Annotated in this window: 180 protein-coding genes, 17 pseudogenes and 1 riboswitch (1 of these 198 running past the window's edge); of the genes and pseudogenes, 117 read left to right on the plus strand and 80 right to left on the minus strand. The window is 60.4% G+C overall.

Annotation, left to right across the window (positions count from 1 at the left end; translation table 11 throughout):
• The 12 genes from gspD to ACSQ2Z_RS25345 all read left to right on the plus strand — a co-directional run.
• Positions 1-284: the end of a type II secretion system secretin GspD gene (gspD, locus tag ACSQ2Z_RS25290; RefSeq protein WP_436083937.1), read on the plus strand. The gene continues 1840 nt to the left of window position 1, outside the view; 284 of the gene's 2124 nt are visible here — the last part of the coding sequence; the start codon falls outside the window, past its left edge; the stop codon is at positions 282-284.
• Positions 285-288: 4 nt separating this feature from the next.
• Positions 289-768 (plus strand): prepilin peptidase, encoded by a 480-nt coding sequence (locus ACSQ2Z_RS25295; RefSeq protein ID WP_436083938.1) that lies wholly within the window; start codon positions 289-291, stop codon positions 766-768.
• An 11-nt stretch (positions 769-779) separates the two neighbouring features.
• Complete coding sequence (gene gspG / locus ACSQ2Z_RS25300) at positions 780-1241, plus strand: type II secretion system major pseudopilin GspG (protein ID WP_436083939.1); 462 nt, start codon at positions 780-782, stop codon at positions 1239-1241.
• The gene (locus ACSQ2Z_RS25305; protein WP_436083940.1) at positions 1228-2277 is read left to right on the plus strand and encodes a PilN domain-containing protein; all 1050 of its coding nucleotides are present in this window, start codon (positions 1228-1230) and stop codon (positions 2275-2277) included. The genes gspG and ACSQ2Z_RS25305 overlap by 14 nt, the downstream gene beginning before the upstream one ends.
• Before the next feature lies 1 nt (position 2278).
• Positions 2279-2869 carry a type II secretion system protein GspM gene (gene gspM, locus ACSQ2Z_RS25310; protein WP_436083941.1) on the plus strand — a complete coding sequence of 197 codons (591 nt, stop codon included), beginning with the start codon at positions 2279-2281 and terminating at the stop codon, positions 2867-2869.
• 1 nt (position 2870) lies between these two features.
• Entirely contained in the window at positions 2871-3386 is a 516-nt protein-coding gene (locus ACSQ2Z_RS25315) for a hypothetical protein (protein WP_436083942.1), read from the plus strand.
• Positions 3386-4261 (plus strand): hypothetical protein, encoded by an 876-nt coding sequence (locus ACSQ2Z_RS25320; protein WP_436083943.1) that lies wholly within the window; start codon positions 3386-3388, stop codon positions 4259-4261. Before ACSQ2Z_RS25315 ends, ACSQ2Z_RS25320 begins: the two co-directional genes overlap by 1 nt.
• 71 nt (positions 4262-4332) lie before the next feature.
• Positions 4333-5895: a GspE/PulE family protein gene (locus ACSQ2Z_RS25325; RefSeq protein WP_436084155.1), complete on the plus strand. Its 1563-nt coding sequence runs from the start codon at positions 4333-4335 to the stop codon at positions 5893-5895.
• A complete protein-coding gene (locus ACSQ2Z_RS25330; protein ID WP_436083944.1) occupies positions 5892-7097 on the plus strand; it encodes a type II secretion system F family protein in 1206 nt (401 codons plus the stop codon). The genes ACSQ2Z_RS25325 and ACSQ2Z_RS25330 overlap by 4 nt, the downstream gene beginning before the upstream one ends.
• Positions 7094-7567, plus strand: a complete 474-nt coding sequence (locus ACSQ2Z_RS25335; RefSeq protein WP_436083945.1) for a GspH/FimT family pseudopilin — start codon at positions 7094-7096, stop codon at positions 7565-7567. Before ACSQ2Z_RS25330 ends, ACSQ2Z_RS25335 begins: the two co-directional genes overlap by 4 nt.
• The gene (locus ACSQ2Z_RS25340) at positions 7557-7958 is read left to right on the plus strand and encodes a type IV pilus modification PilV family protein (protein WP_436083946.1); all 402 of its coding nucleotides are present in this window, start codon (positions 7557-7559) and stop codon (positions 7956-7958) included. Before ACSQ2Z_RS25335 ends, ACSQ2Z_RS25340 begins: the two co-directional genes overlap by 11 nt.
• On the plus strand, positions 7948-8622 hold the full coding sequence (locus tag ACSQ2Z_RS25345) for a prepilin-type N-terminal cleavage/methylation domain-containing protein (RefSeq protein ID WP_436083947.1): 675 nt from the start codon (positions 7948-7950) through the stop codon (positions 8620-8622). The genes ACSQ2Z_RS25340 and ACSQ2Z_RS25345 overlap by 11 nt, the downstream gene beginning before the upstream one ends.
• A 113-nt stretch (positions 8623-8735) precedes the next feature.
• On the opposite strand, the gene ACSQ2Z_RS25350 is transcribed toward ACSQ2Z_RS25345, so the two are convergent.
• The 4 genes from ACSQ2Z_RS25350 to ACSQ2Z_RS25365 all read right to left on the minus strand — a co-directional run bounded on the left by ACSQ2Z_RS25350 (position 8736) and on the right by ACSQ2Z_RS25365 (position 16077).
• Positions 8736-10076: an HlyD family type I secretion periplasmic adaptor subunit gene (locus ACSQ2Z_RS25350; protein ID WP_436083948.1), complete on the minus strand. Its 1341-nt coding sequence runs from the start codon at positions 10074-10076 to the stop codon at positions 8736-8738.
• 12 nt (positions 10077-10088) lie between these two features.
• Positions 10089-12278 (minus strand): type I secretion system permease/ATPase, encoded by a 2190-nt coding sequence (locus ACSQ2Z_RS25355; protein WP_436083949.1) that lies wholly within the window; start codon positions 12276-12278, stop codon positions 10089-10091.
• A gap of 8 nt (positions 12279-12286) precedes the next feature.
• Positions 12287-14278 carry a hypothetical protein gene (locus tag ACSQ2Z_RS25360; protein ID WP_436084156.1) on the minus strand — a complete coding sequence of 664 codons (1992 nt, stop codon included), beginning with the start codon at positions 14276-14278 and terminating at the stop codon, positions 12287-12289.
• A 125-nt stretch (positions 14279-14403) separates the two neighbouring features.
• Complete coding sequence (locus ACSQ2Z_RS25365) at positions 14404-16077, minus strand: hypothetical protein (RefSeq protein WP_436083950.1); 1674 nt, start codon at positions 16075-16077, stop codon at positions 14404-14406.
• Between the two features lie 1036 nt (positions 16078-17113).
• Between ACSQ2Z_RS25365 and ACSQ2Z_RS25370 the strand changes: the two genes are divergently transcribed.
• Positions 17114-17596 carry a hypothetical protein gene (locus ACSQ2Z_RS25370; RefSeq protein WP_436084157.1) on the plus strand — a complete coding sequence of 161 codons (483 nt, stop codon included), beginning with the start codon at positions 17114-17116 and terminating at the stop codon, positions 17594-17596.
• A 179-nt stretch (positions 17597-17775) separates the two neighbouring features.
• Here the strand turns inward: ACSQ2Z_RS25370 and ACSQ2Z_RS25375 are convergent, their stop codons facing one another.
• Positions 17776-18522, minus strand: coding sequence for an SDR family oxidoreductase (locus tag ACSQ2Z_RS25375; protein ID WP_436083951.1), 747 nt, complete (start codon positions 18520-18522; stop codon positions 17776-17778).
• A complete protein-coding gene (locus ACSQ2Z_RS25380; RefSeq protein ID WP_436083952.1) occupies positions 18515-19264 on the minus strand; it encodes an SDR family NAD(P)-dependent oxidoreductase in 750 nt (249 codons plus the stop codon). Before ACSQ2Z_RS25380 ends, ACSQ2Z_RS25375 begins: the two co-directional genes overlap by 8 nt.
• 278 nt (positions 19265-19542) lie before the next feature.
• Here ACSQ2Z_RS25380 and ACSQ2Z_RS25385 point away from each other — a divergent pair, with 278 nt between their 5' ends.
• Entirely contained in the window at positions 19543-20274 is a 732-nt protein-coding gene (locus tag ACSQ2Z_RS25385; RefSeq protein ID WP_436083953.1) for a FadR/GntR family transcriptional regulator, read from the plus strand.
• Positions 20275-20403: 129 nt separating this feature from the next.
• Here ACSQ2Z_RS25385 and ACSQ2Z_RS25390 read toward each other — a convergent pair whose 3' ends face one another.
• The 9 genes and pseudogenes from ACSQ2Z_RS25390 to ACSQ2Z_RS25430 form a co-directional block, all read right to left on the minus strand.
• Positions 20404-22089 carry a thiamine pyrophosphate-binding protein gene (locus tag ACSQ2Z_RS25390; protein ID WP_436083954.1) on the minus strand — a complete coding sequence of 562 codons (1686 nt, stop codon included), beginning with the start codon at positions 22087-22089 and terminating at the stop codon, positions 20404-20406.
• 26 nt (positions 22090-22115) lie between these two features.
• The gene (locus ACSQ2Z_RS25395) at positions 22116-23309 is read right to left on the minus strand and encodes an NAD(P)/FAD-dependent oxidoreductase (RefSeq protein ID WP_436083955.1); all 1194 of its coding nucleotides are present in this window, start codon (positions 23307-23309) and stop codon (positions 22116-22118) included.
• 7 nt (positions 23310-23316) lie between these two features.
• Entirely contained in the window at positions 23317-24132 is an 816-nt protein-coding gene (locus ACSQ2Z_RS25400; protein WP_436083956.1) for an NAD-dependent epimerase/dehydratase family protein, read from the minus strand.
• Positions 24133-24153: 21 nt separating this feature from the next.
• On the minus strand, positions 24154-25365 hold the full coding sequence (locus tag ACSQ2Z_RS25405) for a pyridoxal phosphate-dependent aminotransferase (protein WP_436083957.1): 1212 nt from the start codon (positions 25363-25365) through the stop codon (positions 24154-24156).
• 13 nt (positions 25366-25378) lie between these two features.
• Positions 25379-27031, minus strand: coding sequence for a hydantoinase B/oxoprolinase family protein (locus ACSQ2Z_RS25410; protein ID WP_436083958.1), 1653 nt, complete (start codon positions 27029-27031; stop codon positions 25379-25381).
• Between the two features lie 13 nt (positions 27032-27044).
• On the minus strand, positions 27045-29129 hold the full coding sequence (locus tag ACSQ2Z_RS25415; protein ID WP_436083959.1) for a hydantoinase/oxoprolinase family protein: 2085 nt from the start codon (positions 29127-29129) through the stop codon (positions 27045-27047).
• A gap of 354 nt (positions 29130-29483) precedes the next feature.
• Positions 29484-30581, minus strand: a pseudogene (locus ACSQ2Z_RS25420) (DUF2218 domain-containing protein); the annotation flags it as partial.
• Positions 30539-31615, minus strand: a complete 1077-nt coding sequence (locus ACSQ2Z_RS25425) for a GNAT family N-acetyltransferase (protein ID WP_436083960.1) — start codon at positions 31613-31615, stop codon at positions 30539-30541. The gene ACSQ2Z_RS25425 and the pseudogene ACSQ2Z_RS25420, both read right to left, overlap by 43 nt.
• A gap of 45 nt (positions 31616-31660) precedes the next feature.
• Positions 31661-33901 carry a TonB-dependent receptor gene (locus tag ACSQ2Z_RS25430; RefSeq protein WP_436083961.1) on the minus strand — a complete coding sequence of 747 codons (2241 nt, stop codon included), beginning with the start codon at positions 33899-33901 and terminating at the stop codon, positions 31661-31663.
• A 168-nt stretch (positions 33902-34069) separates the two neighbouring features.
• Here ACSQ2Z_RS25430 and ACSQ2Z_RS25435 point away from each other — a divergent pair, with 168 nt between their 5' ends.
• Complete coding sequence (locus tag ACSQ2Z_RS25435; protein WP_436083962.1) at positions 34070-35011, plus strand: helix-turn-helix transcriptional regulator; 942 nt, start codon at positions 34070-34072, stop codon at positions 35009-35011.
• 87 nt (positions 35012-35098) lie between these two features.
• Here the strand turns inward: ACSQ2Z_RS25435 and basC are convergent, their stop codons facing one another.
• Genes basC through ACSQ2Z_RS25465 form a run of 6 tightly spaced genes read right to left on the minus strand, consistent with a single transcriptional unit; the run spans position 35099 to position 44730 of the window.
• Positions 35099-38251, minus strand: a complete 3153-nt coding sequence (gene basC / locus ACSQ2Z_RS25440) for a putative histamine N-monooxygenase (RefSeq protein WP_436083963.1) — start codon at positions 38249-38251, stop codon at positions 35099-35101.
• A 2-nt stretch (positions 38252-38253) separates the two neighbouring features.
• Entirely contained in the window at positions 38254-38844 is a 591-nt protein-coding gene (locus ACSQ2Z_RS25445; protein ID WP_436083964.1) for a GNAT family N-acetyltransferase, read from the minus strand.
• Complete coding sequence (locus tag ACSQ2Z_RS25450; RefSeq protein WP_436083965.1) at positions 38837-40594, minus strand: IucA/IucC family protein; 1758 nt, start codon at positions 40592-40594, stop codon at positions 38837-38839. Before ACSQ2Z_RS25450 ends, ACSQ2Z_RS25445 begins: the two co-directional genes overlap by 8 nt.
• Entirely contained in the window at positions 40581-42065 is a 1485-nt protein-coding gene (locus tag ACSQ2Z_RS25455) for a pyridoxal phosphate-dependent decarboxylase family protein (RefSeq protein ID WP_436083966.1), read from the minus strand. The genes ACSQ2Z_RS25450 and ACSQ2Z_RS25455 overlap by 14 nt, the downstream gene beginning before the upstream one ends.
• On the minus strand, positions 42062-43453 hold the full coding sequence (locus tag ACSQ2Z_RS25460) for a diaminobutyrate--2-oxoglutarate transaminase (RefSeq protein ID WP_436083967.1): 1392 nt from the start codon (positions 43451-43453) through the stop codon (positions 42062-42064). Before ACSQ2Z_RS25460 ends, ACSQ2Z_RS25455 begins: the two co-directional genes overlap by 4 nt.
• Before the next feature lie 8 nt (positions 43454-43461).
• Complete coding sequence (locus tag ACSQ2Z_RS25465; protein WP_436083968.1) at positions 43462-44730, minus strand: RhtX/FptX family siderophore transporter; 1269 nt, start codon at positions 44728-44730, stop codon at positions 43462-43464.
• A 413-nt stretch (positions 44731-45143) separates the two neighbouring features.
• On the opposite strand from ACSQ2Z_RS25465, the gene ACSQ2Z_RS25470 reads away from it, so the two are divergent.
• From ACSQ2Z_RS25470 to ACSQ2Z_RS25520, 11 genes and pseudogenes are all read left to right on the plus strand, one after another.
• The gene (locus ACSQ2Z_RS25470) at positions 45144-45413 is read left to right on the plus strand and encodes an acylphosphatase (RefSeq protein WP_436083969.1); all 270 of its coding nucleotides are present in this window, start codon (positions 45144-45146) and stop codon (positions 45411-45413) included.
• A gap of 156 nt (positions 45414-45569) precedes the next feature.
• On the plus strand, positions 45570-46223 hold the full coding sequence (locus tag ACSQ2Z_RS25475) for a Rieske 2Fe-2S domain-containing protein (protein WP_436083970.1): 654 nt from the start codon (positions 45570-45572) through the stop codon (positions 46221-46223).
• Entirely contained in the window at positions 46220-47059 is an 840-nt protein-coding gene (locus ACSQ2Z_RS25480) for an aromatic ring-hydroxylating dioxygenase subunit alpha (RefSeq protein WP_436083971.1), read from the plus strand. Before ACSQ2Z_RS25475 ends, ACSQ2Z_RS25480 begins: the two co-directional genes overlap by 4 nt.
• Positions 47056-47715: a glutathione S-transferase family protein gene (locus ACSQ2Z_RS25485; protein ID WP_436083972.1), complete on the plus strand. Its 660-nt coding sequence runs from the start codon at positions 47056-47058 to the stop codon at positions 47713-47715. The genes ACSQ2Z_RS25480 and ACSQ2Z_RS25485 overlap by 4 nt, the downstream gene beginning before the upstream one ends.
• 1 nt (position 47716) lies before the next feature.
• Complete coding sequence (locus ACSQ2Z_RS25490; protein ID WP_436083973.1) at positions 47717-49096, plus strand: amidohydrolase; 1380 nt, start codon at positions 47717-47719, stop codon at positions 49094-49096.
• A 27-nt stretch (positions 49097-49123) separates the two neighbouring features.
• Complete coding sequence (locus ACSQ2Z_RS25495) at positions 49124-50221, plus strand: BMP family ABC transporter substrate-binding protein (RefSeq protein ID WP_436084158.1); 1098 nt, start codon at positions 49124-49126, stop codon at positions 50219-50221.
• A gap of 3 nt (positions 50222-50224) precedes the next feature.
• Entirely contained in the window at positions 50225-51748 is a 1524-nt protein-coding gene (locus tag ACSQ2Z_RS25500) for an ABC transporter ATP-binding protein (RefSeq protein WP_436083974.1), read from the plus strand.
• Complete coding sequence (locus ACSQ2Z_RS25505) at positions 51745-52845, plus strand: ABC transporter permease (protein WP_436083975.1); 1101 nt, start codon at positions 51745-51747, stop codon at positions 52843-52845. The genes ACSQ2Z_RS25500 and ACSQ2Z_RS25505 overlap by 4 nt, the downstream gene beginning before the upstream one ends.
• On the plus strand, positions 52842-53753 hold the full coding sequence (locus ACSQ2Z_RS25510; RefSeq protein ID WP_436083976.1) for an ABC transporter permease: 912 nt from the start codon (positions 52842-52844) through the stop codon (positions 53751-53753). Before ACSQ2Z_RS25505 ends, ACSQ2Z_RS25510 begins: the two co-directional genes overlap by 4 nt.
• Positions 53754-53824: 71 nt before the next feature.
• Positions 53825-54022, plus strand: a pseudogene (locus ACSQ2Z_RS25515) (hypothetical protein); the annotation flags it as partial.
• A 515-nt stretch (positions 54023-54537) separates the two neighbouring features.
• Complete coding sequence (locus tag ACSQ2Z_RS25520; protein ID WP_436083977.1) at positions 54538-55458, plus strand: recombinase family protein; 921 nt, start codon at positions 54538-54540, stop codon at positions 55456-55458.
• A 201-nt stretch (positions 55459-55659) separates the two neighbouring features.
• Here ACSQ2Z_RS25520 and ACSQ2Z_RS25525 read toward each other — a convergent pair whose 3' ends face one another.
• The 4 genes from ACSQ2Z_RS25525 to repA form a co-directional block, all read right to left on the minus strand.
• Positions 55660-58194: a DNA translocase FtsK gene (locus ACSQ2Z_RS25525; protein WP_436083978.1), complete on the minus strand. Its 2535-nt coding sequence runs from the start codon at positions 58192-58194 to the stop codon at positions 55660-55662.
• Positions 58195-58270: 76 nt separating this feature from the next.
• On the minus strand, positions 58271-59575 hold the full coding sequence (repC, locus tag ACSQ2Z_RS25530; RefSeq protein WP_436083979.1) for a plasmid replication protein RepC: 1305 nt from the start codon (positions 59573-59575) through the stop codon (positions 58271-58273).
• A gap of 231 nt (positions 59576-59806) precedes the next feature.
• Positions 59807-60811 (minus strand): plasmid partitioning protein RepB, encoded by a 1005-nt coding sequence (repB, locus tag ACSQ2Z_RS25535; RefSeq protein ID WP_436083980.1) that lies wholly within the window; start codon positions 60809-60811, stop codon positions 59807-59809.
• Positions 60812-61012: 201 nt separating this feature from the next.
• Positions 61013-62239 (minus strand): plasmid partitioning protein RepA, encoded by a 1227-nt coding sequence (gene repA, locus ACSQ2Z_RS25540; RefSeq protein ID WP_436083981.1) that lies wholly within the window; start codon positions 62237-62239, stop codon positions 61013-61015.
• Between the two features lie 478 nt (positions 62240-62717).
• On the opposite strand from repA, the gene ACSQ2Z_RS25545 reads away from it, so the two are divergent.
• The 9 genes from ACSQ2Z_RS25545 (at position 62718) to ACSQ2Z_RS25585 (ending at position 81615) form a co-directional block, all read left to right on the plus strand.
• A complete protein-coding gene (locus ACSQ2Z_RS25545) occupies positions 62718-63110 on the plus strand; it encodes a hypothetical protein (protein ID WP_436084159.1) in 393 nt (130 codons plus the stop codon).
• Between the two features lie 241 nt (positions 63111-63351).
• The gene (locus ACSQ2Z_RS25550; protein WP_436083982.1) at positions 63352-64740 is read left to right on the plus strand and encodes an FAD/NAD(P)-binding protein; all 1389 of its coding nucleotides are present in this window, start codon (positions 63352-63354) and stop codon (positions 64738-64740) included.
• Positions 64741-65030: 290 nt separating this feature from the next.
• On the plus strand, positions 65031-70484 hold the full coding sequence (locus ACSQ2Z_RS25555) for an MG2 domain-containing protein (RefSeq protein ID WP_436083983.1): 5454 nt from the start codon (positions 65031-65033) through the stop codon (positions 70482-70484).
• Entirely contained in the window at positions 70484-72568 is a 2085-nt protein-coding gene (gene pbpC, locus ACSQ2Z_RS25560) for a penicillin-binding protein 1C (protein ID WP_436083984.1), read from the plus strand. Before ACSQ2Z_RS25555 ends, pbpC begins: the two co-directional genes overlap by 1 nt.
• A 222-nt stretch (positions 72569-72790) precedes the next feature.
• Positions 72791-73771 carry a cellulose biosynthesis protein BcsN gene (gene bcsN / locus ACSQ2Z_RS25565; protein WP_436083985.1) on the plus strand — a complete coding sequence of 327 codons (981 nt, stop codon included), beginning with the start codon at positions 72791-72793 and terminating at the stop codon, positions 73769-73771.
• Between the two features lie 107 nt (positions 73772-73878).
• A complete protein-coding gene (gene bcsA / locus ACSQ2Z_RS25570; protein ID WP_436083986.1) occupies positions 73879-76065 on the plus strand; it encodes a UDP-forming cellulose synthase catalytic subunit in 2187 nt (728 codons plus the stop codon).
• Complete coding sequence (locus tag ACSQ2Z_RS25575; RefSeq protein ID WP_436083987.1) at positions 76065-78383, plus strand: cellulose biosynthesis cyclic di-GMP-binding regulatory protein BcsB; 2319 nt, start codon at positions 76065-76067, stop codon at positions 78381-78383. Before bcsA ends, ACSQ2Z_RS25575 begins: the two co-directional genes overlap by 1 nt.
• Positions 78380-79432 carry a glycosyl hydrolase family 8 gene (locus ACSQ2Z_RS25580; RefSeq protein ID WP_436083988.1) on the plus strand — a complete coding sequence of 351 codons (1053 nt, stop codon included), beginning with the start codon at positions 78380-78382 and terminating at the stop codon, positions 79430-79432. The genes ACSQ2Z_RS25575 and ACSQ2Z_RS25580 overlap by 4 nt, the downstream gene beginning before the upstream one ends.
• Positions 79429-81615: a cellulose synthase gene (locus ACSQ2Z_RS25585; protein ID WP_436083989.1), complete on the plus strand. Its 2187-nt coding sequence runs from the start codon at positions 79429-79431 to the stop codon at positions 81613-81615. The genes ACSQ2Z_RS25580 and ACSQ2Z_RS25585 overlap by 4 nt, the downstream gene beginning before the upstream one ends.
• Before the next feature lie 241 nt (positions 81616-81856).
• Here the strand turns inward: ACSQ2Z_RS25585 and ACSQ2Z_RS25590 are convergent.
• Positions 81857-82174 (minus strand): annotated as a pseudogene (locus tag ACSQ2Z_RS25590) (type II toxin-antitoxin system VapC family toxin); the annotation flags it as partial.
• On the opposite strand from ACSQ2Z_RS25590, the gene ACSQ2Z_RS25595 reads away from it, so the two are divergent.
• From ACSQ2Z_RS25595 to drmC, 3 genes are all read left to right on the plus strand, one after another.
• Positions 82110-82292 carry a tautomerase family protein gene (locus ACSQ2Z_RS25595; protein WP_436083990.1) on the plus strand — a complete coding sequence of 61 codons (183 nt, stop codon included), beginning with the start codon at positions 82110-82112 and terminating at the stop codon, positions 82290-82292. The pseudogene ACSQ2Z_RS25590 and the gene ACSQ2Z_RS25595 sit on opposite strands and share 65 nt — an antisense overlap.
• 144 nt (positions 82293-82436) lie before the next feature.
• On the plus strand, positions 82437-82544 hold the full coding sequence (locus ACSQ2Z_RS25600) for a transposase (RefSeq protein ID WP_436084160.1): 108 nt from the start codon (positions 82437-82439) through the stop codon (positions 82542-82544).
• 279 nt (positions 82545-82823) lie between these two features.
• Positions 82824-83438 (plus strand): DISARM system phospholipase D-like protein DrmC, encoded by a 615-nt coding sequence (gene drmC / locus ACSQ2Z_RS25605; RefSeq protein ID WP_436083991.1) that lies wholly within the window; start codon positions 82824-82826, stop codon positions 83436-83438.
• A 325-nt stretch (positions 83439-83763) separates the two neighbouring features.
• Here the strand turns inward: drmC and ACSQ2Z_RS25610 are convergent, their stop codons facing one another.
• Both ACSQ2Z_RS25610 and ACSQ2Z_RS25615 read right to left on the minus strand, forming a co-directional pair.
• Positions 83764-84366 carry an alpha/beta hydrolase gene (locus ACSQ2Z_RS25610; protein WP_436083992.1) on the minus strand — a complete coding sequence of 201 codons (603 nt, stop codon included), beginning with the start codon at positions 84364-84366 and terminating at the stop codon, positions 83764-83766.
• Between the two features lie 51 nt (positions 84367-84417).
• On the minus strand, positions 84418-85350 hold the full coding sequence (locus tag ACSQ2Z_RS25615; RefSeq protein ID WP_436083993.1) for a VOC family protein: 933 nt from the start codon (positions 85348-85350) through the stop codon (positions 84418-84420).
• Between the two features lie 123 nt (positions 85351-85473).
• Here ACSQ2Z_RS25615 and ACSQ2Z_RS25620 point away from each other — a divergent pair, with 123 nt between their 5' ends.
• From ACSQ2Z_RS25620 to ACSQ2Z_RS25665, 10 genes are all read left to right on the plus strand, one after another.
• Positions 85474-86373 (plus strand): LysR family transcriptional regulator, encoded by a 900-nt coding sequence (locus tag ACSQ2Z_RS25620; RefSeq protein WP_436083994.1) that lies wholly within the window; start codon positions 85474-85476, stop codon positions 86371-86373.
• A gap of 279 nt (positions 86374-86652) precedes the next feature.
• Positions 86653-87558: a helix-turn-helix domain-containing protein gene (locus ACSQ2Z_RS25625; protein WP_436083995.1), complete on the plus strand. Its 906-nt coding sequence runs from the start codon at positions 86653-86655 to the stop codon at positions 87556-87558.
• 132 nt (positions 87559-87690) lie between these two features.
• Entirely contained in the window at positions 87691-88599 is a 909-nt protein-coding gene (locus ACSQ2Z_RS25630) for a helix-turn-helix domain-containing protein (protein ID WP_436083996.1), read from the plus strand.
• 172 nt (positions 88600-88771) lie between these two features.
• Positions 88772-89677: a helix-turn-helix domain-containing protein gene (locus ACSQ2Z_RS25635; RefSeq protein ID WP_436083997.1), complete on the plus strand. Its 906-nt coding sequence runs from the start codon at positions 88772-88774 to the stop codon at positions 89675-89677.
• Positions 89678-89922: 245 nt separating this feature from the next.
• On the plus strand, positions 89923-90573 hold the full coding sequence (locus ACSQ2Z_RS25640) for a hydrolase (RefSeq protein WP_436084161.1): 651 nt from the start codon (positions 89923-89925) through the stop codon (positions 90571-90573).
• A gap of 188 nt (positions 90574-90761) precedes the next feature.
• Entirely contained in the window at positions 90762-91052 is a 291-nt protein-coding gene (locus ACSQ2Z_RS25645) for a XapX domain-containing protein (protein WP_436083998.1), read from the plus strand.
• Positions 91052-93037 carry an amidohydrolase gene (locus tag ACSQ2Z_RS25650; RefSeq protein WP_436083999.1) on the plus strand — a complete coding sequence of 662 codons (1986 nt, stop codon included), beginning with the start codon at positions 91052-91054 and terminating at the stop codon, positions 93035-93037. The genes ACSQ2Z_RS25645 and ACSQ2Z_RS25650 overlap by 1 nt, the downstream gene beginning before the upstream one ends.
• A 14-nt stretch (positions 93038-93051) precedes the next feature.
• On the plus strand, positions 93052-93510 hold the full coding sequence (locus ACSQ2Z_RS25655; protein WP_436084000.1) for a DoxX family protein: 459 nt from the start codon (positions 93052-93054) through the stop codon (positions 93508-93510).
• Positions 93507-95120: an MFS transporter gene (locus ACSQ2Z_RS25660; protein WP_436084001.1), complete on the plus strand. Its 1614-nt coding sequence runs from the start codon at positions 93507-93509 to the stop codon at positions 95118-95120. The genes ACSQ2Z_RS25655 and ACSQ2Z_RS25660 overlap by 4 nt, the downstream gene beginning before the upstream one ends.
• 253 nt (positions 95121-95373) lie before the next feature.
• Complete coding sequence (locus ACSQ2Z_RS25665; protein ID WP_436084002.1) at positions 95374-96213, plus strand: alpha/beta fold hydrolase; 840 nt, start codon at positions 95374-95376, stop codon at positions 96211-96213.
• A gap of 207 nt (positions 96214-96420) precedes the next feature.
• On the opposite strand, the gene ACSQ2Z_RS25670 is transcribed toward ACSQ2Z_RS25665, so the two are convergent.
• A complete protein-coding gene (locus tag ACSQ2Z_RS25670) occupies positions 96421-97371 on the minus strand; it encodes a LysR family transcriptional regulator (RefSeq protein ID WP_436084003.1) in 951 nt (316 codons plus the stop codon).
• A gap of 95 nt (positions 97372-97466) precedes the next feature.
• On the opposite strand from ACSQ2Z_RS25670, the gene ACSQ2Z_RS25675 reads away from it, so the two are divergent.
• The 9 genes from ACSQ2Z_RS25675 (at position 97467) to ACSQ2Z_RS25715 (ending at position 106871) form a co-directional block, all read left to right on the plus strand.
• Positions 97467-98339: a dioxygenase gene (locus ACSQ2Z_RS25675; RefSeq protein WP_436084004.1), complete on the plus strand. Its 873-nt coding sequence runs from the start codon at positions 97467-97469 to the stop codon at positions 98337-98339.
• Positions 98336-99394 (plus strand): maleylacetate reductase, encoded by a 1059-nt coding sequence (locus ACSQ2Z_RS25680; protein WP_436084005.1) that lies wholly within the window; start codon positions 98336-98338, stop codon positions 99392-99394. Before ACSQ2Z_RS25675 ends, ACSQ2Z_RS25680 begins: the two co-directional genes overlap by 4 nt.
• A 54-nt stretch (positions 99395-99448) precedes the next feature.
• Positions 99449-100729, plus strand: coding sequence for an ABC transporter substrate-binding protein (locus ACSQ2Z_RS25685; protein ID WP_436084006.1), 1281 nt, complete (start codon positions 99449-99451; stop codon positions 100727-100729).
• 110 nt (positions 100730-100839) lie between these two features.
• Positions 100840-101559 carry an ABC transporter ATP-binding protein gene (locus tag ACSQ2Z_RS25690; RefSeq protein ID WP_436084007.1) on the plus strand — a complete coding sequence of 240 codons (720 nt, stop codon included), beginning with the start codon at positions 100840-100842 and terminating at the stop codon, positions 101557-101559.
• Entirely contained in the window at positions 101559-102278 is a 720-nt protein-coding gene (locus tag ACSQ2Z_RS25695; protein WP_436084008.1) for an ABC transporter ATP-binding protein, read from the plus strand. The genes ACSQ2Z_RS25690 and ACSQ2Z_RS25695 overlap by 1 nt, the downstream gene beginning before the upstream one ends.
• Positions 102265-103128, plus strand: a complete 864-nt coding sequence (locus tag ACSQ2Z_RS25700) for a branched-chain amino acid ABC transporter permease (protein WP_436084009.1) — start codon at positions 102265-102267, stop codon at positions 103126-103128. Before ACSQ2Z_RS25695 ends, ACSQ2Z_RS25700 begins: the two co-directional genes overlap by 14 nt.
• 9 nt (positions 103129-103137) lie before the next feature.
• Positions 103138-104223: a branched-chain amino acid ABC transporter permease gene (locus ACSQ2Z_RS25705; RefSeq protein WP_436084010.1), complete on the plus strand. Its 1086-nt coding sequence runs from the start codon at positions 103138-103140 to the stop codon at positions 104221-104223.
• On the plus strand, positions 104216-105970 hold the full coding sequence (locus ACSQ2Z_RS25710) for an FAD-dependent monooxygenase (RefSeq protein ID WP_436084011.1): 1755 nt from the start codon (positions 104216-104218) through the stop codon (positions 105968-105970). Before ACSQ2Z_RS25705 ends, ACSQ2Z_RS25710 begins: the two co-directional genes overlap by 8 nt.
• Positions 105971-105977: 7 nt before the next feature.
• Positions 105978-106871 carry an intradiol ring-cleavage dioxygenase gene (locus tag ACSQ2Z_RS25715; RefSeq protein WP_436084012.1) on the plus strand — a complete coding sequence of 298 codons (894 nt, stop codon included), beginning with the start codon at positions 105978-105980 and terminating at the stop codon, positions 106869-106871.
• A 10-nt stretch (positions 106872-106881) separates the two neighbouring features.
• Here ACSQ2Z_RS25715 and ACSQ2Z_RS25720 read toward each other — a convergent pair whose 3' ends face one another.
• Positions 106882-107910, minus strand: coding sequence for a LacI family DNA-binding transcriptional regulator (locus ACSQ2Z_RS25720; RefSeq protein ID WP_436084013.1), 1029 nt, complete (start codon positions 107908-107910; stop codon positions 106882-106884).
• 277 nt (positions 107911-108187) lie between these two features.
• On the opposite strand from ACSQ2Z_RS25720, the gene ACSQ2Z_RS25725 reads away from it, so the two are divergent.
• The 11 genes from ACSQ2Z_RS25725 to ACSQ2Z_RS25775 all read left to right on the plus strand — a co-directional run bounded on the left by ACSQ2Z_RS25725 (position 108188) and on the right by ACSQ2Z_RS25775 (position 117805).
• Positions 108188-109465: an amino acid ABC transporter substrate-binding protein gene (locus tag ACSQ2Z_RS25725; RefSeq protein ID WP_436084014.1), complete on the plus strand. Its 1278-nt coding sequence runs from the start codon at positions 108188-108190 to the stop codon at positions 109463-109465.
• 77 nt (positions 109466-109542) lie between these two features.
• Positions 109543-110289, plus strand: a complete 747-nt coding sequence (locus ACSQ2Z_RS25730) for an ABC transporter ATP-binding protein (protein ID WP_436084015.1) — start codon at positions 109543-109545, stop codon at positions 110287-110289.
• Positions 110289-111017 carry an ABC transporter ATP-binding protein gene (locus ACSQ2Z_RS25735; protein ID WP_436084016.1) on the plus strand — a complete coding sequence of 243 codons (729 nt, stop codon included), beginning with the start codon at positions 110289-110291 and terminating at the stop codon, positions 111015-111017. The genes ACSQ2Z_RS25730 and ACSQ2Z_RS25735 overlap by 1 nt, the downstream gene beginning before the upstream one ends.
• Before the next feature lie 11 nt (positions 111018-111028).
• Positions 111029-111907, plus strand: a complete 879-nt coding sequence (locus ACSQ2Z_RS25740; RefSeq protein ID WP_436084017.1) for a branched-chain amino acid ABC transporter permease — start codon at positions 111029-111031, stop codon at positions 111905-111907.
• Positions 111907-112950 carry a branched-chain amino acid ABC transporter permease gene (locus ACSQ2Z_RS25745; protein WP_436084018.1) on the plus strand — a complete coding sequence of 348 codons (1044 nt, stop codon included), beginning with the start codon at positions 111907-111909 and terminating at the stop codon, positions 112948-112950. The genes ACSQ2Z_RS25740 and ACSQ2Z_RS25745 overlap by 1 nt, the downstream gene beginning before the upstream one ends.
• A gap of 77 nt (positions 112951-113027) precedes the next feature.
• Entirely contained in the window at positions 113028-113801 is a 774-nt protein-coding gene (locus ACSQ2Z_RS25750) for a glutathione S-transferase family protein (protein WP_436084019.1), read from the plus strand.
• 27 nt (positions 113802-113828) lie between these two features.
• A complete protein-coding gene (locus ACSQ2Z_RS25755) occupies positions 113829-114755 on the plus strand; it encodes a dioxygenase (protein WP_436084020.1) in 927 nt (308 codons plus the stop codon).
• Positions 114752-115519 (plus strand): SDR family NAD(P)-dependent oxidoreductase, encoded by a 768-nt coding sequence (locus ACSQ2Z_RS25760; RefSeq protein WP_436084021.1) that lies wholly within the window; start codon positions 114752-114754, stop codon positions 115517-115519. Before ACSQ2Z_RS25755 ends, ACSQ2Z_RS25760 begins: the two co-directional genes overlap by 4 nt.
• Positions 115519-116397 (plus strand): 3-keto-5-aminohexanoate cleavage protein, encoded by an 879-nt coding sequence (locus ACSQ2Z_RS25765; RefSeq protein ID WP_436084022.1) that lies wholly within the window; start codon positions 115519-115521, stop codon positions 116395-116397. The genes ACSQ2Z_RS25760 and ACSQ2Z_RS25765 overlap by 1 nt, the downstream gene beginning before the upstream one ends.
• A gap of 33 nt (positions 116398-116430) precedes the next feature.
• On the plus strand, positions 116431-117435 hold the full coding sequence (locus ACSQ2Z_RS25770; protein ID WP_436084023.1) for a quinone oxidoreductase family protein: 1005 nt from the start codon (positions 116431-116433) through the stop codon (positions 117433-117435).
• 10 nt (positions 117436-117445) lie between these two features.
• Positions 117446-117805, plus strand: coding sequence for a cupin domain-containing protein (locus tag ACSQ2Z_RS25775; protein ID WP_436084024.1), 360 nt, complete (start codon positions 117446-117448; stop codon positions 117803-117805).
• Between the two features lie 1047 nt (positions 117806-118852).
• Here the strand turns inward: ACSQ2Z_RS25775 and ACSQ2Z_RS25780 are convergent.
• The 3 genes and pseudogenes from ACSQ2Z_RS25780 to ACSQ2Z_RS25790 all read right to left on the minus strand — a co-directional run.
• A complete protein-coding gene (locus ACSQ2Z_RS25780) occupies positions 118853-120781 on the minus strand; it encodes an adenylate/guanylate cyclase domain-containing protein (protein ID WP_436084025.1) in 1929 nt (642 codons plus the stop codon).
• Between the two features lie 168 nt (positions 120782-120949).
• Complete coding sequence (locus ACSQ2Z_RS25785) at positions 120950-122143, minus strand: aminotransferase class V-fold PLP-dependent enzyme (RefSeq protein ID WP_436084026.1); 1194 nt, start codon at positions 122141-122143, stop codon at positions 120950-120952.
• A 123-nt stretch (positions 122144-122266) separates the two neighbouring features.
• Positions 122267-122526 (minus strand): annotated as a pseudogene (locus ACSQ2Z_RS25790) (hypothetical protein); the annotation flags it as partial.
• Here ACSQ2Z_RS25790 and ACSQ2Z_RS25795 point away from each other — a divergent pair.
• Positions 122455-122976, plus strand: a pseudogene (locus ACSQ2Z_RS25795) (conjugal transfer protein TraA); the annotation flags it as partial. The pseudogenes ACSQ2Z_RS25790 and ACSQ2Z_RS25795 overlap by 72 nt on opposite strands.
• Positions 122977-122996: 20 nt before the next feature.
• Positions 122997-123281 (plus strand): hypothetical protein, encoded by a 285-nt coding sequence (locus tag ACSQ2Z_RS25800; protein ID WP_436084027.1) that lies wholly within the window; start codon positions 122997-122999, stop codon positions 123279-123281.
• Positions 123282-123423: 142 nt separating this feature from the next.
• Here the strand turns inward: ACSQ2Z_RS25800 and ACSQ2Z_RS25805 are convergent, their stop codons facing one another.
• A complete protein-coding gene (locus ACSQ2Z_RS25805) occupies positions 123424-124035 on the minus strand; it encodes a J domain-containing protein (protein ID WP_436084028.1) in 612 nt (203 codons plus the stop codon).
• A gap of 522 nt (positions 124036-124557) precedes the next feature.
• A complete protein-coding gene (locus ACSQ2Z_RS25810; protein WP_436084029.1) occupies positions 124558-125208 on the minus strand; it encodes a GntR family transcriptional regulator in 651 nt (216 codons plus the stop codon).
• Positions 125209-125374: 166 nt separating this feature from the next.
• On the opposite strand from ACSQ2Z_RS25810, the gene ACSQ2Z_RS25815 reads away from it, so the two are divergent.
• The 7 genes and pseudogenes from ACSQ2Z_RS25815 to ACSQ2Z_RS25845 all read left to right on the plus strand — a co-directional run bounded on the left by ACSQ2Z_RS25815 (position 125375) and on the right by ACSQ2Z_RS25845 (position 132650).
• Entirely contained in the window at positions 125375-126799 is a 1425-nt protein-coding gene (locus tag ACSQ2Z_RS25815) for a malonyl-CoA decarboxylase (RefSeq protein ID WP_436084030.1), read from the plus strand.
• Complete coding sequence (locus tag ACSQ2Z_RS25820; protein ID WP_436084031.1) at positions 126796-128310, plus strand: malonate--CoA ligase; 1515 nt, start codon at positions 126796-126798, stop codon at positions 128308-128310. Before ACSQ2Z_RS25815 ends, ACSQ2Z_RS25820 begins: the two co-directional genes overlap by 4 nt.
• Positions 128311-128406: 96 nt before the next feature.
• Positions 128407-129753, plus strand: a complete 1347-nt coding sequence (locus tag ACSQ2Z_RS25825; protein ID WP_436084032.1) for an SLC13 family permease — start codon at positions 128407-128409, stop codon at positions 129751-129753.
• 192 nt (positions 129754-129945) lie between these two features.
• Positions 129946-130304: pseudogene (locus ACSQ2Z_RS25830) on the plus strand (aminotransferase class V-fold PLP-dependent enzyme); the annotation flags it as partial.
• Positions 130305-130420: 116 nt separating this feature from the next.
• Positions 130421-131959, plus strand: coding sequence for an FAD-dependent oxidoreductase (locus tag ACSQ2Z_RS25835; protein WP_436084033.1), 1539 nt, complete (start codon positions 130421-130423; stop codon positions 131957-131959).
• Between the two features lie 117 nt (positions 131960-132076).
• Positions 132077-132353 (plus strand): annotated as a pseudogene (locus ACSQ2Z_RS25840) (type II toxin-antitoxin system ParD family antitoxin).
• Between the two features lie 27 nt (positions 132354-132380).
• On the plus strand, positions 132381-132650 hold the full coding sequence (locus ACSQ2Z_RS25845) for a type II toxin-antitoxin system RelE/ParE family toxin (RefSeq protein WP_436084162.1): 270 nt from the start codon (positions 132381-132383) through the stop codon (positions 132648-132650).
• Positions 132651-132682: 32 nt separating this feature from the next.
• On the opposite strand, the gene ACSQ2Z_RS25850 is transcribed toward ACSQ2Z_RS25845, so the two are convergent.
• Positions 132683-132904: a hypothetical protein gene (locus tag ACSQ2Z_RS25850; protein WP_436084034.1), complete on the minus strand. Its 222-nt coding sequence runs from the start codon at positions 132902-132904 to the stop codon at positions 132683-132685.
• A 200-nt stretch (positions 132905-133104) separates the two neighbouring features.
• On the opposite strand from ACSQ2Z_RS25850, the gene ACSQ2Z_RS25855 reads away from it, so the two are divergent.
• Positions 133105-133230, plus strand: a complete 126-nt coding sequence (locus ACSQ2Z_RS25855) for a hypothetical protein (protein ID WP_436084035.1) — start codon at positions 133105-133107, stop codon at positions 133228-133230.
• Between the two features lie 1162 nt (positions 133231-134392).
• On the opposite strand, the gene ACSQ2Z_RS25860 is transcribed toward ACSQ2Z_RS25855, so the two are convergent.
• The 5 genes and pseudogenes from ACSQ2Z_RS25860 to ACSQ2Z_RS25880 form a co-directional block, all read right to left on the minus strand.
• Positions 134393-134863 (minus strand): Hsp20/alpha crystallin family protein, encoded by a 471-nt coding sequence (locus ACSQ2Z_RS25860; protein WP_436084036.1) that lies wholly within the window; start codon positions 134861-134863, stop codon positions 134393-134395.
• Positions 134856-135287, minus strand: coding sequence for an Hsp20/alpha crystallin family protein (locus tag ACSQ2Z_RS25865; protein ID WP_436084037.1), 432 nt, complete (start codon positions 135285-135287; stop codon positions 134856-134858). The genes ACSQ2Z_RS25860 and ACSQ2Z_RS25865 overlap by 8 nt, the downstream gene beginning before the upstream one ends.
• A 317-nt stretch (positions 135288-135604) precedes the next feature.
• Positions 135605-135889: pseudogene (locus ACSQ2Z_RS25870) on the minus strand (IS1595 family transposase); the annotation flags it as partial.
• Positions 135875-136158: pseudogene (locus ACSQ2Z_RS25875) on the minus strand (hypothetical protein); the annotation flags it as partial. The pseudogenes ACSQ2Z_RS25875 and ACSQ2Z_RS25870, both read right to left, overlap by 15 nt.
• A gap of 55 nt (positions 136159-136213) precedes the next feature.
• The gene (locus ACSQ2Z_RS25880; protein ID WP_436084038.1) at positions 136214-136819 is read right to left on the minus strand and encodes a helix-turn-helix domain-containing protein; all 606 of its coding nucleotides are present in this window, start codon (positions 136817-136819) and stop codon (positions 136214-136216) included.
• Positions 136820-136918: 99 nt separating this feature from the next.
• Between ACSQ2Z_RS25880 and ACSQ2Z_RS25885 the strand changes: the two genes are divergently transcribed.
• From ACSQ2Z_RS25885 to ACSQ2Z_RS25895, 3 genes are all read left to right on the plus strand, one after another.
• Positions 136919-137929 (plus strand): threonine ammonia-lyase, encoded by a 1011-nt coding sequence (locus tag ACSQ2Z_RS25885; RefSeq protein ID WP_436084039.1) that lies wholly within the window; start codon positions 136919-136921, stop codon positions 137927-137929.
• Positions 137930-138064: 135 nt separating this feature from the next.
• Positions 138065-138199, plus strand: a complete 135-nt coding sequence (locus ACSQ2Z_RS25890; RefSeq protein ID WP_436084168.1) for a hypothetical protein — start codon at positions 138065-138067, stop codon at positions 138197-138199.
• The gene (locus ACSQ2Z_RS25895) at positions 138148-138483 is read left to right on the plus strand and encodes an IS110 family transposase (protein ID WP_436084040.1); all 336 of its coding nucleotides are present in this window, start codon (positions 138148-138150) and stop codon (positions 138481-138483) included. Before ACSQ2Z_RS25890 ends, ACSQ2Z_RS25895 begins: the two co-directional genes overlap by 52 nt.
• Here ACSQ2Z_RS25895 and ACSQ2Z_RS25900 read toward each other — a convergent pair.
• The 4 genes from ACSQ2Z_RS25900 to ACSQ2Z_RS25915 are packed head-to-tail and all read right to left on the minus strand — an operon-like array spanning position 138437 to position 141862.
• On the minus strand, positions 138437-139108 hold the full coding sequence (locus ACSQ2Z_RS25900) for a glutathione S-transferase family protein (RefSeq protein WP_436084041.1): 672 nt from the start codon (positions 139106-139108) through the stop codon (positions 138437-138439). The genes ACSQ2Z_RS25895 and ACSQ2Z_RS25900 overlap by 47 nt on opposite strands.
• 45 nt (positions 139109-139153) lie before the next feature.
• Positions 139154-139744 carry a VOC family protein gene (locus tag ACSQ2Z_RS25905; RefSeq protein ID WP_436084042.1) on the minus strand — a complete coding sequence of 197 codons (591 nt, stop codon included), beginning with the start codon at positions 139742-139744 and terminating at the stop codon, positions 139154-139156.
• A gap of 10 nt (positions 139745-139754) precedes the next feature.
• Positions 139755-141074, minus strand: a complete 1320-nt coding sequence (locus ACSQ2Z_RS25910) for a phenylacetate--CoA ligase family protein (protein WP_436084043.1) — start codon at positions 141072-141074, stop codon at positions 139755-139757.
• A complete protein-coding gene (locus tag ACSQ2Z_RS25915) occupies positions 141071-141862 on the minus strand; it encodes a citryl-CoA lyase (RefSeq protein WP_436084044.1) in 792 nt (263 codons plus the stop codon). The genes ACSQ2Z_RS25910 and ACSQ2Z_RS25915 overlap by 4 nt, the downstream gene beginning before the upstream one ends.
• Between ACSQ2Z_RS25915 and ACSQ2Z_RS25920 the strand changes: the two genes are divergently transcribed.
• The 5 genes and pseudogenes from ACSQ2Z_RS25920 (at position 141819) to ACSQ2Z_RS25940 (ending at position 145963) form a co-directional block, all read left to right on the plus strand.
• Positions 141819-142661: a GntR family transcriptional regulator gene (locus tag ACSQ2Z_RS25920; RefSeq protein WP_436084045.1), complete on the plus strand. Its 843-nt coding sequence runs from the start codon at positions 141819-141821 to the stop codon at positions 142659-142661. The genes ACSQ2Z_RS25915 and ACSQ2Z_RS25920 overlap by 44 nt on opposite strands.
• Positions 142662-143092: 431 nt before the next feature.
• Positions 143093-143431 carry a hypothetical protein gene (locus ACSQ2Z_RS25925; RefSeq protein WP_436084046.1) on the plus strand — a complete coding sequence of 113 codons (339 nt, stop codon included), beginning with the start codon at positions 143093-143095 and terminating at the stop codon, positions 143429-143431.
• A 209-nt stretch (positions 143432-143640) separates the two neighbouring features.
• The gene (locus ACSQ2Z_RS25930) at positions 143641-144549 is read left to right on the plus strand and encodes a tyrosine-type recombinase/integrase (protein WP_436082461.1); all 909 of its coding nucleotides are present in this window, start codon (positions 143641-143643) and stop codon (positions 144547-144549) included.
• A 3-nt stretch (positions 144550-144552) separates the two neighbouring features.
• Positions 144553-145748, plus strand: a pseudogene (locus ACSQ2Z_RS25935) (IS91 family transposase).
• 74 nt (positions 145749-145822) lie between these two features.
• Complete coding sequence (locus ACSQ2Z_RS25940) at positions 145823-145963, plus strand: hypothetical protein (RefSeq protein ID WP_436081265.1); 141 nt, start codon at positions 145823-145825, stop codon at positions 145961-145963.
• A gap of 178 nt (positions 145964-146141) precedes the next feature.
• Here the strand turns inward: ACSQ2Z_RS25940 and ACSQ2Z_RS25945 are convergent, their stop codons facing one another.
• From ACSQ2Z_RS25945 to ACSQ2Z_RS25960, 4 genes are read right to left on the minus strand one after another with little or no spacing between them, the layout of a single operon-like run.
• Positions 146142-147332 (minus strand): multidrug effflux MFS transporter, encoded by a 1191-nt coding sequence (locus ACSQ2Z_RS25945; protein WP_436084047.1) that lies wholly within the window; start codon positions 147330-147332, stop codon positions 146142-146144.
• A gap of 59 nt (positions 147333-147391) precedes the next feature.
• On the minus strand, positions 147392-148378 hold the full coding sequence (locus ACSQ2Z_RS25950) for an aldo/keto reductase (protein WP_436084048.1): 987 nt from the start codon (positions 148376-148378) through the stop codon (positions 147392-147394).
• A 53-nt stretch (positions 148379-148431) separates the two neighbouring features.
• A complete protein-coding gene (locus tag ACSQ2Z_RS25955) occupies positions 148432-148833 on the minus strand; it encodes a (R)-mandelonitrile lyase (RefSeq protein ID WP_436084049.1) in 402 nt (133 codons plus the stop codon).
• Between the two features lie 29 nt (positions 148834-148862).
• The gene (locus tag ACSQ2Z_RS25960) at positions 148863-149879 is read right to left on the minus strand and encodes a zinc-dependent alcohol dehydrogenase family protein (protein WP_436084050.1); all 1017 of its coding nucleotides are present in this window, start codon (positions 149877-149879) and stop codon (positions 148863-148865) included.
• A gap of 159 nt (positions 149880-150038) precedes the next feature.
• Between ACSQ2Z_RS25960 and ACSQ2Z_RS25965 the strand changes: the two genes are divergently transcribed.
• Complete coding sequence (locus ACSQ2Z_RS25965; RefSeq protein ID WP_436084051.1) at positions 150039-150941, plus strand: LysR family transcriptional regulator; 903 nt, start codon at positions 150039-150041, stop codon at positions 150939-150941.
• 416 nt (positions 150942-151357) lie between these two features.
• On the opposite strand, the gene ACSQ2Z_RS25970 is transcribed toward ACSQ2Z_RS25965, so the two are convergent.
• Complete coding sequence (locus tag ACSQ2Z_RS25970) at positions 151358-152260, minus strand: LysR family transcriptional regulator (RefSeq protein WP_436084052.1); 903 nt, start codon at positions 152258-152260, stop codon at positions 151358-151360.
• 67 nt (positions 152261-152327) lie between these two features.
• Between ACSQ2Z_RS25970 and ACSQ2Z_RS25975 the strand changes: the two genes are divergently transcribed.
• Positions 152328-153317 carry a quinone oxidoreductase family protein gene (locus ACSQ2Z_RS25975; RefSeq protein WP_436084053.1) on the plus strand — a complete coding sequence of 330 codons (990 nt, stop codon included), beginning with the start codon at positions 152328-152330 and terminating at the stop codon, positions 153315-153317.
• A 266-nt stretch (positions 153318-153583) separates the two neighbouring features.
• A pseudogene (locus ACSQ2Z_RS25980) lies at positions 153584-154347 on the plus strand (IS5 family transposase).
• 100 nt (positions 154348-154447) lie between these two features.
• On the opposite strand, the gene ACSQ2Z_RS25985 reads toward ACSQ2Z_RS25980, so the two are convergent.
• The 8 genes and pseudogenes from ACSQ2Z_RS25985 to ACSQ2Z_RS26020 form a co-directional block, all read right to left on the minus strand.
• The gene (locus tag ACSQ2Z_RS25985) at positions 154448-154768 is read right to left on the minus strand and encodes an HNH endonuclease (RefSeq protein WP_436084054.1); all 321 of its coding nucleotides are present in this window, start codon (positions 154766-154768) and stop codon (positions 154448-154450) included.
• Between the two features lie 469 nt (positions 154769-155237).
• A pseudogene (locus ACSQ2Z_RS25990) lies at positions 155238-155964 on the minus strand (DUF2726 domain-containing protein).
• A gap of 204 nt (positions 155965-156168) precedes the next feature.
• On the minus strand, positions 156169-157155 hold the full coding sequence (locus ACSQ2Z_RS25995; RefSeq protein WP_436084055.1) for an ABC transporter permease: 987 nt from the start codon (positions 157153-157155) through the stop codon (positions 156169-156171).
• Positions 157152-158132 (minus strand): ABC transporter permease, encoded by a 981-nt coding sequence (locus ACSQ2Z_RS26000; protein WP_436084056.1) that lies wholly within the window; start codon positions 158130-158132, stop codon positions 157152-157154. The genes ACSQ2Z_RS25995 and ACSQ2Z_RS26000 overlap by 4 nt, the downstream gene beginning before the upstream one ends.
• Positions 158129-159679 (minus strand): sugar ABC transporter ATP-binding protein, encoded by a 1551-nt coding sequence (locus ACSQ2Z_RS26005; RefSeq protein ID WP_436084057.1) that lies wholly within the window; start codon positions 159677-159679, stop codon positions 158129-158131. Before ACSQ2Z_RS26005 ends, ACSQ2Z_RS26000 begins: the two co-directional genes overlap by 4 nt.
• A gap of 79 nt (positions 159680-159758) precedes the next feature.
• A complete protein-coding gene (locus ACSQ2Z_RS26010) occupies positions 159759-160883 on the minus strand; it encodes a sugar ABC transporter substrate-binding protein (RefSeq protein WP_436084058.1) in 1125 nt (374 codons plus the stop codon).
• A 508-nt stretch (positions 160884-161391) separates the two neighbouring features.
• Positions 161392-161737 (minus strand): annotated as a pseudogene (locus ACSQ2Z_RS26015) (IS66 family transposase); the annotation flags it as partial.
• A 25-nt stretch (positions 161738-161762) separates the two neighbouring features.
• Positions 161763-162665: a universal stress protein gene (locus ACSQ2Z_RS26020; protein ID WP_436084059.1), complete on the minus strand. Its 903-nt coding sequence runs from the start codon at positions 162663-162665 to the stop codon at positions 161763-161765.
• Positions 162666-163077: 412 nt separating this feature from the next.
• Here ACSQ2Z_RS26020 and ACSQ2Z_RS26025 point away from each other — a divergent pair, with 412 nt between their 5' ends.
• The gene (locus ACSQ2Z_RS26025; RefSeq protein ID WP_436084060.1) at positions 163078-163860 is read left to right on the plus strand and encodes a universal stress protein; all 783 of its coding nucleotides are present in this window, start codon (positions 163078-163080) and stop codon (positions 163858-163860) included.
• A gap of 463 nt (positions 163861-164323) precedes the next feature.
• On the opposite strand, the gene ACSQ2Z_RS26030 is transcribed toward ACSQ2Z_RS26025, so the two are convergent.
• Positions 164324-164464, minus strand: coding sequence for a hypothetical protein (locus ACSQ2Z_RS26030; protein WP_436084061.1), 141 nt, complete (start codon positions 164462-164464; stop codon positions 164324-164326).
• A 477-nt stretch (positions 164465-164941) separates the two neighbouring features.
• Between ACSQ2Z_RS26030 and ACSQ2Z_RS26035 the strand changes: the two genes are divergently transcribed.
• Positions 164942-165217: a hypothetical protein gene (locus ACSQ2Z_RS26035; RefSeq protein WP_436084062.1), complete on the plus strand. Its 276-nt coding sequence runs from the start codon at positions 164942-164944 to the stop codon at positions 165215-165217.
• Between the two features lie 706 nt (positions 165218-165923).
• Positions 165924-166640, plus strand: a pseudogene (locus ACSQ2Z_RS26040) (KUP/HAK/KT family potassium transporter); the annotation flags it as partial.
• 7 nt (positions 166641-166647) lie between these two features.
• Here ACSQ2Z_RS26040 and ACSQ2Z_RS26045 read toward each other — a convergent pair.
• Positions 166648-167411, minus strand: a protein-coding gene (locus ACSQ2Z_RS26045) for an IS5 family transposase (RefSeq protein WP_436083264.1) whose coding sequence is annotated in 2 segments (ribosomal slippage) — positions 166648-167096 and positions 167096-167411 — 765 coding nt in all. Because the reading frame shifts where the segments join, the coding sequence is not laid out codon by codon here.
• 71 nt (positions 167412-167482) lie between these two features.
• On the opposite strand from ACSQ2Z_RS26045, the pseudogene ACSQ2Z_RS26050 reads away from it, so the two are divergent.
• Positions 167483-168649: pseudogene (locus tag ACSQ2Z_RS26050) on the plus strand (KUP/HAK/KT family potassium transporter); the annotation flags it as partial.
• A gap of 121 nt (positions 168650-168770) precedes the next feature.
• Here the strand turns inward: ACSQ2Z_RS26050 and ACSQ2Z_RS26055 are convergent.
• Positions 168771-168962, minus strand: a pseudogene (locus ACSQ2Z_RS26055) (IS3 family transposase); the annotation flags it as partial.
• A 209-nt stretch (positions 168963-169171) separates the two neighbouring features.
• Here ACSQ2Z_RS26055 and ACSQ2Z_RS26060 point away from each other — a divergent pair.
• Both ACSQ2Z_RS26060 and ACSQ2Z_RS26065 read left to right on the plus strand, forming a co-directional pair.
• Positions 169172-169456, plus strand: a complete 285-nt coding sequence (locus tag ACSQ2Z_RS26060; RefSeq protein ID WP_436084063.1) for a DUF1778 domain-containing protein — start codon at positions 169172-169174, stop codon at positions 169454-169456.
• 4 nt (positions 169457-169460) lie between these two features.
• Positions 169461-169961 (plus strand): GNAT family N-acetyltransferase, encoded by a 501-nt coding sequence (locus ACSQ2Z_RS26065; RefSeq protein WP_436084064.1) that lies wholly within the window; start codon positions 169461-169463, stop codon positions 169959-169961.
• Between the two features lie 210 nt (positions 169962-170171).
• Here ACSQ2Z_RS26065 and ACSQ2Z_RS26070 read toward each other — a convergent pair whose 3' ends face one another.
• The 5 genes from ACSQ2Z_RS26070 to ACSQ2Z_RS26090 all read right to left on the minus strand — a co-directional run bounded on the left by ACSQ2Z_RS26070 (position 170172) and on the right by ACSQ2Z_RS26090 (position 173231).
• Complete coding sequence (locus ACSQ2Z_RS26070) at positions 170172-170435, minus strand: hypothetical protein (protein WP_436084065.1); 264 nt, start codon at positions 170433-170435, stop codon at positions 170172-170174.
• A gap of 201 nt (positions 170436-170636) precedes the next feature.
• The gene (locus tag ACSQ2Z_RS26075; RefSeq protein WP_436084066.1) at positions 170637-171155 is read right to left on the minus strand and encodes a DoxX family protein; all 519 of its coding nucleotides are present in this window, start codon (positions 171153-171155) and stop codon (positions 170637-170639) included.
• Position 171156: 1 nt separating this feature from the next.
• Positions 171157-171957, minus strand: a complete 801-nt coding sequence (locus ACSQ2Z_RS26080; protein ID WP_436084067.1) for an HvfC/BufC family peptide modification chaperone — start codon at positions 171955-171957, stop codon at positions 171157-171159.
• Positions 171944-172876, minus strand: coding sequence for an MNIO family bufferin maturase (gene bufB / locus ACSQ2Z_RS26085; RefSeq protein ID WP_436084068.1), 933 nt, complete (start codon positions 172874-172876; stop codon positions 171944-171946). The genes ACSQ2Z_RS26080 and bufB overlap by 14 nt, the downstream gene beginning before the upstream one ends.
• A 31-nt stretch (positions 172877-172907) precedes the next feature.
• Positions 172908-173231, minus strand: coding sequence for a BufA1 family periplasmic bufferin-type metallophore (locus ACSQ2Z_RS26090; protein ID WP_436084069.1), 324 nt, complete (start codon positions 173229-173231; stop codon positions 172908-172910).
• 291 nt (positions 173232-173522) lie between these two features.
• Between ACSQ2Z_RS26090 and ACSQ2Z_RS26095 the strand changes: the two genes are divergently transcribed.
• The 3 genes from ACSQ2Z_RS26095 to ACSQ2Z_RS26105 are packed head-to-tail and all read left to right on the plus strand — an operon-like array spanning position 173523 to position 174871.
• Positions 173523-174071, plus strand: coding sequence for a sigma-70 family RNA polymerase sigma factor (locus ACSQ2Z_RS26095; protein WP_436084070.1), 549 nt, complete (start codon positions 173523-173525; stop codon positions 174069-174071).
• Positions 174061-174699, plus strand: coding sequence for an NrsF family protein (locus tag ACSQ2Z_RS26100; RefSeq protein ID WP_436084071.1), 639 nt, complete (start codon positions 174061-174063; stop codon positions 174697-174699). Before ACSQ2Z_RS26095 ends, ACSQ2Z_RS26100 begins: the two co-directional genes overlap by 11 nt.
• Before the next feature lie 40 nt (positions 174700-174739).
• Positions 174740-174871, plus strand: a complete 132-nt coding sequence (locus ACSQ2Z_RS26105) for a hypothetical protein (RefSeq protein ID WP_436084169.1) — start codon at positions 174740-174742, stop codon at positions 174869-174871.
• Between the two features lie 29 nt (positions 174872-174900).
• Positions 174901-175044: riboswitch (FMN riboswitch) on the minus strand.
• Positions 175045-175106: 62 nt separating this feature from the next.
• Here ACSQ2Z_RS26105 and ACSQ2Z_RS26110 read toward each other — a convergent pair.
• The 4 genes from ACSQ2Z_RS26110 to ACSQ2Z_RS26125 form a co-directional block, all read right to left on the minus strand.
• Positions 175107-175895: an SDR family oxidoreductase gene (locus ACSQ2Z_RS26110; protein ID WP_436084072.1), complete on the minus strand. Its 789-nt coding sequence runs from the start codon at positions 175893-175895 to the stop codon at positions 175107-175109.
• Positions 175896-175913: 18 nt separating this feature from the next.
• Complete coding sequence (locus ACSQ2Z_RS26115) at positions 175914-177395, minus strand: sugar ABC transporter ATP-binding protein (RefSeq protein ID WP_436084163.1); 1482 nt, start codon at positions 177393-177395, stop codon at positions 175914-175916.
• 36 nt (positions 177396-177431) lie between these two features.
• The gene (locus ACSQ2Z_RS26120; RefSeq protein ID WP_436084073.1) at positions 177432-178370 is read right to left on the minus strand and encodes a substrate-binding domain-containing protein; all 939 of its coding nucleotides are present in this window, start codon (positions 178368-178370) and stop codon (positions 177432-177434) included.
• A gap of 125 nt (positions 178371-178495) precedes the next feature.
• The gene (locus ACSQ2Z_RS26125; protein ID WP_436084074.1) at positions 178496-179470 is read right to left on the minus strand and encodes an ABC transporter permease; all 975 of its coding nucleotides are present in this window, start codon (positions 179468-179470) and stop codon (positions 178496-178498) included.
• 217 nt (positions 179471-179687) lie between these two features.
• Between ACSQ2Z_RS26125 and ACSQ2Z_RS26130 the strand changes: the two genes are divergently transcribed.
• From ACSQ2Z_RS26130 to ACSQ2Z_RS26150, 5 genes are all read left to right on the plus strand, one after another.
• Positions 179688-180497 carry a transketolase gene (locus tag ACSQ2Z_RS26130; protein WP_436084075.1) on the plus strand — a complete coding sequence of 270 codons (810 nt, stop codon included), beginning with the start codon at positions 179688-179690 and terminating at the stop codon, positions 180495-180497.
• Positions 180497-181465 carry a transketolase family protein gene (locus tag ACSQ2Z_RS26135; RefSeq protein ID WP_436084076.1) on the plus strand — a complete coding sequence of 323 codons (969 nt, stop codon included), beginning with the start codon at positions 180497-180499 and terminating at the stop codon, positions 181463-181465. Before ACSQ2Z_RS26130 ends, ACSQ2Z_RS26135 begins: the two co-directional genes overlap by 1 nt.
• A 75-nt stretch (positions 181466-181540) precedes the next feature.
• Positions 181541-183010, plus strand: a complete 1470-nt coding sequence (locus tag ACSQ2Z_RS26140) for an FGGY family carbohydrate kinase (RefSeq protein ID WP_436084077.1) — start codon at positions 181541-181543, stop codon at positions 183008-183010.
• Between the two features lie 22 nt (positions 183011-183032).
• A complete protein-coding gene (locus tag ACSQ2Z_RS26145; RefSeq protein WP_436084078.1) occupies positions 183033-183983 on the plus strand; it encodes a sugar-binding transcriptional regulator in 951 nt (316 codons plus the stop codon).
• 51 nt (positions 183984-184034) lie between these two features.
• The gene (locus tag ACSQ2Z_RS26150; protein WP_436084079.1) at positions 184035-184820 is read left to right on the plus strand and encodes an SDR family oxidoreductase; all 786 of its coding nucleotides are present in this window, start codon (positions 184035-184037) and stop codon (positions 184818-184820) included.
• Between the two features lie 339 nt (positions 184821-185159).
• Here the strand turns inward: ACSQ2Z_RS26150 and ACSQ2Z_RS26155 are convergent, their stop codons facing one another.
• Together ACSQ2Z_RS26155 and ACSQ2Z_RS26160 are read right to left on the minus strand one after the other, a co-directional pair.
• Positions 185160-185573, minus strand: a complete 414-nt coding sequence (locus ACSQ2Z_RS26155; RefSeq protein ID WP_436084080.1) for a cupin domain-containing protein — start codon at positions 185571-185573, stop codon at positions 185160-185162.
• Positions 185574-185667: 94 nt separating this feature from the next.
• A complete protein-coding gene (locus tag ACSQ2Z_RS26160) occupies positions 185668-186429 on the minus strand; it encodes an SDR family oxidoreductase (protein WP_436084081.1) in 762 nt (253 codons plus the stop codon).
• A 261-nt stretch (positions 186430-186690) separates the two neighbouring features.
• Here ACSQ2Z_RS26160 and ACSQ2Z_RS26165 point away from each other — a divergent pair, with 261 nt between their 5' ends.
• On the plus strand, positions 186691-188286 hold the full coding sequence (locus tag ACSQ2Z_RS26165) for a winged helix-turn-helix domain-containing tetratricopeptide repeat protein (RefSeq protein ID WP_436084082.1): 1596 nt from the start codon (positions 186691-186693) through the stop codon (positions 188284-188286).
• Between the two features lie 169 nt (positions 188287-188455).
• On the opposite strand, the gene ACSQ2Z_RS26170 is transcribed toward ACSQ2Z_RS26165, so the two are convergent.
• The 3 genes from ACSQ2Z_RS26170 to ACSQ2Z_RS26180 form a co-directional block, all read right to left on the minus strand.
• A complete protein-coding gene (locus ACSQ2Z_RS26170; protein WP_436084083.1) occupies positions 188456-189301 on the minus strand; it encodes a carbohydrate ABC transporter permease in 846 nt (281 codons plus the stop codon).
• Between the two features lie 5 nt (positions 189302-189306).
• Entirely contained in the window at positions 189307-190245 is a 939-nt protein-coding gene (locus ACSQ2Z_RS26175; protein ID WP_436084084.1) for a carbohydrate ABC transporter permease, read from the minus strand.
• 86 nt (positions 190246-190331) lie between these two features.
• Positions 190332-191579, minus strand: coding sequence for an ABC transporter substrate-binding protein (locus ACSQ2Z_RS26180; protein ID WP_436084085.1), 1248 nt, complete (start codon positions 191577-191579; stop codon positions 190332-190334).
• A gap of 637 nt (positions 191580-192216) precedes the next feature.
• Between ACSQ2Z_RS26180 and ACSQ2Z_RS26185 the strand changes: the two genes are divergently transcribed.
• Positions 192217-193251 (plus strand): LacI family DNA-binding transcriptional regulator, encoded by a 1035-nt coding sequence (locus ACSQ2Z_RS26185; protein WP_436084086.1) that lies wholly within the window; start codon positions 192217-192219, stop codon positions 193249-193251.
• A 23-nt stretch (positions 193252-193274) separates the two neighbouring features.
• Here the strand turns inward: ACSQ2Z_RS26185 and ACSQ2Z_RS26190 are convergent, their stop codons facing one another.
• Positions 193275-194210, minus strand: a complete 936-nt coding sequence (locus ACSQ2Z_RS26190; RefSeq protein WP_436084087.1) for an alpha/beta hydrolase — start codon at positions 194208-194210, stop codon at positions 193275-193277.
• Complete coding sequence (locus ACSQ2Z_RS26195; protein WP_436084088.1) at positions 194207-195355, minus strand: Gfo/Idh/MocA family protein; 1149 nt, start codon at positions 195353-195355, stop codon at positions 194207-194209. Before ACSQ2Z_RS26195 ends, ACSQ2Z_RS26190 begins: the two co-directional genes overlap by 4 nt.
• A gap of 300 nt (positions 195356-195655) precedes the next feature.
• Between ACSQ2Z_RS26195 and ACSQ2Z_RS26200 the strand changes: the two genes are divergently transcribed.
• On the plus strand, positions 195656-196474 hold the full coding sequence (locus ACSQ2Z_RS26200) for a sugar phosphate isomerase/epimerase family protein (RefSeq protein ID WP_436084089.1): 819 nt from the start codon (positions 195656-195658) through the stop codon (positions 196472-196474).
• A gap of 92 nt (positions 196475-196566) precedes the next feature.
• On the opposite strand, the gene ACSQ2Z_RS26205 is transcribed toward ACSQ2Z_RS26200, so the two are convergent.
• The gene (locus tag ACSQ2Z_RS26205) at positions 196567-197328 is read right to left on the minus strand and encodes a DeoR/GlpR family DNA-binding transcription regulator (protein ID WP_436084090.1); all 762 of its coding nucleotides are present in this window, start codon (positions 197326-197328) and stop codon (positions 196567-196569) included.
• A gap of 230 nt (positions 197329-197558) precedes the next feature.
• Between ACSQ2Z_RS26205 and ACSQ2Z_RS26210 the strand changes: the two genes are divergently transcribed.
• From ACSQ2Z_RS26210 to ACSQ2Z_RS26260, 11 genes are all read left to right on the plus strand, one after another.
• Positions 197559-198359, plus strand: a complete 801-nt coding sequence (locus ACSQ2Z_RS26210) for an aldolase (RefSeq protein ID WP_436084091.1) — start codon at positions 197559-197561, stop codon at positions 198357-198359.
• Between the two features lie 3 nt (positions 198360-198362).
• Positions 198363-199298 carry a PfkB family carbohydrate kinase gene (locus ACSQ2Z_RS26215; protein WP_436084092.1) on the plus strand — a complete coding sequence of 312 codons (936 nt, stop codon included), beginning with the start codon at positions 198363-198365 and terminating at the stop codon, positions 199296-199298.
• A gap of 350 nt (positions 199299-199648) precedes the next feature.
• A complete protein-coding gene (locus ACSQ2Z_RS26220; protein WP_436084093.1) occupies positions 199649-200794 on the plus strand; it encodes an ABC transporter ATP-binding protein in 1146 nt (381 codons plus the stop codon).
• A gap of 145 nt (positions 200795-200939) precedes the next feature.
• Positions 200940-202016, plus strand: a complete 1077-nt coding sequence (locus tag ACSQ2Z_RS26225) for a Gfo/Idh/MocA family protein (RefSeq protein ID WP_436084094.1) — start codon at positions 200940-200942, stop codon at positions 202014-202016.
• A complete protein-coding gene (locus tag ACSQ2Z_RS26230; protein WP_436084095.1) occupies positions 202016-202861 on the plus strand; it encodes a sugar phosphate isomerase/epimerase family protein in 846 nt (281 codons plus the stop codon). The genes ACSQ2Z_RS26225 and ACSQ2Z_RS26230 overlap by 1 nt, the downstream gene beginning before the upstream one ends.
• Positions 202858-203667: an alpha/beta fold hydrolase gene (locus ACSQ2Z_RS26235; RefSeq protein ID WP_436084096.1), complete on the plus strand. Its 810-nt coding sequence runs from the start codon at positions 202858-202860 to the stop codon at positions 203665-203667. Before ACSQ2Z_RS26230 ends, ACSQ2Z_RS26235 begins: the two co-directional genes overlap by 4 nt.
• A 4-nt stretch (positions 203668-203671) precedes the next feature.
• Positions 203672-204373, plus strand: a complete 702-nt coding sequence (locus tag ACSQ2Z_RS26240) for a ribulose-phosphate 3-epimerase (protein ID WP_436084097.1) — start codon at positions 203672-203674, stop codon at positions 204371-204373.
• 14 nt (positions 204374-204387) lie between these two features.
• Positions 204388-205338 carry an ROK family protein gene (locus ACSQ2Z_RS26245; protein ID WP_436084164.1) on the plus strand — a complete coding sequence of 317 codons (951 nt, stop codon included), beginning with the start codon at positions 204388-204390 and terminating at the stop codon, positions 205336-205338.
• 640 nt (positions 205339-205978) lie between these two features.
• Complete coding sequence (locus ACSQ2Z_RS26250) at positions 205979-208162, plus strand: methyl-accepting chemotaxis protein (protein WP_436084098.1); 2184 nt, start codon at positions 205979-205981, stop codon at positions 208160-208162.
• Complete coding sequence (locus ACSQ2Z_RS26255; RefSeq protein ID WP_436084099.1) at positions 208162-208431, plus strand: hypothetical protein; 270 nt, start codon at positions 208162-208164, stop codon at positions 208429-208431. The genes ACSQ2Z_RS26250 and ACSQ2Z_RS26255 overlap by 1 nt, the downstream gene beginning before the upstream one ends.
• A gap of 577 nt (positions 208432-209008) precedes the next feature.
• Positions 209009-211537 (plus strand): methyl-accepting chemotaxis protein, encoded by a 2529-nt coding sequence (locus ACSQ2Z_RS26260; protein ID WP_436084100.1) that lies wholly within the window; start codon positions 209009-209011, stop codon positions 211535-211537.
• On the opposite strand, the pseudogene ACSQ2Z_RS26265 reads toward ACSQ2Z_RS26260, so the two are convergent.
• Together ACSQ2Z_RS26265 and ACSQ2Z_RS26270 are read right to left on the minus strand one after the other, a co-directional pair.
• Positions 211538-211650: pseudogene (locus tag ACSQ2Z_RS26265) on the minus strand (ATP-binding protein); the annotation flags it as partial.
• Between the two features lie 201 nt (positions 211651-211851).
• A complete protein-coding gene (locus ACSQ2Z_RS26270; protein WP_436084101.1) occupies positions 211852-217509 on the minus strand; it encodes a VCBS domain-containing protein in 5658 nt (1885 codons plus the stop codon).
• Positions 217510-217524: the final 15 nt, after the last annotated feature.

Genomic DNA, 217524 nt, shown 5'->3' on the forward strand with positions numbered 1-217524 from the left:
ACGGCGAAAGCCTGGCGCTCGGCGGCCTCATCCAGGAGCAGAAGTCTTTAAATCAGAAGAAGGTGCCCATACTCGGGGACATTCCGTTGCTCGGCAATGCTTTCAAGTCGAAAACCGACGCCATCAACCGGACCGAACTCATCATTTTCATCCGCCCAAGGATCGTCCGCGACAACGAAGAGGCACGCCAGGTCACGGACGAATTCCGCCAGCAGTTTGATTTTGGCCGAACCGACACGCCTGGCAAGCGCATGAAGCGCGATCTCACGCGTTTGGCGGAATGATCCGATGACGACAGAGATCGCCGCATATTCCGTTCTTTGCATTCAGCTTGCGGTGATCGCGGTGATCGATCTGCGGATGCTTATTATACCGGATCTGTGCAACATCCTGTTGGCGGCATCCGGCTTGGCCATGCATTGGTTTCTCGGCAGCTTTGACCTCGTTTGGATCCTTGCCGGGGTTCTCGTCTTCGCCGGCATTTTTGCGCTTGTCCGGGCGGTGCATTTTCATGCCAGAGGGCAGATCGGTCTTGGACTTGGGGACGTGAAAATGGCAGCGGCAGCGGCATGCTGGATCACCTTGAGCAGCTTTCCGTTGTTTCTGGCGGCATCGAGCCTTGGCGCGCTCATGTTTGCTCTATTGATGCTGCCCTTCTGGAAAAAAGAAGCGCGGACGAAAAGAGTGCCGTTTGGACCCTTTCTTGCGGCGGGACTTTTGCTCACCTGGGTGTTCGAAATGAACTCAATCTCGATTCTGACTGTTTAGGTGCGACTGCAATGATCTGGTTTCTCTCCGTCAAGTCCAAGATGTCCGGAAAAGGGCGCCCGCATAGGGTCGGGCATGAGGCCGGTTTTTCATTGGTGGAGCTCCTTGTTGTCCTCGCGATCATCGCCTTGACGACGGCGGTCGTTGCTCCGCGCGTGTTGGGCTATCTCGGCTCAGCCCGTATCGATACAGCGAAGGTCCAGGTGAAAAACCTCGAAAGCGCCCTGGAACTCTACTTCCTGGATTCCGGCCACTATCCAACACAGGAGGAAGGGCTTGCGGGCCTGTCTGCGCGGCCAGCAGACAGTGTTGTTTGGAAGGGTCCCTATCTCAAGAATGCCGGGGATCTGAAGGATCCCTGGGGGCACCTGTATCAATACCAAGCCCCGGAGGGCGAGGTTTCCTTTGCAGTGATCTCGCTTGGGCGTGACGGCAAAAAGGGCGGCGAGGGAGAAGACAGTGACATCCCTTAGCGCAGTCGCTTCATTCTCACGCCTGCGCGAATGCGGTCTGGATTTCTTCCTATGGTGGAAGAAGGAGATGCTGTCGTTGATGCCGGTCGGGTTGCGGCACAGATTGAAAGCATCTCAACGGCTCGGGCGTCAGGTGACAATCACCAAGTCCGGTTTCTCCTTCGATGGAGAAACAATCCAACCTCTCGCGACATTGGGCGAGACGCTGCTCTCCCTGAAGGTGGGAGGGGAGTCTGAGGACGCCACCATCAGGCTCTTTCTGGATGAGACACGATATCTTGAGCGGACGATCTCGCATCGGCGGCTGCCACTATCGACGCTTAAACGCGCTGCCGAACTGGATATTCTGACAGAAACACCCTTCAGCATGGATGATGTGAATATCCTGGTGACTGCGAGGTGGGACCGGCAGGCGACGTATTACATCGTACGACGCGACATCGTCGAAGAAATCAGCGGGCAGCTTAGACTTGCACGCCTCGGAGTGTCCGGCATTTACCTCGGAGCAAAGAAAATTGAGGTGGTATCTGGACTTAGTCCTTCTGATTTTTCCGATCCGACGCGCCGAAGCGTCGCCAAGTATTTTGACTATTTGATTGGGCTTTTGGTCCTACTTGCGTGCCTATTTGCTGTTTACCAGATCAATCAAAAGACGGCGGTCGCGGCCGAGAAACTCGATACGGAGATCAGCGAAGCTGATACACGCGCCCACGCCGCGAGATCAAAATACGATCAATATGCAAAGAAGATCAAACAATTGCAGATGCTCAGAACCAAACAGGCGGAAACTCTGGAGGTGGTGCAGGCATGGGAGGAGTTAAGCCGAATTCTTCCGGATACCGCTTTTCTGACTGACCTTGTCGTCAAGAATGAAACGATGGAAATAACGGGGTTCTCCGAGACACCGGCAGCGCTCATCAGTAGCATGGAAAAAAGCCCACTGTTTCAACGGGCACAGTTTGCATCTCCTGTCGTGAAGATCCCAGGCTTTTCCGGCGATCACTTCCTCATTTCGTTCGACCGGGAGCGGGGATAAAATGCTGGCTGCTCTCATGAACACTTCGAGCCGGACACAGCGCATTGTCGCGCTATTGACGTCGGCTGTGGTTGCTGTCGCGTTTATCAGCGTGATCCAAATGCTCGTGGTCGGGCTCTACTCGGACTACGCGGCGATTGAAGAAAAGAGAGCGCTGCTTGGCAAGCTGAACGCAATCGCCTCCGCGGGGACGTCCGTTGAAACGCAGTTGCTTCCGCAGAATGACGCAAGTCCGATGCTCCTGAGTGGTGAGAATGAAGCCGTCGTGACGGCTGAATTGCAATCCTGGCTGCAAAACGTAATTGGCGCCGCTGGCGGACAGATAAATTCCGTCAACAATGTCAGCGAATCCGGCGAAAATGACATCAAGATGATCGGGCTCAAGGTCAATTTGTCGGGAAATATGGAGGCTGTTCACCGCACGGTCTCATCGATCGAGAGCAATCAGCCCAGGCTCTTTATCAAGGAGATAGAGGTCCATTCGAATTACCAGCAGACTTCCTCCGAGGAGAACCTGCCCGCTGAATTAACGGCTACGATCGTCTTTCTCGGCGCTTCGAATATGCCTGAGAAAACCGCTGTCGAGAACTGAGATGACCTTGCGAATCTCTGTTCTCGCTATCATGTGTCTGACGATTTTTGCGGCGTCCGTTTGGAGCAATAAGCTACAAATCGAGACATCGGCACTTCCCTCAAAATTTGCATTTGCCGGCATCGAGCTGCTGCGGGGCGACGAGAGGGGGGAGGTTGAGGGATTGCGTGCAGAAACATTAGAGACCTATTCGCGCCCCCTCTTTTCTGAAAACAGGCGGCCGTATCAGGCGACGGTAAAGACAGATATGGAACCAGCACTCCGCGTCATGGTGGAAGAGGAGCCTCCGATTCTTGAGCTCGAGCGGCCTCAATTGAAGCTGCTTGGAACGGAACACACCTCACAGCTGCCGAGTGCCTTGATTGCCCTGGAGGAAACCGGAACGAGTTCATGGTTTCGAAAGGGTGAACTTGTTGTTGGCTGGCGTATAACCAGGATCGGAACGGACGATATCGAACTGTCCAATGAAAATGACGCGAACGTAAGTTTCAATATTTCGCTTTATCCGGACAAGTGATGACGATCCCGAAGAATGACACGGAGCCCCAGGGGCGAACCAGCGGATTTGGGCTGATAACGGCGCTCATGTTCGTTCTCCTGATTGCGGCCGTCATGACGCCACTGGCTATGGTTAGCCGGGGTCAGGTCCTCGCTTCGACCTATGGCGCAAGACGCACAGCGTTCGAATTGCTTGCTCCCGGCCTTTCCCGAGTGGTTTACGCAGCTTATTCAGCGTCGCCGTTGACCACCAGCTGGCAGCGTTGCGAGGTAAAGGACAAGGTGTTCTATCTGCGAATACAAGATCAGAACGGTCTGATCGATCTGAACAGTGCAAGCAATCCCTTGCTGAAGATCGGTTTTCAATCACTTGGCCAGACGGAGGTTGATGCGGCGCTTTTCGCAGCTCGCGTCGAGGCCTATCGTGAGATTGGCAGCGCTAACAACAGCGCCAATAGCGATCCCACGTTTGTCGCCAAACATGCGCCCTTTGAAAATCTCGTGGAATTATATGATGTACTTGCTCCCTCCGTTCCGGAGATGGATCGTCTCGCGGCTGTGTTCACGATCTATAATAAGACGGACTCCGTAACTGTCTCGCACTCAAGTGGCCCTCTTCGGGATCAACTGAGACGACAAGAAAACGAGCAGCAATTTGCTGTTCCTGGCGAGCTACCTTCGGGGCATGCCGAAATCTCGTTCGCCGAATTCAGGGCTGGCGAGCCTTTTGGGTTTCTGGCGAAAATCATGATGGCGCGGTCCACCGAACCGGACGCGCCTGCGAAAATTATGCAGAGAGACATTACTTTTGCCGGCCTGGAAACTTTGGGCCTCGAACGGCAGGACCCGATGCAATGCCCGGAGATCCTGAGAAGAGTGACCGAAAGCCTATGAAGCAAAGGAACGAGCCTAAGACATCGCAGAGTGCTTTCGTCGAATTCTTGAGGAACAACGACGTCTTGTCTGTGGAATCAGCCCAGCGGATCCTCTCTGCAATCCGGACGAGTGCTCTGCCTTTTGACGTCGTCGTCACCGAGCTTGGTTTGTTGACCGACGGCAATCTCGCGGACTGGTTGCGAACGTATTTCTGTGTACCGAAGGCATTGCTTCCCAAGCCCTTTTTTCCTGTCGCTGACGTGGAGAATTATGACCTGGAATTTGCAAAAACGCGGGCGGCAATCCCCATTGGCTTCGAAAACGATGAACTCCTCGTCGCGTTCGCCAATCCGCTCGAGAACGACCTGGTCGAGACCCTGGAGTATTATTTTAATAAGGATATTGGAATCAGAATCCTCCCGCGAAAAGAGATTTTGGCGGCCATTGATGAGATTATTGCACGTTCCGAGGTGACTGCGGCAGGTGACGGCGGTTCCACTGAACATGTAACCTTTGACGACGACATTGATCGGTTGAAGGATATCGCCCTCGAGGCACCCATCATAAATTTCGTCGCGAAGATGGCTCAAAACGCATTTGATGCGGAGGCAACCGATATTCACATCGAGCCGTTTTCGGATCGTGTTCAGATTCGCTACCGGCGCGACGGCGTTCTATCCCGCAGTGAAACGGTTCCAAAAACGATGTTGTCTGGCATCGTGACCCGGATCAAGATTTTGTCCGGCCTGAACATCGTCGAGCGACGCCTGCCGCAGGACGGCCGTATGCGTCTTGCGATCCGCGGCGCCGAGATAGATTTTCGCGTGTCGATCGTCCCAAGCATGCATGGCGAAACGATTGTCTTGCGTCTGCTTAGAAACCTGAACGTCTCGACCGACCTGTCAGCCTTGGGCTTCGACGACGAGGCCCGCCAGAAGATTTTCCAACTAGCGCAGTCATCGAACGGAATGGTCGTTGTGACCGGTCCCACAGGCAGTGGCAAAACCACCACTCTCTATTCCCTGGTTAGTTTACTCAACAAGGAGGGGGTGAAGATATTCACCATCGAGGACCCCGTGGAATATCAACTTGAAGGCATCACGCAACTTCAGGTGAATTCGGCGATCTCCCTCGACTTTGCGCGCTCCTTGAGATCCGTACTAAGACAGGATCCCGATATTATTCTCGTGGGAGAAATTCGCGACAAGGAAACCGCGCAGATCGCCATACAGGCCGCGCTGACTGGGCATCTGGTACTGACGACATTGCATACCAATACAGCCGCTGGAGCTTTCACGCGTCTGCGGGATATGGGTATTGAAGAGTATCTGATTGCATCAACAATCCGGGGTGTGATCGCTCAGCGCTTGGTTCGCGTATTTTGCCGGTCCTGCAATGAGGAAGACGCAGCGGAATGTGCCACCTGTCGCGGCACACGCTATTCGGGGCGCACGGTGATCTACGAGGTTCTGGAAGCCGGAGAACGCCTCTCGACACTTCTGGAGGCCGGCGCAGCGGAGCGCGACATTGTCGAGCAGGCCGTCGCAGACGGCATGACAACACTGGCGGTATGTGCCTCCAGGCTGGTCGAGGTCGGCGTCACTTCAAAACTTGAGGTTTCAAGAGTTCTTAACACGGCGGCTGACACGTGATCAGATTTTCATATCGTGCCTACGGGAAAGACGGGAACGAGACGAAAGGCTTCATTGAGGCTGGAAGCAGACTGGAGGCAGCACGGCTCGTTTCAAAGACAGGCCGCAAACTGGTGGACTTGAGGGAAGAGACGGGAAGCCTGGGCAATGCGTCCAAAATCTGGGCAAACGTCACCGCCCGGCGTTCTGTCAGTTTCCATCGCCTGTTTTCCGAACTCACCATTCTGCTGCAAGCGGGGTTCACCATTGACGCAGCGCTCAGGGCAATCGCCGCAAGTCAAAAGGGGAAAGAGGGCCTTGCCCAAGTTGTCGGATCGATAGGGTCGGGCAGTTCATTTTCAGAGGCTGTCGCGAAACTTCCTGATGCCAATCCCGCCGTGGTCGCTTTGTTGGTCAGTGGTGAGCATAGCGGGCGGCTGGACGAGGTCGTGTCGGTGCTCGCGGCAATGTTTGAGGAGGAGAAAAAGCGAAAGGCCGAAGTTCTCGAAGCGCTTCTCTATCCTATCTTCCTCGTGATGATGATGATGTTTGCTGTTGGCATAATCATGTTCGCCCTGGTGCCGGCGATTGATCCGGTATTCGAAGGGATTGCCGAGAAGAGGCCAATCTTGATTTCTGCGCTCTCCGCAGGCCGGCTTTTGTTGTTGTCCTACGGCTGGATCATTCCAATCGGCATCCTTTCGGGCGGAGCGGCTATTCTATTCACTCGCAAAACGGCCGCCGGGCGAGATGCAGTGTCCTTCCTGTGGCTTAAAATGCCCTTGTTGGGCCCTATCAGCGGTGCACGAGGCTGCGCACGATATCTACATGTCCTCGGAATCCTTCTTGCGAATGGTGTTCCGATGAAAAAAGCCTTGGAACTCGCGGCCACGTCCTGTCCTGTTGCAGCCTACCGCTCGAAAATGACGTCTATCAGGAGTTCGGTAACCGCAGGCGTTCCCTTTCGAAAAGCTGCCAGGGAGGCAGCCCTATTTGACAGCACGAGCTTGTCGCTCATCGAGATGGGGGACGAGGCAAACAAATTGCCGGACGCGCTTAAGCGAGCGGCATTTTTGCTGGAAACTGAGACCAGTCGTGATATCCGGCGAATGCTGACGCTGCTTACTCCCGTGATCACAATTGTCATGGGCGGCGTGATCGGCGGGATAGTGATCTCCGTTATGGATGCGCTGCTCAGCATCAATAATCTGGCCGTCCAATGACAGTTTCTCCGGTCCCCGCCCAACATGCAGCGGGCTTCAGCCTGATAGAAATGCTGGTCGTTCTAGCGATTGTCTCAGTGGTTGCCGGTATTTCCGCAGTCTCCGTGCAACAGGTTCGAAACGGCAAATCTGCGCACGCATATGCGCGTGATCTGTCGGAAAACCTGACTGCTCTGCGGTATCGAGCCATGAACACAGGACGAATTCAAACCTTAGAAATCAATATTGAACAGAAGACATTCTCAGATACGGCGAAAACACCCACTATCGTGATCCCAAGCACCTGGACAATGTCGGTTACGATAGGCCGGGCAATCGCGCAGCCAAAGACGGTTCCGAAAATCACGTTTCTTCCTGATGGCACATCGTCAGGTGCTGAGATCACCTTGGTTGAACCTGATGGGGATACAGCTTATGTCCGTGTCAACTGGTTGACCGGGCTGACGGAATACTCCGATCATGCATTCTGACAGCGCCAAGGACAACGGCTTTACGCTTTTGGAAGTTCTGGTGGCTTTCCTAATCCTGTCTGCAGCCCTTGTGGGGGCAAACCAATCTCTCTCCTATTCGCTTCGCTCCTTTGCTTCCGCCAGGATGTCCCGCGCCGCGGATCGCGTTGCCGAGGAGGTCTTTGCCGAACGTCTCAGTTTGTCGAGTAACTCTGGCGAGCAAAGCGGCGTTGCCGCAGACGGTCTCAAATGGACGCTAAAACTGGACCCCCTCGCTCTAAAAGATGGAAGCACCGAAGTGCTTGCCGAGAAATTGACGGTGGATGTCGCTGCGCCAACCGGTGGTCGCATCATTCGCCGCTACGTCACTTATCGTTCCGTCCAAACGAATGAAGACGACAATGCGCAATAAAGCGGGGCGGGAAACCAGCAGAAGCTTTCTGTTGCGACTGTTAAACAGACGAGCCGATGGTGGCGCTTCCCATTGTCCGGTGGAAGCGGGCTTCACTCTTGTTGAAATGCTTGTGGTGTTGGTTCTTAGCGCGGTGATGGCGGCAATGATGGTCGGTGGCATCCGACAGATGCAGATCTGGGCCCAACTGGAAAAAAGGCAATCCGCTCAGTCCGCATTGGAGGCCGTTGCTGATCACATGTCTGGTGAATTGGCTGGCGCGCTTTCACTGCCGCTCCTTAAGCGTGACGGAGATGAGTTTACGCCAATGACCGGCTCTTCTGACAGCATTCGTTTTGTGGCGGTGATCCGAACGGGTTTTTCAGCCAGCGCCCTTCGAGAAGCTTCTTATTCTACCCAATCCTCGCCCACGGGGGCTACTTTGATGCGAAAATCCCAGGAGCATCGATTACCGCCGGAAGGCGAGAAATTGCAGGTGCAATCCGAGGAACTGTACAAGGGAATAGGCAAGCTGAAATTTGGTTATCTGACGCGAGATAGCGAGAATAAAATGATCTGGCTCGACACTTGGGCCAAGCAGGTAAACCTCCCCATCGCCGTGCGGATCGAACTTGCTGATGGTTTTGGCCTCAGTGTATCTCGTACGGTCTCTTTGATAAATTGACGATGATGGATTTCCGTAGAAAGGCACCCAGACGTTTCCCAATGCCTCACCTGACCCTGGAGTTCTTCGATTGCGTTCTATCGCCCCCTCCTCATGAGTGTCGGCAAAAGAAATCATTGTTCGGAGAAGGCCCTGGACATACTGTCTGTGATTGGTTTTGCAATGTAACTGAAGAACGTTCTTTCCGCTGTTTGAATCATTATCTCGACGGGCATGCCAGGCGTTGGCGCGAAACCATGGACCCTTGCGATTTCTTCAGAAGAAATATTGATCCGGGCAAGATAGACGTCATGCTCTGCCAAGCCTGTCTTGCTGTTTTGCACTGCATCCGCCGAAATATAGAATACGGTTCCTTGCAGCACCGGTGTTGTTCGCTGGTTTAATGCGACCAAACGTATGGTGGCGGTCTGTCCGAGCTTCACGCTGTCGATGTCGTTGCGGGATATCTGCGCTTCAATGATCAAAGGCACGCCCGCAGGAAGTATTTCGAGAATCGCCTTGCCGGTTTCGATCACGCCGCCGGTCGTATGGTAATGGGTACGGACAACAGTACCGGAAACGGGCGCATTGATCGTCGCGCGCTGGAGCACATTTTCGGCTTCGCGCAATTGTTCGCGAACCGCATCGCGTTCACCTTGTATCGATTGCAGTCGTTCGAGAGCTTCTTCCCGATAGACACCTTCCGCCCGCAGGATTTCTTGTCGTCCTTTTACCAACTGCGCTTGTGTCTCTGCTATCTCTGCCTCAAGCCTTCCGATCTGTCCCTCGGCCTCGGCAATCGCGCGCTGTATCGCCTTCACCTCATTTGCACGCACCAGTCCTTTGGCCAGCAGGGCCTTCTTGCTTTGATGCTCATCCCCGAGCAGCTCCAGCTGCCGCACGGTCGCATCACGCTGCCGTGTGTAACCGATCTCGCGAAATTGCAGAGCTTTTATGTTTTGCTCAAGCAGGGAGAGTTCGCTGGAAAGTTTAAGCTGCTGCGCCTTGAAATTGAGTTGCTGGCTGACGAGGATCGACCAGACATCTTGGTCGGCACGATGCTCGTTCAGCAAGCTCGAGATGTCGAGAACATCGGCGCGCTCGAATTGCGCCGTCAGACGCGCCGCTGTCACGTCCAATCTCATGCGGCGCAGAAACAGCTCCCGTTTTTTTGCCAGCGCCGCGGTCTCATCGAGCCGGACCAGCGGCTGATTTTCGGTGACCTGATCTCCCTCGCTGACGAGAATTTGCTTGATGATGCCGCCCTCCAGGTGCTGCAAAATCTTGTTCTGGCCTGTGGCAACGAAACTGCCCTGCGTGATGACAGCAGCCGCGAGGGGGGCTGTAGACGCCCAGGTCCCGAAACCACCGAATGATACGCCCAACAGCACCAACCCGACTGTCGTCTGCTTCCAGATCGATCTTGGAACATCAGCGTACCATTCTATATCGTGGACCTTGGCGATGTCAGACATACGGGCCGTCTCCTACTGCAATTGATGACCGAAGGCGCCGCCCTCGATGTTTATGCCGCGAGTTTCCAGCGCTTTCAAAACGTCGATGCGCATGCCAAACAGCGCCACCGTTCCGTTCACCAGCAGGAGTATCTTGTCCACGCCTTTGAGGAGCGCGGGCCGCTGGGTGATGGTGACGACGGTGATCTTTTGCTCCTTCGCATGCTGGAGGGCCCGAACGAGTGCAGCATCGCCTGCATTGTCGAGGTTCGAGTTGGGCTCATCCAGCACCACCAGATGGGGATCTCCGAAGAACGCGCGGGCGAGGGCGATACGTTGCTTCTGGCCGCCGGAAAGGGGGGAGCCATCGGCAGCGACCACCGTCTCATACCCGTGTGGCAGGGTCGCGATCATCTCATGAACGTCGGCCAGCATCGCTGCCCGATAGACCTGCTCATCTTCGGCGTCCATCCTCATCCGGGCTATATTTGCCTTGATCGTGCCGGGGAAGAGTTGCACGTCCTGCGGCAAGTAGCCGATATTCTCGCCAAATTGGCGCTGGTCCCAGTTGCGCAAATCCATCAGATCCAGTCTGACATTTCCGGAGGTTGGCAGGATCGATCCCACAAGCATCTTGCCCAGCGTGGTCTTTCCCGCGCCGGAGTTGCCGATAACCGCCAGCGAATCTCCAGGCTGCAGAGCGAATGAGATCCCGTTGAGCACGACACGCTTGGTCCCGTGTGGCACGTAAAGCAGCCGTTCGACGTCAAGGCGTCCTTCGGGCTTCGGCAAATTGAGACGGTCGAAATTGAAGGGCGAAGCCTTCAGCAACGCCGCTATCCGGCCATAGGCGGCGCGTGACTGGCTGAATTGATTCCATCCCTCGATTGCGCCTTCAATCGGCGCGAGTGCGCGACCGGCGATTATCGATGAGGCGATTACCATGCCGCCGGTCAATTCGCCCTCAACCGCGAGATATGCACCCCAGCCTAGCATCGTAACCTGGGTTAAAAGCCGCGTACCCCTTGAAATCGCTGAAATCGCGATATTCCTGTCCTGGGCTATGACTTGCGCCTTCAGGGAGGCGGCGGTGTCCTTTCCCCAGATTTGCACTGCCTCCGGTATCATCGCCAGCGCATTGATGATCTGCGAGTTGCGCGTCATCGAATCCAGGTGAAGATTGGCCTTCACCTGAGCCGTGTTTGCATCTGCGAAGGGTGTGGCCGTCATGCGCTGGTTTATCTGCGTGAGAATGAGAAGCAGGATCGCTGTCGTCACGACGATAAATCCGAGATGCGGATGAATGAGGAAAACAGCGAGAAGAAAAACAGGCGCGATCGGCGCATCAAGAAATGACAGCAGCGTTCTCGATACCAGAAAAGAGCGAACCTGCTGAAGATCGCCGAGGGTCTGGTACTCTCGACCATTGCTTTGCAGCGAAGCGCGGGCTGCGGCGCTCAGAATCGGCGCACCAAGTTGGGCGGCAACCTCCACCGCCGTACGCATCAGGACGAAACGCCGCAATGCGTCGAACATAGCTTGCAAAATGATCGCGCCAACGATCACGACCGTCAACATGATCAGAGTGTCGATAGACCGACTGGTCAGAACGCGATCGGAAATCTGGAACAGATAGATCGGGATCGCCAGGACGAGTATGTTACTCGCGATCGTGAACAACATGACGATCATCAGGTTGTGCCGTACGGCATTGATGCCTGCCTTGAGACTGGTAGTGAAGTCGATCGGCCCCAGACGCTTGTGGAACGTGCCGCGTCCTTTGCCCGATCCTGTGCCACTGCCACCGGAAAACGGCTTGCCACCCAAGGGAGGACCGGCCGTAATAGGACCACAGTCGCCCTCAACGATCTTCATGCCATCGGCTGCCTTGGCTTCTGGCACGCCGCGTGCCGACAGCTCAGACGAGGCCTTGCTAACCGGCTCCAAGGGGACGCGGCCTGCCCCCTGAGGTGGTACAAACCTGTTGGGGACCTCATATGACGGTTGTATTGGCTCGCCCGCCGCCGCGGACTGCTGGCGGGATATGTCTGCTTCTGGCGCAGGTCGGCCCGTGCTGGCGTTCAGGCATTCCTCCACGGCACGCTCGAATTTCGCGCATGCTTCCGCCGTAGTGTCATATGCGCCCCGAGCGGTGCGTGTGTCCTCTGTCTTCGCCTCCATAGGTCCGGTCGGGACGGCAAGGCGATTGCGAATGTCAAACATTCATCCCCCTAATGTCCAAGCACGGTGTTCACCCCGTCATCCAGGTGCGCATCGTATTCTGCTGCAATGTAAGGCTCGGGCGCCGCCACATCGGTTGGCTCCAACATTGAATCGTCGAGGAAGAGCACGGCCTCGTTGACGAGCGCGTCCGCATCGGGGCTGCCAAAGTCAGGCTGGCGCGATATCAACTCGGCTTGATAGAGTGTCTCCTGGGAGTATTGATCGCCACCGACATAGGTCCTTCCGAAGGAATCGAGGTCGACGATGACGGCATTGTTCAAGAGCGCGTTGGAACCCGTCGAGACCGACCATCCGGCATCGAGATGAGGGGCGATCGCATTCATCGCGAGCGCGATTTGATCACTGTCGCCCAGAATGTTTGTCTGCTGGATGGACTGAAGTTTGAGGAGGTCGCCCCTGACATGGAGGACTTGCAGCCCTTCGAGGCCTGCGAACGCGTCCTCCGAAAGCACCTTATGCGAAATATTCCTGCTGCCGCCTGCCAGCGCATTTGCGGCGTCCAGATACTGTTTCGGTAACGCATCGAACCGGTCCGGATCTCCGATATTGGCGATGTGGGCCTGGTTCCAGAGGAGGTTTGCGGACGAGGAGACCGTGCCCTTTCCGGTGGTGTGGAAACCAGACGCGCCGCCCACGACGTCGTTGTCGAACAAGACATTCAGTTGTTGAATGATGTTTGCATCATAGACCGACCCTCCAACGATAATCAGGTCGTAGGCAAAGCCCAGTTCGAAGATGGACGTGTGATTCACGCCAAGATTGTCGCCGCTCACAACGCTTGTCGTGACGCCGGACGACGAGAGAATTCCGACATCGTTGTCGCTCATGAAGATGAACTGCTCCAGCCAGTTCACGATCATGAGGTCTCCCTCGATCTCCGTGATGGACCAGTATTGCGGATAGTCGCCGGCGCTTGCCGGATCTGTATCTGGTTCCCTGGAGGCGTCCAAACGCTCGAACGTTGCGCTGTTGAACAGCTCGTTGGCGTCACCGGTCGTCGGTTCGCCGACCGCAGAGGTGATCGCATCGACGTCCCACAGCGCGTTGATCTGGACAATCGCATTCACCTCGACATGGTCACCGACGACTGCAGTCACTGTCCCGCCGGTCCAGAAGCTCTTCAAGACGGCGTCGTTGACCAGGGTGTTTCCGCCGGCTTCGAGTTCGACAGAAGCCTCGATGGCGGCTGTCCCGTCCTCGATCGTCCAGGTGTTGGACCCTAGATCGTCTTCGGATTCCTCCTCCGCGCCATCGAACGAGTGGTAGTCCTCAAGCTTGGGCGCCTCGGCAACCAGTTCACCGTTGACATACACGCCTTCGATGGTCTTCGCCGTCGTGAACACCTGCATGGCGTCGCCTGCACCGGGTTCGGCGGCGTCAAGCTGACTAAGGGTTGTCTTGATGACCGCGATGATTTCCGCGCTCGAACCGGGTCGCTCCAGATCGCCGATGGGCGATAGCGAGGCTGCGGCTTCTGCGCCTTCGAGCAACTCGAAGTTATCGATGGGGTCTGGGGAAAAGACGAGGCCGTGCCCGCCAACACTAAAATAATCATTGTCGGAAAGCGCGATGGCCTGATTGAGATGATTGACGACCGATCCGGGAGGCTCGATCTCCGGCGGAATAAATTTCGTCGCCCCGTGTGAGTTCGTGATCTCATGTTTCGGCCAGTTGTACTCCGTATTGCCGGGGACGTTTCCATCGGCGCTTTGGGGAGGTGGTGTGCCCTGGAACCCCGTCGGCCGCGGATCGAGATGCCAAGGCTGAGGCTTAGGCGACCGGTAATCGAGTCCGGGCTCGTAACCCAGCAACTCATAGGGCGCCGCGAAATCAGTTTCGATAACCGGAAGCGGATCCAGTTCGGCCTTGACCGGATTGAAGGAGAATTGGTGATATGCCTCCCGGAAGCGAACGTCTTCGACGCTGACATGGAAGACACCAATGAAGTGGGCGATCTCTTCGGTGATCTTATCCAACATCGTCACGGCACGAGCTCCCCGGTCAATCGCCGCCGCGACGCGTGGTCTGGCGGCATGAGGTAGCTGCGCAGGACACCTGCGCAGCCGAGATTGTGTTTCACAATCGGTTGAGAGCCTGTTTGCTCTTATGCGTCATCGTCCCCATCTTCTCCAACCACCGAGCTGGTGAGGCTGCCACCGACCACGGTCATATCGATCGCGTTCTGTTGCAGGTTGGCACCCATCACGATTTCCTGGTTGAAGGCGTTGGTTTCGATGACGGCATCAGCTGTCGCCGAGCTCGTGCCGGTGACGAAACCGTCGTCACCATTGCCAGAGCCCCACGAACCACCGTCGCCAGCACCGCCATAGCCCGTTGTGGCCACTCCGCCTGCACCGCCTGCACCGCCGTCTCCGCCATAGGCCCAACCGCCGTAGCCGTCACCGCCAAAGCCGTCGGCCCATGCGCCGCTCAAAGCAGCGCCGCCGTCTCCGCCGCCAGCCTCAGCCCAACCGCCATAGACGTCGCCGCTCGTGGCGCTGCCAGTGGCCGCATCGCCGCCGGTCCCGGCTCCACCATTGCCGCCGTCGCCGCCGGTGCCCGTGCCGTTGCCCGTACCGGTGCCGGTGCCGGTACCGGTGCCAAGAGCGTCGCCACCGCGGCCGCCATCACCGGCGTCCGTAGCACCTCCGCCTGCACCGCCTGCGCCGCCGTCGCCTGCACCACCGCCGGCACCTCCAGTGTTGCCACCGCCGGCACCGCCTGTGGCGTCGCCGCCATTATTGTCGACGATGACAGGATCAATCAGACCTAGAACAGCGCCAATGCCGGTGTTGGCTGCGCCGCCGGTGGCATCACCACCGTCTCCAGCGTCAGACGCATCGCCGCCGTTGGCGTTTCCGGCGTCTCCACCGCCGGCGCCGTCGCCAGCCGTGTTGTTGCCGCCATTGCTGCTGTCACCGGCAAAGGCTAAGCCGGCACCGAGTCCGAGGCCAAGCCCCAGACCGACGCCAAGGCCTTCGGCTCCGTTTCCACCGCGGCCACCGTCACCGTTGCCGCCGTCGGCGCTGCCGCTTGATGCGGCGCCGCCGGTCGCTGAACCACCGTCGGCATGACCGCCTTCACTGATTCCTCCTGCCGCCAGACTGACGGCCAGACCGCCACTGCCATTGCCACCGTCGCCGTTGCCGCCCGTGGCGTCACCGCCGCGTGCGCCATCGCCGCCATCCGCATCTGCGTCATTGCCGCCATCGCCGCCTGAGCCACCGCCGCTGATGCCGTCGGCAGCCGATGCCGATCCGCCATTGGCATTGTTGTTGAGCTCGAAGGAGCCGTCATTGCTGACCTCGGCGTTGTCCAGCTGATCATTATCCTGCAGGTTGGCGACCTGGTTGATGACGTTTGCGACGTCGTTGCCAGCGCCGTCCAGGGCGTCGTTGAGAATATCGTCAAACCTGATGTTGAACACACCGTCGATGGAGCTGCCACCGCTGACATCGATGTCGGCGAAGTCGTCGTCACTCGGCAGGTAGCCTTCCAACCCAACGTCCACGGTCACACCAACATCGACGGTCGTGGTGTTGACGTTTTCGTTGGTGTTCTCGCTGGTATTGAGATTGGCATTGCCATTCAGGTTGCCGTTACCGTTAAGGTTGAGATTCCCATTGCCGTTCAGATTGCCGTTACCGTTTAGGTTGTAGTTCTCCGATTCACTGCTCTGGGATTGTCCCTGTCCCTGTCCCTGTCCTTGTCCCTGTGCCTGTTCCTGGTCGTCGTCGTAGAATTTCAGATCGTGGTTATTCCTGAACTTGTCCGACATTGTCGTGTCCTTGTCTGGATCCGCGACAGCTTGACCGTCATTCATCTTCTGTACGGTCTTGGCCACGCAGAGGTTGAAATTGAACTAATACTCGAAAAGCGGACGTGCATCGCAAGACCGCTTAATCCTGCTTGCATGATCGTGATCTGTTGATTGAAGGATCCTCCCAGAAATGTTGGTGAGAGGGCTCGGCTGATTAAGGCTCGCTACACTGAGCCGACGCATCCCCAAGCGGCCCTTTAGACGCAAGCCGCAACCCGAAGACTGGGGACATTACCCGGGGAATGTAAGTTGCTATTTAGAGCTAGTACCCCCACTACGCGTGGGTTCTACGGTGGGACGAGACGCGTTAGCGCGCCCTTACAGACGACCGCCTCCATCCATGGGGAACTGAGAGCTGCGGGTCGCCGGTTATCGAAACGCTATTGCCCGCCGGTGCGGAGGAGAAGTGCGCAGGCAACTGAAAACCGCGTTTTCCTGATGGGACAAAGATACTTAAATGTTCCGATGGAGAGGTTCCGTGCCGCGATACGTGTACGCAAGATCAGGGATCATGGGGCATGGATTACCGTGCGACAGGTCTGCCCCTGGCTTCAGTCAAGTATTTTCGGGCAAAGTGCCCCAAAAGAGGTAGATCCTGTCACTGGCTGCCTCTTAGTGCTGATCTCTGCATCAGTCTCTCAGAGGGCGGGCGAACGCCGACTGGGGTAGTTCCTTCGGTCTATTCCCAACCGAGGCTCTTTGGTTTACGGTTTTGAGACGGTGGATCGAGCACCCGCACTCTGTGATACCACATCCGGGGAGGCAAGCTAAATGATGCATACTGCGCCTCGCGTACAAGACGTCAACGCGGATCGAATGGCGTCTTCGAGGACAGGGCCTTATCTGCGCGCGCTTTTGTCTCTCGGCTCTCCTGATGTCCTATCCGGAGCGGCGGCGGCTATCGAGCGGGAATTTCCTTGCCTGAATGTGGAGCATGCCGCTCACTCGCCGGACGGCCGCCTTCATTCGAGCGACGGTCTGGTGCCAAGCGGCAATGCGTAAGTTCCAGGACATCCTGCTCCTGCTGGGGCAATTGAATTATACTTGGACAAATACCGAAAGCCTCCTGATTCATATGATCGCCGGGCTGGCCTTGTCGGACAAGGAGACGGCAATCGTCATCTTTCTCACGCTGAATACTCCTCGCGCGCGGATTGATCTCGTGGAGCGTCTGGCAAAGATGCAAAAAACGCCAGCTGGTTGCCGAAACGATATCCTGGACGCGACAAGGCGCTTGTCCGAGGAGGCAAAGCTCCGAAACAAGTATAATCACTGCATCTATTCATTTGATCCGGACAGCGGCCGGGGACTTACGCAGTCGATGCGGATTTTCGAGAGCAGGGACGAGATAAAATACGGCAAGATCGAAGAGCTTGATGATCAGGAGATCAACCGGATCAAGGCGAGCATAAAGTCCTTGATTGACATCAATCAGTCCTTTTGGAGAATTACTGAAAAATATGGGTTTCCCAAATAGAACGTGTGCAAGAATGTGAATGAGCGAGCGCCTATGCCGCACGAGCATTAGCGACATTGAACCCCGCCGCCTTTTGCACGACCGACGCGTATCTGCGCCCCCGTCGGCCAGGTGAGGATGCGCGGCAATTGGGAGTCGGATCCTTGCGCAACGGGCGGAACCATCTTTTCAAAGTCCCTTCACTCTTGAAACTTGACCATGCTCCCGCCCCCCGTCGCCTGATCGGTCGGAAAGACTTCGATCCGCGCGACATCGACGAAAATCGGAAGCTCGATGACGTTGGCGATGATGGCGGCGATATGATTGGGCTGAATGGGACGATAGCCATCATAGAGCAGCGCCTGTGCCTGCTGTTCGGCGATTGCGGTTCGGTAAAGGTCGGTCTGGACGCGGCCCGGAACAATCTCGCTTACGCGGACAGATGTTCCCAGAAGATCACAGCGCAGATTGTCGCAAAAGAGGCTCAATCCCGCCTTGGACGGCCCATAGGCACCCATGGAAGGAAACGGGGCCCGGCCGCCGCTGGATCCCAAATAGACCAGGTGTCCGCGCTTTCTCTCCACCATTCCGGGAAGGAAAGCGCGCGTCAAATGCATCGGCGCCTTAAGGTTGATATCGATCATTGCGTCGATCTCGGACGGCTCGATCTCATGAAACGCAGCGCGCGTGGAGAGAATGCCGGCATTGTTGACGAGGATGTCGACATCAACACCCGAAAGCTGCTGGACGATGGCGGCCGTGTCGCGTACATCCGCCCGGACGGGTATTGCGCCGCAAAGCTCGCTCAATTCCTGCAACGAAGCATCGTCCCTGCCGACAGCGTGGACCGTCAGTCCCATTTCGCACAGCTTCACGACAGTGGCCCGGCCGATGCCACTGGTTGCGCCGGTTACGACGGCAACCCGGTAGGGAAGAGGCTCAGACATAGATATAGCCCCCGCTGATGACGACGTTCTCACCAGTTGCATAGGTGTTGCGGCTGCTCGCCATCATCACGATCCATTCAGCCATTTCGGTTGGCTCTGCCGCTCTGCCAAGCGCACTTGCCTTGGCAAGCTCGGGCAGAAAGCCGAGCTCCTTGGCCCTTTCGGTGGCAAAGCCAGCCGGCGCGACGGAGTTGACGAGGATCTGATCCGTCGCGCACTCCTGAGCGAAGGATTTGGTGAGGCTGACCACTGCTGCTTTCGTTGCCGCATAATGCGCATTCTGCGGATGTGCCTTGAAAGCATCCACCGAGGTGATGTTGACGATACGTCCGGTCACATCAGGCACATTCACGAAATTGCGCATGTGAAGAACCGCAGCAACCATCATATGGTATGTGCCCTTCACGTTCACCGCATTTTCCAAGTCCCATTCCGCGTCTGTAATCTCCAGGATCGCCTTGCGCGGATAGATAGCAGCACTGTTGATCAGTGAATGAACGCGACCAAGCTGATCTGCGACCTGCGCAAATGCGCCATGCGCGCTTTCCTTGACGGAAATATCGGCGCTGGCGACTGCCACCTCGGCGCCGATTGACTGAAGAACCGTGGAAGCGTCTGCCAGAAGCTTTTCATTCTTGTCGATGAGGCCGATCCTGGAGGCGCCGCGCTCGACCATGATTTTGGCGGTTGCAAGGCCGAGGCCGGACGCTCCGCCGACGATAACGACAGTCTGTCCCTTCATTGTTCACCCTTCGCGCATTGTGTTTCACTCATTTATTGGTATGTTATCACTTATATGCAAAGTAGCAAGCCTATGTTCATGAAGTCATTTTTGCGGAGAGATGAATGGTCCCGTATCTGGCCCTTGAGAGCAATACGCCGCAATCGACCAAGGCTTTTTTCGAAAGACTGCGTCTCAGCGGCTATCTGGCTTGCGAAGACAGGCCGTCGCTTGCCCGAAAGTGGCATGATATGTGATAAGTGCGGTGAGGTGGGCAGGCTAAAGGGACGGATTCGAAAGTGGCATTGATAACCCAACGGGGCAATCTTGCGGAAATCGTGGTGGCAGAGCTCTCGGCGCGCATTGAGTCCGGTCTCTATGGGCCGGGTGACAAGCTGCCGTCGAGCGCCCAGCTTTGCGACGAGTTTGGCGTCAGCCGGACGGTCATCCGGGAAGCGGTTGCATCGTTGCGCGTTGCCGGCCGGTTGACCGCGCGGCAGGGTGCCGGCGTATTTGTCTCCGAAAAGGACACCAAGACGCTCAATTTCGAGATCAACCGGATCGACGATATTCGCTCGGCCATGCAGATCCTGGAATTGCGATTGGGTGTCGAACTGCAATCGGTCGCACTCGCAGCGGCGCGTCGAACCCCTGAAGCTTTGGCCGAAATCGCGCGTGCCTATGACTATCTTGAAAATCTGAACACGGATGATGCCGAAGTTGAAGCGCGCGCGGATTTCGACTTCCACCTGGCAATTGCCAAAGCGACCCGAAATCCGCATTTTCCGCAATTCCTTGAGGCGGTCATAGGGGAGATCAGCTTCGATCTCGTGCTCAAGCACCGTCAATCCTCAGGAACCTACCAAACCTATCTCAAGAAGATCAACAAGGAGCACGCGGCCATTCTGGCGGCAATAACCCAGGGAGATGTCAAGGGCGCCAAGAATGCGCTGGCCCAGCACCTCGAAGAAAGCCTTGTGCGATACCGGGCCATGCTTGAAGAATCGTTGCCCGCTGAGATAGCCGATTGAAAGCCCGGCCAAATATGTCGCCGCATTTCGCCCACCGGCTTCCGATTCAAAGGCAGGTGCCATTCATGACTGGCAGTTGTTTCTGGCGGTCGCATTCACAACGAGGCGACCGCCGCTTTGGCTCGCAATTTACTTGCCGCTGGCCAACGCGTGCTCGCGGATCTGGCTGAGACTCATTTTCGCGGTCAGTGCTTCCGGATCGATGCGAATCTCGATGAGCGCCGGTTTTCCGGAACTCTCGGCCCTTTCGAACGCAGAAGCGAATTCTCCGGTGGTTTCGACAATTTCGCCGTGAAGGCCATAGGCACGTGCAAGAGCCGCAAAATCGGGGTTGGTCAGCTCTGTACCGGACACTCGGCCCGGATAAGTCCGCTCCTGGTGCATGCGGATCGTGCCATACATGCCGTTGTTGATCACCAGAAAGATGACGCGCGCGTCATATTGCATGGCGGTTGCCAGTTCCTGACCGTTCATCAGGAAGCAGCCGTCGCCGGCAAAGGCAACCACCGTGCGCTCCCGGTTGGTAAGCTTTGCCGCGATCGCAGCAGGCACCCCATACCCCATGGAGCCGTTGGTGGGGCCGAGCTGGGTGCGGAACGTGCGGTATTGATAGAAGCGATGCGCCCACGCGGAGTAGTTGCCGGCGCCGGTTGTCAGGATTGCGTCCGGGCGCAGATGTCCGCGCAGCCACGTCATGATGTCGCCCATCTGAACCGCACCCGGCGTCTGGAGATGGACCAGATTTTCGCGATAGTCCGCATTTGCCTGCTTGGTCCACGCCGCCCAGCGCGGATGGGCAATGGGAGCAAGCCCCTTCGCTTGCCGGGCAAAGGCCGTGACGCTGGCGTTGATTGGCAGTGTTGCGTGATAGACGCGACCGAGTTCCTCGGCGCCCGCGTGAACATGCACAAGCGTCTGTTTCGGCACAGGGATATCGATGAGGCTGTAACCACCCGTCGTCATCTCGCCGAGTCTTGCTCCAATGACAATCAACAGATCGGAATTCCCGATGTGCTGGATGAGCTTCGCTCCTGCAGCAAGGCCGAGATCGCCCGCATAATTGGCATGGGTATTGTCGAACAGATCCTGGCAGCGGAAAGAGGCTGCGACGGGAAGCGACATGGCTTCGCTGAACGCGCGAATGTCGGCCACTGCCTGGGACGACCATGTGCCACCGCCCAGGATCATCATCGGCCGCTCGGCGGCTTCGAGCCGGGACCTTAGTTCCTGCAACTGTTCTTCGCCGGCATGCATTTCGACCTTCTTGTATGCGGGGGCGTCCTGCACTTCCACCCGATCGGTCAGCATGTCTTCCGGCAGGGCAACGACGACGGGTCCCGGCCGGCCATTGACGGCGCGGTGAAAAGCCTGGCCGATCAGTTCGGGGATACGGGATGCCTCATCGATCTGGACGACCCATTTGGCCATCTGGCCAAACATGCGGCGGTAGTCGACTTCCTGAAAGGCCTCCCGTTCCACCTGGTCGCGGGCTACTTGCCCAATGAACAGGATCATCGGTGTCGAATCCTGGAACGCCGTATGCACGCCGACGGATGCGTTCGTCGCGCCGGGCCCGCGTGTCACGAAACAGATGCCCGGCTTGCCCGTCATTTTGCCGTAGGCTTCGGCCATATAGGCAGCGCCACCTTCCTGACGGCAGACGATCAGTTCGATGTCATCCCTGGCATCATGAAGGGCGTCGAGGGCCGCGAGATAGCTCTCGCCCGGAACGCAGAATGCGCGCTCGACACCATGGATGCGCAATGCGTCGATCAGTACCTGGCCGCCATTGCGGCCTTTGGGACCGTTTGTCATGTTTCCGTCCCCAATTTCGTTGTGTTTCAGATGACCGAGTCTTCGAGGAACGGCCTGTTTGCGATAACGCGCTCATACCCGAATGGCCTAAGGTCCAACGTGCGGAATTTGCCGTAGGTCACGAGCTCGCTGAGCGCACGGCCCATTGCCGGCGATTGCTGCAGGCCGTGACCACTGAAGCCGTTTGCGAACAGGAAATTGCCGACGTCGGGATGCGGGCCCAGAACGACATTATGGTCCAGCGTGCAGAAGTCATAATGGCCGGCCCAGGCGTTGGCCACTTTCAAAGCTTCGAAGGCGGGTACGCGCTCGGCCAGCACGGGCCAGATCTCCTCTTCGAATTCGTCATGCATGATGTCGAAATCATCAGGATCAACTGCCGGATCGTTCTTCGGATAGGTCCCCATCAGGTAGAACTGCCCTTCGGGACGGAAGAAAACGCCGCTGGGGTCGATCGTCAAAGGGACGACGCCTTCGAGCGGGGTCGGGCAGGAGACGACGAAAAGGCTGCGGCGGCGCGGTTCAACCGGAATATCAAGACCCGCCATCTTGGCGACCTGCGCGCCCCGCGTGCCGGCGGCATTGATAAAGGTGCCGCAGGAAATCGTCTGTCCGCCCTTGGTGGTGACCGAGACGATCCGGCCGCCTTCCCGATTGAGACCGATGACCACGTCCTCGATATATTCGGCACCGAGCGAGCGAGCCTTCTTGCGAAAACCCTGCATCAAGCCGGTGTTGTCGAACCAGCCTTCACCTCTCTCACCATAGCTCCCAAGTGTCAGCCCATCGGTATTCAGCCAGGGAAAACGCCGCTTCATCTCGTCAGGCTCAACGAGCGAAATCTCCGCGCCACACGAGGTCTGCGTGATGTGGTTACGCCTCAAAACCTCGCGGCCCGCGACATCGCCTGCCAGGAAAAGATATCCATTTTCCTTGAAGCCGAGATCGACCTTTTCGCCATCGACGCTGACATGCTTGTCGAAATCGCGGATGAAATCCGATCCGAACTGGGAAATCCTGACGTTGATCGCATTGGAGAACTGATGCCGGATCGAACTGGAAGAGAGCGCCGTTGCCGAGCGGGCATAGCTCCAATCGCGCTCGATCACGAGGATCGACCCTTTGAAGTCCGGGTTTGTGGCAAGAAAATACGCGGTTGCGCTGCCGATGACCGCGCCACCGACGATGACGACGTCATATGCGGTTTTCAAGGCTGGCATGACAGACCTACTTATCCTTTTGATCTTCGAAATGGCCGGCAGCCGTAAAGCTTCCGCCCTGGTAGCGCACCGCGGGATCGTTCGGGTCACCCTGGCTTGTCGCGGCGAAGACCTTGTCGCGATAATCGTCGGCACTGTCCTGCGGCTTGTAACCAAGGACGGCCGCCGTTCGATTGTCCCAGAATGCTTCGCTGTTGTTGGACATGCCATAGGCGACCATGAAACCAACGCGCGGTGCCGACAGGCTTTTCTCGACGAGCTGGCGGCAGTCGCGATAGGACAGCCATGTGATCAGGTGGCGGCGATCGGTCGGTTCGGGGAAGCTCGAGCCGATGCGCAGGCTGACGGTTTCGATACCGAATTTGTCGAAGTAGTATCGCGCAAGATTTTCCGCGAACGTCTTCGATACGCCGTACAGGCTGTCCGGCCGCGTCGGAACGTTGCCATCGATCGTCTGCGTGCGCTCGTAAAAACCGATCGCATGGACAGAGCTGGCGTAGACAATACGATTGACGCCATGCTGCCGGGCTGCCTCGTAAATATTATAGCTTCCGACGATATTGGCATTCAGAATGGTTTGCCAGGGCCCTTCAAGGGCCTGGCCGCCCATGTGGACAATTGCGTCGCAGCCTTTCACCGCGGCCGAAACGGCATCGAAGTCTGCAAGATCGGCAGGCGCGTCTTCCTCATGCGCGGCAAGGTTTTCGCAAGACTGTCGCGCCGAGAGGCGAACGATCTTGCCGAGCTTTGTGCCCGATTTGCGCAACTCCGTGCCAAGTGCGCCGGCTGCGCCGGTGAGCAAAGTGCGTTGGTAATCAGTCATGATACTTCCCTCAAGCTCGAATTAGCAGAGTGCGGCGAGAGCCGTTCCGATGCGCTCGATTGCGATGGACAGGTTCTCGCGCGAGGTTGCGAAGGACACGCGGATATAGGGTTCGATGCCGAAGGCAGCGCCCGGAACCGTGGCGACCTTTCCTTCCGAAAGAAGGTAGGCGGCCAAATCCGTATCGTTGGTAATGCGCGTGCCGCTTTTGGTAGAGCGGCCGATGTAAGGTTCGCATTTCGGGAAGAGATAGAACGCACCTTCCGGTGCGCGGACTTCAAGACCGGGTATCTCGGAAAACCCGCGTGCCACCAAAGCTCCGCGTGCCTTGTATTCCGAAACGGCAGCCGTCACGAATTCCTGTGGGCCGTTGAGGGCGGCGGCGGCGGCGATCTGCGAGATGGACGAGGGGCATGTCGTGCTTTGCGACTGCATCTTGTTCAGAACCCTCGTCAGGCTCTTCGGCCCCGCCGCATAGCCGAGCCGCCATCCCGTCATTGCATAGGCCTTCGAAACACCATTGATGATCAGCGTGCGATCGCGCAATTGCGGGCAGGCGATAGCGAAGGATGTGAACGGCACATCGCCGCAAACGATATGCTCGTAGATTTCGTCCGACATGACGGAAACCTGCGGATGGCGTTCCAGCACCACCCCGAGCGCGGCGAGTTCGTCATGGGTGTAGATCGCGCCGGTCGGGTTCGAGGGCGAATTGAACAGGAACCAGCGCGTCTTATCGGTGATGGCCTGCTCCAGCCGTTCCGGGGTCAGCTTGAAATCGTCCTCCACGCCACAGGCAACGATCTTCGGGGTGCCGCCGTGGAGGATGACGATATCGGTGTAGGACACCCAGTAAGGTGCCGGAACAATGACCTCGTCGCCCGGTTCGAGCGTCCCGAGAAAGGCGTTGAACAGGATTTGCTTGGCGCCATTGCCGATGGAGATTTCATCCATGGCGTAGTCGAGATCGTTTTCGCGCTTGAATTTTGCGACGATCGCGGCGCGAAGCTCCTCCATGCCATCCGGGCTTGTATAGCGGGTTTTCCCGTCACGCATCGCTGCGATCGCGGCCTCGACGATGAAGTCGGGCGTATTGAAATCCGGTTCGCCCAGGGAGAGATCGACGACATGCTCTCCGTTAGAGCGCATGGATTTCGCAGCCATGGAAACAGCCATGGAAGGCGATGATTTGATGCTGCGCGCTCGGTTGCTCTCGAAGTTCATGATGTTCATCGTTTCCCCCTTCTCAATTATGCCGGCCGTAATCGGCCGCAGCCTGATCCTCGGTGATGTATCCATTGAGGATATCGTCATCGACCAGGCCCGACGGACGGTTGGATGGGTTTCCGTAGCCGCCGCCGCCGGGAAGCTGGAGGATGAGTTTCTTGCCGTCCGGGACGACCTGCAGCCCCTTTCCGCGCAACGGAGTGCCGTCGTCGAGCGAGACAAAGCCAGCCGCTCCATCGTGGCCACCGTCGCGGCCGCGTGCCGGATGCCCGAGCCGATCGAACATCGCTGAAAAGCGGAACATGTAGCCCTCCGCTGCAGCGATCTCGATTGTCTGCCCAAGGCCGCCGCGCTGCTCCCCGGCGCCGCCCGAGCCTTCGCGCAATTCCTTGCGCCAGACGATGACCGGGCCGACGTTTTCCGTCGCTTCGATCGGCATCGTGTGGACGCCGCTCGGGAAGGCTGTTGCATTGAGCCCGTCGAGGGCAGGCCGCGCCCCGGTTCCACCGGAATTGAACATGAGAATTTCGGCGCCCTTGCCGCCGATCTGGTCGCTGACCGGACGAACGCTCATATGCAGATTCCAAAGTGCGCTTGCCCCTTCCGCCGGCACCTTGCCGGGCAGTGCCTGATGGAGCGCACCGAGAACGAGATCGGGAACGAAATGCCCGAGAACATGGCGGACTGCGACCGGAGCAGGGCGTTTTGCATTTAGAATGCAACCTTCCGGCGCAACGACGTCGAACGGGGCGAGCGAGGCGGCATTGTTGGGAATTTCGGCGGCGACGACGCACTTGATGCCGTAGCAGGCATAGGCCTTCGCATAAACGAGCGGCACGTTGATGCCGAACTTGCTCATGCCGGACGTTCCCGCAAAATCGACCAGAACGCCTTCGGGGCCGATGGTGAGCCTTGCAACGAGAGTAACGGGTTCGTCATAACCGTCGAGATCGAGGCTGTAGGACCAGCTTCCATGCGGAAGGCTGCGAAGACGCTCCAGCGTGGCTTCCCGACTATGCTTCAGGATGAAGGAGCCGATCACATCGAGGTCATCGAGATTGAACTCCGTCAGCATGTCGATCAGTCGCCGATGCCCGGTCTCGTTGCATGCCGCGAGCGCGTAGAAATCGCCAATGACCTTGTCGCTCTCGCGAACATTGTTGCGGACGATGTTCAACAGCGTGCGGTCCACCTGGCCGCGCTCGAAGAACTTCATGATCGGAATGAACAGACCTTCTTCATAGACTTCACGTGCATCGGGACCAAACCCGCGGCCACCGATATCGACGACGTGGGCTGTCGAGGCGAAATAGCCGACAAGCTTGCCGTGATGGAAGGACGGCGTGACGATGGTAATGTCATGAAGGTGTCCGGTCCCTTTCCAGGGATCATTGGTGATATAGACGTCGCCTTCGAAGATGCTCTCCGGCCCGATATCCTTGATAAAATGGGCGACGGATTCAGCCATCGCGTTGACATGGCCCGGCGTGCCGGTCACCGCCTGCGCCAGCATTTGCCCTTGCAGGTCGAAGATGCCCGCCGAAAGGTCGCCGGCCTCGCGTACGCTTGTCGAGAAGGCTGTGCGAATGAGAGTTTGGGCCTGTTCCTCGACGACGGAGATCAGGCGGTTCCACATGACCTGCATGTGGATGTCGATCAGGGATTCGCTCATGGTCGTGGCCCTTTCAACGGCGGGTGATGAGAAGGCAGCCGTCAGTCTGGACGGTGGCGGTGAAGGAGGAGGTCAGAACGGTCGACGTTTCGCGCTCGACGATCACCGCGGGACCATTGACGATATCGCCGGGTGACAAGCCTTCGCGCTCGTGGATTCCTGCATCCACAAATGATCTGCTACCGGCGTCAAACAGGCGACGGCGCGTTCGCGGGTCTATCGTGCGACATCCTTCGACTGCGACGACGCGAGCGACATCTGGAAGCGGCGAGCTGGCTTTCACCGACCAGCTGACAATCTCGATTTCGAGGCCGTCGATCGCCCGGCCGAAAAAGCGCTCGTACTCAGCCAAAAACAGATCACGGATACGGTCGGCGCTGGCGTTATCGAAACCATGGAAGGGAAGGGCGACAGGAATATCCCAACCCTGTCCCGCATATCGCATGAAGACAGTGCGATCGATGATCGGATTTTCCGTATCAAGGCCGCCAGCCACGAAACTCAAGGCCTCGTCTTGCATGGCGATCATCAACCGGTTTGCGCCGGCGCTATCGAAGCGCGACAGATTGAAAACCGCGCTGCGCACGGATTCATATCCGAACGGTGCCCTGAGAAAGCCGATTGCAGAACCGACGCCGGCCCCGGGCGGAACGAGGAAGGTGGAAATTCCCATTTTTTCGCAGAGGCGGGCGGCATGAAGCGGCCCGGCGCCACCGAAGGTGATCATCGTGAAATCGGAGATGTTCTTGCCGTTTTCGACAGTGTGAACCCGGCCGGCATTCGCCATGTTTTCATCGACCATCTCGCACGTGCCATAGGCCGCGCCGTCGGGGTCCAACTTGAGGCTCGCTCCGATCTCGCGCTGCATGGCGTCGCGCGCGGCTGCGATAGAGAGCGGGATTGCACCGCCGGCAAAATTGTCCGGATCGAGCTTGCCCAGAATGAGGTCAGCGTCGGTTACGGTCGGATTGCGGCCGCCGCGCTGGTAACAGGCGGGACCGGGTTCGGATGCGGCGCTGTGCGGACCAACCCGGATTTGCCGCATCGCGTCGATGCCGGCAATCGAACCGCCGCCCGCTCCGATCTCCACCATCTCCACGACGGGAATGGAGATCGGCATGCCGCTTCCCTTTCGGAAGCGATAGGTGCGGGCTACCTCGAACGTCTTTGCGGTCTTGGGAACCTGATTCTCAATCAGACAGATCTTTGCAGTCGTCCCGCCCATGTCAAACGAGAGCACAGTGTCGAGACCATAACGTCGCGCGATGTCCGCTGCGAAGATCGCACCGCCAGCAGGACCGGACTCCACCAATCTCACCGGAAACTCGGCCGCACTTTTCACGGAGACGATACCACCGCCCGAATGGATCATATAAACCGGGCAACCAACGCCAATCTCCTTTAACGACACCACAAGCCGGTCGAGATAGGATTTGATAGCCGGTTTCACATAAGCGTTGGCGCAGACCGTATTGAACCGCTCGAATTCGCGCATCTGCGGCGACACTTCAGAGGAAATCGAAACGGAAAGATGAGGCAGGCGGGACAACAACGCCGAACGCACCTGCACCTCATGTGCGCCATTCACATAGGCATGAATGAAGCCGATCGCCACGCTCTCATAGCCGCCTGCTTCAATACTGTCGATCATGGACCCAAGCGTCGTCTCGTCCAACGGAAGCAGCGTCTTGCCCGCCGCGTCAATCCGCTCCCGAACAGTGAAGCGATCGGTACGCCCGATGAGTGCCGGCGGCAGTGAAATGTTGAGGTCGTACTGTTCAAACCGGTTTTCGGTCCGCATTTCCAGAACATCACGAAAACCTTCGGTCGTGACGAAGGCGGTCTTGGCGCCCCGCCGCTCGATCAGCGCGTTTGTCGCAAGCGTCGTACCGTGGATGAGAATGTCGATGTCGGAGAGCTTTATTCTGGCCATTTCGGCGACGGATTTTACGCCCTTGAGGATCGCCCGCTCGGGGGCGGCGTAGTCTGTCAGAACCTTGGTTGAATGGAGCGCCCCATCGAGATCAAGTGCGATGTCTGTAAATGTTCCGCCGATGTCGACGCCGACGCGGCAGTTTCGAGGCGCGCTCGTCACCATTCCATTCCCCATTTTTGTTCCGTTGCGTTTCTTGTCCGTTTTCCTGCCTTTCTCCAGCGATTGCCACAGGTCCTGCGCAAGAGAAGGAGAAATATTTCCGCTTGACGAAGATTACATATATCACTTAACATACAAGTGTCAACATGAGAGTGAGTGCTCGTTTCACCTCGATGAACCCGAGCCAGGAGGAGGCGGAGGAAGACCGGTTCACGGCAGCCATCAGGCCGTTCATGCCGCCCAAGAGGAAGCGCCGATCTTCCAGGTCGCCGATTACGGCCTCGTCGGCGATCTGTTCGATATCCCGCCGGAACTCGAACAGTGGACTGGCCCATCGCCGTGGCCGTGCCAATAGGCGACCACCAGCTGGTCGCTTTTGGTGAAGGCCCGCTCGGTACGCAAATAGGCGCGAATTTTCTTCGCCAGCCCGGCTTCGCACCCCACCCAGGCGAACCGTGACTCTCCCGGGACCGGAAAATCGGCGCTTTCGACCGCATCCAGCAGGCTGCGTCGGCAAGCGGCTACGCCATTCTCCCGATAAAGCCACTCGATTGCAACGCCCGGCGGGGCCGCAAGCGCCTGCCGCTCCGTATCGCTCGCAACCTCGATAGCAGCAATTCCCCGCGCCGTCGCCGGCAGGCATTCGAGGATACGGGCAATGGCGGGCAGGGCGGTCTCGTCCCCGGCGAGCAGATACCAGTTGGCCTTGCCGATGCCGCCGCCGCCCGGTCCCGCCACGCCGACCAGGTCGCCGGGCCGCGCCTGCCGCGACCAGCTCGCGCCGGGGCCACTCGAACCATGCAGAAAGAAATCGACGTCGATAGTGCTGCGGGCCCGGTCGATGGAACGCACCGTGTAGCGCCTCCAGACCGGGGCGAACTGCGAGGCTTCCGAACCGGAAAAATCGAGCTGGCGCCGCTGCTGCGCAGCAACCTCGTCGAGGTTGATCAATAGCTGCAGGTGCAGCGCGCTCATCGTATCGAAACGCTTGATGCCATTGCCCTTGAATGTGATCCGTCGCATCCGTGGGGTTATATCCCGGACGGCAACGACTGCGAGCGTACAGAAGCTGGGAGGGAAGCGGCGGTTGCGGCTCTCTTCGTTCCATTCGATGCGCGGCGCCGGATGCCCCGCTAACTCCGAAAATTCGGCCTGCAGCCACATTTTGACGAAGTAGAACGATTCAAGATCGGCGGCAGCGGCCTCAACCATGACATGACGGCCGTCCTGACTGAGCGAGCCGGCAACCTCCGGCAAGATCACAGTAAAAACGCCATCGTCTTCCTGCACGTCCATGCCGTGCTCGCGCATATGATCGCAAAGGCGGCGAAGACAGTTTTCCGGGTCGGGAATTTCCACGCGTGCCCGCAAGGCATAGGGTCGGGCACGATCGGCCGAAAGTTCAAGCGGGCTCATCGCTTTACCTCGATACCGGGCTCCACCACGGGATGCCATAGCCGCTCGGAAAAGAAGCGCTGGCGGGAAATCGACACGATCGCGGCCCGCTTGCTGGGGAAATCGACGGTTTTAATATGGGAAAAACCCGATCTCTGCAGGTTGCGCAACTGGCGATAGTGATCGGCCTGCGGCTCCTGGACGATGCGTTCGGTGCGAGCCTCGTCGAGGAACATCAGATGGAGCAGCGACGGCAGCCAGGCCGTGAACCATCGGCGCCCGCGAAAGGCGTCCTCTCCAACGATCACGTGACAACCGCGGTCGTAGTCACCGGCATCGCAGAAGGTGCCGATCAGGTCCTCCTTCGCCCAGTAGATCTCGAAATAGGAAAAGGCCTTTCCGTCGAACCGACCGATGAGTGGGATGATGTGCGGATCGGCGAGCATGCCCTCCAGATAACGCCGGTGACGGGCTTCGTCCCCGGCTTCGCGCCAGAATTCATTGACCCGTGGATCGTTCATCCAGCGATGGATATCAGGCAGGTCACCGAGCGTGGCAGCATCGAAGGCAAGTGTTCCTCCGAGCCAGGGAACGAAGCGGGCATAGAGCCGCCCAACCGGCTTGGGCGGCCTTGCGGGATGTGCTGTCCTGCCGTCATGAACATCATGGCGGGGATAGGCTGGCGAGGGCGAGTGCATCCATAATTCCGGTATCTGCCAGACCATATCGGCACTCACTGTTGGCTTTGAGGCCAGGGTCTTGCCCGAGATAGCGAGGCCACGTCGTAAAAGCTCCGGCAGAAAGCCCGCCCATCCATCACCGGCCAGCGACACCGAGGCAAGATCGCGCCGGGTGGCAAAAAGATACTCGAAAGCCGAACAAGCCAACCGGACCCCCTGTGGGCCAGACGGCGGCAGGACGGCAACCTCGAGGGTCGCCGCGGCTGCCCGCGACAACAGGAAGAGCGCGTGATCGGCTTTGCCGGACGAGACCGACAGAGCCGATCCGGTTTGCCTGACCTCGATAGCCCCTGCTTCGGAAAGCAGGGAGGACCGATGGACAAGACCATCGCCAGAGGCGGTTTGGTTCCCCATGATATTCACAGGCGAGCTCCACTGCCTTTGAAACGACGCCTCACATCAAAAGACTTTCGTCAGCGAGACTGCGAATGTGCGCCCGCGTCCCTTATAGTCGAACACCGTCTCATCGGCGAGCGCGCCGTAAAGCGCCTTGGCGCGCGAACCCCAGACGGTCGTATAATCCGTGTCGAAGACGTTATGGATGCCGAAGTTCAGGGTCGTGTCCTTATTTTCGAACGCGTAGCCGCCCGTCAGATCGAATAACGTGTAGCCATCGATCTTGAACGCATCGGCATCGGTCAGTTCGAACACGTGCTGGCCTGAGAATTTCAGGTTGAGAGCGTCACCGGTCCAGCCGACGTAACCACCGAGCTTGGAAACGCTGGCGCTGCCGACCGAGTCCTTTTCCCAATCGTCGTCGCCCTTCACCTCGGTTTTCACCCACTGGCCCAAGACGCCGATGTCAAACCCGTAGTCGAGTTTCACGCCGGCCTTTCCTTCGATGCCGTAGACACGCCGGTCCTGATCCACGACCTCCACCGCGAGCGTCGAGCGGTTGAGGTTGATGGAGCGATCGGAGAGCGAATAATAGGCTGCCGTCTCGAAATTGTAGGTGCCGTCATCCAGCCTGTAGCCGATTTCGAACGAGTTGGTCTTGATCGCCTCCAGGGCCGAATCTGCGACGTTGACGCTGTCGATCAGCGAATAGTGACCACCCGACAGTGAGTAGAGGCCAATGCCATAATACTTGGCTGGGTCAGGCAGTTCGAAGCCCTGACTGAAGTTGGTGTAGACCTGCTGCGTATCGGTCAGCTGATAGATCGCACCCGCGTTGAAAAGCGCCGCATCGTAATCCACCTCGCCGCCGGGAATGACATCGGCGGACGTCGCCGTCCCCTGAAGAATGGCAACCTGCTGGGCCGCTCCGACGAAATCGGAGACCTTGGCATTGACGAACTGGTAGCGCACGCCACCGCTCAGCGTCAGCTTGTCGGTGGCTTCGTAGGAGGCCTCGACAAAGCCGGCGACGGTCGAGACGTCGATCCCGGGATAAAGGCCCGTCGTGCCGATCGTCTCGAAATTCAGGCCGCCCGTCGTCGCTGCCAGAAGCATGTCGAAGACATTCTGATGCGACGAAAAGGAATCACGGTCGGCATCGATGCCATAGGTGATCTTCAGATTATCGGTCGGCTCGGCAACCAGGGCGGCCTTTATACCGTAGTAGTCCGTGTCCTGCGAACTGCCGGCAAAATATCTGCCGGACGGAAACGGGCTGAACTGCAGCCGCTCGCTTCGATAGGAACCCTGCAACAGAAGCTGCTGACCGAAGACATCGTCATCGGTATAGGTAACGTTGAACATGGAGCGGCGGGTGCGCGGATTGAAATCCGACTTGTATCCGCTGCGCGTCTCGAACAGGCTTGGATCGGCCAGCGCGGCAAAGAACGGGCCATAATAGAGGCCGTAGTCAGACTCCTGCTTGCTGTCAAAAAATTGCCCGGAGAGTTCGAGCCGGCGGCCGCTGTCGATCTGGAAGCCGACAGACCCCATGATATCGATACGGTCGTTGAAGGCTGTCGAGGTTTGCGTGATGTCCGGAATGAGGACGGTGCCGGTACCGTCGTAAAAGGCGCCGGATTTGCTGCCGGCCACGGAAAAACGCGCGTCCCAGTTGTCGCTGTTATAGGTAACGGCGCCGGCTGCGTTGCGGTCGAAGTCCTTGCTTCCGGAAAAACCGCTGCCCATGCCGCCCGTTACTTCGGCATGCACGCCAGGCTCGGCATCCTTGCCCTTCTTGGTGATGATGTTGATGATACCGCCGGTGGCGTTGCCGCCGTAGAGCGCGGTTGCGCCCGAAAGAACCTCGACCCGTTCGATGTTGAAAGGATCGATGGAATCGAACTGCCGGCTGAGCGAGCGGGCGGAATTCATCGACACGCCGTCGATGAGGACGAGTGCTGTACGGCCGCGCAGGTTCTGGCCAAAGGAGGTGCGGGCACCCACGCTTGCCGGATCGAAGCTCGGTATCGTTTCGCCGAGAATCTGCTGCAACGTCTTTCCAGAACGTGCCTGGGACTGGATTTCCGGCGATTCAACGACATAGATCGTTCGCGCAGTCTCCGAAATCTGCTGCGGCGACCGACCGCCGGTAACCACGATCGCATCGAGCGTCGTCGACTTGTCCTGGCTTGTTATTGCTGCGTCCGCCACCTGATCCGTATCCTGGGCAGCCACGCCGGTGCCGGCCATTGCAGCCGCCATCGTTACCAGCCACACCCCACCATGAAATTTTCTGCCCATAACGTCCCCTGTGCACCGAAAAACAACCCGCCCGCTTGATCCCCGGAAGCGAATTGGTAATACAAGACAATTTCAGTCATGTTTATGGGATCCGATGTATCCCCGCTTGGATTGAGGCGAACCGGACTAGGACGGACGCGAACTTCAACAAGAAAGGCCGTGCACGGCATGGAAACCATCCGACCGCTGAAATTCGGCACGCTGTCGCTCCCTGACAGCGAAAGCAGGATCGTATGCCGCAGCATTCTTCTCGATATGCTTGGCGACGCGAAAATTGCCGTCGAAGACGGCGATCTGGCCGGCGTGACGGGGCTGTTCTGGAAATATGTGTCTCTGTCGCTTGCGACGCTCTATTTCCCGAAAGTCTCACTTCGCCTGACCACCAACGGCCTCACGGATTCGGGTATCGTCATTGTCCGCGCAATGGACGGGCCGCTGTTCGTTCACCACCGCCGTCGCAAGATTGATGTCGCGCGCTCGGACGTTATCTTTCTGCCTGCGGACGGGCCTTCTGAAATCACTCTGCCGGAGGGCGGCCGCTTCGACTGCGCGCATCTTCCGGCTTACGCGCTTGCTTCCATGCGCGAGCTTTTGGCACCCCTGATGATGCAGCCGCTTGCGGCCGACTGCCTTCCGCTGCAATTGCTGACCAGCTATGCCGGCTACCTTCTGCGGCAGGAGTATCAGAGTGAACAGGATGCAGGCATGATGGTCACACACTTCTACGACCTGCTGCCGGTTCTCGCCCAGCATGCCGGCAGTACCGGCGCGCCGGATACCCCGCAGAACCGCATCGCCTCCGTCAAGGCCTATATCGAACGGCAGCTCGCCAACGGATCCTTCTCGCTCACGGATGTGGCCGACAACGAAGGCATCACGCCGCGCGCGATCCAGAAATTTTTCAGCCGGGAGGGAACGACCTTTTCCCGCTATGTGCTTGGAAGACGGCTGTCGCTTGCCAAGGGCTTCATACTGGCGGAGGGACCATCCATGCCGATCAGCCAAATCGCCTACAATGTCGGCTTCAACGACCTCTCCTATTTCAATCGCACCTTCCGAAGCCGCTACGGCGTGCGGCCATCCGATCTGCGCCGTCTCGCCAGTGCATGACCAATGCGTGCAGACTCGAAAAGCCGCCCGAAAAACAAGGGCGGCTCTTCCGATGAAGCGGATGACTTGCGCGGGTCTAAAGTTGCCTCAGGCGGCGTCGCTGCGCCTTTCGAAGGCGACCAGCGGATTGTCTACCATGCCCTGGAAATCCGGCACCGGACGTTCGTCGTCGTCGGCGTAGCCGTGCGTGAACAGGCGGACGCGGTTCAGGCACAGGCGGGGATATTCATCGCCGAACAGGTCGAATATCGCAAAGCGCGATGCCATGTCCGGGAACCGCGCCTGGTAGCGCAGGACACTTTCGCGCGCGAGCGCCCAGAAGGCGCTTTCGGAAATGCCGGATCGCTGGTCGAGCAGCACGGACATATAGCGGAAGACGCAGATGAACAGCGTCGTCTGGATAAAATGGATGAGGAAATCGGCAGACAGGCAAAGCAGCACGGCCCGGACCTCCTGCGGCAGGCTGGCGCTCTCGGGAAATTCCTCATCGCACACGATGACGTCATCGATGAAATCGCGAAGGGCGAGCCGTTCGGGGCGCCCGTCCTTCACGATGAGCGTCGCATTCTGGCCGTGCGCCGAGAAGGCGAGGCCATGTTTTGCCAGGAGGTGGAAAACAGGCGGGATGACAACGTCGAGGAACAGAGCCAGCCATTCGGGCACGGATATGCCCGCCTTTTCGGCCAGCGCCTGCACGACCGGCTTGCCATCGGTCCCCGCATGCAGGAGAGCCGCGAGCGGAACACCGGTTTCACCGGGCTTCAGATGCCCGGCCAGGCTGTCGCGCCAAAGGCAACCCAGCATCTCGTTGAATTGGTAGGGCGCGCCGTCGATCGTCGAGAATTGCGGATGGACGTAGTGCATGCCGGCGCGTTCACCCAAAAGAACCAAGCCGCATTCGTCCGACAGGAACCGGTCCCTGGCGAGCAATTCGTCAAGCCACGTCGTCAGAGGAGCGGCGGTCAGCGCCCGTTTTCCCGGAATGCCGCGGTAGACTGCCGTATTGAGAATGGTCATGCACAGCTTCAACGTCGATTTTTCCGGGTGGGAAATGTTCGACAGGGTGCGCACGGATTGCTGCGGCAGATAGTGATCGTCGCCGTGACCGAGCAGGACGATATGGTCCGATGCAATGTCGGCGGCGAAGTGCGGGACGATCATGTGGTCCCATTGCCAGGGGTGCACCGGCATCATGTGATACGTCGCGGCTGAGCCTCCGTGGCCGGCAAGGGTGGCCCGGAACGCCTCCAGGTGGGGTTCGCCGACCGCGTCGCGCACCAGCCCCTCATTGGTCAGGTTCTGTTCCGCAATGAAGGATGCGCGGTCCTTGCTGACGGCAAGCCACAGCACCTCTGTCGGTGCTTGGTTTTCAGGCGTATAGGCGAGATAGTCGGAATAGCCGAGGCCGATGCGTCCCTTGCTGACCGTCACCCACGGGTGACCGGTGGTTTCGCCTTCCAGCCGGATGTCGTCGAGTCCGGCGAGTTCCGCGCCGGTTTTCGTCGCCCGGGCAGCGATATGCGCGTCCGAAACCAGCGTATTGCCGAGCTCCTTGATGAAATGTGCGATCGTCATCGGCTTAACGCCAAGTTCAGGCAGGACCTCCGCACAGAATGCAAGCGGATCATCGAGCGGCGTATCGATACCTCCCTTTGTCTTCACGATGCTGTGCGGGTCGACGGAGAGATTGTCGAAGACATAGCGCTTCGCCTTGAACCGATAGGCCGTATCTCCGATCTCGATGCGGTAATGGCCCGGCTTTTCCTTTCTTACATCAAAGACGCGCTCATACGCGAACTCCTCGATGATCTTGGCGAGAAGACGCCGGGAAGCCTGTTGCCACAGCTCCTTGGAAAAGGCGCCAGCAAAGACGGGATCATAACGCATGGGCATAAAATCTCCTGAAATCGAGGAAGAATCGGATTGGCGCCCAGGCAGGCCGAAATGTTGGAACGATGCCGGTGCGCTGACGCGGTAACGCTCCCTGCCGAGCAGTTGGTTGACGATAACGGCGTTGCGGAAAGCGCCGAGACCGAGATCGGGCGCCCCCACGCCGTGGTGGAAGGTTTCCGCGTTTTGGACGAAAATGTTGGCCCTGCCGCCGTCGCACCGACGCGCACGAAAATCCTCGCCGACGATCAGGTCGCCTCTCTCGCAGGTTTCGAGAACGCGGCCCTTGAGCTTGCCGAGCCATTCCGGCCAGGCATGGCGATAGCCGGTCGCAGCAACGATCGCATCCGTTTCGACGAGAGCCTTCTGCTCGAGATGGTTATGGCCGATCCCGAGACGGAAGGAGCCATGCGGTCCTGCGCTCTCCAACGTTTCGACCGCACAGTTCGAGTAGAGGGAAAGGCCCGGATCGCGTCCGCCGACGGAACGCTCGTAAAGAAGATCGAAGATCTCGCCGATGGTCGAGAAGCTGATACCCTTGTAGAGAAGACCCTGGTTGGCCGCGATCTCGCGGCGCCTGGACGGCGCTATCGTGTGGAAATGGCGCATGTAGTCGGGGGTGAAATATTCGAGCCCGAGCTTGGAATATTCCATCGGGAAAAAGCCTGCGGAGCGGGTGATCCACTGGATGGAAGAGCCGGCGGCGACCATCTCCGGCGTCAGGTCGTTGTAGAGCGCCAGTACGCATTCGGCAGCGCTTTGCCCGGAGCCGACAACTGTTATGCGCCGCCGCTTCGAAAGCTCGGTGCGGCGCTTGCCGAATTCGCTGGAATGCAAAAGGGGGCCTGCCGTCCGGATACGGGCCCAGTGCGGCAGAAACGGTACCGTACCGACGCCGATCGCAATGTTGCGGCTGCGATAGTGCTGCCTCGCCCCCGAAGCCGCGCGGCTTTGGACGAGGAAGCTGTCGGACGCTGTCTCATGGGTGACATCGACCACATTCTCGTCGAAACGGCAGTTTGAAAGCTGCTCTGATACCCAGCGGCAGTAGTCGTCATATTCCTGCCGGGGGATCATGAAGTGTTCGTAGAAATAGAATTTGTAGAGGCGGTCGTGCGTGGCGAGATAATTCAGGAAGCTCAGCGGGTGCGTCGGGTCGGCCATAGTGACGAGGTCCGCCATGAAGGGGACTTGCAGGGTCGTGCCCGGCAGAAGAAGACCTTCATGCCAGCGGAACGCCGGCTTGCGCTCGAGAAAAACGCTGGCGAGATTGTCGTGGGAGGAGAGGAGGGCGGCAAGACCGAGATTGAACGGTCCGATACCGATACCCGCCAGATCGAGATCCATCATGATTATAATCCGAACTGTTGGCTGAAGCGGTCGCGATGGCAAAACATCAGTTTTGCGCGCTTGTCGGGAAGGTCGATTTCGCCCTGTTCCTCGAAGGCGCAGACCGGCGCATAGCGCAGCAGACGCCGCGCCGCGACGCTCGGCTCACCCACGACCTTTCGGGTCGCGGGATCGTCCAGAAAGAGGAACCGGGTGAAGGCGCGGATCACCGCGGGCGCTGTGCCGTGGCCGAAGAAGGAGGGCTCTCCGACCAGCATATGCCAGCCCCGATCTTTTTCCTCGGCCGGGTAATAGCGCCCGAGAATATCGTCCTTCGCCCAATAGGCTTCCCAATAGCTCATCGGGATACCGTCGATCAGGCCGATATAAGGGTCCTGATGCGGATCGGCGAGGTTGGTGTCAATATAGGCGGCTATATCCTCGATCGGCTTTGCCATCTTCCACTGCGGTACCACATGTGCCTGGTTCATCCAGCGCCAGAGAAGCTCCAGGTCTCGCTCCTTCTGCAGAAGCCGGAAGCTAACCGTACGCCCGATATCCGGGTCGTAGCGCGAATAAGCCCAGGCCGCGGCGGGCTTGCTCAGATCAAGCATCGGCCAGGGCCTTTTCTGACTGCAGCATGGGATTGTCGATTTCGAGGTAGACCGACTGCGTTTCGAGCGGGCCGACGAGTTCGTCCATCCGCGCAAGGCGAGTTTTCAGGTTGGCCTTGCAATGCAGCGCGGGCGCCAGCATCTTGCGCATGAGCCCGGAATTTGCACCTTCGAGCGCTGCGAGCCGCAGCAGTTCGCGGCGCAACAGGGCGATCAGAACAGTCTCTGCGACAAGCCCCTCGCGCCCGAGCGCCCCGATCATGCCGAGCACCGCGTTGATGAATGCGTAGTAGAGCAGCCGCTCGTCCACAGGCCCCTCGCCGAAGACGGTTTCGCTGGCTTCGCCGAGACCGGGCAGGGCTTCAGCCAGCCTCTTGTGAGCGCGCTCATGGTGGAAGAAGCCCTGATTGTCACGATAGAAGACGCCGATCGGGTAGCCGTCCTTGAGCTCGATCAGCATGTTCTGTTGATGCGCCTCCATGGCGATGCCATGCCGCAGATAAAGGCCGAAGACGGGGCGGACAAAGACCCTGAGGAACCGTTCGAACCAGTCCGTCGCGACGGCATCGAGCACACGGTTTTCAATCCGGGCACGCTTGCGGATCAAGGCGCCGAGGCGACTGCCGCGTTCGGGCAGATGCTCGCACAGAGCAGCAAGAAGCGAGACGTTGCGATCGGCATCGGCTCCGGTGAACGGGTTTTCACGCATTGAAACGGACAGACCATCAATCACCTTCCCAGCCACCTTGACGCCCAAATAGGCCGGGTCAGGCACGAGCGTCAGGCCTGGGTAGCTGCGCGAAAAATCCTGCCACAGCCGATGACGGCGGAAACGATACATGTCATCGCCGCGCAACAGTTCGTGCGCGAGGTTGACGCGCACCGAATTGGTGATGCCGACACCGAGAGAGACCTTCAGCATGAATGGGGCATCAGGCCGGTAAAGTGTACGCACCGACGATGTCGGGAACCAGGGCTTTCCCGCCTCGCCGCAATCAATGACACGGCCGTCCGCGACGAGGGCAGCGACAGCGGGATCCTTCAGCATATGATCGGCCTGCCAGGGATGGACCGGCAAGAGCGCGAAATCACCGGCGGGCAGACACGCTTTCAATTCGTCGAGGTCGCTGCCGGTCACGCTCTCAAGCCAGCTTTCGGCAGAAGGTGATCCTTCGGAATGACCGGTATGAAACACGCTCCTCTCGACAGCGAACCAGCGGAGCGGAAAGCCGGTGGCGAATTCGGGCGAATAACGGCGCGACTCTGCCTCCGTCATACCCTCGCGGCTTTTCGGGCAGGGGTGGATTCCATGGCCGGCGATCAGGCCTTGCTCCGCTGCGATGAAGGAGACTTCGTCACCGGCCAATCCGGCGAGATCGGTCTTGCGTGCCTCAAGCGCAGCTTCCACGAGCAGGCGGCTTGACCGGGAACGGCTCAGAAGATCCTCGCGGCCTTCCTTTGCCGCGGCCGATGGCTCCAGCCGTTCGAGGACTGCTGTGACGGCATCCGCAGGGCTGATGGTTTGCTGGGTGTTCCCGCTGCTCAGCATGACCGGCTCGCCGAAAAGGTGGTGCCCGGTTTCAGAACGGTAGAGTGCCGGTAAAACAAGGCTTCCGCCGCTGCCCGGGAAGGTGAGCGCGAAGCGCAGGTGCCCCGGCTTTCCAGACCAGCCGACGTGTTTGGGATATTCGCGCGCAACGCAATTGAGAAGCGAGCGCAGGGCAAGGATTCCGGCATTATGGGCGTGCATGTTGTGTCTCCAGTTCGCGGGCCGTCTCGCCAATCGCATCGAGGACGCGGTAGACGACATCCGGCGTTGAATGCGGGTTCAGAAGCGTAAGCTTGAAGTGGACGAGACCGTCGAGAACGGTCGTCGCGAGGGCTGCGATACCGGCATGGAAAAGGGCGGACCGTATTCTGATCGTGATCGCATCCGAGCGTTCCGGTCCGTCGGGCGAAAGGTAGCGAAACAACACCGTCGACAGCGACGGCTGCCGCGCCAACCGAAGATATGCCCGCGCCTCGATAGCCCTGGCCGCGGCAAGCGTGTTCTCCAGCGTCTTGCTGATCAGGGCATCGAGACCGTCGCGACCGATCGCTCGCATGGTCATCAGCACTTTCAGGGCATCGCCCCTGCGCGTCGTCTGGAAAGAGCGCTCGACCAGGTTTGGCGCATCGGCAAAGACGGCATCTTCCGGATTGAGATAATCCGCCTTCGTCGCCAAAGGTGAGAAATCCGACTGGTCGCGGATGAGAAGAGCGCCGCAACTGATGGGCTGGAACAGCATCTTGTGAAAGTCGAGCGCAATGGAATCGGCGCGCTCGATCCCCGCGAGGCGGTCGCGGTGGCGGGAAAACAGAAGGCCGCCGCCATAGGCGGCATCGACGTGCATCCATACGTTCTGCGCTGCGGCAATATCGGCGATCGGCTGCAGCGGGTCGATTGCGCCGAGGTCGGTCGTTCCGGCCGTCGCGATCACTGCGACCGGCACGCGACCCTGCCTTGCCGACTGCCGCAGGCTAGCCTCCAGCACCGGAACCAACATGCAGCCGTCAGTGCCGGTCGGGATCGCGATGACCGCGTCTTTCGCAAAGCCGAGAATGGCCGCGCTTTTGCCGATACTGAAGTGCGATTGCTCCGAGGTGAAGATGACGCCTGCTGTTCTCGCATCGTCGCCGCAACGCGCGGCTGCCAGATGGAGCGCCGTCATGTTCGACTGGCTGCCGCCGCTGGTGAAATTGCCGCTTGCTGCGGCCGGCAGACCCACGAGTTCCGTCAGCCAACCGAGAACCCGTTCCTCGACCATGGTGGCGAAGGGAGACTGATCCCAGGAATCGAGCGACTGGTTGGTAGCGGAGATCAGAACCTCGGCCGCCAGTGCCGGCACTGCCACCGCGCAATGAAGATGGGCCATTGCCGCCGGATCGCCGACGGCAAGGGCGTGATCGATCGCTGCCCTGCCGATGTCGGCGAGCGCCGCGGCAATGCCTGTTCCGGTTTTTGGGCAGGGATCGAGGTCATTCAGCATGCTCCTCAATCCCTGCACACTTGCGCCCGAATAGGGGCCGTGCCCTGCCGCGCCCCCGGCGACCAGATCGACCGCCTCGAGCATCGCTTCGCGAAAAGCCCGGCGTGAGGTAACGTCGCTGCCGAGGATCTGATCAGCGTGGTCTTGTTCGAGCGCGGGTGTCGCTTTAATCGCTACGAAATTCATGCTCATGCTGCCTTGCGTCCGAGGCGGCTGAACGCGGCCGCGAGGATGCCGGTGGCCCGATCGATCTCTTCGTCGGAAATGACGAGCGGTGGCAGGAAACGAAGCACGCTGCCGTAACGGCCGCCGGTTTCGAGGATGAGGCCGGCACGGAAAACATCGTTCTGGATTATCCGGGCAATCGCTGAGCCGTGCGGCGGGTGGCCAAGCGCATCGGGCCCGCCCTCCGGATCGACGATTTCGACGCCGAGCATTAGCCCCTCGCCACGAACTTCGCCGATATAGGACGTATTCGCCGCAATGCGCTCCAGATTGGAACGCAGCCTGCGGCCAGCGATGGCTGCCCGTTCGACCAGGCCGTCACGCCGGATGATTTCGAGCGTTTTCGATCCCGCTGCCATGGCCAACTGATTGCCGCGGAAGGTGCCTGCATGGGCGCCGGGCTTCCAAAGATCGAGCCCTTCCCGATAGATCACCACGGCAAGCGGCAGTCCGCCGCCGATTGCCTTGGAAAGCACGATGATATCCGGAACGATGCCGGCCTTCTGAAAGGCGTAGAAGCTGCCCGTCCGGCCGACGCCGCTCTGAACCTCGTCGAGGATCAAGGGTATGCCGAGATCACGCGTGACACGGCGGATGGTCCTCAGCCATTCGGCCGGCGCCGGGATGACGCCGCCTTCACCCTGCACGGCTTCGAGGATGACGGCCGCGGGAAGATTGATGCCGCCTTCGGGATCGCGCAGCGCGCGCTCGAAATACTCCGCCGCTAGCCTCGCCGTTTCGTCACCGCCACGGCCGAAAGGGCAACGATAGGCATAGGGATAGGGAAAGAAATGCGCGCCGGGCACGAGCTGGCCGACCGCGGCCTTCGGCCCGAGCGAGCCCATCAACGAGAGCGATCCTTGCGACATGCCGTGATAGGCGCCGCGGAATGAGACGATGTCGGTCCGGCCGGTCGCGGTCTTTGCCAGCTTGATGGCCGCCTCCACGGCATCGGTGCCGCTCGGCGAGCAAAACTGGATCTTTGCCTCTTCGCGTAGCCCGGCGGGCAGCGTTTCGAAGATATCGGCCACGAACCGGTCTTTCACCGGCGTTGTCAGATCGAGCGTGTGCAGCGGCAGGCCGGATCCGAGCACCTCCTGCAGCGTTTCGATGACTTCCGGATGGTTGTGGCCGAGCGCCAGCGTTCCGGCACCCGCAAGGCAATCGAGATAAGATCTGCCCTCGACATCCGTAATGGTGCAGCCGGAGGCCGATTTCAGCGCGATGGGAAAGCGCCGGGGATAGCTGCGGGCGTTCGATTCACGCCGCGCCTGGCGATCGAGGTAGAAGTCATTGCTCGAGAGGGCGGAAGCATCCATAAGATCAACTCCGTTGAGATTTTCCGGGAAAGTCATTGATGGGCTCAGGTGCCGGCCATTGCGGGTGCTGGTTGCGCCTTGATCGTCTGCAGCATCCAGACTGACAATCCGACGCCGAGGACGGAGATGACCGTTGCAAGCGAAAAGAGCGTCTCGTAGCCGAACCTGTCGGCAAGTAAGCCTGCGATCGAAGCACCGATCAGATAGATGACCAGTTCGGCGCAGGTCAGAATAGTGAAGTCCGTGCCCGGCTGATCGTCGGACGAAGACCTCATGAAGAAGGAATAGATCGCCACCAGTTCCATGTAGCGGATGAACGTCTGGAAGGCGGAAGCCGACATTGCCACGGCAATCCCGGGCCATATCCCGAAAGCATTCAGCGTGAAGGCGAGGAAGCAGAGGCTGCGCAGCCCGCCCAGAAGGACGAGCGTTGCCGTCAATCCCGCCTTGCGGATGATCAGGGCGGCGACGGCGGCGCCGAGAAGCCCGGCCGTGGCAGCCGCCCCGCCGGAAAGATAGCCGATCCAGTCGGTCGGCACCTTGCTATCGACGAGATAGGGTCCTTCCATGCCGCGCACCAGACCTTCGCTCGCCCGGTAGGTCAGGGCAAAAGCAAGAATCATCCAGGCATTCGGCCGCCGGAAGAAGCCGCGAAGGCTCGGCCGCTTTCGCGCGGCCACATTTTGTGAAGGCTCCGGCTTGTCCTTCATCCAGATCGTCGCAAAGAGGGGGAGGAGCGACAGGGCGGCAACCAGCAGGATCGTCGGCCGCCAGCCGATTTTGTGGAAGAGCACCAACGCCACCGTGCCGCCGATGATGACGCCAAGCGCAACTGCACCTGCCTGCACCGCATTGCCGACTGGGCGCGACTTGCGCGTCAGATGGCGCACCGCATAGCCATCGGTCGCTATGTCCTGCACCGAGGAAAGGAGAGTGATGACCAGGCCGATGGCAAAGAGCCAACCGGCCTGATGGGGCGCGACCAGTGCCATGGAGGCAATGCCCGCGCTGACGAGAAGCTGCGTCGGCACCACCCAGCCGCGGCGGTGACCGAGCGTGGGCAAGGGTGCATAACGATCAATCAGCGGAGCCACCGCGAATTTCAGCACCAGGGGCAGCATCAGCAGGGAAAACAGTCCGATGGCCGTGCGCGACGCGCCGCTCTCCCGCATCAGCGGCGGCAGGGCAACAAGCAGAAGGTAGCTCGGAATGCCCTGCGCGAGATAAAGCCCGCCCAGAACAGCATAGAGGCGTCCGGCGTCGCGCGAACCGAAACCTTCATCCACCGTAGGAGAAGCCTTTACAATTGTCATAGAAGACACCTTGTCGCAGGGGTTGCAAGAACCCGGATTGCCCTGCGAGCCGCGCAGTACGGCGCGCCATTAAACAGGAGTATTTTTATCATGTTTAAGGGCGTTGTCGCATGATTGCTTGGATTTGCGCGAACCTGAGTAAGACAATTGCGAACAGGAGAAATCTGCGGCACTGGCGACATCGACGAAGAGCAGCCGCTCGAAAGTGGTAGGTGCACGGGGGAAAAGGCGACAACCGACTGTGTTGATTTTTGCAGTTTGGAAAAGGTGCTCGACCGCAAACCGCTCGGCAATCATCGCCTTGCCGTTGGCATGGGTTCCCCCTGGATGAGGCCCTCGCTTTGACAATCACCCTTCCGCAAGTTCATTCAGGCGCTATGCTGTGCACCAAGAAACCAAGAGTGAGATTTTTCATGATGGCACAAGATCAGGGCCACTTCCGGGAACGGATGACAATTCTCGGCGATCTTGATGCTGCCTCCTTCGTCCCCTGGATCCAGCGCCATGCCGCCAAGCTCGGGCTCTCCCAGGCCATACGCCACACCAGTTCCGTCCGGATCGAGCTCGAGGTCGCAGGACCGGAAGAACTGATCGACATGATGGAGATGGGGTGTTCTCTGGGGCCTATCGACGTCTGGGTGGAGACAATAGAACGCACGCCGATCGACGACCAAACTGATTAGGACCACGGCGGCTCTTTTCGCCGCCAGGACATCTTTTGCCCCTTATTTAACCAATATTGCCATTGCGAAATAATTATGCAAACGTAAGGGTGCTGGTCGGCGATGACTTCGGGGGCATAGCCAGCAAGATATTGATATTATGCAGAAAGCTTAGCCATGCTATCCGATACGACCGGCTCCTGGACGCCAGTCGCCCTTTCCGCGGATTTGCCGGCGGGAACCGTGATGCCAGCACGGACGCCAGCCGGATCGATTGCCCTCTGGCGAAGCGATTCGAGGCGCATTGCGGCATCGGCGGATCGCTGTCCCCATCGCGGGATGCGCCTGTCTCACGGCTTCGTGCGCGGCGAAGCGCTTTCCTGCATCTATCACGGCTGGAGTTATGCCCGGGCAGGAAACTGTCTGCGCATTCCGGCCCATCCGGGGCTGGCGCCGCCAGAAACGATCCGGGTCGCAACACAGCAGGTCGAAGAGTCCGACGGGCTCATCTGGGTTGCCGTGGGAGAACCCACAGCCCAGCCCCCGCGGCTTGAAGGCCTCGTTCCCCTGCGCTCCCTGACGGCGCATGCCAGCGTTGCGGCGCTCGAAACTGCGGCCGGTGCGAAGGCAGGCCGCGAGGGTATTGTCTGGAAGGTGCAGGCTTCGCAGATGATCCGGCTGCTGCTCGCCCCACAGGAGAACCATCAGACGCTGATCCATGTTCTGCTGAGCGACAACAGCAACCCGGCCCAGCGCATCGCCGCGTCACGTGCCGCCGAAATCCTGCGGCGGGTGGCCGAAGCTCTCCAGACCCAGGGGATCGCGCCATGATGGACAATGCGATGATCAACGTGTGGTATCCGATCGGCCTTTTCAGTCAGCTCGACGCCGCCGGACGCAGGACCGCTCTGATGGGCGAGCCGATCGACGTCGCGCGCGACACCGAAGGCAATGCGAAAGTGATTGGCCGAAATGGACGCGCCTTACCCGTATGCGTCCGCTACGGCCACGTCTGGTCGTCCCTCGGCATCCCGCAAAAGCCACTTTTCGCCATCCCCGAAGCTGACCAGCCTGGCCGCCGTTTTGTCGATGTCGGCGTCATTCGCGTGCGCTGTTCACCGTTGCGCGCGGTCGAGAACTTTCTCGACATCGCGCATTTTCCCTTCGTGCACACCGACATCCTGGGTGCGGAGCCGAACACGGAGGTCCAGAACTACAAGGTCGAAATCCGAGAAGACGAGGTCTGGGCCACGCAGGTGAAATTCTACCAGCCGCAAGCTGCCAAATCGGCCAGCGGCGGCATCACGACAGAATATATGTACCGCGTGCCGGCACCGACGTGCTCGGTTCTCTACAAGACCTGCCCGCCGCGCCCGAGCGAATGGGACGTCATCACCCTCTTCGTGCAGCCGCTCGCCGAGGATCTCTGTGACGTCTGGCCGTGGATGGCGCTCTTCGACGACACGACTTCAATGACTGACCTCATTCACTTTCAGCAGACAATCTTCCTGCAGGACCGCTCGATCCTCGAAAACCAGATCCCGAGGCTCCTGCCCCTCGATCCCGGGATGGAGATTCCGACGCGGGCCGACCTTACTTCGGTCGCCTACCGACGCTGGCTGAAACGCCGCAACTATACATACGGCGCACAGCTGGTGGCGCAATGAAGCTCTACGATTACATCCTTTCGCCCAGTTGCTACAAAGTGCGCCTGTTGGCGGCGCTGACCGGTGTGAAACTCGATATCCGCCCGGTGGATTTCCACCCCGGCGCCGAGCACCGCGGCCTCGAGCTCCTGGCGCTCAATCCCGCAGGCTCTATTCCGATCCTTGAGGACGAAGACCTGATCCTGACCGAATCCTCGGCCATGCTCGCCTACCTCGCCGCGAGCGCGGCACCCGAATGGCTGGGCAGCGGCGCGGCGGAGGAAACGGCGCGCGTCCAACAGTGGCTCTCCTTCTCCCACCGGCTGACCGCGAGCCTCGGCGGCGCCCGGCTTCACGAAATGCTCCTGCGCCCGGGTGAAATCACAGCACTCCAGGCCCAGGGCATCGCCGCGCTTCGCGAGCTGGAAGCAGGCCTGGTCGAGCAGGGTCTCCGCGGCATGCGGTTTCTCGCGGCAGACCGGCCAACAATCGCCGACATTGCCTGCTTCCCCTATGTGGCGCTCGCGCCGGACGGCGGCGTCTCGCTTGCCCCTTATCCGGCGATCCGGCTCTGGTCCCGCGCGCTGCGCAGCCTCGAACACTTCATCGAGATGCCAGGCATCCATCGGCTGCATGAATTGAAGCCCGAACCCCATATCGAACCGGGCAAGGTGTGATATGACCGGCCACCTTCTGAAGAATTGCACGGCAGTGATCGTCGACGAGGGCAAGGGTCCGACCGTCCGTCGCAACGTCGACCTCCTGACGAACGGTCCGGCGATCCAGGCAATCGGCGAAAATCTCAGGACAAACGAGCTACCCACCGGCACGATCACGCAGGACGCCACCGGCTGGTTCGTCTATCCCGGCCTCGTCAATACCCACCACCATTTCTTCCAGTGCTTTGTGCGCAACCGCGCAGACCTCGACTGGACAAAGCTCTCGGTCATCGAATGGCTCGACCGCATCTATCCGATCTTTTCGCGGCTGACCGAGGATTGCTTCTACCATTCCTCGGTCACGGCGATGGCCGAGATGATCAAGCATGGCTGCACGACAGCCTTCGACCACCAGTACAATTTTCCCCGGCATGCCGGAAAGCGGCTGGTCGACCGCCAGTTCGAGGCGGCCGATCTCTTCGGCATGCGCTTCCACGCCGGACGCGGCGGCAACACGCTGCCGAAGTCGGAAGGTTCGACCATTCCAGACGTGATGCTGGAGACGACGGACGAGTTCATCGCCGATTGCGCCCGCCTGATCGACAGCTACCACGATGCCAGCCCCTTCAGCATGCGGCAGGTCGTCGTCGCGCCCTGCCAGCCGGTCAACTGCTATCGCGAGACCTTCGTGGAGTCGGTGGCGCTGGCTCGCGACCGCGGCGTGCAGATGCACACGCATGTGGGTGAGGGCGAAAGCCCGGTCATTCAGGCCCGACATGGCATGCGCACGGTCGACTACTGCGAAGAGCTCGGCTTTGCCGGCCCCGATGTCTTCTACGCCCATTGCTGGGAGCTGACCCACGACGAACTGCGGACGATGGCTGCCAGCGGCACCGGCGTCGCGCACTGCCCGGAACCGGTCTATCTGGTCGGTGCCGAAGTCACTGATATTCCGGCAATGTCCGCTTTCGGGCTGCGCGTCGGTCTCGGCTGCGACGGAGCGGCGTCGAACGACAATTCGAACCTGATGCACTGCATCCACTCCGCCTACATGCTGCAGTGCCTGACCGCATCGACGCGCACGCATCCGGTCCCACCTCCGGTCGACTTCCTGAGCTATGCCACGACCGGTGGCGCAAGCCTTCTCGGCCGGCGCGACATTGGCCGGCTTGCCCCCGGCATGGCCGCCGACCTCTTTGCAATCGACACGCGGCGCATGGACTACGTGGGCACGCGGCATGATCCGCTGAGCCTGATCGCCAAGGTCGGAATAGGCATGCCGACCGACATGACCATGATCAATGGCCGCATCGTCTGGCAGAAGGGCGAGTTCGCCGGGCTCGACGAGGCCAAGCTGTTTGCCGATGCCGAGGCCGCACTCGCAACGGTAGAATTCTAGAACAACCAAAATAGGGGAACTAACATGCTGACAAACCTGACCCGCAGAAACCTGATGAAGGCTGCCGCCGCCACCGGCCTTGCCGGCGCACTTGGCAACCGCCTCGCAATCGCGGCCGACGAGCCGCTCGGCATCACCCTCGTGCTCCCGTCGCCGGTCGGCGACGTCGGCTGGGGCCACGCGCTTGCAGCCGGCCTCGAGCCGGTCAAGGCCGCTTATGGCGACAAGGTAAAGGTCACCGTTCTTGAAAACATTGCTGAGGGTCCGGATGCCGATCGCATCATGAACAAGACCGTCGCCGACGGGAACAAGTTCCTGGTTGCCGGCTCCTTCGGTTATCAGAACGGTGCCCTGCAGATCGCCCGCCGCGATCCGAGCGTCACCGTCCTGCATGCCTCCGGCTTCCAGTTGGCTCCGAACTTCTCGCCCTTCGCGGCGAGGTATTTCCAGGGTACCTACCTGCTCGGCATGGCTGCCGCTGCACTCTCCAAGACCGGCAAGCTGGGCTCGGTGTCCGCCTTCGCCATTCCGGAGTTGATCACCTCCATCAATGCCTTCACGCTGGGCGCCCAAACGGTGAAGCCCGACATCGAAGTGTCGGTCGTCTGGGTGAACTCCTGGTTCGACCCCGCCAAGGAACAGGAAGCCGCCAAGGCCCTGATGGCGCAGGGCTGCGACGTGATCTTCTCGAACGCGCAGGATACTCCCTCCGTTATCGCAGCCTGCGAGGAAGCGGGCGTCTACGCCTTCAATCTCAACTCGTCGATGAAGAAATACGCCCCGAAAACCTATCTCGGCTGCGTCGCGACGGACTGGTCGCCCTTCTTCAAAGCGTCGGTCGACGCCCATTTCGCCGGCTCGTTCAAGGGCGCCAATACCTTCCTCGGCGTCGCCGACAAGGTCATCGAAGTGGTCGACTGGAACCCCGACATTCCAGCTGACATGATGACAAAGATCAAGGAGATCGAGGCGAAGATCGCCGACGGCAGCTTCTCGCCCTTCACCGGGCCGATCACCAGGGCAGACGGCAGCGAAGGGGTGGCTGTCGGTGCGACGCTCGCCGACGGCGAGATCGTCGCCATGAACTGGCATGTCAAGGGCGTCGCCACGCCGCTGCCGAAGTAATCCATGACCAACCCGCTCCTGTCGCTCCGCGGCATTTCGAAAAGCTACGGCCAGATCCACGCCAATCATGGTATCGATCTGGACGTGGCCCCGCAGTCGATCCATGCGATCCTCGGAGAAAACGGGGCGGGCAAGTCGACCCTGATGAAGCTGATCTATGGCGTCGAGCAGCCGGACGACGGAACCGTCGTCTGGGAAGGCGAGCCTCTCAGCCTTGCCTCCCCCGCGGATGCGAGGCGCAGGGGGATCGGAATGGTCTTCCAGCACTTCTCGCTTTTCGAGACGCTGACGGTCGTGGAGAACATTCACCTGGTCGTCAAAGGAGGCAAAACCGACCTCACCGAACGCATCCGCTCACTTGGTCGCGACTTCGGCCTCGAAGTCGATCCGCTCGCCCATGTACACGCCCTTTCCGTCGGCGAGAGGCAGCGGGTGGAGATCATCCGGTGCCTCATGACCAATCCGAAGCTGCTGATCCTCGACGAACCGACCTCCGTGTTGCCGCCGCAGTCGGTAGACAAGCTCTTCGACACCTTGCGCCGCCTGCGCGACGGCGGCATATCCATCCTGTTCATCTCCCATAAGCTCGAGGAAATTCGGGCGATCTGCGATCACGCGACGATCCTGCGCGGCGGGCGCGTCACCGGCAATGTAGACCCGCGCGACCACGATGCCCACGACCTTGCCCGCATGATGATCGGCCGCGACATGCCGGAGCCCATGCCGGCGCTTCCCCTGTCTGGCGGTGAAAAGCGACTCGAGATGATCGGTCTCGATCATCGGCCCGATGACCCCTTTGCCGTGTCGCTCTCCAATATCAGCCTTGCGGTGCGTGGCGGCGAAATCCTCGGCATCGCCGGGATTTCGGGAAACGGGCAAAACGAGCTTGCCTCGCTGATCTCCGGTGAGACGGTGCTGCCACGAGAACAGCGCGACCGGATCTATATGATGGGAAAGGACGTGGGCACACTCGACGCCGCTGCCCGACGGCAGCTTGGCTTTGCCTTCGTACCAGAAGACCGGCTCGGACGCGGCGCGGTCCCCGAAATGTCGCTGACCCTCAACAGCCTGCTGACAGCGCACCCACTCAAACTTCTTCGGCACGGTCTTGTCGACAGGGCAGCCGCGCGGGCGTTCACCAATGAGTGCATCCGCCAGTACGATGTCCGTACGCCCGGTCCGGAAGCGGAGGCAGGCGCGCTCTCCGGCGGCAACCTGCAGAAGTTCATCGTGGGACGCGAGATCATGCTGTCGCCAAAACTGCTTTTCGTGGCGCAGCCGACCTGGGGCGTCGACATCGGCGCTGCAACCGCCATTCGCAGGCGGCTGATCACGCTGCGCAACGAGGGCATGGCCATCCTCGTGATTTCCGAGGAGCTCGAGGAGCTTTTTGAACTCTGCGATACCATCCAGGTGCTGTACCACGGCAGGCTGAGCCCGCCACTCGCCACGCGCGACACGCGACCCGAGGAGATCGGCCGGTATATGATGGGGGCACATTCGTCACCCGAAAAGGCGCTCGCATGAGCGCCTTGCCCACGGCCTTCCTTCCCACCCTTGTCCGCCGGGAGCGCGCCTCGCTTGCGGCAACTCTGCTTGCGCCGCCCCTCGCGCTGGCGGTAGCCACCATTCTCAATCTGGGGCTTTACGTGCTGATGGGCCGCGATCCGGTCGCCGTCGTCTACGCGATGCTTCTTGAGCCCTTCCTCTCCTGGGCGTCTTTCTCGGAGGTGCTGCTGAAGACAGGTCCTCTCCTCCTTATCGCACAGGGCCTGGCGATCGGCTTTCGCGCGAAGGTCTTCAACATCGGAGCCGAGGGCCAGTTCATTCTCGGTGCGATATTCGCCTCCGCAATACCGGTATGGTTTCCGCAGGCAACGGGCCAGTGGATCTGGCCCCTGATGCTGCTGCTTGGCGCCATCGGCGGCGCCCTATGGGCTTCGATAACCGGGTTTTGGCGCGTCAGGCTCAACGCAAACGAGATCCTCGTTTCCCTGATGCTGAGCCTGGTTGCCGGGCAACTCCTCAACTACCTGCTCCTCGGTCCCTGGAAGGACCCGAACGGTTTCAATTTCCCCCAGTCCGTGATGTTCCAGTATGACGCGATGGTGCCGATCCTGATATCCGGTACCCGTGTCAACGTCTCGCTGCTCCTGACGCTCGCCCTGTCGATGGCGGCATGGGTCTTCATGCAGAAGAGCTTCATCGGCTACAAGCTCCAGGTCGGCGGGCTCGCGCCGCGCGCTGCCGCTTATGCCGGTTTCAACGAAGGGTGGGCGATCTGGCTTTCGCTCCTCATCGGTGGCTTTGCCGCCGGGCTCGCCGGTGCGGCCGAGGTCGCCGGTCCCCTCGGCCAGTTGCAGCGCTCGATTTCGACCGGTTACGGCTATGCTGCTATCATCGTCGCCTATCTCGGCGGCCTGCACCCGATCGGAATCGTCTTCTCCGCCCTGTTCATGTCCGTTGTCTATATCGGCGGGGACAATGCCATGGTGTCGGCAAACTTGCCGATCGCGGCGGTCCGCGTCTTCCAGGGCAGCCTCCTCATCGCCTACCTCATCGCCGCGGCCTTCGTGCGGTATCATCTCGAGTGGCGCCGTGTCACTTACCGGAGCCAACCATGAACGCCATCGAGTTCATTCTTGCCGGCATGCTCGCGGCCGCGACGCCGCTTCTCCTTGCGGCCCTCGGTGAGCTGGTGGTCGAGCGGGCCGGAGTTCTCAACCTCGGGGTGGAGGGATTGATGGCGTTTGGCGCGGTGCTCGCCTTTATCATCGTCTATCATGGCGGGGGGCATCTTATGGGTTTCCTCGCCGCAGGTCTCGGCGGCGCCGTCCTTTCCCTCATTTTCGCCGTCGTGGCGCTCGGATTTCGGGCGAACCAGGTGGCGACAGGTCTTGCGATCGGCATCCTCGGCCAAGGTCTCTCGGCGCTTTTCGGCAAGACCTATGAAAGCCTGACGGTCAAGGGGCTTCCAAAGATTGCCATACCCGGACTCTCCGAAATACCGGTCATCGGCAGCCTTTTCGTCCAGGACATCATCGTGTGGCTTTCCCTCGTCGTAACCTTGGCAATCTGGGCGACTTTTGCCTACACGAAGGTTGGTCTCGTCGTCCGGGCTGTGGGGGAGAACCCCAAAGCTGCGCACGCCATCGGCTATTCGGTCATCTCAATCCGCGTCTTAGCGATCGCATTCGGCGGAGCGATGGCTGGCTTTGCCGGCGCTTATGCGGCAGTAGTCTACACACCGCTCTGGGCCGACGGGATGATCGCCGGGCGTGGCTGGATCGCGATCGCACTCGTCGTCTTCGGCACATGGCTTACCGGCCGGATCTTCCTCGGGGCCAGCCTCTTCGGCGCCGTCTCCCTGATGGGGCTTGCAGCCCAGGCGACCGGGCTGGACGTTCCCTCACAACTGCTTTCGAGCCTCCCCTATCTCGTCACCATCATCGTGCTCGGCATCATTTCGGCAGACCGCCGCCTACTCAAGCTGAACGGCGTTGCCTCGCTCGGTGAACCCTTCGAACGCTAGTTGGGATGGCCGCGCGAACCTTTTCCGACCTCCGAGTGTCGTCTCGAAGACATGAAACGCGGTGAGTTCCCGCCACGCCTGTTCTGAAGCAGACCGGTCCTACGAGCAGGCGAGCTACGCAGTCCAGGACACGGCGGACGTGGTTGCAAAACACTCCGCCCGATTCCCGCGCAAGACAAGGCGGAGTTGCCCTCAGGATTTTGAATCAGGTCTGGCAGGCGACATGGCAAGCCAGATCCGTCCGCAGCCAGTTTGACAGGAGGGCCTGATCAGGCAAGTGTTCTTTGTCCCAGGACCAAGGACGGTCAGAAGCCTACCTTTCTCAGGAAATTTGAAGCGTGCGGTTTATGGGCCAAAGCTGCGAAAAACCGCACGGCCCGTCGCTACCGAATTACGTCCGATAATGTCTCGCACGCCCAGAATCACCTCTGTCAATCGTCCTGGATCGGTAGAATAGCCTCAAGAAGCCGTGTTTCCGCGGCTTTTCTCGCCCTGATTGGCTGGATTCTCGATCGCGTTCAGTCGCAAGATCTTTGCTGGATCGGTGGACTGCGGACGCCGAACGGCAGCAGCACCCTTTTCCTTCTCACCCACCAAGTGCCGTAACTGCCGAATTTCGGCCATGGATGCCCACGGGCGCGTTTTATCCGCTCCCGAGTGTCGTTGTACCAAGAAACCCTCCAGGCGCGCTGTACGGGGCTGCAAATCGATCAATAAAATGTATGTGCAAAGGACCCTTTTCTCAGACATTGCATAACTGCAAAAACTCAGCCAGAATCCGCCCATGTCTGAGCCCTATAACGCACCCTCCTCGTCCCCACTGCGCCGTCTTGTCGGCTATGCCCGCGTTTCGACCGAGGATCAGGTCAACGACGCCCAGGTCGATGAACTCAAGGCAGCCGGCTGTCGCGTCGTGTATGAAGAGCACGAATCTGGCGTGGCGCGCACGCGTCCGGTGCTGGCAAAGCTTTTGCGTGACATCGTTGCCGGTGATGTTTTCGTTGTCGTGCGTCTCGACCGTCTGGCCCGATCCGTCAGCCATCTCCTTGAGGTCATCGACCAGTTGGAGCAGCGTGGCGCGCATTTTCGTTCACTGCGCGACCCGATCGATACGTCGACATCCCAGGGCATGTTTTCGTTGCAGGTTCTGGGCGCCGTCGTTCAGCTCGAGCGTACGCTGATCGCCGAGCGCACCAAGGCGGGGATGAAGGCGGCTAAGGCGCGTGGACGGTTGGCTGGCAATCCGGGGCTGCGGGAGCGTCGGCCAGACGCCGTCCGGGCCGTTTCAGCCGCACGCCAGCAAGCCTATCTCGACGATCTCATCGCTTCGGCACAGACGTGGTTGCCGACGGTGCGCCGGTTGAGGCCGCACCACAGCTGGGACGACGTCGTGCGCATCCTCAATCGCAAAGGGAATGACTGGACCGTCGAACGGCTGCGGCGCGCCGTGCATCGCCTGGTTCGCGAACGTTTGGCAGAAGCATCATTGATAAAGCGATCGCCAAAGCGGCCGCCGGAGGACCGGCTGATGACACTTGTCGCTGGCATCGCCACTGCCGATCCGGATTTAACGCTGCTTGAAATCGGCCAACAGCTGGAGCGCATGCACGAGCGGCCGCCACGCGGTGGGCGCAAATGGCAAGCCTCTTCGGTCAAGGCCTTGCTGGATCAGGCCCGCCGGCTCGGTCTCGTGACGCCCCGTTGAGTGTCCGCCTCACGAGGCGGATAAGCAGCCGGTCTCGTGCCGCGCTGCTGCCGCTAAAGGGGCCGGGCTGCGTCAACCTCACCAAGGCCGCCAGGCTGGTTCGGGCCGGTGCGGCCAGATTAAAAATGCTACAGCGCCATAATCGCCTATCGCCGAGGCGATAAAACCTGTTCCTGGGGAACGCGCCCCGCGCAGGACCGATCAATCCTCATCGCCGGCCGGCACCTCGATCGGCTCGCGGACGGCGGACAGGATCGTGCGTTTTCCAACATGGTTCGCCGGCCCGACAAGCCCTTCCCTCTCCATTCGCTCGACGAGTGAAGCGGCCCTGTTATAGCCGATCTGCAGGCGGCGCTGGATGTAGGAGGTCGAGCACTTCTTGTCACGCAGCACAACCTTGACCGCCTTGTCGTAAAGATCGTTGCCGTCTTCTTCAGCCATCGCGCCCTTGTCGAAAACCGCGCTGTCCTCCTCCGCGGCCTCGTCGGCATCCTCGGCATCCTCGGTCACCGTGCCGAGGTATTCCGGGCGGCCTTGCATCTTCAGATGCGCGACCACCTTCTCGACCTCCTCGTCCGACACGAAGGGGCCGTGGACACGCGCGATCCGACCGCCGCCGACCATGTGCAACATATCGCCCTGCCCCAGCAGATGCTCTGCGCCCTGCTCGCCGAGGATCGTCCGACTGTCGATCTTGGAGGTCACCTGGAACGAGATGCGGGTCGGGAAGTTGGCCTTGATCGTGCCGGTGATGACGTCGACCGAAGGGCGCTGCGTCGCCATGATCAGATGGATGCCGGCGGCGCGTGCCATCTGAGCGAGCCGCTGGATGGCACCCTCGATCTCCTTGCCTGCGACCATCATCAGGTCGGCCATTTCATCGACGATGACGACGATGTACGGCATTGGCGCGAGGTCCATTTCCTCCTGCTCAAAAATTGCCGCGCCGGTCGAGCGGTCGAAGCCGGTCTGGACGGAGCACAGGATCGTTTCACCCTTTGCCCGTGCCGAGGCGGCGCGCGCGTTGAAGCCGTCGATATTGCGCACGCCGAGCCGCGACATCTTGCGATAGCGGTCTTCCATCTCTCGCACCGCCCATTTCAGCGCCATCACGGCCTTTTTCGGATCGGTAACGACCGGCGTCAGCAAATGCGGGATGCCATCATAGACAGAAAGCTCCAGCATCTTTGGGTCGACCATGATCAGCCGGCATTCCTCCGGCTTCAGTCGATAGAGCAAGGACAGGATCATCGTGTTGATCGCAACTGATTTTCCCGAACCCGTGGTGCCCGCGACCAGAAGATGCGGCATCTTGGCAAGCTCTGCCACCACTGGCTCCCCGCCGATCGTCTTGCCCAGGCACAGCGCCAGCTTGAAGCGGGTCTCGCCGTAGTTTTCGGATTCGATCAGTTCGCGGAAATAGACCGTCTCACGAACAGGGTTCGGAAGTTCGATGCCGATGACATTGCGACCAGGAACCACGGCGACGCGGGCGGACAAAGCTGACATCGAGCGGGCGATATCATCCGAAAGGCCGATGACCCGCGAGGATTTCACGCCCGGCGCCGGTTCGAATTCATAGAGCGTAACCACAGGACCCGGCCGCACATCGATGATCTCGCCGCGAATACCGAAATCCTCCAGCACGCTCTCCAACAGACCGGCGCTTTGTTCCAGCGCCTCCTGGGTGATGATTGCAGTTTCCTGAACACACGGTTCCTGCAAAAGCGTAACGGGCGGGAAAACGTAGTCGCCCGTGTCGACAACAATCGAGGTATCCGTGGTTTTAGCGACGATCTCAGGCCTGATCTCCGGAACCGGTCTAGAAGCAGTCAACGGGTGTTTTGCGTCGTCGACCGGCTCGACAGGAGCCCGGGAGGCTGAAAACGCGGATTTGACTTCGGCCAGTTCTCGCAGCGGCAACTTCGCAGGCGCTTTGGCAGGCAAGGGCCTTGCGACAAGGAGCCCTGCCTGCGGCGCGCGGGCGATGACGATTTCCCGATAGAGCGCCGTTACCGAATCCGGCGCCGCCTGAAACTCTGGCGCCTGCCAGCGGGCCGCAGGCGCCAATACGTCCATATCAGCGTCCATATCCATGGCACTCCAGAACACCTCATCGGAGACGTCGTACAGTGCGTTCGGTCTTTTCACGGGCGTCCAAATCTCTTGGGCCTGCGAATCCTCGCCAGCTGGAAAGCAGGCGAGATCGATGGCGCCGAGCTCTGCAGCTTCGCAGACCGGATTTGCCTCCGCCTGCATTTCAATTTCCTGCTTCAAACGCAACGAAAGCAGTTGAATGCCTGTTGCTGCCGGTTCTTCCTGCGCTAAAGCAACGGGCGGTTCAGTTGTCACAGGATTTTCGCCGGTCGGCACAGCATCATCAGTGGCGCTCGCGCTCGTCCCTGTTTCAACGTTCGGATATGCCGACGCTGCGTGCTTCCTGCTTTCAGAGGTCGAACGCTTCGAATAGGCGCTTTCCGGTGTGCGGGTGAACCGCACGTTGGGCCTGAGCACAAAGGCGCTCTGCCACACCGGAGCATCGCCCCGCCCCTCGATCTCGCTTGCGGCCATGGCATCGGTGTCCGTCCTGGACGCATTTTCCTCGCCATTTGCATCAATCGGCGAACCGTAAACACGCCGCTGATGCTCGATTTTCGCGAGGTGATTGTCGTGGTCTGCGGGGTGCTCTCCCGTGTGATCGAAGGGGTTCGAAAAATTGGTTCGGGAAAGACGCATGGGGACCTGCTCACTCATAATTCACGGGCAATGGGCGTACCCTTTTCAATAGAAAATAAAGGTTAATCACCTCTTTCTAGCCTGCCATTCTCACAGAATTTCCATTGGCTCTGGCGAGTGACATGAGCATCGGACCGATGGCAAATTCACACCGTTCGGCGCGTCGTGTCAGGTCGCGAAGATAAGCGCCGGGCGAGTTGATATGCTCTGCCCGCTCGAGAATGCAGGCGATGACGGTGGCGGCGTTCTCCGGTCCGAGAATGGCGCAGGCCTGCTGGTAGGCATCGGGGCTGACGCCGAGCATCGAACGTACGACAACCGCGGCTGCCATCAAATCGCGCCAGGTCGAAATCGTTCCGCCGGCGCCGTAGTCGGCAATTTGCGGACACGTCTGCAGCACAAGCGCCAGCGGAAACGCCTTGATGGCGGTGCTTGGTCTGCGGCGTAATGCTTCACCCACCGGCCGGGCGTTCTTAACGCCGTGTTTACCATGATCGGCGCTTTCTGGTTCGTTCGGCGCGAGGATTGCTGGTGGATGGAGTTCGGATTGTGTGCCCCGCGTCGTTTTGCAGGCGGGTTCAGATTCAGATGTGGAGTCGGTATGTGAATTCTGTATGTGCCGTTCATTTTGAAAGGGATTGCCGCTTAATTTCCGTGAATCAATGTGCATTTCCAAGCGATTGGTGATCGCCTCGCGCAGCATCTCCATCTCTTCGAGGGCCGTCATCAATACGTCCGGTGCTGGTGTGCGCGGAAGGGCCGTCACCAAGGCGCGGAAATGCAGGCCGACGACCTCCCAGTCGCCCGTGGCGCCCTCCTCGACGGCCGTTTCGAGCAGTTTGGCGACATCGCGCCGGCAAAGCGTCAACCGCTCGCGAAGCCGTAGCAGATGCAGCCGTTCGGCCGTCACTTGGGCTGCAAGGCGTTCGATTTCATCCGCGCGAGCCAGAAGCGGCGCCAGGGAAAAGCCGTAGGCGTCGTCGATGGCGCCCGCACGGTTCCTGCGCACGTAGCGTTTGCCGTTGGGGCTGTCCTTGCGGACGATGAGACCGGCGTCGACCAGCACCGCCAAATGACGTCTAATCGTCTGTTCGGTCATGCCATGGGAGCGCAGTGACAACTGGGCATTGGATGGGAAAACAACGAGCCCGTTTACTTCCGAGAGTTCATCCTTCGGATAGAAGCTCAGAAGTGCGCTCATGACCGCGAGCGAGCGATCGGTGACGCCAATCAGCGGCCTAGCTTCGCATAACGCCCTATAGAGTTTCCACTTGTCGACTGTCTTGCCGTTTTCGATTTCTCGCGCCATGACTTGATTGGCTAACATGCCAAGCGTCATCGCCCGCCGCCCAAAGGGCGTCGCCACACTTCCACCGTACATCGCCTCTGCCTTTCGTCGGGGCAAAGCTACTCAGCTCGTCAAAATGACGCCGATCTCAATGAAGAGACTTGACTACGATTCCAGGAAGTGTGATTCTCTCAGTCGCCAAACAGTCGAGAAGGGCTTCCGGAATGCATTTCGGGGGCCTTTTTCTTTGCCGATTTTTCGTCTGCTACCTATCCTTCGATAGCGGTTGATCTTAAGGCGCCCACGATGGACGCCCGGCGTAAGCTAGTGTCGGCCATCCTGTTTGCGGCTGGCCGTAAATTCGGCATAGAGATCGTCCAGCCGATCGGCGAGATAGCTGCCGAAATCGGGCACCTGCCGCTCATCGAAAACGATCCGGGTCTGAACATCGTCCCGCTCGATCCGCGCTGCCTTCCTGCCCTGCGGGTTCTTCCATTCCTGTGCCTTTGGCTTTCTCTTCGCAGGCTCGGCGCCAAGCATTTCGAACACGCGACCAAACCGCGTATCGCTGTCAGCCGCTAAAAATTCCGCGTCCGCGACCAGGGCATCGAGCGTGTTCTGCTTCCGCTCCATCCGATCGGCCAATGCCGCCCAGCGCGCCCGGCCAGCCTTTGGCGCCGGCCCGATCGCCTGAACCAGGTATTCCGGAATACTGCGCGCGATGGAAATGTACCGGCTGAGGTCGGCCTTGTCGGTCGAGAGCGCGGCCATGATTGTCGTCCGGTCGTAGCCGCCATCTTCGAGGCGCCGCGCGAACTGCGCTTTCTCGATATAGGATAGATCCTGCCGGTCGAGATTTTCCTTGCCCTGCGCGATGACGAGTTCGTTGTCCGTCAACTGTTGAACAATGGCCCTGACCGTCTTGCCAAGCTTGGCTGCAGCTCTCAGACGCCGGCGGCCATAAGCCACCTGGAAGCGCCCGGGCGTGGCGGCCTGAGGCCGAACGAGGATCGGAACCTGTTGGCCATTTTCTCGAATACTCTCGACGAGAGCCTCAAAACCGGGATCGACCGCTATCGAAATACGATCGCTCACAGACGAGCTATCGATATGCGACGGATCCAAGTCGATCACAGTGGATCCGGACGCCAGCTGTTCCTGCAACTTGGCGGCGCTGCGCGCCCCCTCAGTCATTTCCTGCAGCGACGCGCCCATCGCCGAAATGGCGCCCGTGCGGACGCGATCCGGACTTTTTTCAACGCCTGCAACTGGCGCCGAGCCTTCCGGTTTGCGCATGAACAACGTGTTAACGGTATCTTTTCGGCTCACGGCAGATCACCCTGATTTAAAAAAAATTGAGCCGCGCCGCTTTGGCAACAGCAGATGTTGGGAACTCCCAACAGGGGTGAGATAACCCTTGGACCCAGGGGCGTATGTCACCTGAATGGTTCCGTCCGGGCGAGGAACGGGCTCGCTTGAAAGACCCCGTTGGGAGTTCCCAACAAACTACTGGACGGGGGAGGGGTGTATTCATTTTGGCGTGCGCCCCCACGCCAGCCGAATGAGGGATTCAACTTCACCGTTCACGGCGTCGAGGGCCTCCATCGCACGGTCATAGGTCGAGCGCGTCAGATTTTCCCGACCGATCTCGTAGAGTGTCTGCTTCGTCAGGCCGGCATCGGAAACCGCTGCCGACTTCACCATCGGATTGGTCATGACGTGATCGTCGAATAGATTGCGGAGGAGGGCGGTAACCTTGGTCTGCGGCGCGTCCTGAGGCTCGTAACGAGTGAGGAGATAGCGGATGAAATCATATTTCAGTTCGCCGCCAGCCTCGCGAACGACGGCCAGGAGGTCATGCGTCATCAACAGAAATTGGCTCATCGACGCCACATCGAGCATCTGCGGATGAACCGTCACCACCATCGACGTGGCCGCGCAAAGGCCACTTAGCGTCAGGTAGCCGAGCTGCGGCGGGCAATCGATGACGACGACATCGTAGCCTTCGGCGATTTCATCGAGCGCACGCGCCACGCGGGTAAAGAAAATCCCGTCTCCATCGCGAGAGCCGCGGGTCAGTGCGCGCGGCGTCGTATGCTCGAACTCCATCAGTTCAAGATTGCCCGGTACAAGATCGAGACCGTCGAAATAGGTGTTGCGGATGACGTCCGCCAGCGGACGCTTTTCCTCGTCATAGCGGATGGCGGCGTAAAGCGTCTCGTTCGATCCAACATCGGTTTCCGGCAGGACACCGAGGAGGGCGGAGAGGCTTGCCTGCGGATCGAGATCGACGGCGAGCACGCGATATCCTTGCAGTGCCAAATATTGCGCCAGGTGTACAGATGTGGTCGTCTTGCCCGAGCCGCCTTTGAAATTGGTGACAGCGATGACCTGGAGATGATCGTCGGGGCCGCGGCGTGGCACGAAGTTATAGGCTTCGCGGCCCCGCGCCGTCTGCGCCAACTTCTCGCGCAATTCGTTGATCTGCCGCAGCGTGTAGAGGCGGCGTCCGTTGCTGGTGAGCTGGGGCTGCGGTCCTTCGCCGGCAAGCGTCATTTTGCGCAGAGTCGAATCCGACACACCTATCAGGCGAGCCGCCTCGCCTGACGTGAACCGCCGCAATGTCTTGCTGGCCGTTGGTGGAAAGAGCGCCTCGCTGATCGCTTGCAGCTGCGAGCTGATAATCCTCGCATGATCGCCGATCGTCTCGTCGACGGTCTGGCGCTCAATCTTGGTCGCATGAATTGCATTGCTCACGTTCAAAAACTTTCGTCACGGTAAAATGGGCGGATGAGGGATATAACCGTGACGATACGCAACGCAACGATTCGTGCAAGAAGTTATTGGTTAACAGAAGGTTAACGCAACGGAGCAGGAAATTGAATCCGCCGTTGTCCAAAACACGATTCACTCATGAATCCAACGCGTTCTTGTTCTTCGCCGAAGCGCCGCGCCGCGAGAGCAGCAACCAAATGTTTCATGTTAACAATCATGCAGCAATCGGCCCGATATGTGCAACCGGGAGGGTGAAATGCGCGACTCACGCAGCCTTTGGCGGGTTTTCTCCCGAATCGCGGCGCACAACTGCACCATCCAAGGCTGTCGCCTGTCGGTTGATCCGACAGGCACCTTTCTTGGCCGCCGCCGGAACAATCCATTTCGTCGCGCGTTAAGCGCCGGGTCGATTTCTGTCGACATCAACCACCGTGTTTTGCAACGATGTGAGGATGTGCAGATGAACAACCTGTTGCCACAACTTCATGAAGGACACGCGCCGATCACGCTGCACCAGTTGTTCCGCGACGCCCTGGAAGCCTACGACGATTGGGTCGAAGGTGCAGATGCTCCGGTTGTCTTCTATCAGGGCATGCCTGTGCCGATCGGTATCGTGTTCGATCACATGCGCAATTGCACGGACATTCTGCCGAACAATATGGTCAGCGCCATTACCGAGCGGCTGACAAAACCTTGGAGCAGCGACAGCCCGCTTGACGAAATGACCTTTTCGACAGCGGCGCGCGTGATGTGCGTGCTGATCCGAAAAAGAGAGTTGCAGCGCAGCGCCAGCGATATCAACGCTTTCATCCAGCGGTTCGAAAAGCGCCGCTCCAATCGCATCGACCGTTGAGGCTGTGCGGAAAACAAAGCCGCTCGGCTTTGCCCCTGTGCCGCGGCCGTCAACTCCAGTTTCTATTAAGTAACGGAAATAAATCGAAGAATCACTGGGCGTGAAAACGACTTGCTGCTATGCGCTTCCCGTGGTTAAATGACAAAATATATAGAGTATACCGTGTATTTGCGAACTGGCATTGAGTGACAGTGCCCAGGTTCAACAATCCAGCCGCATGGTGCGGGGGGAGGGGGACGATATGACGGTTCACGGTTTCCCGGCGTCTTATGCCGGTCAGCATTTGCAGATCGCCATCGTCGGCCGCGGATTTTCAGGCTTGATGATGGCAATCGCCCTTATGAAGTCCGTCAGCCAACCGTTTCAACTGCGCATGTTCGATCCGCAGCCGGTCATCAGCGGCGGCCAAGCCTTAGCAACGGCACGGGCAACCGAAATCCTGAACAGCCGCGCCCGCGATCTCTCCGTTTCAACCGGCGAGCCTAGGGATTTCACACGCTGGCTGCAGGCTTACCAGCATTTTCGCGAAGCCGTCTCCGCCGCGATCCCGGGCTTCGGCCAGATCTTCGTGCCAAAGGCCATCTTCAGTGACTATGTCTATCAGCGGTTTTCCGAAGCGCTTGCCGAGCGAACCGATGTCAGCATCCAGATGTCCCATGAAGCCATCACAAGAATCCGGCGCAATGAAACCGGCCGTTTCACGCTCGGCCTGGCCGATGGCAGCGAAGCCGCTTATGATACGGTCGTCCTGGCAACGGGCTATGGTTTGAAAGTTCCTCCGGAGGGGAAGGAGCAGGATACCGAAGCGGCTCTGCGAAATCCCTCCATTCGCGCCCGGCATGTCGTCGTCATGGGCAACGGGCTGCGAGCGGTGAACCAGGTCCTGCAATTGCGTGACGGCGGATTTGAAGGCCGGATCACGATCCTGTCGCGCCGCGGTTTCCTGCCGCAGCCGCACACCCGGATGCCCGCGGATGCCGTCTGCCCGTCGCAGCCGATGCCCTCGCAGCTTCGCCATATCGTCCGGTTCGTGCGCAAAGCCTGCGCGCAAGCCGAAGAAAACGGCTGGAGTTGGCAGGCCGCAATGAACGGCCTGCGCAAGCGGGCCCGCACCCTGTGGGCGTCGCTGCCGCCAAGCGAAAAACGGCAATTCAATCGTCATCTCAGGGCCATCTATGACAGCCACCGCAACAGGCTCCCGGCGGATGTGCATGAAAGGCTCGAACGTGAACTGGCAGGCGGCATGACGGAGCTGAAACGCGGGACCACTCTGAAGCGGAGCCCCGATGGGCTTATCGTACGGTGGGCCGGTCAGTCCACGGAAGAGCACTTTGCCGCAGACGAAGTCATAGACTGCCGTTGCCTTTCGCCCGACTTGAATGATCCTGTTGTCGCCGACCTGCTGCGCGCGGGCCTCGCGAGCACGGACGAACTCGATCTCGGCCTGGCCGTAAACCCGGCTGGCGAACTGCTTACCCCCTGCGGCCGGCCCGCCGGCCTCTTTGCCATCGGTCCGCTTGGCCTTGGCTCGCTTCCGGATATCGATCTTGTGCCCGAGATCGTGACGCAGGCTTACACCGCTGCGACGTTGATCAATGCGCGATCACGGCCGCAATTGCAGGCGGGCTGACTGACGGGCGGGACGCCGCCAAAAAAGACTTGATGCCGCGGCCTGCGGGGTCGCGGGTCGAATTCAGCCTGTAAAATCCGCCAGTCCGACCTCAGGAGCGGGAGTGGCCGCAAGGAGATATCGCAGGTTGCGCATTTTTATGTACCATCCCGCGATTAAATGGTGATGTTCAACCGTTAACCAGAACAGTGACTGCGAAAAGGTCGCTGCGCTGGCTCGGTTGACAAACAACAGACAAGCCTGAAGAGTAAAACCGGTCAAAACCGCAGCGTTGGGGAGGACTTTCGTCTATGCGCGCGTTTATCCGGTTTTCAGCCATCATCCTCGCCGTCCTTGCATTTTCGCCCGCGGTTCATGCGGCCGAAACGGGTCGGCATGTCGTTACGACAGAGAACAGCGACTATTTCGGCTTTGACCTGCGCACCGAGCAAAATGTCACGCTCGACCAGTGCGAAAGCGTCTGCATTGCGGACTCATCCTGCCGTGCGTTCACCTACAATCCCAAGGTGAAATGGTGCTTTCTCAAATCCGACTACAACACGCTGAATACCTTCAACGGCGCGATCGCCGGCAAGATCGTCGACGCCGCCTCGAGCGAACCGGATATCGGCGCGCCGCCGGCGCTGCCGTTCCTTACTGAGCGACAACTTGACGATGCCCGCACCGCCAAGGATAACCTCGCGCTGGAGCCGGACCAGGAAGGGCAGGGGGTCAACGGCCTGATTGCCGCCGCCCATCGCGAACTCGCTGCCGGTAACATTGCCCCGGCGCTGAAGGCTTTCCAGGGAGCCTTGTCGATCACCCCGGATGACGGCGACCTCTGGATAGAAGCAGCAAGAGCGGCCAGTCGCGTCTACGGCAATACCGACTTTGCCGTCCAGGCGTCGCTCGCCGCCATCAACGGCTACCAGCTTACGCGCACCACCCAGTCCCGCGCAGACGCTCTGGCTGTTCTTGCAAAGGCGCTGGAAAGCTCGGAAAACTTCCGCGCGGCGCTCAGTGCCTACAAGGCCAGCCTTACGATTGGAGAGGCAAAGACGGTTCGGGCGGCCTATACCACCTTGAAAACCAGACAGGGCTTCCGCGTCACCGAGCACACGGTCGATTCCGACAGCGCCATGCCACGGATCTGCGTCCAATTCTCCGAGCCGCTGGTCAAAGCTGGCGTGGATTATACCCCCTTCGTCACGCTCGACGGGGCACCGCCCAAGGCGCTCGAAGCGAAGGGCAGCGAAATCTGCGTCGAGGGCCTGAACCACGGCCAGCGCTACAAGCTGGCCTTCCGCCAGGGCCTGCCGTCCTCCATTTCCGACGAGCCCCTCCAAGCCCAGGTCAATCTTGACGTCTATGTCCCGGACCGCGCAGCGATGGTGCGTTTCACCGGCGACAGCTTCGTGCTGCCGGCAACCGCCCGCCGCGGCATTCCGCTGGTCTCGGTCAACACGACCAGCGCAAACCTCAAGCTCTATCGCATCGGCGATCGCAACATCGCTTCGCTACTTACCACCTCTCAGTTCCTGACGCAGCTCGACGGATACAGCGCCCAGCGCATCCAGGACGAAAACGGCGAGACGGTCTGGCAGGGCTCGATCGACATCTCCACCGAACTCAACAAGGAAGTGGTGACGAGCTTTCCGGTGAATGAAGCGTTGCCGCAGCGCAAGCCGGGCGTCTATGTCCTGACCGCCGTCTCGGGTACCGGAGCGACAAATGAATGGGACAGCCAGGCGACGCAGTGGTTCGTCGTCTCAGACATAGGCCTCTCGACCTATTCCGGCACCGATGGCTTGAGCGTTTTTGCCCGGTCCCTTGCGACGGCAAAGCAGATTGCCGGGGTCGAGCTGACGCTGCTTGCCAAGAATAACGAAATTCTCGGAACGGCGACCACCGACGCTCAAGGCCGCGCGACCTTCGATGCCGGTCTGTTGCGCGGCACCGGCGCCATGATCCCCGCGGTGATCACGGCAAAGGGCGGCAACGACGATTTTGTCTTCCTCGACTTGACGCGCGCTGGCTTCGATCTTTCCGACCGCGGCGTCACCGGACGCGCGGCTCCGGGTGCGATCGACATACTGACCTGGACCGAGCGCGGCATCTATCGCGCCGGTGAGACCGTGCACGTTTCCGCATTGGCGCGCGACAGCGCCTCCGTTGCAATCGAGACGCTGCCGCTGACCTTCATCTTCATGCGCCCCGATGGCGTCGAGGATCGGCGTGTCGTCAACGACGGCGGACAGGCAGGGGGCTACGCGCTTGATCTCACCCTGCAGCCGAACACGATGCGCGGCACATGGACTGTGCAGGTCTATACCGATCCTAAGGGTACGGCGATCAGCGAAAAGCAGTTCCAGGTCGACGATTTCGTGCCCGATCGGGTCGAGTTCGACCTGGCGAGCAGCGTCAAGCAGATCGAAATCGGCAAGTCGGCGCCGGTCACCATCGACGGCCGATACTTGTATGGCGCACCTGCAGCGGGCCTCGAGCTCGAAGGCGAAGTCGGCCTGAAGCCGACGCGCGAAAGCGCCGATTTCAAGGGATTTTTCTTCGGCTTGGCTGATGAGGAAGCGACGGAAGACAGCCGCTCGCCGCTGGAGGCCTTGGAGCCGCTTGACGAAGACGGCAAAGCTACATTCGACGTCAACCTCACCGAAACGCCGTCGACCACCCAATTACTCAACGCCACTATAGCGGTGCGCGTTCAGGAAGCCGGCGGCCGGGCTGTTGAGCGGTCGCTGACACTGCCCGTCAGGCCGGAAGGCTCGATGATCGGCATCAAGCCGGAGTTCACCGGTGAACTCACGGAAAACGCTGTCGGCAAATTCCATGTCATCGCCATTGACCAGAACGGCGACAAGCAGGCGAAATCGGGCCTGACCTGGAAGCTGCTGCGCGTCGTTCAGGACTATCAATGGTACCGTGACGGCACCGCGTGGAAATACGAGCCCGTCATTTCGACCAAGCAGGTGTCCACCGGCAAGCTCGACGTCACCAAGGATGGGGGTGAAATCTCCCTTTCGGCCGGCTGGGGCCGTTACCGGCTCGAAGTCGAGACCGCCGATATCGACGGACCAACATCCAGCGTGGAATTCGATTCTGGCTGGTATGTCGCCGCCAACTCGACGGAAACGCCGGATGGTCTGGAGATCGCTCTCGATAAAGAGAACTACACGATTGGCGACACCGCCAAGCTCAGGGTCTCGCCACGGTTTGCCGGCGAGGTTCTGGTCACGATCGGTTCGGAAAAGCTGATCGCCACGAAGACCGCCACCATTCCCGCCGAGGGCGGTGACGTCGACATTCCGATCACCGAGGACTTTGGCGCCGGCGCCTATGTCACGGCAACCCTCTATCGCTCGGGCGACGCCCTGGAAAGCCGCATGCCGATGCGCGCCATCGGTATCAAATGGCTGGCCGTCGATCCGGCTGACCGCAAGCTCTCCGTCAAGCTCGACCTGCCAGAAAAGACGCTGCCACGACAGACCCTCAACATCCCGGTCGAGGTCGCCGGGGCAGGGGTGGGCGAGGAAGCCTATGTGACGGTTGCCGCCGTCGATGTCGGTATTCTCAACCTGACACGCTACGAGGCGCCCGATCCGGACGGCTGGTATTTCGGCCAGCGCCAGCTCGGTCTTGAGATCCGCGACCTCTATGGTCGTCTGATCGACGGTTCGCTCGGCGCCACAGGACGTCTGCGCACCGGTGGCGACGGCGGCCAGATGCCGCTTCAGGGCAATCCGCCGACCGAAAAGCTGGTGGCCTTCTTCTCCGGCCCCGTTGAGCTCGATGCGAGCGGCAAGGCGATCATCAGTTTCGACATCCCGCAGTTTAACGGGACGGCCCGCGTCATGGCGGTCGCCTGGTCAAAAACAGGCGTCGGCCATGCAAGCTCCGACATCGTCATCCGCGACCCGGTCGTGGTGACGGCAAGCCTGCCTCAATTCCTGGCGCCTGGAGACAAGGCCGAACTTCGCCTCGACATTGCCAACACCGACGCCCCCGCCGGAGATATCAATCTCAAGGTGACGAGTGGCTCGTCCGTGGTGATCGACAGCGCCCGGGCCGAGCAGACGTTTGGCGTCAAGCCGGGCGGAAAATTCGATCTGACGCTGCCACTTTCCGGTGTTCATCCGGGAGACGGTGAAATCATGATCGAACTTACGAGCGCTGACGGACTGTCGCTACGGCAATCCGTCTCCGTTCCGGTGCGGCCGGCATCCCTGCCGGTCACGACACGTCATCCCGTCACCATCGAGCCCAATGCCAGCTTGAAGGTGGACGGCGAATTGCTGGCCGAAAGCATGCTGCAGGGGTCGGCGGTCAGCATTAGCGTCACCCGCGCCGCGGCTTTCGATATCCCGGCGCTGCTGACCTCACTCGATCGCTACCCCTATGGCTGCGCCGAGCAGACGACCAGCCGGGCGCTGCCGCTGCTTTATCTCAGCGAGCTTTCGAAACAATCCGGCCTGCCGGAGGATACGGACGTTCAGAAGCGGGTGCAGGAGGCGATCTACCGGGTCCTCTCCTACCAGTCGTCAACGGGCAGTTTCGGCCTGTGGAGCCCGGGCTCCGGCGATCTCTGGCTCGATGCTTACGTCACCGACTTCCTGGCCCGCGCACGCGAACAGAAATACCAGGTCCCGGATCAGGCGATGGTGCAGGCTCTGGATAATCTCCAAAACGCGCTGAGCTACGATGTCGACGTCAAGAGCCAGGGTAACGAGATCGCCTATGCCCTCTATGTGCTGGCCCGCAACCGCAAAGCCGCAATCAGCGACCTGCGTTACTATGCCGATACGAAGCTTGCCGAGTTCCCGACACCTCTTTCCAAGGGCCATCTGGCTGCCGCACTCGCGCTTTACGGCGATGCGCAACGCTCCCAGAGTATTTTTGGCGACGCGCTGCAGATGGCCATAGGCACGAGTACCAGCCTGCTCGACCGCTCCGACTATGGCTCGCCGCTCCGCGACAATGCTGCGGTGCTGACACTGGCGGCGGAAAGCCGTCCCATACCGGCGATCATTCCGCAACTCGCCAAGATCGTCGCCCGCCAATGGGAACATCAGTCCTATACCAGCACGCAGGAACAGATGTGGACCCTGCTCGCCGCGCGGGCGATCCAGGGAGGTGATCAGGATCTGAAGCTCGACATCAACGGAACGGCGCGCAGCGGCGGGTATGCCGCGCGTCTGACCGGCGACGAAATTCTCGACCAGCCGATCACGATCAGCAACCGGTCCAAGGATCCGGTTGCCGCTGTCGTCACGACGGTTGCAGCACCTGCCTTCCCGCTGCCTGCCGGCGGCAATGGCTTCACGATTCAGCGCACCTATTACACGCTTGATGGCGAGGAAGCCAACATTACACAGGCCAGGCAGAACGAGCGTTACGTGGTCGTTATCAACGCGACGGAGAGCAATGCCTGGCCGTCTCGCGTGCTGATCACAGATCTTCTCCCGGCCGGGTTCGAAATCGACAATCCGAGCCTCGTCGACAGCGCCAAGCTCTCTAACTTCGAATGGATCGGCGAGATCGAGGCGGCGCATACGGAATTCCGCAGCGACCGTTTCGTTGCAGCCTTCGACCGGTCGAGCGGTGACGATCGGGCGATCACGGTCGCCTATGTCGTGCGCGCCGTCACGCCGGGAACCTACGACCATCCGGCGGCCAGCATCGAGGACATGTACCGGCCGCAGTTTTCCGCGCGCACCGCCATGGGGCGCATGGAGGTACAGGCGGTCGAATAATGTCGCTCCGGTGGAAAACCTGCGCCGCGCTGCTCTGTTTTGCATTTCTGTGCGTCACGGCAGTGTTGGGCCTTGAGGCCGCCGACCGCGCCTATCCGCCGCCCCTCGACAAGGCGCGCACCGTCTCTGCCGAAGTTCTCGATGCGGACGGCCAGTTGCTGCGCGCTTTCGCGACGCCGGAGGGCCGATGGCGGCTGAAGACGACGGCAAAGGACGTCGATGCGCAGTTCCTGCGCATGCTGGTCGCCTATGAGGACCAGCGTTTCTGGCAGCATGGCGGTGTCGATCCCCGGGCCTTGGTGCGGGCCGCCTGGCAATTCGCAACCCACGGCCGGATCGTCTCCGGGGCATCGACGCTGTCCATGCAAGTGGCGCGATTGATAGAGCCGCGCGAGGGACGTTCCTTTACTGCGAAACTTCGCCAGTTGGCCCGTGCCATTCAGATCGAGCGGCGGCTGAGCAAGGCGGACATCCTGGATCTCTATCTGACCCACGCGCCCTATGGCGGCAACCTCGAGGGTATCCGCGCGGCAAGCCTTGCCTATTTCGGCAAGGAACCGCGGCGACTGACGGTTTCTGAAGCGGCGTTGCTCGTGGCGCTACCACAATTGCCCGAAAAACGCCGACCCGACCGTCACCTTAAGGCCGCCGAGACGGCGCGCCAGCGGGTTTTGACGCGCATGGCTGTTTCCGCCGTCATCGGGGAAGGGGAGGCTGACCGCGCAGCTGGGGTTGTCATCCCAAACCGCCGGCTACAGCTCCCGGCTCTTGCGGCCCACGTCGCCGAAACGGCCTTGCGCAAGGAGCCGAAAGCCATCCAGCACCAGACGACGCTCAGGCGTCCCATTCAGAAGGCGCTCGAGGCAGTCGCGAAGGACGCCGCAGCGAAACTCGGACCACGCGTTTCCATCGCAATGGTTATGGCCGATGCACGCACCGGAGAGATCGTCGGCGAGCTTGGCTCCGCCGACTATTTCGATGCCGGCCGCTCCGGATGGATCGACATGACCCGCGTCTCCCGCTCGCCGGGCTCGACCCTGAAACCTTTCATCTATGGTCTCGCCTTCGAGGAAGGCCTCATTTCGCAGGAAACGATCATCGAGGATCGTCCTGCGGATTTCTTCGGCTACCGCCCGCGCAATTTCGATATGACCTATCAGGGTGACGTCAGCATCCGGCAGGCGCTGCAGCTGTCGCTCAACGTGCCGGCCGTGCGGCTGCTCGACGCCGTCGGGCCAAGCCGGATGATGATGCGTTTCCGGCGCGCCGAAGTCAGGCCCGTCTTGCCGCCGAATGAGGCGCCGGGTCTCGCGATCGGGCTCGGCGGCCTGGGCATCAACCTGAAGGACCTGGTGCAACTTTACACGGCATTGGCCAACCGCGGCAAACCCATGCGGCTTGGTGACGGCATACAGGACCAGCCGGGGCAGATCGAAGGTGAGCCACTTCTCGATCCGGCCTCGACCTGGCAGATCGCCGATATCCTGTCCGGTGTCTTGCCACCGGCAGGCGCCGTCCAGCGTGGCATCGCTTACAAGACTGGAACGAGCTACGGCTACCGCGATGCCTGGTCGGTTGGCTTTGACGGCCGCTACGTGCTCGGCGTGTGGGTGGGCCGACCCGACAATGGGGCTGTTCCCGGCCTGACCGGTTATGCAACGGCAGCGCCGATCCTGTTTGAAGGCTTTGCCAAATCCGGGCTTGCGATAACGCCCTTGCTGCGCGCCCCGGCGGGCGCCGTTCGCATGGCCCAGTCCGAACTGCCTATCAGCCAGCGGCGTTTCTCGCTAACCTTGAGCGGTCTTGTCTCGGCAACGGTTCGTGAAGCGGCTCCGCAGATCGTCTATCCCCCGGAGGGCGCACGCGTCGAACTCGGTGTCGATACTGCGGGCGTACCCATGCCGCTGGTCCTGAAGCTGCAGGGGGGGAGGGCGCCGTTCCGCTGGCTGGCAAACGGCAAGCCATTACCGGAAACGTCAAGGCGCCGCGTCAATCAATGGGTTCCCGACGGAACAGGTTATTCGACGCTGACGGTCATCGATGCCGCAGGCCGTGCCGCAAGCGTTCGGGTTTTCCTCAATTGAGGCGGCTGCCGTGCCCTGTGCGAGAAAATCTGTACTGCAGCCCCAAATTGCACTTCCATGAATGGGGATTCACGAAATGCGCCCTTTGAGTTAACAGTGCTGAACGATCCGATTCGTCTCGATTCGCATTTGCGTCCTGGCATTGACATCCACTAAAGCCGGATGATTTTAGGTCGAATCGACCTAAAATCTGAATCCGCTCTAGAATCAAAGAAGTAGAGCATGATTTCGGCGGAAAACCGCTTACACTTTTCGGCATCATGCTCAAGAGCAAACGGGGGCTTTTTGCCTGTATCGGCATTTCCATCTTCGCGATATTTACTCGCTGGCTTTGTGATAACCGCTGCGCTTACAGGCTGCGGCGCCCGCGAGGGCGTAAGGCTGTCCGATACCGCAGTGACGGTTCCCAGCGAGACAGCATTCGCGCTGCCGCCGCCCGGCGGGCCGGCGGTCGTCAACATTGTCGAGCGCCGTTTCAGCAATAGCACCCAGCAGGACATCTTCCTTTTCACGTCTGCATCCACACCAGGCCAGAATGTCCTGCGCGTTCAATTGTTCGGGCCGGTCGGGTTACAGATGGACGGACAGAAGGCGCTCGGTAACTCTTCGATCCAGGCGAGTGAGATTGTGAGGGAAATGCGCCGCGAGCTTCCCGGCGTCGCCCTCGTTCAGTCGCCGCTCTACCTGCAGAACAATTACGGCCCGTTCAGCTACGCATACGGCCGCGGTCACGGCAACGATGCTTGTCTCTATGCCTGGCAGCAGATCCGCTCGCCCGAAGAGGCAAGGACGGTCTTCCAGAACCGTGGCACGATCCAGGTCCGTCTGCGCCTCTGCGAGGATGGCGCGAGCGAAGAAAAACTGCTCAGCACGATGTACGGATACACCATTCGCGCGGCCTTCAACGTTCCAGGGTGGAACCCTTACGGCGAACCGCCGAGCGTCGATCCGACATTGGGCCGCACCGGAAACCCGATCTATCCGAAAAGCGAAGACCTGCGCGATTCACCGGTGGACAACGCGAGACCCCGTCCCGTTTTGCGACAGAGACAAGTGGCTCGCGCCTCGGAAAACAAGGTGCCGGTGAAACAACCGGCTTCGGCTGAAACCATTCCTTTACCAACCGGCGCGGATATAGACGCCGTCGTTGTTCCTTCGCCGGACTGTATGACACAGTCGGAAGGTGCCACGCTGTGCAAGTAACCTCGGCATGAACGGGATTGCCGAGTGCAATTTGATCAGCCGTGCATTTTATAAGAGCTTCCGCCAATGAACGGCTTGTCACCGGGCGGGCCTGAAAGGCAGCGACCATGCGCAAGGCAGGTATTATCCTTTTCTGGATCATCGCGTCCCTGTGCGTGATCGCATTGGTTACCTTGCCGATCAATCTCCAAACCCAACTGATCGCCGGCATCGCCGTCGTCACCTTCATGGCGGTGATCAAGATCCTGCGCGCAGAAGGGACATGGCGCCTGATCGCCCTTGCTTTCGGTACGGCGATCGTCATGCGTTACGTCTACTGGCGCACGACCAGCACGCTGCCGCCGTTCAACCAGCTCGAAAACTTCATTCCCGGTTTCCTGCTTTACCTGGCCGAGATGTACAGCGTGATGATGTTGGGGCTCAGCCTCTTCGTCGTTTCGATGCCGCTGCCGCCGCGGCCGTCCCGCGCGGCATCGGCAGGCAAGTACCCGAGCGTCGACGTCTTCGTCCCGACCTACAACGAAGATGCCGAGCTTCTGGCCAATACGCTGGCGGCGGCGAAAGCCATGGACTATCCGGCCGACAAGTTGACCGTCTGGCTTCTCGATGACGGCGGCACGCTGCAGAAGCGGACGTCGCCCAATCTCCTCGAAGACCAGATGGCCAAGGCGCGGCATCAGGAGCTACAGATCCTCTGCAACGATCTCGACGTTCGCTATCTGACCCGTGACCGGAACGAACATGCCAAGGCCGGCAACCTCAACAATGGCATGCAGCATTCCAACGGCGAATTGATCGCGGTCTTCGATGCCGACCACGCCCCCTCCCGGGATTTCCTGCTCGAGACCGTCGGTTATTTCGAGGACGATCCGAAGCTCTTTCTTGTCCAGACACCACATTTCTTTCTCAATCCCGACCCGGTCGAGAGGAATCTGCGGACTTTCGAAAGGATGCCGAGCGAGAACGAGATGTTCTACGGCATCATCCAGCGCGGTCTCGACAAATGGAACGCCTCGTTCTTCTGCGGTTCGGCGGCGGTGTTGCGCCGGCAGGCGCTCGACCAGACCAGCGGTTTTAGCGGCGTCAGCATCACGGAAGATTGCGAAACCGCGATCGCTCTGCACGCCAGAGGCTGGAACAGCGTCTATGTCGACCGGCCACTGATCGCCGGTCTGCAGCCCGCAACCTTTGCCAGCTTCATCGGCCAGCGCAGCCGCTGGGCGCAGGGCATGATGCAGATCCTGCGCTTCCGCTTTCCGCTGTTGAAGCGCGGCCTCTCGATACCGCAGCGGCTCTGCTACATGTCATCGACCCTGTTCTGGCTCTTCCCCTTCGCCCGCGCGATCTTCCTTTTTGCGCCGCTTTTCTACCTGTTCTTTGATCTGGAAATCTTCACGGCATCCGGCGGCGAGTTCCTCGGCTACACACTTGCCTACATGCTCGTGAACCTGATGATGCAGAATTATCTCTACGGATCATTCCGCTGGCCCTGGATCTCCGAGCTCTACGAATATGTCCAGACGATCCATCTGTTGCCGGCCGTCGTCTCGGCCATCGTCAACCCCAGGAAGCCGAGCTTCAAGGTGACGGCCAAGAACGAATCCGTCCTCGTCAGCCGCCTGTCGGAAATCAGCCGGCCATTCTTTCTCATCTTCGGTGTTTTGCTGTTCGCCGTTGTCGTAACGGCTTACCGGGTCTACACGGAGCCGTACAAGGCTGACGTCACCCTTGTGGTTGGCGGCTGGAACCTGCTCAACCTCATCCTTGCCGGTTGCGCGCTCGGCGTCGTCTCCGAACGGGGAGAACATTCGGCAACGCGACGGGTCAAGGTCACGCGGCGGTGTGAATTCGGGCTCGACGAGACGTGGTATCCGGCTACCATCGACAATGTTTCCGTTCATGGCGCGCGCGTGAATATCTACGCGAAGGAGATAGGGATACTACCTGTCGATACCCGTGGCCTGATCCGCTTCAAGCCCTATAGCGGCGACACCGAGGAAATCCTGCCGGTTGCGATCCGGAACTCTCAGGTCGCAGGCGACATTGTTGCGATCGGCTGTCGCTATCTGCCGGAAGTGACCAGGGACCACAGCCTCGTCGCCGATCTCATCTTTGCAAACTCGCAGCAATGGACCGAGTTCCAGCTCTCACGCCGCGGCAATCCGGGTCTCCTGCGAGGCACGCTCTGGTTCCTCGGCCTTGCCTTTTATCAGACGAGCCGCGGTATCAGCTATTTCTTCAGCAGTCCCGGGGCGAGAGATAAGGCCCGTTTGGCTGCAAAGGCAAAAAGATGATGAGGTCCGTGTTTCTGGCTTTAGCCATCCTGGTACTGCAGAGCTTCCCGCTTCGCGCGCAGGCCCCGTTCGACATGACGCCGGAGCGGTCGACGGCTGAAGGGCAGACAGGGACCGGAGCGGCATCGCAACCCGTGGTCGTCCCGACTGCCCAACCGAGTGAAACCGAAGCCTTCAAGCGGTACCTGCTTCCAAACGGTAACGTCGATCTGAGCGGTGAATTCGAAGATCGGGCCTGGTCGGTCTATCTGACACCGCAGCAGGCAGCCAGCGGAGCAAGGCTCAATCTCGGCTATCAGAATTCGATTTTCGTCGCGCCGGAGGTGTCCCATCTTCGGGTCGAGATCAACGACATGAAGATCGCCGAGGAAGAGGTTCGCTCTGCTGATACCGTGTCCGACTTGAGCTTCAAACTGCCGAAGGATCTGCTGAAGCCCGGATCGAACCTCATCCGCATGCGCGCGGACCAGCGTCACCGCACCGACTGCACGATCGAATCGACCTATCAGCTCTGGTCGCGTGTCGATGCGGAAAAAACCTATCTGAGCTTTTCGGGCAGCGACGCGCAAGGGCTGCAAAGCCTCGACGATATCCGGGCGATCGGCGTCGACGATCGCGGCCTCACCCGGTTCACTTTCGTCGTACCGGCGCTGGAGCAGCCCAGCACGACGATACCCTTGATGCGGCTTGCCCAGGGTCTCGCCGTTTTCGCCGACATGCCGAACCAATCCTTCTCTTTCAAGACGGGCAGCATGACCGGAACGAAGCCAGGCGAATTGACGGTGCTCATTGGCACCCCCGCCGAACTCCAGCCGCTTCTTGCCTCCTTGCCCGCCAGCGCCAGTTCCGGGCCCGTTGCCGGTTTCGTCGAAGATCCGGAAACCGGGTCGCCAGTGCTTGTCCTCAGCGGGCCGACATGGCAGGCGATCGGCACGGCCATAGAAAGCGTCGTTGCCCCCACGGACGCCACTGGTCCTGCGGTCCGCCGCGATGTCATAACGACACAAAGATGGCGCTCTCCCGACACGCCTTTCCTCTTCTCCGATACCCGGCTGAGTTTCTCCCAACTCGGTTTCAAGACCGAAGAGTTTTCTGGCCGACGGTTTCGCACCGATTTCACCGTCGGCGTTCCCGCGGATTTCTATGCCAATGCCTATGGCGAAGCGGTCATCCTTCTGGACGCCGCCTACTCTCCAACCGTCCTGCCCGGCAGCCACATCGATATCTACATCAATGGAAATATCGCCTCTACAGTACCGATTGCCTCGTCCGGCGGCGGCATCCTCAGACATCGGCCGATCAACGTGACGATGCGGCATTTCCGGCCGGGCGTGAACACGATCGCAATCGAAGCTATTCTCGATACCGAGGACGACAAGCTCTGCGCGCCTGGCGCGCCTGATTTGGAAACGCCGCGCTTCGCGCTGTTCGACAGCTCGGAATTCCACATGCCCGACTTCGCGCGTATCGCGCAATTGCCCAATCTCGCGGCGTCTGCCGGGACCGGGTTTCCCTATGGCAGAGGCCCGGACGCGACCCGCCTCTACCTGGATCGCATCGATTCCGATACGCTGTCGGCGACAGCAACGTTTCTCGGACGACTGGCCGCCGGCGCCGGTCGCCCGATCCCGGTCGAGACGGTGGCATCTCCTGCACTGATCGGCAGCCGAAGCGCGATCTTCATCGGCGCGCTTTCGCAAATGCCGCAGACGGTCCTGACGCAAATGAATATTGCCGAGACAAGCCGCACGACATGGGGATCCGATCCCGGTGGTAAGACGGACGCAGTCAATACCGAAGCTGCTCTCGACGCGTGGCGGGAGAAATTGCGCGGCGGCGTCTGGGCACCCTGGATCACGGCGTTCGAGGATTGGGTCAAACGGAACTTCGACATCTCCCTTTCCTCATTGCGGTTCGCGCCGGTCCCGGAGAGCAGCTTTACCCCCTCGACGGAGACATCGTTGCTGGTCGCGCAAAGCGCCAGCCCCGATGGCAGCGGCACATGGTCCCTGGTGGCGGCACCGACCGGAAAGGACCTGCGTGAAAGCGTGCAGGCCCTGAGTGCGCAGGACACGTGGAGACAGCTTGCCGGGCACATCACGACTTACCAGCGTGGCACCAAAACGATCGAAACCATCCCGATCAATGACTTCGCCTTCATCGAGACCCAGCCAGCGTCCCTTTCAAACTACCGGCTGATCGCCGCCAACTGGCTCTCGACCAACATTCTGACCTACGCCGTGCTGCTGGCTGCGCTCGGCGTTTTGCTGGGGCTTGCGACCGCCATGCTGCTCAGCAATCTCGGGCGGCGGGAATGAAGGCAAAACTGCTTGCAGCGCTCTTTGCAGGCATTTTCACTCTCTGCCTGCAAACCGTTCCGGCCGAGGCACAACAACCGATGATCACCAACGAAGCCTGGGAGGCCTACAAGACCAAATTTCTCGATCCCGGCGGCCGGATCGTCGACGATGGTAACGGTAATATCAGCCACAGCGAAGGGCAGGGCTACGGCCTGCTGCTGTCGGTCCTTGCCGGCAGTCAGGCGGATTTCGAGTTGATCTGGGCTTTCACGCGGACCGAACTTCTCCTGCGCAATGACGGGCTCGCCGCCTGGAAATGGAGCCCTGGCGCAAAACCACATGTTACCGATGTCAACAACGCGTCCGACGGCGATATCCTGATTGCCTATGCGCTGGGCCTTGCCGGACAGCAGTGGAACCGCAGGGATTATACGTCGGCCGGGGCAGCAATCGCCCGAGCCATTCTTGCAAAGATCGTCGTTCGGGACAACGACCGAACGTTGCTTCTGCCGGGCGCCACCGGATTTTCCGGCGCCGACCGCGAGGACGGCCCGGTCATCAACCCGTCCTATTGGATTTTCGAGGCGTTTCCGGTTCTCGATCAACTGGCACCGTCGCCAGTCTGGGGAACGCTTCGCGGCGAAGGGGTCGCGATCATCAACGAACTTCGGTTCGGTCCGAAACAACTTCCCGCAGACTGGGTCGCTTTGAAGCCTTCCCCCAAGCCTGCATCCGGCTTTCCGGCGGAATATGGGTATAACGCACTGCGTATACCGCTTTATCTCGTTCGCGGCGGCGTGACGGACCGGCAATTGCTTTTGAGGTTTCGCCAAGCCACGTCCGGCGCTAACGGTGCAATCACAACCGTGGATTTAAATTCCGGCGCAACCAAGAACACTCTCTCCGATCCGGGTTATCGAATTGTTAACCATATTCTGGCCTGTGTGGTGGACAAGACCGCGTTGCCTGCGGACGTGAAACAATTCACGCCGACGCTGTATTACCCTTCGACGCTCCACTTACTGGGGCTATCATTTGTTGCTGAAAAGCATCCGGAGTGTTTATGAAGCCGTCCATTATCGCATTGTCAGCGATCATCGCGGCCGTCGGCATCGTCGGCATGAAGAAGCCCGACTATGTGAAACATATGGTTCAGTCCTTTTCGCCGGCAAGCGAAGATGATCTCGCTTCGCGCTCGTCGCCACTGCCACAACAACAGCCAGCGTTTCAGACCGTTGGTGAAAAGGCGGCGGTGTTCCGGGAAATCAAACGCCCTTCGGAGCCGCCGCTCGACACCGTGGTCACGGCGGCGACAGCGTCCACGGTTGATGAAAGTGCGCTGCGCTACTTCGCAAGCCAGGGGGATACCGCAAGGCTGCAAGCGGAAATCTCGCGCCTGAAGGCGCTCTATCCCGATTGGACACCGCCGAAAGACCCACTGGCCATTCCTCAGAACGAGGACAAGCAACTGGAGACGATGTGGCAGCTTTATTCGCAGGCGCGCTACGCGGAGGTCCGCAAGGCGATCGCCGAACGGCAAACGGCGGAACCGGCCTGGCAGCCGCCTGCGGATTTGCTTGATCGATTGGGCGTGGCAGAGGCGCGGCTGCGACTGATCAATGCGTCCGATCTCAAACAATACGAAACAGTCGTGCGCATCGGCGCCGAGACGCCGAGCCTGCTGACCTGCAGCGAGGTCGATGTCCTCTGGCGCGTTGCCGAAGCATTTTTCTGGACGAACAAGGCGCAACGGGCGACGGACGCCTATACCTACATCCTGAACAATTGCCAGAACACCGCCGAACGCCTCGCGACAATCCAGAAGGCCGCCGACCTTTTGCCCTCCAACACGGTCGAGGAACTGCTCGCCAAGGAGAAGACGGCCCCCGATGGCACGCGGGAATTCGACAGCATTCGCGATGATCTTGCCCGCCGGTTCGTCGCCGAAGCCAATGCCGACGGAAAGATTGTCGTCCCGCCCCAGTATCTTTCGCGCGTCGAGCGGCTTGCCGAGACCGGCGGCCTTGCCTCTGACGCCCTATTGCTCGGCTGGTATTATCTGCCGCGCGGCGAAATGGAAGCCGCCGAAAAATGGTTCCGGCGCGCTCGTGACAAGGAAGATTCCGCCTCCGCCTCGCAGGGTCTGGCACTGACCCTGATCGATCGCGATGTGCCTCTCGAGGCCGAGAACGTGATGTATCGCTGGCGCGACGCCTCCAAGGAGGCGAAAGCGGTCTATCTGGCCGCGACCGCAAACCTGCTTGCGCTCGATCCGCCGGCTTCGATCAAGGCCGGCGTCCTGAAGCGGATCGCCGCAGAGGTGATCAAATCGCGCGACGCTACGACGGCCCAGCAGTTCGGCTGGTATGCCCGTGCCTTGAACCAACCGCAGACGGCCGTGCAATGGTTCAAGACGGCGCTCGGCTGGAAGCTGGACGACGAGCCTTCCGCCTACGGCCTTGCGGTAACCTATCTGCAACTCAACGATATGAAGGGCGTTTCCGAAATCCAGCGCCTTTGGGCCGGAAGATCGGAGCGCATTGCCAAGCTTGGCGGAGAGAAGGAGGAGCCCGAAGCCGCCAAGGAACAATTGCCGGTTCCGGGCGAAACCGTAACCGTCCGGCGCAAGGCCCGCCCGCGAGTGCTAGCGATTGCCGTATCCAACGAACCTGAGGAATATAGGGAAACCCCGGACTTCACCGTTCGGCCACGCGGGCGCAAGAGTGTCGCAACCGTCCGCGGCTGTAGGACCACATTCAATCCTGAAACGCTGTCGCCCGACGCGGCACTGGCGCGGGGCTGGTGCCTGATGGAACTGAACCGGCCACTTGAAGCAGCCGCCGCCTTCGAGGTCGCCTTGTTCGGATCTTCGAAAATACGCGAGGATGCCGCCTATGGCCAAAGCCTGGCCTACCTGCGCGCAGGATTGGCGGGCAAGGCTGCGGTCTCGGCGGTCAAGGCACCGCAGAAACGTGAGCGCGCCCTCGAACTGCAGAAAGCCATCCTGACCGACAAAGCCATCGCCGCCTTCGACGGGGCCCGTCCGCGAGAAGCCTTGCTTGTGCTCGACCAGTTGAAACAGATCACTCCGGAAAGAACGGATCTGCTTGCATTGAGGGGATATGTCTATCTCAAGATGAAGCGCTATGGCGACGCACGCCGGGTCTTCGAAGCTCTGGCCGCCATCGGCAATCGTGACGGCCAGCGTGGACTGGCAATCATCCATGAGATGTTTCACGAAAACGATTGACCGGACCCAAGTGATGAATTCTGTACCAGCGCCTACGACGCGCGGTGCCAGATTTTCGCGAAGATGGCCCAATACGCACGTCGCTGCGTTTCCGCGCCATTCTCCCGATCTGGGATCGGCCGACATTGGTCATTTTTACCACAATGGCATTTATGAGCGATAAGCCGGCATTATCGGTCGTTATGACAAGCCTACAGGATGTGCTCTTGTGGAGGTCTATTGCCCAAAAAAGCGCACCCAATCCCAGCCAGGGATCAACAATGATCGCGCCCGTCCCCTCGAAGTCTTTGACGTTGCGCGTGACAACCGTGAGCCCGTGAATGAGCGCGGTGGCAGCAATCAATACATCCACTTCATTGCGTCTGTCGGGAATGTGCAGATGCGCACACCGTGTCGCGACGGCGTCATCGATGGGAATTATCCGGCCGGCAAATTTTGCGCCTTGCCGGGCATCGCGACGCTGCACACCAAGGATGCCGCGTTCCAGCTCCAGAATGGTGATCGCGCAGGAACAGAAAGCGGAACTCATCAGTGGGGTTACCGATCTGCTCGTGCGCATCCTGAACAAGAGCCCCGCCACGACCTTCGTGGTCATCGACGAGGTGGCGGTAGAGGATTGGGGCGTCGGGGGCCTTCCCGTCGCAGACTATCGGAAGACTCTTCGAACACGGTCATGAGCATGGGTGTGTTCAATCTGCCGTCCAGGGAGGAGGCGGTGCGGGCTGTCGCCTTTCCTTCAAAAACCACCAGCGAGCATCCCTCGCTTTTATAGCGGAACCTGGTGAGCGACTGAGGTTACACTCGTCACCGAGATCGGCGACCTGGCTCGTTTCCAAAGGCCAAAGCATCTTATGGGCTGGCTCGGGCTCGTGCCATCGGAGGCGTCGAGCGGAGCCAGAACGCGGCGGGGGCGATTACAAAACCGGTAACGGAGAAGCGCGCGCCATGCTGGTCGAGGCCGCATGGTCCTATCGGCTGCCGGCACGCGAGGAACGACGATACAGGATGCGGGTCGAACATCTTCCGGAAGAGATCAGGGCCATCGGCCGGAAGGCCCAGGCAAGGCTATGCCAACGATACCGTCGGCTTTCGGCGACCGGCAAGCCACAACCGAAGATCATCACCGCGATTGCCCGTGAGCTTGCCGGTTTCGTGTGGGACGTGACTGGATCGCAGCTTGAGCCAGGTCGTGGGCACGCCGGCAGCCCGTGCCGCATTGGATCTCCTCGTCACCACATGGGCACGGTCTGGGCTCTCAGGGGACGTCGTGGCGGGGATGCTGCTTGGCGCCGCTCGCGCACGACAACAGACTCAACGCGAGAACAACGTCGAGTTGGTCTGGACCGGCCCAACGACTCCGTTCGTCGCCACCCGGCACCGAGCAGGTGCTATTGGATCTCATCCAGCGCGCTAAAACGGAACTCTTCATCGTCAGCTTCGTCGCCTACGATGTGCCGCCAGTCATCACCGCGATCAATTCGGCGATCGACCGGCGTGTCGAAACCCGAATTCTCGTAGAGGCGTCCTTGAATCATGGCGGCAGCTTGCTCATCGATCCGGTGGCGACGATGAGAAGCTGCGTCCCCTCGGCTCTTCTATATGCCTGGACCGACCGACCGCATCCATTCACCAACGGCCGTGTCCATGCAAAGGTAGCTGTGGCGGATAGCAGGACGGCCTTCTTGACTAGCGCAAACCTTACCGCCCATGCGCTCGAAAAGAACATGGAAGCGGGAATCTTGGTCACTGGCGGGCATATCCCCGCCAACTTGCGTGCCAACCTCCATGCCCTGATCGAGACGAAGGTTATCCGTCCGGTGTGACGAGCTAGAGCCCCGTTCTGCATGCCGATCACGGCAAGGGACCAACCGCAAGGTTGGCCGGACGAAAGGGAACATGAAGTGCTGCAGTCTGGCCCAATAAGGTCCGTGATCGAGACTAGGCCAAATTAAATTGCTATTTCTATTTTTGAGCTGGGCGCATAAGCTAGGCGCCGTGAAGTATACCCTATTGGGCCAAGAGGGGAGTGCCAATGCGCGTTGCTCTGGTTTATCCGCGCGTCAGACATAGCGCGTGGTTTGCCCGGGTCGGCGGGGGCGCCTGCTGGAACCACTGAGATCCGCCGGCGTCGCCCGCTCCCGTCTTCCTCTAGATCAGGAACGAATGCAACGCTTCCAATTCCTCGGGTCGGATCTCATGTCCTCCGGAATGGTAGCATGCCTCCACGCGGGCCTTCTGTGCCGTAAAATAGTCGACCAGCCGCTCTGTGAGCGGGAGCGGGCAGATCGGGTCGCGTTGGCCTCCGGTGATCAGGATTGGTCGATCTTTCAACTGCTCACTATTCGCGGGGATCCATGGAATGAGTGGATGCAGCAGGGCAGCGCGGTCGAAAAGACCGGCATTTCTGAACAGAACGGACGCAAGGATGTTTGCCCCGTTCGAATAGCCGAGGCCGTATATTGCCCGCCCGGGATTTGCTGCTTTGTGGGCAGCAATGAACCTGGCCATCTTTTCTGTTCGTCTCGCCAGGTCCTCCATGTCGTAGGAGCCTTCGCTCGTTCGACGAAAGAAGCGCAGTGCGCCAAACTCCGAGACGTCTCCGCGCGGCGAAACCAGCCCGGCATCGGGCAAAATTTGCCCGACCAACTCGGCGAACTGATATTCGTCTCCACCGGTGTCGTGAAAGGCGAAGACGATGGGCGCGTCGCGTCCGGGCACTCTTATGAGCGCCTGATAGGATGAGATCGTCATGGTGGTCTTCTCCGTCGGGCTGGACGTGAACTGCCGCGGTCCCGAAGTCGGTTAGTCCCTGATCGGCTCGAGACGGCGTGAGATCTGGTCGCGATAAGGTTCGTAGCGCGCGGGAAGCTTCAGGGCTTCGCCGAGGTGCCCGGTGTCTTCATCGCGATCAAACCCCGGCTCGTTGGTCGCGATCTCGAACAACACGCCTCCGGGGGTGCGGAAGTAGATCGCCCAGAAGTAATCGCGGTCTATGACAGGCGTGACCTGATAGCCGGTGTCCATCAGAGCCTTGCGGACCTCAGCCTGGGCCGCACGGTCGTCCACGGCGAAGGCGATGTGATGCACCGAGCCAGCGCCGAGGCGGGCGAGATCAGCCTGGGGAACTGTTTCCAGATCGATGACGTCGGCACCGTTTCCGCCGCTGATGGCGAAGCGCGACCAGTCGCCTTTGCGGTCCACCTCCTGGTAACCCATGAAGCTGAGTAGTTCCCGCGTCGCGCCGGGATCCTTAAGACGCAGACTTGCGCCGTGGAAGCCCTTGACCGCTTTTTCCGCGTCGATCTCTCTGCTCGCCCAACCGCGGCGCGGATCGCCGTCGACTTCGACCAGCGAGAAGGCATCCCCGTCGGGGCCCTTGAAGCGAAGGCGCTTCTCACCGCGGAGTTCGTGCTCCGAAAGGTCCGTGACGCCGCGCGCGGTAAGCCGTTCCTTCCAGTAGCCGAGCGTCTCCTTCGCGACGGCGAAGGAAGTCTCGCCTACTTCGCCGGCACCCGGGCGTCCCTTGGCAATATGCGGAAACGGGAAATAGGTCATTACCGAGCCCGGCGTGCCGATCTCGTCGCCGTAATAGAGGTGATACACCTCCGGGTCATCGAAATTCACTGTCTTCTTCACCCGGCGCAGGCCGAGCGTTTTGGTGAAGAAGTCGCTGTTCTCCTGGGCATTGGCGGCCATCGACGTGACGTGGTGAAGGCCTTTGATCTGTGTGAGCATGGCGGGTCTATCTCCGGATTGGCGTGTATCGACGTTTATCTGGAGACAAGATCGGTCAGGTCTTCACGGAATTGAATAGCAATAATATTGACAATATTATTGCATTTATTGCAATAAATGAGCATGAGCGATCTAAGCGATATCCGCGTGTTCCTGGCGGTGGCGCAGCAGCGCAGCTTCACAGCGGCGGCGCGACAGCTGTCGATGACACCGCCGACTGTGACCCGCGCCGTCAGTGCGCTGGAGGAGAGCCTTGGAGTGCAGCTCCTGCTGCGCACGACGCGTCAGGTTTCGCTGACGTCGGCCGGCGCCGTCTACGCGGCGCGCATCGAGCCGCTGATCGGGCAATTCGACCAGGCGAGGGAGGATCTGCGCGAAGAGCATGGGGATGTGGCCGGGCTGATCCGCATCAACGCGCCGCTGTCGCTCGGCCAGCATATCCTGCCCGCCATCGTCTCAGGCTTTCGGGTCGAATATCCGCGGACGGGCGTTTCGCTATCCTTGACGGACCGGTTCATCGACATCGTTTCCGACAGTTTCGATCTCGCCGTGAGGGTCTCGGAGCCGCCGCGCGACAAGTCAACGATATGGCGCAAAATATGTCGCGTGCGGCGTGTCCTTGTTGCCTCCCCAGGCTATCTCGCCGCTTTCGGAACGCCTGAGACGCCCGACGACCTCGATCGCCATGCTTGTATTGCCTATGACGAGGAGGCGATCGCCGAGAGTTGGGAGCTGACGAACGGCGGGCGGACGCGAAAGGCACGGGCCGGCAAGGTGCTGGCGGCGAACAACGGCGAGCTTCTCGCCAGACTGGCGGAAAACGGAGAAGGCGTAGCCCTGCTGCCGCACTTCATCGTCGACGATGCGCTGGCACGGGGCACGCTGAAGCAAGTCCTTGCCGAGTGGGAGCCACCCGAGCTCTGGCTGACACTATATTATCCGCCCTACGAGAAACTGCCGATGCGGGTTGCCAAATTCTCGGACTTCTTCGAAAAGTACGTAACTCTTACGCGCCCGCTGTAACGCGGAGGCTGGTAGCCGTCGTATTTTCGCGTAGAAGGTGTCTTTTCCGGCAAAAAGCGAGCAAAAATTACAAGAAATTGAGCTGGCTGGCGGGCATGCTTCCTGTTGAATCGGACAGCAACCGCCTATATCGGGGCCCATCTATGGTAGAGATCGTGACGGTCGGGAAAACGCGTCTTCCTTTTCAGGTCGCCGAATACCCCGTCCATCGGCCCGGGATGAGCCCGGTCGCGACTGGACCTCTCGCAGCACAAGAGCAGCATCTACTGGGAGGTGCGGATGAATCATAGTACGGGAACGGAAGAGGGCGTCGGCGCTCATTTCGGCTTGCCGCATACTCCATGTCTTTTGGCTCGACCGGTTCGTGACGCCAGATTTTCCGTGACGCGCTTGGAATGGCGGCTGAACGGGGATGCGAGCCGCCTGGTGTCCTTGCCGCCCGACGACGCCTATTTCCTGATGCTCTACCTGAAGGATGCGCACCATTGCGACGTTGCTGCCGATGGCACCGAGAGCGAAGTTCGCCGCTTTCGGCAGGGTTCCGTTTGCCTCGTCGATCTGGCCCATGGCGCCTGCATCCGCCTTTTCAGCAATCTCGATTCGCTCGCTTTCCAGCTGCCGCGAGAGCTCTTTCGGGAAGTAGGCGAGTTCTCGGCTGCCCCAAAAGCAACCAGGCTTAGATGCCGGCGGGGTGAGTACGATGATGTCATGCGCAATCTTGGGGCAGCTCTTCTGCCGCTTTTTGAAAAGCAAGGGAGCTCCCACGCTCCAGTTTTACAGCACATCGCCATCGCCATCTGTGCCCACTTGCTTCACGCTTATGGCGATCTTTCCGGTGAACTGGGCTCCAGTACAGCGCGCCTCTCCGTCTGGCAGGAGAAGGCCGCCAAGGACTTCATGATCGACAATTTTGCCGATCACTTCCCGACGGCGGCAGCAGCTTCGGCGGCTGGTGTGTCCAGCCGTGATTTCATCGAAGGGTTCAAGGGCGTGACCGGCCAGACGCCGCAACAGTGGCTGATGCGCTATCGAATTGCACGTGCCAAGCAGTACTTCGCCGATCGTTTGACACTTGCAGAGATCGCCACCCGGTGCGGCTTCACCGACGAGAATCATCTCACCAAGGTATTCCGTCGAGTGACGGGCGCCACCCCGTCAGCCTGGCGGGCGCGTTGGCTCCAATGACGGGAAGGGTAGAGCGATTGCCGCTTTCGTGCTATGAGGGCCAGCCCTGTATCCGAACCCTGAACTACTGTAGCGTCCGAAACAGCATTGAACGGTGTATGGCGCCTAGCCAGAAATCGGGAGACCACGCCGATGACCCTGCATGAAGGATTGAACGCAGCAAGTCATGGGTGGGACCCGATCGTCAAATCAATTGCTGCCGGCGATATCATCGTCACGAGGACGTATTCCGATCGCTTCGATCTGGACGTCGCACCGGCCATCCCCTGCACAGACGCATTTGGTGTCATTGTTCAGCTGCGCGATTTTGATGCCCATCGCTTATGGCGACGTGGCCAATTGGTCTACGAAGGCGGACACGCCAAGGCGTCGCTTGCGATCACCGACCTTCGCGATCAGTGGCAGTGCCAACACCTCTCACCATTCGACAATATCCGCTTCCATGTTCCGTTTTCCCGCATGCGTGCCTTCGCGGAAGAGGTCGGGCGAAGCGAATACTCGGCGCTCACTTGCGTCCAGGGCCGCATAGATCCGGTCATGCATGGCCTCGCCCAGGCATTGCTGCCATCGCTCGACAACCCCGGTGAGGCTAATCCTCTTTTTCTGGAGCAGATCAATCTCGCCATGCTGGCGCACCTCAGCCAAACCTATGGCGGGCTGCACTTCCCGGTGGACAAGAAGGGGACCTTGGCGCCCTGGCAGGAAAGACTCGCTACGGAATTTCTGGCTACTCATTTCAACAAACCGTTCTCGATTGGAGATCTGGCTTCTCGCTGCGAACTGTCGCGCAGCTATTTCAACAAGGCTTTCAAGGAGAGCTTTGGGCGCACCCCTTCAAAATGGCTGAGCGAATACCGGATCGCGCGGGTCAAGGAACTGCTGTTGCAGGACCTGCCAATTGCAGAGATCGCGATCAGTTGCGGTTTCGCCGATCAGAGCCACATGACACGGGTCTTCACAAGTCTGACGGGTGAGACACCGGCGCGCTTTAGACGAAAGAACAAGCCCTTCAGCATGGCCTTGGGTCAGCTCGGGGATTGATCCCCGCGACCATCGGCTCATATCATTCAAAATGCGTGAGTTTCGTACAAGAATGATATCCCGGTCGCGGCGATGATGGGGCCATTCCCTACTTGGAGCACCCGTGTGGAGGCTGTCTTTTCGACCCGCGACCCGCGCTGCAGGTAAGCTCAACTTTCAGGACCCAAGGGCCATGACCGACGTCTCTTCGATAGCTAGCAGAAGACCGCATGACAGTCTTGGTTGTTCTATGGAAAGGCTCGACGATGACCGAATGATCGAGGGTCGCGACATGACCTTCTATCGCAAGAGGTCGGCTTCGGCGCCGCCCGACAGGGTCACGACACCAGCGACCGGACGTGGCTATCTGGTCGGCCTTTCCGCAGCAGGCGGACACAGGCGCCGTATCCACAAAGAGCATCATTCGGCCGTCCATGATTTCGATCAGAACGCCGTTTACTTGCGGAATTTCGCCGATGATTATCGCGCTGATCTGAGCGGTTCCTTCGACTTCATGCTGCTCGAAATCAATCACAACGCACTCGAGCGGATCGGGGACGCGGCGGACTTCAGAAGTGTCAGCGAGTTGCGCTCCGTTGCCGCGCACCCCGATCCTGTGCTCGGCGGCATGCTGGGCGCCTTGTTTGCGACAGTGGATGGGCGTGCAGACAGGAGCGCCCTATTTGTCGACCAGCTCTCGGTGGCAATCGGTGTTCATGTCGTTCAGCAGTACGGTAACGGCCGCGGCGGTGCGGCCGCCGGAGGACGCCGTCTATCCTCGCGCTGCCAAGCAAAGATCAAGGATCTCGTCCAGAGCCGGTTGAACGGTGACCTGACCGTCGAGGAGCTCGCTTCGGCCTGCAATCTGTCGCAGGCGATATTTCTTCGGGCCTTCCGCGAAAGCATGGGAAAGACCCCGCATCGATGGCTATTGCAGCAGCGCATCGAAAAGGCCGTTGATTTGCTGCAGTTTTCGCAGACGCCTCTCAGAGAGATCGCTACTATCTGCGGCTTCTCGGACCAAAGCCACTTCACGCGCGCCTTTGCCCAGGCGATGGGCGCCGCTCCCGGTGCCTGGAGACGACGCCGGCAGTCCTGAGCAGTGCGCTCGACAATGAAGACCGGTTCCAGTCAACCAAGGGAGCCTTGGGGGAGGGCGCTTTTCGACGGTGCGGTTGAGACGTCTGTCAGCGCTTCAACTGCAGCACGTGATCTCGCATCGGCTTCAGTTTTAGCGGCGATCAAAAAGTACAAAAATCCCTCTTTGGCTACAAGAATCGGGCAGTCATCCTCGGCATAGTGGCGGATATCGGCAACCAACAGAAAGAGGCCACGACCATGACCCTGAACGCGACACCGACGCCCGGCAAACTTCTCGTCTCGCCGAAGGACCACACCCTGATCATGATCGATTTCCAATCGCAAATGTCGTTTGCGACGAAGTCGATCGATGCTGTGCAACTGCGCAACAATGCGGCGCTGGTCGCGAGTGCGGCCGCCGGTTTCAAGGTCCCGACGATCCTGACGACAGTTGCGGAAAAGAGCTTCTCCGGTCCCATGTTCGCCGAGATCACCGATGCCTTCCCGGGGCAGAAGCTGCTTGACCGCACCTCGATGAACACCTGGGAAGATGCCGCGGTGATTGAGGAGGTGAACCGCATTGGCAACAAGCGCCTCGTTTTCTGCGGCCTTTGGACCTCCGTCTGTATCGTTGGTCCGACCCTTTCGGCGCTCGATCAGGGCTTCGAAGTCTATGCGATTGCCGATGCCTGTGGCGACGTGTCCGACGAGGCGCATGAGCGCGCGATGGACCGCATGGTGCAGGCCGGAGTTCGGCCGATGACGTCGCTCCAGTACATGCTCGAACTGCAGCGCGACTGGGCCCGCACCGAGACCTACGAGATGACCACCGGCATCGCCAAGAAATTCGGCGGCGCCTATGGCCTCGGCATCATCTACGCCAAGAGCATGTTCGGCGCCTCCGAAGGCCACTGACATCCACTACTGCATGTATCCTTAAATCGGAGCCGATTTAAGGATAAAACTGCAGCATTTCAAAGTGCTACAGCGACCTTTGTGCGTCTGAAAGGCGCACGGCGCTGTAGGCTGATCAGCCGAGCACCGTTCCGACCGCAGGCGCATGCGGTCGGAGTGGCGAGGGCTATCCATTAAAGGAATTGGCGATGAAGATGTATCTCCTTTCGCTCGGGGCCGGGCTTCTCGTCGGCATCATCTACAGCCTGCTCAACGTTCGCTCTCCCGCCCCGCCGGTGATCGCGCTGGTGGGGCTCTTGGGCATCCTCGTTGGCGAACAGGCGGTGCCGCTCGTCAAGCGCCTGATGTCAGGCAATCCGGTCAACGTTTCCTGGTTCAACAGCCGCTGCGTCCCCCACGTTTTCGGGGAGCTGCCGACCGGGGCCGATCATAATCATATTGGTGTGCCCGACCAGCCACCGACGCGGGAGATCAGCTGATGCCGACCCGCCGCCGTTTTCTGGGAGCAGCGTCTGCCCTGGCGCTCCCAGGCCTGTTTTCGCCGGCGCGCGCCGCCGATCCCGTTTCGACCTCAGGAGACAAGCCAATGAGCGCCGATCTGATCCTGCACCATGGTCTGGTGACCACGCTTGACCGCACAAATCCGAGCGCAACGGCCGTCGCCATCAAGGACGGCAAGTTCCTCGCCGTCGGCCACGACCAGGAGGTCATGGCGCTTGCCGGGCCTGACACGAAGGTCGTCGACCTCAAGGGGAAACGGGTGCTGCCGGGTCTGAACGACAACCATACCCACGTCGTGCGCGGCGGCCTGAACTTCAATATGGAGCTGCGCTGGGATGGCGTGCGCTCGTTGACCGACGCCATGAGCATGCTGAAGCGGCAAGTGGCCGTCACGCCGCCGCCGCAATGGGTGCGCGTCGTCGGCGGCTTCACCGAACACCAGTTCGCCGAAAAGCGACTTCCAACGATCGAAGAGATCAACGCGATCGCCCCGGATACCCCGGTCTTTCTGCTGCACCTCTACGACCGAGCTCTGCTCAATGGCGCGGCACTTCGCGCCGTAGGCTTTACCAAGGACACGCCCAATCCGCCGGGCGGCGAGATCAGCCGCGATGCCAACGGCAACCCGACCGGGCTGCTGCTCGCCAAGCCCAATGCTGGCATCCTCTATTCGACGCTCGCCAAGGGACCGAAGCTGCCGTTCGACTATCAGGTCAATTCGACCCGCCACTTCATGCGCGAACTCAACCGGCTGGGGGTCACCAGCGTCATAGACGCGGGCGGCGGCTTTCAGAACTATCCGGATGACTATGCCGTCATCCAGAAACTTGCCGACGAAGGCCAGATGACGGTGAGGCTCGCCTACAATCTCTTCACGCAGAAGCCGAAAGAGGAGAAGGAGGATTTCCTCAAATGGACCGCCGCGGTCAAATACAAGCAGGGTGACGACTACTTCCGGCACAATGGCGCCGGCGAGATGCTGGTCTTTTCCGCGGCGGACTTCGAGGATTTCCGCGAGCCGCGCCCCGACCTGCCGCCGGAGATGGAAGGTGAGCTCGAGGAGGTGGTGCGCATACTGGCGGAGAACCGCTGGCCCTGGCGTCTGCACGCTACCTATGACGAGACGATCAGTCGCGCCCTCGACGTTTTCGAGAAGGTTAACCAGGACATCCCGCTTTCCGGCATCAACTGGTTTTTCGACCACGCCGAGACGATCTCTGAACGGTCGATCGACCGTGTCGCGACGCTCGGTGGCGGCATCGCCGTTCAACACCGCATGGCCTATCAGGGCGAGTATTTTGTCGAGCGCTATGGCCATGGCGCTGCGGAAGCCACGCCACCGGTGGCGCGGATGCTCGAAAAGGGCGTCAAGGTCTCCGCAGGCACGGATGCCACGCGTGTCGCCTCCTATAATCCGTGGGTCTCGTTGTCGTGGATGGTGACCGGCAAAACCGTCGGCGGCATGCAACTCTATCCTCGCCAAAATTGCCTCGACCGGGAAACCGCGCTCGGGATGTGGACCGAGAAAGTGCAGTGGTTTTCCAATGAGGAGGGCCGGAAGGGCCGCGTCGAGAAGGGGCAACTTGCCGACCTGATCGTGCCGAGCAAGGACTATTTCACCTGCGCCGAGGATGAGATCTCGTTCCTCACATCCGACCTCACGATCGTCGGCGGCAGGATCGTCTATGCTGCGAATGAGTTCGCCAGCCTCGATGAAAACGCGCTGCCGCCGGCTATGCCGGACTGGTCGCCCGTCAGGACATTCGGCGGCTACGCGGCCTGGGGCGAGCCCGAAGGCGCGGGCAAGCGGTCGCTGCGTCGCGTCGCAATCTCGACATGTGGCTGCGCAAGCGACTGCAACCTCCATGGCCACGACCATGCCGGAGCATGGACATCCAAGCTGCCGATATCCGATCTCAAGGGCTTCTTCGGCGCGCTCGGCTGCTCATGCTGGGCGGTGTGAAAAGGAGAGGACGGATGATAACTGCCTCGATGGAAGCGAAACTCGCCGCTATCGTGCGGCCGGTCTTCACCGCGCCGATCCTGCGGTTGCTTGCGCTGCTCGCGCTCTGCTCGGCCTATATTCAGGGACCGCTCGTGAAGATCTTCGACTTTGGCGGTGCGATGGCCGAGATGGACCACTTCGGCCTGTCGCCCGCGCCGCTCTTTGCCATCGGAGTCATCGTCTTTGAGCTCTCGATGTCCGCCCTGATCGTCTTTGGCGTATTTCGGTGGGTCGCGGCAACGGCCTTGGCCGTCTTCACGCTGATGGCAACTTTCCTCGCTTTTCGCTTCTGGGAACTCCCGCCCGGCATGGAGCGATCGATGGCCATGAACGGCTTCTTCGAACATATCGGGCTCGCTGGTGCGTTCACTCTGGTGGCATGGCACGACCTGCATGAGCGTAGCGCGTCCGGAAAGGTGCACACTCTATGAACTCTCAATCTGCAACCCAGGCGACCAGCAGCGGGTTCACGCCGCTTCGCCAGAAGACCTTTGCCATTCTCTGGGTGGCGACCATCGTCGGCAACACCGGCAGCTTCATTCGCGATGTCGCAAGCTCATGGCTTGTCACCGACCTCTCGAACGCACCCGCCGCCGTTGCGGCCGTGCAGGCTGCTGGGACGCTCCCGATCTTCCTTCTCGCAATCCCTGCGGGTGTGCTGTCGGACATTCTGGACCGCCGCAAGTTCCTGATCATCATCCAGCTTCTGCTTGCCGCGGCCAGCGTTTGCCTCATGTTCCTGTCCGCCATGGGGCTGCAGACCATTACGTCACTGATTGCGTTCACCTTCGTCGGCGGCATTGGAGCGGCGCTGATGGCGCCGACCTGGCAGGCCATCGTTCCCGAGCTCGTCCCGAAGCAGGATCTCAAGGGTGCCGTAGCGCTCAACTCGCTTGGCATCAATATTTCCCGGGCGATCGGCCCAGCGGTCGGTGGCCTGCTGCTCGCCTGGTTCGGCGCGGCCTTCACCTATGGCGTCGACGTTATCAGCTATGTTTTCGTGATCGCCGCCCTCATCTGGTGGAGGCGCGCGCCCGATGCCGACGATGGCTTGTCCGAACGCTTCTTCGGAGCCTTCCGCGCCGGTCTGCGGTATGCGAGGGCGAGCCGTGAACTGCATATCGTGCTTCTCCGGGCGGCCGCCTTCTTCGCTTTCTCGAGTTCCGTCTGGGCGCTCCTGCCGCTGGTCGCCCGCAATCTTCTCGGCGGTGACGCCGGTTTTTACGGGGTCTTGCTGGGCTCGGTCGGCGCGGGTGCGATCGGCGGCGCGCTGGTCATGCCGAAACTTCGTGCACGGCTCGATGCGGACGCGCTGTTGCTCGGTTCGGCACTCGTCACGGCCGCCGTGATGGCTGGGCTGTCCTTCGCGCCGCCCCGGTGGGCCGCGATACTGGCTCTGCTTGCGCTCGGAGCCGCCTGGATCACCGCGCTAACTACGCTGAACGGGGCCGCACAATCGATCCTGCCGAACTGGGTTCGGGGACGTTCGCTCGCCGTCTATCTGACGGTGTTCAACGGTGCGATGACAGCCGGGAGCCTCGCCTGGGGCGCCGTCGCCGAACTCGCCGGCGTTCCGCTCACGCTTGTTATCGGCGCCGTCGGACTCGCCGCGACCGGGCTCATCTTCCATCTCGTCAAGCTGCCGCCCGGCGAGGCGGATCTGGTGGCCTCGAACCACTGGCCGGAACCACTCACAGCTGCCCCCGTCGAGCATGATCGCGGTCCCGTGCTTGTCGAGATCGAATACCAGGTCGACAAGGCCAACCGGACGGATTTCCTGAGGGCGCTTGCGAGGCTCTCCGGCGAACGACGCCGCGACGGGGCCTATGGCTGGGGCGTCACCGAGGACGCCGCCGATCCGGAGAGGATCGTCGAATGGTTCATGGTCGAATCCTGGGCCGAGCACCTTCGACAGCACCGGCGCGTCTCTAAGGCCGATGCCGACATCCAGCAGGAAGTCCGTCGCTTTCACAAGGGAGCGGATGCGCCCGTCGTGCGCCACCTTTTGTCGATCAATCGTCCCCATCTCGGCCGCGACTGAAGGAGGCGCGTGGGCATTCGGATGCGGCGCGGGCGCTTTCGTTCAAAACAGAGAGAAAACCGACAAGATTGATCCGGGCGCGGTGGTTTAGGCTTCTGGAATGGGACGGGATGAGCGGCATAGTGCCGGCCTGCAGAGCAGGCTCTCCTCCCGTCCTCCCAAGTAAAATCTGCTTGCAGGCGCATCTGTTTTCGCTCGCGATCGCAGCCCCGTAGGCTTCGCGGCGGCAGTCCATCTCAAACAAAGCAAAGGAATGGCTTCCATGACGCAAAATTTTATCAGGACCGAGGATGGCGTCGAGATCTTCTACAAGGACTGGGGCTCCGGCCAGCCGATCGTGTTTCATCACGGTTGGCCACTTTCCTCCGACGATTGGGACGCGCAGATGCTCTATTTCCTGGGCAAGGGCTATCGCGTCATTGCTCACGACCGTCGCGGCCACGGTCGCTCGACTCAGGTCGGCGATGGCCATGATATGGCGCACTATGCGGCCGACGTCGCCGCTCTTGCTGCCAGGCTCGATCTGCGCGACGCCATCCATATCGGCCACTCAACCGGCGGCGGCGAAGCGGCGGCCTATGTAGCGCGCCATGGTGCTGGCCGCGTCGCCAAGCTCGTGATTGTCGGCGCGGTGCCGCCGATCATGCTGAAAACGCCATCGAACCCCGGTGGGCTTCCGATCGAGGTCTTCGACGGCTTCCGGGCACAGCTCGCCGCCAATCGGGCACAGTTTTACCTCGATGTCGCGAGCGGCCCTTTCTATGGCTTCAACCGGCCCGATGCGCAGGTCTCGGCGGGCGTGATCCAGAACTGGTGGCGGCAAGGCATGATGGGCGGCGCCAAGGCGCATTACGACGGCATCAAGGCCTTCTCCGAAACGGACTTCACCGAGGACCTCAAGAACATCGACGTACCGACGCTTGTGATGCACGGTGACGACGACCAGATCGTGCCGATCGACAACTCCGCGCGGCTGGCCATCGCGCTCCTGAAAAATGGCACGCTGAAGATCTACGAAGGCTATTCGCATGGTATGCTGACGAGCCATGCCGACGTGATCAATCCTGATCTGCTCGCCTTCATCAGGGCCTGATAATCTGACCTCCGCGGCGGTCAAGGCGAGAACGACCACCGACCGTCGCGGCGTCCCCCTTTCTTCGGTGTGGCATCATCGGAGGGATACCCCTTCATGCCGGATAGGCTTGCTAAAGCGCCATGTTCCAGGCCGGGCGATCCACCATAACTGGGCCTTAAGCGACTAATTGAGTCCAGCCTGAACTGCGACCCGCAGCCTCGAACCCTACCGACCCCAGACGACCGATTGCTCGTGTCGCTTAATCAGATTTGTCAGACGGTCAAAACTGTCGCGGACGTGGCGGGCGAAGTGGTCGACTGCGGGCGCGCGGGGGGCGTCGGAGCGTTTGAGAAGGCCCAGCGCGCGCTCCGGGTGCGGGATGGAGACGGGAAGTGCAGTGATGGATTTCTCATTGCGCAGCGCAAAGACGACGCTGTGCGGCATGATGGTCAGCGCATCGGCCGCTTTCATGTAGTTGATCACGCTCATCAGCGAGCCGCCGGAATAGCGGATCTTGATCTCCGTCGCGCCGAAGGAGAGCAGCATGCTGCGCAGGTCGGCGAGCAACGGGCTGCCCGGTGGCGGTGCGATCCATGGATAGTCGAGCAGATGGGTGGGTTGTGGCCGGCGCTTTAACAAAAGCGGATGCGTCACCCGGCAGGCGACGACATTTCGGCCGGGAAGAATCTGGTGGAACTCGAGGCCGGAACCCTCGTCAAGAATATCGATCGGGCAGATGGCGAGATCGATCTGGTCAGCATTGAGCGCGGCGCGCAGGTCCCGGAAATAGCCGTAACTCTGGTCGAGGCGCACATCCGGATGCAGGTTCTGGAACTCGGCGATCATGCCGGCGATCAATGCATCCATGAAGAAAGGTGTGCCGCCGACGCGCACCACGCCGCTTTTGCCGACGCGAAAACTCTCGACAACATCGGACGCCTTGCGCGATGCCGATAGCATGGTCTGGCCGTGATCGGCCAGCGCCCGGCCAAGGGGCGTCGGCTGCAACGGTCGGCGGCCCTTGATGAAGAGGGGTTCGCCGATGCGGGCCTCGAGCATGGAGAGCGTGCGCGAGACTGCCGGCTGCGACAGGCCGAGCAGGGCGGCGCCCTCGGTGACGCCGCCGGTTTTGACCACGGCGGCAAGCTGGACAAGATGGCGTTCGTCTATTTTCATAACGATATGATATATTAAACTGGAATAAAATCATCAACGGCACGTCGATCCTCGGCTAAATTTGTTTCCACCAGCCGACGCCTTGGAGGAGACGCATGATGCCGGGTCCGACGGCGCTGAATTTCAGCGAGGCCACCTCGTCCGAGATTTTCGCGCAACGCCTTCCACAATCGAAAGACGATAGCCTGCCGCAGATCCTGGCGGCGGTGGTCACGCATCTTCATGCCGTTATCCGCGAATTACGGCCGACGCAGGCGGACTGGCGCAAGGTCGTCGAGTTTCTCACCGACGTCGGCCACGCCAGCGACGAACGGCGCCAGGAGTGGGTTTTGCTCTCCGACCTGCTCGGCGCCTCGGCGCTCGTCGAGGAAATCAATTCCCGCCGCCCGAAGACGGCAACCCCCAACACCGTCCGTGGGCCATTCTTTCGCGCCGACGTCCCGCAACTGGCCTCAGGAAGCAACATCTCCCTCGATGGCATCGGCGAAAGACTGGATGTGTTCGGACAAGTGCAGGATTTGGACGGGCATCCGGTGGCCGGTGCCGAAATCATCACCTGGCAGGCCAACGCGCAAGGATTTTACGAGAACCAGCAGCCGGACCTGCAGCCCGAATTCAATCTGCGTGGCATCTTTCGAACCGACGAGGAAGGCCGTTTTCACTATCGAACCATCAAGCCCTGCGGCTATGGCGTGCCGGACGATGGCCCGGTCGGCAAGCTCTTGCGGCAGGCGGGCTATCCGCTGCGCCGCCCCGCGCATCTTCATTTCATGATCAAGGCGCCGGGCTTCGAAACGATCACAACGCATATCTACGACGGCAGCGACCCGCATCTGGCCGAGGACGCGATTTTCGGCGTCAAGCCGGAACTGGTACGCACCTTCGAGCGACAGGGCAGTAGCACGCCGGCATCGCGGCTGGAACTGAATTTCGTCATGGTCCGTGCAAGACAGGAAGCCGAGGCATGAGCCGCGATTTCATCTATAGCGGCAGCGCCGCCCATATCGTTTTCGGTGCAGGCAAGAGCACTGACGTCGGCGCATGGGTCGAGAAGCTGGGGTGCAGCCGGGCACTGGTGCTGTCGACGCCGCAGCAGAAAGTAGATGCCGAGGCGCTGGCCGAGCGAATGGAGCCGCTCGCCGTGGGCGTTTTTGCCGGCGCGGTGATGCATACGCCGGTCGAGGTCACCGAAGCGGCGATGAAGGTCGTCGCCGAAACCAAGGCGGATTGCGTCGTCTCGCTTGGCGGCGGCTCGACCACCGGGCTCGGCAAGGCAATCGCCTACCGCACCGACCTGCCGCAGATCGTCATTCCGACGACCTATGCCGGATCTGAAGTGACGCCGATCCTCGGCCAGACGGAGGGCGGGCGCAAGACGACGGTACGGCACGCCAGCATCCTGCCGGAAGTGGTGATCTACGACGCGGCGCTGACGCTCGGTCTGCCGGTCGGCATGAGCGTTACTTCGGGACTGAATGCCATGGCCCATGCGGTCGAGGCGCTCTATGCGCAGGACCGAAACCCGATTTCGACCCTGATGGCGGTCGAGGGGCTGCGTGCCTTCAAGGCGAGCCTGCCGGATATCATCAAAACACCGCAGGCTCCGGATGTCCGCGCCGATGCGCTCTACGGCGCTTGGCTCTGCGGCACAGTGCTCGGCACGGTCGGCATGGCCCTGCACCACAAGATCTGCCACGCGCTGGGCGGCACCTTCGATACGCCGCATGCCGATACGCATGCGATCATGTTGCCGCACACGGCCGCCTTCAACGCCATCGCCGTGCCCGAGCTGCTGGCGCCCGTCGCCGGGATATTCGGCGGTTCGGTCGGTGGCGGCCTCTGGGATTTCGCCAAGCAGACCGGCGCGCCGCTGGCGCTGAAGGATCTGGGTCTGAGCGAGGCCGAACTCGATCGCGCAGCGGAGATCGCCACCGAAAACCCCTACTGGAACCCGCGGCCGATCGATCGGCAATCCATTCGTGTCCTGCTGCAGGATGCCTGGGAGGGCAAGCGGCCGGCCTAGGCGAACCACGGACATCACACTCTCTGGGAGGAGAGGACAATGGGAGGAGGAAACATGTTTACGAGACGCGATTTTCTGAAGACGACGGCTGCGACCGGTGCATTGGCCGCCACATCCGGGCTTGCGGCGCCGGCGATCGCGCAGGATGTTGCCATCAAGCTGGGCTACGTCAGCCCGCAGACCGGACCGCTCGCCGCTTTCGGCGAGGCCGACAAGTTCGTCATCGACAGTTTCCTTTCGACGACCAAAAGCATGGGCCTCAACTACGAGGTCGTCGTCAAGGACAGCCAGTCCAATCCAAACCGGGCGGCGGAAGTCGCCAAGGAACTGATCGTCACCGACGAGGTGAACCTCATTCTGGTTGCCTCGACGCCGGAGACGACCAATCCGGTGGCGACGACCTGCGAGGCCGAGGAAATGCCCTGCATTTCGACGGTCGCACCCTGGCAGCCCTGGTTCATCGGCCAGCAGGGCAATCCCGGCGATCCGGGCTCGTGGAAGCCGTTCAACTACGCCTATCACTTCTTCTGGGGGCTGGAGGACGTCATCGCCGTCTTCACCAATATGTGGTCCCAGATCCAGACCAACAAAAAGGTTGGCGGGCTCTTCCCGAACGATGGCGACGGCAATGCCTGGGGCGACAAGGTCGTCGGCTTCCCGCCGGTGCTGGAAAAGATGGGTTACGGCTTGATCGACCCCGGCCGCTACCAGAACATGACCGACGATTTTTCCGCGCAAATCAACGCCTTCAAGTCCGGCCAGTGCGAAATCATCACCGGCGTCGTCATCCCGCCGGATTTCACCACCTTCTGGAATCAGGCCAAGCAGCAGGGTTTCGCCCCGAAGATCGCCTCGATCGGCAAAGCGTTGCTCTTCCCACAGACGGTGGAAGCGCTCGGCAATGCCGGGCATAATCTCTCGTCGGAAGTCTGGTGGACGCCGAACCACCCGTTCAAGTCGTCGCTGACCGGGGAAAGCGCCGCACAGGTGGCCGCGGCCTTCACCAAGGTGACCAACCGGCCTTGGACGCAGCCGATCGGTTTCGCCCATGCACTGTTCGAACTGGCGGTGGATGTGATGAAACGCGCCAGCGATCCGACCGACAGCGATGTCGTCGCGCAGGCGATCGCTGCCACCAAGCTAGATACGTTGGTCGGGCCGATCGCCTGGGACGGCAGGGGCCTGCCGCCGTTTGCCGCCAAGAACGTCGCCAAGACCCCGCTCGTCGGTGGCCAGTGGCGGCTAAAGGACGGCGGCGGCTACGATCTCGTCATCACCGACAACAAGACGGCGCCGAACATTCCGGTCGGCGGCAAGATGGAAGCGATCGGCTAGGCGGCACAACTCCTCATCCGGCCCCTCTTTTAGACAAAAGGGGCGGCCACCTTCTCCCCGTGAACGGGGAGAAGGTTGGGTACCGCAGAACATTCGTTGGAACAATAACCATGCCTATTCTCGAACTCGACGGCATCTCCAAGAAATTCGGCGCGCTGACGGTGGCCGAGCAGATTTCCTTTACCGTCGGCGAAGGCGAGGCGCTGGGGATTATCGGGCCGAACGGAGCCGGCAAGTCGACGCTGTTCAACCTCATCACCGGCAATATCGCCGCCGACAGCGGCAGCATCCGCTTTCTCGGCGCCGATGTGACGCGCGTGCCGCCGATGGCGCGCTGTCTGTCGGGAATGGGCCGGACCTTCCAGATTCCGCAGCCGTTTGAGAAACTGACGGTGTTCGAAAACCTCCTGGTCGCCGGCGCCTTCGGATCGCAGCGGCGCGAGGCCGACGTGTCGGATCGCTGCGCCGAAATCCTGGTGGATACCGGGCTGATCGACAAGGCGAATGTGCTGGCCGGCAGCCTGTCGCTGCTGCAGCGCAAGCGGCTGGAGCTGGCCCGGGCACTGGCAACCGAGCCGAAGCTGCTGCTGCTCGATGAAATTGCCGGTGGACTGACCGAAGGGGAATGCCGGTCGCTGGTCGCCACCATCCGCGCCATTCATGCGCGCGGCGTTGCCGTCATCTGGATCGAGCACGTACTGCATGCCCTGAATTCCGTCGTTGAGCGCCTGCTGGTTCTGCATTTCGGCAAGGTCATCGGCATCGGCAAACCCGACGAGATCATGGCGTCGCGCGATGTGCGCGAAATCTACCTAGGGATCGAAGTCTGATGGCGCTGCTCGAAACCAGAGGCTTGACTGCTTCCTACGGCGATTTCCAGGCGCTATTCGGCGTCGATATCGCGGTCGGTGCCAGCGAAACCATCGCCATCATCGGCGCCAATGGTGCCGGTAAGACGACGCTGATGCGGTCCATCTCGGGCGTGCTCGCCAATACATCGGCGTCAATCCTCTACAAGGACGAGCCGATCGGCGCGCTGCCGGCGCCGGATATCCTCGCGCGCGGTATTGCCATGGTGCCGGAAGGGCGAAAGCTCTTTCCGTCGCTGAGCGTCGAGGAAAACCTGCTGATCGGCAACTACGGCCGCAAGGTCGACGGGCCGTGGACGCTCGACAGCATTTTCGCGCTCTTCCCGATCCTGAAGGAACGCCGCAACAACCCGGCGACGGCGCTCTCCGGCGGCCAGCAGCAGATGGTGGCGATCGGCCGCGGGCTGATGTCCAATCCGGCGGTGCTGCTGTGTGACGAGATCAGCCTTGGTCTGGCGCCCGTTGTGGTTCGCGATATCTACGCCGCCTTTCCGCGCATCCGCGAGACCGGCGCTTCGATCGTCATTGTCGAGCAGGACATCGCCCAGGCGCTGAAGGTCGCCGACCGCGTCTACTGCATGATGGAAGGGCGGGTGACGCTCTCCGGCCGCGCCGCCGATCTCAGCCGCGACGACATCCACAAGGCCTATTTCGGGACGGACCATCATGAACTGGCTTGATACCATTCTCCAGGGCGTGCTGCTCGGCGGGCTCTATGCGCTGTTTGCGGCGGGCTTGAGCCTCGTCTTCGGCATCATGCGGCTGGTCAATCTTGCCCATGGCGACCTGATCGTGCTTGCCGCCTTCCTGATCCTGGTCCTGGTGACGACGCTCGGGCTCAACCCGTTCATTGCCGCCCTGATCGCTGCGCCGCTGATGTTCGCCATCGGCTGGGTCTTGCAGTATTTCCTGCTCAACCGCACGCTCGGCAAGGATATCCTGCCGCCGCTGCTCGTCACCTTCGGCCTGTCGATCGTCATCCAGAACGGCCTGCTCGAAGGTTTTTCTGCCGATAGCCGCCGCGTTTTCGCCGGTAGCATCGAAAGTGCCTCGGTCAACCTCGGCCCGGTCACAGCTGGCATCATGCCACTGATGACCTTCTTTTCAGCCGTTGCCGTTATCGTCTGCCTCAACCAACTGATCTACCGCACACCCGTCGGTCGCGCTTTCCGGGCGACGTCAGATGATCCGGTGACCGCTGGTCTGATGGGAATCCGGCCGCAACGCATCTTTGCGATGGCGACCGGGCTCGCCATGGTCGTGGTGACGATTGCCGCGCTCTATCTCGGCACGCGGGCCAATTTCGATCCGACGTCAGGTCCCTCGCGGCTGATCTATGCCTTCGAAGCGGTCATCATCGGTGGGCTCGGCTCGCTCTGGGGCACGCTTGCGGGCGGCATCATTCTCGGCGTGGCACAAACGGTGGGTGCCGCGATCAATCCGGAATGGCAGATCCTTGCCGGCCATCTGGCATTCCTTGCCGTTCTCCTGTTCAAGCCGCGCGGCCTTTTCCCGCGCGCCGTCGATTGAGGTGCAGCGATGACCATGGCCATTCCCTCTTTCACGGTCGAGACGCGCACCAAGGCGTCGACGCTGACGGCAGCCGCGGTCATCGTCCTGTTGCTGATCGCCTTTGCCGCGCCCTTCATCGTCTCCCGCGGCGTCATCCAGGACCTGTTCTTCATCCTCACCATGCTGGTGCTGGCGCAGAACTGGAACCTGCTTGCCGGTTATGCCGGCCTGATTTCGGTCGGCCAGCAGGCCTTCGTCGGCTTCGGGGCTTATACGATGTTCGGCGCGGTCATCCTGTTTGGCGTCGATCCGGTCGTCGCCATCCTGATTGCCGGGCTGTTCGCGGTGGCGCTGGCGATTCCGACCGCCTTCTTCACCTTCCGGCTCTACGGCCCCTATTTCGCCATCGGTACCTGGGTGGTGGCCGAGGTGGTGCGATTGCTGCTCGCCCAGTGGAAGGCGCTTGGCGGCGGCACCGGTACCTCGCTGCCGCGCGAGGCAACCCGCGAGATGATCGGCGTTAACACGATGCGCGATCTCTTCGGCATGAAGGCCTCGGAGGCGGGCGATGCGCTGACCTATTGGCTGGCGCTGATCCTCGTCGTCGCCACCATCGGCTTCATCTATGGATTGCTGCGCAGCAAGCAGGGCCTCGGCCTCGCCGCGGTGCGCGACAATGAACAGGCGGCCCGCGCCGTCGGTGTCGATGCGCGGCGGATGAAGACATTTGTCTATCTCGCCACCGCCTTCATCACCGGGATCGCCGGGGCGCTCATCTACGTCCAGAAGGCGCGCATCTCGCCGGATGCCGCTTTCTCGGTCACCGACTGGACGGCCTACGTCATCTTCATCGTCGTGATCGGCGGTATCGGCACCATCGAAGGCCCGATCCTCGGCGTCATCATCTTCTTCCTGCTGCAGAACCTGTTGGCCGATTTTGGCTCCTGGTATCTGCTGATGCTGGGTCTTCTCGGCATCGTCGTCATGCTGTTTGCGCCGCGCGGCCTCTGGGGATTGTTCTCCGATCGCACCGGCATCCAGCTCTTTCCGGTCCGCCGCGTTCTGAAGGGCGGGCCGCTCAATCTCACGCTTAAGGGAGGGCCTCATGGCTGACATTACCACCGACGTACTCATCATCGGCACCGGCCCGGCCGGCTCCGCTACCGCAGCCCTGCTTTCGTCCTACGGGGTCGAGAACCTGGTGATCAACCGCTACCGCTGGCTCGCCAGCACACCGCGCGCTCACATCACCAACCAGCGCACCATGGAGGTGCTGCGCGATCTAGGCCGCGACGTGGAGGACGAGGCCTATATGTTCGCCGCCGAACAGGACCTGATGGGCGAGAACGTCTTCTGCACCTCGCTGACCGGCGAGGAGATCGGCCGGATGAAGAGCTGGGGCAAGCACCCGCTGTCTCGCGCCGAGCATCAGCTGTCGTCACCGACCCAGATGAACGACCTGCCGCAGACCTTCATGGAGCCGCTTTTGTTCAAGACCGCCTGCTCGCGTGGCACCCAGCCGCGCATGTCGACGGAATATCTGAGCCATGTGCAGGATGAGGATGGCGTGACGACGACCTGTCTCGACCGGTTGACCGGCAAGGAAATTACCGTCCGCTCGAAATATCTGGTCGGCGCCGATGGCGGCAATTCCAAGGTCGCGGAACATGCGGGCCTGAGTTTCGAGGGCAAGATGGGTGTCGCCGGTTCGATGAACATCCTGTTCAAGGCCGACCTTTCGCGTCTGGTCGCCCATCGCCCGTCGGTGCTCTATTGGGTGCTGCAGCCGGGCGCCGATGTCGGCGGCATCGGCATGGGGCTGGTTCGCATGGTGCGGCCCTGGGACGAATGGCTGATCGTCTGGGGTTACGATATCAACCAGCCGGCTCCCTCGGTGGATGAAGCGCATGCGAAGAAGGTCGTGCGCGATCTCGTCGGCGATCCGGATCTCGAAATGACCATCAAATCGGTCTCCACCTGGACCGTCAACAACATGTACGCCACCACTATGTCGAACGGCCGCGTCTTCTGCATGGGCGACGCCACCCACCGGCATCCACCGTCGAACGGGCTCGGCTCGAACACCTCGATCCAGGATGCCTTCAACCTCGCTTGGAAGCTGGCTTTCGTTTTGAAGGGCACGGCGACTCCCAAGCTGCTCGACAGCTATCAGGCCGAGCGCGCGCCGGTCGCCAAGCAAATCGTCACCCGCGCCAACAAGTCGATCGAGGAGTTCGGCCCGATCTTCAAGGCGCTCGGCCTGCTCGATTCCATCGACCCGGTGAAGATGCAGCAGAACATGGATGCCCGCTGCGACAACACGGTCGCCGCCGAAGAGCAGCGTACCGCGATCCGCAAGGCGATTGCCGACAAGGTCTACGAATTCGATTGCCACGGCGTCGAGATGAACCAGCGCTATCGCTCCGGCGCGGCGATCACCGATGGACAGGCGGAGCCAGCCTTCACCAAGGACCCGGAGCTGCATTGCCAGCAGACGAGCTGGCCGGGTGCGCGGCTGCCGCATGCCTGGGTGTTTTCCGCCACCGGTGAGAAGGTTTCGACGCTCGATCTCACCGGCCACGGCAAGTTCACCGTGCTCACCGGTATTGGCGGGCAGGGCTGGGTCGAGGCGGCCCGCAGTCTCGGCAAGGAATTGGGCATCGACATCACCACCCATGTCATCGGACCGCGCCAGCACTGGCAGGATTTTACCGGCGACTGGGCGAACATCCGCGAAATCCGCGACAGCGGTATCCTGCTGGTGCGTCCGGACCATCACGTCGCCTGGCGCCTCGAGACAATCGCCGACGATCCAGCGAGCGAACTACGTCGCGTGCTAACAGCCATTCTTGGAAAGTGAGACCGTGATGGACGCACATGAAAAGGGCTTCTTCACCGAAGAGAACTCCGTCGAGGTCGTCACCGGCCGCAACAAGAACGCCAGGGACGCGCGGCTGAAGCAGATCATGGAAGTGGTCACCCGCAAGCTGCATGAGGCGGTGAAGGAGATCGAGCCGACTCAGGATGAGTGGATGCAGGCGATCCTGTTCCTCACGCGTACCGGCCAGATGTGCAACGAGTGGCGGCAGGAGTTCATCCTGCTGTCGGATACGCTGGGCGTCTCGATGCTGGTGGACGCCATCAACAATCGCAAGCCGTCGGGCGCATCCGAAAGCACGGTGCTCGGGCCGTTCCATGTCGAGGGTGCGCCGGAATTGCCGATGGGTTCCAATATCTGCCTCGATGCCAAGGGCGAGGATATGGTGATCGGCGGCCGCATTCTCGACACTGCCGGGCAGCCGATCAAGGACGCTGTACTAGACGTCTGGCAAGCCAATGACGAGGGTTTCTACGACGTGCAGCAGCAAGGCATCCAGCCGGATTTCAACCTGCGCGGCGTCTTCCGCACCGATGCCGACGGCCGCTACTGGTTCCGGGCGGTGAAGCCGAAATACTACCCGATCCCGAATGACGGCCCGGTCGGCCAGATGCTCGAACATCTCGGCCGTCATCCGAACCGCCCGGCACACCTGCACTACATCATCAAGGCCGACGGTTTCGAGACCCTGATCACCCACATCTTCGATCCGGACGATCCCTATATCAATTCGGATGCCGTCTTCGGCGTGAAGGAAAGCCTGCTCGCGGAATTCAGGCACACGCATGATCCGGACCGTGCCAAGGCCTATGAGTTCGCTGGGGATTTCTGGGAGGTCGAGCATGATTTCGTTCTCGCCCGGGTCGGCGAGAAGCGGGGCTAACGGCAGAATATCAGGGGCAGGGAGCCGTGCTTTCGCGGATCACCAGTTCTACCGGCAGGATCGTCTCGATATCGACATCATCCGCCGTCTCGCCGTTGAGGAGCCGCAACAGGATTTCGGCGGCGGCGCGTCCGGCGGCGTGCTGCTGGATCCTGACAGTCGTCAGTTTCGGCCGGATCAGGTCGAGGAAGGGCATGTCGTTGAAGCCGGTGACGGAAACCTGGCGCGGGCAGTCGATGCCGCGCTCGCGCAGGACCTCGATGGCGCCTAGCGCCAGGCGGTCGTTGGCGCAGAGCACGGCGGTAAAGGTCTTGCCAGACGCAAGCAACTCGGTCAGGCAGCGGCTGCCCTCCTGCTCGTCGAAACGGGTGGCGACGGCGATGAGCTCCTCATCGATCTCGGCGTAAAGGTCTTGCGCCGCCCTGCGGAATGCCGCGAGCCGCAATTGCCCGGTGGAGAGATCCTGCGGCCCAGCGATATGCGCGATCCGCGTATGACCGAGCTCACGGAGATGGCGCAGCATCTGGCAGATGCCGGCATCCTCGTCGTTGATGACATAGGGGATATCGGAGGCCTCGACCTTTCGGTTGAGCGTCACGACCGGCAATCCATCCCGAGCAGCACTGGCGATCGACGGATCGCTACGCAGTACGGCGGCATGAATGATGCCGTCGACGCCGCGATCGCGCAGTACGTCGAGAAGGCGGATCTCGCGGTCCCTCTCGCTGTCGGTGTTGACGATGATCGAGGCATAGCCGAGCGGCTCGAGCACACTTTCGATGCCGCGCAGGATTGGCGGGAAGATGACGTTGGTAATGTCGGGGATCATCACGCCAACGGTCATGGTCCGGTTGGTTCTGAGGCCCGCCGCGATCCTGTTGGGCCTGTAGCCGAGGCTTTCGGCCGCCATCTGGATTCTTTTTGCGACTTCTTCCGTGATCATCTTGCGCTCGACAGGGTCCAATGCCCGCGACACGGTCGATACGTGAACGCCGGTCTCTCGCGCTATGTCCTTCAACGTAATTCGTTTTTTCTGCATGTCATCGCCTCGCAACACGCCACATTCTACAGAGCGCACTGAATTAAGCAATCGATTGCAGAATGCTCCTTGACCGTTCAAGTATGAGGTGCTAAGAATTCGTGCAATCGATTGCAGATTTTCGCTTGGCGAGATATTATCAGTCGATAATTCACGCAATCATTTGCCTGAGGGAGGAGCCTTAGAGGTGGATGACGTGCGCGGAGCGGGCGACCTGATTGTCCGTCGATTTTTTTGGCAAGTTGTGCAATCGATTGCACCCGGAGGAGGAACATCGATGAAACTGGCGAAATTCCTAACGACGACAGCAGCAGTGGCTTTGCTCGCAAGCGCTGTGCAGGCGGCGAACATCAAGATCGGCGCATCGCTACCGATCACTGGCGGCCTTTCGGTCAGCGGTGAAAAACACAAGCGTGGCTACGAACTCTGCACCAAGCTGATTAATGACGCCGGCGGCATTCTCGGCCGTCAGGTCGAGTTGGTGGTCAGCGACAATCGTTCCGATCCGGCGACCGCGATCAATCAGTACGAACGCTTCCTCAATGTCGACAAGGTCGATGCCGTCTATGGCACCTTCTCCAGCCGGCTGACCTTCCCCGTCGCCAGCATCCTTTCCAAGTACAATATGGTGCATCCGGTCCCCTCGGGCGGCGCGTTGCGCATCTATGAACAGGGATACAAGAACCTGTTCTATTTCCAGGTGAGCGCCGCCGAATATACCGGCAAGGACGTGATCGCCGTGATGAAGGACATCGTCGCGTCCGGCCAGGCTCCGAAGACGGTTGCTGTGGTTTCCGCCGACGACTTCTTCGCCAACGCCATTTCAGCCGGCCTTCTGGGCCAGAAGGTCAAAGACCCGGCAACCGACAAGGAGATCGCCGATCTCGCGCCCGGCTATCTCGCGGACGCCGGCATCGAGGTGGTGATGCAGGAGAAATGGCCGGAAGAAGGTTTCAACGACTGGCTGAATCTTGCCAATTCCATCAAACGCTCCGGCGCCGAGATGATCGTCGGGCTGACGGCCTCCGCCGAGGAAGCGGTTCAATTGACCCGCAGCCTGAAGACTGTCGGCGCCACGCCGAAGCTCGTTTATCTCAGCCAGGGCGCCCAGACGGAGTTTATCGAAGGCGTGGGCAAGGACGCCGCCGATGGCGTACTGATCCACACCACCTGGCACAAGGATGTTCCTTTCGAGGGAACGCTTGCCGGAAAGCCGTTCAGCAACGCCGATTTCGTCAAGGCGTTCGAGGCGGCCTATAGCGTCGAGCCGGACGAGGACAGCGCGATCCCCTTCGCCGTCTGCCAGGGCATCGAGCAGGCGATCACCGGTGCGAATTCGACCGACAACGCCAAGATGGGCGAATGGCTGCACGCGCGCACCAAGGACGATCCGGTGCGCACCGTTCTCGGCCGCTTCAGCTGGGACGAGCGCGGCCTTGCCAAGGACAAGGAGCACATCATGACCCAGTGGCAGGACGGCCAGCTGAAGTTCGTCTACCCGAAAGGCGAGTTCGAAGGTGTCGTGCCGTTCAGTTACCCGAAGGCCGGGTTCTGATCTTTCCCATACCGTGGGGCCGCATCGCGGCCTCACATCCTGACTGCCGAATGCAGAAGTGATGGAAGGTAAGACGCATGCTCGAAGTGAAGAATCTCTGCAAGCATTATGGAGGCATCCGGGCCGTCGACGGCGCGACCTTCACCGTCGAGAAGGGCTCGATCACTGCCCTGATCGGCCCGAACGGCGCCGGCAAGACAACCGCCTTCAACTGTATCAGCCGCACCGTTGCGCCGACATCGGGCGAGGTCTGGCTGGACGGCCAGCGGATCGACCATCTGCGGCCGCACAAGGTGACTGCCAGGGGCCTGAGCCGCACCTTCCAGATTTCCCGCAACCTCTCCGACATGACGGTGATAGAGAACGTCATCGTCCAATCGCGCGTCGATGGCATTGCAGGCCTGTTCAAGCCGGCGATGAGCCGGGAGGAAAAGGACAAGGCGATGTCCATTCTCGATTTCCTCGGCATCACCCGCATCGCCTATGAGGACGGCAACAACCTCTCCTACGGGCAGAAGAAGCTGATGGACCTCGCAGCGCTTCTGATGTCCGACCCGAAGATCATCCTGCTCGACGAGCCGGCCGGCGGCGTCAACCCCTCGCTGCTCGAAGAGATTATCGGCCATATCCAGGCTCTGAACGAACGCGGCCTGACGGTGCTGATCGTCGAGCACAATATGGACCTGATCATGCGGCTCTCGCATCGCGTCGTCGTCATGGCGCAGGGACGGGTGATCTGCGACGGCACGCCGGACGTGGTACGCAAGGATCCGCAGGTACTCGATGCCTATCTCGGCGGAGTGCTCGATCAGGAGGCCGCGTGATGACGGAGCTGCTTCAGGTCACCAATATCACCGCCGGTTACGGCGATGGCCCGGCAATCCTCGACGGCGCCCATCTGACCGTCGAGCCCGGCAAGGTCCATTGCATCATCGGCCCGAACGGCGCCGGCAAATCGACGCTGATGAAAGCCATCTGCGGCATGCTGACGATCCGCAAAGGCGATGTAGTCTTCAAGGGCAAACGCTTGAACGGCATGCGCCCAGACCAGATCCTGCGCGAAGGCATCTGTTTCGTGCCGCAGGAGCGGGCGCTGTTTCCAAAGATGACTGTGCGTGAAAACCTGCGCATGGGCGGCTTTATTCTTGACGACAAGAAGGAACTGGAGCGCCGTATCGAAGGCATCCTCGAACGCTTCCCGATCCTGCGTGAGCGCGCCGACCAGCATGCCGGCACCATGTCCGGCGGCCAGCAGCAGACGCTCGCCATGGCGCGCACGCTGATCATCAAGCCGACGATCGTCATGCTCGACGAACCCTCGCTCGGGCTGGCACCGAAGATCGTCCAGGAGATGTTCGACATCATGAAGATGATGTCGGCCGAAGGCGTCACCGTCCTGCTTGTCGAGCAGAACGCGCTGATGGGCCTGAAGAATTCCGATTGGGGGGTGGTGCTCGATCTCGGGCGCACGCTGTTCGAGGGACCGGCGGCCAAGGTGCTTGCCGACCCGCGCATCCAGGAACTCTACCTCGGCGGCAAGAAGGCCGCCTGAAGGAGGACATGATGGCAGATATCCTGCAAATTCTCATTCTGGGCCTTGCTCTCGGCGGCGTCATCGCCCTGATGGGGTCCGGCCTGTCGCTGGTCTTCGGCGTGATGCGCATCGTCAATCTCGCGCATCCCTCGCTGATCATCGGTGGCGCCTATGTCACCTACTGGGCCTTCAAGATGACGGGGGTCGATCCGATCGTCATGCTGCCGGTGGCTTCCGTCATCATGGCTGCCATCGGCGTGCTGCTCTACCGGCTGATGTTCGAGAGGGAGACCAAGAGCGCCAAATATTCCGAAATGACGGTACTCCTGACCTTTGCGCTGGCGATGATGGTCGAAGGTCTGCTCGGAGGGCTGTTCACCAACACGCAGCGTGTCGTCTCGCCTGATTATGCGACGGACGCTTTCTTCATCGGCGATATCTTCATCCCGAAAGGGCAGCTCTATGCCGGCATCGTCTCGCTGACGATCATCACCGCGCTCAGCCTGTTTCTCAAATATTCCCGTCTCGGCTATGCCATCCGGGCGACGACGCAGAACCGCGAGGCGGCCGAGTTGCTGGGCGTCAACGTCAACTTCATCTGCATTCTAGCCTTTGCCATCGGTATCGGTCTTGCCGGTGCAGCCGGCTCGCTGGTCAGCTTCGTCTTCAGCTTCTTCCCGGCGAAACACTGGGAGTGGATCGCCATGCTGATGTCGGTCGTCGTGCTCGGCGGTATGGGCAGCATTCTCGGCACGGTGGTCGCGGCATTGCTCCTGTCGGTGATCGCTGCCTTCGTCGGCACCTGGATCGGTGCGACCTGGTCGACGCTCACCTTCTTTCTCGCTCTTTTCCTCATCCTGCTGGTGCGGCCCCAGGGCCTGTTCGGCGAAAAACCGGAGATGGCATGATGGCCGTTACTCTTCAGCAATCCAGCGCCAGCGCCGTTGTCGAAGCGCGCCGCGCCCACAACGAAAAGCTCGTCCGCAAGGCCGACCAGACTAGGGCCACGTGGTTTCCGCTGGTCATCCTGGCTGCGCTTGCCGCCCTGCCGCTTCTGCAGTTCACAGGCAACTACAACTACCTGCTGCATATGGTGCTGTTCACGGCGTCCTATGTGGCGATGGCATCAGGCTGGAACATTCTTGGCGGCTTTGCCGGCTACATTTCGCTCGGCCACAGCGTCTTCTTCGCGATCGGCGGATATTTCTCCGGCATGATCCTTGCGCGCTACGGCATCTCGACGATCATCACCGCGCCGCTCGCCGGCCTGCTCGCCGCGGTGGTCGGTTACCTGATCGGTATGGTGACGCTCAAGGTCCGCGGCCCGAGCTTCATCATCTCGTCGATCGCGCTCCTGATGATCGCCCGTATCCTGTTCGACAATTGGGAATTCATCGGCGGCGCCAATGGTGTGACGCTGCCCGTCAACGACCTTCCCGTGCTTTGGGCGAAGGTTCCTTACTATTACGCGATGCTGGCGATTGCCGCCTTCACCATCTGGGCGAGCTACCGCATCAAGCATTCGAAGTTCGGCCTTGGTCTACGGGCGATCTCAAAGGATGAGATCAAGGCGGAAAGTGCCGGCATCGACACGCGCTTTTACAAAGTCATGGCCTTTGCGCTTTCGGCCTTCTTCGTTGGCATGGCTGGCGCGGTCTGGGGCGAATACCTCACCTATCTGCGGCCCAATATCTTCCTGGTGATCCTGGTTTCGGCCAATCTCGTGCTGATGTCGATCCTCGGCGGCAAGGGAACCATTGCCGGGCCGGTGATCGGCGCCATCTTGATCGTGGCGCTCAACGAACTCTTCGTCGCCACCATGGGTGCCTCGGAGATCAATATTCTCGGGACCGGCATGGTGATGGCGGCGGGCCTGATGTTCTTCCCGCTCGGCCTCGTCGGCACGCTGGCGAGGAAAGGCAAACTGCCGCGCGTCCTCAACTGGGATTGATCGCGCGGGCTGCCCCCAGGGGCAATTGTCTCAATGCTTTGGTTTGAACCTTGCCGAACGGCGGGAGGAGAGAAGTCATGCCGGAATATGTTCTTTACAATGCGCCGCAATCCACCTGCAGCCAGCGCGTACGCTATGTGCTGCATGCCAAGGGCCGAGAGTTCGAGGAGCACAAGCTCGATCTCTTCAAGGGCGACCAGCTCAAGCCGGAATACCTCAAGATCAATCCGAACGGGCTGGTGCCGGCTCTGGTGCACAACGGCAATGCAGTCATCGATTCCGCCGTCATCATGGAATATCTGGAAGAGATCCTCGGCACGGTCTCACCGCTGCGCCCGGAAAATCCGCTGGAGATTGCCCGGATGCGGGCGATGATGCGCTACATCGACGAAGTGCCGACGCCGTCCGTCCGCGTGCCCTCCTACAACCTGGCTTTCCTGCCGCACTATCAGACGATGACGGAAGAGGAATTCATTGCCGTCTGCGACAGCAAGCCGCTTCGCCGCGAGTTCCTGCTGAAGATGGGCCGCACCGGCTTTCCGCAGTTCGAAATGGACGAAGCGCTCGGCCGCCTGCGGCGCGGGATAGAGCGCATGACAAGATGGCTCCGGGAAAGCGGCGGCCCCTGGCTGATGGGCAAGGACCTGACGCTCGCCGATATCGCCATCATGCCCGTCATCGTGCGCATGGACGACATCAATCTCGGCCACCTCTGGGTGGATGCGCCTGAGATCAGCGGGTGGCTCGACCGCATCCGCACGACCGACGCCTTTGCCAAGACCTATTACCACGGTGCCCTGCTGACGGAAAAATATCCGCATCTGCAGGCCTTGAAGACCGTAGCCGCCTGAAGCGCGGGCAACGACAGGAGAAGCATCATGCAGCATGTAACAATCGAAGCTAAGCTCATCAGCACTGTTGCCGACGTGACGCCGACGGTGCTTTCGACGATGTCGCGCACGACCAATCCGCGGCTGAAGCAAATCATGGATTCCATGGTTCGGCATCTGCACGCCTTCATCATCGAGACGAAGCCGACCGAGGAGGAGTTCGAGCAGGGGCTGCGCTGGATCGCCGCCCTTGGTCACCACACCAACGAGAGCAACAACGAGGTGGTGCTCGCCGCCGATGTCGTCGGCGCCTCGACCTTGATCGACCTGATCAACAATGACGGCATGCAGGGCGAGACCATGTCGGCTCTGCTCGGCCCCTTCTATCGAGGGCAGGCGCCGGACTGCGCCTGCGGCGACTGCATCGCCCGCTCTGAGACACCCGGCCCGGCTCTCTATTTCAAAGGCCGCGTGACCGGCGTCGATGGCGCGCCTATCGAGGGCGCCAAGCTCGACGTCTGGCAGGCGTCGCCAGTCGGTCTCTACGAAAATCAGGACGCCGGACAGGACGATTTCAACTTGCGCGGTGTTTTCCGCACGGATGGAAATGGCAGCTTCCATTTCACCTCAGTGAAGCCGGCCGGCTATCCGGTGCCGGTCGATGGTCCCGTCGGCGATCTCCTGCGGGCGCAGCAACGTCACCCGATGCGCCCGGCGCATATCCATTTCATCGTCTCGGCGCCCGGTCACAAGACGCTGGTCACCCAGATATTCTCGGACACGCATGATGCGCTGGCGACCGATGTCGTCTTCGGCGCCAAGACCCAGATCATCGGCGATTTCGTCGAGCACACCGAGCCGCACCCGGATCATCCGGATGCGCCGCTGCCTTTCTACAGCTGCGAATACCAGTTCAAGCTGGTCGAGGGCGAGCCAAGCTATCCGATGCCGCCGATCTCGGGCAAGAAATCATGACGGAGCAGATGATGAACATGTCGCATGCTCTGACAGGCAAGGTCGCAGTGGTGGTCGGCGGCTCCGGCGGGATCGGCCGGGAAACCTGCCGGCTGCTCGCCCAAGCCGGTGCCCGTGTTGTGGTCGGCTATCGGTCGGCCAAGGAAAAGGCCGAAGCGCTCGTTGAAGCCCTGCCGGGCGAGGGACACGCCGCCCTGCCGGTGTCGATCGAGGAGACGCCGAGCATCGAGGCGTTTCGCGATGCCGTGCTCTCCGGGTTCGGGCAGGCGGATATCCTAGTGAATACGGCGGGCGTGACCAAACCGGTACCGCATGCCGATCTCGATGCGCTGACCGACGAGTTGATCGACCAGATATTCATCAACAACTGGCGCGGCGTATTTGCGACGGTCAGGGCCTTCGCACCTGCCTTGAAGGCAAGCGGTAACGGACTAATCGTCAACGTTTCCTCGATCGCGGCCTTCACAAGCATCGGTTCCAACATCGCCTATTGCGGCGCCAAGGCCGGCCTCGACATCATGAGCAATTCGCTGGCCCGGGCACTTGCTCCGCAAATCCGTGTGATGGCCGTGTCGCCGGGCATGGTCGATACCGATTTCGTTCCCGGACGGGGGCAGGAATTCAAGGATAAGGCCGCCGCCACGACGCCACTGAAGCGGCTGACGTCCACAACCGATGTCGCCGAGGCGATCCTTGCCTGTGCGACACATCTCAAATTCTCGACCGGCACGCGGATCGTGGTCGATGGCGGGAGGCACCTCTGATGCAGCCGAAAGTCATTATCACCTGCGCCGTCACGGGCAACCTCACCACCCGGGAAAACCATCCCGGCCTGCCGGTCACGCCCGAGGAAATCGCCAACTCCTGCCTGGAGGCCGCCGATGCCGGCGCGGCCGTCGTCCACATTCATGTCCGCGATCCGGAAACGGCCAAGCCGTCGATGGAACTCGAATATTATCGCGAGGTCATCGAGCGGATCCGGGCAAGGAACAATGCCGTGATCCTCAACGTCACCACCGGACCCGGCGGGCGCTATCATCCGAGCGATGAAAACCCGGCCGTCGCCGGGCCGCGCACGACGCTGATGCGGCCGGAGCGGCGGGTGGAGCACATTGTTGCGCTGAAGCCGGATATCGCCACGCTCGACCTCAACACCATGACCTTCGGCGCCGAGGTGGTGATCAACACACCCGGCAATGTGAAGATCATGGCGGACCTCATCAATGGCGCCGGCGTCAAGCCGGAGCTGGAAGTCTTCGACACTGGCGATATCCAGCTCGCCCTCGATCTCCTGAAAGCCGGCGTGCTGAAATCGCCCGCCATGTTCACAATCGTCACGGGCGTCAAATACGGGCTGCCTGCAACGCCGGACGCGATGGCGCTCGCTTCGCGCATGTTGCCGCGTGATGCGGTCTGGACCGGCTTCGGCGTCGGCCGGATGTCGTTTCCGATGGCCGCGCAATCCTATCTGCTCGGCGGCCACGTGCGGGTCGGGCTGGAGGACAATTCCTACATCGCCAAGGGCGTGCTTGCGAAAGGCAACGGCGAACTTGTCGAGCGCGCCCGCGACATCATCGAAAAGCTGGGCGGGCAGATCGCCGGCCCGTCGGAAGCCAGAAACATCCTGCAATTGAAGGCCTGAGCGGCCGGGCGGACCTATGAAAGGACAAAGCCAATGAACATCCTGACAGAGACAAAGGCCGGCAAGGCGCTGCGTGTTTCGCAGGCATCCACCGATCTCGACAATCTGCTCATTGACGTCGTCGATGTCAGCGTACCGCGCCCCGGCCCCGGCCAGGTGCTGGTCGAAATCGTCGCTGCCGGCGTTAATCCGAGCGACGTGAAGGCCTCCCTTGGCCATATGCCGCACGCCGTTTGGCCACGTATTCCCGGTCGCGATTTCGGCGGGATCGTCTGCGAAGGGCCAAAGCAGATGATCGGTCTGGAGATCTGGGGCGGCGGCGGCGAACTCGGTATCAGCCAGGACGGCAGCCATGCCAAATGGATGGTGCTCGACCAGAAGGCAGCGCGCGAGAAGCCTGCGAATTTCACCATGGAGGAGGCGGGCTCCATCGGCGTGCCGTTCATCACCGCATACGAAGGTTTGCGGGAAGCCGGCGGCGTGCAGCCGACCGATGTCGTGCTTGTCTGCGGCGGCAACGGCAAGGTCGGCCAGGCTGTGATCCAGCTCGCAACCATGGCCGGCGCCAAGGTTTTTGCCGTCGAATATAACGACCAGCCTCTGCAGGGGCACACCAATGCGCCGGTGACGATGCTCAACAGCAGCGCAGATGATGTCGCCCAGATCGTTCGCGATCAGACCGGCGGCCATGGCGCCGACATCGTATTCAACACCGTCGGCAGTCCCTATTTCGAAATCGCCAACAAGGCGATGGCGAAACAGGCGCGGCAGATCTTCATTTCCACTTTCGACCGGGCCGTGCCCTTCGACATCTTCAACTTCTTCCGCGGCCGCCACAAATATATCGGCATCGACACGCTGGCATTGTCTTCTGTCGATGGCGCCCGCATCTTCGACCGCTTGAAGCCAAAATTCGAGGAAGGTCTTTTGAAGCCTTTCCCGATCAACCAGGCGACCTGCTACAGCCTTGCCGATGCGGCCAAGGCCTATGCCTCGGTGCTGCGCGGCACGCCCGATCGCGTCCTGCTGAAGCCGTGAGGGACCGGCGATGCAGGTAACCCGCTACGGGGAAGCCAAGCTTTACGAAGCGGCGGAGCATTACGACATGCGCTGCCTGCGTCTGCAGGGAAAGGAGGCGACGGAAACCGATACGATCTGGATCGGCCTGTCGCATCTCCTGCCCGGCGGGCGGACCTCGCTCAAGGACGCTGCTGTCGAGAAGATCTATATCGTCGTTGTCGGCAAGGTGACCATCGAAACGCAGACGGGGACGGTCACGCTCGGCTATCTCGATAGCTGTCGGCTTGCGCCGGGAGAAGCGCGGGCCTTATCCAACCGCACGAATGCGCCGGCTTCGGTCCTGCTCGCCATGCCCACGAAAAAATGCGAGCCTCGCACCGCTGTATAGGGGCCGCTCGACCTGCCCGGTCGGATAACCTGCAGCGACGGACATTTCAACCTGGCAGCTGCCACAACGCGTGCGTGGCAGCTAGGCAAAAAGTCCGCCGCTCGCAACAACGTCATCTATCTTGCAAGTTCGCGCCTCCGGCCGGCCAGGTGAGGGGCATTTATTGGCCGGCCTACTAGGTCACTCACGGCACCATCATCAAAGCTAGGCACATTGAAGTAGCCGACATATCCAGCCAGTTCAGTAAGAAAACAGGCTCAAGGGAGTTCGGAAAATACATAACAACCTGACCGGCGTGCCGCGAAATCCAGGCATGATGGGAAATCCTCGAGACACGTTGGGGCGAGCATCCAGCTTATGCCCGTGCTTAGGCAGAGGAAGGCCCGCGACGAACATGGGAAATGCGGTAATCAATCCGCGGATGAGAGCGTGATCAATCGTCGACCGATCGGATCGTGGCACACCGGTCAGGTTGAAGTTTTACGACACCGATGTAACTCGGTGCTGCATTTCTATGCTTCCTTATCCCCATGACGGTCATGAGTTTCGCCTCCCTACCGGTACCGAGCCCAGGAACTTGCCCGCAACCACCGAGAGTTGGCACGAGCCAAAGCGGGCGCACTACGAAGATCAGGTGTCCCGCCACGTTAGGAGCCATTGATTGAACCCAGCTGCCATGCCGCTCGGCACTGGTCCTGCGATTCAATTCAGGCACTCTTTTAGAAAAGAAGTATCAGGAGGATAGTGAAAAATGAGAGGTGCGAAAGGGTTCGCGAGGTGACCGAATTCAACACGAGATGGTCAGCAGAATCCGATTGGCAATTCGTGGGCATAGGTTCCGCTCCTTTCAAGGCAGCGATTGAGACGTAGACCGCTATCGGCTCGAAGCGGTCCCTACGGTGCGCTTGAAAACAAACCTTATCTGCGCGTGTAAGACCAATCAGCTGGAAAGTTAACGGGGAGGAGAAAAGCGGCCGTTACAGGACCAATGTTGTGGGTGCTCGCTGGCGCTGGAGTGATCAGCGGCTCGCAAGCGCGTTGTAAGTTCTATGGCTGCCCGAGAGCGTTCGCCTTCCCTGCCTCGCATTCCGGCAGTCGCACAGGCTTGGCGAGTTTCGCCAGCGCCTCAGGCTTGGAGCACGCCGGGAAGCCAGCTAGCGGCATCGTCTCTATGAACCGACTGCGCTCCATTGTGCTTAGGCCGGGTTCATTGATCATGCTCTCTACAGTCAGGTCGGGGTGCTGCTTGAGAGCTTCTGTAACCGAAGCATTCGCCTCATCGATTCGACCCAGTGCCGCGAGGGAGCTGCTACGGACTACCCAAGTCCACTTTTGGTAGTTGTTGGGCGTCATGCGCTCCAGCATCTTCACCGCGTCCTCATATCGGCCCGCCATAAAATAGGCAGGTGCGAAGAAGTTGGACGCCCACATCGGATAGTTCGGGTCCAGCCTCATTACCCGGTCGACCATTTGAGCGCCGCGTTCGGGTTCCCCGAATCGTGCTGCAAAGCCGGTATAGAAAGTCAGGATTTCGGACGAACCCGGAGCTAGACGAAGGGCCGTGTCCAGCTCAGACTTGGCGCGGCCCATGTCGCCCTGATTAGCAAGGCTCATACCAAACACCGCATGTGCTTCAGCGTCGCTCGGATCAAGCCGCACCGCGCGTTCGGCCACATCGGCGGCCGCCTTGCGGTTGCTCTCGGGATCGACGCCAAACACACCCATTAGATCATGAGCATGGTAAAGTTCTACCCAGGCCCGTGCCAGCCCCGGGTCCAGCTCAACGGCGCGGTTGAGGAACGTGATGGCCTCCTCGTCATCGGCTTTGGTGAGCTTTTCTATGTTCTCGGACCCGAGAAGATAGTAATCATAGGCATTCAGGTTTTCAGGCCGTTTACGTTTGGCTGCAGCCCGCCCGGCCTCTTGAATCAGTCCCACTCCCCCGCCGAGGCGGTTGGCGACCTGCTCTGCGATTTCGGTCTGAACGGCGAACACGTCCTCTGCGGGCCGGTCCCAATTCTGCGACCAAAGATGATGGCCGGTTTTTGCATCGATCAACTGTGCTGTGATACGTACCCGGCCCCTCTGCCGCTGGATCGAGCCTTCCAGTACAAAGCCGACATGGAGCGCATTTGCGACCTGGCGGGCATCCACCGGCTTGCCTTTATAAACTTCCGTCGAATTTCGAGCCACCACCTCGAATTCGGGAAACCGCGCGAGGTCGGTGATGATGTCCTCAGTCAGGCCATCGGCCAGACGCCCGCTAGCCTCGTCGCCGCCATAATTGTCGAAGGACAGCACCGCCACCGACGGCTTGCCGCTCAAAGGTTCGGGCGGCAAAAACCACCAGACCCCGACGCCCGCCAGAGCAAGCGCCACGATCGACGCCGCAGCCGTTTTGGCCCAGCGCGGTATCATTCCTAGAAGCGGGCGACGCGCCAGTTTGCCGTCGAGTCTCAGCCGATACATCCGCACCGGGCGGCTGATGTTCTTGACCTGCTGCTCGCCGGCGAAATCGAGGGGCCAGTCGAGTTTGCCCTGGAGATGATCGTATGCGGTTCCCGACACCATCACGCCGCCAGGCTCGGCCAACTGCTCCAGCCGCGCGGCGACATTCACCCCATCGCCATACACATCGCCGTCCACCAACACCACATCGCCCAGATTGATCCCGACGCGGAATACGGTGCGCTCAGGCTCCGGTAGGCCGGCGTTGCGCGCCGCCACGGCATTCTGAAACTCCGCGGCGCAGGCGACCGCATCAACCACGCTGTCAAACGCGACGAGCGCTCCGTCGCCCATCAGCTTGACAACGGTGCCATGGCGCTGGGAGATGGCGGGATTGATCAGCTCGGCGCGGATGGTCTTCAATCGCTTGATGGTACCGGCCTCATCGGCCTCCATCGCCTTCGAGTAGCCTGCCATATCCGCCGCCAGGATCGCCAGCAGCTTCCGGTCGAGCTCGGGGATACTCATCATCGTTCTCTTGCATGAACATGCAATTGTAACGGCAGTCTACACCCATCGAAGCGCCGCAACTAGCAGACTCCAAGCGGCATGTCTGCTTAGGGCTTCCGAACATTCCAAGCCAAGGTCACATGGCTGCGAGTCCATTTCGTTCTACCCAATCCACGTGCACCCTCCTCAAAAGCGGCGACTTCCTGCCTCCAATGCGTTTCGCAGCGCGGTCACGAACGTATCGAGATCTCTCTTCAGCATGTAGATGTGCGGTGAAACGCGCAGGCCCTCGACGTGCTTGACCGTGCGATATTTTACGTGAACCTGGTGATTCTCGCGAAGATCCCGTTCGAGTTTTCTCAAATCGAGACCGTCGATCGAAAACAGGCTTATGGCGCCGAGGCTGTCTGTATCGGTGAATGTCTGTAGCCGGAAACCGGGAATATCTTGGGCGAGACCGACCCAATATCGGGTAAGTTCGCGCAGCCGGGCATGCATTCTACTCGCGCCAATAGTTTTGTGGAATTCAATAGCAGGTGCGATTGCCGCTTGTATCGCGGAATTGTATGTGCCCAGATTCCAGTGGTCGAACTTGTCTATTTGCAACGCTGGCTGGTCGAAAGGGGCAAGCAAGGGCCAGGTTTGCTCGATCCGGTGTTTGTTGACGATGAGCGTTCCATTGCCGACGGGCGCGCCAAGCCACTTGTGAAGGCTTGTAACAAAGAAATCGCAATCGAGTTGGCGAAAGCTGACCTGCATTTGAGCGAATGTCTGGGCACCGTCGACAATCGTGATGATGTTGCGCTCCCGGGCTATCTCACAGAGCCGTTTGATGGGAAGGACGCGGCCATTCCAATGGTACATGTGCGTCAGTTGCAGGACGCGAGTAAACGGCGTCATCGCTGCAAAATACGTGTCGATGATATCCTCGTCGCTGTCCATAAGGTCGAAAGCGCAGTTTACGACCTCAATGCCCTCGCGCTGTTGGCGCTGAAACCATCCTGCACATACGCTGGGGTAGTCCCAAGGCGAGATCAGTACCTGATCGCCTTTGTTAAGGGGTATCCCGAAGATCGCCGTCGAGAGGCCTTCCGACGAATTCCGGTTCAGCGCGATCTCTTCGGGCGCGCAATCAATCAGTTCCGCCAGCTCGCGTTTGATTGCCGGTAGTGCGGCATCAAGCCTGCTCCACATATTGTAATCAGGATTGCGGCTGATGAAACGATAGGCATCAACCATCGCCTCCTGCACTATCACTGGCGGGGGGCTGACCGCAGCATTGTTCAAGTTCAGGAAGGGCTCCTGCGCTGGATATTGCGCACGGATACGCTCCCATTCACTCTCGTCTTCAGCCGTCTGATCAACCGCAAAATAAGTCATGTGGGACGTTCCTGTATGTCAAGCCGTCTATTGCCCGACAGTAAACGGCACCACCCAGCTCAATCTGCCTATTCGCATAGCAAACAGAACTTAACGTCGAATGCTCGTGGTTTCGCGGCGTTTTTACAGAAGCGACCCGGCTGTGACAAGCCGACCAAGAGATACGTCGGTCGTATCGTTTTCGCGCAGGAACTGGATGAAGTTGTGCTGGAACTGACGGGTGTGGGCCAGGATCGCTTCGATCATGAGCTCATGCTCGCCGTCAAGAGATAGCCGTCGCCGATGCGTTCGAGATATTCGAAATGCAGGTGTATGCCATCGAGAAGGATGACGATGGATCCTTGAGCGTTGAGGGGCTCGTCGTACTCAGAAGCGGGCAGGGGGAGCAGCTGACGGGCGACACCAAAGCAGGCGGCATCATTCAAAGCCGCTACGACGCCAGCGCGGCAGCCAGCGAGGCAGAGGCGAAATTCTCGTTTCGTGGGCACGGAAATGGCGTCGAGTTCGGGGCCAGCCGTTTGCGCGGCCTGGTCGATCAGCATCCACATGTACGATCGCGGCCACTCAATCGCCGACGAGAAGGCAGCGGGTGACCTGGCGCAGAAAGATTGGCGCGGCGAGCTACACAGCCGGAAGGGATGTCGCGGCGTTCGAGGGCGCGGTTCGCGTCCTCGCGCATCAGTTTGCCGGCCATCGCTATGTCTTTGGTGCACGATCCTGCCAGTGATCCGAAAGAGGCGGGAGAGGGCGGGAAGCGTCCACATGTCAATGCCCATGCGATCATCGCCATGAAATTTGACGCCCGGCACGCCGGCGATCATTCAAAAATCACTTCAGACACGGGGAGACGATGATGTCGCGCAATCCAGTTCGGTCCAAGAGACCGCAGGCGACAAGCCCGCAATCCGCCGCCCAAGGCAATCCGGCCGGTGACGCCATCATCGACCAGGCACTCGCGCTTTATGGCAGCGATGCCGCGACCGCGGTTGCCTACTGTGGGCTGGACGCCTGGTTCGAGGGTGAGGAGGTCGAGTTTCGCCGGTTGCGCGACTGTTTCGGAGGCTCCGTAACTAAATATGAGGCCCACGGCAGAGGCTCAACAGCGCTGGCCGCGGAGCTGATTTCCGTCCGCGGTTAGAAAAAAGTTCGCACCAGAACCCCGTGTCGCTGGTTCGTTTCCTTCAACGCTTACAACTTTTGGCTCTCTCTTGAAAACAGCGATGGGCAGACGCGCCGCGCGGGATTGGATGAGCCCTACACGGCAATCCCATGAGTGAGCCTTAGCAAAGTCCGTTCAGTTTGAGGATCTTATGCGCCTCGATCGATGCCCGAAGCTCGTCTTCGGAGGTACGGCTCCCTTGGTTGGCGTCGGGATGGTGCATTTTGAGCCGTTGCTTGTAGCGGCGCCTGATTTCCTCCGGTGTCGCCTCCGGCGAAAGACCGAGTGTCTCGAAAGCCTTGGCTTCGAGCACTTTGAGTTTTCGTCTTTGGAGGAGACTGCTCTTTTGTGCCGGGTGCTGTGCGGCGGCTCTGCGGGCTTTTAATGTCTTCGCAGAACCGGACCGGACAGTCGACGGGATCGGGATTTCGGTCGCTTGGTTGACACGGGTTCCAAAGGTCGGACGACTGCCGGTTGCCGCTTCCTTTTGATAGCGCGCGATGTCCGCGTTCGAGGGAGCCGTCGTAAAGCTGTATCCCTTGTTGTATTCTTTCACGTGCTCAAGACAGAACAACAGATACAGGCCTTCCGCACCCGGCCCAACAGGAGCGCGATGCGCGCCAACCTTTTCGCAACCGTCCCATTGGCATTTCGGACCTGCAGGTTCGCTGGCGGGAGCTGACTTTTTGCGGTCAGGTTTAAGCCCAACAAATATCTTCGAATCAAACGTCATGGCGCTTATATGGACGCAGCTAGCCACCACGGCAAGAATTTGCGGACGCTGCCGTAAGAGTTTCTGGATCGCGCACCAGCGATGCCGAAAAAAGCAACTGCCTAGATGTATTTTGAACGATACCTTTCCTCAGGCGCCAGCCAGCTTTCAACATATTCCGTCTGTTATCCCCGGTTTATCATAGCCTTGAATAATTTGAGGGCGACGGCGCCGGTTCATATCCCTTCAAGGCGTGGGATGGCGACACGGCTCAGTGGCGCCCGGGATGGGTCCATGCCGTAATCGCTGACAAGGTTGCGGGTCATTTCCTCGAGAATGCGAGGTGGCCAGTGAGACCGAAAGCAACCCGCTACCGCAACGCGTAGCAGCGTATCGCGCGGCAACATGGGAAACAGGACATTGGTATCAAGAATGGCGACTAGCGTAGGCAGGGCGGCAAACCACCATCTCGGCGAGAACCAGGTTTCCCGCATCGTCACGAAGTCCAAGATTGCCTGACCAGCCCGTTGCTTGAATACAAAGTCACTTGGTCGTCATGCTTGCGACCAGGTCGCTGTAGCGCTCGCCCTGAATGCCGACGTGCCCGCGCAGCAGCCGGCGGGCTTCCTCTCCGTGGCCGGCAAAGATCGCGTCGACGATGCCGCAATGTTCCGAAAAGGACGTCGCCAAGCGGTTGCGCACGCGCAACTGCAGGCGGCGGTAAGGGCGCAGGCGCCGGTGCAATTGGATACATTGCTCCTCAAGGAAGTCGCTTCGGCTTGCCGCGTAAATGGCCTTATGGAACTCCTCATTGTCATAATAATAGGCGTCGCTGTCACCGGCAGCGGCGGACCGCTCGCAGCGGCTGTGGGTGGCTGTGATCGCTTTTCGAGAGTCCTCGTCCAGCCGCCGGGCGGCAAGCGATCCGGCGAGGCCCTCCAGCTCGGCCATGACCTCAAACATCTCATAGATCCGGTGCGGCCCCGGATCGATAACCACAGCACCTCGCCGCGGACGGATTTCTATCAGACCAATGGCGTCAAGCTGCATCAGCGCCTCCCGCACCGGCGTTCGCGAGACTCCGAACCTATTGGCAAGCACCATTTCGTCCAAGCGTGCGCCAGGCGCGAACTCGTTGGAAAGAATTGCATTTTCAATCTCATCCCGAAGCCATCGGCCGACATTCTCGGACATTCGTTTCGTTTCCCTCATACATAAACACTATTCTTGTATACACGATAGTTGATTTCGTGTACGAAACATGGCAATCTACATACTACCGGTGAAACCCGGCCAGGGGAAGTGGTCTTAAAACGGTCCGCGCATCCTTGGTCGACCATCCAGAAGAGAGGAGAATGGCATGTCTGAGGCTTCCTTCTTCACCGACATGCTACAGAGCATCACGGATCGCGGACGCCAGCTCCTGTTTTCCGGCTCGCGCACCGCTCAAGTCGCAACTGAAGTCGATCTCCAGACGCTCTGTGAAATGCTGCTATCGAGCCGGGGCGAAGCTTCAGGCATGGCCATTGCTGCCGAAATACTCGAGCGCTGGGGGGCACTCGAAAGCGAGGGTGCGCAGAAATTCCTTCATATGCTTCATGAAAAGTTTGGGCCCGATACCATCAAGCTCGACCAGGCGATTGAAAATTACCGCACTGACAAAAGCTCCTCCGCGGTCATTGCTCTTCACCAGGCGGCCGAGCCGCGGCGACAGGAGCTCCTGCGCCGATTAAATCACGCGCCGAACGGCACCGCCAACCTCGTCCGGATGCGGCAACAGCTTCTTGCTTCGAAAGAGCAATCCGCAGAATATCATGCGCTTGACGCCGACTTCGCACATCTGTTCGGCTCCTGGTTCAATCGCGGCTTTCTTACGCTGCGACCTATTGATTGGTCGACGCCGGCTTATATCCTTGAAAAGATCATCAAATACGAGGCTGTGCACGAGATCGCCGGCTGGGAGGAGTTGCGCCGTCGCTTGGCGCCGGCCGACCGTCGATGCTTTGCCTTCTTTCACCCTCGATTGGCCGACGAGCCGCTTGTGTTCGTTGAGGTGGCGCTCACACGATCCGTACCAAGGGCGATCGGAGATGTGCTGGATGAGGGCAGGGAGCAGATCAATGCCGACGAGGCGACGACGGCCGTCTTTTATTCGATCTCCAACTGCCAGGATGGCCTGCGCGGAATCTCATTCGGCAACTTTCTGATCAAGCAGGTCGTGGACGATCTGCGCAGAGATCTGCCCGGCCTGAAGAATTTCGTCACGCTGTCGCCGGTTCCGGGCTTCGCCCGTTGGCTTGCCAAGGCGCGCGCCTCGGCCGCTGATCGGCTGCTGTCAGAAGCGATCCGCGAAACACTGATGCTGCTCGATGATCCGAACTGGGCCGAAGACGGGAGCACGGTGATCGAGGTGGAGCGCGTATTGTTGCCGCTCGCGGCGCGCTATTTCCTGACTGAGCGGACACCGGAGGGCCGCCCGGTCGATCCGGTCGCCCGCTTCCATCTCGGCAATGGCGCTCGACTGGAACGACTGAATTTTCTTGGCGACCGCTCGACCAAGGCGATGCAGCAGGCACACGGCCTGATGGTCAACTATCTCTACAAGCTCGATGACATCGTGGCTAACCACGAGGCGTTGGCGCAGCGCAGCGAAGTGATTGCTTCGCCGGCCGTCAAAAGTTTGCTCAACCAGAACGACGAAAGCCGCCGCGGGGGCAATGGCCAACAAGGCTCCCGGCCATTCGCACAAATAATGAACTCAACGCTTGGAGGAGGGCGAAAGTGAGCAACCATCTTTTCGACGCCATGCGGGCTGCCGCGCCCGGTGACGCACCGTTCATCAGGACCGATAGCACTCGCACATGGACCTATCATGACGCGCTCGCTCTTTCCGGCCGCATTGCCAGTGCGATGGACACGCTCGGCATTCGCCCGGGCGACCGCGTTGCGGTGCAGGTCGAGAAAAGTGCCGAGGCCTTGATCCTCTATCTCGCCTGCCTTCGCAGCGGCGCGGTCTACCTGCCGCTCAACACCGCCTATACGCTGGCTGAGCTCGACTATTTTATTGGCGATGCAGAACCGCGCTTGGTGATCGTTTCGTCGGTCGCGCGGGGTGGCGTCGAGAAAATCGCGAAGCCTCACGGTGCCATCGTCGAAACGCTCGACGCTGATGGCACCGGCTCGTTGCTTGATCTTGCACGCGATGAGCCGGCCGACTTTATCGATGCCTCGCGCTCCTCAGACGACCTTGCTGCGATCCTCTACACGTCGGGAACGACGGGACGCTCCAAGGGGGCTATGCTCACGCATGGGAACCTGCTCTCGAACGCCCTGACCCTGCGCGACTATTGGCGCGTCACCGCAGACGACCGGCTGATTCATGCCTTGCCAATCTTCCACACGCATGGGCTGTTCGTCGCCACGAACGTTACACTGCTTGCCGGCGCCTCGATCTTCCTGCTGTCGAAATTCGACGCCGACGAGGTGGTTTCACTGATGCCGCAGGCAACGATGCTGATGGGCGTGCCGACCTTCTATGTGCGCCTCCTGCAAAGCGCGCGCCTCAACAAAGAGGCGGTCGCCAACATCCGCCTCTTCATTTCCGGTTCGGCCCCGCTGCTTGCCGAGACGCATACCGAGTTTCAGGCACGCACCGGTCACGCGATCCTTGAGCGCTACGGCATGACGGAAACCAATATGAACACATCGAACCCCTATGAGGGGAGACGGATTGCCGGAACGGTCGGCTTCCCGCTGCCGGGCGTGACGGTGCGCGTAACCGATCCCGCCACCGGCGCCGTGCTGCTGGCAGAAGAAACCGGCATGATTGAGATCAAAGGGCCGAACGTCTTCAAGGGCTATTGGCGCATGCCGGAAAAGACCGCGGCCGAATTCACAGCCGACGGTTTCTTCATCAGCGGCGATCTCGGCAAGATCGACGGCGACGGCTATGTGCACATCGTCGGTCGCGGAAAGGACCTGGTGATTTCGGGTGGATACAACATCTATCCGAAAGAGGTCGAGGGCGAGATCGACCAGATCGAGGGGGTGGTTGAGAGCGCCGTGATCGGCGTGCCCCATCCCGATTTCGGAGAAGGCGTGACGGCCATCGTCGTGCGCAAGCCCGGCGTCGTCCTCGATGAAAAGGCCATCGTCAGCGCACTCCAGGACCGTCTCGCGCGCTACAAGCAACCCAAGCGCATCATCTTTGCCGAGGACTTGCCGCGCAACACGATGGGTAAGGTTCAGAAGAACATCCTGCGGCAGCAATACGCCGATCTGTACGCAAGGACGTAAGGCGACCGCGCCCTCTGGGAGGAGGGTGCGTCGACATCCCGTATCAATCTTGAAAACAACAACTACGGCGCTGGAGGCGTCGGAGGGAGGGGAATCATGGGTATTGAATTACTGTCCATAGGGCTGCTCGTCGCTATGTTCATCATCGCGACGATCCAGCCAATCAACATGGGTGCACTGGCGTTTGCCGGCGCCTTCGTGCTCGGCTCGATGATCATCGGGATGAAAACCAGCGACATTTTTGCCGGCTTTCCGAGCGATCTGTTCTTGACGCTCGTCGCTGTCACCTACCTCTTCGCCATCGCGCAGATCAACGGCACCATCGACTGGCTCGTCGAATGCGCCGTCCGGCTGGTGCGCGGGCGGATCGGCTTGATTCCCTGGGTGATGTTTCTCGTCGCCGCCGTTATTACCGGCTTCGGTGCTCTTGGGCCGGCTGCGGTCGCCATCCTCGCACCGGTCGCGTTGAGCTTTGCCGTACAGTACCGCATTCATCCGGTCATGATGGGCCTGATGGTGATCCACGGCGCGCAGGCGGGCGGTTTTTCGCCGATCAGCATCTATGGCGGCATCACCAACCAGATCGTTGAGAAGGCCGGCCTGCCTTTCGCTCCGACGTCCTTGTTTCTCTCCAGTTTCTTCTTCAACCTGGCGATCGCCGTCTTGGTCTTCTTCGTTTTCGGCGGCGCAAAGGTGATGAAACAAGAACCGGCCTCATCCGGCCCCCTGCCAGAGCTGCATCCTGAAGGCGTATCGGCGTCGATCAGGGGTCATGGCGGCACACCTGCAAAACCGATCAGGGAGCATGCCTACGGGACCGCGGCTGACACTGCCACGACGTTGCGCCTGAACAACGAGAGAATTACCACCTTGATCGGCTTGACGGCGCTCGGCATCGGCGCCCTGGTTTTCAAGTTCAATGTTGGCCTCGTCGCAATGACCGTCGCCGTCGTACTCGCGCTGCTGTCGCCAAAGACCCAGAAAGCGGCGATCGACAAGGTGAGCTGGTCGACCGTGCTGCTGATCGCCGGCATCATCACCTATGTCGGCGTCATGGAAAAGGCCGGCACGGTCGTTTATGTGGCGAACGGCATATCCAGTCTCGGCATGCCGCTGCTGGTGGCGCTCCTGCTTTGCTTCACCGGTGCTATCGTCTCGGCCTTTGCGTCGTCGACCGCGCTGCTCGGCGCCATTATCCCGCTCGCGGTTCCATTCCTCCTGCAAGGGCATATCAGCGCCGTCGGTGTGGTAGCGGCGATCGCGATCTCGACGACGATCGTCGACACCAGCCCGTTTTCCACCAACGGCGCACTCGTCGTCGCCAATGCGCCGGACGACAAGCGGGAGCACGTTCTCCGTCAACTGCTAATCTACAGCGCCTTGATTGCGATTATCGGCCCGGTCGTTGCCTGGCTGGTATTCGTCGTGCCTGGACTGGTGTGAAAGCGGGCTCGCATCGCCGGCCCAAAAGGCGTGCCGATTTCTATTCGGCACGCTTGCAATTGCTGGTAAGGGAGCGCGGAGTTGGACGACCACAAAGCGCTATCTTGTATCTGGTGTAACCCACTGTGCAGAATTGAACGGCGCTTCAGCAATCCGGAGGTGAGCCCGCGTCTCCAACGCGCGCAAGCAGGAATTTCCTGTAACGGCGGGCGTATCAACCCAGCAGCAGCGATCGGTCGGATAGCGTGCGAAAATGGCATTCTCTATCTGCTCGACGCATGCCAAGCTGCTGGTCAAACTCCGATAGATGTTAACGCGCTCGGCTGCGACATCCTCACCGCTACTTGGCAGGAAATTTCTCCGCGCGCCGCGGGGAACTGGTTTCACATGCGTAAATCAGTCCTGGAGACGATCGAGCCAGCGATGATCGACCTCGATGGCGCGCCCTGGACGGGCCTGATCGATATGAATTGCGACCTGATGCCAGACGTTTTGAAATGTGGGAGAAGAACTATTCGGTTCGTCTCGGCCTGCGGGCAGCAGTGGAATTCGTTTGCTTATCACTCGTAACGGCAACAAACTGCCGGGTGATATCAAAGGCCCGGCGACCCGAACACAGATCGTCTTTACGCCGCCGAGGCGGACGCCTCTAGATAAGGAGAAGAAAATGGCTCCTGAACACACAGACATAACTGGTCCGGATCTGGCGCGAGGGCTCGGAATTGCCGATCTTCCCGACGGCAGGAAGCTGGTCGGCTATTGCGGCGATGCGCGGGTGCTGCTTGTGCGCCGCGGGGCGGAGATATTCGCTGTTGACGCGCACTGCACGCACTATAACGGTCCGCTCGTCGACGGTCTGGTGGCCGGCGACACCATCCGCTGCCCGTGGCATCACGCATGTTTCGACTTGAGGACAGGTGAGGCTCTGCGGGCACCGGCCTTCCGGCCGCTGGCATGCTGGCGGGTCGAGCAGCGCGACGGCAAGATCTTCGTGGTCGGAAAGCGCAAGCGTGCAGAACCGTCATCAAGCGATGGTTCTGTCGAAGCAATGCCCGAGAAGATCGTCATCGTCGGCGGCGGTGCGGCCGGCTTTGCCGCGGCCGAGAGGCTGCGGCGAGAACAGTATCATGGCAGTATTGTCATGCTCAGCGACGACGAAGCGCCGCCTGTCGATCGGCCCAACCTCTCAAAGGACTACCTTTCCGGCAAGGCGCCGGAGGACTGGGTGCCGCTGCGGGGGGAGAGCTACTATTCAAAAAACCAGATCGACCTGCGTCTCGGTACGCAAGTGGTTCGCATCGATCCGCGCACCAGTGAGGTCGCCCTCGCCGGCGGAGGCTCGATCCCCTACGACAGGTTGTTGCTGGCGACCGGTGCAGAGCCGGTTCGGCTGACCATACCAGGTGCCGATCAGCCGCATGTCCATATGCTACGGTCACTTGCCGACTGCCGAGCCATAATTGAACGGGCCACGACTGCCCGCCGCGTCGTCGTGCTTGGCGCCAGCTTTATCGGCCTCGAAGTCGCCGCTGCCCTGCGATCCCGCGGAATCGAAGTGCACGTCGTCGCACCCGACAAGCAGCCACTGGGGCGGGTTTTGGGTCCGCAAATGGGCGACTTCATCCGGACCGTTCACGAGAAGAACGGAGTCGTTTTTCACCTCGAGGAGATCGCGAGCAGCATCAATGGCAGCGACGTGAAACTTCGCGACGGCGACACGCTGGCCGCTGATTTCGTTGTCGCCGGTATCGGCGTACGCCCGCGGACCAGACTCGCAGAAACGGCGGGGCTGGCAACCGACCGCGGCGTTGTCGTGAACAGTTTTATGGAAACCAGCGTGCCTGGGATCTTCGCGGCCGGTGACATTGCGCGGTGGCCTGATCCCCATAGCGGAGACAACATTCGCGTCGAACATTGGGTGGTCGCCGAAAGGCAAGGGCAAATCGCGGCACTCAATATGCTCGGCAAGGGCGAAAAGTTCACAGCCGTGCCGTTCTTCTGGAGCCAGCACTATGACGTCAGGATCAATTATGTCGGCCATGCCGAACGATGGGACGAGATCGTGGTCGAAGGGGACGTCGCCGCCGCGGACTGTCTGCTGCGCTTCAAGTTCGACGGACGTGTGTTGGCTGCCGCTTCGATTTCCCGCGATATCGAAAACCTGATGATCGAGGTGGCGATGGAGCATGAAATGGCGGCCAGCTGACGAAGCAGGCGCGCCAAATGGCTCGCAATGCCGGGTAGAGAATGGGACCTGAGCTATGTCAACTTTGCCCGAACGGCTCAATGGGAACCTGCCACCGCACTCGAAGAGAGCGGGTTCTTGCCAATTTTTGCCAAAGTTGCCATGATCCTTTCGTATGAGCACAATGAATATTTCCCTACCGGACCATCTCAAGAGCTTCATCGATGAGCAAGTCGCTGGGCGAGGCTATGGGACGAGCAGCGAGTATATCCGGGAACTGATACGTCGAGATCAGGACCGTCTCGATTTGCGTAGGCTGTTGCTTGACGGAGCCTCGTCCGCACAGAGTGAACCGGTCGACGCGGACTATTTCGCCAGTCTGCGCGATCGAGTCCACGGTCGGCACAGCAAGTGAATAATAAAACGATAGTCACCCCGGGAGCTGGCTCGCAGCGATGTCGAGGCAGCGGTCGACTATTATGTCCGCGAAGCTGGAGCCGAGGTCGCGCTGGGCTTTATCGACGCTCTTCAAGTAGGTTACGATCTGATCGCTAGCCATCCGGAGTGCGGATCGTTGCGATATGCCTACGAGTTGGGATTGCCTGGCCTGCGAAGTTTTTCCCTAAAACAATACCCCTATCTCGTTTACTATCGCGACTACACCGGTCATGTCGACATATGGCGCGTGCTTCATGCCAAAAACGGGCATTGAGGACAAATCCTTCCTGTTGTCGGGCTGACCACTCAAATGACCCGCCCCATCTCGATAAGGTGGTCGATGATGTCTTGCTTCAGGTGAGTGACATTGCCGAAGCGCTCGGCCACCCGATCGATCCTTTCGCAAGCCTCCTGGTCATCGATCACGACAGGCTCGGCCAGGACATAACCGCTCTTGCCGATCGCCTGGATATTGCTGCCCGCCTCTATCATCGCCAGGACGAAATTTTTCGCTTGCTGCTTGCTCATGACCACCTCTTTCTTTCATTCGGGCATGGCAGCAACTAAAGAAACGTCCTGCAGCTGCGGGGTGCCCGGCGTGGCGCCGTCGCATGGTGACACTACCTTAGCGGCGCTTTACTTGACCGCCGCAATTTTATGATGTTTATTCCGCGTCATCCTGATGTTCCACTGCCCGCCGGCGAGTGGCCCCTTCATGAGGCGCGACTATGACTTACGACTGGGACGGGAAGCGTACGAGGCGCATGAACATGATGCAGGGCATCGCCATTGGCGCGGTGATCTTGCTTGGCTCCACGTTTTTCGCCGCAGCCACGGCACTCGTAATCGAGTAGCGACAGACTACAGCGACCCGGAAACACATCTGAAAATTCTACCTCGGATTGTTCTCGGATACGAAAATCCCCTAAAAAGCTGCGATAATCAAAACTGTCTGAACGTGACAAACTCCCTCCACAATACTCGGGGGGGGACAATGGACGACCTATACAAACTTCGCGGTCTACTTGCTGAACTGAGCCACGCCGTGCCGCGTAGCGACCGGTATGAGATGCTGCGGTATCTTATCGGAATGGCCGAGCTGGAGGTTTCCGATCTGAGCGCCTCGCTGAGGCCGCATCACCGGAAACGTCTGAACCCCGAACATCGGCGAGATGCTGAGCTTTGACTATCTCGCGCAGCATCGTGAGCGTTTCGCGCGTCGGCGTTCCGCGGCTTGCCTCCGTTCTTGCTCGGGCCAACATGATGCGTGTGGTCATTGATAACACCTGCCGACGACTGAGAACTGGCGTGGCGGAGTATGCCGTCAACCGGGCGTTATTGCACCCGCAAAACTAGTGGCGTGTCGAGCGGCGGCCAACTCCTGATCCAGCGGCTGCCCGCATGCCTCTTCAAATAACGCAAACTTAAGGGTTTCCTGCGAACGTTTGCCAGGTTGGCTGTGTCCTCGACGAGCGGGCAGGGGCAAGCGTAAGCCCGCAAGGGCTGGATATCACCGGCATAGTCGCAGCCGGGCTCCTTTTTTCTAGCTGATTTCGGCGGTTCCGACTTCAAAAACAGAGCGACCGATAAGCCAACATTATCGGACGTTATGGCATCGCGACGGACTGTGCGGTTTAAGGCAAAGCTGGCGAGGAAACCGCTCCGAGAGGCCACTTCGCGAGCAGCGCATGACTGCCCGCGCCCCGCCGGGATGAAAGGCGCGTGGCCCAGGATGACCAAGCTGGCGACCGGGCGTAGGTTGAAGCCGGGGATCACCGGGAGGTTGCGAAAACCCCATCGTGGCTCTGGTCTTGGGGCCGCCCTTCGGAGGGATCTGTGTACTTCGGGGGCGTTCAGGGAGGTTTTGCTGGGAGTTTCGAGTGCTTTAACCATATCCAACCATCCTAATAGATCAAATCTCCTTCTAGGACAGCCCCAGAAATCACATCGCTTCGGTCATAGAGTAGGCCCGGCGAACCGCTGGCGAGCGCGGCGTTTTCGCAATCCTCTCAACCGTCAGGGAACAGATCTCACTTCGATCCGCTTTGCCGCTGCCTCCGGAGCTCTCGGGATGGCGAGGTGAAGCACACCGAGCTTCAAGTTCGCCTCAATTCCATTGATGTCGAAATCCCCGGAGAGAGTGAACTGCCGCTCGAAATCGCCAACCGCGTACTCGCGATAGGCCTGGCTGTAGCCCTCGGGGGCGTCCTCTTCGACGCGGCCATAGATCGACAGCACCCGCTTCTCCAACGTGACCTCCAAACCCTCCGGGCTCACGCCGGGCAGATCCGCAACGACGACAAGGCCGTGTTCGGTCTCGTAGATGTCAACCCGTGGTATGAAGACCGGTCTCTCATGGGTCCGCTCGCCCGCGTCCTGCTCCGCGGACCGCTTGCCCTCTAGCTCCGGTTGGCTAGTCAGCGCGGCCTGAGACTGCTGCTTGCTCTCGCCCTTCGTTCCAGCTTTCGTGGTCTCTCCCTTAGCCATGATCCGCCCCCTTGCTCGCCTTCACACTAATGCGCCTGGGTTTGTCCTCTTCAGCTCGAGGAAGATCCAGAGTCAGTACGCCATTGACGAGATCCGCTTCAACCTTGTTCGGGTCGACCACAAACAGCAATGACACGGTCCGCACAAACCCGCCCCCACGACGCTCACGCCGGTGATATCCTTGGGCCTCCTCAGTTTCGGTGTGCCGCTCTCCGCTGAGAGTAACCGAATCTCTGTGAATCAGGATGTCCAAGTCTTCTGATCTTACTCCAGGCAATTCGGCGGTGATGATGACGCCGTCCTGGTTTGCGAAGACATTCACCGCCGGGAATTCCAGCGCCCTCGCGGCGCCCCGGCTCACTTCGTCTTGGAAGCGGCGTATGTTGCGGAAAGGATCTGCGCCGTATAGCATTCGTGCGACCATTGGCTTCTCCTCGGAAGGCCGCCCCTCACAAGGCCCTCGGCTTGCCTCGATACCACGGTTCCGCCCTTCACCGCCTGATGGCGTGACGTTTGAAGATTACCCCCAACGGAAGCCTTATTCGACATTATACAGGGCGTGAATGATTTTGGCGATTGCGGTTATGCTTGCGGCACCGCGCGCCGGGGGGCGGAATGGTCGATATGACTGAGGCGCGGTTGCGATAGGATCAGGTGCATAGCGGCAGTTCTGCCGGAATGAACGCTCCGAACCCGCAAGGCGCCAGAACAAGAACTGGTCCCCCAAACGCGCGGCCTTTATCAACCAAAGACAGCTACGGCTGATTTGATGCTGATACCGCCGTCCGGGCTTCGGCGCATCTGCCGCCCGATAGCCGCGCGAAAGACATTCGGCAACTGCAGGGCTGGGGGCACGCGCGACCAGAGGGTTCGCACGATTTCGCGGCCATGCCGGGTTTTGCGAACGGTACTGCCTGTGACGACACGCTGCGACCAACGGAAGCCGATCTCGTGGAAATACAGATCCGCATGTTGCGGGCTGATGTGGTGAAAGACGCCGGCAATCGCAGTGCGACTAGCATTGAAGTCGTTGGCGAGCCAGGCTGGTGTTGCATCGCCCTCCCGGATCATCTGGTTCCACCGCCCGGAAGGGATTCGAGCCTGCAAACGGGGATCAATCCCGAGTGCGCGCGAATGCGATGCGTTCGGTCAATCCGACCAAGTTTCATCGCCCCCGGAGCGTCCGGAGCCGATCGCAGCCAGTGAAAGCGCGTCATTGCCGGGTCGACAGCCAGAAGCCCGTCGAGGGTTTGCAGCTTTTCCGGATCGAGGTCCGAGATAAGTGTAGTTTCGGCATTGGCGTTCGACCAGGCGGTGAGCGACCGGATCGTCGTGTACGGTATTCTCTGATCAGGAACCCTCTTGCGTTTCGCGACCCGCGATATTCTGCGGAATGAACCGATAGTGGATTAAGTCCATGACAACAGCCTCGCTCTCCGTCCGATTGCGGTAGCCGTGGCGGCGGTCGGCAGGGAACCGTAACGACTGCCCCTCCCTGAGCAGCCTCCAATCTTCCTCGACCAGCAATTCGACCTCGCCGCGCAGGACGGTCACATGTTCCACAACCCCGATGTCATGCGGCTCTGAGATACTCTCAAAGTCAGGTGCGAAGGTTAGCTCGTAGAGCTCGAAACCGAATCGGGCCTCATAAGGAAACAACAAGGCGCGCTGCATCCCTTCCTGCGACGGGCGCACCCGGAGACTACTGGCGTCACGCAAAAGCAAGACACCGCCTTCTTCGCGATCCGGCTCAAGCAGGGTGGTCATCGGAACTCGCAAGCCCGTCGCGATCTTCCAAAGCGTCGCAACAGTCGGGGTGGATTCGCCGCGCTCGATCTGGCCCAGCATTGCCTTGCTGACTCCCGTCTGCTTAGCGGTCTGATCGAGGCTCCACCCGAGCTCGTGCCTGATGGACTTCAGTAGCTTCCCTGTTTCAACGGGACTGATGGACTTCATTTAAGACCGACCTCGCATTTGTGCGTTATAGCGCACATCCAAAGTATGCGCTATAACGCACACCCACGCAACCACAACACAATGTCCAAGGACTATCCCATGCGATCTGTCGGTGAAAGATCCACAGCATACCCTGAAGTCAGGCAACCAGACACCAGGCTCGACCTCGACCGCATTCTTGCGACTAGGGAACAAATTTCATCCGTGTTTCGCGACACGCCCCAATTCGCTTGCCCCGCTCTTGGCGACGTGCTGGGATGCGAAGTCGTCATCAAACTTGAGACTGCAAACCCGATCAGATGCTTCAAGGGACGAGGGACCGAGGTCGTTATGTCTCGTCTGGCAAGCAGCCCGGATCCCAAGGCCGCGGTCTGCGCCAGCGCCGGCAATCTCGGGCAGGCGCTCGCACATAGTGGCCGGGCACGCGGAATTGGCGTAACCGTGGTGGCGGCGACAAGCGCCAATCCCGCGAAGATCGATCGCATTCGTCGGCTCGGAGCCGCCGTCGACCTGGTCGAGGGCGATATTGAGGAGGCGCGACAACGCGCCCGCGAGATCGCGGCCAGCGACAATGCTTTACTCGTAGAGGACAGCGAAAACCTCGACACCTGCGAGGCCGCGGGCACAATCGGGCTGGAGCTCATCGAAGGGTGCGACCGCATCGACACGATCCTGCTCGCACTCGGCGGCGGCGCGCTGGCCACCGGCGTCGGCCACGTCTTCAAGAGCCTGTCGCCCACAACCGAGGTGGTGTGCATCCAACCCAGCGGAGCACCCGCCTTGGCTCTGTCTTGGCGGGCGCGAGCGGTCGTCACCACAGATCGCACCGACACTATCGCCGACGGCGTCGCCGGCCGCTTCCCGATCGCGGCGGTCCTTCAGGACCTGCTCGCCGTCGCCGATCACGTGCCGCTCGTCGAGGAAGCAAGCATCAAGGCAGGCATGCGCTTGCTGCATCAGCACGCCGGCCTCGTGGTCGAGCCCTCGGCCGCTCTCGGCATCGCGGCGATCCTGGAAGATTCCTCGCGTTACAGCGGCAAGCGTGTGGTAGCTGTAATCTGCGGGTCGAACGTGCTGCCGGAAGCGTTTTCGGAGTGGATAAAGGACTAGGCAGATGGCCGAGAACGTGTAGTTGAATATCTGATATTCACGGTCCCTTCGGCCTTAGACCAGATGAGTGATTTACGGCCACAAAGCCGTTAGGTTTTCCTTGTCAAACGAAATGGTTTGGAAAGGAAGAAGCTTATGGAAAGAATGGTTTATATCGGCCTTGATGTTCACGCTGAGACGATTGCCGTTGCGACAGCGGATGATGGCCGGAATAGTACGTGCGGTTTTACGGCATTATCGAAAACAACGCTGATGCAGTTTTACGCCTGACAAAACGGCTTTCGGCTACAGGTGCGCGACCGGTGTTTTGCTACGAAGCAGGTCCGTGTGGCTATGGGCTGTATCAGCTTCTGACAAAACTCGGATTTGATGCTGCCGTTGTCGCGCCGGCCATGATCCCGCGCCGCGCTGGAGATCGGGTTAAGACAGATCGGCGCGATGCTGAAATGCTGGCGCGGCTGTGGCGAGCAGGAGAACTGACGCAACGTTCACATAGCGAGGGATGGATCAGGCAACGAAGTCCTGATCTTTCATCGAACTGCCAAATCCGGTGATCACGCTGCTGACCTCGTCCCAATGCGGTAGTGCCTTCATTCGCTCCAGCCAGGCCCGGACATTGGGGAAGCGCGAGAGGTCATAGCGGATGAGTTCGCCGCATGCGACAAAGCCTGCGCCGAGATAGTCGGCGATGGTGATATCGTCGCCGGCCAGGAACGCGTTGCCTTTGCCGAGATAGTGGTCGTTAAGCACCTGCAGCCAGAATCCGGCCTTGTCGCGTCCCCATTCGACAGCGACCTTTTGGCCATCCTCGCTTGGCCTCTTGTGATGCGGAAAGATTTGCGGATAGACCATATTGTAGGCCCAGTCGCGATAGAAGCCGGTATTGAACCAGTCCATGATCTCGTTGACGCGCGCACGCTTTTTCAGATCTTTCGGGTATTCCGGCATGTCGTATTTGTCGGCGAGGTATTTCAGGATTGCCGAGCACTCGGTCATCCTGAGGTCGCCGTCCTCGAAGACCGGAACCTGCCGGCTCGGATTGAGTGAAATGAAGGGCTCCTGATGATGGGCGCCCGTCATCAAGTCGACGACTTCTTCTTCGACATTAAGGCCTTTTTCGGCGATGAGCAGGCGGATCGGCCGGCTGGTCTGCGACACGGGGTGCATATAAAGCTTCATTGTTTCCTCCATTGACTGCTTGCGGTTGGAGCGCGCTTCGGGCTTTCAGCTGCGGGGATATGGGTTCTTCGGACCGCGGTCCGAAGACAGGCTGCCGCGATTGCGTGCCGTCAGGGTCTCGATCGCATCGGCAAGGTGGATTTCGGCGATGTTGTAGTCGCCGCGTGCCACTCTGATCCTGTGGGCCTCGAGCATGACGTCGCCGTGACTGTAGCCGAACGGCGGTTCGAAACGGTAAGACGCCAGTTCGATCAAGAGTCCGAGCGGGTCCTCGAAATAGATCGAGTCCATGAAACCGCGATCCTTCGGACCCGAATGCTTGATGCCGCGTTCGTTAAGGCGCTCTACCGCCTGCCGGAAAGTGGCCTGAGAAACGGCAAAGGCGAGATGGTGGACGCAACCGATATCCGTCGAGGTGCGTTTCGGGTCGGGCTTGCGGCTCTCGTCCGTGAAGATCGTGATCAGCCGGCCATCGCCTGGATCGAAATAGAGATGGCTCTCGGTGGCTTTGTCGAGATTGGGCTGCTCAAAGACAAAGGGCATGCCCAGGATACCTTCCCAGAAATCGATCGACGTTTGACGGTCTGCGCCGACGATCGTTACGTGGTGCACGCCCTGTGTCTGCAGTTTCCTCATCGTCTCCTCCTCATGTCGCGGCTTGCGACCAGTCGACCAGTTTGGACTTGTAATCGCTGCGCGGCAACGTGCCCCACGGCACCAGCTCGATCTCGGTCGATACCATCAGAAGGTCGCGAATGCGCCGCTTGATCTGGTCCGACAACTCTGCCGTTGCGCCAGCGCCCTCGGCAAGTTCGACGGTCACCGGCAGCGGCGGCGCTTGCTTGACGCCATGCGCCTTCGGTCGAATCGAGATGACGCCGCTGACGGCCGGCTGGAACTTGTTGACAGCTTCGCGGATCGCCGTCGGGAATATGTTGACGCCGCGCACGATCAGCATGTCGTCGGTGCGGCCGATGCAACGAACCCTCGGCGCGGTGCGGCCGCAGGCGCATGTGCCGACATGCAGGCGAACGTGATCGCGGCTGCGGAACCGCAGCAAGGGAGCTGCCCGATGCTGAAGATGGGTGTAGACGAGCTCGCCTTCGACACCATCGTCGATGACTACGGGCACGCCGGTTTCCGGATCGATCAATTCGAAATGCACGAAGCCGCGGCCGGAGAAGTGCATGCCTGCCTGTTCTTCGCATTCGCCCCACAGGGAAACAGAAATGTCGCCAATACCCATGGCTTCGGTCACCGTTGCGCCCCAGGCCGTCTCGAGCCGGCCCCGCAGTGCGGGTTCGCCTCCGCCCGGTTCGCCGGCGACGAGAATCCTCTTGATACTTGAGTTTGCGATATCGATACCGCGTGTCTCCGCCCATTCGGCAAGGTGCAGAGCGTAGGAGGGCGTGAGCGCCAGGATTTCGGGTTTCAGCAATTGTACCGCGGCCATCAGCCGCTCGGTGTTGCCGGCGCCCACCGGAATCTGGCAAAGGTCGAGCGAATTGAAGGCGTCAAGCGTAACCGCTGCAACGAACGGTCCGGCATTGTAGGTCGATACGATTTTCTGGCCCTTAAGGATCGCAGAGGCACCGTATGACCGACAGGAAGTCTCGATCCAGTTTGCGAGGTCGGAACGGGTGAGGGGGATATAACTTGGGGCACCGGTGGTGCCGCTGGTCGAATAGATGCGGACCACCTCCCTCATCGGCGACGCGAGATGCGTCCCGACCGGATTTTCCGGCGTGCGGCTCACACGCAGTTCGTCCTTCTCGGTCATGGGGAGATTTGCGATTTCGGCGAGGCCTCCGACGCCGGCGGCCTCCTTGAAACCGGCTTCCGTCAATTTCTTCCGGTAGAAGCGCGAATTTTCAAAGAGATACGCGATCTGGGCGCGATAAAGCTGGTCATCCGCGTCAACTTGCCGATCCCAGGGCGATGATTCAACGGCCGGATTGTGCATCATCCTTCGGCTCCCGGCTCGTAGGCGATCGCCTCTTCCGCATGCGCTGCCATGAGAAAGCCGATCGGGCGCTCCTGCTCCTCGGCGAGATGGGCGAGCAACCCGCCAGTGCGTGCAAGGATGGGGATGGCCTTGATCATCGTCGTCGGAAAATCGAGATCGAGCAGCACCGCGGCAATGGCCATCGATACGTTCATCGGCAGCGGCTTGCCCCAAACCGCCTGGACTGCGTTTGCCGTTTCACGTGCGAGCCGGACATAGGTGCCGGAAACGCCTTTGGCGTCTGCCAATGTAAGGATGCGTTCACAGCGCGGATCGATCGGCTTGTGGATCGGATGGCCGAAGCCGGGCACTTTGCCGCCTTCGTTGCGGATATCACCGACAATCGTCTTCATGGCTTCGGCGCGGTCGAGCCCGTGCTCTCTTATCCTTTTCTCGGCTTGGCTCAGAAACTTGCCGCAGAGTTCCGAGGTGCCCAGCACGACCGTGCCGCAGCCGAGAATGCCGGCGGCGACGGCGCCCTGCAGAAAGGACGGATCGGCGGCATAGGTCATGCGAGCGGCCAGGTTTGTCGGCACAAGTCCGTGCTCGGCGATCGCCACCAGCAGCAGGTCGAGGAAATAGCACTGAATGTCGGTGGGTTCGCGGCCGGTCAGCAGCAGATGGAAATAGGCGGTAAAGGAAAGCCGACCCATGAGATCGGCGCACAGGTCCTTGCCGCGCACTGTAACACTTGCCGCGTCAGCGGTGCTGATCGACGTCGTTGCCGGTTCCGCCTTGCCAATCAGCATGACGCCTCCTCCCGCACATTTTTCTTTTTTTGTAGGACAATATTGTTTACAAAAGAAAGCGCTGTCAATCGCTGTTTTGCGTGCAGCTTTTGTCAGCAAGGAGATGGGATTGAGAGCAACGAGAGAATTGAAGGCAGAGCCTCATGGCCGGAAGGAAGTGTCTGTCGCGGACTATCTCAGTTCTGCGATCCTGAACGGGCGTTTTGCACCAGGCCAGCGCTTGATCGAGGCGGAGCTGACAACCGATCTTGGGGTCAGTCGCGGCCCGGTGCGGGAGGCCTTCCGCCGTCTGTCCGCCGAAGGATTGATCGAGATCGTCCCCAATCGCGGCGCCATGGTGCGCCGGCTGTCGATCATGGAAGCGCTTGAACTGTTCGAGATCCGGACGGAGCTTGAGGCGCTTGCGGCCAGGCTTGCTGCCGTCAATATGAAGGACCCTCGTGTCCGGGCCGCGTTCGAGGAGGCAATCGCGCCTATCTGGAGTATCGAGCCGCGTCATTCGACGGCCGACTATTTACAGGAAAACCAGCGGTTTCATGCAGCGGTCACTGCAGCAGCGGGGAACGGTCAGCTCGTCAAGCTCAATCAGCAAATGCATCTGTCGTTGATCATGGCGCAGATCAGGTCGTCGCTGACCTCGCATGTCATTGGCACGTCACTGCATGAGCACAGGATGATTGCCACTGCAATTCGCGCCCGGGATGCGGAGGCGGCGGATGCCGCCATACGCGACCATCTGCACCGCGCGCAAGAATTCATGCGCGCGATGCCGTCGGAACTGTTTCGCCGCGAGGACTAGAAAAGGATACTGGCGCTGCTTTGGCAGGTTCTTGTCGGTGAAGCCGTATCAGCAGAAGCCGTCGTCATTCAGGTTAGGTCGCCGTCGTCAGTTCTGTCACGGCACGATACGCGTGGCGGTCGAGGTTGAAATCCTTCCGGGACTACGTTTTCGGCAGCCGCCGGGGACAAGATCTTAACAGGTTGGGAGGACATCGATGTTCGCGAAATAATGACCGAGCATCGACGTACGATGCGGCGAGGCGTCAGTTTGCAATAGGTGCGGGCTCATAATTCATCCACAGGTCTCGCTAATCGGGCGAGTGTGTACTGTGCTGCTTCGCGCCTTCCAAGCGGTCATCCTGTGCCTCGCAAGATTTATGGCGGCGGCACGGGTGATTTCCGACGCGTAGTGAAATCTGACAAACCGTCCAGCACGTGGAGAGAGCGCCAATGCCCCGTTTTCTTGCCGTTTACACCATGAAGCCCAAAGACCTCGCCTCCTTTCGGAGGCTGCCCAAAGCCGAGCAGGATGCGATCGACGCCGTCGGCATAGAACAGTGGGCCGCGTGGGAGAACAGAAACGCCGCATCCATACTTGATCGTGGTGGCATGGTCGGCAAGACGACGCGTGTAACGAAGGACGGTGTCGCCAATGCCGTGAACCCCTTCTGCGGTTACCTTGTCGTCGAAGCGGAAACCATCGACGCTGCGGCACGGCTGTTCAAAGACCACCCGCACATCACCGTGTTTCCAGGTGACGGCGTAGATATCATGCCCTTTTTAACCTGAGCTCCTCCGGTCAGCATCAGCCGTCGTCGGTTCCCCCAACTGAGGGAGGCGGAGGCCGCGAACGGCAGCTTAGGGGCCGAGGAACGAACCCGCTGCGCGGGAGGGCGCCCGCAGTTGAGGTAGAGATCAACAACCGGTCGTGGCGCATGCATTGAGCGTCGTTCGGTGTGAGCAGACCATGACGGGCTTCTTCAACAAGGAGCCTGACCATGTCCCATTCAGTTCTTGATGCACCCATCAGCCCGCTGCGCCAGAGGCTGATCGACGACATGAACATGCGGCGTTTCTCACGGGAGACACAGCGCAACTATCTCCGCGATATCGGGCGCCTGGCGACGTTCCTTGGGCGCTCACCAGGCACAGCGACCTCCGACGACCTGCGCCGGTTCCAGATCGAGCAGCAGAAGGACGGCGTTCCCGTGCCGACCATGAACAGCATCGTGTCGGCGCTACGCTTCTTCTTCACTCATACGGTTGATCGTCCCGATCTGGCGCGCAAGCTCGTTCGACTGGCGCACCCACGCACGCTGCCAGTAGTGCTCAGCCGCGACGAGGTTGCCCGCCTCCTAAACGCCACCACCTGCCTGAAACACCAGGCCGCATTGTCAGTCGCCTATGGTGCGGGTCTTCGCGTCGCCGAAGTGTCGATGCTGAAGGTCGCCGACATTGACAGTGAGCGCATGCTGCTCAGGGTCGAGCGCGGCAAGGGCGGCCGGTATCGCAACGCCATGCTGTCGCAAGACCTGCTCTTATTGCTGCGCCAGTGGTGGCGGGTCGGGCGGCAGCAGGGCGTGATGCACCGCGATGGCTGGCTGTTCCCCGGACAGCACACGATGAAGCCGATCAGCACGCGGCAGCTCTATCGCATCGTCGTTGAGGCGGCCCAGGCCGCCGACATCGCCAAGCGGGTCGGGCCGCATACGCTGCGCCACAGCTTCGCCACCCACCTGCTGGAGGACGGCACGGACATCCGGATCATCCAGGTCCTGCTCGGGCACGCCAAGCTGAACAACACCGCTTTCTATACCAAGGTCGCGACCCGCACGGTGCGAACGGTGACAAGCCCGCTCGACAAGCTCGGCCTGTTCAAGCGGGGAGAGATATCGCCCGACGGCTGAGCCGTGCGCGCCTCTGTCGAGGTCGCCGACATCTTCCGCGCGGCGGGCCCCGCCTACCGGGCCGACCATGCAGGACACCTGAGCCTCACCCAACTCAAGGTCATGTCGGCGATCGAGCAGTGTCGCACCGCGGCCCTCGGTGGTCACGTCGAGGCTTGCGAGGACTGCGGCCAGTGGCGGATCGCCTATAACTCCTGCCGCAACCGGCACTGTCCGAAGTGTCAGGGTGCCGCGGCGCGGACATGGCTTGCCGAGCGCGAGGCCGACCTGCTGCCGGTCGGCTACTTCCACGTCGTGTTCACGCTGCCCGCCGAGGTCGCCCACATCGGGTTCCAGAACATAGCGGCAGTCTACGACCTGCTGTTCAAGGCGGCATCGGAGACGATGCTGACCATCGCGGCGGATCCAAAGCATCTCGGCGCGCGCATCGGCATCACCGCCGTGCTCCACACATGGGGATCGGCGATGACGCACCATCCGCATGTCCACATGATCGTGCCGGGTGGCGGCATCGCGTCAGACGGAAGCCGATGGGTATCGTCGCGCCCGGCCTTCCTGCTCCCGGTACGGGTACTAGGCAAGCTGTTCCGCCGGCTGTTCCTCACTCGGTTGCTCGGGCTGCACGATACCGGCAGGCTTACCTTCTTCGGATCGATGGCGCACTTCACCGACCGGCGGGCATTTCAGCGGCACCTGGCCCCCGTCCGGAAGAAGCGCTGGGTGGTTTATGCCAAGGCGCCCTTCGCCGGGCCTCAAGCCGTGCTTGCCTATCTGTCGCGCTACACCCCCATCGGGTCGCGATCTCCAACAGCCGCCTCATCCGCTTCGACAAGGACAGCATCACCTTCCGCTACAAGGACTATCGCCGCCACAGCGCCGACCGTCAGCAGGTGATGACGCTCGCAACCGACGAGTTCATCCGCCGCTTCCTCATCCATGTCCTGCCGCGTGGCTTCCACCGCATTCGGCACTACGGCCTCCTCGCCGGCTCCGCCCGCAAGGCCAGCCTCGCGCTCGCTCGCGAACTGCTGAACGTCGCCGCGCCACCTGATGACGATACCCCAGACGAACCGGACGACTTCCGCCCGCCATGCCCATGCTGCGGCGGACGCATGATTATCATCGAGATGTTCGAACGGTGGAGGCAGCCGCGTGGACCGCCGGACAAAACCACACCGAACCGGGAGACCACCCCATGACCCGGCATGAAATGATCCGGCCTCCAGCCGCAGGCACTCAGCCTCAGGCAACGAACCCACACGAGTCTATGCCGATGATCGACATTGAAGCAGGCGCGTCCCGCCGCGCGACGTGCCAACAACACGGCGCAAGGGCACAACAAAATCGTCTGTCCCCATCCACCTGGTCCTTCCTGACGGCGCTCGCGCCACCGACGCCACTGGCGGAAATCTGAAATCCCCATAGCCATCGCCATCGCCTGTGGACCGCGGGTTCCTTCCTCGGGGACTTTCGTACGCCTGCCGGCGCCCGAAACTCTTCACGTTTGCAGTCTGTCCGCTGCTAGGATACTTAACGAGCAAGTGGACATTTACATACTTGGCGCCAAGGTCTCGAATGGCCGAAAGCAGACGTCAAGTTCCCCCTTTTTGACGCCCCATCCACAAGGCCATCAACGACGCACCAATCCCGCCGACCGCCATGACAAATACCATTGGCGTGGGCGTGCCGTTTGCCAACAGGCCGACAGCCGCGGAACCGATCATGCCAGAACCGTACTGAATGGCACCGACTACGGCCGACGCCGAACCTGCTTTCGTCTGAACGCTGGCCAAGGCTCCGGCGACGCCGTTTGCCAGAATGAGGCCATTCATCGCCGTGAACAGGAACTGGAGAACGACGAATGCGACGACGCCTCCTATGTCGGCGAGCGAGGTGACAAGGAGCGCTAGGCCGAACACGGCTGCTCCGAGCGCGCCAAGACGCAACATCTGATTGCTGCCAATGCGGCTGACGAGACGGGCATTGAAGGCGTTGGCCCCCATCAAGCCGATTATGCCGGCGGAAAAGATCAGGCTGTAGGTTCGGGGCGTCGCACCAAAATACTCGATCAGAACAAACGGAGTTCCCGCGACGCTGGCGAAGATCGCAACATAGAAAAAACCGATGACGGCTGCATAGGCCAGAAGTCGTGGGTTGGTCAGAATCTCGCCGTAGCCTGAGATCGCCGTCAAGACAGACCCATGCTCGCGCTTCTCAGTCGGCAAGCTTTCCGGAAGCGTCATCACGGCAACGCATGTCGCCAGTCCAATCCCCACGAGGGTCCAGAATATCGCCTGCCACGACGCGATCTCCAATATCTGTGCACCGACCAACGGGCCGAGCAAAGGCGCGACCGCCATCACGGTCATCAGAGTGGATAGTGTCCGGGCCGCCTCGTCGCGATCATAGAGATCGCGGATCATGGCACGAGCGAGAGCAACGCCTGCGCTCGCACCGAGGGCCTGGACGACGCGCCAACCGATGATTTCACTGGCGCTCGTCGACAACGCACATCCGGCCGAACCGAGAACGAAGACGAGGACACCGACAGCGATCGGGCCTCGCCGTCCATAGCGGTCGCTGATCGGCCCCCAGCCAAGTTGGCCGAAGGCGAAGCCGAGAAGATAGGCCGAGATGACGAAGTGAAGCGCGCCCTCCTTTGCCTCAAGCTGTGCCTGCATTGTGGGGAGTGCGGGAAGGAACAGGTCGGTCGAGATCGAGGCAAATCCCAGGAGAACCGCCAGCACGACCAACGTCCATCCGTTACCGCGCTTTACAGCCATGCTACTGTCTTCCGGGGAATTTGCGTCGATCCACATTCTCTTGCCTATCCCGGCCGGCGTCAAAGTCCAGACATCTTCATGAACTCTTGGGGATAGCGTGCGCCTTCGATTGTGATCGCCGCGCTCGACAATTCCGAGAGGTCGCTCTCCGTCAAAGAAACGGACGCCGCCCCGAGATTCTCCTCAAGCCGTTCTCGCTTACGCGTTCCGAACAGGGGCACAATCCACGGCTTCTGCGCCAGCAGCCAGGCAAGAGAGACCTGGGCGGGCGTGGCATCATGACGATCACCGATCCGCTTGATCAGATCGACCAGCGCCTGGTTGGCGTCGCGGGCATCCTCACTGAAGCGTGGTATCATGCCCCGGAAATCATTGGCGGCGAACTGTGTCGAGGAGTCGATCTTACCCGTCAGGAAACCCTTGCCGAGCGGGCTGAAGGGGACGAAGCCAATGCCCAGTTCTTCAAGTGTCGGCAGGATTTCCGCCTCTGGCTCGCGTGTCCAGAGGGAATACTCGCTCTGCAGCGCGGTCACGGGATGCACCGCGTTCGCCCTGCGGATCGAGCCGGCTCCGGCCTCGGACAGGCCGAAATGCAAGACTTTACCCTCGGCGACGAGGTCTTTGACGGTGCCCGCGACGTCTTCCATCGGAATATTGGGGTCGACACGATGCTGGTAGCAAAGGTCGATATGATCCGTGCGAAGCCGCTTTAGACTGCCCTCGACCGATTTCCGGATTTGCTCCGGTCGGCTGTTGACACCGCCGAGATGTTCGCCCGTCGCCTGGTCGATGTTCCAACCGAACTTGGTCGCAATCTTGATGCGGTCCCGCAGTCCGGCAAAAGCTTCGCCAACCATCTCCTCATTGGTCCAGGGGCCGTAGACCTCGGCGGTGTCGAAGAAATCGATGCCGAGATCGACCGCGTTTCGGAGCAGCCGGATCATATCGGCGCGGTCTTCGATCTCCCGGGACTTGCCGTATCCCATCGCTCCCAGCGCCAGGGCAGACACTTCAAAGCCTTGCTTGCCGAGTATGCGCTTGTCCATCTTGCCGCTCCGTGACTCTGTGTGCTTCTTCTTGGCCAACGTCGAGGAACCGATCAGGACGTTGCGCCGTAGTCCGCGTCGTCGACCTTTTTGAGCCACTCGACGGCCTTGCCTCCGAGCGATTCCTGGATGGCGATGTGCGTCATAGCGGTGGTCGGCCCCGCGCCGTGCCAATGCTTCTCGCCCGGTTCGAACCAGACTACGTCTCCAGGCCGGATTTCCTCGACGGGACCGCCCTCAAGTTGGACACGACCGCATCCGGCGGTCACGATCAAAACTTGACCGAGCGGATGGGTATGCCATGCTGTCCGGGCTCCCGGTTCGAATGTGACGCTGTTGCCGGCAGCCCGAGCGGGGTCGCGAACGGGGAAGAGCGGATCGATGCGGACCGTACCCGTAAACCAATCGGAAGGGCCCTTGCCAGAGGGCTGGCTTCCGGCGCGTTTGATGTCCATCTTCGTCTCCATGATTTCCCGGGGCTCGGTTACATCCGAAGCAGAGTCTTGATTGCCCGGCGCTCATCCATGGCCTTGTAGCCCTCGGCGACATCCACCAAGGGGACTTCCAGGTCGAAGACTTTGCCGGGATTGATCTGCCTGTTCATCACGAGGTCGATGAGGTGTGGAAGATAGCGGCGAACGGGAGCGGGGCCGCCCATCAGGCTCTTCTGCTGGAAAAACAGCATCTGGCCGTCAAACGTCACGCCATGGGGGACACCCACGAAGCCGATCGCGCCGCCGGGACGGGCGCAGTTGATCGCCTGCATCATGGATTCCTGCGTGCCAACGCATTCGAGAACGGAGTCCGCGCCGACCCCGGAGGTCAGTTCCTTCACCTTCGCCACGCCGGCATCGCCGCGCTCGGTGACGATGTCGGTGGCACCATATTCAAGAGCGAGTTCCTGCCGCGCCTTGTGGCGGCTCATGGCGATGATCCGCTCGGCTCCCTGTTGCTTGGCTGCCAGCACACCCATCAGGCCCACGGCACCATCGCCCACCACCACAGCGGTGCAGCCCGGCTTCACCCGCGCGGCGTCTGCCGCATACCAGCCGGTGCCGAGAACGTCCGAGGCCGCAAGCAGACTCGGAATCAAGTCGTCGGAAGGCATCACATCAGTGGCGACCAGCGTGCCATCGGCGAGCGGAACGCGAACATAAGGTGCCTGCGCGCCCGACATGAACTCCCGGTGTTCGCACGAGGATTGGAAGCCATATCGGCAATGCGGGCAGGTATTGTCGGAAATGCAGAACGACCCGACAACGAACTGGCCGGGGCGGACTGTCGTCACCGCGCTGCCGACCTCGACGACAATACCGCAATATTCGTGGCCCATATGCTGTGGCGCGTCGATGGGCTGGAGGCCGCGATATGGCCAAAGGTCGGAGCCGCAGACACAAGACGCCGAGAGCTTGATAATCGCGTCTGTGGGCTTGAGGATTTTCGGTTCGGCGACTTCCTCGCAGCGAATGTCTCCACGGGTGTGAAGGACTGTTCCGAGCATTGGTATCTCCGGAGTGTCATATGTTGGGCCGCCAGTGGCCCACCTTGTGTTGAGCTCAACATAGCACCCCAGGATAATCACGATTAGTCATGGCAATTTGCATGGACCTATCGAAATCCGCTAATAATCGAACCTTATCCATTCAACGGGACGGGCTGCATGGCGCGCGGAAATTTCAACGAATTGCTCTGGTTCCTGGCGGTAGCCGAGGAGCGCAGCTTTACAAAAGCCGCCGCCAAGCTCGGCATCGCGCAATCAACTCTCAGTCACGCCATCAAGCAATTGGAGGCGCGCATGGGGCTACGGCTCCTGGCCCGGACGACACGCAGCGTCGCCACGACGGAAGCGGGTGAACGACTCAGACAATCCATGGCACCGCGCATCGCGGAGATCGAGGCCGACATCGAAGCCGTGATGGCCTATCGCGACAAGCCAGCCGGCACGGTGAGGATCACGCTCTCCGATCATGCGATGGAAAGCGTGGTCTGGCCGAAGCTGGCCCCGATGTTGCGCGACTTTCCGGATATCCGGGTCGAGCTCAACATAGACAACGGCTTCCGCAATATCGTGGAGGAAGGTTTCGACGCCGGCGTCCGGCTGGGCGAAAGTGTCGAGAAGGACATGGTCGCGGTCCGGATCGGGCCGGACTGGCGGCTGGTCGCCATTGGATCGCCGGACTATTTTCGTCGACATTCGCCGCCCAGGCATCCGCAGGAATTGATGCAGCACAATTGCATCAACAGGCGGCAGTCGCGGACGGGAGGGCTCTATGCCTGGGAATTCGAAAAGGATGGCGAGGAAGTCCGCGTCCGCGTCGATGGACAGCTGACGTTCAACACGTCCGAAGCGATGGTGGATGCCGCTCTCGAAGGGTACGGCATCGCCTATGTACCCGAGAGCTTGGTCGGCACCCACATCGCCAGCGGCCGGCTGCAGCTTATCCTCAACAACTGGTCGCCGAAATTTGCTGGATATTTTCTCTACTATCCGACGCGCAGGCAGAACCTGCCTGCATTCTCGGTCTTGGTGGACGCCCTGCGCAATAGAGTGCCAACGGCATAGCGAAAGCTCGATGACCGCAATTGGCGGATACTGTTGAAAAAGTCCAAAATTGAGCCTCGCCGAAAAGTCTGCCATTTCGCGATTTGGACTGATGTTGCCCGCCGATGCTGTTCCAATCCCGCTATACGGCGCACACGTTGCTTAATCGTAAAATTGGGAGTCCCTCACGTCGATTTTCAGTATCCGCCTCTACAGCCTTCCCACAAACTGGACATCATAGAAAAACGACTTTTCAACAGTATCGGCGCCAACCCGCCTAGCCGTAAATACGCCAGCATGTCTGCTATCGGGAGACCTTTTCGGGGCTTTCAACGGCCGAGATGACGGCGCATTCTTGCCGTGGTCTAGGTCGCCTGTCGGCCCTTTGCGGCCATCACCACCTTCGCAAGAACTACGCTACAGTCGAACGGAACGCGTCAAGGTGTGGCGCAAGGGGCGCTATTCGCCAAGAGCCGCTGTCGAAACGCACTTTTGAAGGCATCTGTCACGGCACGGACAGATGGAACGTCCTTAATCTCTGTATGCACGACAAGCCATATTTCCCTGACGAGCGCATGATCCTCTCTTACGCGCTCAAGATCGCCGGACCCCGTGGCGGCGAAATCCGGCAGCATGACGACACCGCTCTCAAGGCTGGCGGCTGCAACCTGAAACTCCAGAACGGACGAGCGCAATGCGATCGGGCGGCCATCGGCCAGTTCGATCAGACGCATTTGCTGCGGCGAGGCATTCATAGATTCGTCGTAGCCGATGAAGGTCCAGTCTGAAGGGGCGACGGTGTCAAGATAGCGCCTGGATGCGTAAAGGTTGAAACTCATCTCGCCGAGCTTGACGATGGAATAGTCGCCTTGATCTGGGCGCGACAGCCGCACGGCGATATCCGCCTCGCGCCGGTCCAGCGACGCCAGCCGCTTCTCGCCGACCAGCGTGATGTGAATGCCGGGATGTTCACGCCGAACGGCGGCTATCGGCTCGGCCAGCAGCACGCTTGAAAGCGCCGGCGGGGCGCTGATCCGTACGTGACCCTGCAGCTCCGTCGCGCTGCTGCGGCCAAGCTGCTCGACGGCGGCCGTTTGCGCGGCAATGAGGGCCGCATGCCTGGCGACCTGCTCCCCATCGGCCGTGAGAACGACACGCCGCCCGCGACGGTCTACGAGCCCGCGCCCCAGTCGCGCTTCCAGCGACAGGACCCGCCGACTGACCGTGGCATGTTCGACGCCGAGCTGCCTGGCCGCGCCGAGAAACGTTCCCGACTGCGCCAGCGCCAGGAAATGCCGGAGGTCGTCCCAGTCGATATGTGTGAATTTATTCCCTGCCATTGTGAGACAATAGGGAATTTTCACACATCCTGCCAGCAGCTATGTTGCAACCATCATGGAGAAAACAATGACCGATCACATCATACTGCTGAGCGCGCCCGGCGATGTCACCCACTTTCAGGTCCAGGAACAGCGTCCGGACTCTCCGGGACAGGGTGAAGTCCTGATCCGTCATCAGGCCGTCGGCACCAATTTCCTGGACATCTATCACCGCAAGGGCATCTATCCGCTGCCGTCCTACCCGGCTGTGATCGGCGTCGAGGCCGCCGGCATTGTCGAAGCTGTCGGGGCCGGCGTGGTCGATCTCCAACAGGGCGATCGGGTCGCCTATGCCGGCCCGCCGGCCGGGGCCTATTGTTCGACACGGGTCATTGCCGCGGAAAGCGTGATCAGGCTTCCCGACGCGGTTTCGGCGCGGACGGCCGCAAGCTCGCTGCTCAAAGCCATGACTGCCTACATGCTGCTGAGCAAGACATGTGATGTCGGCGATGGCAGTGTTATTCTGGTTCATGCCGCCGCGGGCGGCCTTGGCAGTATCCTCGTGCGCTGGGCGAAGTCGCTGAATGCCACTGTGATCGGTACCGTCAGCACGCCCGAAAAGGCTGCACTCGCAAAATCCTATGGCGCGGATCATCTGATCGTCGGTCGTTCGGCCGACATCGTCGCGGAGGTCAAGCGGCTGACCGACGGACAGGGCGTCGATGTCGCAATTGACGGGATCGGCGCCGACATGCTGGTCAAGAGCCTGCGCGCGGTCCGGCCTTTCGGGATGGCGATCACCATCGGCCAGGCCGCCGGACCCATACCACCGGTGCCGGTCGAGGAACTTCGGCCTGGAAAATCGCTCTCGCACCCCAGCATCATGGCCTGGTGCGCCGATACTGGCAGATATCGCGCGGCGGCTCACGCGGCGATCCGTGCCATGGAAGCAGGGATTGTGTCCCAGATTGGTGCCGAATACAGTTTGAAAGAAGCTGCCAAGGCGCATGCGGACATGGAGGCGGGACGTATTGCAGGCAGCATTCTGCTCATTCCCGAAATGAAAAGACAGGGCTGAACGCTCCGAAAACAATGCCGTGCTATTGTCGGGGATAACCTTGCTTGTCCACCGGATCGAAAACGGAAGAAGGCACCCTTTAGACGCTACAAGCCTTGGGCGGTAAACATGCCCAAGGCTATCGCCATGACTCCTTTGACGGCGCGCTCCGGACGTGACCGCTCGAATAGCAGACTGACTGCTTCCAGGAACTAGGCCGTAAACCCATTAATTTACTTGGCGTTGCGCGCGCCGCGTGATTCAAGGCTTCCAAATGAGGAGCTTTGATGACACGCCGCCGCTACGAACTCACGGACCATGAATGGTCGATTATTTCGCCACTGCTTCCCAACAAGCCGCGCGGCGTTCCTCGTGTTGACGACCGGCGGGTCCTGAATGGCATCCTTTGGCGGTTCCGAACAGGCTCGCCGTGGGCGGAAGTCCCTGAACGTTACGGTCCACCAACCACCTGCTATAACCGCTTCGTCCGCTGGCGAAAGGCCGGTGTCTGGGATCGGCTTCTTGAAGCTGTTTCAGAAGCTTATGATGGCGACATCGTCATGATCGACTCGACCTGTGTCCGCGTTCACCAGCACGCGGCCACGGGAAAAAGGGGGATCGAGACGATGGTGGCATGGGACGTTCCCGCGGCGGGCTTACGAGTAAAATCCACGCGCTCGTCGATGCCGAAGGTCGGCCAGTAACGCTCCGCCTGACCGGCGGGCAAATTGCCGATTGCACTGAAGCCGATGCGCTGACGGAAGGCCTCCGCGAAGGTGACATCCTGCTTGCAGATAAGGGTTATGATAGTAACGCCATCAGAGCCAAAGCGGCTGCGCGCAAAGCCTGGGCCAACATCCCGCCGAAAGCAAACCGCAAGGGCTCCTTCTCATTCTCGCGCTGGGTTTACAGGCAACGGAATCTCGTGGAAAGATTCTTCAACAAGATCAAACAGTTTCGAGGCATCGCCACACGTTACGACAAGCGCCCAGAAAACTACCTTGCCGCCGTCAAAATCGTCGCGACAAGGATCTGGTGTCAGAGTTTATGAGTCGACGCCCTAATGCGGGTGGTGTGGACGACCGGCATGACGGCGCGGAGCAGCCAAATAACCCTGGAGGCTGTTGGCCCCATGTGGAAGTTTCGTGCGGTTACTGTTTGCGCCCTCGGCCCGAACCAAACGCTTGCCGCGGTTCCTTTGCCGAGTCCGAAAAACTTGGATGCTTGCTTTTTACCCATGCCACGAATTTCTGCACGGCAGGGTCTTCGAGGATGGCCTCGATCGTAGAAAACTTCTTCGCGAGTTGGGAATCCGTGAAAATCGCATGTATCTGGTCGTGGCAGATTCGGTGCAGGCAAACGGTTTTCTTGCCACCCTTGCTCTTCGGGACGAGATGGTGGGCGTCTTTCTGATCATCCGAGATCACGCGCTCGCACATCGGGCAAACACTGGCTCTGGCTCCACGTCCCACGAAGCCACTTCTTCTCTGTTCTTGCGGGCCATCGGTCCTCGATCGATTTTTCTATGTGCTGATGGCATGCGTCTATAACGCTTTTTCCCGCTGATATCGGTTCTGCTGGCGGGGAGCAACGCATGTTCTACATCGACGCTGACCCTGACGGTGCCAAATTCCGTCTTTAAGAACGGATGCTTGCCTCAGACGCATTGAGGGCGCAAAGCGGGAGCGAACGGCGTTCGTGTTTTGTGCTCGCAGGATCGCATAAGATCTCGCCTGGAACTTGACCGGAATGGCCTCTCGCCCAGCCGACCAAGTGATCTCCCAGGCTGCCTACCGCTCATTCTCGAACTGCCGCGAAATCCAAGGCCATGTTGGAGGCAACCGATTCAGGCATCACCAAACCCTCGATGCTCAGGGGACGAGTGAGGAGGACGCCGCGGGCAAAACCAATGGCGCGAGCTGAGTCGATGGGCGCAGGGCGCTACTTGACGTCCGGCTTGTCCACCAGCCTCTCGACCAATCGCCGAAGCTCCGACGGGGTCGTTTGGCCAGCGACGACCTCGTCGTAGCCGATCCCGGCGCGTCGCAGCGCCTCTTTCTTGATCGCATCGCGCGCGGCCGCGGCACCCTGATGATGCCCTCCGCCCTGATATTCGATGGCGTGCCTCGGCCGGCAAGTACCGTCCACCAGCAGCAAGTCGACCCGCTTCGAGTTGATGCAGCGGTACGCATCAGCATCCTTGCTGCGAAGGATCTCGCCTAACGAGACCTGCGCCATCACCTGCCAAGTGGGATTGCAGCCGATCACGATGCGGTCGAGCTCCTTGAATACCCGCGCTTCGCTTTTGTTGAGGAGCGGCTGAATCGTGAAATTCGAGTTCATGACAATGCGCAACTGGTCAGCAGCGTCAAATTGTTTCGGCGGCTCCGGAACAGATGTCGGAAGCCAAGGCGCAGCGACAATGCTGGCCCCGGTGCCTTTCTTCTCCCAGCGTGATCGGTTTCTTGTTCGCCACGCCTGCCGTCGCATTCATGGATCGGAGCTCCTCAACGGCCATGCCAATGATGAAGCCGACAAAAAGAGAGGCGATCAGCAGCTCAGGCTTCTCGAAGTCGCCAAGCGTTATGCCGCCGGTAGCACCTACCGCGACCGCTCCGATAACTAGTCCAGGTGCCGCGAAAAGCACCGACCTATGGCGATAGTGCATGCCCCTCTCCGTCACTGCGCGCGAAGATAGTAAACCGCGTGCATGCATCGGCGAAAAGCTACACAAAAGAGGTAGTCCGGCGCCATCTGAAGTGCACGAAAGCGGCACAAGCACCTCTCTAACAGCGGGAGCTACGGTTCGAAACCGTTCAAGGCGAGCAAATTTGGTCGCAGACCGTACTGATGGAACGGCGATCACCCGAAACTATCGATTGGCGGGGCCGCGGCCGTAAAGCAACAGCATGACGATGATGACCAGACCGTAGGTGATCTGTCGCCCGGCCTCCGGCATCTGCATGACGGATAAAATAGACTGCAGCAAGGTGATCAGGATCACCCCTGCGATCGTGCCGAGGTAGGAGCCTCGACCGCCCAGGATCGATGTGCCGCCGAGTACGACGGCGGCGATCGAAGGCAACAGGTAGCTGTCGCCCATCGATTGGGCCGCCTTCGAAGCATAGCCCGCAAGAAGCGTGCCTCCGAAGGCACTGAGCGCGCCGCATGAGACGAAGGCGATCAGGACGATCCGGCGCGTATTGATACCAGAAAGGTAGGCGGCACGCTCCTGGTTGCCGATGCCGTATACGGAACGCCCGAATGTGGTGCGGGTTAGCACAAAGATCGCTACCGCTCCCACGATCGCCCAGATTAGCACCGCGTTCGGCACGCCAGGTATAAGAAAGCCGGTCGCCAGATAGCGCATGGTGATCGTGGCTGAGTCCTGTGGCGAGAAGCCGCCGGTGTAGACAACCATCAAACCTTGGGCGACGGCATTCGTTGCCAAGGTGATGATCATCGAGGGGATGCGTAGATAGGCGACGCCAATTCCATTGGCGAAGCCTATCACCATGCCACAGGCTACGCCGAAGGGAATAGCGAGAGTTTCACCGACAGGTCCATAAGCGGCGGCGGCGCAGGCCATCATCCCGCCAACGGCCACCGACCATGGAATTGACAGATCGATCTGCCCAAGCAGAATGACCACCATCATGCCGGTTGCGATGACGCCAAGGAAGGAAGCTACCTTCAACTGCTGTAAGAGATATTCCGGAGACAGGAAGCTCGCTGAATATAAACTGCCGAGGATCAGAAGCACGATAATACAGGCAAAAGCGGTTGATATTGCCGGGTCCAGCCGACGGGCGAATTTAGGGAGCCGAGATACGGGCTGTTCTCGTGTGGCATCCTTCATCCGAACCACTCCAGGCGATTGCGGACGCGAAACAATCCGAACGCACCCAGACTAACCGCGACAAGCAAGACCACACCCTGAAACAGGGGTTGCCAGAGTGGATCGAAATCGAAGACGAAGAGAAGATCACCGATGGTCCGAAAGGCGAGCGCCCCAAAGACCGCACCGATGGCGGTGCCCCTGCCGCCATAAAGAGAGACGCCGCCAAGCACGACCGAGGCGATGGAGAAGAGCGTGTAGGCGTTGCCACTCGCAAGGGCCGCTTCGCCGGTATAGGTGAAGAAGGTGAGAAATAGGCCGCCGGTCGCGGCGAGGAGGCCTGAGAGCAGATAGGCTGTGAATTTCGCACGGCGTATTGGTAGGCTCGACATATAGGCCGCGATTTCCGACGATCCGGATGCATAGGCTGCCCGCCCGATCACCGACCGGCTGAATGGGATCCAGACGACCAGCACAACAGCGACAAGCGCGACCAGGCTGGACGGCACGACGCCGAATATCTTGCCGGTCATCATGTCCGCCAGATCCTCGTTGACCGAACCGCCAGGAAAAGGCCTGAGCAGCAAAGCGATGCCAAAAAACACGGCGCCCGTCGCGATGGTGGCGACGATCGGCTGTAGCCTCCCGTAGATGACGATCAGACCGTTCAACGCTCCGCAGGCAAGACCCGCGGCAAGAACGGCAATAACGCCGAAAGTTGTCTCAAGAGGTGTACCGATAACCAGCCAGGAAGCCAACGCATTGGTGAGGATGAAGATCATGCCTACCGACAGGTCGATGCCCGCCGTAATCACCACCAGTGTCTGCGCCATGGCAACGAAGGCGAGCAGCACGCCCTTGTTGGACGCAGTTTGGACCACGTTGGCGGTCAGCCCGGCCGGGTGGTTGGAGACGTAGATCGTGAACATGACGAGAAAAATCCCCACAGCCGTCAGCATGCCGCGCTGCTCGTTCAGCCAGAACCGCCACTCGCTCATGCTGCCGTCCCCGCGTGTCCATCTTCGACATTGAGCGCGCTCGCGATCAATGCACGCTCAGTCATGGCGCTGCCCTTTAGTTCTCGCGCGACGCGCCCGTCGTAAAGCACGAGCACACGATCGCAGCATCCGATTAGTTCGTCATAGTCCGTCGAATAGAACAGGATCGCTGTCCCCCTGTCGGCAAGACGTCGCAGCAGCAGATATATTTCGTGTTTGGTGCCGACATCGATACCGCGCGTCGGATCGTTGAGCAGAATGATTTTCGGCTTGCGCATAAGCCATTTGGCAATGACGACCTTCTGCTGGTTGCCGCCCGACAGCGCCGCGACCGGCAGATCCAGACCCGCCGTCTTGATGGTTAGCAACTGTATCATCTCGTCGATCAGCTGCTCTTCGAACTCTTGGTTTATCACGCCGCCCCGCGAAACCTGATCCAGAACGGAAAAGGACAGATTTTCCCGTACTGTCATCGGCAGCATCAGGCCTTCGGTCTTGCGGTCCTCCGGAATAAGCGCGATGCCGATTTGCTCTGAACTTGCCGCTGCCGGACTAGCGAGCGTGATGGCCTTGCCATCAACAAGGACGGAGCCGGTCGTGCCGCGCAGCACTCCGAACAGCGCCAGCAGCAGTTCGCGCTGCCCTTGCCCGTCTAGGCCGCCAAGGCCCAAAACCTCGCCCTTGCCGAGGGTGAACGAGATGTCGCGCAAGCTATCCATCCAGCCGAGCTTGCGGCATTCCAGAGCGGGAGCGGCAGTATCGACTGCTTGCTCGGGTTTTGGCGGAAAGGCATTGCTGTATTCGCGGCCGATCATCATTTCGACGATCTCGCCGTTGGAACGAGTGCCGGCGGCAAAGCTCATGACGTTGTGGCCGTTGCGGAACACTGTGCATTCGTCGGAAAGTTCGGCGATCTCGTGCATGCGATGGGAAATATAGAGAAGCGCCAGCCCTTCCGACCGCAACCGCATCAGGACGGAGAAGACCTTTGCAACATCTGCTGCGGTCAACGCCGACGTCGCCTCATCGAGAATAAGGATGCGCGGTTTCCACGCCAGGGCCTTGGCGATCTCCACCAATTGTCTGCGAGAAAGCGGAAGATCCTTGACCAGCGTGCGCGGATGAATCTCTTCGGCACCTGCGCGTCCCAGGGCTTGCTCTGCGATCACGCGCTGCGCTTGCCGATCGATCAGGCCGAAGTGCCGAGGCGGATGGGCAATGCAGATGTTGTCGGCGACGCTGAGATCCGGGATCAAGGATAGTTCCTGGAAAACGCAGGTCACGCCGGCGGCGGAAGCGTCGGCAGGGGAACGGAAGGTGACTTCCCGTCCATCCAGCAGCATGCGCCCTTTATCCGGAGCGACCACGCCCGCCATGATCTTGATCAGCGTCGACTTGCCCGCGCCGTTCTCACCTAGGATGGCATGAATGCGGCCGGGTTCTACGGTTAGGGCGGCATTCTCGAGCGCGCGGACGCCCCCATAGTACTTCGATACGCCGTCCATTTGAAAAAGCGGCGCCGCCGCCCGTGTTGGTGATGTGATCATGAAGGTCCCCGGGGCGGGTTTCGCGCGCGTCGCAGGCCTCCGCCCGCGACACGACTTTCATACAACGGATTTTCCCCCTTTATTGATTTTCCTTCGACTGCCCCATGATCTCTTGGGCCGTGAAGTTGATGCCACAGGTCGGGAAGGCGTTGCCGACGAAGAAATTATCGGACTGATCGGGATAGAAATCCTGACCTTCCTTGAAGTTCGGGTCCTCGACAATCGCCAGTGGCAGCTTGATAGATTGTGGAACTACTTGTCCTTCAAGTGCTGCAATCGCCGTCTTGATGGCAACCGCCACCTGGGCGGGCCCAGTGCCGGCCGACGAGCATTTCAGGCCGTCCGCAGTATGCTTGGCGCAGAATTTGCGAAAGCCGTTCTCCGTCTCTCCACCGAAAGGCACGAAGGGATGACCGGCATCTATCATCGCCTGAACGACGCCCGTGTCACCGCCCTGTGCAGTAATGCCGTCGAATTTCTTGTGCACGGCAATAGCATCGGCGGTTGCCTTCTGCGCCGTCGGATCATCCCACTTGCCGATAACCTCGACAACATCCCATTTCTTGCCTGTAGCGGCGAAGGTTTCGTGGATCCCGTTGTGGCGATCGGTATCGACCGAGGTACCGGGAACGCCGCGCACTTCGAGAACCTTGCCGCCGTCTGGCAGGTGCTTTGCCAGCCAGTTCGCCCACAACACGCCTAAGCCCTTCTGGTCGACGTTGACATTGATGGCATCCTGAGTGTCGAGGATGTTGTCGAAGGCGACGAGAACGATACCGGCTTCCTTGGCTCGCTTGATCACCGGTCCGAAGGCCGTAGGGTTCTGCGCGTTGACGACGATGGCGTCATAGCCGGAGTCGATGAAGTTATTGATCGCGGAGATTTGGGCGGGCACATCCTCGCCAGTCGAAACGACCTTGAATTCCTTAAGTTTGGCGGCGACGTCGGGCTGAGCCGCATATGCCTTGGCGGTCTGGATCATTTGGATGCGCCAGGTATTGGCGATGTAGCCATTAGCAAGTGCTATGCGATAGGGACCGTCTTTCTTCGGAAACTTGAAGAATTTGGTGTCCGCCGACCATGGCGCGAAACACTCAGGCTCGGCGGCCGGCCCGCTGACGATTTCCGGCTCTGCAAGAACGGTGGTATAGGCAAGGGTGACGGCAGCGGCCGCGAGAATGCCGCCGACATATGTCTTGAACATTGTATCCTCCCATTTGTTGCCATGCTGTGACTAGCATCGAAATGAGTATCCGGAAAATATCGACGTCCGCCAGACTGCATCTTCAGTCGGCCGGTGAGGCATGTCGATGGGTTAGTCAAATGACGTTCGGACGGGCTCCTCCCTCAGCGCCATTGGAATCGAGGGTACCGCCGCCGACTTTGGTTGTAAAGCTGACATATCGATCGAGCCGCGATGAACAGCTTTTGAGCTCGGCCAATGCGATTTGAAGGCGGGGTAGCAATATCCTGCGATCGCGCATGGAACAATTTCCCGGCCTGAAGTTGTCCGAACAAAATAGGAGGAACAACGATGGCAAACTCTGATCTGCGTCTATCTCATGACCTCATTTCCAGCGACCCCTACCTGTTTTGGGACGCCAGAAATGGTATCACCTTGTTGAAAAACTCGACGAATGCCGGGGTTCCGCCCAACAACACGTGATTGTTTCCTGGCAACTCGACGAGGTTCACGCCAGGGATCAGGTTGGCTAGGCCTCTTCCAAGGGTGCGACGCGGTCGCCCTTGCCGTGAAGCACGAGAGTGGGGACGCGCTGCGGCGTCCAGTTCGATGGCAGCCATTCGTCGATCTTGTTTGCGGGATGATCTGCGATGCGGTGATGATGTCGGCAAGATAGGCTTGCGGGTTGAGAACGGCATTTTGCAGGTTTCGACAATGGTGTAGATGACAGCAGCACGCTCACCGCCGGCATCAGAGCCGCTAAAGAGATAATTCTTTCTGCCGAGAGCCAAGGGCCTGATTGCGCGCTCGGCGGCATTGTAGCTCATCTCGAAGCGTCCGGCGGTGGTGTAAACCGTAACGGCCTGCCAGCGTGACGAGTCACCTACCCGCCAAGTGTAGCTAATGCTTCATCATCATCGGAAGCGGGCTATGTGACAACAGATACCGAGTGACGCGGCCGAGCAGCAACTCAAGGAAATATCCGTGTTTGAAGGCGCCGATCAGCAGGCAGGTGGCCTTCGCGGTTTTCGCGAAATCGAGGATCGTTTCGCCAACGGAGCGGCTGCCTGAGCTGATCGCGATAACGTCGCCGTCAAGCCCAAGCTGCTTCAGCAGCTCCCGCGCCGTGAACTGATCGCTCCCGTCGGGTTTATCGTTGACGCAGAGAACGGTGATGCGATCGGCCGCCGCCAGCCAGCGTCTCGCCGCGACGACGGCGCGCTGCGCATGATCGTGCGGCTTCCAGCCAATCACCATATGGCCCAGGAGATCGCCGGCATATTGACCGGGTGGCGGCACCAGCGCCAGCTTGTGTTCGTTGAACAGGATGTCGTGGAATGTATCACGGGCATCCATGTTGCCATGGCATGGGGCGACGACGAGCGCTGTCTCATGGCATTCGCTCGTCACGCAACGGTTGAGATCGCCGCGACAATCATCCAGGACCAGGCTCTTTCGGTCCGGCCTTTCCTGCTTCCAATCCTCGAAAGCGCGCGTGACCCGCTCCAGTCGCTGCAGCGGCGAGCCTTCATCGTGCTCTCTCAGCATCTGCAGGTCGATTTCCTCGGCTGCGGCGATCATCTTTTCGGGGTCGGCCCCCACATGAGCGGCGGCCATGGTGCCATTGATGGCACCTGCGGCAGCCTCGGCGATATCAAGGCAAGAGCGCGCGGTTGCGGGATCAGGGAGCAAGGCGAGGACATCGGCATGGACGGCAACTTCATGCACATGGTCGGCGAAGATGACGCCAGCCTGTTGCGGCGGCGGTCTTTGCGGGTCGCCATTCGAGAGCGCATTGTTCATGTCGGACCTCCTGCCACGATGCTTCCATCGCTTCTGGTCCACAGAAGCTCATTCTACTCCCGCGTCGCATGGCTCGCAACGCCGCCGGCGGGCGCTGGATTGTTCAAAGTCAGCCGGCCAATTGCTGACCGCCTCCGGCCGACGTTGCGAACATGTCTTCATAGAGATCCCCACCAAAGCTTGTGCGCAACGGTTCTGCCTCTCGTTGCGTGTCTTTCCAAAGGGATCGTACAACCGAGGCAAATGACATCCTTAATTCTTTGCAATCGTCCGGAACCTGCAGCGTCAATGGGCATTAAGTGCACAAGATGATGGATTTCGCCTTTAACCGCGATTCTGCTGATGACTCCTAGGACGGAGAAGCGAGCACCGTGAAGCGCTCGGCCCTGTGCGTTCGCAAATGGAGGAAGCTATGGCCTACAGAGATATCGTTGTTTATTTGGACGCCGGATCAGATTCCGCGGCCCGTGTGCACACTGCCATTAATATCGCTGCCAAGCACCAAGCCAGGCTGATCGGCGTCGACGTCAGCACGAAAGAAGCACTGGAGGGGGAGAGCCGTGATCACGCGCTGGCTATTGAAGATGAATTCAAAACCGCAGTTCAGGAGGCTGGCCTTGATTTCCAATATCACGCGGCAAGGCCGGAGGCTCATACCGCAGGGCAACTTTTTTCCCATTGCGCTGATCTTCTGGTAGCAACACAGCCGCATCCGGACCACCGCCATCTTTCCAATTCAGTAGTCCCTAAAGACATTTTGGTGACAGCAGGGGTTCCCATGTTGGTCCTTCCGACCGGCTGGACGGGAGAAGACGCGCTCGGTGAGCAGGTGGTCATTGCCTGGAATTTCAGCCGGGAGTCAACCAGGGCCGTTCACGACGCGATGCCAATTCTCAAGGCAGCGCGCAAAGTTTTCCTGTTCGTGTTCGCGAGAAACTACAGCGACAAAAATGCAGATGTGCAGGAGATAAGGAGTCATCTCGAACATCATGGGGTTACGGCAGCCTTGGCAGGATGGCGCGATACGGGGCAGACCGATTTCACCAGTGCGTTGTTTGCCGGCCTCGACCGAGAGAGCGCAGATCTTATCGTCTGCGGCGCCTATGGCCACTCGCCGTTTTTCGAAGATATTTTTGGCGGCGCAACGCACGATCTGCTGAATAACATTTCAATGCCGGTCCTGATGTCGCACTAAATCGCAGAACGACGTCTTTTCGCAAAAGGCTCATTCTGCGACGATGCCAAAATCAGACGCGAAGCCGTCGCTTTATTGCTATTGGGGTCGGTTCCGACCGTCGGGCCACAATACCTTCGGCATGAGTTCAACCCAAAAGCCAGCGGCTTTTTCAGCAGCCTGCTAGAGCGCAGTTCCGCTTCGCGATTTCATTTTGAAAGGCGGCCACTCCTGCGTCGCCACGAACATTTTGCGCCCGGTGGAACCAAATTGATCCCGGCGTCTTCTAACAAGGTTGAGGCCTTTCTTTCTCCAACTACGCCTCACTAATCGACGCGCTGTTCCAACAGCGCGCCGGCATCAGAGCCAGCGTTTCCTCCTGGTGACGCTGGTTTTCTGTTCACGGATTTTGGGTCATCTAGTGGCCTCCGTCCTTGCTACGCAGACGGAGCGCCATGCTCTTTTCGGCTGCGACCCAGTCACCTTAAGGCTGCTTAAGGGTGCCTATGCGTTGGGCGTTCAGGTAGTTCAAGCAGTCGATCATGTCGTCGACCTCATCGAAGTCCAGACAGTCGAGCAGGATGTTTTTATAAACGGTCGGCTGTCCGGTGAAGATGTCGATCACGGACCAGTACTCGTCTCTGTCGTTTTTCCTTGCACTGTACCTAAGCGTAGCCATGGGTCATTCTAACATGACCCGGACTGTTTTATAAGTTTGTTCGGAGGCGGGTGGGAAGGTGCGTTACCGGACAACCGTGCAAGTTCGCCAGCGGCGCCTTCCGCGACGTTGACCGCGCGATTACGGCTGCCGCATTGCTTTTGTCGCCCCTTGTTTGCTGCACCCGTGTTGCAAGGCGAAGGAACGGGCGATGCAGGAAGGCAGGGATTGAGAACCGAAGCGGCGCTGCGCAGATCCCCTGGCCGCTGACTGAGGAGACAAAAGCCACGGCTTTCCTAGAATCTTCGCTTTTCGAGCAGTTCTTGTTCCGATGTGATCGCTCTTCAGGATGCGGTTCACGACGATGTGATTGAGGATCGGGGAATATCGGCGGTGGCTGGTGTGTCGTACGTGTGAGGGGCAGAAAGAGAAGGAGTTTTTGTGATGAAGATCCATACCTTGATGACCGCGACGGCGGTCTTGCTGATCTCCACCTGCGCCGTAGCCCAGGCGGACGACCACCTTTTCCAGGCGCAACAGCATGGATTGCAGTCCGGCAGCACGGCATCTTCCACGACGCACGCCTTTACGACCAACGGTGCCGGTCACAGCGGTACCTTGGCGCCCGGCCAGGGAAGTCCGTTCACCGGCCACGACACCCAGACGCCGGCCACAGACACGGATGCCGCCAACGATCATGCCAACGTGAAGCTTCGCTGAATAGGTCAGTCGCTCAGCGCTGATTGCAATCAGGCCGACTTCGTTCGGTAACCGATCTTGAAGGCGTCGGGAATGTGTTCCTTGCGCCTTCATCGTGTATGGCGAGCACTCGCAGCAACTTGCTGTGCCCTCGTCTGGCGTGAGTACTTTAGGATTCATCAATCATGCTGCGAAGCATTTCGCTTGGGGAGAACCATCGGCGTCCCGGGCCCTGTCTCATATTAAATAGCGCCCACGCGCCGTCGATCGACGGTCAGATCGACTTCAGATCAAGTTGGAGGAAGGCGCACGATCGTCATTCATCAGCCAATAGTCCTGTGGAAAGAATTTGGCGCTTTCCTTGCGAAGGGAGGCAGCGATCGCGGCAAGAAGCCGATGCGGACTTTTGAAGGGCTTTCTCAACCTAACGATCTGATGGACTTGCGACGGGCGTTCCGAGTTGGCTTGACCGAGCATAGGGCAGCGGCGTCGCCCTTATCGCCAGCATGCAGCGAAGCGCACCGTTCGGACGGCGTCGGTGCGAATCCGTACAGGACGGTCGGGCAGAGTGCGTGAATTTCCGATCTTGCCCGCCACGCAAGGGATCGGCATTTTGGATTTATGGCAAATTTTCCGCATGCTGCCAAACGCTCGAACTTTTTACGACATAAGACGTTTGGGAGTGCAGAGCGAGGAGCATCTCAAGTTGACAGCGAGCGGAAGCACCATCGACGGGATCAACCACGCCGCCCCAAAAAATTTCCGTATCCTCGTTCTCGGCGCGATCGGCGTCGTCTACGGGGATATCGGCACAAGCCCGATTTACGCGTTTCGCGAGGCGCTGCATGCCTCGAGCAGGTCATCAGATGCAACGATAACTGAAGTACTCGGGTTACTGTCGCTTATCGTCTGGGCACTGACCATTGTGGTAGCGGTGAAATATGTTGGCTTCGTACTCAAAGCCGACAATAAGGGGGAGGGCGGTACACTCTCGCTGATGACGCTTGCCAGGAACAGTCTTCCGGGCCGGCCGGTCTGGGTACTTGTCCTGGGCATTGTCGGCGCTTCGCTTTTCCTCGGGGACGCCATCATTACGCCGGCCATTTCGGTTCTCTCGGCGGTCGAGGGACTTGAGGTCGTCGCTCCGCAACTTGCCGACTGGGTCGTCGCGATAACCGTTTGCATTGTCGTCGCGCTGTTCTTCGTACAGAGGTTCGGGACCGGAAAGGTCGCTTCCGTGTTCGGGCCGATCACTGTGCTCTGGTTCCTGGCGCTCGGAGTCTCGGGCCTTGGGCATATCATTGAGGTCCCCCAGGTTCTTGTCGCCCTTGATCCATCGTATGGCGTCAGGTTTCTGATCGACCATGCGCATATTTCCATCGCTGTCCTGGGGGCCGTGTTTCTCGCCGTGACGGGTGCGGAAGCACTCTATGTCGACCTAGGGCGTCGACTCATAAACTCTGACACCAGATCCTTGTCGCGACGATTTTGACGGCGGCAAGGTAGTTTTCTGGGCGCTTGTCGTAACGTGTGGCGATGCCTCGAAACTGTTTGATCTTGTTGAAGAATCTTTCCACGAGATTCCGTTGCCTGTAAACCCAGCGCGAGAATGAGAAGGAGCCCTTGCGGTTTGCTTTCGGCGGGATGTTGGCCCAGGCTTTGCGCGCAGCCGCTTTGGCTCTGATGGCGTTACTATCATAACCCTTATCTGCAAGCAGGATGTCACCTTCGCGGAGGCCTTCCGTCAGCGCATCGGCTTCAGTGCAATCGGCAATTTGCCCGCCGGTCAGGCGGAGCGTTACTGGCCGACCTTCGGCATCGACGAGCGCGTGGATTTTACTCGTAAGCCCGCCGCGGGAACGTCCCATGCCACCATCGTCTCGATCCCCCTTTTTCCCGTGGCCGCGTGCTGGTGAACGCGGACACAGGTCGAGTCGATCATGACGATGTCGCCATCATAAGCTTCTGAAACAGCTTCAAGAAGCCGATCCCAGACACCGGCCTTTCGCCAGCGGACGAAGCGGTTATAGCAGGTGGTTGGTGGACCGTAACGTTCAGGGACTTCCGCCCACGGCGAGCCTGTTCGGAACCGCCAAAGGATGCCATTCAGGACCCGCCGGTCGTCAACACGAGGAACGCCGCGCGGCTTGTTGGGAAGCAGTGGCGAAATAATCGACCATTCATGGTCCGTGAGTTCGTAGCGGCGGCGTGTCATCAAAGCTCCTCATTTGGAAGCCTTGAATCACGCGGCGCGCGCAACGCCAAGTAAATTAATGGGTTTACGGCCTAGGACATTTCGGCCGACGACCCATTGTCTTTGCGTGGTTCGTGTTGGTCTTTCCGTGTCTCCTTCTGAACTATTTCGGGCAGGGTGCATTCGTCCTCACCCATCTCGGCCACGTCGAGCATCCGTTCTTCGAGATGCAACCCGATTGGGCTCGCCTGCCGATGGTCATCCTTGCGACGATGGCGACGGTGATCGCCAGCCAGGCTGTGATTTCCGGGGCGTTCTCGCTGATGAGCCAGGCCATGCATCTCAACCTGCTGCCGCGATTTCACGTTCGTCACACGTCGGGCACCCAGGCTGGCCAGATATTCATGCCCCAGGTCAACTTCCTGTTGCTCGTCTCGGTCATCCTGCTTGTCATAGGATTTAAAAGCTCAAGCGCGCTGTCGGTCGCCTATGGCATCGCTATCACGGGGCAGATGCTGGTCACAACGGTCCTCCTTCCCGTAGTGATGCGACAGATTTGGCGCTGGCGGGTCATTGCGGCGCTGGCCATCGTGGTGCCCTTGTTCATCATCGATGCGGGCTTTTTCGCCGCCAACGTCGCGAAATTCCCCCAGGGCGGCTGGGTCCCCGCAGTCGTGGCGATCCTCATCGCGTTTGTGATGCAGACCTGGATTTCGGGCCGCAATTTGCTTTCAGACCGCACTAAGGGCGAGGACGTTCCCTTAGAGTTCCTGCTCAACAACCTGACCAAGAAGAAACACAACACAGTTCCGGGAACGGCCGTCTTTCTGACGAGCGAGGTCGCGGGAGCTCCGAAGGCCCTACTTCACAGCCTCAAACACTACAAAGTATTGCATGAGCACAACGTCATCCTGAGTGTCGTCACGTCCAGTTCTCCTGTGGTCCCCGACGAGGAGAAGATTCATTTTGAGAGTTTTAACCCGTTGTTCAGCCGGGCAATCATCACGTTCGGATACATGGAAGAACCGAACATTCCGAGAGCCCTTATTCTTGCGCGGAAGTTGGGGTGGAAATTCGATATCATGTCGACCTCATTCTTCCTGTCACGTCGGACGATCAAACCGTCGGTCAAAGGCGGGATGCCCCTGTGGCAGGACAGGGTTTTCATCGCCCTTGCGAGGAACGCCAGCAGCGCTACCGAATATTTCCAACTGCCGACGGGCCGCGTCGTGGAGCTGGGCATTCAGGTTACGATCTAGCGACCGACAGCGATAACGTCCTAGAAGTCTCCACGTGGAAACCACCTGCATGGTTTTTGCGCCTGCGCAAGTTCTCCAGCCTTTGAACCGCGCCGGGTTTGCCGGAGGCTGTTTGGTTTAGTTATGCGGCCAATGCTGGTTCGTCCAGCATGGCGTAATATCGCTCCTCGGCTTCGGCTGGCGGGATATCGCCGATGGGCTCCAGCAGGCGTCGGTGGTTGAACCAGTCGACCCATTCAAGGGTAGCGAATTCGACAGCTTCGAAGTCTCGCCAGGGACCGCGTCGATGAATGACCTCAGCCTCGTAAAGACCGAGGCGTCCGCCTGCGTGGCAGCATGAGGAACGCGCTCGTTTCTGGCAAGCCATTGCTTCGGGGCGTTCGAGCGAGGAGGCTGCGTTGGATGTCGGAGTTTACGCCTCACTCGTGCTGCGGCCTTTTTTGATTGTTATGTCGTCCACTCATTGTATTGCGTTTTACGTTACATTGCCGTATGTATATCTGCGTTATAGGAGACAGGAAGATGGTTGCGGCAGCACCCAGGAAAGAGACGCCGGTGTCGATGCGGTTTCGTAACGACGATCTCGACATCATCGATCGCGGGGCGAAACTAACAGGTCTCTCTCGCACCGAATTCGTTCGACGCGCCGCGCTCCATGAAGCCCAAACCGCGATCCTGAACGAAACTGTCCTGCGCCTGTCTCCAGATGCCTATGAGGATTTTGTGAAGGCCATTGGCGCGCCACCTTCAGCCGCTCCGGCGAAGGTTGCCGAGCGGCTGAAGCGCAAGGCCCCCTGGAGCAGTTGACATCGTGGCGCTGTCAGGAATTGAACTTCTTGCCGACCACCACGGTCTGGACGGGTTTACGTGTGGCAAACCCGCCCTCGACGACTGGTTGGCGAATTTCGCGCGCTCGAACCAGGCACGGGGCTTCACGCGCGTGGTCGTTGCCCATGAGGACGACACTGTTGTCGGTTACTATGGCCTCGCTCCGAGCGTTATTGAACCGAACGCCGTTCCGCGCAAAATACGCACGGGCCGCCCGCCGGATCCAATTCCCTGCCTTCTCATCGGTCAACTTGCCGTGGATCGGCGTTATGTCGGTCGCGGCGTCGGTACAGCCTTGGTCAAGGATGCATTTCTGCGCTGCATTGCCGGTGCTGATATCGTTGCCGGAAGAGCGGTTGTCGTTCGGGCGATTGACAAAGAAGCGGAGGCGTATTGGCGAAGCTGGGGGTTCGTTTCGGCTCGGGACAATCCATCAATTCTGATGCGTTTCATTGAGGACATCAGGGTCTGGCTCTCAGTATAGTTCCGGGGCGCCGGTAATTGGAAACATTCGGCCTGCCGGGCTAAGGCCCATTCCGCGGTGTTCGAAGATGCGCCAGATCAGCAGCGCATCGTAGCCCGCGACCGGCGGCTTATAGTGCATGGCCGCTCTTGAGGCCTTCGGTATCCTCCGCGAGTGCGTCGAGTGCAGCTTGACGGGTGTCGAGTTTGGTTTTCAGGGTCAGGACATCCATCAGCTTCGCGCGTCGGTGCTTGCCGACATAGCGAAACGGCAGCTCGCCGCGATCCATGCGCAGAACGACGAGCGGCCGTCCTCGGCGAGTACGGCGATGCGCTCTCCGCGCAGGAGATGGGCCAGGACCGTTTCCACCACGGTCGCAGCCGAGGGGGGAAGCGAAAGCATCTGCTCGCCGCCGCCCGCACGTCGAACATGCACCTCGAGGCGATCGGCCTTGCCGAGCTTCGGCAGTGGCAAGGCGGCCTTGGTGCCAGACAAAACCGCGACGAAGGTTGGGACGAGATAGGCGAGTACGGCGAGCGTATAGGGTCTCTTTATGGCCTGGCTTCTCTCCCCGTGGACTCATTGGTTTTCGCTTCATGTCGCGGGTCGCGTCTTCATGCAGGCGAGTTCCCATTTTCTCCAGAAGTCCTGCGTCAGTTTCGGCACACGACAGCAACCGAGCGCAAACTTTGGCAGTTACTCGTCGCCGAGATGGCGGCTGCGTGCCTTGATCCACCAATCGAGCGCCAACCTGCCCGGTCCCCAAGCAATAACACCGAGAGCCATCGCCGCCCAGGTGAGATGAATGGGCCATCCGTCCGGCACGGTAAGCTGAATGACCATGGTCATCGCGAGCAGGCCGAGCGCCGCAAGCCGCGTCGCCAATCCAAGGACCAGAAGGGTCGGCAACAGGACCTCCGCGCAAGCGACCACAAAGGCCATCACGGCCGGCGTCGGGAAGTCGTACGGGCCGCCCGGCAGGTGCAACTTGAACTCCGACGTAAAGAGAAGGACGGCGACGTCGTTCAGTTGCAAAAAGCCATCCCACTTGCTCATGCCGGACCGCCAGAAGGGCACGGCGAGCCCGATGCGCAGGGCGAGTTGGGCCAGCGATGCCGGCGCAAGGATGGCAATCAGATCGTCGATCCGGCCGAGCCACCGTGCCCTCCCGCCGATCTCGGGACTGTGGAAGAATTTTCGTATGGGAGTCAGCATCTCATCCTCCAAGGCGGACCGCCGTGAACGCAGCCGCCGCGAGCATTGTGCCAATAGCGGTTGCGAGATCGAATTCCGGGCAGCGCGCGCTCGCTGTCGCCGCAGCTTTTCCAAATGGTTCGCCCGCCACGAGGTGGGCGAGAAAGGCATCGGCGCCCGCAGGAAGGCGGCGAGCCTCCACCTCCAGCATTGGCCGTGTTACCAGTGCGCTCTCCGCCGCCGTGGCCTCGATGCGGCAAACCGGATCGCTTGCCCGATTCGCGGAAAAGATGGTCACCGCCGGATAGGCGGAGCACACGATGTGGGTTGCCGGATGTGCCTCGAAAACGACGTCACTCAGCCGTTCCGGCGGGATCGAGGCCAGGGCATCCGGCTGTAACGCGGCGGCATCCGCCGCATGATAGGCATCGAGCCAGGCCCGCTCGACACGCGCGACGTCGGCGAGCCACGGCATGGATTGCGCATGTTCGTAGCGCTCAATGAAATCCGGAAAATCCCGGCCGTACTCGAACAGCAGTGGCGATGTCGGCGGTGTCGCGCGGACGTGAAACCGGGCCATGGCACGAAAGAACGTCTCTCCGGTGATACGCATTGTTGCGGGGAACACGGCTGTGAGCGCATCGATCAGGCTGACGGTCACATTGTTGCGATAGACGTTGAAGCGCTTGTCGGCGGCCTTGCCGTTCGGGCCGGCAACGAAAACGGGTGTTGCGCGGGCGGGATCGAGCAGGCCAGGCACGAAGTCTGCCTGATAGTCGAGGCCGTTGGCAGCCTGGGTAGGACATTCCCTAAGCGCGTGCATGGATCCGCTCCAGTCGCAGTCGCAGAGCCGCGTGCCGATCGAGGATCGCCTGCGCCGCATTTGCTTCGGCCTTCAATACCGGCCAATCGGGAATGGCACTGTCCCATTCGATGAGTGTCGGGATAGGCCCCCGCCGGCCGATCACGATGTCAAAGAGTTTCCAGACAGCGTCGGCCACCGGCGCGTCGTGACTGTCGATCAGCAGGAGATCACCCTCGTCGTCTTGCTGCTGCGCATGACCGGCCAGATGAATTTCGCCGACATGTTCGAGCGGAAAGTCGGAAAGGTAGTCGAGAGCAGAAAAGCCGTGGTTGGTCGCCGAGACGAAGACGTTGTTGACATCGAGCAACAATCCGCAGCCGGTGGATCTGACGATTTCCCGGATGAACGCGGTCTCGCTCATGGTCGACTCCTCGAACAACAGGTAGGACGAGGGGTTCTCCAGCAGAAGCGGCCGGCCGATCGCTTCCTGCACTTCGTCTATGTGTTCGGCGACACGCCGCAGCGTTGCTTCGGTGTAAGGGAGTGGCAACAGGTCGTTGTAGTAAGTCGTGTTGTGCGTCGACCAGGCCAGATGTTCCGAGACGAGCGCGGGCTCGTACCGCTCGACCAGCCCCGCGAAGCGCCCCAGATGCGCCTTGTCCAGCGGTTGCGGTCCGCCGATCGACATGCACACGCCGTGGAGCGAAACCGGATAGTCCTCGCGGATGCGCGTGAGCGCGGCATGTGGCGGACCGCCAGCACCCATGTAGTTTTCCGCATGGACCTCGAAGAAGCCGCTATCCCGTCCTTCGTCAGCAAGGATGGACGGCAAATGCTGGTGCTTGAAACTGGTACCAGCCAAGCCGTCGATCGTGTGCGCCGGAAAGCGGAGGGATCCCGACGCGCCACGATCCGCGTGAGTTGCAAAATTGGGCATCGTTGCCTCCACTTTCCGGTATCTCGAAGGGTTAAGACGGAAGGTCGCGCGACAGTGGCTCCGGTGAGCCCTTGCGGCCGTCTGGTAGCTCCATCGTCGTGCAGGTGCCGCCATCGACGAATTTCCAGGAGTTACCCTGATAGTCGACTGTCGAGGTCGCCTGGCAGGTCGTGCCGGGGCCGGCAGCACAATCATTCTGGCCCTTGAGCGCGACGCCGAAGCATTTCTCCTTGCCGGCATCCATCGCGGCCTTGACCTCAGCCTTCGTGAGCGGTGCGGCGATCGCAAATGACGACACCGCAGCCGCCACGGCACTCGCCAGCATGGCAGCAGCTATCGTGGATCTCGTAGACATGACTTATCTCCATGTTGATGGTTCTCATGCGTCCCGGTATTCCTGGCACACAGAGCGTCATTCGCGGCCCATGGGAGATATGTTACACTGGCGGACATTCACGCTTTCGTGAAGAGACTCCGGATCACAATGAGGCATTGACTTGCAGAGATCATCAGCGTGATCTGCCGCCACAAGAGGAATGCGGCAGGCGGCACCTGACGCATTTCCCTTAATTGTGCGGTCGCGGCAAAATTTTCAGAGCGGAGGTGTAACAAGCGGCAAAAACCAGCGAATTGGGAGGAAGAGTGGTTGAGCGGTGTAGATGAGGGGGATATCGCCCGGCTTTTCCGCGTGGCGCTTAAAGGCGACGAACGGGCCTACGGCGACTTCCTGCACGAAGCTGCCAATCTGGTTCGCGCCTGGGCGCGACGGAGGACGACGTTTTCCGGGGTGGATCCGGAAGATATCGTTCAGGAAACGTTGCTGGCAATCCACGTGAAGCGGCACACCTGGCGCAGCGACGGACCGGTGGCGCCGTGGCTTTATGCGATCGCCAGACACAAGCTTGTCGACGCCTTTCGGCGGCAGGGCCGCCGCCCTTGGATCGCAATCAGCGAGGTCGAAGACCGGCTTGCGGCTGAGGAGGCGGAAACAATCAGGGATTGGGAGATCAGCCGCGCACTCGAGACGCTGACGCCCGGCCAGCGTTCGGTGGTGACGGCGATCTCAGTCGAGGGCCGAACGATAGCCGAGGCCGCCAGAAGCCTCGACATGAATGAAAACGCTGTTCGTGTCGCGCTTCACCGCGGCCTTGCTGCCATCGCCCGGCGATTTGGACGAGACCGACATGGAAACTGACGAACTCATCAAGGCTCTTGTGGCAGACACAAGGCGAAGTGGCATTTCGATGGCCGGCGCCTGGCCGGGCGCCGTCCTCGCCGCCGTCGTCGCCGCTGCGGTTGTCTTCTTCATCCTGCTCGGACCGAGGCCGGATGTTGCCGACGCCGCGCAGACCTTCCGCTTTCTCTTCAAGTTCGTAGTGACGATTGCGCTTGCCGCGAGCGCTTTGGGCCTGTTGCGTGTCCTGTCACGGCCGGAAACCGAGGTGCGTCGATCGCTACCGCGCCTCGTCGTTGCGCCGGCGCTGCTGGTGGCGGGTGTCGTAGCCGAACTCGTCGTCTCGTCGCCGGGCACATGGTCGGCGCAGCTCGTCGGAACCAACAGCCTTGTGTGCCTGACCTACATTCCGCTGATCGGCATCGGTCCGCTTGTGCTCCTGCTGCTGGCGCTGCGCCACGGCGCCCCGTCTCACCCGTCGCTCGCAGGTGCGATGGCAGGCCTGGCGGCCGGCGGCATTGCCGCGACCTTCTATGCCGCCCATTGCACGGACGATTCACCTCTGTTCGTAGTGACATGGTATACAATCGCCATTGCGGCTCTCACACTCCTTGGCGCTGTCGGCGCGCATCGTTTTGCGCGTTGGTGACGGCGGGTAACTGGTGTCTCCATCACGATAGGTCGTTGATTTGGAGGTGCTGCTCAGCATCAATGATCTCGCCGACACGATTTTTCCGTATCTCACCACGGTGGAGGGCCTGAAGCTCGCGGCGCTGGCGTTCGGGCAAGACCTCGCCAAGCTGTCTTGTTGTGCCGGTTAGGCGCGACGCTCGCGAAGGAGGGTTGCCGACATTGTCCTCTTCCATCCGGACTATAGCCGTCGGCCCCGGCCTCCCACCGGGCCTGTTGACCTTCCACATTCATGGAAGCGCTCGCGGGCTCGTGAATCACTCCAGATACCGCCGGTGGGTTTTCACCCGCCCTGAGAACAAGCACAAATAAGGACTTCCCAGGGCAAAAATGCAAAGAGGGGCAACTGCTGGCTGGCCGCTTGGCTTACCAGCAGCAGAAGCCGCCATCGACCAGGAGGTCCACGCCGGTAACGAAGCTTGCCGCATCCGAAAGCAGGAAAACGGCGGGCCCAACCATCTCGTCCACCGCGGCCATGCGCTGCATCGGGGTCTGCTCTTCGAACAGCCTGGTCTGATGCACCATTTCCGGACGGGTGTTCATCGGGGTGGCCGTATAGCCGGGGCTGATCGTGTTCACGCGAATGCCGCGGCCCACCCATTCCATCGCCATCGACTTCGACATGTGGATCACGCCGGCCTTGGAGGCGTTGTAGTGGCACTGGCTCAGGCCACGGTTCACGATTACCCCCGACATCGAGGCAATGTTGATGATCGACCCGCGCCCGTTCTTCAACATCGCGCGGGATTCCGCCTGACAGGACAGGAAAACGCCTTTCAGGTTGATGTCCATCATCGTCTGGAACTGGCTTTCCTCCATCTCCTCAGCCGGATTGGCATTGGCGATGCCGGCAGCGTTGACGGCAAGGGTCAGCGGGCCGAGATCGGCCTCGGTGCGAGCGACCGCCGCGTTGAGCGCAGCACCGCTCGTCACATCGGCGGCGATCTGGATGCTGCGGCGTCCGGTTCCGGCAATAAACTCGGCAGTCCTCGCCAGCCCGTCGTCGGTGCGGCGATCGAGCAGCGCAACGTCTGCCCCACATTGCGCCAGACCCATGGCGATCCGCTGGCCAATGCCGCTGCCCGCGCCCGTCACAAGGGCGACGTTCCAGGAAAGATCGAACATTTTCGGCGCATTGAGAGTGATGTCAGTCATGATCGGATTATTCCTCGTTCAGATGGTCGCCAGTTCCATGACCGAGACGTCGGTCGCGTCCTTGCGGTCGAGAATGCCGGCCTGTTTGCCCTGTGCCATGACCATGATGCGGCTCGAGACGCCGAGAACCTCCTCGAGATCCGAACTGACCACGATGACCGCGACGCCCTCACGGGCGAGATCCATGATGAGATCGTAGATAGAAGACCGCGCGCCCACGTCGATGCCGCGCGTCGGTTCGTCCAGCACTACGACCTGCGGCTTGCGCGCCAGCCATTTGGCCAGTACGACTTTCTGCTGGTTGCCGCCGGAAAGCTCGCCCGCGTTCTGGCGGCCGCGGCCCTTCACCCCGAATTTCCTGATGTATTCGTCGGCGAACTGATGGAGACGGCGGGAGGAGATCCAGCCTTTGCGGGCAATCTCGCCCAAGTTGGCGTAGCCGATGTTCTCCGCGATCGAATGATCGAGCACCACGCCCTGAAGTTTCCGGTCTTCCGGCACGAGAACCATACCATTGCGGATCGCGTCGATGGGAGAGTGGGGTGTGACGGGTTTACCATGCAGGAGAACCTCGCCCCCGGAAATGGGATCGGCTCCGGTGATGGCGCGGACAAGTTCGGTGCGCCCGGCGCCCATGAGGCCGGCGATGCCAAAAACCTCACCCTTACGGACCGAAAAGTTGATGTCGCGAAACGCGTTGGCAGGCGACGTCAGCTGGCGGACTTCGAGGGTCACCTCGTCTGCGGGGGTGGGAATCGCGGGGAACATCCGTTCGAGGGAGCGCCCGACCATGGCTTCAACGATAGTGCGGATCGGAACGATGCCACTGTCGAACTCGCGGACCTTGGCGCCGTCACGCATAACGACGATGCGGTCGGCGATCTGCCGGATTTCCTCAAGACGGTGCGAAATATAGATGATGCCCACCCCTTCCGACTTCAGACGTTCGATCTGCTGGAACAGGAGTTGGGTTTCTTCGCCGCCCAAGGCGGCAGTCGGCTCATCAAGGATCAGCAAACGGGCCTTGAGCGTCAGCGCCTTGGCGATCTCGATCAGCTGCTGCTTTCCGGTCGACAGCCCTTCGACGAGGCGGTCGGGCGAGATATCGAGACCCAGGCGGTGCAGGCCGCTGCGCGCCCGCTCTTCCATTGATTTCCGGTCGATCCGTCCGGACTTCATCGGATAGCGGCCTACAAAGACATTCTCTGCAATCGAGAGCGTCGGAAGCAGTTTCAGTTCCTGATGGATCATGCCCACGCCCTCGTCCATCGCGGCACGGGGATTGGCGGGGGCATAGGGCGCCCCGAGCCAGGTCATTTCACCTTTGGACGGCTGCACGGTGCCGGAAATGATGTTCGACAGGGTCGATTTTCCGGCACCGTTTTCACCAAGCAGCGCCACCACCTCTCCGGGATAGATGTCGAGGCCGACACCGTGCAGAACCTTGATCGGACCGTAGGACTTTTCGATTCCTCGGAGCGACAGGATGGGAGACTGGATCGTCATGGCGCTGCTGCCTTTCGGTATCAAGACAGATTACGGGTGGCTCTTCACGAATTCCGGTGCGTTGTCGCAGGTCGTCAACACGGCATTCGGGGTCTGGCGCTCTTCGACTTTCTGGCCTGCGGCTACGGCGAGTGCCGATTCAACTGCAAGGACACCCATCTTCTGCGTGCTCTGCGTCGCGGTGGCAATGAAAGGCCCCTTGCACTTGGCCAGATACTCTAGAGCCGAGACGTCACCGTCGTAACCGCCGATAATGACCTTGTCCGAGAGATTGGCCACATCCATGGCCTTGGCAGCACCCATCGCCAGACCGTCAGCCTGACCGAAGATGATCGTGATGTCAGGATGCGCCTGGAGCATGTTCTGCGCGATCGAGAAGCCCTCGTCCGCGGACCACATGTTGCTCCACTGCTGGTCGACAAGTTCGACGCCCGTGTTCTCGTCGATCGCGCGCTTGCAGCCGGTGAAGCGATCCACTTCCGGCGTGGTGCCTTTCTGGCCGTGGATGATCGCCATCTTGCCCGAACCGCCGGCCTTTTCGATGATGTGCTTGCAGACTGCATAGGCGGACTCGACGCTCTCGCCGGCGATGAAGGTATCGCCCGGCGCACCTTCTGGGACACGGTCGACGTTGATCACCGGAATGCCGGCTTCGCGTGCAAGGCGGGTCGGGACGGCGGCCGCAGCGGCACCGGCGGGAATGTAGATAAACGCGTCGATTCCCTGGGTCATCAGGTCCTGCACCTGGCTGACCTGCGTGGCGGTGTCGTTCTTCGCATCGACGACGATGACATCGATGCCTTTTTCTTTCGCGTATTTCTCGACGCCCAGCTTGATCTGGTTGAAGAAGTCCGCCTGGAGGTTCGGAACAGCAAGACCGACCTTCTTGACCTCTGCGGCAGAAGCACCGAGGGGGGATATCAGGACCGCGGCTGCGGTTGCCGCCATCAGCAGATTGGACAATTTCATAGTTTCTCCTCCAAGTTACTTGGTAAGCGTCCTGCCTTTGCAGGAGGCCACCTCCCTTTTGCCGGCCTGCACCATTGCTGACCGTATTTGATGCCCGTTGCGTCCTCTTCAGCGGGGTTGAAGCGTTACTTCCGCTTGCGGTAGGTTTCGGCCGTCACGGCCAGGACAATGACGGCCCCGATGATCACCTGCTGCATGAACGGGGACACGCTCAGCAGGTTGAGGCCGTTCCGCAGGATTCCGATGATGAGCACACCGATGATGGTGCCGCCGATCCCGCCGGTACCGCCGGAAAGCGAGGTGCCACCGATGACGACCGCCGCGATGGCGTCGAGCTCATAGGAGACCCCGGATGACGGCTGGACCGAGTCCAGGCGCGCGGCCAGAACCATTCCCGACAATCCGGCGAGGAAGCTGCACACGACGTAGACGAGCACGGTTGCCCGCTTGACGTTGATACCGGCGAGCCGCGCCACTTCTGCATTGCCCCCGATTGCGTAGAGGATGCGCCCGCCGTAGCGGTAGCGCTGGTAGAGCAGGCCAATGACGAACACCGCCAACATCACGGCGACAGTCAGCGTCAGGAAGCCGCCGAAACGCACGATGGCCATCGTATTGAACCAGGCCGGGAAGCCGATGATCTGCTGGCCGTCGGTAATCATGTTGGCGAGGCCACGCGCGATCGACATCATGGCAAGTGTTGCAATGAATGCGGGTACGTTGAAGCGGGTGATGAGGATGCCGGCAATCAGGCCGTTCAGCGACGCAGTAAGCAGGGCAAGCGGAATGGCAAGGCCCATCGGCACGCCGGCAACGACGTTCAGGTAGCCCAGAACCATCATCGCAAGAGCCATGACCGACCCAACCGCAAGGTCGATGCCCCCGATCAGGATCACCAGCGTCATCCCGACAGCCATGATGCCCAGCACCGTGATCTGGTCGAGTACGTTGAGGAAGTTCCGGATGGAAAAGAACGTATCAGTCGCAAAGGTGAGGAACAGGCAAAGCATGAGCAGGCCGATCAAAGGGCCAGTCGCCCCTCGCATCGACACAAACATCCCGCCCGCGATCCCCTGGTTTTCCTTTGCTGTCGCAAGCATTGCGTCTCCTCCCCCCTGCTACTCCGGCGTTCATCATGCCAGTTAATAAGAAGCATAAATATTCATGCCAGTGTTTAAATGCGTACATGATGGATTGTCGGTGTGTCAAGATGTTTAGACGACGTAATTTTCCACCACGCAAGCTTGTTTCCGCTTGACGAGCCCCTCGTCGCGCAAATATATGTATCCATGTATATTTATGCAAAGAGAGGGATTCATGCAGCCGAACGATCTCGACCGCATCGCTCGACAGATCCGACTTCGCGATCTGCAGGCGGTTTTCGAAGCTGGCGCCGGCCACATCGGCGGAGAAATGTCCGCCATCGACATTCTGACGGCATTGTATTTCCGCGTGCTGCGCATCTGGCCAGATCAGCCGAAACATCCAGAACGCGATCGTTTCGTGCTCTCGAAAGGCCATGTCGCCCTTGCGCTCTACGTAACGCTGGCCAAGCGCGGGTTCCTGCCTGAGGAAGAGGTCAGTACGTTCCTGAGGCCGCATTCGCGGCTAAACGGGCACCCGAACTGCAACAAGGTGCCGGGCGTCGAGACCAATACCGGCCCACTCGGCCATGGCCTGCCCGTTGCGGTCGGCATGGCCAAAGCAGCCAAGCTGACCGGCGCCGGCTATCGTACCTATGTCATGACCGGCGACGGCGAGATGCAAGAAGGATCGAACTGGGAGGCGATCTCGTCGGCCGCGCAGTTCGGGCTCGACAACCTGACGCTGATCATCGACCACAATCGTTTTCAGCAGGGCGCTGCGCTGAAAGATACCAACGACATGGCCCCTTTCCCGGCCAAGCTCGAAGCCTTCGGCTGGGACGTGACCGAGATCGACGGCAACGACATGGACGAGATCGTTCCGGCGCTGGAACGGCGTGGCGACCGTCCGCACTGCATCGTCGCCCATACCAACAAGGGCCATGGCATTTCCTTCATGCAGGACAGGGTCGACTGGCACCACAAGGTGCCGAATGCGGAACAATACGAGATTGCCGTGGCTGAGCTTTCGGAGACGCTGTGATGAAAGACGTGATGACCTCTCCCAAGCTGCACGACTGCCGCGACGCCTTCGTGGCCGTGCTGGAACGCCTTGGCGCGGGTAATTCCAGGATCGTCGCGGTCTGCAATGACTCGGTCGGCTCGTCCAAGCTCGGCGGCTTCAAGTCAAAATGGCCGGAACGGCTGGTCAATGTCGGCATCGCCGAACAGAACATGGTCGGAGTCGGCGCCGGCCTTGCCAATGGCGGGCTCCTGCCCTTTGTCTGCGGCGCCGCCTGCTTCCTCACCGGCCGCTCGCTGGAGCAGATCAAGGCCGACGTCGCCTATTCCAACGCCAATGTGAAGCTCATCGGCATTTCCTCCGGCATGGCCTATGGCGAGCTTGGGCCTACGCATCATTCCGTCGAGGACTTTGCCTGGCTGCGCGTGCTGCCGAACCTGCCGGTGATCGCGCCCTGCGATTCGATCGAAACGGCGGCTGCCGTGGAATGGGCGGCCGCTTATGAGGGTCCTGTCTTCTTGCGCCTGTCACGCGTGGGCGTGCCCGACGTGCTGCCGACCGGCCACACATTCGAACTGGGTAAGGCTAACCTGTTGCGCGACGGCGATGCGATTACCCTGGTAGCCAACGGCACGCTCACCCACCGCATGCTGAAGGCCGCCGACCTTCTGGCCGCAAGGGGGATCGAGGCGCGAGTGCTGAACATGGCGACGGTTCGCCCGATCGACGTCGATGCTGTGGTCGCCGCGGCCCGGGAGACCGGCGCCATCCTGACGGCGGAAGAGCATTCCACCTTCGGCGGCCTCGGCTCGGCGATTGCAGAGGTCGTGGTGGCGGAAGCCCCCGTGCCGATGAAGATCCTCGGAGTTCCGGGCATTTTTGCGCCCACAGGATCAGCTGAATTCCTATTGGATGAATTCGGCATGTCCCCCGCCGCCATTGCCGAGGCGGCCATCCCTCTGATTGCACGGAAATCTTCACGCGCGTGATGTCGCGGGTCTAGATAACGTACCGGGCGCGGCAAATCCTCCCGTCGCCCCCAATTCCTGCCTGTCGGAGACGCCATGACGACCGCCATTCTCTCCATTGACCAGGGCACCACGAATTCCAAGGCGGTGCTTGTTTCGACGACCGGAGAAATTCTGTCGCGCGGCTCTTCTCCGGTCGGCATCGAGCACCCCCAGCCTGGCTGGGTCGAACAAAGCCCGCTTCGCATTTGGGAATCGGTGCAGGAGGCGATCACCACCTGTTTGCAGGCCGGACCGGCGGTTGACATCCTGGGCATCGCGATTTCGAACCAGCGCGAGTCGGTCACCGTTTGGGACGCGCTAACGGGCAAACCACTCGGCCCGGTGGTCAGCTGGCAATGCCGCCGCAGCGCGCCGGCCTGCGCCGAATTGATCGCGGCAGGTCATGCATCGCGGGCCCAGGCGCTCACCGGTCTGCCCATCGACCCCATGTTCCCCGGCCCCAAGATGAAATGGCTTCTCGATCGCGTGCCGGCTGGACATAAGGTCCGGCTGGGCACGATCGATGCGTGGCTGATCCATTGCCTTACGGACGGTGCGGTCCATGCCTGCGATGCCGCCAACGCCGCCCGCAGCCAACTTTACGACCTCACCCGCCAGGCCTGGAGTGATGAACTCTGCGACCTGTTCGGCGTGCCGAAAGCCGCACTGCCCGAGGTGCGCGACAGCGCCTCCCGCTTCGGCGTTACGAGGAACGTGCGGGCCCTCAAGGACGGCATCCCGATCGCCTCGGCCATCGGCGACAGCCATGCCGCGCTTTTCGGACATGGCGCCTTCAATCCCGGTGACGGCAAGGTAACCTTCGGCACCGGCTCGTCGATCATGACGACGCTGCCCCGCTTCATCGCGCCGCAGCAGGGTATCACAACGACGATCGCCTGGTCGATAAACGGTCAACCGACCTATGCGTTCGAAGGCAATATCCTGGTCTCAGCCGCAGCGCTGCCATGGATGGCTGAGATGCTTGGTCTGCCTGATGTCAAGTCGCTGACCGATCTGGCCGCGACGGCTGGACCTGGCGGACCGGGCTTCGTGCCGGCCTTCGTGGGCCTCGGGGCGCCCTATTGGCAGGCCGATGTGCGGGCGCTGTTCTCCGGCATCACCTTTAACACGACCCGCGCCCAGATGGCCCGCGCGGTGACAGATTCCATGGCCTTCCAAGTCTACGACGTTTTCAAGGCGATGTCGGCGCAATCGCCGACGCCGCTCGGCTGCCTCTATGCCGATGGCGGGCCGAGCAAGAACACCTTCCTGATGCAATGCGTCGCCAACACACTGAACCATGTCATTACGCAGTGCGACGCACCCGAGGCGTCCGCCCTTGGCGCGGCCTATCTGGCGGGCCTTTCGCTGGGCGTCTGGCCCGATCTTGCCGCGATCGCCGCCCTGCCGCGCGCCGGCAATTCCCTCTTGCCGTGTGCTTCCGACGCCACAGAACGACTTCTGGTCTGGCAGGATGCAATCTACCGCTCGACCGTTCCGGGTCCTTCAACTATGAGTGAATAAAAATTCACACTTGGAGGACCCCATGGGACGGCTCAACGAGCTGCGACTGATTGCCCGAATTGCGCAGATGTACCATGTCGAAGGCAAGCGGCAGGCGGAGATTGCCGAGATCATGCGCATGTCGCAGGCAACCGTTTCGCGCATGCTGAAGCGGGCCGAGCAGGAAGATATCGTGCGCACGACGGTCATTCCACCGCCGGGAACCTTTGCCGACCTCGAAACCGCGCTGCGCGACCGCTATGGGCTGACCGAGGCCATTGTCATCGACTGTTCCGAAGATCGCGATGGTGCGATCATGGCTCGCATTGGGGAGGCGGCGGCTCATTTCCTCGAGGTGACCCTTCAGGAGGATGAAATCATCGGCGTTTCAAGCTGGAGCCAGACCATCTTGCGCATGGTGGACAACATCCACCCCTTGAAGAGCGCCAAGGCCAAATACATCGTGCAGATCCTCGGCGGCATGGGAGACGCGTCGGTCCAGACGCACGCCACACAGCTAACGGCCCGTCTCGCCAAATTGACAGGAGGCGAACCGCGCCTGCTCCTGGTTCAGGGCATCACGTCGTCGCGCGAGGCAAAACTCGTCATGCTGGCCGACCCGGTCGTGCGCGGAACGATGGACCTGTTCGGACGTCTCAGTCTTGCGATCGTTGGCATCGGCGCCGTCGAGCCGTCAGAGCTTCTCGCCCGCTCCGGCAACGTCTTCTCCCGCCAGGAGATGGCGATGCTGAACGAGGCGGGCGCCGTTGGCGAGATCTCCTTCAGGTTCTACGACCAGGACGGAAAGCCGGTTGAAACTCCGCTGAACGAGCGTGTGATCGGCATCTCGCTGGAAGATCTGAAGAAAGCCGACCGTGTCATGGCATTGGCGGGCGGAGAATCAAAAACCCAAGCCATCGCTGGCGCCCTGAAACTGGGTGTCATCGATGTGTTTGTCACCGACAAGTTCACTGCAGCGAGACTGACGGCCTGATCTGGTCCGAGATCGGACCTTTGGCCTGCTGCGCATTATGGAGGAAACACCATGAAACGTTTTGCAGGCCAGACGGTTTTCGTCACGGGGGGCAACAAGGGCATCGGCCGCGGCATCGCCAGGCGCTTTGCCGAAGAGGGGGCCAAGGTCGCCATTGCCGCAATCGAAAAAGACGTGGCCGAGGCGGCCGAGGCGCTTGCTCAGGAAACCGGCGCACAGGTTATCGGCCTCACGTTGGAAGTGACCGACGCGAACGCTGTGCGGAACGCCTATGGCGAAGCCGAGGCGAGACTGGGCGCCATCTCCGTTTCCGTCCAGAACGCCGGCGTGATCACCATCGCCAAGATCGAGGACCTCACTGAGCGCGAATGGGACCTGAACCTGGACGTGAATACCAAAGGGGTCTTCCTGTGCTGCCAGGAGGCTATCCGCCGTTTCCGTGCCAGTGGCACCAAGGGCCGTCTTATCAACACCGCTTCCGGGCAGGCCCGCCAGGGGTTTATCTACACGCCGCACTACGCCGCCTCGAAGTTCGGCGTGATCGGGCTGACGCAGAGCCTTGCCAAGGAACTGGCCCGTGAAGGCATCACAGCCAACGCGATTTGCCCCGGCATCATTCACACCGAGATGTGGGACTACAATGATCGTGTCTGGGGCCAGATGCTCGGCGAGTATGGTCCGGGCGAGCTTATGGCGGAATGGGTCCGCGGCATCCCGATGGGCCGCGCTGGAACGCCCGCCGAAGTCGGAGCGCTCGTCGCCTTTTTGGCTTCGGACGATGCGGCTTACATCACAGGGCAGACGATCAACGTGGACGGCGGATTGATCATGTCCTGAATTCGTTCTGAAGCGGACGTTGCCGACCTCCTTGCTGCGGCAACATCGCGACATCCCGGTGCGAAGCCGTCAAGAATTCGCACCGGCAAGGCAGGGATTGGCCGCGTTGGCTTGGCCTGTCTCCCGCTACGGTTCCTTCGTGCTGAGCAACTGCGCAGTGTGCACCTTCGCGTATCGGGAGAGTCCGATTTTTATGCCGATCAGCACGGGGGCGGCGATTACAAAAAGCAGGGCGAAACCATTTTCTCATTCCCTGTTGAATGCTGATGACCTTAGACAGCCCCAGGCAGTAGCCTGCCGCCGGGCTGCCGGGAGTCGTCGATGAGCGCTTCGATCAGTTCACTCCGTGGTGGGCGTGGTGAGTTCCTTTTCGTCGGTGTCGAGGACGAACACGGCCAAGAGGCGTGCAGGTTCCCTGTCGCTGGCGTTCGCGCTTACGCCATGAAGGGAGCCGGGCTCTTCGTAGAAGTTCTCGCCGGCGTTGTAGACCCTTTCCGGCGAGCCGTTGACGCTGCTGCGGATCGCGCCCTCGAGGACTGTTGCATAGATGAAGGCAGAATCCGGATGCGTATGGGCCGGCGACGCGCCGCCCGGCTCGTATTCGACGAGCACGCCCTTCATGCTCTTGCCGGGGACGTTCGGAAGGGGTCGATCGAATACGACCGTCACCTTGCCCGCGGGCCGGTCGCCGGCCGAGGCTGCGGTGATCGAGAGCGCTGCGAAGGCAACGGCTGAGAGAAATCGTATAAACATTGCAGTTCTCCTTTAAGTTATCTGTCATGAAGACCCTGCCCGGTGCCAGGCCGACGCTTTCCTGATTTGTCCATAGGCCTGATTTGTCCGAGCCTTAGCGTCCTGCTTGGGCCGCCGACCGGCCGAGCCAGTCCTCGAACCGGATCGCGCCGATACGCGGGTTCTCGCCGGGGGTCAGCGATTGATCGTCGAGAACGGCGCCGAAGTAGCGCGCGTGGACGTCCGGAACGACCTTGCGCGTGTCCTGCGTTGCCCGCAGGAAGCGCCTGACCAGTTCGTCGAGCGGAACGGCCTCCGGACCGGCGACTTCGATCGTGCCGTTGACCGGCGGTGCGAGCGCGACATCGGCGAGCGCCGCCACCACGTCGTCGGACGCGATCGGCTGGAACAGCGCCGGCGACAGGCGAATCTCCTCGCCGGTAGTGGCCGACTGGGCAATGCCGGCGACGAACTCGAAGAACTGGGTGGCGCGCAGGATGGTGTAGGGAATGCCGGACGCCTTGATGAGGTTTTCCTGCGCGACCTTCGCCCGGAAATAGCCGTTCTCGGGAAGCCGTTCGCTACCAACGATCGACAGGGCAACATGTCGGCGCACGCCGGCGGCAGCTTCCGCGGCCAGCAGGTTACGGCCCGACGTCTCGAAAAACTCGAGGACGGCCTTGTCTTCCCATGCCGGCGCGTTCGCCACGTCGACGACGATGTCGGCGCCATCCAGCGCTTCGGCCAGGCCTTCGCGGGTGATGGTGTTCACGCCCGTGTTGGGGGAGGCTGCGAGCACGTCATGGCCGCGCCCCCTGAGGTTCTTCACAAGTTTCGATCCGATGAGGCCGGTGCCTCCGATGACGACGATCTTCATGAGTTCTCTCCGCTTCTCTCGACCGCAACCATTGCCGTCGATGTGGATGGAGAGTGCCTGCGCGCGTCTGGGAAGTCCCTGTGACGGGCTTGAATTGCCCTTCAGGGAAGCTTGGTTTTTCGTCCAAGGAACGTTGTTTCGACCGGCATGCTTTGCTGCGAGCGGTGCAGCCAGTTACGCGCTGCCGTGCTATCAACGTCAAATGATATTCGCCAGTTTCCCGGACTGAGAGCCGAGGGCGCTTGGCTAGGGGGTGCCGACGTGCAATTCATGTTTGGAGACTACGTGCTTGATCCGGAGCGCCGGGAACTTACTTTGCGCGCGCAAGTCGTGGCTGTCGGGCCGCAGGTCTTCGACCTGCTGCTGCATCTCATAAGGAACCGCGACCGCGTCGTCAGCAAGGACGACCTGCTCAAGGCGGTGTGGGGCGGCAGGATCGTCTCGGAATCGACGATCACCAGCCACATCAATGCGGTTCGCAAGGCCATCGGCGACAGCGGCGAAGAGCAGCGCCTGGTCCGGACGGTCGCCCGCAAGGGTTTCCGCTTCATAGGCGAGATCAAGGTCGGCGAGACCGGGGAAGCGCGAGGGCCCGGCGGGTCAAGCGTCGCCGAACACGCGTCCAGCGAATCGAGGGAGCCACCGTCCGCGCTCATCCTCCCGGACAAGCCCTCCATCACCGTCTTGCCCTTTCAGAACCTGAGCGGCGATCCGGAGCAGGAGTATTTCGCCGACGGTGTGGTGGAGGACATCATCGCCGCCCTGTCTCGCATGCGCTGGCTGTTCGTCATCGCGCGCAATTCGAGTTTTTCCTACAAGGGTCGCGCGGTGGATGTGAAGGAAGTGGGCCAGGAGCTTGGCGTGCGCTACGTGCTGGAGGGCAGCGTGCGCAAGTCCGGGAACAAGGTGCGCATCACCGGACAGCTGATCGACGCCACCACCGGGACGCATCTCTGGGCGGAGCGCTTCGAAGGCATGCTCGACGACATCTTCGTGCTGCAGGACCGGATGGCCGAAAGCGTCGTCGGCGCGATCGCACCCCAACTCGAGCGGGCAGAAATCGAGCGCGCCAAGCGGAAACCGACGGAAAGCCTGGACGCTTACGACTACTACCTGCGCGGCATGGCGAAGCTGCACAGCGGGACCCGCGAAGCCATCGACGCGGCGCTGCCCTTGTTCTACAAGGCAACCGAGCTCGACCCCGAATTTGCGTCGGCCTATGGCATGGGGGCCTGGTGCCATTTCTGGCGCAAGGTGAATGGCTGGATGATTGATCGTCCGCGGGAGATCGCCGAGGGTGCTCGCTTGGCGCGGCTGGCGGTCGAGCTCGGCCGGGACGATGCGGTCGCCCTGACGAGAGGCGGGCATGCGTTCGCCCATCTCACCGGGGACCTCGACGGCGGCATCGCGCTGCTCGACAGGGCCGTGCTGCTCAACCCGAACCTCGCCCCCGCCTGGTACCTCGGCGGCGCCTTGCGCGCTCTCCGCGGCGAAACAGACGCCGCCATTGAGCACTTGGCGCATGCCGTTCGCCTGAGTCCGCTGGATCCGGAAATGTTCCGGATGCAGGTCGGGATGGCGCTGGCACATTTCTTCGCCGCGCGCTTCGAATTCGCCTCGGCCTGGGCGGAAAAGGCGCTAGGGAACCTGCCCAGTTTGCTCCCCGCGGTCGCCCTGGTCGCGGCAAGCCACGCGCTTGCCGGGCGAACCGAGGAGGCGCGGCAGGCAATGCAGCGCCTGCGCACGCTCGATCCATCCTTGCGCGCCTCCAACCTCAAGGACTGGCTGCCAATCCACCGGCCCGAGGATCTCGCGCGGTTCGTCGATGGCCTGCGACTGGCTGGGCTGCCCGAGTGACCGCTGCACTTTACCGAAACCAGGCGGCCTTGCGCCCCAGTGAGATAAGCAGCAGCCGAGGTCGTCCAGAACAGCTCCGGCGCGGCCTGGTCCTGTGGGCGTTCTGTAGCCCTGTTGCACAACGAAGAACGGCCCCATGGTGCGATCGGACGGTTTGCGCGGCCTGCCCTCAGCTCTTGACCGAGCCCGCCGTCATGCCAGCCAAGAAGTAGCGTTGGGCAACCAGATAGAGCACCAGGAGCGGAAGAGATCCGAGCACGCTCATCGCCATCATCTCGTTCCATTCAAAGGCATGCTGGCCCATCAGGAGCTGGATGCCGATCGGAACGGTTCGAAGGTCCATGGATTTCGTCAGCGTCAGAGCGAAGAGGAATTCGTTCCAGGCGAGCAGAAAAGTGTAGACGGCCGTGGCGACGATGCCGGGGACCGATATGGGAACGATTACCCGCCAAAGGGCTGTCCAACTCGAACCGCCGTCCACCAGCACGGCTTCGTCCAGTTCCTTTGGCAGGGTGTTGAGGTAACCGGTCATCAACAAGATGGCGTAGGGTAGGGTAAAGACCATGTAGGTCAGGATCAGTGCCAGGTATGTGTCGAAGATCCTGAAGGCCACCACCATTCCGAAGTAGGGAATGAGAAGTGTGATGGGCGGCACGGTCTGGGTGCTGATGATGAAGACATTCAGCGTATTCTTGAACCGGAAAGAATAACGGCTGAAGCCGTACGCGGCCAGGATGGCGATGATGAGTGTCAGGACGGTCACAACGCCGGCGACAAAATAGCTGTTGATGAAGAATCGCACCTTCACCGGGTCGTTGAAGATCGTCAAATAGGCCGCGATCGTGAAATCCTCAGGCAGAAGCCTCGGCGGAAGGGCGAAGATTTCAGTGTTCGATTTCAGCGAGCTGAAGAACATCCACACGATCGGAAAGGCGGCGAAGACCAGACCGATCGCGAGCCCGACATAGGTCAGGAGGGCCGGCAGCACCGTGTTTTTGAAGGAACGCTTTGCCATGGCCTTTACCTGCGCTGCTGATGCTTAATGTAGAAGTAGGTGACGCTCATTGAGATGACGAGGATGATCATCGCGCTCGCCGAGGCCAGTGAGAACTCATACTGGGCGAAGGCGAGTTTGTAGGTGAAGGTGCTCAGCACTTCGGTCGAATAGATCGGGCCGCCGCCGGTCGTCATCCACACGAGCGGGAAGACTTGCATCGTCCAGATGAAATCGAGGAGCGCGATGCTGATGATGATGGGCATCAGCTGCGGAATCGTGATGTACCAGAATTTCTCGAATTCGTTGGCTCCGTCGATGCCGGCGGCCTCGTACAGTTCCTTCGGAATGCCTTGAAGGCCGGCGAGCAGGCTGACCATGTAGAGCGGATAGCCGGCCCAGATGTTTGCAAACGTCAAGGCATGGATTGCGGTCCTCGTGGAGGAGAACCACTCGACCTTGAAGTCAACGATATGGAACGCCATCAGCACGCTGTTCACGACGCCGTTCGGGTCGAGGAGCAAGCGCCAGATGATGGCGATGATAACGGCTGTGAACAGCCAGGGCAGGATGTAGAGGACACGCAGGATGCTGCGTACGAGTGGATCCACGCGTTCGGTGTTCAACAGCAGCGCGAAGGCCAGACCAATGATGAAGTGGAAGACCACGCTCATGACCGTGAAATAGAGCGTTTGGACGACTGATTGCCAGAAAACCGGGTTCTTGAAGATAGCAATATAGTTCTGAAACCCGGCGAAGCCGGCGTCCTTCGTCATAATGGCGCCATCCATCAACGAATAACGGAACACCATCGCCATGGGAAACAGCATCAGCAGAACGAGAAGCAACGTGGCCGGCGAAACGTAGAGATACGGCACGAGCTTCCTCATTGTGGTGTAGCGAAGCTTGCCCTTCCTGCGCGCTTTCGTCGGCGCAGCGACCAGAGCCAGAGCGGAACGATTCATGAGGTCTGACTTTCCATTCTACCGAGAATTGGCGAGTTGCACCGGCAGCGCGGAGCGCGCTGCCGGTGCTGGCGAAAACGCCGCGCCTAGAACTTGGCGAGCCAGGCTTTCTGCGTATTGGTAGCAGCGTCCTTGGCCGACTGCGCACCGTCGAACATCTTCTGAACTTCGACGTTCATGTCGCGCATCAGTTCTTCGGCAACGGGAAGGCCGACGAATTCGTTGGCCGGATAACCGCTCTGGAAGATCTTGAAGGCTTCCGCGAAGATCGGGTCGGAGGCCACGAAGTCCGGCTTTGCGTGGACGTTGCCGGGGAAGGCATTGGCGATCGAGACGAGGCGGCCGTTCACGTCCGGGCTCATCAGATATTCGACCAGCTTCCAGGCTTCGTCCTTGTGCTCGCTGCCTTCGCTGATCCCAATGCCCCAGGATGCGTAGGGCATGCCGCGCTTGCCGGTGTAGCCGTCAGAGGCTGGCAGGGCAGAGATACCGAAATTGAGCTTCGGATTTCGTTCGCGGATGAGGTTTACGTGGGCGAGCGAGTCGACCATCATGCCGACACGGCCGTTGACGAATTCCTCGACCTTGTCCTGTTCCTTCTTGGCGAAGATGCCGGGCGATATGATGCCTTCCTTGTTGAGGGACCCGATGTACTCGAGCGTACCGACAACAGCGTCGTTTTCGAGATCCGGCTTGCCGTCCTTCAACATCGAGGCGCCCGAGGCCCAAACCCAGGACATCACGTCGTTCTGGATGCCGCTGGGCGACTGGAGCGACAGCGGCAGGACCCATCCGTACTGGTTCTTGGAGGCATCCGTCATCTTCTTCGCGGCTTCGGCGAATTCCGTGCGTGTGGTCGGCATCTTGTTGACGCCGGCTGCCTTGGCGAGATCCATGTTCACGAAAACCGGATAGACGAACGAGGCGAGCGGGAACATCACGCTCTTGCCCTCGACCTTGATGATGTCGGTGATCTGGCTCTTGTCGTAGTTCGCCTTCTCCATCAGTTCGTCCATCGATGCGATGGCGCCCTGCTTGCCGAGGCCGTTGACCCAGGCACCGTCGAGGCCAACCACGTCGCTGAGCGTACCGGAAGCGGCACCGACGACGATCTGGTCGCGGGTCGTGGCATAAGGGCCGCTGACGAGTGTGACCTTGATGCCGGGGTTCTTGGCTTCAAAATCGTCCATGATGCTGCGCAGCGCACCGGCGGGCATTTCGGGCTCCCACCACTGGATGAACTCGATGGTGGTGTCGGCGAATGCCGATGTGGTACAGAGCGCCCAGGCAGCCACGGCGGCCTTCATCGTCATGCTGAGGTTTGTGAAAATCATGTCTGCCTCCCATTGGACTTTCAGCGGATCGATCCTCCCAGATCGCAGCAGAAGTAGGTTCCTTGAGGCGCCTGCCTGTCAACGAGGAACTGTGATCGAGAGAGGGATGGAAGGACCTTTTTGTGCCGAATCCTTACCTAAATATATGATACAAAGGGATAAAAAAAATTTGCGCGCGCAAATTTTTTTGCGCTATATTTATTGGCTGTGACGCATTATTTCCTTACTTTCGCAAGCAAATGAAAGTTTACTCAATAAATCGAAATATGACTGCCGGCACCGGTTTCGTGGCGAGCGTTCACGATTGTCAGTCGAAACGAGCGACTTGCAGCCGTATAACGCCGGAGCGCGACCGGACGGATATTTTCGATTTTCGCAAGAAAGTGCGATTTTGGGGCGATCCGGGCGGCGAGCGTCCGACGCGACAACGCCCTCTTGAGACTATATGCAAAGAAGGAAACGCCGTCCTCACCGTATCGCGCGACGTGGATGCGACCACTGCAATTGCCAACTTTCGGCAGAGACCAGTGCGTTTTATCTATTGCTTAATTTTGCGCGACATCGGATTTCTGCTGTGCGAACGAGTTCGATTTTTCGCTCGCTCAGCGTGTCGTCCCGCATGTCGGTAAGGAATTGAATGGCCAAGAAGAGTTACAGATCGATGGACGATTTCGCGAGCGCATGTGGCGTTTCGCGGCCGACGCTGTCGAAATATTTCGACGATCCGACGCAGGTCAAGGAAGTGACCCGCAAGCGCATCGAGGCGGCGCTCAAGAAGTCGAATTTCGAGCCGAACCTTTTTGCCCGTCACCTCAATCGCAAGCGGACCAAGAATATCGGCATCCTGGTGCCGACCATGTCGGACCCATTCTATGTGCAGGTCGTCTCCCTGATCGAGCTGGAATTGCGCGCAAAGGGCTTCTGGCCCGTGCAACTCTCCTCCCACACGCGGCCTGAGCTGGAGGAGGAGGCGGTGCGGACACTCCTGTCACTCAAGGTCGCGGGCGCGGTGGTCGCTCCGCTGGGGGCTGGGTCGCGCCGGTCGGCGCTGGAACGGCTGACCGATGCGATCCCCGTCGTCTGCTTCGACAGTCCCGCCAGCATCGACCTGCCCTTCGTCGGGAATGACAATACACAGAGCGTCGCGGCCATCGTCCAATATCTGTGTCGGTCCGGCGAAGCGCCGATTTTCCTGGAGGTTCCGCATCTGACCGAAAATGCGAGCGAACGGCAGGCGAGTTACCGCGCCACCATGATCCGGGAAGGTCATTCGCCTCTTGTCATCGATTGCGAGGCCCCACCCTCCTGGGAATTCGAGCGCCTCGGCTACGAACAGATGCAGCGGATCCTCGCCAAGGGCAGCCTGCCGGGCAAGACGCTGCTTTGCGCCAACGACCGGTTCGCCTTCGGAACGATGGCAGCCGCGTTCGCCTCTGGGCTGAAGATTGGCCGCAGCGATTCCTGCGATGTGCGCATTGCAGGCCACGACGATCATCCACTGAGCCGCTACACCTGCCCGTCGCTGACGACCATGGCGCAAAATGCCCCCGAAATTGCCGCCAAAGTGGTGGAGCTTCTGTTGAGGCGCCTTGATGATGAGGACGACGACCGGACGGCAGGGACGAAGAGAGTGATCCTCGAGGCGACCCTGGTGATGCGCGAGTCGGCCTGAGGTTTCGTTCGCCGGCCGCGCTTTCACGGGCGGATGGCGGGGTCCATGCTGCGCCACGCTGCTGCAATGGCCTCCAGCGCCTCCTTTGCCTCCGGTATGGCGCGTCCCATGGACACGAAGCCGTGAATCTGTCCCGGCCATATCCGACACGTGGCTTGTGCTTCCAATTCCAGTCGCTTCGCATAGGCTGCGCCCTCATCGAACAGCACGTCGTGTCCCGCAAGGACGACGAAGGCGGGAGCAACGCCAGCAAGAGATGCTGCGCCGAGCGGCGAGGCGCGCCAGTCCGAGCGGCTGGCGGCCTGTGGAAGGTAATGGTCCCGGAACCATGTCATCGCGGCCGCCGTCAGGCCGAAATCCTCGGCATAGCGCCCGTAGCTGTCCAGAGCCTGCTGCTGATCCGTGACGGGATAGATCAGCACCTGACCGATCACCCCGGGAATGTCTCCGTCCCGTGCCAAGAGCGCGATGACCGCGGCCAGATTTCCGCCGGCGCTGTCGCCGCCGACGATGATCCTCGCCGGGTCGATGCCGAGGATGTCGGACTGATCCTTCATCCAGACGAGTGCCCTGGCGCAATCCCCCAGCGCCTCCGGGAAGGGGTGGTCCGGGGCCAAGCGATAGTCCGGTGAAACGACGACGGCCCCGACCGCGTTGGCGAGAGAGCGGCAGATATCCTCGTGGGTCTCCGGCGCGCCGATCACCCAGCCGCCGCCGTGGAGGTAGAGCAGGGCGGGGGCACCCTGTCGCAGTGCGCCGCGGCCTCGCCAGATCTTCAGCCTGATGCCGCCGATACGCTCTTCCCACGTCTCATCCACCTCTTCGAGCGGCCATTGGCTCTTTGCGAAGCTGTCGAGATACTGCGCCCGCGCCTCGATCGGCGTGCAGCGTTCGATCGAGATCTGCGGATCGTCCGACCAAGCGAGGGCGCGCTTTGCGGATCCGTCCAGTTTCGTCATCCGAGCAGGCTTCTCGCTTCGTCTTCCTTCAGTTCCTTCGGCTGTGCGACCGTGCCGGCGATGGTTTGGGCGACACCGGTTTCGCCGGCCCGCAGGATCGCCTCCATGACTTCAAGGACATGCAGCGCGAGATCGCCCGAAGCGCGTGGCGAACGGCCTTCGATGATTGCGCCCGCGAGATCGGCGAGGCCAAGCATGCGGTAGTTTGCGCGATCGGGTGCTGCGATAGGCCAGTTGACGGCACCGAAGAGTTCGCTGGCGGTGTCCGTTTCCTGCCAGGGCGCGCCACGGTTGGAAAGTGCCACGACGCCGCCGAAATTATCCGGGTCGGGCAGGCGCAGCGACCCCTCGGTGCCGTGCAGCTCAATGGGGTGATTGGAGTGGCGGAACACGTCCCAGGAGGCGCCGAAGGTGATAGCGGCGCCACAATCGAATTCCAGGAGCGAGAGCACGCTGGTCGGGGTGTCGATCCTGAAGGTTGTGCCCTTCTTTGCCCCCTCTGCCGTGATCAGGCGTTCCTCCTGCCCGCTCCTGGCGACAGCCTGCACGCGGCGGATGGGTCCCATCAGATTGACCATCATGGTGAGGTAATAGGGGCCCATGTCCATGACCGGGCCGGCGCCGGCCTGGTAGTAGAAGCTCGGGTCGGGATGCCAGTGCTCCATCCCGCGTCCCATCATGAAGGCGGTTCCGGTCACCAGCTTGCCGACAACACCGGCTTCCAGTTGGCGCCGTGCATGGCGTCCTGCCGCGCCCAGGAAGGTGTCGGGAGCCGAGCCGAGCGCGAGGCTCTTCGCGGCTGCCGCATCGACCAGCTGCCTTCCCTCATAGGCCGTGACGCCGAGCGGCTTCTCGGTGAAGACATGCTTGCCCGCCGACAGCGCCTGTATCGAAACATCGAAATGTGCAGCTGGAATCGTCAGGTTCACAATGAGGTCAATATCCTTGTCGTCGATGAGGGAATCGACATCCGTCGCGCGCAGGTTGAACTCCGCCGCGCGGCGCTTGGCAGCCTCCATGTTGAGATCTGCGCAGGTGGTGATTTCGACGCCGCGGAACAGGGGCGCATTGTGCATGTAGGCGAGCGAAATGTTGCCGCATCCGACCACCCCGATTCTGAGTTTCGTGTCATTCGTCTGTGTCATCTTGAAGAGCCCGATCTTGCCGGTCTGCGTGAGGGGTTCCGAAACGGAACGTCGAATATAGTCGCGAGACATAAATTATATTGACGCACGATAACATTTTATCTTACGTAGTGACAAGACGTTTGGAGGCGGCGCAATCCCGAGGATACCGACGTTCCGGTTTCCGTCCATCCTCGTCCGGGATGGGCTGCCTTTCCGATCACGACGAAACGGGTGGCCCTGTGGAGGCTTGTATGCGCAGGCCAAGGCCGTCGGCTTCTGTGCCGACGTGCTCATCAATCGAGAGGTCAGGACCAAAATATGAAGACTGCAGAACTGCAAATCGGCTGCCAGACATTCACGTGGGAGATGTTGGGCGCACAGTGGACTGGCGGGCCGGATGACCTGGTGGGTGCAATCGCCGACGGCGGCTATTTCGGTATCGAGATCACTGACACGATGATCGGCCACTATGCGCTGCACCCCGCTGCCTTTGCCCGGACGCTTGCGGATGCGGGCTTGAAGCTGGTCTCTGTTGCCTTCGGTTCGTCCAGCGGCTTCACTGTCCTGGAAAAGATTGCTTCCGACCTCGATACCACCCGCCGTTGGGTGGATTTCGCCGCTCATTTCCCCGGCGCGCTCGTGTCGATGGGCTCGGCGACGGTCGTTTCGGATGGCCGGCGCGATGACAAGTTTGCGGTTGCGGCTGAATGCTACAATCGCTCCGCGGAAATCGGGCGGGCCGCCGGCGTCGCCGTCGCGGTGCATCCGTCCTCGCACCACAAGACGCTCCTCTTTTCCCGCGGGGACTATGACCGCCTGTTCGCGTTCCTCGATCCGCAGGTCGGCTGGGTACCGGATACCGGCCATATCCTGCGCGGCGGCCAGTCGATGGATGACACGCTGGCAGCTCACCGCGCCCGCATCCGCTACGTCCACCTCAAGGATGTCGACGCAGACGGTACCTGGGCGATGCTTGGTGCCGGCGTCTGCGATGTGCCGGCCGTGATCACGGCAGTTCGTCAGGCCCCGGAGTTCAACGGCTGGATCGTGGTCGAGGAGGAGTCCGACCATGCCGGCAAGGATCCGGCCGCCGCCGTTCGGCAGAACCGCGAGACGTTGCGCCGTTTCGGTTTCTAGTCGATGGACTGTTGCCGGCCGCCGACCGTTGTCAAGGGCGTGCACCGAGGCGTCCCCCCGCGGTTTGCGGCGATGGCGAGGCCACCCGCAGCTCACGCGTAGCGGACTTCGACGCCCAGTTTTTCCAGGCGGTTGCGGATGCTGTGCGGCATGTTGCTGTCGGTGATGATCAGATCGACGCGTGACAGGGAAAAAGCCTTGGAGGATGCTCCGATATCCCATTTGCTGGAATCCGCCACGAGTACCACGCGACGGGCCATGCGCACCAGATTGCGCTTGGTGCGCGCAATGTCTTCCGAGACATCGACGACGTCGAAGGACTGATCGATCGCGTGGGCGCTGACGAAGGCCTGGTGCGCGACGAGCCCGCCGAGCGCCTTGTCGGAATCCGCGACGATCGTGCTGACGGTGCTCGGAAAAACCCGGCCGCCGATCATGTGCACGTCGAGTCCCGGCCGGTACATCAGATGCTGCGCGATATTCATGGCTGTCGTCGCCACCACGACGTTGTTGACCGGCGGCATCTGCATGGCCACCTGCAACAGCGTGGAGCCGCTATCGAAGACGATCGACTGGTTGTCGATGATCTGGCGGGCGGCCACCTGGGCGATCCGCCGCTTGGCGTCGAAATTGCGCTGCATGCGCTCTTCGAAAGCGGCGGCAGGGGAATCGGCGGGCAAGGCGACTGCGCCGCCATGGGTTTTGATAAGCTGCTTCTTGGCGTCCATGATTTCGAGGTCGGAACGGATCGTCACTTCCGAAACCTCGAAGAATTCTGCGAGTTGACGGGTGCGCGCCTGACCGACCCGTTGAAGTTCCAGCAAGATCTGATGCCGTCGCTGTTCTGCAAGCATATGTGACCTCGAATTACCTCTGTTGATGATGAGACTTTCTTTCGAAAATCGAAAGCGCGCCATTCCATTATTTCTTTCCAGAAAAGCAGATAACGATTTTGTCGGAGATTAGCACGCCAAAAATTTCCAAATAAGGTAAAAATGAAAGAAATCGAAATATTGAATGTTGTTTTGTTTTCGAGTTAGGGTCATCTGACATCAGCGCCGCAACCGTAAAGGGATTTTTTGATATGGGTCTTGGAACAAAAATTCGCCTCTCCCGTCTGTTCTCCAACCCATCAGGTAATCTTTTCGGAGGCGCAGTCGATCATTTCGTCGGCTATGGCAATGTGCGTGAAGGAGGCCTTGCCGACCTGCCGGGCGCGCTGAAGCGCGTCGTGGCCGGAGGCCCCGACTACATCAGCATTCAGCCGGGTGCGGCGCGTCATCTCTGGTCGGAATACGCCGGGAAGGCGGCGCTGGTTATCCAGGCCGGCTGCTTCACGGCCGACGACCGCATTCGCCAACTCATCGCAACGCCCGAGGATGCGGTGCGTTATGGCGCCGATGCGTTGGCAGTCGCCATTCCGGTGCGCGGCAACACCGAAGGCGAATATATTCGCTGGCTGACCGATACGGTGAATGCGGCGGCCCGCTTTGAGATGCCGGTCATCGCCCATGTCTATCCGCGCGACTTCGCCAACGGCGGCAAGATCGTCTTCACGCCGGATGAAATCGCCTATGCGGTGCGCATCGGCTACGAGACCGGCGTGGACGTCGTCAAGGTCGGCTACACGGGCGATTTCGACTCGTTCCGCGAAACGGTGGCGACCTGCCCGATCCCGGTCGTCATCGCCGGCGGCCCCAAGACCAATACGCTGCTCGGCGCCCTGGAGCAGACGTCCGACGCCCTGCGCGCCGGTGCCAAGGGTGCCGTGGTCGGCCGCAACCTTTGGGGTCACGGTGATACCACCAAGGCCGCGCGCGCCTACAAGTTCGTCATTCACGATCGGATGGCGCCGGAGGAGGCGTTGGCGGCTGCCGGTGCGTAAGATATGTCACGCCCACTTCATGTTCTGGGTTTCGGCGCCCTGGCAATCGACGACATCATCTATGTCGATCGGGCGCTGACGGCCGGCAAGGGGAAGGTGACGAAGCGCGCCACCGAGCACGGCGGCAACGTGGCAACAGCCCTGGTGGCTGTCGCCCGGCTCGGCGGACGCGGCGCATTCATCGGGTGGCTGAACGATCAGCCGCTCGCCGATGTCGGTGGTCGCGAGCTCGAGCGGAACGGCGTGGATATATCTTTTGCACCACGCCATCCATTCGCCGCACCGATCCGGTCCGTGGTCATGGTCGGCCCTGACGGCGACCGGTTTATCGCCTATGACGACGACGTCTTGCATGGCACCTCGGATGCGCTGCCGGACGCTGTACTGACGCAGGCGCCGGTGCTCCTGATCGACGGCTATTCCGTGCATTCGGAATCAGTGGTTGCCCGCGCACGCGCGCTTGGCCTTTCCATTGTCGCCGATATCGAATGGACTGTCGGTCCCGCGACCGACCGGATCATGGCTCTGACCGATCATCTGGTACTGCCGATCTCCTTCGGTAAGTCCTACACTGGCGAGAGCGATCCTGCCGTGATCCTTGAAAGGCTCTGGTCAGCCGAGCGCTCCGCGGTCGTTCTCACAGATGGCGATCGCGGTTCCTACGTCCGGCAGAAGGACGACGCCGTCCGCTGGCATGTTCCGGCCTATGCGGTACAGGCGGTCGATACGACCGGTGCGGGGGACTGTTTTCATGGGGCATATGCCTTCGCCCTGGCGGAAGGGAAGGGACCTCTCGGTTGCGCGGCCTATGCCACAGCCGCTGCCGCCGTCTCCGTGACAGCCCATGGCGGGCGCAGGGGGCTGCCCGGCAACCAAACGTGCCAGGCGTGGATGATGGGTGAAAATGCGCCTAGACCCGCGCCTTTGACGTCCGGGTAAAACCCAGATCCCTGCCTGCGTGGCCGTGCATGTCGGTGGACCGTGCTCGTCCGCGGTGGGCGCAGCTGATGACCGCGTCGATCCCCTTGCGAAGTCCCGTCATCGACTGTCTAGCAGCAAAAATATACGCGCGTTAAAAAATAACATTGCATACATATAATTTTTTCGATAGTGAAATATATATATTTTTCAGTATGTTGAAGCTATGTCAGATCGCAGACGAACCTTCTTCTGGCGATTTTCTGTTGACTTTTAAGCGCAGTCCTGAGCCTCTTGTATGAAGGCTGGGGAGGTGATGGGCAAGCGCCGTCCTTGGGTGCGGCCGAGACTGGGCCTTGGGAGGAAATGACGTGGCGGTGGTTGTGCTGGACAAGATCTGCAAGACCTATGGAAACAACTACCATGCAATCAAGGATTTGAGCCTTACCGTCCATGATGGCGAGTTTCTGATTTTGGTTGGCCCTTCCGGATGCGGAAAGTCGACGGCGCTCCGCATGATCGCCGGGCTTGAGGAGATCAGCAGCGGGACGCTGAGCATCGGCGGGCAGGATGTCGTGGATCTCCCACCCAAGGACCGCGATATCGCCATGGTCTTCCAGAGCTATGCGCTCTATCCGCACATGACCGTCTTCGACAACATTGCCTTCTCGATGAAGCTGGCGGGCAAAAGCAACGCCGAACGCACCAAACGCGTCCACGAAGTCGCTAAGATCCTCCAGCTGGAGACGTTGCTGGGCAATAAGCCCGCGCAGCTTTCCGGCGGACAGCGCCAGCGCGTGGCGATGGGGCGCGCCATGGTGCGTGAGCCCGCGGCCTTCCTCATGGACGAGCCCCTCTCGAATCTTGATGCCAAGCTGCGCGTGCAAATGCGGGCCGAAATCGCAAGCCTCCAGCGGCAGCTGGGCGTCACAACGATCTACGTCACCCATGATCAGACTGAGGCGCTGACGATGGGCGATCGCGTTGCGGTTCTGAAGGGCGGCGTGCTGCAGCAAGTGGATACGCCCAAGGCCCTCTACAACCGTCCAATCAATGCTTTCGTCGCCGGCTTCATTGGCTCGCCGTCCATGAACCTGTTTGAAGGGCGTCTGCAGGACGACAAGATCCAGCTGCCGACCTTCGCAATCCCTCTTCCCGCCAGCGCCTTCGAGCGTGCGCCCAGTCTGTCCACCTTCGAGGGAAAGACGATCGTCTTCGGCATCCGGCCGGAAGACCTCTATGACAGACGCCTGCCTTCGGGTGTCGCCTATCCGACGATCCCGGCGCTCGTCAAGTCGATCGAGGAGCTTGGCTCCGAACTGATCGTGCACCTCAACATCGAGGCGGTCCGCGTCGACTCGGGCGACCCCGATGCTGTCGAGGACCTGAGCAGTGCCGCTAATGCCGTCGCGAGGTTCGAAGCCGTCAGCGCGGTCGAGGCGGGCAAGAGCATCGATCTGGCCGTCGATCCCGCCAAGCTGCACTTTTTTCACCCGCAGACGCATATGGCGCTGTGAGATCGAGGCCGGCGATGGCGGTGCGCAAGGAGCATTGTGCGCTGCAAGGGACCGCCTCCGGCCCGCCGGTCTCCGCTATCCATGCCATTCTTTTAGGCGCCGGAGCCGGCGTCGCTTGTCAACGTCAAGACCCAGAGGTTTCCCGGTGCCAAAAAAACTGGAACGACGCCTTCGCGTAGGCGTCCTAGGAGCGGGCCAGATTGCTCAGGCAGCGCATTTCGAGAGCTGCACCAAGGCGGCGAATGCCGATCTCTATGCAATTTGCGACGTGGCTGACGATCTGCGCGAGCGCATGGCGATCACCCATGCGGCGGAGAAGACCTACAAGAACTACGACAAGATGCTCGCCGATCCGGACCTTGACGCCGTGATCATTGCGACCGCTGACGCCTTTCACGTTCCGGCCTCCGTCCGGGCGCTGCAGGCGGGCAAGCATGTTCTTTGCGAGAAGCCCGTCGGCCTGACGGTCGAGGAATGCCTCGAGCTGAAGGCTGTAATTGAAAAATCCGGAAAGATCTTCCAGGTCGGCCACATGAAGCGGTTCGATGCCGGCCTTCAGGCGGCGAAAGCTTTCATTCGCGACGAGATCGGCGATCTGATCGCGCTCAAGGCCTGGTATTGCGACAGCACGCACCGCTATCCGATGACCGATGCGGTCCAGCCGCTGATCGTAACCAGCGCCAGTGCTCGCAAACCTTCCAGCAATCCGAAGGCGGATCTGCGCCGCTACTACATGCTCGCGCACGGATGCCACCTGATCGACACTGCACGCTACTTTGCCGGGGACATCGTTTCTGTTCAGGCGCGCCTGGCGGAGCGCGCCGGTATCTGGTGCTGGTTCATCGATGTGGAATTCGCCTCCGGCACGCTCGGTCACCTCGACCTGACCGTACAGGTGCGCATGGACTGGCACGAGGGCTTCCAGATCTACGGCCAGAACGGCAGCATCCTCGGCAAGACCTATAACCCCTGGTACTACAAGACCAGCGAGGTCGATATCTTCCGGGAAGCCGACGGGGCGACCCATCGCGTGCTCGGCGCGGATGGCCACTTCTACCGCCGCCAGCTGGAAGGTTTCGCCCGTACCATACTGGACAGCATGCCGATGGAAGGCGCCGACATCAATGACGGTCTCGCATCCGTCCAGACCATGGTCGCCATCGCCCAGTCCGTCCAAAGCGGCAAGCCGGTCGCCCTTGCTGATGTGACGGGTGGCATGTGATGAAGCTCGGCATTTTCGCCAAGACCTTCGGGGGGGCGGATCCCGAAACCGTACTGAAGGCGGTTGCCGACGCCGGTTTTGTCTCCGTGCAATACAACATGGCCTGCTCGGGCCTGCCTTCAATGCCGGAGGCGATCGGCAAAGAGCAGGCGCGACCGGTCACGGAAGCCGCGCGAAAGACGGGCATCGAGATCGCCGCCGTCTCCGGTACCTACAATATGATCCATCCCGATCGTGCCGTGCGCGAGGCCGGGCATCGCAAGCTGGCGGCGCTTGCCGAACGCTGTGCCGATCTGTCGACCGGGCTGATTACGCTTTGCACCGGCACGCGTGATCCGGTCGACCAGTGGAAGGAACATCCGGACAACAATACGCAGGACGCTTGGCGGGACCTGCTCGAAGCGATGGGCACGGCCGTCGAGATTGCTGAGCGTAACAATGTCGATCTCGGCATCGAGCCCGAGCTTGCCAACGTCATCAACTCGGCCGAAAAGGCGCATCGTCTGATCGCGGAGCTGAAGAGCCCGCGCCTCAAGATCGTGCTTGATCCCGCCAACCTCTTCGAGCTTGCGACGATCGACGAGCAGCGGACCATCGTCTCGTCCGCTATCGATCTTCTGGCCGACCGGATCGTCATGGCGCATGCGAAGGACCGCAATTCGGACGGCAGTTTCGCCACTGCTGGCAAAGGCGTGCTCGACTATGCGCACTACCTCGGCAGGCTCCGGGCGATCGGTTTTACCGGGAGCCTGATCACACACGGTCTGTTGGCGTCGGAGGCGCCCCGCGTGGGCGGGTTCCTCAAGAGCAAGCTGGAGACCGCCTCCACCGGAGCGGCACGATGACCGAGGCTCAAACCTTTGAAGCCCGCGACGGCACGCATCTGAACGTCGATACGGCTGGGGATGGTATTCCGGTTGTGTTCCAGCACGGTCTCTGTGGCGACGCGGGGCAGACCGGGGAAGCCTTTCCAGCGGAGCGGGGGTTTCGCCGCATCACGGTCGAAGCGCGCGGCCATGGCCGGTCGCAAACCGGAAAGCTGGACAAGCTGTCGATCGCCACTTTCGCGGAGGATATCGCGTCTTATATCGAAAAACATCTTTCGGCACCCGTCGCCATCGGCGGGATCTCGATGGGTGCTGCGATCTCCCTGCGCCTTGCGGTGAAGCGGCCCGATCTCGTAAAGTCGCTGATCATCGCGCGGCCGGCATGGCTGACGGCAGCCGCCCCAAAAAACATGGCGCCTAACGCCGAAGTCGGCCGTCTTCTGAAGAAACTGCCGCCGGATGCGGCCAGGATCGCGTTTCTTGCCGGGCCAACGGGCCAGCACCTCTCGGCCGAGGCACCGGACAATCTGGCATCGCTTATCGGGTTCTTCTCCCGCACGCCTCTGGATATGACCGCCGAACTGCTGACCGCCATTTCCAACGACGGCCCGGGCGTCACGCAAGAGGAGGTGGAGCGGATCGGGGTGCCGACACTCATTATCGGCCACGAGCAGGACGTTATTCATCCCATTGCCTGTGCGCGCGCCCTTGCCGACTGGATTCCGGCGGCACGCTTCGTCCAAATCACCCCGAAGGTCGAAAGCCGCGCGCAGTACGTCGCCGACTTCCGGTTCGCCATGGGCCATTTTCTGAAGGAGCTTTGAGACCATGACCGCCCCATCGAAGAGCTGGATTGCCGCCCTTCCAAAGGACCGCCTGATTGCGGAATTCTCCGTCTGGTCGGCGGACCTCATTCGTCTCGCGGACGATCTCGCACGCGTCGATCCTTATGTGGACGTACTCCATATCGATGTAGCTGACGGCCATTTCGCGCCTGCCATGCTGTTCTTCCCGGATCTCGTTGCCGGCGTCCGCAGGATTTCCGCGCGGCCGATTCATGTCCACCTCATGGTGGACGACAGCATCATCCTTTCGCAGATCGAGCAGTTCGCCGATGCTGGCAGCGGCCTGATCAGTCTTCATGTGGAAAATGAAAACGTCGCCGACGAGGCGCTTGATCTTCTGGATCGCCGCGGCGTTGCCTCCGGCATGGTTCTCAAAGTCGATACCCCCGTCGAGCGCGTCCGCAAATATGCGTCCCGGCTGAGCTTCCTCACGCTGCTCGGCACGGCGATTGGTGTAAAGGGGCAGGAGCTCAATGAGAAAGCCGGCGAACGCCTGCAGCAGGCAAGGCAGATCATCGCTGATTGCGGCGCTAGCCATCGCATCGTGCTTGCCGCCGATGGAGGCATCCGCGAGCACACGGTGCCGCTGCTGCACCAGGCCGGCGCGGAGACTGTCGTCCTCGGCTCGCTCGCCTTCAATGCGCCGTCCCTCGACGAGCGCATGGCGTGGCTGCGCGCTCTCTGAACGGCGGTCATCAGATGCAGCGGCTCGCCATCGGAATTGACCTGGGTGGAACCCAGGTTCGAGCTGCCCTCGTCGACGAGGGAGGCACGATCGTCGCGCGCGTCGAGGATAGGACCGAGGCGATGGCCGGCCCGGAGCGGGTGCTCTCTCAAATCCGCGGGCTCGTTGACCGGCTGTTTTCAAGCACCGATCCGCTATCGGTGGCGGCGGTCGGCATTTCCACCCCCGGTCCGACCGATACGGCCGCCGGGGTCGCGTCGGATATTCCGACCCTTTCGGGCTTTGCCGACTTTCCGCTGAAGGCGGAGGCGCAGAAGCTCTTTCCGTTTCCAGTCAGCCTGGAGAACGACGGGATCGCCGCGGCGATCGGCGAGTGGCAGTTCGGAGCCGGTAAGGGGCTCGACAATCTGGTCTATGTCACCGTTAGCACAGGGATCGGCGGCGGGGTCATCGCCGACGGGCGCGTGGTTCGCGGCCGCAAGGGCATGGCAGGCCATATCGGCCACATGTCGGTGGTGCCGAACGGAGCCCTTTGCCCCTGCGGCAACAATGGCTGTTTCGAGGCCTATGGATCCGGAACGGCGTTTCAGCTTCGTGCCCGGAGGCAGGCCTTGCAATGCAGCGAGACGACGCTTGGCCGTGATGGTTCCGCCATCGAAGGCCAGAGCGTCTTCACGGCCGCAAGGAACGGCGACTGCCTTGCCAACCGGCTGATAGACGAGGAAGCCGAAATTCTTGGCCGCGGTTTCACGAGTTTGATCCATATCTTTAGCCCGGATGTCTTGGTGATGGGGGGAGGCCTCTCCCATGAGTTCGGCCGTCTTCAGCCCGGCATTCAGGGCTACATCACCACATGGGCGATGCCAGCCTTCAGGGATGTGAAGGTGAGGCGGGCGGCATTGGGCCAGAATTCGGGCCTGATCGGCGCCGCGGCCTTGGCGTTTCTGGCCGAGACAGCTCCGTAAGAACGCACTCACAGCTTTTGTGTACACGTTGAGATCAGGGAAGGTGGAAGGTGCTGACAACCAGACTTGAAGGACACGCGCGCGTTGATCGCTGGCGCGTGGTTGCTCGGCCTGACTTTACAATCCGAACAACCTATTATTGTAGTTGATAATTTAGTGAATAGAGAAATTGTAAACGTTTTGCGCGCATTGTTGGCACACTCAATCAGAGTGGAAGGCAACTTCCGATATACTACCGCACAAAGAGCATGAAGTCGCCTTTGTTTTCAGGGGGTTCTCCCAGAAGCATCCCGACGGACTCACTGAGTTTATCGATTTTCTTTCGTCGAAGTAGACCCGGAAAGCACGAAGACACGCCGCGCCCTGCCCCCAATCCCGTTGAAGGAGCCTTATGATGAAATATGCCCCTGTCACAATTCGTACCAGCCTGCTTACGATCGTATCTTTGCTGTGTCTGTCAATAACGGCATTGGCCGGGCGCGAGGTCGCTGGCGCATGGGCAAGATTCAATGATGCGAAAGCGGTTGCCGCCAGCAATCGAACATCTGACCTCTTACTCGCGGCCGCTGGTGATTGGGCTGTTGAGCGCGGCATGGTGAATGCTGCTTTGGCGGGAAAAAATCCAGCTGAAACCACAACAATGGCTTCCGTCAAGGCCAGACGCACGAAAGGTGACGGAGCTTTTGATCTGGCGTTGCAGCAGATCGCAATGGCCCCGGACTTCAAGGATCGGAGCACTATTGTAGCCGAGGTGGGGGCTGCCCAAAGAGAGCTGCTGGAAGCCCGTGGTCAGGTGGACAAGGCGTTGTATGACCCGCTGGAAGAGCGCGACGGTCGTCTGTCCGCGCATTGGGTATCGATCAGCACCAACCTGATCATGAGATCTCAGCATCTCAGGCTCGCTTCACAATATCTACCTGAAACTATCGAAACGAAGATTGACCAGATCCAGGACGTCAAGAGCGCCATCTGGACAATGAGTGAATTCGCCGGGCGCGAGAGAGCGCTTATCGGTCAAGCTGTTTCGAGCGGCCACGTGCTGGACAATGAGAGGCTTCAAACCCTGGCGACATATCGCGGTCGTGTCGAACAATCCTGGTTGGAAGTCAGTTCCTTTCTTCAAAAGGGTGGCGTCACGCCGGAGATGACAGCGGCAGCCGACGCGGTCAATCAAACCTTCTTTGGTCGCTTTGAGAAAATCCGGGGGGAAGTTTATGCCGCTGGAATTGCAGGAACACCCTATCCGCTCCGGTCCGACGAGTGGATCGCTGACGCAACGATGGCCATCGACACCTTGCTTGCTCTGGCTCACAGCACTGGGAACACAGCGGATGCGCTCACAACTACGTCCGCGAGCGAGGCTCAATTGTCGATGATGTTGAATGGTGCGGCCCTCGTCCTTGGATTGGCGTTGGCGGCATGGGCTTTTAAGATTGTGATCGGCGTGGTCTTGCGGCCAATGCAGCGCATTACACGATCAATGACGGCTCTCGCGGATGGCGACCTGACAGCCGAAATCCCCTTTACCGGCAATAGCAACGAAATAGGCGAGATGGCCCGCGCTGTCGAGGTGTTCAAGCAGAATGGCATCAAGGTGCGCGAGATGAACGCGCAGGAGGCGGCGCTGCAGGCCAAGAGCGCCGACCTGCAGTCGGACATCGGTCAGGTGGTGTCGGCGGCGGTCGCCGGCGACTTCACGAAGCGCATCAGCAAGGACTACGACAACGCCGATCTCAACCGGTTTGCGACAAGCGTCAACGAACTGGTGTCCTCGGTCGATCGCGGCATTGCCGAGACCCGGCGGGTGGTGTCGGCGCTGGCCGAGGGCGATCTGACCGAAAGCATGCGCGGCGAGTTCCAGGGCGCCTTTGGCGAGCTCCAGGGCAACGTCAATACGACGATGGCCAACCTCAAGTCGGTGCTCGGCGAGGTCCGCGCCGCCATCGACACGATCAACGGCGGCGCCGGCGAGATGCGCACCGCCTCCGGCGATCTGTCGAAGCGCACCGAACAGCAGGCGGCGTCGCTGGAAGAGACTTCCTCGGCGCTGGAGGAGATCACCGTCGCGGTCAAGAGCTCGACCGAGCGGGCGACGGAGGCCAGCCACATGGTCGACGAGGCGCGCCGCTCGACCGAGCAGTCGAGTGCCGTCGTCAAGGACGCGGTCTCGGCGATGGGACGGATCGAGCAGGCCTCCGGCGAAATCGGCCAGATCATCAACGTCATCGACGAGATCGCCTTCCAGACCAACCTCCTGGCGCTGAATGCCGGCGTCGAGGCCGCCCGTGCCGGTGATGCCGGCAAGGGCTTTGCCGTCGTCGCCCAGGAGGTGCGTGAACTCGCCCAGCGTTCGGCCGGTGCCGCCAAGGACATCAAGGCGCTGATCTCCCGTTCGAGCGGCGAGGTTCAATCCGGCGTCAAGCTGGTGACGGCGACCGGCGAGGCGCTCAGCCTGATCCAGGGCCACGTGGTCAAGATCAACGAACATGTGCATTCGATCGCCACCGCGGCCAAGGAACAGTCGACCGGTCTGTCGGAAGTCAGCACCGCCGTCAACCACATGGACCAGGTGACGCAGCAGAACGCGGCGATGGTCGAGGAATCGACCGCCGCCACCAACCGGCTGGCCGAGGAAGCCGCCAACCTCGCCCGGCTAATCGCCCGCTTCAAGCTTGATGGCGCCACGTCGGAGCGCCGTGCCATCGGCCACGACAGCAGGCCGGTTGCCTCGCCCGCCCGCGCGCTTGGCCAGAAACTGGCCGGTGCCTTTGGCGGCGGCCGAACGGCGCCCGCCGCCGTCGCGAAAGAATGGGAGGAGTTTTGATGAACGGCGCGACGTTGGAAATCATTGCCGTCCTTCGCGGTGACCAGCAGTCTGCATCAAGACCAAGCGGAGGGGCAGCGGCGACGCCGCTGCCCCATTCACCTGCCGACGTCATCGGCGTCATGAACCCGCGCGGCGTCCGCAGCCGCATCGATACGACCCCTGCTGCAATCGTCGTCGCAGAAGTGGACGTGGTATCGCCGCCTGATCGTCGATCAGGTCTCGGATATTCTCTCGGTCCGCACCGATCAGATCCAGCCGGCGCCTGATCTCGGCATGGTCTTCAATGCCAGCCTTTCGCACGGCATCAACGCCGCTTGAACGCGGCCTGGTCTGTTTCCTCGATCTCGATCAGAGCAGTTTCCCAGCGCGCCACCTCTCCGTGATCGCAGCGGGAGACAGTCCGAACCGATCGAAGCCATTTGCCACGATCGTTAGCGGCCGATCAGCAGGCCACGCATCCAAAGACCCGGCTCGGCCGCGGGCCGGTGAGGTAATGGGGCGGCTCGCCAGATCGACGGCGCGGAGCCGATGAACCGCCATCGAGCTTGAAGCAGGCTCTGTTGGGCAAGGTTAGAGCCGAGCCCGGCGAACTCTTTCGCTCCTGATTAACGCGTCGCGACGCTGTTCGGTGAGGATTGTCCTCGAGTTCGTGAAGAAGAGATTCTCGCTCTGGTCTAGACCATCAACTATTTATTGTTGCGAATTTTTACAAAGCTTCCAGCGCGTAAGCAGACCCATTCTGTCAGGAGGATACGGCCGACATTACCCCGATTCACAGTTAACATGTCCTTAAGTTAAAAGTGAGATTTCTTAACGTTAGTTTCGGGGGTTGGGAGTCTCTGCATGATTGACAAGTTTATGTCGAAGGTTCGGCTTCAGACGAAGGTGATGGTGATGGTAACACCGTTCATATTAAGCGTCTGCGCCGTCGGCTTGACCGGATATTATGCATCGCGGCTTCTGGAAGAGCGAATGGAAGTTTCCAATGATGTGCTTCAGTCTCTCAGCGGCTTCAAGAACGTGTTTTCGAGCATGAGTGGTTTCATAATGAAACCCACCCATGCTACGCATGATGTTGCAGCGTCCGACGCGGCTGATCAGCTTAAGTTGCTGGAGCAGACAGCTTCCGGGTTGAGGTCACGAACAAACGTCGACCTTCTCGATCAAGCTCTCGTTCAATCACAGACAATCCCTCAGGAGATTGAAAGCATCTGGCAATTGCACCAGAATCAAAAGAAAATTTTAAACGATGTCACCGTCGCCGCTGCGGCGCTCCTCGATCTACAGGGACAAACAGGAAAGCGTTCCTTTGCCTTAATGGCCGCCGGGAAGGCAAAAGAAAACGCTAATAAAACCGCTCTGAAAAAATCGGCAACAATAAGCGTTGTGGCGGCTTCTATTTCTGATCTCGTTATCGAATACGGAAAGGCACCGCTTCCTGAAGAGAAACGCGCCGTTCTGGCAAAATGGGCGCCCCAACTATCAAAAGTCGTTTCACAACTCGCTTCGGCCTTGCCGGAGGATCGAAAAGCGCTTGCTCAGGGTTTCGAGAAGCAGTTTCAAAGCGTCGAAGCGCTCGCAAAGGCAAACGCTATTGATGACGCCGGCGTAACTTCAGCGGATGTTGCGCTCAAGAATTTTTCTATGATTGGCGCGCAGTTGAAGCAGACGAGCGATCTGCTGATGCGTAAATCCGTCGCCGATCTAGCGGCATCGGATCAAGAGGTGGCAAAAGCGGAGGCCGTTGGCAATAAGCTGCGCGCGATCGTCAATAGCAACAACGAAATCCGTGTCGTCTTCGCGGAGCTCGTTGCGCAACCGGACGAAGCGAGCGTCAAGAAGGTTCAACAGTCTCTATACATGTACGGCACAGAACTCGGGCGGCTTGCACGCCTGGTGAAAGACGATCCATTCTTTTCTGATCTGCCATTGAAGGTTCAGCCAATTCTCGACGCTCTTTCATCTGACGCTGCTGCATTGGCAACGAGCTCGGCTGAAATCCAAACCGATTTCGCCGAAGCGACACAACAAATAGAGGACACCTGGACGCTCCTGACACAGTTCGCTGAAAGCCAGAAGCAGGAGGCTGGCGTCGAGCGGAAGCAGGCAAACACCATTTCGCTTAGTGCCACAGCAATTGGTATTTTCATTGCTATGATTGCAGGAGCGGCGCTCGTTCTTACGTTAAAAGGACCAATCAGTCAGATCACTGCGGCAATGCGCCGAATTGCGGATGGAAAGCTGGACACCGCGATATCAGGTGGCACGCGACGCGACGAAATCGGCGACATGGCGCGAGCCCTCTCGGTATTCAAGGACAACGCTCTCTCGAAAGTTACCATGGAGGAAGAGGCCGAGACTGCACGGAATGCCACGGAGGCCGAGCGACAAAGAAACGAAAGCGAGCGCAGAGAGGCTCGTAACCAAATCGATAGCGCTATGCATGCCTTGGCGCACGGTTTGATCCAACTGTCTCATGGCGACTTAGACTTTTCGATCGATACTCCTTTCGCGGATCACCTCGATAGCCTACGTGAGGACTTCAATAAATCGGTTGCCGGTCTTCACCGAACCCTGTTTGCCATCCGGGGCACTTCTGGCCTGATCAGCGACAACGGCAGGCAAATGGCGCAGTCGGTGAACGCCCTCGCCAAGCGGACGGAGCAGCAAGCGGCAGCGCTTGAAGAAGCGGCCGCGGCAGTTGAGCAGATCTCAGCGGCTGTGTCGACGTCGTCCAACAGGGCGGACGCTACTCTGGAACTCGTCCACAAGGCAAAGCAAGGCGCTGACGACTCCGCAGCCGTAGTGCAGAATGCCATCTCAGCAATGTGGCGGATCAAGGACTCGTCAGACAGGATTTCGCAAATAATAACTGTGATTGACGCCATCGCGTTTCAAACCAATCTGTTGGCGCTCAATGCTGGCGTCGAGGCAGCTCGAGCGGGCGAGGCCGGAAAAGGATTTGCGGTCGTTGCGCAGGAAGTAAGGGAACTCGCGCAGCGTTCGGCGCAGGCTGCCAAAGAGATCGGGCAACTCATAAGCGACTCCGTCAGGGAGGTCGCCACAGGATCGGAATACGTCGGCAACGCGGGCGACGCGCTCACGCAGATTTCCCAGGAGATTGTTGAGATATTCTCCCATGTAGGACTTATCGCCTCCTCAAGCAGAGAGCAGGCCACATCGTTGAAGTCGATCAATTCATCCGTGAATGAGATTGATCGTATGACCCAGCAGAATGCAACGATGGTCGAGGAAGCGAATGCCGCCACCCAGCAGCTAGCCGAAAAGACCCGCGAGCTAACCAACTTAGTAGGTTGTTTCCAGCTTGCGGACGAGCAGGTTAATGATGACTCTTACAACGTTGCCGCGTGAGCCAAGTTCATCGATGGTGAGCAGCTTTGCCCCAGATCGCGCTGTAGCTCGAGCAGCCGTCGCTCGTCACGGGCCTTCAGGAGCTGGCTGATCAGCGCGGCTGCGGTCGTAAACTACATCATTTGACCTGTGTGCGGGGAGGTTTAAACACGCCCGGAAACCTAAATCGCTCATGAGAGGGTGTCATTTCGCCCTCAGCCGGAACCGACCCCTTGATTTCAGCGCTGAAGGCCACGAGTGGCCAGGCGGCACGCCGAAGTTCGGTCATTACCGCCTGAAGGTTGGTGCGCCGTGCATCTTCGCTCGGTCAGACATTAGAGGAACACAAGAAAATCACTGGCATTGAAGTTGCCGAGACTGCCCAACAGCGTGGTATTGTCGAGTTCCGCGACAATCACCGCACCGCCAGCCGCGCTCGGATTGGCATCATAGTAAACCGCACCGTGGCCGAGATCGAGGTTGTGGAAGACGAAGAACCCACCCGCGTTGATGTTGCCGTAGCTGTTGATCGTGCTCTGGACTGTCGCGTTGGTGACGCTGGCATCGGTTTTCACGGCAACCTCTGTGCCGGCAACATTGATCGCTGCGTTGTTCCCTGTCTTGAAAATGAAGGCCGCATCGTTGTTGCCGACCGAGAATTCGGCGGCTCCGGTCCCCACATCGAAGCGCAACGTGTCGACGGTCGTCGCGTTCGTGCCCGGATCGAAATCGGTGACGTGGTTTGTTGTGCTTGCAAAGTTCCGGAAGACAAACGCGTCGCTGCCAGCTCCGCCGGTCAGAATGTTGTTGCCGGCGCCGGCATCAAGGGTGTCATTGCCGTCACTGCCGACGAACACGTCGTTTCCTTGCGTTCCGGTAAGTGTCAGGTTAGCAGTAAGGGTATCGTTGTGGTCCTTTCCATCGATATACGAGTAATTGTAGGTCAAAGAGCCTAGGTCGATGTCATTTTTTCCGCTGGTCGACGCCGTGGAAGGTGTCTGAATCGTGAACTCGGCGGTGGAATAGTGCCCCTGTCCATCGCTGATTGTGTACGACAAAGTCACCGATTGGCTAGGATTACCCGCGCTCACGTTGAACCCGGAGATCACCCCGCCTGCATTCACCGGCGTGACCGTCCAACCGCTCGGCAGCGAGCCGAAGCTCGCCCCAGAAATCGAAAGTGCGTCTCCGTTAGCGTCCGTGTCATTGTTGAGTAACCATGCCGCCGACAGGAAAACGGACGTTCCAGTGGATATGACGATAACATCATTGTTTGCCACCGGTGCCGCGTTGGCCGGCGGATTGACCGTGATCGCCACCGTGTCGATATCGCTCAGGAAACCGTCCGACGTCACCACGGTTAACGCATCGGCGCCGCTGTAATTGGCATTGCTGAGATAGCTCAGCGCTGCCAGCGCGGCATTGACCTGCACGAGTGTGCCACTGATCGTCACCGTATTGGTATCATTGTTGCTTACCGTCACACCGCCGCCCGTTCCGACCGTCAGCTTACCGTTGGACACGGAGAGAGTCGTGGTGACAGTACTGCTGTCTACATCCGCGACGGAAACACCGCCGATCGCGGTCGCGCTGTTTGAACCGACGGTCTGCGAGCCCGGCACGGTGTTGACGGCGGCGTCGTTGGCGCCGTGGATGGTGAAGGCGATCACCTTGCTGGTGCCGTCGAGCGCCGTCACGGTGAAGGTCTCGACCCTGCTGTCGTCGGCGCCGAGATATTGCACGGCGGCGTTGGCGACCGAGTAGGTGTAGCTGCCGTTCGGCTGCAGTACGAGGCTGCCGAGATTGCCGGCCGCCGCGGCGACCGTCGTCGCAAACGCCGCCTGGCCCTGGTCGGCATCGGCGATGGCGATGCTGCCCGTGGCGGTCAGATCTGGCGACGAGGTGTCCTCGCTGACGTCGACCACCGTCGGCTCGCCGATGTCAGCGGCGTCGTTGGCGCCGTGGATGGTGAAGGCGATCACCTTGCTGGTGCCGTCGAGCGCCGTCACCGTGAAGGTCTCGACCCTGCTGTCGTCGGCGCCGAGATATTGCACGGCGGCGTTGGCGACCGAGTAGGTGTAGCTGCCGTCCGGCTGCAGTACGAGGCTGCCGAGATTGCCGGCCGCCGCGGCGACCGTCGTCTGGAAGGCCGCCTGGCCCTGGTCGGCATCGGCGATGGCGATGCTGCCCGTGGCGGTCAGATCTGGCGACGAGGTGTCCTCGCTGACGTCGACCACCGTCGGCTCGCCGATGTCAGCGGCGTCGTTGGCGCCGTGGATGGTGAAGGCGATCACCTTGCTGGTGCCGTCGAGCGCCGTCACCGTGAAGGTCTCGACCCTGCTGTCGTCGGCGCCGAGATATTGCACGGCGGCGTTGGCGACCGTGTAGGTGTAGCTGCCGTCCGGCTGCAGTACGAGGCTGCCGAGATTGCCGGCCGCCGCGGCGACCGTCGTCTGGAAGGCCGCCTGGCCCTGGTCGGCATCGGCGATGGCAATGCTGCCCGTGGCGGTCAGAGCTGGCGACGAGGCGTCCTCGCTGACGTCGACCACCGTCGGCTCGCCGATGTCAGCGGCGTCGTTGGCGCCGTGGATGGTGAAGGCGATCACCTTGCTGGTGCCGTCGAGCGCCGTCACCGTGAAGGTCTCGACCCTGCTGTCGTCGGCGCCGAGATATTGCACGGCGGCGTTGGCGACCGAGTAGGTGTAGCTGCCGTCCGGCTGCAGTACGAGGCTGCCGAGATTGCCGGCCGTCGCGGCGACCGTCGTCTGGAAGGCCGCCTGGCCCTGGTCGGCATCGGCGATGGCGATGCTGCCCGTGGCGGTCAGATCTGGCGACGAGGCGTCCTCGCTGACGTCGACCACCGTCGGCTCGCCGATGTCAGCGGCGTCGTTGGCGCCGTGGATGGTGAAGGCGATCACCTTGCTGGTGCCGTCGAGCGCCGTCACCGTGAAGGTCTCGACCCTGCTGTCGCCGGCGCCGAGATATTGCACGGCGGCGTTGGCGACCGTGTAGGTGTAGCTGCCGTTGGAAGCCAGCGTCAGCGCGCCGAGATTGCCGGCCGCCGCGGCGACCGTCGTCTGGAAGGCCGCCTGGCCCTGGTCGGCATCGGCGATGGCGATGCTGCCCGTGGCGGTCAGATCTGGCGACGAGGTGTCCTCGCTGACGTCGACCACCGTCGGCTCGCCGATGTCAGCGGCGTCGTTGGCGCCGTGGATGGTGAAGGCGATCACCTTGCTGGTGCCGTCGAGCGCCGTCACCGTGAAGGTCTCGACCCTGCTGTCGTCGGCGCCGAGATATTGCACGGCGGCGTTGGCGACCGTGTAGGTGTAGCTGCCGTCCGGCTGCAGTACGAGGCTGCCGAGATTGCCGGCCGCCGCGGCGACCGTCGTCTGGAACGCCGCCTGGCCCTGGTCGGCATCGGCGATGGCGATGCTGCCCGTGGCGGTCAGATCTGGCGACGAGGTGTCCTCGCTGACGTCGACCACCGTCGGCTCGCCGATGTCAGCGGCGTCGTTGGCGCCGTGGATGGTGAAGGCGATCACCTTGCTGGTGCCGTCGAGCGCCGTCACCGTGAAGGTCTCGACCCTGCTGTCGCCGGCGCCGAGATATTGCACGGCGGCGTTGGCGACCGTGTAGGTGTAGCTGCCGTTGGAAGCCAGCGTCAGCGCGCCGAGATTGCCGGCGGCCGCGGCGACCGTCGTCTGGAAGGCCGCCTGGCCCTGGTCGGCATCGGCGATGGCGATGCTGCCGCTTGCCACCAGATTGCCGGACTGGACGCCGGTGTCCTCGCTGACGTCGACCACCGTCGGCTCGCCGATGTCAGCGGCGTCGTTGGCGCCATGGATGGTGAAGGCGACCTGCTTGCTGGTGCCGTCGAGCGCCGTCACCGTGAAGGTCTCGACCCTGCTGTCGTCGGCGCCGAGATATTGCACGGCGGCGTTGGCGACCGTGTAGGTGTAGCTGCCGTCCGGCTGCAGTACGAGGCTGCCGAGATTGCCGGCCGCCGCGGCGACCGTCGTCTGGAACGCCGCCTGGCCCTGGTCGGCATCGGCGATGGCGATGCTGCCCGTGGCGGTCAGATCTGGCGACGAGGTGTCCTCGCTGACGTCGACCACCGTCGGCTCGCCGATGTCAGCGGCGTCGTTGGCGCCGTGGATGGTGAAGGCGACCTGCTTGCTGGTGCCGTCGAGCGCCGTCACCGTGAAGGTCTCGACCCTGCTGTCGTCGGCGCCGAGATATTGCACGGCGGCGTTGGCGACCGTGTAGGTGTAGCTGCCGTCCGGCTGCAGTACGAGGCTGCCGAGATTGCCGGCCGCCGCGGCGACCGTCGTCTGGAAGGCCGCCTGGCCCTGGTCGGCATCGGCGATGGCGATGCTGCCGCTTGCCACCAGATTGCCGGACTGGACGCCGGTGTCCTCGCTGACGTCGACCACCGTCGGCTCGCCGATGTCAGCGGCGTCGTTGGCGCCGTGGATGGTGAAGGCGACCTGCTTGCTGGTGCCGTCGAGCGCCGTCACCGTGAAGGTCTCGACCCTGCTGTCGCCGGCGCCGAGATATTGCACGGCGGCGTTGGCGACCGAGTAGGTGTAGCTGCCGTCCGGCTGCAGTACGAGGCTGCCGAGATTGCCGGCCGCCGCGGCGACCGTCGTCTGGAAGGCCGCCTGGCCCTGGTCGGCATCGGCGATGGCGATGCTGCCTGTGGCGGTCAGATCTGGCGACGAGGTGTCCTCGCTGACGTCGACCACCGTCGGCTCGCCGATGTCAGCGGCGTCGTTGGCGCCGTGGATGGTGAAGGCGATCACCTTGCTGGTGCCGTCGAGCGCCGTCACCGTGAAGGTCTCGACCCTGCTGTCGCCGGCGCCGAGATATTGCACGGCGGCGTTGGCGACCGTGTAGGTGTAGCTGCCGTTGGAAGCCAGCGTCAGCGCGCCGAGATTGCCGGCCGCCGCGGCGACCGTCGTCTGGAAGGCCGCCTGGCCCTGGTCGGCATCGGCGATGGCGATGCTGCCCGTGGCGGTCAGATCTGGCGACGAGGTGTCCTCGCTGACGTCGACCACCGTCGGCTCGCCGATGTCAGCGGCGTCGTTGGCGCCGTGGATGGTGAAGGCGATCACCTTGCTGGTGCCGTCGAGCGCCGTCACCGTGAAGGTCTCGACCCTGCTGTCGCCGGCGCCGAGATATTGCACGGCGGCGTTGGCGACCGTGTAGGTGTAGCTGCCGTTGGAAGCCAGCGTCAGCGCGCCGAGATTGCCGGCCGCCGCGGCGACCGTCGTCTGGAAGGCCGCCTGGCCCTGGTCGGCATCGGCGATGGCGATGCTGCCCGTGGCGGTCAGATCTGGCGACGAGGTGTCCTCGCTGACGTCGACCACCGTCGGCTCGCCGATGTCAGCGGCGTCGTTGGCGCCGTGGATGGTGAAGGCGATCACCTTGCTGGTGCCGTCGAGCGCCGTCACCGTGAAGGTCTCGACCCTGCTGTCGCCGGCGCCGAGATATTGCACGGCGGCGTTGGCGACCGTGTAGGTGTAGCTGCCGTTGGAAGCCAGCGTCAGCGCGCCGAGATTGCCGGCCGCCGCGGCGACCGTCGTCTGGAAGGCCGCCTGGCCCTGGTCGGCATCGGCGATGGCGATGCTGCCCGTGGCGGTCAGATCTGGCGACGAGGTGTCCTCGCTGACGTCGACCACCGTCGGCTCGCCGATGTCAGCGGCGTCGTTGGCGCCGTGGATGGTGAAGGCGATCACCTTGCTGGTGCCGTCGAGCGCCGTCACCGTGAAGGTCTCGACCCTGCTGTCGTCGGCGCCGAGATATTGCACGGCGGCGTTGGCGACCGAGTAGGTGTAGCTGCCGTCCGGCTGCAGTACGAGGCTGCCGAGATTGCCGGCCGCCGCGGCGACCGTCGTCTGGAAGGCCGCCTGGCCCTGGTCGGCATCGGCGATGGCGATGCTGCCTGTGGCGGTCAGATCTGGCGACGAGGTGTCCTCGCTGACGTCGACCACCGTCGGCTCGCCGAT

The sequence above is a fragment of the Pararhizobium sp. LjRoot235 genome (assembly GCF_964254145.1).
In the GTDB taxonomy this organism is placed as follows: domain Bacteria; phylum Pseudomonadota; class Alphaproteobacteria; order Rhizobiales; family Rhizobiaceae; genus Pararhizobium.

Bases quoted from the DNA above. Each gene is read 5' to 3' on its own strand.
- ACSQ2Z_RS25295 (WP_436083938.1), top strand. From the start codon at position 289: ATGACGACAGAGATCGCCGCATATTCCGTTCTTTGCATTCAGCTTGCG.
- gspG (WP_436083939.1), top strand. From the start codon at position 780: ATGATCTGGTTTCTCTCCGTCAAGTCCAAGATGTCCGGAAAAGGGCGC.
- gspM (WP_436083941.1), top strand. From the start codon at position 2,279: ATGCTGGCTGCTCTCATGAACACTTCGAGCCGGACACAGCGCATTGTC.
- ACSQ2Z_RS25315 (WP_436083942.1), top strand. From the start codon at position 2,871: ATGACCTTGCGAATCTCTGTTCTCGCTATCATGTGTCTGACGATTTTT.
- ACSQ2Z_RS25320 (WP_436083943.1), top strand. From the start codon at position 3,386: ATGACGATCCCGAAGAATGACACGGAGCCCCAGGGGCGAACCAGCGGA.
- ACSQ2Z_RS25335 (WP_436083945.1), top strand. From the start codon at position 7,094: ATGACAGTTTCTCCGGTCCCCGCCCAACATGCAGCGGGCTTCAGCCTG.
- ACSQ2Z_RS25340 (WP_436083946.1), top strand. From the start codon at position 7,557: ATGCATTCTGACAGCGCCAAGGACAACGGCTTTACGCTTTTGGAAGTT.
- ACSQ2Z_RS25345 (WP_436083947.1), top strand. From the start codon at position 7,948: ATGCGCAATAAAGCGGGGCGGGAAACCAGCAGAAGCTTTCTGTTGCGA.
- ACSQ2Z_RS25350 (WP_436083948.1), bottom strand. From the start codon at position 10,076: ATGTCTGACATCGCCAAGGTCCACGATATAGAATGGTACGCTGATGTT.
- ACSQ2Z_RS25355 (WP_436083949.1), bottom strand. From the start codon at position 12,278: ATGTTTGACATTCGCAATCGCCTTGCCGTCCCGACCGGACCTATGGAG.
- ACSQ2Z_RS25360 (WP_436084156.1), bottom strand. From the start codon at position 14,278: ATGTTGGATAAGATCACCGAAGAGATCGCCCACTTCATTGGTGTCTTC.
- ACSQ2Z_RS25365 (WP_436083950.1), bottom strand. From the start codon at position 16,077: ATGTCGGACAAGTTCAGGAATAACCACGATCTGAAATTCTACGACGAC.
- ACSQ2Z_RS25370 (WP_436084157.1), top strand. From the start codon at position 17,114: ATGCGTAAGTTCCAGGACATCCTGCTCCTGCTGGGGCAATTGAATTAT.
- ACSQ2Z_RS25375 (WP_436083951.1), bottom strand. From the start codon at position 18,522: ATGTCTGAGCCTCTTCCCTACCGGGTTGCCGTCGTAACCGGCGCAACC.
- ACSQ2Z_RS25380 (WP_436083952.1), bottom strand. From the start codon at position 19,264: ATGAAGGGACAGACTGTCGTTATCGTCGGCGGAGCGTCCGGCCTCGGC.
- ACSQ2Z_RS25390 (WP_436083954.1), bottom strand. From the start codon at position 22,089: ATGACAAACGGTCCCAAAGGCCGCAATGGCGGCCAGGTACTGATCGAC.
- ACSQ2Z_RS25395 (WP_436083955.1), bottom strand. From the start codon at position 23,309: ATGCCAGCCTTGAAAACCGCATATGACGTCGTCATCGTCGGTGGCGCG.
- ACSQ2Z_RS25400 (WP_436083956.1), bottom strand. From the start codon at position 24,132: ATGACTGATTACCAACGCACTTTGCTCACCGGCGCAGCCGGCGCACTT.
- ACSQ2Z_RS25405 (WP_436083957.1), bottom strand. From the start codon at position 25,365: ATGAACATCATGAACTTCGAGAGCAACCGAGCGCGCAGCATCAAATCA.
- ACSQ2Z_RS25410 (WP_436083958.1), bottom strand. From the start codon at position 27,031: ATGAGCGAATCCCTGATCGACATCCACATGCAGGTCATGTGGAACCGC.
- ACSQ2Z_RS25415 (WP_436083959.1), bottom strand. From the start codon at position 29,129: ATGGTGACGAGCGCGCCTCGAAACTGCCGCGTCGGCGTCGACATCGGC.
- ACSQ2Z_RS25425 (WP_436083960.1), bottom strand. From the start codon at position 31,615: ATGGGGAACCAAACCGCCTCTGGCGATGGTCTTGTCCATCGGTCCTCC.
- ACSQ2Z_RS25430 (WP_436083961.1), bottom strand. From the start codon at position 33,901: ATGGGCAGAAAATTTCATGGTGGGGTGTGGCTGGTAACGATGGCGGCT.
- ACSQ2Z_RS25435 (WP_436083962.1), top strand. From the start codon at position 34,070: ATGGAAACCATCCGACCGCTGAAATTCGGCACGCTGTCGCTCCCTGAC.
- basC (WP_436083963.1), bottom strand. From the start codon at position 38,251: ATGATGGATCTCGATCTGGCGGGTATCGGTATCGGACCGTTCAATCTC.
- ACSQ2Z_RS25445 (WP_436083964.1), bottom strand. From the start codon at position 38,844: ATGCTTGATCTGAGCAAGCCCGCCGCGGCCTGGGCTTATTCGCGCTAC.
- ACSQ2Z_RS25450 (WP_436083965.1), bottom strand. From the start codon at position 40,594: ATGCACGCCCATAATGCCGGAATCCTTGCCCTGCGCTCGCTTCTCAAT.
- ACSQ2Z_RS25455 (WP_436083966.1), bottom strand. From the start codon at position 42,065: ATGAGCATGAATTTCGTAGCGATTAAAGCGACACCCGCGCTCGAACAA.
- ACSQ2Z_RS25460 (WP_436083967.1), bottom strand. From the start codon at position 43,453: ATGACTTTCCCGGAAAATCTCAACGGAGTTGATCTTATGGATGCTTCC.
- ACSQ2Z_RS25465 (WP_436083968.1), bottom strand. From the start codon at position 44,730: ATGACAATTGTAAAGGCTTCTCCTACGGTGGATGAAGGTTTCGGTTCG.
- ACSQ2Z_RS25470 (WP_436083969.1), top strand. From the start codon at position 45,144: ATGATGGCACAAGATCAGGGCCACTTCCGGGAACGGATGACAATTCTC.
- ACSQ2Z_RS25475 (WP_436083970.1), top strand. From the start codon at position 45,570: ATGCTATCCGATACGACCGGCTCCTGGACGCCAGTCGCCCTTTCCGCG.
- ACSQ2Z_RS25480 (WP_436083971.1), top strand. From the start codon at position 46,220: ATGATGGACAATGCGATGATCAACGTGTGGTATCCGATCGGCCTTTTC.
- ACSQ2Z_RS25485 (WP_436083972.1), top strand. From the start codon at position 47,056: ATGAAGCTCTACGATTACATCCTTTCGCCCAGTTGCTACAAAGTGCGC.
- ACSQ2Z_RS25490 (WP_436083973.1), top strand. From the start codon at position 47,717: ATGACCGGCCACCTTCTGAAGAATTGCACGGCAGTGATCGTCGACGAG.
- ACSQ2Z_RS25500 (WP_436083974.1), top strand. From the start codon at position 50,225: ATGACCAACCCGCTCCTGTCGCTCCGCGGCATTTCGAAAAGCTACGGC.
- ACSQ2Z_RS25505 (WP_436083975.1), top strand. From the start codon at position 51,745: ATGAGCGCCTTGCCCACGGCCTTCCTTCCCACCCTTGTCCGCCGGGAG.
- ACSQ2Z_RS25510 (WP_436083976.1), top strand. From the start codon at position 52,842: ATGAACGCCATCGAGTTCATTCTTGCCGGCATGCTCGCGGCCGCGACG.
- ACSQ2Z_RS25520 (WP_436083977.1), top strand. From the start codon at position 54,538: ATGTCTGAGCCCTATAACGCACCCTCCTCGTCCCCACTGCGCCGTCTT.
- ACSQ2Z_RS25525 (WP_436083978.1), bottom strand. From the start codon at position 58,194: ATGCGTCTTTCCCGAACCAATTTTTCGAACCCCTTCGATCACACGGGA.
- repC (WP_436083979.1), bottom strand. From the start codon at position 59,575: ATGTACGGTGGAAGTGTGGCGACGCCCTTTGGGCGGCGGGCGATGACG.
- ACSQ2Z_RS25545 (WP_436084159.1), top strand. From the start codon at position 62,718: ATGAACAACCTGTTGCCACAACTTCATGAAGGACACGCGCCGATCACG.
- ACSQ2Z_RS25550 (WP_436083982.1), top strand. From the start codon at position 63,352: ATGACGGTTCACGGTTTCCCGGCGTCTTATGCCGGTCAGCATTTGCAG.
- ACSQ2Z_RS25555 (WP_436083983.1), top strand. From the start codon at position 65,031: ATGCGCGCGTTTATCCGGTTTTCAGCCATCATCCTCGCCGTCCTTGCA.
- pbpC (WP_436083984.1), top strand. From the start codon at position 70,484: ATGTCGCTCCGGTGGAAAACCTGCGCCGCGCTGCTCTGTTTTGCATTT.
- bcsN (WP_436083985.1), top strand. From the start codon at position 72,791: ATGATTTCGGCGGAAAACCGCTTACACTTTTCGGCATCATGCTCAAGA.
- bcsA (WP_436083986.1), top strand. From the start codon at position 73,879: ATGCGCAAGGCAGGTATTATCCTTTTCTGGATCATCGCGTCCCTGTGC.
- ACSQ2Z_RS25575 (WP_436083987.1), top strand. From the start codon at position 76,065: ATGAGGTCCGTGTTTCTGGCTTTAGCCATCCTGGTACTGCAGAGCTTC.
- ACSQ2Z_RS25580 (WP_436083988.1), top strand. From the start codon at position 78,380: ATGAAGGCAAAACTGCTTGCAGCGCTCTTTGCAGGCATTTTCACTCTC.
- ACSQ2Z_RS25585 (WP_436083989.1), top strand. From the start codon at position 79,429: ATGAAGCCGTCCATTATCGCATTGTCAGCGATCATCGCGGCCGTCGGC.
- ACSQ2Z_RS25595 (WP_436083990.1), top strand. From the start codon at position 82,110: ATGGTGATCGCGCAGGAACAGAAAGCGGAACTCATCAGTGGGGTTACC.
- ACSQ2Z_RS25610 (WP_436083992.1), bottom strand. From the start codon at position 84,366: ATGACGATCTCATCCTATCAGGCGCTCATAAGAGTGCCCGGACGCGAC.
- ACSQ2Z_RS25615 (WP_436083993.1), bottom strand. From the start codon at position 85,350: ATGCTCACACAGATCAAAGGCCTTCACCACGTCACGTCGATGGCCGCC.
- ACSQ2Z_RS25620 (WP_436083994.1), top strand. From the start codon at position 85,474: ATGAGCGATCTAAGCGATATCCGCGTGTTCCTGGCGGTGGCGCAGCAG.
- ACSQ2Z_RS25625 (WP_436083995.1), top strand. From the start codon at position 86,653: ATGAATCATAGTACGGGAACGGAAGAGGGCGTCGGCGCTCATTTCGGC.
- ACSQ2Z_RS25630 (WP_436083996.1), top strand. From the start codon at position 87,691: ATGACCCTGCATGAAGGATTGAACGCAGCAAGTCATGGGTGGGACCCG.
- ACSQ2Z_RS25635 (WP_436083997.1), top strand. From the start codon at position 88,772: ATGACCGACGTCTCTTCGATAGCTAGCAGAAGACCGCATGACAGTCTT.
- ACSQ2Z_RS25645 (WP_436083998.1), top strand. From the start codon at position 90,762: ATGAAGATGTATCTCCTTTCGCTCGGGGCCGGGCTTCTCGTCGGCATC.
- ACSQ2Z_RS25650 (WP_436083999.1), top strand. From the start codon at position 91,052: ATGCCGACCCGCCGCCGTTTTCTGGGAGCAGCGTCTGCCCTGGCGCTC.
- ACSQ2Z_RS25655 (WP_436084000.1), top strand. From the start codon at position 93,052: ATGATAACTGCCTCGATGGAAGCGAAACTCGCCGCTATCGTGCGGCCG.
- ACSQ2Z_RS25660 (WP_436084001.1), top strand. From the start codon at position 93,507: ATGAACTCTCAATCTGCAACCCAGGCGACCAGCAGCGGGTTCACGCCG.
- ACSQ2Z_RS25665 (WP_436084002.1), top strand. From the start codon at position 95,374: ATGGCTTCCATGACGCAAAATTTTATCAGGACCGAGGATGGCGTCGAG.
- ACSQ2Z_RS25670 (WP_436084003.1), bottom strand. From the start codon at position 97,371: ATGAAAATAGACGAACGCCATCTTGTCCAGCTTGCCGCCGTGGTCAAA.
- ACSQ2Z_RS25675 (WP_436084004.1), top strand. From the start codon at position 97,467: ATGATGCCGGGTCCGACGGCGCTGAATTTCAGCGAGGCCACCTCGTCC.
- ACSQ2Z_RS25680 (WP_436084005.1), top strand. From the start codon at position 98,336: ATGAGCCGCGATTTCATCTATAGCGGCAGCGCCGCCCATATCGTTTTC.
- ACSQ2Z_RS25685 (WP_436084006.1), top strand. From the start codon at position 99,449: ATGTTTACGAGACGCGATTTTCTGAAGACGACGGCTGCGACCGGTGCA.
- ACSQ2Z_RS25690 (WP_436084007.1), top strand. From the start codon at position 100,840: ATGCCTATTCTCGAACTCGACGGCATCTCCAAGAAATTCGGCGCGCTG.
- ACSQ2Z_RS25695 (WP_436084008.1), top strand. From the start codon at position 101,559: ATGGCGCTGCTCGAAACCAGAGGCTTGACTGCTTCCTACGGCGATTTC.
- ACSQ2Z_RS25700 (WP_436084009.1), top strand. From the start codon at position 102,265: ATGAACTGGCTTGATACCATTCTCCAGGGCGTGCTGCTCGGCGGGCTC.
- ACSQ2Z_RS25705 (WP_436084010.1), top strand. From the start codon at position 103,138: ATGACCATGGCCATTCCCTCTTTCACGGTCGAGACGCGCACCAAGGCG.
- ACSQ2Z_RS25710 (WP_436084011.1), top strand. From the start codon at position 104,216: ATGGCTGACATTACCACCGACGTACTCATCATCGGCACCGGCCCGGCC.
- ACSQ2Z_RS25715 (WP_436084012.1), top strand. From the start codon at position 105,978: ATGGACGCACATGAAAAGGGCTTCTTCACCGAAGAGAACTCCGTCGAG.
- ACSQ2Z_RS25720 (WP_436084013.1), bottom strand. From the start codon at position 107,910: ATGCAGAAAAAACGAATTACGTTGAAGGACATAGCGCGAGAGACCGGC.
- ACSQ2Z_RS25725 (WP_436084014.1), top strand. From the start codon at position 108,188: ATGAAACTGGCGAAATTCCTAACGACGACAGCAGCAGTGGCTTTGCTC.
- ACSQ2Z_RS25730 (WP_436084015.1), top strand. From the start codon at position 109,543: ATGCTCGAAGTGAAGAATCTCTGCAAGCATTATGGAGGCATCCGGGCC.
- ACSQ2Z_RS25735 (WP_436084016.1), top strand. From the start codon at position 110,289: ATGACGGAGCTGCTTCAGGTCACCAATATCACCGCCGGTTACGGCGAT.
- ACSQ2Z_RS25740 (WP_436084017.1), top strand. From the start codon at position 111,029: ATGGCAGATATCCTGCAAATTCTCATTCTGGGCCTTGCTCTCGGCGGC.
- ACSQ2Z_RS25745 (WP_436084018.1), top strand. From the start codon at position 111,907: ATGGCCGTTACTCTTCAGCAATCCAGCGCCAGCGCCGTTGTCGAAGCG.
- ACSQ2Z_RS25750 (WP_436084019.1), top strand. From the start codon at position 113,028: ATGCCGGAATATGTTCTTTACAATGCGCCGCAATCCACCTGCAGCCAG.
- ACSQ2Z_RS25755 (WP_436084020.1), top strand. From the start codon at position 113,829: ATGCAGCATGTAACAATCGAAGCTAAGCTCATCAGCACTGTTGCCGAC.
- ACSQ2Z_RS25760 (WP_436084021.1), top strand. From the start codon at position 114,752: ATGACGGAGCAGATGATGAACATGTCGCATGCTCTGACAGGCAAGGTC.
- ACSQ2Z_RS25765 (WP_436084022.1), top strand. From the start codon at position 115,519: ATGCAGCCGAAAGTCATTATCACCTGCGCCGTCACGGGCAACCTCACC.
- ACSQ2Z_RS25770 (WP_436084023.1), top strand. From the start codon at position 116,431: ATGAACATCCTGACAGAGACAAAGGCCGGCAAGGCGCTGCGTGTTTCG.
- ACSQ2Z_RS25775 (WP_436084024.1), top strand. From the start codon at position 117,446: ATGCAGGTAACCCGCTACGGGGAAGCCAAGCTTTACGAAGCGGCGGAG.
- ACSQ2Z_RS25780 (WP_436084025.1), bottom strand. From the start codon at position 120,781: ATGAGTATCCCCGAGCTCGACCGGAAGCTGCTGGCGATCCTGGCGGCG.
- ACSQ2Z_RS25785 (WP_436084026.1), bottom strand. From the start codon at position 122,143: ATGACTTATTTTGCGGTTGATCAGACGGCTGAAGACGAGAGTGAATGG.
- ACSQ2Z_RS25800 (WP_436084027.1), top strand. From the start codon at position 122,997: ATGTCGCGCAATCCAGTTCGGTCCAAGAGACCGCAGGCGACAAGCCCG.
- ACSQ2Z_RS25805 (WP_436084028.1), bottom strand. From the start codon at position 124,035: ATGACGTTTGATTCGAAGATATTTGTTGGGCTTAAACCTGACCGCAAA.
- ACSQ2Z_RS25810 (WP_436084029.1), bottom strand. From the start codon at position 125,208: ATGTCCGAGAATGTCGGCCGATGGCTTCGGGATGAGATTGAAAATGCA.
- ACSQ2Z_RS25815 (WP_436084030.1), top strand. From the start codon at position 125,375: ATGTCTGAGGCTTCCTTCTTCACCGACATGCTACAGAGCATCACGGAT.
- ACSQ2Z_RS25825 (WP_436084032.1), top strand. From the start codon at position 128,407: ATGGGTATTGAATTACTGTCCATAGGGCTGCTCGTCGCTATGTTCATC.
- ACSQ2Z_RS25835 (WP_436084033.1), top strand. From the start codon at position 130,421: ATGGCTCCTGAACACACAGACATAACTGGTCCGGATCTGGCGCGAGGG.
- ACSQ2Z_RS25850 (WP_436084034.1), bottom strand. From the start codon at position 132,904: ATGAGCAAGCAGCAAGCGAAAAATTTCGTCCTGGCGATGATAGAGGCG.
- ACSQ2Z_RS25855 (WP_436084035.1), top strand. From the start codon at position 133,105: ATGACTTACGACTGGGACGGGAAGCGTACGAGGCGCATGAACATGATG.
- ACSQ2Z_RS25860 (WP_436084036.1), bottom strand. From the start codon at position 134,863: ATGGCTAAGGGAGAGACCACGAAAGCTGGAACGAAGGGCGAGAGCAAG.
- ACSQ2Z_RS25865 (WP_436084037.1), bottom strand. From the start codon at position 135,287: ATGGTCGCACGAATGCTATACGGCGCAGATCCTTTCCGCAACATACGC.
- ACSQ2Z_RS25880 (WP_436084038.1), bottom strand. From the start codon at position 136,819: ATGAAGTCCATCAGTCCCGTTGAAACAGGGAAGCTACTGAAGTCCATC.
- ACSQ2Z_RS25885 (WP_436084039.1), top strand. From the start codon at position 136,919: ATGCGATCTGTCGGTGAAAGATCCACAGCATACCCTGAAGTCAGGCAA.
- ACSQ2Z_RS25890 (WP_436084168.1), top strand. From the start codon at position 138,065: ATGGAAAGAATGGTTTATATCGGCCTTGATGTTCACGCTGAGACGATT.
- ACSQ2Z_RS25900 (WP_436084041.1), bottom strand. From the start codon at position 139,108: ATGAAGCTTTATATGCACCCCGTGTCGCAGACCAGCCGGCCGATCCGC.
- ACSQ2Z_RS25905 (WP_436084042.1), bottom strand. From the start codon at position 139,744: ATGAGGAAACTGCAGACACAGGGCGTGCACCACGTAACGATCGTCGGC.
- ACSQ2Z_RS25910 (WP_436084043.1), bottom strand. From the start codon at position 141,074: ATGATGCACAATCCGGCCGTTGAATCATCGCCCTGGGATCGGCAAGTT.
- ACSQ2Z_RS25915 (WP_436084044.1), bottom strand. From the start codon at position 141,862: ATGCTGATTGGCAAGGCGGAACCGGCAACGACGTCGATCAGCACCGCT.
- ACSQ2Z_RS25925 (WP_436084046.1), top strand. From the start codon at position 143,093: ATGCCCCGTTTTCTTGCCGTTTACACCATGAAGCCCAAAGACCTCGCC.
- ACSQ2Z_RS25930 (WP_436082461.1), top strand. From the start codon at position 143,641: ATGTCCCATTCAGTTCTTGATGCACCCATCAGCCCGCTGCGCCAGAGG.
- ACSQ2Z_RS25940 (WP_436081265.1), top strand. From the start codon at position 145,823: ATGATCGACATTGAAGCAGGCGCGTCCCGCCGCGCGACGTGCCAACAA.
- ACSQ2Z_RS25945 (WP_436084047.1), bottom strand. From the start codon at position 147,332: ATGGCTGTAAAGCGCGGTAACGGATGGACGTTGGTCGTGCTGGCGGTT.
- ACSQ2Z_RS25950 (WP_436084048.1), bottom strand. From the start codon at position 148,378: ATGGACAAGCGCATACTCGGCAAGCAAGGCTTTGAAGTGTCTGCCCTG.
- ACSQ2Z_RS25955 (WP_436084049.1), bottom strand. From the start codon at position 148,833: ATGGACATCAAACGCGCCGGAAGCCAGCCCTCTGGCAAGGGCCCTTCC.
- ACSQ2Z_RS25960 (WP_436084050.1), bottom strand. From the start codon at position 149,879: ATGCTCGGAACAGTCCTTCACACCCGTGGAGACATTCGCTGCGAGGAA.
- ACSQ2Z_RS25965 (WP_436084051.1), top strand. From the start codon at position 150,039: ATGGCGCGCGGAAATTTCAACGAATTGCTCTGGTTCCTGGCGGTAGCC.
- ACSQ2Z_RS25970 (WP_436084052.1), bottom strand. From the start codon at position 152,260: ATGGCAGGGAATAAATTCACACATATCGACTGGGACGACCTCCGGCAT.
- ACSQ2Z_RS25975 (WP_436084053.1), top strand. From the start codon at position 152,328: ATGACCGATCACATCATACTGCTGAGCGCGCCCGGCGATGTCACCCAC.
- ACSQ2Z_RS25995 (WP_436084055.1), bottom strand. From the start codon at position 157,155: ATGAAGGATGCCACACGAGAACAGCCCGTATCTCGGCTCCCTAAATTC.
- ACSQ2Z_RS26000 (WP_436084056.1), bottom strand. From the start codon at position 158,132: ATGAGCGAGTGGCGGTTCTGGCTGAACGAGCAGCGCGGCATGCTGACG.
- ACSQ2Z_RS26005 (WP_436084057.1), bottom strand. From the start codon at position 159,679: ATGATCACATCACCAACACGGGCGGCGGCGCCGCTTTTTCAAATGGAC.
- ACSQ2Z_RS26010 (WP_436084058.1), bottom strand. From the start codon at position 160,883: ATGTTCAAGACATATGTCGGCGGCATTCTCGCGGCCGCTGCCGTCACC.
- ACSQ2Z_RS26020 (WP_436084059.1), bottom strand. From the start codon at position 162,665: ATGAACAATGCGCTCTCGAATGGCGACCCGCAAAGACCGCCGCCGCAA.
- ACSQ2Z_RS26025 (WP_436084060.1), top strand. From the start codon at position 163,078: ATGGCCTACAGAGATATCGTTGTTTATTTGGACGCCGGATCAGATTCC.
- ACSQ2Z_RS26035 (WP_436084062.1), top strand. From the start codon at position 164,942: ATGAAGATCCATACCTTGATGACCGCGACGGCGGTCTTGCTGATCTCC.
- ACSQ2Z_RS26060 (WP_436084063.1), top strand. From the start codon at position 169,172: ATGGTTGCGGCAGCACCCAGGAAAGAGACGCCGGTGTCGATGCGGTTT.
- ACSQ2Z_RS26075 (WP_436084066.1), bottom strand. From the start codon at position 171,155: ATGCTGACTCCCATACGAAAATTCTTCCACAGTCCCGAGATCGGCGGG.
- ACSQ2Z_RS26080 (WP_436084067.1), bottom strand. From the start codon at position 171,957: ATGCACGCGCTTAGGGAATGTCCTACCCAGGCTGCCAACGGCCTCGAC.
- bufB (WP_436084068.1), bottom strand. From the start codon at position 172,876: ATGCCCAATTTTGCAACTCACGCGGATCGTGGCGCGTCGGGATCCCTC.
- ACSQ2Z_RS26090 (WP_436084069.1), bottom strand. From the start codon at position 173,231: ATGTCTACGAGATCCACGATAGCTGCTGCCATGCTGGCGAGTGCCGTG.
- ACSQ2Z_RS26100 (WP_436084071.1), top strand. From the start codon at position 174,061: ATGGAAACTGACGAACTCATCAAGGCTCTTGTGGCAGACACAAGGCGA.
- ACSQ2Z_RS26110 (WP_436084072.1), bottom strand. From the start codon at position 175,895: ATGACTGACATCACTCTCAATGCGCCGAAAATGTTCGATCTTTCCTGG.
- ACSQ2Z_RS26120 (WP_436084073.1), bottom strand. From the start codon at position 178,370: ATGAAATTGTCCAATCTGCTGATGGCGGCAACCGCAGCCGCGGTCCTG.
- ACSQ2Z_RS26125 (WP_436084074.1), bottom strand. From the start codon at position 179,470: ATGCTTGCGACAGCAAAGGAAAACCAGGGGATCGCGGGCGGGATGTTT.
- ACSQ2Z_RS26130 (WP_436084075.1), top strand. From the start codon at position 179,688: ATGCAGCCGAACGATCTCGACCGCATCGCTCGACAGATCCGACTTCGC.
- ACSQ2Z_RS26135 (WP_436084076.1), top strand. From the start codon at position 180,497: ATGAAAGACGTGATGACCTCTCCCAAGCTGCACGACTGCCGCGACGCC.
- ACSQ2Z_RS26140 (WP_436084077.1), top strand. From the start codon at position 181,541: ATGACGACCGCCATTCTCTCCATTGACCAGGGCACCACGAATTCCAAG.
- ACSQ2Z_RS26145 (WP_436084078.1), top strand. From the start codon at position 183,033: ATGGGACGGCTCAACGAGCTGCGACTGATTGCCCGAATTGCGCAGATG.
- ACSQ2Z_RS26150 (WP_436084079.1), top strand. From the start codon at position 184,035: ATGAAACGTTTTGCAGGCCAGACGGTTTTCGTCACGGGGGGCAACAAG.
- ACSQ2Z_RS26155 (WP_436084080.1), bottom strand. From the start codon at position 185,573: ATGTTTATACGATTTCTCTCAGCCGTTGCCTTCGCAGCGCTCTCGATC.
- ACSQ2Z_RS26160 (WP_436084081.1), bottom strand. From the start codon at position 186,429: ATGAAGATCGTCGTCATCGGAGGCACCGGCCTCATCGGATCGAAACTT.
- ACSQ2Z_RS26170 (WP_436084083.1), bottom strand. From the start codon at position 189,301: ATGGCAAAGCGTTCCTTCAAAAACACGGTGCTGCCGGCCCTCCTGACC.
- ACSQ2Z_RS26175 (WP_436084084.1), bottom strand. From the start codon at position 190,245: ATGAATCGTTCCGCTCTGGCTCTGGTCGCTGCGCCGACGAAAGCGCGC.
- ACSQ2Z_RS26180 (WP_436084085.1), bottom strand. From the start codon at position 191,579: ATGATTTTCACAAACCTCAGCATGACGATGAAGGCCGCCGTGGCTGCC.
- ACSQ2Z_RS26185 (WP_436084086.1), top strand. From the start codon at position 192,217: ATGGCCAAGAAGAGTTACAGATCGATGGACGATTTCGCGAGCGCATGT.
- ACSQ2Z_RS26190 (WP_436084087.1), bottom strand. From the start codon at position 194,210: ATGACGAAACTGGACGGATCCGCAAAGCGCGCCCTCGCTTGGTCGGAC.
- ACSQ2Z_RS26195 (WP_436084088.1), bottom strand. From the start codon at position 195,355: ATGACACAGACGAATGACACGAAACTCAGAATCGGGGTGGTCGGATGC.
- ACSQ2Z_RS26200 (WP_436084089.1), top strand. From the start codon at position 195,656: ATGAAGACTGCAGAACTGCAAATCGGCTGCCAGACATTCACGTGGGAG.
- ACSQ2Z_RS26205 (WP_436084090.1), bottom strand. From the start codon at position 197,328: ATGCTTGCAGAACAGCGACGGCATCAGATCTTGCTGGAACTTCAACGG.
- ACSQ2Z_RS26210 (WP_436084091.1), top strand. From the start codon at position 197,559: ATGGGTCTTGGAACAAAAATTCGCCTCTCCCGTCTGTTCTCCAACCCA.
- ACSQ2Z_RS26215 (WP_436084092.1), top strand. From the start codon at position 198,363: ATGTCACGCCCACTTCATGTTCTGGGTTTCGGCGCCCTGGCAATCGAC.
- ACSQ2Z_RS26230 (WP_436084095.1), top strand. From the start codon at position 202,016: ATGAAGCTCGGCATTTTCGCCAAGACCTTCGGGGGGGCGGATCCCGAA.
- ACSQ2Z_RS26235 (WP_436084096.1), top strand. From the start codon at position 202,858: ATGACCGAGGCTCAAACCTTTGAAGCCCGCGACGGCACGCATCTGAAC.
- ACSQ2Z_RS26240 (WP_436084097.1), top strand. From the start codon at position 203,672: ATGACCGCCCCATCGAAGAGCTGGATTGCCGCCCTTCCAAAGGACCGC.
- ACSQ2Z_RS26245 (WP_436084164.1), top strand. From the start codon at position 204,388: ATGCAGCGGCTCGCCATCGGAATTGACCTGGGTGGAACCCAGGTTCGA.
- ACSQ2Z_RS26250 (WP_436084098.1), top strand. From the start codon at position 205,979: ATGGCTTCCGTCAAGGCCAGACGCACGAAAGGTGACGGAGCTTTTGAT.
- ACSQ2Z_RS26255 (WP_436084099.1), top strand. From the start codon at position 208,162: ATGAACGGCGCGACGTTGGAAATCATTGCCGTCCTTCGCGGTGACCAG.
- ACSQ2Z_RS26260 (WP_436084100.1), top strand. From the start codon at position 209,009: ATGATTGACAAGTTTATGTCGAAGGTTCGGCTTCAGACGAAGGTGATG.